Source organism: Mucilaginibacter sp. P4_D1 (assembly GCF_056401935.1).
This window is the reverse complement of the sequence record NZ_JBFUIJ010000003.1, coordinates 115,343-346,028: the sequence shown is the minus strand read 5'-3', so window position 1 is coordinate 346,028 and position 230,686 is coordinate 115,343. Positions and strand designations below refer to the sequence as shown.

At 43.5% G+C, this 230,686-nt stretch carries 206 protein-coding genes and 1 riboswitch (2 of these 207 cut by a window edge); of the genes, 102 read left to right on the top strand and 104 right to left on the bottom strand.

Going from position 1 to position 230,686, the window contains the following annotated elements:
- A protein-coding gene (galA, locus tag AC1DV1_RS05355) for a beta-galactosidase GalA (RefSeq protein ID WP_477356312.1) crosses the window boundary here: on the bottom strand, window positions 1–1,953 show its 5' portion. The gene continues 900 nt to the left of window position 1, outside the view; only the first 1,953 of its 2,853 coding nucleotides appear in the window; it begins with the start codon at window positions 1,951–1,953; its stop codon lies beyond the left edge, outside the window.
- Between the two features lie 208 nt (window positions 1,954–2,161).
- Window positions 2,162–2,446, bottom strand: coding sequence for a DUF6958 family protein (locus tag AC1DV1_RS05350; RefSeq protein WP_477356310.1), 285 nt, complete (start codon window positions 2,444–2,446; stop codon window positions 2,162–2,164).
- 232 nt (window positions 2,447–2,678) lie between these two features.
- Here AC1DV1_RS05350 and AC1DV1_RS05345 point away from each other — a divergent pair, with 232 nt between their 5' ends.
- The 4 genes from AC1DV1_RS05345 (at window position 2,679) to AC1DV1_RS05330 (ending at window position 5,172) form a co-directional block, all read left to right on the top strand.
- Entirely contained in the window at window positions 2,679–3,248 is a 570-nt protein-coding gene (locus AC1DV1_RS05345) for a hypothetical protein (protein WP_477356308.1), read from the top strand.
- Window positions 3,249–3,299: 51 nt separating this feature from the next.
- Complete coding sequence (locus tag AC1DV1_RS05340; RefSeq protein ID WP_477356306.1) at window positions 3,300–3,752, top strand: hypothetical protein; 453 nt, start codon at window positions 3,300–3,302, stop codon at window positions 3,750–3,752.
- 420 nt (window positions 3,753–4,172) lie between these two features.
- Window positions 4,173–4,598, top strand: a complete 426-nt coding sequence (locus AC1DV1_RS05335; protein ID WP_477356304.1) for a hypothetical protein — start codon at window positions 4,173–4,175, stop codon at window positions 4,596–4,598.
- A 13-nt stretch (window positions 4,599–4,611) separates the two neighbouring features.
- The gene (locus AC1DV1_RS05330) at window positions 4,612–5,172 is read left to right on the top strand and encodes a globin family protein (RefSeq protein WP_477356302.1); all 561 of its coding nucleotides are present in this window, start codon (window positions 4,612–4,614) and stop codon (window positions 5,170–5,172) included.
- Window positions 5,173–5,308: 136 nt separating this feature from the next.
- Here AC1DV1_RS05330 and AC1DV1_RS05325 read toward each other — a convergent pair whose 3' ends face one another.
- The 9 genes from AC1DV1_RS05325 to AC1DV1_RS05285 all read right to left on the bottom strand — a co-directional run bounded on the left by AC1DV1_RS05325 (window position 5,309) and on the right by AC1DV1_RS05285 (window position 18,109).
- On the bottom strand, window positions 5,309–5,665 hold the full coding sequence (locus AC1DV1_RS05325) for a hypothetical protein (protein WP_477356300.1): 357 nt from the start codon (window positions 5,663–5,665) through the stop codon (window positions 5,309–5,311).
- 431 nt (window positions 5,666–6,096) lie between these two features.
- A complete protein-coding gene (locus AC1DV1_RS05320; RefSeq protein WP_147057003.1) occupies window positions 6,097–6,786 on the bottom strand; it encodes a response regulator transcription factor in 690 nt (229 codons plus the stop codon).
- A gap of 106 nt (window positions 6,787–6,892) precedes the next feature.
- Window positions 6,893–8,044, bottom strand: coding sequence for a redoxin domain-containing protein (locus tag AC1DV1_RS05315; RefSeq protein ID WP_477356298.1), 1,152 nt, complete (start codon window positions 8,042–8,044; stop codon window positions 6,893–6,895).
- A 2-nt stretch (window positions 8,045–8,046) separates the two neighbouring features.
- A complete protein-coding gene (gene gatB / locus AC1DV1_RS05310) occupies window positions 8,047–9,513 on the bottom strand; it encodes an Asp-tRNA(Asn)/Glu-tRNA(Gln) amidotransferase subunit GatB (RefSeq protein ID WP_477356296.1) in 1,467 nt (488 codons plus the stop codon).
- Window positions 9,514–9,878: 365 nt separating this feature from the next.
- Entirely contained in the window at window positions 9,879–10,232 is a 354-nt protein-coding gene (locus AC1DV1_RS05305; protein ID WP_477356294.1) for a hypothetical protein, read from the bottom strand.
- A gap of 46 nt (window positions 10,233–10,278) precedes the next feature.
- Window positions 10,279–12,972 (bottom strand): alanine--tRNA ligase, encoded by a 2,694-nt coding sequence (alaS, locus tag AC1DV1_RS05300; RefSeq protein WP_477356292.1) that lies wholly within the window; start codon window positions 12,970–12,972, stop codon window positions 10,279–10,281.
- A 242-nt stretch (window positions 12,973–13,214) separates the two neighbouring features.
- Window positions 13,215–15,401 (bottom strand): hypothetical protein, encoded by a 2,187-nt coding sequence (locus tag AC1DV1_RS05295; RefSeq protein WP_477356290.1) that lies wholly within the window; start codon window positions 15,399–15,401, stop codon window positions 13,215–13,217.
- A gap of 8 nt (window positions 15,402–15,409) precedes the next feature.
- Window positions 15,410–17,287 (bottom strand): transglutaminase-like domain-containing protein, encoded by a 1,878-nt coding sequence (locus AC1DV1_RS05290; protein ID WP_477356288.1) that lies wholly within the window; start codon window positions 17,285–17,287, stop codon window positions 15,410–15,412.
- 96 nt (window positions 17,288–17,383) lie between these two features.
- Window positions 17,384–18,109: a DoxX family protein gene (locus AC1DV1_RS05285; RefSeq protein ID WP_477356286.1), complete on the bottom strand. Its 726-nt coding sequence runs from the start codon at window positions 18,107–18,109 to the stop codon at window positions 17,384–17,386.
- 331 nt (window positions 18,110–18,440) lie between these two features.
- On the opposite strand from AC1DV1_RS05285, the gene AC1DV1_RS05280 reads away from it, so the two are divergent.
- The 5 genes from AC1DV1_RS05280 (at window position 18,441) to AC1DV1_RS05260 (ending at window position 24,260) form a co-directional block, all read left to right on the top strand.
- A complete protein-coding gene (locus AC1DV1_RS05280; protein WP_090653238.1) occupies window positions 18,441–18,776 on the top strand; it encodes a MerR family transcriptional regulator in 336 nt (111 codons plus the stop codon).
- Window positions 18,777–19,173: 397 nt separating this feature from the next.
- The gene (locus tag AC1DV1_RS05275) at window positions 19,174–21,276 is read left to right on the top strand and encodes a ComEC/Rec2 family competence protein (protein WP_477356284.1); all 2,103 of its coding nucleotides are present in this window, start codon (window positions 19,174–19,176) and stop codon (window positions 21,274–21,276) included.
- A gap of 74 nt (window positions 21,277–21,350) precedes the next feature.
- On the top strand, window positions 21,351–21,995 hold the full coding sequence (locus AC1DV1_RS05270; RefSeq protein ID WP_477356282.1) for a DUF4412 domain-containing protein: 645 nt from the start codon (window positions 21,351–21,353) through the stop codon (window positions 21,993–21,995).
- 67 nt (window positions 21,996–22,062) lie between these two features.
- Window positions 22,063–23,943 carry an LTA synthase family protein gene (locus AC1DV1_RS05265; protein ID WP_477356280.1) on the top strand — a complete coding sequence of 627 codons (1,881 nt, stop codon included), beginning with the start codon at window positions 22,063–22,065 and terminating at the stop codon, window positions 23,941–23,943.
- Window positions 23,944–24,095: 152 nt separating this feature from the next.
- The gene (locus AC1DV1_RS05260; protein ID WP_477356278.1) at window positions 24,096–24,260 is read left to right on the top strand and encodes a hypothetical protein; all 165 of its coding nucleotides are present in this window, start codon (window positions 24,096–24,098) and stop codon (window positions 24,258–24,260) included.
- 37 nt (window positions 24,261–24,297) lie between these two features.
- Here AC1DV1_RS05260 and AC1DV1_RS05255 read toward each other — a convergent pair whose 3' ends face one another.
- The 4 genes from AC1DV1_RS05255 to AC1DV1_RS05240 are packed head-to-tail and all read right to left on the bottom strand — an operon-like array spanning window position 24,298 to window position 27,599.
- Window positions 24,298–24,918 carry a hypothetical protein gene (locus AC1DV1_RS05255; RefSeq protein ID WP_477356276.1) on the bottom strand — a complete coding sequence of 207 codons (621 nt, stop codon included), beginning with the start codon at window positions 24,916–24,918 and terminating at the stop codon, window positions 24,298–24,300.
- Window position 24,919: 1 nt separating this feature from the next.
- Window positions 24,920–26,185 carry an adenosylmethionine--8-amino-7-oxononanoate transaminase gene (bioA, locus tag AC1DV1_RS05250; protein ID WP_477356274.1) on the bottom strand — a complete coding sequence of 422 codons (1,266 nt, stop codon included), beginning with the start codon at window positions 26,183–26,185 and terminating at the stop codon, window positions 24,920–24,922.
- On the bottom strand, window positions 26,182–26,625 hold the full coding sequence (locus tag AC1DV1_RS05245; RefSeq protein WP_477356272.1) for an NUDIX domain-containing protein: 444 nt from the start codon (window positions 26,623–26,625) through the stop codon (window positions 26,182–26,184). Before AC1DV1_RS05245 ends, bioA begins: the two co-directional genes overlap by 4 nt.
- Window positions 26,625–27,599: a cation diffusion facilitator family transporter gene (locus tag AC1DV1_RS05240; RefSeq protein WP_477356270.1), complete on the bottom strand. Its 975-nt coding sequence runs from the start codon at window positions 27,597–27,599 to the stop codon at window positions 26,625–26,627. Before AC1DV1_RS05240 ends, AC1DV1_RS05245 begins: the two co-directional genes overlap by 1 nt.
- Window positions 27,600–27,689: 90 nt before the next feature.
- Here AC1DV1_RS05240 and AC1DV1_RS05235 point away from each other — a divergent pair, with 90 nt between their 5' ends.
- Window positions 27,690–28,883, top strand: a complete 1,194-nt coding sequence (locus AC1DV1_RS05235) for a pyridoxal phosphate-dependent aminotransferase (protein ID WP_477356268.1) — start codon at window positions 27,690–27,692, stop codon at window positions 28,881–28,883.
- A 157-nt stretch (window positions 28,884–29,040) separates the two neighbouring features.
- Here the strand turns inward: AC1DV1_RS05235 and AC1DV1_RS05230 are convergent, their stop codons facing one another.
- The 4 genes from AC1DV1_RS05230 to AC1DV1_RS05215 all read right to left on the bottom strand — a co-directional run bounded on the left by AC1DV1_RS05230 (window position 29,041) and on the right by AC1DV1_RS05215 (window position 35,863).
- Window positions 29,041–29,613 (bottom strand): hypothetical protein, encoded by a 573-nt coding sequence (locus AC1DV1_RS05230; protein ID WP_477356266.1) that lies wholly within the window; start codon window positions 29,611–29,613, stop codon window positions 29,041–29,043.
- Between the two features lie 422 nt (window positions 29,614–30,035).
- Window positions 30,036–33,215 (bottom strand): efflux RND transporter permease subunit, encoded by a 3,180-nt coding sequence (locus AC1DV1_RS05225; protein ID WP_477356264.1) that lies wholly within the window; start codon window positions 33,213–33,215, stop codon window positions 30,036–30,038.
- A gap of 68 nt (window positions 33,216–33,283) precedes the next feature.
- Window positions 33,284–34,462: an efflux RND transporter periplasmic adaptor subunit gene (locus tag AC1DV1_RS05220; protein WP_477356261.1), complete on the bottom strand. Its 1,179-nt coding sequence runs from the start codon at window positions 34,460–34,462 to the stop codon at window positions 33,284–33,286.
- A gap of 54 nt (window positions 34,463–34,516) precedes the next feature.
- A complete protein-coding gene (locus tag AC1DV1_RS05215) occupies window positions 34,517–35,863 on the bottom strand; it encodes a TolC family protein (protein ID WP_477356259.1) in 1,347 nt (448 codons plus the stop codon).
- A gap of 366 nt (window positions 35,864–36,229) precedes the next feature.
- Here AC1DV1_RS05215 and spt point away from each other — a divergent pair, with 366 nt between their 5' ends.
- The 10 genes from spt to AC1DV1_RS05165 all read left to right on the top strand — a co-directional run bounded on the left by spt (window position 36,230) and on the right by AC1DV1_RS05165 (window position 48,691).
- Window positions 36,230–37,435, top strand: coding sequence for a serine palmitoyltransferase (spt, locus tag AC1DV1_RS05210; protein WP_477356257.1), 1,206 nt, complete (start codon window positions 36,230–36,232; stop codon window positions 37,433–37,435).
- A gap of 114 nt (window positions 37,436–37,549) precedes the next feature.
- Window positions 37,550–38,668, top strand: a complete 1,119-nt coding sequence (locus AC1DV1_RS05205; RefSeq protein WP_477356255.1) for a GNAT family N-acetyltransferase — start codon at window positions 37,550–37,552, stop codon at window positions 38,666–38,668.
- Entirely contained in the window at window positions 38,665–39,651 is a 987-nt protein-coding gene (locus tag AC1DV1_RS05200) for an NAD-dependent epimerase/dehydratase family protein (RefSeq protein WP_477356253.1), read from the top strand. Before AC1DV1_RS05205 ends, AC1DV1_RS05200 begins: the two co-directional genes overlap by 4 nt.
- Before the next feature lie 201 nt (window positions 39,652–39,852).
- Window positions 39,853–41,178 (top strand): inositol-3-phosphate synthase, encoded by a 1,326-nt coding sequence (locus AC1DV1_RS05195; RefSeq protein WP_477356251.1) that lies wholly within the window; start codon window positions 39,853–39,855, stop codon window positions 41,176–41,178.
- A 623-nt stretch (window positions 41,179–41,801) separates the two neighbouring features.
- The gene (locus tag AC1DV1_RS05190) at window positions 41,802–44,360 is read left to right on the top strand and encodes a DUF5686 family protein (RefSeq protein ID WP_477356249.1); all 2,559 of its coding nucleotides are present in this window, start codon (window positions 41,802–41,804) and stop codon (window positions 44,358–44,360) included.
- A gap of 25 nt (window positions 44,361–44,385) precedes the next feature.
- Complete coding sequence (locus AC1DV1_RS05185) at window positions 44,386–45,108, top strand: CDP-alcohol phosphatidyltransferase family protein (protein ID WP_477356247.1); 723 nt, start codon at window positions 44,386–44,388, stop codon at window positions 45,106–45,108.
- Window positions 45,109–45,335: 227 nt separating this feature from the next.
- The gene (locus tag AC1DV1_RS05180) at window positions 45,336–45,962 is read left to right on the top strand and encodes a sterol desaturase family protein (RefSeq protein WP_477356245.1); all 627 of its coding nucleotides are present in this window, start codon (window positions 45,336–45,338) and stop codon (window positions 45,960–45,962) included.
- Window position 45,963: 1 nt separating this feature from the next.
- Window positions 45,964–46,902, top strand: coding sequence for a phosphatase PAP2 family protein (locus AC1DV1_RS05175; protein WP_477356243.1), 939 nt, complete (start codon window positions 45,964–45,966; stop codon window positions 46,900–46,902).
- A 241-nt stretch (window positions 46,903–47,143) separates the two neighbouring features.
- Window positions 47,144–47,911, top strand: coding sequence for a tetratricopeptide repeat protein (locus tag AC1DV1_RS05170; protein ID WP_477356241.1), 768 nt, complete (start codon window positions 47,144–47,146; stop codon window positions 47,909–47,911).
- A gap of 231 nt (window positions 47,912–48,142) precedes the next feature.
- Window positions 48,143–48,691 (top strand): CAP domain-containing protein, encoded by a 549-nt coding sequence (locus AC1DV1_RS05165; protein WP_477356239.1) that lies wholly within the window; start codon window positions 48,143–48,145, stop codon window positions 48,689–48,691.
- Window positions 48,692–48,855: 164 nt separating this feature from the next.
- On the opposite strand, the gene AC1DV1_RS05160 is transcribed toward AC1DV1_RS05165, so the two are convergent.
- Window positions 48,856–49,917: a polysaccharide deacetylase family protein gene (locus AC1DV1_RS05160; RefSeq protein WP_477356237.1), complete on the bottom strand. Its 1,062-nt coding sequence runs from the start codon at window positions 49,915–49,917 to the stop codon at window positions 48,856–48,858.
- 115 nt (window positions 49,918–50,032) lie between these two features.
- On the opposite strand from AC1DV1_RS05160, the gene AC1DV1_RS05155 reads away from it, so the two are divergent.
- Together AC1DV1_RS05155 and AC1DV1_RS05150 are read left to right on the top strand one after the other, a co-directional pair.
- The gene (locus tag AC1DV1_RS05155; RefSeq protein WP_477356235.1) at window positions 50,033–50,305 is read left to right on the top strand and encodes a hypothetical protein; all 273 of its coding nucleotides are present in this window, start codon (window positions 50,033–50,035) and stop codon (window positions 50,303–50,305) included.
- Complete coding sequence (locus AC1DV1_RS05150; RefSeq protein WP_477356234.1) at window positions 50,302–51,063, top strand: MBL fold metallo-hydrolase; 762 nt, start codon at window positions 50,302–50,304, stop codon at window positions 51,061–51,063. Before AC1DV1_RS05155 ends, AC1DV1_RS05150 begins: the two co-directional genes overlap by 4 nt.
- Before the next feature lie 49 nt (window positions 51,064–51,112).
- On the opposite strand, the gene AC1DV1_RS05145 is transcribed toward AC1DV1_RS05150, so the two are convergent.
- Complete coding sequence (locus AC1DV1_RS05145) at window positions 51,113–51,580, bottom strand: hypothetical protein (protein WP_477356232.1); 468 nt, start codon at window positions 51,578–51,580, stop codon at window positions 51,113–51,115.
- A 266-nt stretch (window positions 51,581–51,846) separates the two neighbouring features.
- On the opposite strand from AC1DV1_RS05145, the gene AC1DV1_RS05140 reads away from it, so the two are divergent.
- The 5 genes from AC1DV1_RS05140 (at window position 51,847) to AC1DV1_RS05120 (ending at window position 56,969) form a co-directional block, all read left to right on the top strand.
- Complete coding sequence (locus AC1DV1_RS05140; protein WP_477356230.1) at window positions 51,847–52,353, top strand: hypothetical protein; 507 nt, start codon at window positions 51,847–51,849, stop codon at window positions 52,351–52,353.
- A 50-nt stretch (window positions 52,354–52,403) separates the two neighbouring features.
- The gene (locus AC1DV1_RS05135) at window positions 52,404–53,258 is read left to right on the top strand and encodes a helix-turn-helix domain-containing protein (protein ID WP_477356228.1); all 855 of its coding nucleotides are present in this window, start codon (window positions 52,404–52,406) and stop codon (window positions 53,256–53,258) included.
- Window positions 53,259–53,346: 88 nt separating this feature from the next.
- Window positions 53,347–53,889, top strand: coding sequence for a YbhB/YbcL family Raf kinase inhibitor-like protein (locus tag AC1DV1_RS05130; RefSeq protein WP_477356226.1), 543 nt, complete (start codon window positions 53,347–53,349; stop codon window positions 53,887–53,889).
- Window positions 53,890–54,007: 118 nt separating this feature from the next.
- The gene (locus AC1DV1_RS05125) at window positions 54,008–55,639 is read left to right on the top strand and encodes an amidase (protein ID WP_477356224.1); all 1,632 of its coding nucleotides are present in this window, start codon (window positions 54,008–54,010) and stop codon (window positions 55,637–55,639) included.
- 403 nt (window positions 55,640–56,042) lie between these two features.
- On the top strand, window positions 56,043–56,969 hold the full coding sequence (locus AC1DV1_RS05120; protein WP_477356222.1) for a DUF72 domain-containing protein: 927 nt from the start codon (window positions 56,043–56,045) through the stop codon (window positions 56,967–56,969).
- A 107-nt stretch (window positions 56,970–57,076) separates the two neighbouring features.
- On the opposite strand, the gene AC1DV1_RS05115 is transcribed toward AC1DV1_RS05120, so the two are convergent.
- From AC1DV1_RS05115 to AC1DV1_RS05095, 5 genes are all read right to left on the bottom strand, one after another.
- Window positions 57,077–57,781: a DUF1345 domain-containing protein gene (locus AC1DV1_RS05115; protein WP_477356220.1), complete on the bottom strand. Its 705-nt coding sequence runs from the start codon at window positions 57,779–57,781 to the stop codon at window positions 57,077–57,079.
- A 62-nt stretch (window positions 57,782–57,843) separates the two neighbouring features.
- On the bottom strand, window positions 57,844–58,047 hold the full coding sequence (locus AC1DV1_RS05110; protein ID WP_477356218.1) for a YwbE family protein: 204 nt from the start codon (window positions 58,045–58,047) through the stop codon (window positions 57,844–57,846).
- A gap of 31 nt (window positions 58,048–58,078) precedes the next feature.
- On the bottom strand, window positions 58,079–58,543 hold the full coding sequence (locus AC1DV1_RS05105) for an HAD domain-containing protein (RefSeq protein WP_477356216.1): 465 nt from the start codon (window positions 58,541–58,543) through the stop codon (window positions 58,079–58,081).
- 4 nt (window positions 58,544–58,547) lie between these two features.
- Complete coding sequence (gene argH / locus AC1DV1_RS05100) at window positions 58,548–59,882, bottom strand: argininosuccinate lyase (protein WP_477356214.1); 1,335 nt, start codon at window positions 59,880–59,882, stop codon at window positions 58,548–58,550.
- A 449-nt stretch (window positions 59,883–60,331) separates the two neighbouring features.
- On the bottom strand, window positions 60,332–61,489 hold the full coding sequence (locus AC1DV1_RS05095; protein ID WP_477356212.1) for a hypothetical protein: 1,158 nt from the start codon (window positions 61,487–61,489) through the stop codon (window positions 60,332–60,334).
- Between the two features lie 211 nt (window positions 61,490–61,700).
- On the opposite strand from AC1DV1_RS05095, the gene AC1DV1_RS05090 reads away from it, so the two are divergent.
- From AC1DV1_RS05090 to AC1DV1_RS05075, 4 genes are all read left to right on the top strand, one after another.
- Entirely contained in the window at window positions 61,701–62,603 is a 903-nt protein-coding gene (locus AC1DV1_RS05090) for a LiaF transmembrane domain-containing protein (protein WP_477356210.1), read from the top strand.
- A 212-nt stretch (window positions 62,604–62,815) separates the two neighbouring features.
- Window positions 62,816–63,151 (top strand): DUF4288 domain-containing protein, encoded by a 336-nt coding sequence (locus AC1DV1_RS05085; RefSeq protein WP_147056705.1) that lies wholly within the window; start codon window positions 62,816–62,818, stop codon window positions 63,149–63,151.
- A 246-nt stretch (window positions 63,152–63,397) separates the two neighbouring features.
- Window positions 63,398–64,432 (top strand): sensor histidine kinase, encoded by a 1,035-nt coding sequence (locus AC1DV1_RS05080; RefSeq protein WP_477356208.1) that lies wholly within the window; start codon window positions 63,398–63,400, stop codon window positions 64,430–64,432.
- The gene (locus AC1DV1_RS05075; RefSeq protein WP_477356206.1) at window positions 64,429–65,175 is read left to right on the top strand and encodes a LytR/AlgR family response regulator transcription factor; all 747 of its coding nucleotides are present in this window, start codon (window positions 64,429–64,431) and stop codon (window positions 65,173–65,175) included. The genes AC1DV1_RS05080 and AC1DV1_RS05075 overlap by 4 nt, the downstream gene beginning before the upstream one ends.
- Before the next feature lie 936 nt (window positions 65,176–66,111).
- Here AC1DV1_RS05075 and AC1DV1_RS05070 read toward each other — a convergent pair.
- A complete protein-coding gene (locus AC1DV1_RS05070) occupies window positions 66,112–66,474 on the bottom strand; it encodes a winged helix-turn-helix transcriptional regulator (protein ID WP_477356204.1) in 363 nt (120 codons plus the stop codon).
- A 109-nt stretch (window positions 66,475–66,583) separates the two neighbouring features.
- Here AC1DV1_RS05070 and AC1DV1_RS05065 point away from each other — a divergent pair, with 109 nt between their 5' ends.
- The 4 genes from AC1DV1_RS05065 (at window position 66,584) to AC1DV1_RS05050 (ending at window position 69,898) form a co-directional block, all read left to right on the top strand.
- Window positions 66,584–67,336, top strand: a complete 753-nt coding sequence (locus tag AC1DV1_RS05065; RefSeq protein WP_477356202.1) for an SDR family NAD(P)-dependent oxidoreductase — start codon at window positions 66,584–66,586, stop codon at window positions 67,334–67,336.
- A gap of 62 nt (window positions 67,337–67,398) precedes the next feature.
- Window positions 67,399–68,022 (top strand): NADPH-dependent F420 reductase, encoded by a 624-nt coding sequence (locus AC1DV1_RS05060; RefSeq protein WP_477356200.1) that lies wholly within the window; start codon window positions 67,399–67,401, stop codon window positions 68,020–68,022.
- A 239-nt stretch (window positions 68,023–68,261) separates the two neighbouring features.
- On the top strand, window positions 68,262–68,849 hold the full coding sequence (locus AC1DV1_RS05055) for a Crp/Fnr family transcriptional regulator (RefSeq protein ID WP_477356198.1): 588 nt from the start codon (window positions 68,262–68,264) through the stop codon (window positions 68,847–68,849).
- Between the two features lie 287 nt (window positions 68,850–69,136).
- Complete coding sequence (locus tag AC1DV1_RS05050) at window positions 69,137–69,898, top strand: SDR family NAD(P)-dependent oxidoreductase (protein WP_477356196.1); 762 nt, start codon at window positions 69,137–69,139, stop codon at window positions 69,896–69,898.
- Window positions 69,899–70,248: 350 nt separating this feature from the next.
- Here AC1DV1_RS05050 and AC1DV1_RS05045 read toward each other — a convergent pair whose 3' ends face one another.
- Genes AC1DV1_RS05045 through AC1DV1_RS05035 form a run of 3 tightly spaced genes read right to left on the bottom strand, consistent with a single transcriptional unit; the run spans window position 70,249 to window position 71,524 of the window.
- On the bottom strand, window positions 70,249–70,674 hold the full coding sequence (locus AC1DV1_RS05045) for a VOC family protein (protein WP_477356194.1): 426 nt from the start codon (window positions 70,672–70,674) through the stop codon (window positions 70,249–70,251).
- A gap of 41 nt (window positions 70,675–70,715) precedes the next feature.
- Window positions 70,716–71,207 (bottom strand): SRPBCC family protein, encoded by a 492-nt coding sequence (locus AC1DV1_RS05040; RefSeq protein ID WP_477356192.1) that lies wholly within the window; start codon window positions 71,205–71,207, stop codon window positions 70,716–70,718.
- Complete coding sequence (locus tag AC1DV1_RS05035) at window positions 71,204–71,524, bottom strand: ArsR/SmtB family transcription factor (protein ID WP_090644261.1); 321 nt, start codon at window positions 71,522–71,524, stop codon at window positions 71,204–71,206. Before AC1DV1_RS05035 ends, AC1DV1_RS05040 begins: the two co-directional genes overlap by 4 nt.
- Window positions 71,525–71,720: 196 nt before the next feature.
- On the opposite strand from AC1DV1_RS05035, the gene AC1DV1_RS05030 reads away from it, so the two are divergent.
- Window positions 71,721–72,491, top strand: a complete 771-nt coding sequence (locus tag AC1DV1_RS05030; protein ID WP_477356190.1) for an alpha/beta fold hydrolase — start codon at window positions 71,721–71,723, stop codon at window positions 72,489–72,491.
- A gap of 24 nt (window positions 72,492–72,515) precedes the next feature.
- Here AC1DV1_RS05030 and AC1DV1_RS05025 read toward each other — a convergent pair whose 3' ends face one another.
- Window positions 72,516–73,094, bottom strand: coding sequence for a Crp/Fnr family transcriptional regulator (locus AC1DV1_RS05025; RefSeq protein WP_477356188.1), 579 nt, complete (start codon window positions 73,092–73,094; stop codon window positions 72,516–72,518).
- A gap of 17 nt (window positions 73,095–73,111) precedes the next feature.
- Window positions 73,112–74,137, bottom strand: coding sequence for an SDR family oxidoreductase (locus tag AC1DV1_RS05020; protein WP_477356186.1), 1,026 nt, complete (start codon window positions 74,135–74,137; stop codon window positions 73,112–73,114).
- Window positions 74,138–74,350: 213 nt separating this feature from the next.
- Between AC1DV1_RS05020 and AC1DV1_RS05015 the strand changes: the two genes are divergently transcribed.
- The 5 genes from AC1DV1_RS05015 (at window position 74,351) to AC1DV1_RS04995 (ending at window position 79,542) form a co-directional block, all read left to right on the top strand.
- Complete coding sequence (locus tag AC1DV1_RS05015) at window positions 74,351–75,169, top strand: SDR family NAD(P)-dependent oxidoreductase (protein ID WP_477356184.1); 819 nt, start codon at window positions 74,351–74,353, stop codon at window positions 75,167–75,169.
- 69 nt (window positions 75,170–75,238) lie between these two features.
- A complete protein-coding gene (locus tag AC1DV1_RS05010) occupies window positions 75,239–76,129 on the top strand; it encodes a helix-turn-helix domain-containing protein (protein WP_477356182.1) in 891 nt (296 codons plus the stop codon).
- Window positions 76,130–76,381: 252 nt separating this feature from the next.
- Window positions 76,382–77,260, top strand: a complete 879-nt coding sequence (locus AC1DV1_RS05005; RefSeq protein ID WP_477356180.1) for a carboxypeptidase-like regulatory domain-containing protein — start codon at window positions 76,382–76,384, stop codon at window positions 77,258–77,260.
- A gap of 257 nt (window positions 77,261–77,517) precedes the next feature.
- Window positions 77,518–78,093, top strand: a complete 576-nt coding sequence (locus AC1DV1_RS05000) for a hypothetical protein (protein ID WP_477356178.1) — start codon at window positions 77,518–77,520, stop codon at window positions 78,091–78,093.
- 189 nt (window positions 78,094–78,282) lie between these two features.
- Complete coding sequence (locus AC1DV1_RS04995) at window positions 78,283–79,542, top strand: dipeptidase (RefSeq protein WP_477356176.1); 1,260 nt, start codon at window positions 78,283–78,285, stop codon at window positions 79,540–79,542.
- 6 nt (window positions 79,543–79,548) lie between these two features.
- On the opposite strand, the gene AC1DV1_RS04990 is transcribed toward AC1DV1_RS04995, so the two are convergent.
- From AC1DV1_RS04990 to AC1DV1_RS04980, 3 genes are all read right to left on the bottom strand, one after another.
- On the bottom strand, window positions 79,549–79,893 hold the full coding sequence (locus AC1DV1_RS04990; RefSeq protein ID WP_477356174.1) for a cupin domain-containing protein: 345 nt from the start codon (window positions 79,891–79,893) through the stop codon (window positions 79,549–79,551).
- Between the two features lie 139 nt (window positions 79,894–80,032).
- On the bottom strand, window positions 80,033–80,473 hold the full coding sequence (locus tag AC1DV1_RS04985) for an Hsp20/alpha crystallin family protein (protein WP_477356172.1): 441 nt from the start codon (window positions 80,471–80,473) through the stop codon (window positions 80,033–80,035).
- 197 nt (window positions 80,474–80,670) lie between these two features.
- Window positions 80,671–81,642: a GlxA family transcriptional regulator gene (locus tag AC1DV1_RS04980; RefSeq protein ID WP_477356170.1), complete on the bottom strand. Its 972-nt coding sequence runs from the start codon at window positions 81,640–81,642 to the stop codon at window positions 80,671–80,673.
- 138 nt (window positions 81,643–81,780) lie between these two features.
- Here AC1DV1_RS04980 and AC1DV1_RS04975 point away from each other — a divergent pair, with 138 nt between their 5' ends.
- Together AC1DV1_RS04975 and AC1DV1_RS04970 are read left to right on the top strand one after the other, a co-directional pair.
- Window positions 81,781–82,272 carry an SRPBCC domain-containing protein gene (locus AC1DV1_RS04975; RefSeq protein ID WP_477356168.1) on the top strand — a complete coding sequence of 164 codons (492 nt, stop codon included), beginning with the start codon at window positions 81,781–81,783 and terminating at the stop codon, window positions 82,270–82,272.
- A 30-nt stretch (window positions 82,273–82,302) separates the two neighbouring features.
- Window positions 82,303–82,743, top strand: coding sequence for an SRPBCC family protein (locus AC1DV1_RS04970; protein ID WP_477356166.1), 441 nt, complete (start codon window positions 82,303–82,305; stop codon window positions 82,741–82,743).
- Between the two features lie 197 nt (window positions 82,744–82,940).
- Here the strand turns inward: AC1DV1_RS04970 and AC1DV1_RS04965 are convergent, their stop codons facing one another.
- The gene (locus AC1DV1_RS04965) at window positions 82,941–83,075 is read right to left on the bottom strand and encodes a hypothetical protein (RefSeq protein WP_477356164.1); all 135 of its coding nucleotides are present in this window, start codon (window positions 83,073–83,075) and stop codon (window positions 82,941–82,943) included.
- Window positions 83,076–83,245: 170 nt separating this feature from the next.
- Between AC1DV1_RS04965 and AC1DV1_RS04960 the strand changes: the two genes are divergently transcribed.
- From AC1DV1_RS04960 to AC1DV1_RS04950, 3 genes are all read left to right on the top strand, one after another.
- On the top strand, window positions 83,246–84,097 hold the full coding sequence (locus AC1DV1_RS04960; RefSeq protein ID WP_477356162.1) for a DUF2911 domain-containing protein: 852 nt from the start codon (window positions 83,246–83,248) through the stop codon (window positions 84,095–84,097).
- Between the two features lie 188 nt (window positions 84,098–84,285).
- Window positions 84,286–85,632 carry a sensor histidine kinase gene (locus AC1DV1_RS04955; RefSeq protein ID WP_477356160.1) on the top strand — a complete coding sequence of 449 codons (1,347 nt, stop codon included), beginning with the start codon at window positions 84,286–84,288 and terminating at the stop codon, window positions 85,630–85,632.
- A gap of 167 nt (window positions 85,633–85,799) precedes the next feature.
- Window positions 85,800–86,843, top strand: coding sequence for an NAD(P)-dependent alcohol dehydrogenase (locus AC1DV1_RS04950; RefSeq protein WP_477356158.1), 1,044 nt, complete (start codon window positions 85,800–85,802; stop codon window positions 86,841–86,843).
- Window positions 86,844–87,061: 218 nt separating this feature from the next.
- On the opposite strand, the gene AC1DV1_RS04945 is transcribed toward AC1DV1_RS04950, so the two are convergent.
- Together AC1DV1_RS04945 and AC1DV1_RS04940 are read right to left on the bottom strand one after the other, a co-directional pair.
- Window positions 87,062–87,604: a heme NO-binding domain-containing protein gene (locus tag AC1DV1_RS04945; protein ID WP_477356156.1), complete on the bottom strand. Its 543-nt coding sequence runs from the start codon at window positions 87,602–87,604 to the stop codon at window positions 87,062–87,064.
- A gap of 184 nt (window positions 87,605–87,788) precedes the next feature.
- Window positions 87,789–88,805: a hypothetical protein gene (locus AC1DV1_RS04940; protein ID WP_477356154.1), complete on the bottom strand. Its 1,017-nt coding sequence runs from the start codon at window positions 88,803–88,805 to the stop codon at window positions 87,789–87,791.
- Between the two features lie 271 nt (window positions 88,806–89,076).
- Window positions 89,077–89,181: riboswitch (TPP riboswitch) on the top strand.
- Between the two features lie 94 nt (window positions 89,182–89,275).
- Here AC1DV1_RS04940 and AC1DV1_RS04935 point away from each other — a divergent pair.
- The 9 genes from AC1DV1_RS04935 to AC1DV1_RS04895 all read left to right on the top strand — a co-directional run bounded on the left by AC1DV1_RS04935 (window position 89,276) and on the right by AC1DV1_RS04895 (window position 95,362).
- Window positions 89,276–89,992 carry a class I SAM-dependent methyltransferase gene (locus AC1DV1_RS04935; RefSeq protein ID WP_477356152.1) on the top strand — a complete coding sequence of 239 codons (717 nt, stop codon included), beginning with the start codon at window positions 89,276–89,278 and terminating at the stop codon, window positions 89,990–89,992.
- Window positions 89,993–89,998: 6 nt separating this feature from the next.
- Complete coding sequence (locus AC1DV1_RS04930) at window positions 89,999–91,039, top strand: AIR synthase-related protein (RefSeq protein WP_477356149.1); 1,041 nt, start codon at window positions 89,999–90,001, stop codon at window positions 91,037–91,039.
- The gene (locus AC1DV1_RS04925; RefSeq protein ID WP_477356146.1) at window positions 91,036–91,683 is read left to right on the top strand and encodes a thiamine phosphate synthase; all 648 of its coding nucleotides are present in this window, start codon (window positions 91,036–91,038) and stop codon (window positions 91,681–91,683) included. The genes AC1DV1_RS04930 and AC1DV1_RS04925 overlap by 4 nt, the downstream gene beginning before the upstream one ends.
- Before the next feature lies 1 nt (window position 91,684).
- On the top strand, window positions 91,685–91,957 hold the full coding sequence (locus tag AC1DV1_RS04920; protein WP_477356143.1) for a Trm112 family protein: 273 nt from the start codon (window positions 91,685–91,687) through the stop codon (window positions 91,955–91,957).
- A gap of 101 nt (window positions 91,958–92,058) precedes the next feature.
- On the top strand, window positions 92,059–92,442 hold the full coding sequence (locus AC1DV1_RS04915) for a DoxX-like family protein (RefSeq protein WP_477356140.1): 384 nt from the start codon (window positions 92,059–92,061) through the stop codon (window positions 92,440–92,442).
- 3 nt (window positions 92,443–92,445) lie between these two features.
- The gene (locus tag AC1DV1_RS04910; protein ID WP_477356137.1) at window positions 92,446–93,186 is read left to right on the top strand and encodes a DUF2071 domain-containing protein; all 741 of its coding nucleotides are present in this window, start codon (window positions 92,446–92,448) and stop codon (window positions 93,184–93,186) included.
- Window positions 93,174–93,938: a class I SAM-dependent methyltransferase gene (locus AC1DV1_RS04905; protein WP_477356134.1), complete on the top strand. Its 765-nt coding sequence runs from the start codon at window positions 93,174–93,176 to the stop codon at window positions 93,936–93,938. Before AC1DV1_RS04910 ends, AC1DV1_RS04905 begins: the two co-directional genes overlap by 13 nt.
- Window positions 93,922–94,320 (top strand): hypothetical protein, encoded by a 399-nt coding sequence (locus AC1DV1_RS04900; protein WP_477356131.1) that lies wholly within the window; start codon window positions 93,922–93,924, stop codon window positions 94,318–94,320. The genes AC1DV1_RS04905 and AC1DV1_RS04900 overlap by 17 nt, the downstream gene beginning before the upstream one ends.
- Before the next feature lie 103 nt (window positions 94,321–94,423).
- Window positions 94,424–95,362 (top strand): DUF5996 family protein, encoded by a 939-nt coding sequence (locus AC1DV1_RS04895; protein ID WP_477356128.1) that lies wholly within the window; start codon window positions 94,424–94,426, stop codon window positions 95,360–95,362.
- Window positions 95,363–95,444: 82 nt separating this feature from the next.
- On the opposite strand, the gene AC1DV1_RS04890 is transcribed toward AC1DV1_RS04895, so the two are convergent.
- The 5 genes from AC1DV1_RS04890 to AC1DV1_RS04870 all read right to left on the bottom strand — a co-directional run bounded on the left by AC1DV1_RS04890 (window position 95,445) and on the right by AC1DV1_RS04870 (window position 101,227).
- Complete coding sequence (locus AC1DV1_RS04890) at window positions 95,445–95,825, bottom strand: YybH family protein (protein WP_477356125.1); 381 nt, start codon at window positions 95,823–95,825, stop codon at window positions 95,445–95,447.
- Window positions 95,826–95,857: 32 nt separating this feature from the next.
- Window positions 95,858–96,625, bottom strand: coding sequence for an isocitrate lyase/PEP mutase family protein (locus AC1DV1_RS04885; protein ID WP_477356122.1), 768 nt, complete (start codon window positions 96,623–96,625; stop codon window positions 95,858–95,860).
- An 80-nt stretch (window positions 96,626–96,705) separates the two neighbouring features.
- Window positions 96,706–97,518 carry a helix-turn-helix domain-containing protein gene (locus tag AC1DV1_RS04880; RefSeq protein WP_477356119.1) on the bottom strand — a complete coding sequence of 271 codons (813 nt, stop codon included), beginning with the start codon at window positions 97,516–97,518 and terminating at the stop codon, window positions 96,706–96,708.
- Window positions 97,519–97,565: 47 nt separating this feature from the next.
- Window positions 97,566–98,036, bottom strand: a complete 471-nt coding sequence (locus AC1DV1_RS04875) for a YybH family protein (protein WP_477356116.1) — start codon at window positions 98,034–98,036, stop codon at window positions 97,566–97,568.
- A gap of 254 nt (window positions 98,037–98,290) precedes the next feature.
- A complete protein-coding gene (locus AC1DV1_RS04870; protein WP_477356113.1) occupies window positions 98,291–101,227 on the bottom strand; it encodes a T9SS type B sorting domain-containing protein in 2,937 nt (978 codons plus the stop codon).
- A 599-nt stretch (window positions 101,228–101,826) separates the two neighbouring features.
- On the opposite strand from AC1DV1_RS04870, the gene AC1DV1_RS04865 reads away from it, so the two are divergent.
- Complete coding sequence (locus AC1DV1_RS04865) at window positions 101,827–102,264, top strand: DUF1003 domain-containing protein (protein WP_477356110.1); 438 nt, start codon at window positions 101,827–101,829, stop codon at window positions 102,262–102,264.
- A 72-nt stretch (window positions 102,265–102,336) separates the two neighbouring features.
- On the opposite strand, the gene AC1DV1_RS04860 is transcribed toward AC1DV1_RS04865, so the two are convergent.
- Window positions 102,337–103,776 carry a hypothetical protein gene (locus tag AC1DV1_RS04860; protein WP_477356107.1) on the bottom strand — a complete coding sequence of 480 codons (1,440 nt, stop codon included), beginning with the start codon at window positions 103,774–103,776 and terminating at the stop codon, window positions 102,337–102,339.
- Window positions 103,777–103,854: 78 nt separating this feature from the next.
- On the opposite strand from AC1DV1_RS04860, the gene AC1DV1_RS04855 reads away from it, so the two are divergent.
- The gene (locus AC1DV1_RS04855; protein ID WP_477356104.1) at window positions 103,855–105,834 is read left to right on the top strand and encodes a phosphatidylinositol-specific phospholipase C domain-containing protein; all 1,980 of its coding nucleotides are present in this window, start codon (window positions 103,855–103,857) and stop codon (window positions 105,832–105,834) included.
- 76 nt (window positions 105,835–105,910) lie between these two features.
- Here the strand turns inward: AC1DV1_RS04855 and AC1DV1_RS04850 are convergent, their stop codons facing one another.
- Window positions 105,911–106,858, bottom strand: a complete 948-nt coding sequence (locus AC1DV1_RS04850; RefSeq protein ID WP_477356101.1) for a LysR family transcriptional regulator — start codon at window positions 106,856–106,858, stop codon at window positions 105,911–105,913.
- A gap of 91 nt (window positions 106,859–106,949) precedes the next feature.
- Between AC1DV1_RS04850 and AC1DV1_RS04845 the strand changes: the two genes are divergently transcribed.
- The 4 genes from AC1DV1_RS04845 (at window position 106,950) to AC1DV1_RS04830 (ending at window position 113,542) form a co-directional block, all read left to right on the top strand.
- A complete protein-coding gene (locus AC1DV1_RS04845; protein WP_477356098.1) occupies window positions 106,950–108,350 on the top strand; it encodes a TolC family protein in 1,401 nt (466 codons plus the stop codon).
- 18 nt (window positions 108,351–108,368) lie between these two features.
- Window positions 108,369–111,614: an efflux RND transporter permease subunit gene (locus AC1DV1_RS04840; protein ID WP_477356095.1), complete on the top strand. Its 3,246-nt coding sequence runs from the start codon at window positions 108,369–108,371 to the stop codon at window positions 111,612–111,614.
- Window positions 111,607–112,737, top strand: coding sequence for an efflux RND transporter periplasmic adaptor subunit (locus AC1DV1_RS04835; RefSeq protein WP_477356092.1), 1,131 nt, complete (start codon window positions 111,607–111,609; stop codon window positions 112,735–112,737). The genes AC1DV1_RS04840 and AC1DV1_RS04835 overlap by 8 nt, the downstream gene beginning before the upstream one ends.
- Window positions 112,738–112,843: 106 nt before the next feature.
- Window positions 112,844–113,542: a head GIN domain-containing protein gene (locus tag AC1DV1_RS04830; RefSeq protein ID WP_477356089.1), complete on the top strand. Its 699-nt coding sequence runs from the start codon at window positions 112,844–112,846 to the stop codon at window positions 113,540–113,542.
- A gap of 87 nt (window positions 113,543–113,629) precedes the next feature.
- Here the strand turns inward: AC1DV1_RS04830 and can are convergent, their stop codons facing one another.
- The 5 genes from can to AC1DV1_RS04805 form a co-directional block, all read right to left on the bottom strand.
- Entirely contained in the window at window positions 113,630–114,292 is a 663-nt protein-coding gene (gene can / locus AC1DV1_RS04825; protein ID WP_477356086.1) for a carbonate dehydratase, read from the bottom strand.
- Window positions 114,293–114,322: 30 nt separating this feature from the next.
- On the bottom strand, window positions 114,323–115,069 hold the full coding sequence (locus AC1DV1_RS04820; protein ID WP_477356083.1) for a YoaK family protein: 747 nt from the start codon (window positions 115,067–115,069) through the stop codon (window positions 114,323–114,325).
- Window positions 115,070–115,436: 367 nt separating this feature from the next.
- On the bottom strand, window positions 115,437–116,159 hold the full coding sequence (locus AC1DV1_RS04815) for a carbonic anhydrase (protein WP_477356080.1): 723 nt from the start codon (window positions 116,157–116,159) through the stop codon (window positions 115,437–115,439).
- 96 nt (window positions 116,160–116,255) lie between these two features.
- Window positions 116,256–117,860 carry a SulP family inorganic anion transporter gene (locus tag AC1DV1_RS04810; protein WP_477356077.1) on the bottom strand — a complete coding sequence of 535 codons (1,605 nt, stop codon included), beginning with the start codon at window positions 117,858–117,860 and terminating at the stop codon, window positions 116,256–116,258.
- Window positions 117,861–117,937: 77 nt separating this feature from the next.
- Entirely contained in the window at window positions 117,938–118,270 is a 333-nt protein-coding gene (locus AC1DV1_RS04805) for a hypothetical protein (protein WP_477356074.1), read from the bottom strand.
- Between the two features lie 107 nt (window positions 118,271–118,377).
- Between AC1DV1_RS04805 and AC1DV1_RS04800 the strand changes: the two genes are divergently transcribed.
- Together AC1DV1_RS04800 and AC1DV1_RS04795 are read left to right on the top strand one after the other, a co-directional pair.
- Window positions 118,378–119,919, top strand: coding sequence for an acyl-CoA carboxylase subunit beta (locus AC1DV1_RS04800; protein ID WP_477356071.1), 1,542 nt, complete (start codon window positions 118,378–118,380; stop codon window positions 119,917–119,919).
- A gap of 80 nt (window positions 119,920–119,999) precedes the next feature.
- Window positions 120,000–120,497: a 4-fold beta flower protein gene (locus AC1DV1_RS04795; RefSeq protein ID WP_477356067.1), complete on the top strand. Its 498-nt coding sequence runs from the start codon at window positions 120,000–120,002 to the stop codon at window positions 120,495–120,497.
- A 22-nt stretch (window positions 120,498–120,519) separates the two neighbouring features.
- Here AC1DV1_RS04795 and AC1DV1_RS04790 read toward each other — a convergent pair whose 3' ends face one another.
- Entirely contained in the window at window positions 120,520–120,924 is a 405-nt protein-coding gene (locus AC1DV1_RS04790; RefSeq protein ID WP_477356064.1) for a GNAT family N-acetyltransferase, read from the bottom strand.
- Window positions 120,925–120,976: 52 nt separating this feature from the next.
- Window positions 120,977–121,891: a DUF6340 family protein gene (locus AC1DV1_RS04785; RefSeq protein ID WP_477356061.1), complete on the bottom strand. Its 915-nt coding sequence runs from the start codon at window positions 121,889–121,891 to the stop codon at window positions 120,977–120,979.
- Window positions 121,892–122,157: 266 nt separating this feature from the next.
- Between AC1DV1_RS04785 and AC1DV1_RS04780 the strand changes: the two genes are divergently transcribed.
- The gene (locus AC1DV1_RS04780; protein ID WP_147056590.1) at window positions 122,158–123,273 is read left to right on the top strand and encodes a M42 family metallopeptidase; all 1,116 of its coding nucleotides are present in this window, start codon (window positions 122,158–122,160) and stop codon (window positions 123,271–123,273) included.
- 95 nt (window positions 123,274–123,368) lie between these two features.
- On the top strand, window positions 123,369–124,271 hold the full coding sequence (locus AC1DV1_RS04775; RefSeq protein ID WP_477356059.1) for a nucleotidyltransferase family protein: 903 nt from the start codon (window positions 123,369–123,371) through the stop codon (window positions 124,269–124,271).
- Between the two features lie 336 nt (window positions 124,272–124,607).
- Here AC1DV1_RS04775 and AC1DV1_RS04770 read toward each other — a convergent pair whose 3' ends face one another.
- Complete coding sequence (locus tag AC1DV1_RS04770; protein ID WP_477356056.1) at window positions 124,608–124,991, bottom strand: hypothetical protein; 384 nt, start codon at window positions 124,989–124,991, stop codon at window positions 124,608–124,610.
- A gap of 329 nt (window positions 124,992–125,320) precedes the next feature.
- Here AC1DV1_RS04770 and AC1DV1_RS04765 point away from each other — a divergent pair, with 329 nt between their 5' ends.
- A complete protein-coding gene (locus AC1DV1_RS04765) occupies window positions 125,321–127,582 on the top strand; it encodes a glycoside hydrolase family 31 protein (protein ID WP_477356053.1) in 2,262 nt (753 codons plus the stop codon).
- A 412-nt stretch (window positions 127,583–127,994) separates the two neighbouring features.
- Window positions 127,995–128,597 (top strand): transposase, encoded by a 603-nt coding sequence (locus AC1DV1_RS04760; protein WP_477356050.1) that lies wholly within the window; start codon window positions 127,995–127,997, stop codon window positions 128,595–128,597.
- 144 nt (window positions 128,598–128,741) lie between these two features.
- Here the strand turns inward: AC1DV1_RS04760 and AC1DV1_RS04755 are convergent, their stop codons facing one another.
- Both AC1DV1_RS04755 and AC1DV1_RS04750 read right to left on the bottom strand, forming a co-directional pair.
- Entirely contained in the window at window positions 128,742–131,165 is a 2,424-nt protein-coding gene (locus tag AC1DV1_RS04755) for a zinc-dependent metalloprotease (protein ID WP_477356047.1), read from the bottom strand.
- 96 nt (window positions 131,166–131,261) lie between these two features.
- The gene (locus AC1DV1_RS04750; protein WP_477356044.1) at window positions 131,262–131,867 is read right to left on the bottom strand and encodes a DUF4142 domain-containing protein; all 606 of its coding nucleotides are present in this window, start codon (window positions 131,865–131,867) and stop codon (window positions 131,262–131,264) included.
- A gap of 251 nt (window positions 131,868–132,118) precedes the next feature.
- Between AC1DV1_RS04750 and AC1DV1_RS04745 the strand changes: the two genes are divergently transcribed.
- Window positions 132,119–133,072, top strand: a complete 954-nt coding sequence (locus tag AC1DV1_RS04745; protein WP_477356041.1) for a lipid A deacylase LpxR family protein — start codon at window positions 132,119–132,121, stop codon at window positions 133,070–133,072.
- Window positions 133,073–133,217: 145 nt separating this feature from the next.
- On the opposite strand, the gene arfB is transcribed toward AC1DV1_RS04745, so the two are convergent.
- The 11 genes from arfB to AC1DV1_RS04690 all read right to left on the bottom strand — a co-directional run bounded on the left by arfB (window position 133,218) and on the right by AC1DV1_RS04690 (window position 144,062).
- Window positions 133,218–133,628, bottom strand: a complete 411-nt coding sequence (gene arfB, locus AC1DV1_RS04740) for an alternative ribosome rescue aminoacyl-tRNA hydrolase ArfB (RefSeq protein WP_477356038.1) — start codon at window positions 133,626–133,628, stop codon at window positions 133,218–133,220.
- Between the two features lie 40 nt (window positions 133,629–133,668).
- Window positions 133,669–134,451 (bottom strand): enoyl-CoA hydratase/isomerase family protein, encoded by a 783-nt coding sequence (locus AC1DV1_RS04735; protein ID WP_477356035.1) that lies wholly within the window; start codon window positions 134,449–134,451, stop codon window positions 133,669–133,671.
- A gap of 13 nt (window positions 134,452–134,464) precedes the next feature.
- Window positions 134,465–134,884, bottom strand: a complete 420-nt coding sequence (locus tag AC1DV1_RS04730; RefSeq protein ID WP_477356032.1) for a cobalamin B12-binding domain-containing protein — start codon at window positions 134,882–134,884, stop codon at window positions 134,465–134,467.
- A 341-nt stretch (window positions 134,885–135,225) separates the two neighbouring features.
- A complete protein-coding gene (locus AC1DV1_RS04725; RefSeq protein ID WP_477356029.1) occupies window positions 135,226–135,411 on the bottom strand; it encodes a hypothetical protein in 186 nt (61 codons plus the stop codon).
- Between the two features lie 69 nt (window positions 135,412–135,480).
- Window positions 135,481–136,743 carry a glucose-1-phosphate adenylyltransferase gene (locus AC1DV1_RS04720; RefSeq protein ID WP_477356026.1) on the bottom strand — a complete coding sequence of 421 codons (1,263 nt, stop codon included), beginning with the start codon at window positions 136,741–136,743 and terminating at the stop codon, window positions 135,481–135,483.
- Window positions 136,740–138,164, bottom strand: a complete 1,425-nt coding sequence (locus tag AC1DV1_RS04715) for a glycogen synthase (protein WP_477356023.1) — start codon at window positions 138,162–138,164, stop codon at window positions 136,740–136,742. Before AC1DV1_RS04715 ends, AC1DV1_RS04720 begins: the two co-directional genes overlap by 4 nt.
- A gap of 314 nt (window positions 138,165–138,478) precedes the next feature.
- Window positions 138,479–139,030, bottom strand: a complete 552-nt coding sequence (locus AC1DV1_RS04710; RefSeq protein ID WP_477356020.1) for a Uma2 family endonuclease — start codon at window positions 139,028–139,030, stop codon at window positions 138,479–138,481.
- A gap of 212 nt (window positions 139,031–139,242) precedes the next feature.
- Window positions 139,243–142,050: a DNA polymerase I gene (gene polA / locus AC1DV1_RS04705; protein WP_477356017.1), complete on the bottom strand. Its 2,808-nt coding sequence runs from the start codon at window positions 142,048–142,050 to the stop codon at window positions 139,243–139,245.
- 182 nt (window positions 142,051–142,232) lie between these two features.
- Complete coding sequence (locus AC1DV1_RS04700; RefSeq protein ID WP_477356014.1) at window positions 142,233–142,796, bottom strand: DNA-3-methyladenine glycosylase I; 564 nt, start codon at window positions 142,794–142,796, stop codon at window positions 142,233–142,235.
- A complete protein-coding gene (locus AC1DV1_RS04695) occupies window positions 142,793–143,197 on the bottom strand; it encodes a hypothetical protein (protein ID WP_477356011.1) in 405 nt (134 codons plus the stop codon). Before AC1DV1_RS04695 ends, AC1DV1_RS04700 begins: the two co-directional genes overlap by 4 nt.
- Window positions 143,198–143,717: 520 nt before the next feature.
- The gene (locus AC1DV1_RS04690) at window positions 143,718–144,062 is read right to left on the bottom strand and encodes a carboxymuconolactone decarboxylase family protein (RefSeq protein WP_477356008.1); all 345 of its coding nucleotides are present in this window, start codon (window positions 144,060–144,062) and stop codon (window positions 143,718–143,720) included.
- A 145-nt stretch (window positions 144,063–144,207) separates the two neighbouring features.
- On the opposite strand from AC1DV1_RS04690, the gene AC1DV1_RS04685 reads away from it, so the two are divergent.
- The 6 genes from AC1DV1_RS04685 (at window position 144,208) to AC1DV1_RS04660 (ending at window position 149,315) form a co-directional block, all read left to right on the top strand.
- Window positions 144,208–144,585: a VOC family protein gene (locus AC1DV1_RS04685; RefSeq protein WP_477356005.1), complete on the top strand. Its 378-nt coding sequence runs from the start codon at window positions 144,208–144,210 to the stop codon at window positions 144,583–144,585.
- Between the two features lie 182 nt (window positions 144,586–144,767).
- The gene (locus AC1DV1_RS04680; RefSeq protein ID WP_477356002.1) at window positions 144,768–145,862 is read left to right on the top strand and encodes an AI-2E family transporter; all 1,095 of its coding nucleotides are present in this window, start codon (window positions 144,768–144,770) and stop codon (window positions 145,860–145,862) included.
- Window positions 145,863–146,009: 147 nt separating this feature from the next.
- Window positions 146,010–146,972, top strand: coding sequence for an MBL fold metallo-hydrolase (locus AC1DV1_RS04675; protein ID WP_477356000.1), 963 nt, complete (start codon window positions 146,010–146,012; stop codon window positions 146,970–146,972).
- Between the two features lie 26 nt (window positions 146,973–146,998).
- On the top strand, window positions 146,999–147,886 hold the full coding sequence (locus AC1DV1_RS04670) for an alpha/beta hydrolase (RefSeq protein ID WP_477355996.1): 888 nt from the start codon (window positions 146,999–147,001) through the stop codon (window positions 147,884–147,886).
- Window positions 147,887–147,979: 93 nt separating this feature from the next.
- Complete coding sequence (locus tag AC1DV1_RS04665) at window positions 147,980–148,321, top strand: hypothetical protein (protein ID WP_477355992.1); 342 nt, start codon at window positions 147,980–147,982, stop codon at window positions 148,319–148,321.
- A gap of 109 nt (window positions 148,322–148,430) precedes the next feature.
- Window positions 148,431–149,315 (top strand): alpha/beta hydrolase, encoded by an 885-nt coding sequence (locus AC1DV1_RS04660; RefSeq protein ID WP_477355989.1) that lies wholly within the window; start codon window positions 148,431–148,433, stop codon window positions 149,313–149,315.
- A gap of 175 nt (window positions 149,316–149,490) precedes the next feature.
- Here the strand turns inward: AC1DV1_RS04660 and AC1DV1_RS04655 are convergent, their stop codons facing one another.
- From AC1DV1_RS04655 to AC1DV1_RS04575, 17 genes are all read right to left on the bottom strand, one after another.
- On the bottom strand, window positions 149,491–150,048 hold the full coding sequence (locus AC1DV1_RS04655; RefSeq protein ID WP_477355986.1) for a hypothetical protein: 558 nt from the start codon (window positions 150,046–150,048) through the stop codon (window positions 149,491–149,493).
- Window positions 150,049–150,055: 7 nt separating this feature from the next.
- Entirely contained in the window at window positions 150,056–150,853 is a 798-nt protein-coding gene (locus AC1DV1_RS04650) for an FHA domain-containing protein (protein WP_477355982.1), read from the bottom strand.
- A gap of 74 nt (window positions 150,854–150,927) precedes the next feature.
- On the bottom strand, window positions 150,928–155,010 hold the full coding sequence (locus AC1DV1_RS04645) for an FtsW/RodA/SpoVE family cell cycle protein (protein WP_477355979.1): 4,083 nt from the start codon (window positions 155,008–155,010) through the stop codon (window positions 150,928–150,930).
- Entirely contained in the window at window positions 155,010–156,443 is a 1,434-nt protein-coding gene (locus AC1DV1_RS04640; RefSeq protein ID WP_477355976.1) for a protein phosphatase 2C domain-containing protein, read from the bottom strand. The genes AC1DV1_RS04645 and AC1DV1_RS04640 overlap by 1 nt, the downstream gene beginning before the upstream one ends.
- A gap of 84 nt (window positions 156,444–156,527) precedes the next feature.
- On the bottom strand, window positions 156,528–157,490 hold the full coding sequence (locus AC1DV1_RS04635; RefSeq protein WP_090653187.1) for a hypothetical protein: 963 nt from the start codon (window positions 157,488–157,490) through the stop codon (window positions 156,528–156,530).
- 35 nt (window positions 157,491–157,525) lie between these two features.
- Window positions 157,526–158,962, bottom strand: coding sequence for a serine/threonine protein kinase (locus AC1DV1_RS04630; RefSeq protein WP_477355973.1), 1,437 nt, complete (start codon window positions 158,960–158,962; stop codon window positions 157,526–157,528).
- A gap of 241 nt (window positions 158,963–159,203) precedes the next feature.
- Entirely contained in the window at window positions 159,204–161,489 is a 2,286-nt protein-coding gene (locus AC1DV1_RS04625) for a glycoside hydrolase family 20 protein (RefSeq protein ID WP_477355970.1), read from the bottom strand.
- Window positions 161,490–161,551: 62 nt separating this feature from the next.
- Window positions 161,552–162,382 (bottom strand): N-acetylmuramoyl-L-alanine amidase family protein, encoded by an 831-nt coding sequence (locus AC1DV1_RS04620; protein ID WP_477355967.1) that lies wholly within the window; start codon window positions 162,380–162,382, stop codon window positions 161,552–161,554.
- Window positions 162,379–162,825, bottom strand: a complete 447-nt coding sequence (locus tag AC1DV1_RS04615) for a Fur family transcriptional regulator (protein ID WP_477355964.1) — start codon at window positions 162,823–162,825, stop codon at window positions 162,379–162,381. Before AC1DV1_RS04615 ends, AC1DV1_RS04620 begins: the two co-directional genes overlap by 4 nt.
- Window positions 162,826–162,947: 122 nt before the next feature.
- On the bottom strand, window positions 162,948–164,843 hold the full coding sequence (locus AC1DV1_RS04610) for a PAS domain-containing sensor histidine kinase (protein ID WP_477355961.1): 1,896 nt from the start codon (window positions 164,841–164,843) through the stop codon (window positions 162,948–162,950).
- Window positions 164,844–165,227: 384 nt separating this feature from the next.
- Window positions 165,228–166,307, bottom strand: a complete 1,080-nt coding sequence (locus AC1DV1_RS04605; protein ID WP_477355958.1) for an LptF/LptG family permease — start codon at window positions 166,305–166,307, stop codon at window positions 165,228–165,230.
- 446 nt (window positions 166,308–166,753) lie between these two features.
- Complete coding sequence (locus AC1DV1_RS04600; protein WP_477355955.1) at window positions 166,754–168,433, bottom strand: amidohydrolase; 1,680 nt, start codon at window positions 168,431–168,433, stop codon at window positions 166,754–166,756.
- A gap of 237 nt (window positions 168,434–168,670) precedes the next feature.
- Entirely contained in the window at window positions 168,671–170,719 is a 2,049-nt protein-coding gene (locus AC1DV1_RS04595) for a hypothetical protein (RefSeq protein WP_477355952.1), read from the bottom strand.
- A gap of 331 nt (window positions 170,720–171,050) precedes the next feature.
- On the bottom strand, window positions 171,051–172,388 hold the full coding sequence (locus tag AC1DV1_RS04590; RefSeq protein WP_477355949.1) for a histidine-type phosphatase: 1,338 nt from the start codon (window positions 172,386–172,388) through the stop codon (window positions 171,051–171,053).
- 325 nt (window positions 172,389–172,713) lie between these two features.
- Window positions 172,714–174,096: a hypothetical protein gene (locus tag AC1DV1_RS04585; protein WP_477355946.1), complete on the bottom strand. Its 1,383-nt coding sequence runs from the start codon at window positions 174,094–174,096 to the stop codon at window positions 172,714–172,716.
- Between the two features lie 11 nt (window positions 174,097–174,107).
- Window positions 174,108–176,885 carry a TonB-dependent receptor gene (locus AC1DV1_RS04580; protein WP_477355943.1) on the bottom strand — a complete coding sequence of 926 codons (2,778 nt, stop codon included), beginning with the start codon at window positions 176,883–176,885 and terminating at the stop codon, window positions 174,108–174,110.
- A gap of 231 nt (window positions 176,886–177,116) precedes the next feature.
- Window positions 177,117–178,262 carry a GAF domain-containing protein gene (locus AC1DV1_RS04575; protein WP_477355939.1) on the bottom strand — a complete coding sequence of 382 codons (1,146 nt, stop codon included), beginning with the start codon at window positions 178,260–178,262 and terminating at the stop codon, window positions 177,117–177,119.
- A gap of 500 nt (window positions 178,263–178,762) precedes the next feature.
- Here AC1DV1_RS04575 and AC1DV1_RS04570 point away from each other — a divergent pair, with 500 nt between their 5' ends.
- A complete protein-coding gene (locus AC1DV1_RS04570) occupies window positions 178,763–179,920 on the top strand; it encodes a homogentisate 1,2-dioxygenase (protein ID WP_477355936.1) in 1,158 nt (385 codons plus the stop codon).
- Window positions 179,921–180,063: 143 nt separating this feature from the next.
- Window positions 180,064–181,188, top strand: coding sequence for a 4-hydroxyphenylpyruvate dioxygenase (hppD, locus tag AC1DV1_RS04565; protein ID WP_477355932.1), 1,125 nt, complete (start codon window positions 180,064–180,066; stop codon window positions 181,186–181,188).
- Window positions 181,189–181,311: 123 nt separating this feature from the next.
- Here hppD and AC1DV1_RS04560 read toward each other — a convergent pair whose 3' ends face one another.
- The 5 genes from AC1DV1_RS04560 to AC1DV1_RS04540 form a co-directional block, all read right to left on the bottom strand.
- Window positions 181,312–181,917: a hypothetical protein gene (locus AC1DV1_RS04560; protein ID WP_477355929.1), complete on the bottom strand. Its 606-nt coding sequence runs from the start codon at window positions 181,915–181,917 to the stop codon at window positions 181,312–181,314.
- Window positions 181,918–182,001: 84 nt separating this feature from the next.
- The gene (locus tag AC1DV1_RS04555) at window positions 182,002–182,604 is read right to left on the bottom strand and encodes a hypothetical protein (protein ID WP_477355926.1); all 603 of its coding nucleotides are present in this window, start codon (window positions 182,602–182,604) and stop codon (window positions 182,002–182,004) included.
- Between the two features lie 146 nt (window positions 182,605–182,750).
- Window positions 182,751–183,368 (bottom strand): hypothetical protein, encoded by a 618-nt coding sequence (locus AC1DV1_RS04550; protein ID WP_477355922.1) that lies wholly within the window; start codon window positions 183,366–183,368, stop codon window positions 182,751–182,753.
- Window positions 183,369–183,421: 53 nt separating this feature from the next.
- Window positions 183,422–184,126, bottom strand: a complete 705-nt coding sequence (locus tag AC1DV1_RS04545) for an ATP-binding cassette domain-containing protein (RefSeq protein ID WP_477355919.1) — start codon at window positions 184,124–184,126, stop codon at window positions 183,422–183,424.
- A gap of 331 nt (window positions 184,127–184,457) precedes the next feature.
- Window positions 184,458–187,058, bottom strand: coding sequence for a T9SS type B sorting domain-containing protein (locus tag AC1DV1_RS04540; RefSeq protein WP_477355916.1), 2,601 nt, complete (start codon window positions 187,056–187,058; stop codon window positions 184,458–184,460).
- 269 nt (window positions 187,059–187,327) lie between these two features.
- Between AC1DV1_RS04540 and AC1DV1_RS04535 the strand changes: the two genes are divergently transcribed.
- From AC1DV1_RS04535 to AC1DV1_RS04510, 6 genes are all read left to right on the top strand, one after another.
- Complete coding sequence (locus AC1DV1_RS04535) at window positions 187,328–188,500, top strand: retropepsin-like aspartic protease (RefSeq protein WP_477355913.1); 1,173 nt, start codon at window positions 187,328–187,330, stop codon at window positions 188,498–188,500.
- Between the two features lie 1,489 nt (window positions 188,501–189,989).
- Window positions 189,990–190,247, top strand: a complete 258-nt coding sequence (locus AC1DV1_RS04530) for a hypothetical protein (protein ID WP_477355909.1) — start codon at window positions 189,990–189,992, stop codon at window positions 190,245–190,247.
- A 343-nt stretch (window positions 190,248–190,590) separates the two neighbouring features.
- Window positions 190,591–192,072 (top strand): glycine--tRNA ligase, encoded by a 1,482-nt coding sequence (locus AC1DV1_RS04525; protein WP_477355906.1) that lies wholly within the window; start codon window positions 190,591–190,593, stop codon window positions 192,070–192,072.
- Window positions 192,073–192,326: 254 nt separating this feature from the next.
- A complete protein-coding gene (locus tag AC1DV1_RS04520; RefSeq protein ID WP_477355903.1) occupies window positions 192,327–194,774 on the top strand; it encodes a bifunctional YncE family protein/alkaline phosphatase family protein in 2,448 nt (815 codons plus the stop codon).
- A gap of 110 nt (window positions 194,775–194,884) precedes the next feature.
- On the top strand, window positions 194,885–195,751 hold the full coding sequence (locus tag AC1DV1_RS04515; RefSeq protein WP_477355900.1) for an aldose 1-epimerase family protein: 867 nt from the start codon (window positions 194,885–194,887) through the stop codon (window positions 195,749–195,751).
- 188 nt (window positions 195,752–195,939) lie between these two features.
- Window positions 195,940–196,233 (top strand): GIY-YIG nuclease family protein, encoded by a 294-nt coding sequence (locus AC1DV1_RS04510; RefSeq protein ID WP_477355898.1) that lies wholly within the window; start codon window positions 195,940–195,942, stop codon window positions 196,231–196,233.
- A 337-nt stretch (window positions 196,234–196,570) separates the two neighbouring features.
- Here the strand turns inward: AC1DV1_RS04510 and AC1DV1_RS04505 are convergent, their stop codons facing one another.
- The 3 genes from AC1DV1_RS04505 to AC1DV1_RS04495 all read right to left on the bottom strand — a co-directional run bounded on the left by AC1DV1_RS04505 (window position 196,571) and on the right by AC1DV1_RS04495 (window position 199,462).
- On the bottom strand, window positions 196,571–197,338 hold the full coding sequence (locus AC1DV1_RS04505) for a PLDc N-terminal domain-containing protein (RefSeq protein ID WP_477355895.1): 768 nt from the start codon (window positions 197,336–197,338) through the stop codon (window positions 196,571–196,573).
- Window positions 197,339–197,473: 135 nt separating this feature from the next.
- Window positions 197,474–197,803, bottom strand: coding sequence for a hypothetical protein (locus AC1DV1_RS04500; protein ID WP_477355892.1), 330 nt, complete (start codon window positions 197,801–197,803; stop codon window positions 197,474–197,476).
- Window positions 197,804–197,902: 99 nt separating this feature from the next.
- On the bottom strand, window positions 197,903–199,462 hold the full coding sequence (locus tag AC1DV1_RS04495) for a DHA2 family efflux MFS transporter permease subunit (RefSeq protein WP_477355889.1): 1,560 nt from the start codon (window positions 199,460–199,462) through the stop codon (window positions 197,903–197,905).
- Between the two features lie 131 nt (window positions 199,463–199,593).
- On the opposite strand from AC1DV1_RS04495, the gene AC1DV1_RS04490 reads away from it, so the two are divergent.
- Window positions 199,594–200,589, top strand: coding sequence for a helix-turn-helix domain-containing protein (locus AC1DV1_RS04490; RefSeq protein WP_477355886.1), 996 nt, complete (start codon window positions 199,594–199,596; stop codon window positions 200,587–200,589).
- 120 nt (window positions 200,590–200,709) lie between these two features.
- Window positions 200,710–200,979 (top strand): DUF4342 domain-containing protein, encoded by a 270-nt coding sequence (locus AC1DV1_RS04485; RefSeq protein WP_477355883.1) that lies wholly within the window; start codon window positions 200,710–200,712, stop codon window positions 200,977–200,979.
- A gap of 112 nt (window positions 200,980–201,091) precedes the next feature.
- Here the strand turns inward: AC1DV1_RS04485 and AC1DV1_RS04480 are convergent, their stop codons facing one another.
- On the bottom strand, window positions 201,092–201,484 hold the full coding sequence (locus AC1DV1_RS04480; protein WP_477355880.1) for a DoxX family protein: 393 nt from the start codon (window positions 201,482–201,484) through the stop codon (window positions 201,092–201,094).
- Window positions 201,485–201,645: 161 nt separating this feature from the next.
- A complete protein-coding gene (locus AC1DV1_RS04475; protein ID WP_477355877.1) occupies window positions 201,646–202,806 on the bottom strand; it encodes an acyltransferase family protein in 1,161 nt (386 codons plus the stop codon).
- 155 nt (window positions 202,807–202,961) lie between these two features.
- On the opposite strand from AC1DV1_RS04475, the gene AC1DV1_RS04470 reads away from it, so the two are divergent.
- Window positions 202,962–203,444, top strand: a complete 483-nt coding sequence (locus AC1DV1_RS04470) for an N-acetyltransferase family protein (protein WP_477355874.1) — start codon at window positions 202,962–202,964, stop codon at window positions 203,442–203,444.
- Window positions 203,445–203,451: 7 nt separating this feature from the next.
- Here the strand turns inward: AC1DV1_RS04470 and AC1DV1_RS04465 are convergent, their stop codons facing one another.
- Window positions 203,452–204,192, bottom strand: a complete 741-nt coding sequence (locus AC1DV1_RS04465) for a hypothetical protein (RefSeq protein WP_477355871.1) — start codon at window positions 204,190–204,192, stop codon at window positions 203,452–203,454.
- A 203-nt stretch (window positions 204,193–204,395) separates the two neighbouring features.
- On the opposite strand from AC1DV1_RS04465, the gene AC1DV1_RS04460 reads away from it, so the two are divergent.
- The 3 genes from AC1DV1_RS04460 (at window position 204,396) to AC1DV1_RS04450 (ending at window position 206,198) form a co-directional block, all read left to right on the top strand.
- Entirely contained in the window at window positions 204,396–204,875 is a 480-nt protein-coding gene (locus tag AC1DV1_RS04460) for a hypothetical protein (protein ID WP_477355868.1), read from the top strand.
- Window positions 204,872–205,375 carry a hypothetical protein gene (locus AC1DV1_RS04455; RefSeq protein ID WP_477355865.1) on the top strand — a complete coding sequence of 168 codons (504 nt, stop codon included), beginning with the start codon at window positions 204,872–204,874 and terminating at the stop codon, window positions 205,373–205,375. Before AC1DV1_RS04460 ends, AC1DV1_RS04455 begins: the two co-directional genes overlap by 4 nt.
- 64 nt (window positions 205,376–205,439) lie before the next feature.
- Window positions 205,440–206,198, top strand: a complete 759-nt coding sequence (locus AC1DV1_RS04450) for a hypothetical protein (RefSeq protein ID WP_477355862.1) — start codon at window positions 205,440–205,442, stop codon at window positions 206,196–206,198.
- A gap of 355 nt (window positions 206,199–206,553) precedes the next feature.
- Here the strand turns inward: AC1DV1_RS04450 and AC1DV1_RS04445 are convergent, their stop codons facing one another.
- Window positions 206,554–208,452 carry an SPFH domain-containing protein gene (locus tag AC1DV1_RS04445; RefSeq protein WP_477355859.1) on the bottom strand — a complete coding sequence of 633 codons (1,899 nt, stop codon included), beginning with the start codon at window positions 208,450–208,452 and terminating at the stop codon, window positions 206,554–206,556.
- 217 nt (window positions 208,453–208,669) lie between these two features.
- A complete protein-coding gene (locus tag AC1DV1_RS04440) occupies window positions 208,670–209,002 on the bottom strand; it encodes a hypothetical protein (protein WP_477355856.1) in 333 nt (110 codons plus the stop codon).
- Window positions 209,003–209,038: 36 nt separating this feature from the next.
- On the opposite strand from AC1DV1_RS04440, the gene AC1DV1_RS04435 reads away from it, so the two are divergent.
- From AC1DV1_RS04435 to AC1DV1_RS04415, 5 genes are all read left to right on the top strand, one after another.
- Window positions 209,039–209,197 (top strand): hypothetical protein, encoded by a 159-nt coding sequence (locus AC1DV1_RS04435; RefSeq protein WP_477355853.1) that lies wholly within the window; start codon window positions 209,039–209,041, stop codon window positions 209,195–209,197.
- A 56-nt stretch (window positions 209,198–209,253) separates the two neighbouring features.
- Complete coding sequence (locus tag AC1DV1_RS04430; RefSeq protein WP_477355850.1) at window positions 209,254–209,661, top strand: lipocalin family protein; 408 nt, start codon at window positions 209,254–209,256, stop codon at window positions 209,659–209,661.
- Window positions 209,662–209,809: 148 nt separating this feature from the next.
- Entirely contained in the window at window positions 209,810–210,355 is a 546-nt protein-coding gene (locus AC1DV1_RS04425; RefSeq protein WP_477355847.1) for an RNA polymerase sigma factor, read from the top strand.
- Entirely contained in the window at window positions 210,336–210,608 is a 273-nt protein-coding gene (locus tag AC1DV1_RS04420) for a hypothetical protein (RefSeq protein WP_477355844.1), read from the top strand. Before AC1DV1_RS04425 ends, AC1DV1_RS04420 begins: the two co-directional genes overlap by 20 nt.
- Window positions 210,609–210,703: 95 nt before the next feature.
- On the top strand, window positions 210,704–211,387 hold the full coding sequence (locus AC1DV1_RS04415; RefSeq protein WP_477355841.1) for a ClpP family protease: 684 nt from the start codon (window positions 210,704–210,706) through the stop codon (window positions 211,385–211,387).
- 179 nt (window positions 211,388–211,566) lie between these two features.
- Here the strand turns inward: AC1DV1_RS04415 and AC1DV1_RS04410 are convergent, their stop codons facing one another.
- From AC1DV1_RS04410 to AC1DV1_RS04390, 5 genes are all read right to left on the bottom strand, one after another.
- Window positions 211,567–212,793 carry a multidrug effflux MFS transporter gene (locus tag AC1DV1_RS04410; RefSeq protein WP_477355838.1) on the bottom strand — a complete coding sequence of 409 codons (1,227 nt, stop codon included), beginning with the start codon at window positions 212,791–212,793 and terminating at the stop codon, window positions 211,567–211,569.
- 218 nt (window positions 212,794–213,011) lie between these two features.
- Window positions 213,012–214,184 carry a BamA/TamA family outer membrane protein gene (locus tag AC1DV1_RS04405; protein WP_477355835.1) on the bottom strand — a complete coding sequence of 391 codons (1,173 nt, stop codon included), beginning with the start codon at window positions 214,182–214,184 and terminating at the stop codon, window positions 213,012–213,014.
- 257 nt (window positions 214,185–214,441) lie between these two features.
- Window positions 214,442–214,795, bottom strand: a complete 354-nt coding sequence (locus tag AC1DV1_RS04400) for a hypothetical protein (RefSeq protein ID WP_477355832.1) — start codon at window positions 214,793–214,795, stop codon at window positions 214,442–214,444.
- A 369-nt stretch (window positions 214,796–215,164) separates the two neighbouring features.
- The gene (locus tag AC1DV1_RS04395) at window positions 215,165–215,974 is read right to left on the bottom strand and encodes an alpha/beta fold hydrolase (RefSeq protein ID WP_477355829.1); all 810 of its coding nucleotides are present in this window, start codon (window positions 215,972–215,974) and stop codon (window positions 215,165–215,167) included.
- Window positions 215,975–215,983: 9 nt separating this feature from the next.
- Window positions 215,984–217,300, bottom strand: coding sequence for a GntT/GntP/DsdX family permease (locus AC1DV1_RS04390; RefSeq protein WP_477355826.1), 1,317 nt, complete (start codon window positions 217,298–217,300; stop codon window positions 215,984–215,986).
- 380 nt (window positions 217,301–217,680) lie between these two features.
- On the opposite strand from AC1DV1_RS04390, the gene AC1DV1_RS04385 reads away from it, so the two are divergent.
- Window positions 217,681–218,040, top strand: a complete 360-nt coding sequence (locus AC1DV1_RS04385; RefSeq protein ID WP_477355823.1) for a response regulator transcription factor — start codon at window positions 217,681–217,683, stop codon at window positions 218,038–218,040.
- Between the two features lie 967 nt (window positions 218,041–219,007).
- Complete coding sequence (locus AC1DV1_RS04380; RefSeq protein ID WP_477355820.1) at window positions 219,008–219,379, top strand: response regulator transcription factor; 372 nt, start codon at window positions 219,008–219,010, stop codon at window positions 219,377–219,379.
- A gap of 79 nt (window positions 219,380–219,458) precedes the next feature.
- Here AC1DV1_RS04380 and AC1DV1_RS04375 read toward each other — a convergent pair whose 3' ends face one another.
- The 3 genes from AC1DV1_RS04375 to AC1DV1_RS04365 all read right to left on the bottom strand — a co-directional run bounded on the left by AC1DV1_RS04375 (window position 219,459) and on the right by AC1DV1_RS04365 (window position 221,588).
- Window positions 219,459–219,833, bottom strand: a complete 375-nt coding sequence (locus AC1DV1_RS04375; RefSeq protein ID WP_477355817.1) for a hypothetical protein — start codon at window positions 219,831–219,833, stop codon at window positions 219,459–219,461.
- Window positions 219,834–219,906: 73 nt separating this feature from the next.
- The gene (locus AC1DV1_RS04370; protein WP_477355814.1) at window positions 219,907–220,413 is read right to left on the bottom strand and encodes a GbsR/MarR family transcriptional regulator; all 507 of its coding nucleotides are present in this window, start codon (window positions 220,411–220,413) and stop codon (window positions 219,907–219,909) included.
- Window positions 220,414–220,613: 200 nt separating this feature from the next.
- Window positions 220,614–221,588: a hypothetical protein gene (locus AC1DV1_RS04365; protein WP_477355811.1), complete on the bottom strand. Its 975-nt coding sequence runs from the start codon at window positions 221,586–221,588 to the stop codon at window positions 220,614–220,616.
- 382 nt (window positions 221,589–221,970) lie between these two features.
- Here AC1DV1_RS04365 and AC1DV1_RS04360 point away from each other — a divergent pair, with 382 nt between their 5' ends.
- The 7 genes from AC1DV1_RS04360 to AC1DV1_RS04330 form a co-directional block, all read left to right on the top strand.
- Window positions 221,971–225,090 (top strand): tetratricopeptide repeat protein, encoded by a 3,120-nt coding sequence (locus AC1DV1_RS04360; protein WP_477355808.1) that lies wholly within the window; start codon window positions 221,971–221,973, stop codon window positions 225,088–225,090.
- A gap of 36 nt (window positions 225,091–225,126) precedes the next feature.
- The gene (locus AC1DV1_RS04355) at window positions 225,127–227,004 is read left to right on the top strand and encodes a TonB-dependent receptor (RefSeq protein ID WP_477355805.1); all 1,878 of its coding nucleotides are present in this window, start codon (window positions 225,127–225,129) and stop codon (window positions 227,002–227,004) included.
- A 178-nt stretch (window positions 227,005–227,182) separates the two neighbouring features.
- Window positions 227,183–228,307: an HU domain-containing protein gene (locus AC1DV1_RS04350; RefSeq protein WP_477355802.1), complete on the top strand. Its 1,125-nt coding sequence runs from the start codon at window positions 227,183–227,185 to the stop codon at window positions 228,305–228,307.
- Window positions 228,304–229,014 (top strand): MotA/TolQ/ExbB proton channel family protein, encoded by a 711-nt coding sequence (locus AC1DV1_RS04345; RefSeq protein WP_147052889.1) that lies wholly within the window; start codon window positions 228,304–228,306, stop codon window positions 229,012–229,014. The genes AC1DV1_RS04350 and AC1DV1_RS04345 overlap by 4 nt, the downstream gene beginning before the upstream one ends.
- Window positions 229,011–229,412: an ExbD/TolR family protein gene (locus AC1DV1_RS04340; RefSeq protein ID WP_477355799.1), complete on the top strand. Its 402-nt coding sequence runs from the start codon at window positions 229,011–229,013 to the stop codon at window positions 229,410–229,412. The genes AC1DV1_RS04345 and AC1DV1_RS04340 overlap by 4 nt, the downstream gene beginning before the upstream one ends.
- A gap of 178 nt (window positions 229,413–229,590) precedes the next feature.
- Complete coding sequence (locus AC1DV1_RS04335; RefSeq protein ID WP_477355796.1) at window positions 229,591–230,409, top strand: energy transducer TonB; 819 nt, start codon at window positions 229,591–229,593, stop codon at window positions 230,407–230,409.
- 130 nt (window positions 230,410–230,539) lie between these two features.
- Window positions 230,540–230,686, top strand: partial view of a bifunctional folylpolyglutamate synthase/dihydrofolate synthase gene (locus AC1DV1_RS04330; RefSeq protein ID WP_477355793.1) — the 5' portion only. It continues 1,263 nt past the right edge of the window; only the first 147 of its 1,410 coding nucleotides appear in the window; it begins with the start codon at window positions 230,540–230,542; its stop codon lies off the right edge, out of view.

Here is a 230,686-nt window from a genome sequence, read left to right as displayed (position 1 = left end):
GCCCTGGGTTTTGCCGTTTAAAAACAGTTCCACTTCATCGCAGTTGCTGTAGGCCCAAACGTTTATGGATTGGCCCTCTTTACCTTTCCAGTTCCAGTGCGGCAGCAGGTGCAGCGTCGGCTTGTTGCCCCACCAGGCCTGCAGGTACCAGGCATCATCCTTAGCAAAGCCGCACTGATCGAGCATCCCAAAGTACGACCCTATTGATGGCCATCCATAAGGTGTAGGTTCGCCCCGGTAATCAAATCCCGTCCAGATAAACATACCTGCTAAAAATGGCCGTTTGGCATAGTATTGCCAGCCCTCTTCAATGCTATAAGCATTGGGCCTTGGCTTGGCATCGTAAGCAGATTTATAATGGAGCGAATCGTTGGTGAAGTAAACCCCACGGGTAGCAAAGGTCGATCCTTCCTCGGTACCCCAGCCCTTTTGCTGCGGAAATTTCTGGTGTTGTGCGTCGGGGTTTTCCTGAGCTATGTAGTTAAAGCCTATTAAGTCCATCACACCTGATAAGCCCTGCCCCCAGCCGCCACTAAACGCCGCGGTAACAGCACGGGTGGTATCCAGGCTTTTTACAAAGGCCTGCATGGTGGTCGCAATTCGTGCGCCTGTCTCCGAGTTTTCTATTCCCCACTCCTCGTTACCTACCGACCAACTGATCACGCTTGGATGGTTGCGATCGCGGTCAATCATTTTTTTCAGGCTACCCAGGTGGTATTCATCAATGCCCATCAAGCGATTTTCGTCAATCACCAGCATGCCCAAACTATCGCAGGCATCCAGCAATTGGGGCGTAGGCGGGTTATGCGAACAGCGATAAGCATTACTACCCATCTCCTTTAAACGGGCAATTCTATAGTACTGCAGTTCGTCGGGTATAGCTGTACCCACTCCCGCATGCTCCTGGTGGTTATTGGTGCCTTTTATTTCCAGCCGTTTACCGTTCAGGTAAAAGCCGGTGTTGGCATCAAAACGCAGGGTACGTATGCCAAAGCGCGTTACATATTCATCAACAGGCACATTATTTATCAAAATGGTGGTAACCAAACGGTGCAGGTACGGCGTATCAACCGACCATAATTTAGGGTGCGCTATTTCCAGTTGGCTGCTATACTCTCCCGTTTTAAAAGGTTGCAAGGTATGGCCGTCAGTTTGTTTGGTAGCCAGCAAACGGCCTTGGCGATCATATACTTTTTGTACAATGGCAAAATTATCGGCCCCGGTATCGTAATTACTTACATCGGTTTTAACTGTTAACTGTGCCTTACCAATCCCAACAGTGCTGCTCACAAATGTGCCGTTGGCAGCAATATGCAGCGGCGATGTTTTATTGAGCCATACATGCCTGTAAATACCCGCACCTTCATAAAACCAGCCTTCTTCCATGGTGGCATCTACCCTTACAGCGATGGTATTATCGCCGCCGTAGTTTAAAAGCTGTGTAATGTCATATTCAAAACCATTATAGCCGCTTAGCTCGGTACCCAGGTAATGCCCGTTTACCCAAACGGTAGAGTTGCGAAAAACGCCATCAAATGCAATGGTGATATGGCGGCCAAAATCCTGCTTTGGTATGGTAAACTTTTTACGATACCAGCCTACGCTGCTTTCCGGGAAATTGCGGCCCAGGGCTTTAAAACCGTGACTAAAACTGGCCCTTTCGCTAAAACCAAGTTCGGCAGCCCAATCGTGCGGCAAATCAAGCTTGCGCCAGGGCCTGTCGTCAAAATCAGCGGCGGCGGCGCCATCGCCGTAGCCTGCTTTGGCAAAATAAGAGAAATAGCTGGTGCCGTTGTTAAAATCTTTGGCGGCATCAAAAGGGTGGCCATAAGCAAACCGCCAGCCTGTATCTATACAAATATGCGCCCTCGATTTTTGCCCGGCGCCAGCCGTTTGTGCTGACACAATTAAAGGACAAATAGATAACAACAGCAAAAGGCGCAACGTTTTCATATATATTGGATAAGCACTGATTTTTTGAATTGGGATTTATAATTTGCCCCTAAAAATAAGTGTTAAAAACACAGCTATCTTAAAAAATGTGCCTCGTTGAAACTATCTGAGCACATTTTGGTAAAATAGTATCGAAACAGGGAGAAGCTAAAAGCAAAATGCCTAAGGCTTAAAGCTAACACATTAATTTACTTTGAAGCGCAGTGGGTTAAAGTTGATGAATGCTGTAAACCGGCGGCTTGGCCGTGTTTCGTTTTATGATATCGCGTGCCTCAAGATCCAGTTTTACGGTTTCGCCGTACCAGTGGGCGTTGCCGGCGAAGGTGGCATGCACCTTATCGTGAAGGGCCTGCATGAGCTGGGTATGGGTGAGGCTTTGCTCCTGCAAAATTTGCAGTATGGCCGCTTTGATCACTTCATACTTTTCGGCCGAGATAATTTTGTTTTGTTTTTCCTTATCGGGATGTAAGGTTTGTATCCTGGCTTCTGTCATATGATTTGGTGATGTGATGGCCGTGAGGCTAAAATTTCCTCGGCGACTTAAAGTTAAAAAAAATACAGAATTAACCTTTAGTTCCCCCGCATAAACTATTTGGTTAAAGGTAAACTGAAATGTTGTCAGGTATCCAAAATTGCACAATCGGCTATCAATAAGCACACTGTATTTCATAATCCAACATAAAACTTATATTTGACTACAGCACCGTACTTATAACCTTAAAACCATGAAACAAAAAAATACTTTTTATTTAACAATCGCCTTTGTTATCGGGTTACTTGCCTTTAAAATAGCAGACAGTACCCTATTTGAATTCGCTTATCCTAAAAGAACAGGCACTACGTTTACCCTCGCAAGCAGCCGGTTTAAAAAATTCAAAAAAGAATGGCGCGGTACCGATTACTACTATTACGCCGAGCAGGACGGCTTCATTTGCTCAGTTTTATATTACAAACTTAATGACGATGAAAAACTGCAGCTGGTTGATGCACTAAAAGTGGCCATTGGCGGCCCCGATATCAGCCCGGCATATCCATTCGCTTATTTTTCAAACTACTCCAACCTGAAAACAATGGAACGTAACAATGAAGATTGGGGGAAACCTACGGATGATTTTATGTTCCGGCAAAATAATGTGGTTGTAGATGGCAATAATTTTACCCAAAAACATATGTATGGCTATGCGATGTTAGGTAAAGATTTGTTTGTAAACATACACTTGTCAAAAGTGGCCTGCAGCAGTGCAGACTCGGTAGAGATGAGAGCGATTTTAACATCACTTACAGTAAAGAAATAAACTGCCTTAACGTATAGGAGGCACCTGACGATCTTAACCATCATAGTTAAAATGAAATATTTATTAGTGATATTCCTCGTCTCCGTTTTTGCCAATGTTTGCTTTAGCCAGCAATTGGGTACAAAAGCCGAAAACTCTTTAAAACAAGCCAGGTTTATTGATTTATATAAAATGCAGCGCAATACGCACGATTGCCTCGATTCAAAAGATCCACCAATTATTTACAACAATAAGGTTGATTCTTGTTTTCATAAGGTAAAGGCATTAAGCGTTGCTGAAATAAATACGTTAAGGGAAATTTTGCGGAACAAGCACTCCTATCAAAAAGCGGATTTAGATTGCTTTGGTTCAGATTTTGGCTTAATTATATTTGATGAAAAACATATAATAACAGGTTATGCAACGTTTAGCTTAATCTGCAACAACCTGGATATGAGCGACACTAATAAGATATTGACAGTAACGGATAAAGCAAAAAGAAGATTACGAAAAATATTCCGTTGATTGAATTAGCGGCAGTTAACTCTATTGAAGGACAAAACCGGGTAGCCGCCTTGCTTAACCTCATATAAACAAACGACCCGGTCAATAGCAATCATCAGCCACGGATCAATAGCCTGTACTTAAGGCATTTTCGGCACTTTATTTCATATTCGGTATTAACAGCTGATAATACATTTATCGCTAACAATTAACCCGCACAGCTGCATACTTAGTCCTCTTTAAAAATACGCAGCTACCATTCTTCCTTTCCAGGCTACTTCCCAAAACATTTTTTACCACTACACGGAGTACTCTAATTTAAAGTAGCTTATTTATCAGCATCTAAAAACCGGGGTAATTAAAGCGCCGTATTTCATAATAGAAATGTAAAATTTCGCTATAAATCATATTCAAGATACTTAAAACTAAAAGCCTATCCTCATGAAAAAAAGCACAGTAAAAAAAATTGTCATTTATGGTTTATCAACCTTCTTGTTCCTGCTTTTTGTGCTGGCCATTCACATTTATTTTGTTTACCGGCCGGCGCCCGATGCCTTTACCAAAGTAATGGCCCGCATTGATATTAAGCAGCCGATAACACCCAGGGATGCCAATAACATTGCCGGCTGGATGTACAAGCAAAAAGGAATTGACCATGTAATGGTTAACCCGGAATCGAACACTGTTATTTTTACTTTTTTCCCGGTTAAAACCAACGGCAACCAGGTAGTTGATAACCTTAAAAAAGCCCTTAACCTAAAAGCCGATCGCTACATGCCCGATGCACAAAGTTTAAAAAGCGGCTGCCCGGTAGCCAAATCATCATACACCTATAAAATTTACAAACTAATAACCCAGGTAATCTAATCTTCAAAAAAACATGAAAAAACTACTAAACACATCTACGTTAATCGCGCTTTCTGTTAGTGCAATGTTCGCGCTGCAGGCCTGCAGCAGTAATTCGTCGGTAACACCTGTAAAAGCTACTTTATATGACTCGTTAGGCGGATCGGTAATGGTATCCGACCCGGCAAAACCAGGTACCACCATCGAAAAAGGCCGCTTAGGCATCCGCTCGGTTATTGATAGCACCATATTTGTTATTGCCGGCGATAGCAGGATAAACGGGCATTTTACTGTGTTGCTATCCGAAGTGACCAAAGGCAACCTTTCGGGCTTTACCGAGTTGAGCGGCAACCTAACCACGTTTGTAGCTGTTGCCACAGGCGCAAAAAACTTCACTTACACAGGCGACAACATGGTTGATGCCCACAACCCGGCAAAAAATCCACGTATGAACGGCAAAGCCACCGCTGCCGATTTTGACGCCTTTGTTGACGATGTTGTGAAAGGCGCTAATAAAAATAAACTGCCATCAACCTTAATAGGCTCACTGGGCAAAATTATTGTGAGCTTAAAAGCACAGGTAGTACAACAATAGTTTTTTTTGATCAGAGGGGGGGTGAAGGTCCGCAGCGTAACTTGCGGTCCTTGTTTGTTTAAACAGGCCGTTGTTATCATCAAAAATGAGTTCGCCAACTTTAATGTTCAAAGTATTAGCTTCTATAGGATAAAGTTTAGTTAGCCCTTTTTAATGTAGCTGCCAAATGCTGCCCTTGATACACAAAGTGCAGGGCAATGCTATCGGCATATAGTTTCCCGGTGTGCGGGGCGTTCCCGTTGGGTACGGGTACGTTAAATGAAAAATCGTCGCCGTTTATCATGCCGTCGGTTATAATCACCTCACCGGCCGGGGTTAGTGCGGTACCTGTTAGTTTACCGCTATCTACTTTAAAATTGTAACCAAGCTGAAAGGGCTTGTTCCCCGGCAATGTAACCGGCCCTGCCCATTTGCCTGTAAGGCTGTTTATAGCAGCGAAACAAACGCTAAGTATCAGCACAAATGCTATGGTTATGGAGACTATTTTTTTCATCGGGAGAAATTTTGTTAACCGGTATACAAATTGGGCGGCAATTAGTTTTATTTTTTATTGGGGTTGTTGTCTGAACCCGAATTAAACGAATTTTCAGAATTTCTCGAATTGGCTTTTTAAATTCTGTTAATTTTAAAATTCTGTAAACGGCGCAGCCCTCTTGAACACCTTAAAAAAATCATTTATATGTGAAAAATTCAGGTTCAGACAATTACGTTAGGGACAAAAGTGGATACCGGCCCGCGCGATGGCCATAAGGAGGGCCGTGCCTAACGCCTTGTGCGCGTATGAACGAATGGCCCGGCCGCAGGCAACGCCCCAAACAAGCCAAAAGCTTTTCGCCAAAAAAAAGCTTCGACTTTCCGAAAGAAAACCGAAGCTTCAAATATGTTAATCAAAAGTTCCCCCTTCAGGGGGTTAGGAGGCCGGGCTTACGCTTCAAACTTATACCCTACACCTTTAACAGTTGCAACTACCTCATCACCAAGTTTCTCGCGCAGTTTGCGGATGTGAACATCGATGGTACGGTTGGTTACTACTACCGAGTCTTCCCAGATATTTTTCAGGATTACCTCGCGGGTGTATACTTTGCCGGGTTTTGAGGCCAGCAGGTATAGCAGTTCAAACTCTTTTTTGGCCAAAACCACTTTAACACCTTTTTGGTAAACCAGGTAAGCTTCGCGGTCAATAACCAGGTCGCCAATTTCAAGTTTGTTGTCGGGTGTTTCTTCTGTTGGCGAGTTGCGGCGCAATATGGCGTTTATACGGCTTACCAGGGCACGGGGCTTTATCGGTTTAGCTATATAATCATCGGCACCTACGTTAAAGCCTGCAATTTCTGAATATTCTTCGCTGCGGGCGGTTAAAAATACCATAAAGGTATTTTTAAACTCGGGCATGGTACGCATGATGCGGCAGGCCTCAATGCCATCCATTTTAGGCATCATAATGTCAAGTACAATAAGATCAGGTAGTGATTTCTTGGCTTCGGCTACAGCCTCCTGGCCGTTGCGGGCCAAAAACACCTGGTAGCCTTCTTTTTTAAGGTTGTATTCTATCAACTCTAAAATATCCGGTTCATCATCAACAATAAGAATTTTCTGTTTTGGAGAGCTGCTCATGATGCGTTAATTTTTTTGTATAAAAGTATACACTTTACAACACCTCAAAGTTACCCAAATATTAACAAATTGTTAATGGTTACCTTTTGTTAACGATAAATTGAACCTATTTGAACGTTTTGGTTAAAAAAGCTTCCAAATCGGCCCCGGTAATATTTTTGGCAACGATGTTTCCGGCCGGATCGATGATGAAATTTGACGGGATAGCCTCGATATTGTACAGCCTTTCTGTTGGCCCTTCAAAGCTGTTTAAATCCGATGCGTGAGCCCATTCCAGTTTATCATCATTGATGGCTTTTTGCCAAGCAGCTTTATCCTTATCTAAGGATACACCTAAAATATTAAAGCCTTTTGAATGGAATGCGGCATATTGTTTTACCACGTTAGGGTTTTCCTGGCGGCAGGGCGCGCACCATGATGCCCAAAAATCAATCATTACATATTTGCCTTTATAGTCGGCCAGGCTAACCTGCTTACCATCTATCCCGGTGGTTGTAAAATCGGGTGCTTTATGGCCTATAGATACAGGCTTAATTTTATTCATCTGTTTGACGAAGGATTGCACCGCCGGATTATCTTTAAAATTATCTTTAATATCATCGGCATAGGCCACCAGCTGCGGTTCAAACTTATACACATCCAACGATGTTGCGCCATAAAAGGCCGCCAGCGACGATTTGTTATCGTTAACAAACTTTAAAACAGCAACACCATAATCGGCCACGTTTTTTTGGAAGGTAGGCATATAAACTTTCAGCAATGAATCTGATTGTTTGCCCAGGGCCTGTGATTTCTCTTGGTACTCGGCCACAAGTTTAGAATTTTTCTCGCCGTAAAAATTACTAATCTTGTTAAACTCTTTTATCTTGTCCGAATCATCAGAGCCTTTGATGATATAAGTATGCGTGGCATCTTTACTGTCGGTTTCAAAATCAATATCGTCGCCGTTTTTTGCTATCAGGTCGTATACGTTATTGGCCGCTGCCGATTGATCGCCACCGCCTGCGCTGCCAATACGCAGCTTGTATAAATTGGCATAAGGCGCCACATGTTTAAATTTGAATTTACCATCTTCGCTCAGCGTGGTCGAGTCTACCACTTTAAGCTGGCTGCTATCGGCCTCAATTAAATAAACCAGCTTTATACTGCCTGGGTTTTTAATGGTACCATTAATGGTAAACTGCGAATTATCTTTACATGAATAAACAAATGCAGTTAAAAACAGTACACTGTAAACTGCCAGATTTTTTAATTTCATTACTACTTTACTTCTAATTCCTTGATCAATAACTGGTTTGTTTTCTGCGGATCTATTTTACCTTTTGATAGCTTCATAATCTCGCCCATAAACAAGCCCAACACGCCTTTTTTCCCTTTTTGGTACTCTTTTACCTTATCCGGAAACTTGGCAATGGCGGCCTTAATAAATTGGTTTACATCGTCATTATCCGCACTGATTAACAGGTTAAGCTCCATAGCTAGTTCATCGGCTTTTTTGCCCGGCTCTTTAACCATGGCGGGGAATAACTTGTGCGAAGCTACAGAATTATTTATCACGCCCGCGTCAATTAGTTTGATGAGGCCGGCAAGGTTGGCCGGGGTAACAGCAAAGTTACTGATGGCAACGTCATGATCATTCAGGTATGATTTTACCGTGCCCATGATCCAGTTGGCCGCGGCTTTATAATGGTCGGTAGCTTTTATCAGCTCTTCAAAATAGTGGGCCACGTCCTTATCGGCAGTAATAACCGATGCATCATAGGCCGACAAGCCCAATTCAAGGTATTTGTGGTAAAGCTGGCTGGGTAGTGCCGGCAAACTTTTGCGAATGTTTTCAACGTATTGCTCGGTAAGCGCCAACGGCATTAAATCCGGCTCGGGGAAATAGCGGTAATCGTTGGCCATTTCCTTGCTGCGCAATACCGATGTTTCGCCGGTATCGGCATTAAAATTGAGCGTGTTTTGGTCAATATGGCCGCCCGCTTCAATCACAGCTACCTGGCGGGCAAACTCGTGCTCGATGGCGCGCTGCACGTTACGGATAGAGTTGAGGTTTTTTACCTCGCAACGGTTACCATATTCGGTAGCGCCACGCAGGCGAACAGAGATATTGGCATCGCAGCGCATGCTGCCTTCTTCCATATTGCCATCGCAAATATCCAGGTAACGCAGTATTTTACGGGTTTCGGTCAAAAATTGACCGGCCTCTTCGGCGCTGCGCATATCGGGCTGGGTAACAATTTCCAGCAGGGGCACACCGGCACGGTTAAGGTCGATAAGCGAATCGGCATGGTGCTGGTCGTGCATACTTTTGCCGGCATCCTCTTCCATATGAATATGGTGAATGGCTAAGTTTTTTTCGGTACCATCGGCCAGTTTTACAGGCACGTAACCACCCAGGCATATGGGCGCATGGTCTTGCGTTATCTGGTAGCCTTTGGGCAAATCGGCGTAGAAATAATTTTTACGGGCGAAGCTGTTATTCAAGTTGATGCTGCAATTACAGGCCAGGCCCATTTTAACGGCATACTCTACCGCGCGTTTATTTAAAAAAGGCAAAGTACCGGGGTGTCCCAAAGATATGGCACTTACATGCTGATTAGGCCCGGCACCAAAAGCGGCAGAATCGGCCGAGAAAACCTTACTTAAAGTGGATAGCTGGGCATGTACCTCGAGGCCTACAACCAATTCGTACTTTTCACCTATCCCGTTTGCGAGAACTGTCATAAAAATAAATTCAGCTGTGATGTGCTGATTGTAAGGTCAAATATATAAAAGTTAATACAGTATAGGTAGGTTTTGGGGGTTAATGGTCAGGAAAAATGTAGCGGTGAGTGGTGAATGGTGAGCGGTGAGTGGTTTTGTAAGCCCCTGGTGACCCTTGGGTGGTCTTAAATCTCATATCTATGATGGCGTCCCCTGCGGATCGGGCTTTTTGCTCATACTACACGGGCCTTAGCCACATTGGCCGGTATCCGCGCCAATCCAACGCAATTGTTTGAACCGGAATTTACAGAATTAAAGAATGGACAGAATTTCAGCTGCGGGTGTTGATCCGCAATGTACGGACAAACTATCCGAGGATAAATTCCTTATTTAATTTCAAAAGCTGATTGGGCTTTTTTAGACAACCTCTTCGATGCTTGCTGGATGTCAGATACGACAATATTTGATTTAATAAAATCTAAGTTTTCTTTCTGAGTTTTAAGTTTATCAAGTAGGTCAACAACGTTTAGTTTGGCCTTCTTAGTCATCGCTGTATCCTGAACAAGCATTTTTTTAAAAAGATCGGCAAGGGTATCTATTACGTATTCACTGTAATTAACTAAAGATTCGTTTTTATAACTTTGTTTTAAAGACAACCACTCGAACAAAACAATGCTGATCTTGTTCGAATCGCTTTCTTCTATGGCATTAATCCGATCTATGTTTTCTAACGCAATCATTATTTGACCTCTTCTAACGTTATTAACGTTTTATTACCTTGATTTGTTACCACCCAACAAAACTCCTCGCCTTGGCCAGTGCATTATCCAGGCCGCTTACATCGCTGCCGCCGGCGGTTGCGAAAAATGGCTGGCCGCCGCCGCCGCCTTTTACTTCTTTGGCGAGTTCTTTTACGATGTTGCCAGCGTGCAGGCCTTTTTCTTTTACCAGGTTTTCGGCTATCATAACCGTCAGGCTGGGTTTGCCGTCAAAATCGGCGGCGAGTACCAGGAACAGGTTGGGTACAATATCTTTTAACTGGTAGGCCAGGTTTTTAATGGCCTCGGCATTGGGCAGGGCTACTTTTTGGGCAATGAAGTTGATACCATTAATAGCCTCGGCTTTTTGTGCCAGTTCGTTTTTTAAGCCTGATGATTTTTCGAGGATGGCTTTCTCAATTTCTTTTTTCAGCTTGCTATTTTCGTCCAGCAGGCTTTCTATGCTTTTTGGCAGGTCTTTTGGATTTTTAAGCAAATCTTTAAGCTGGTCGACCATGCGGCTTTGGTTGGTGATAAACACCTCGGCAGCAACACCGGTAATGGCCTCGATGCGGCGTACACCTGCGGCTACGGCACTTTCGGCAATGATTTTAAAGAAGCCTATCTGTCCGGTAGCCTGAACATGGGTACCGCCACAAAGCTCCTTGCTAAACTCATCTTCGAAAGTTATCACGCGTACATACTCGCCATATTTTTCGCCAAACAGGGCGGTTACGCCGCTGGTGATGGCTTCGGCATAAAGCACGCTGCGCTTTTCCTTCAGCGGGATATTCTGGCGGACTTTTTGGTTTACGATAGCTTCAATCTGCGCCAGTTCCTCGTCGGTAACTTTGGCGAAGTGCGAAAAATCGAACCTCAGGTAATCGCTGTTGACTAATGAGCCTTTTTGGTTTACGTGGCTGCCCAATACCTGTTTCATGGCGGCATGCAGCAGGTGCGTAGCCGAGTGGTTGGCATTGGTTTGCCCGCGCAAAGCAGGGTCGACAATGGCGGTTAAAGCATCCTCAATATCTTCGGGCAGGTTATCTACATAATGAACGGTTAAACCGTTTTCTTTTTTGGTATCGGTAACCAAAATGATGGTGCCATCCGGGAAAACCAACTCGCCCTTATCCCCTACCTGGCCACCGCTTTCGGCATAGAAAGGTGTTTTATCCAAAACAATCTGGTATTGCTCTTTACCTTTGGCTGTTACCTTGCGGTATTTTACAATGTGCGAAATGGTCTCGGTTTCATCGTAACCGGTAAAGATGGAGGTTTCGTCGTCTTTCAGGGTGATCCAATCACCGGTGTCAATGGCACCGGCGGAGCGGGAGCGGTTCTTCTGTTCTTGAAGGGCTACTTCGTAGCCTTCGATATCGACCGTCCAACCTTTCTCGCGCGCCATAAGTTCAGTCAGATCTATGGGGAATCCATAAGTATCCGACAATTCAAATGCTGCATGTCCAGATATTAGCTTATTCCAAGCATCTATGGTTTTGATATTAGCATCAGAACCAATAGACTGTCCAACGAAAGTTACTGTAGTTATTTCATCAAATCTCCTTATTCCGTTTTGTAGCGTTCTTAGAAAGGCTATCTCCTCCTCCAAAATCACCTTCTGCACAAAATCTTTCTGACTGTAAAGATTATCAAACACCCCTTTAAACTGTTCGGCCAATAAAGGCACCAGTTGGTTAAAGAAAGGTTCTTTAAAGCCTAAAGTCTGGTAGCTATAACGCACGGCACGGCGCAGGATCCTGCGGATCACGTAACCGGCTTTATTGCTTGCAGGCAACTGCCCATCGGCAATGGCAAAGCTGATGGCACGGATATGGTCGGCCAATACACGCATGGCAACGGCTTCGTTCCAGTCGGTATCACCGGGTTTGGCGGCGCTGTTGTATTTTTTCCCGCTTTTCTCCGCTATAAACTGGATAATCGGCTGGAAAATATCGGTATCGTAGTTGGATGTTTTGCCTTGCAGCACGCGCACCAAACGCTCAAAGCCCATACCGGTATCCACATGTTTGGCAGGCAATGGCTGTAATGCGCCACCTTTTAAGCGGTTAAACTGCATGAAAACGTTGTTCCAGATCTCTATCACCTGGTCGTGATCAGCATTTACAAGACTTTGGCCTTTCACCTTTAACCTTTCACCTTCTTCCCGGCTATCATAGTGAATTTCGGAACATGGGCCACAGGGACCAGTTTCGCCCATTTCCCAAAAATTATCCTTTTTATTGCCGGGCAATATGTGATCTTCATCTACAAACTGCTTCCACAGATTATAGGTTTCGGTATCTTTTTCAAGGCCTTCCTTTTCGTCGCCTTCAAAATAGGTAACGTACAGGTGGTCTTTTGGTAACTTGTAAACTTCGGTTAACAGTTCCCAGCTCCAGGCAATGGCTTCTTTTTTAAAGTAGTCGCCAAAGCTCCAGTTGCCCAGCATTTCAAACATGGTGTGGTGGTAGGTATCAATACCAACTTCTTCCAAATCGTTGTGCTTGCCGCTTACGCGCAGGCAGCGTTGGGTATCGGCTACACGGGTTGCCTTGGCTGCTGCTTCGCCCAAAAATATATCTTTAAACTGGTTCATCCCCGCGTTGGTGAACATCAGGGTTGGGTCGTTTTTAATTACAATTGGTGCCGAAGGAACAATAACGTGTCCCTTTGAAACAAAAAAATCAAGAAAAGCCTGGCGTATTTCGGTAGCTGTCATAGTGTGCAAATGTAGTTATTAGTCGGAAAGTCCGGAAGTCGGAAAGTCAGAAAAGTCCGGAAAGTCCGGAAGTTGGGAAATAAGGAAGGGTCCCCCCTCATACGATTTTTCTGACTTCCAACTTTCCTATCTTACTTTTCTAACTTCCGGACCAACAACTCCGGCTACTTTTTTGACTTTTTGGACTTCCCCGGCTTTCTGACTTTCGGACTTTTCCGACTTTCGGACTTTCAGACGACTAACTACTTCTTCTCCAGCAAAATTTTCTTAGCGTTATAAGCCGAGGCGGCATCAATCATTTCAACCAGCGCGGGCCAGTCGGCGGCTTTTTCGAAGTTGTGGGCGTAGGCGCGCGTTACTACAATATTTAATGTGTTGCCGTTTACATTTGCAGTTGACGAGAATGAGCCCGTTTTGTTCTCTTTTTTAATATTCAGCTCTTCTACACCTTTGGCTGTGTATCCCTGGGGGATAGCCAGCGATATGGTATATTTAAAACTGCGGGCGCAGGGCATGTAAACGTCAATAGTGCGCTTGCGTTCGGTATCCTCCAGTTTGTAAAAACCGCCGGTGAGTTTGCCTACATCAACCAGGTAATTGTTGCCTGCCTTTTTCACCAGGTTGTTAAGCACAAATGACGAGCCGTATTTAAACGCCGGGTTGGTATTTTCAATCGCCGGGTCGATGATCTTGCAATCCTTTACTTCGGTTGGTTCCTGGTCGTATTTACCTTTAATTTCGGCGGTGAAGGCTTTTACCTGGTCTTTACGTTGTTGCTCAAAGGCATTTGAGTACTCGTCGGCTTTGTGTTTGCCTTTTATCCTTTTTGATAGTTCTTCGCCTTTTATCAAGGCTTGTAAACCTTTGTCAATATCGCCTGCCGGCAACAAGGATTTTTGGTCTTCAAGACGCATGAAACCGCTTTCGCTTACCTGCCGGGCAATTTTTAGTTTCTGCATATCTGCTGGCAGCAGGTTTACCTGTAGCTGTTCATCAATAAAATTTTTATCGCTGGTTGAAACCGATAACGAATCGTCCTTTTCGGTAAAAGTGTAGTACTTGTTAGTGATGCGATCGGGATTCAGGGCAATTACCTTCTCGCCTTCAAAGCGCTCTGGTAATTCGCCAAAATGGGTAACCACATTATCAAAGCTCATAAAATAGGTTTTGGCCCTTTTTATGCGGATGACAGCATCAAAATCGTTAAAAGTAAACATGTTATCGAGCGTATTGCTCATACGCGATGCTACCATCAATACATCATGGTTAATACCCAATTGGGTAAGCATCATACTCATGCCTATGGCAGCCGGTACACTGCGGGCGCTGCGGTAATTCATCCCGTCGATATTTTCCAGTTCATCGCCATCGTAATTGCAAAAAACCTGGAATTTCCATATGTCATACAACACCTTTAGCACGCTATCTGCGGCATTATTTTTAAATGGCTTACCTGTGTTAAAATAATCCTTGGTGCGTTTTTCGGCTTCGTTAAAGCCGGAGTACTCCTCGAACGAATATTTGAACGCTTTTTTAATGGCCACAGCACGTGTATCATATGATGCATCGGCGCCGTTATTAAACGTGCTGCCAATTTCGATATATGGATACTGGCGCAGGGCCGATACCCAGATATTACTTTTGTACTTAGGCATATTGTGCAGCTTAAGGCTCAGCACCAGGTCGCCATCGGCGTTACGGCCGCCATCAAAATGTGGGGCGCCATTGGCATAAATATATTTTACATCGGTTTTTTTATTGTACTGAAAATCGAGGCTGTAATACAAAACAGGGTACTCATCGGCCAGTACAAAAATATCGTCGTTGTTTTTATAGGATGCGTTTTTGCTGTTTTCGTCAACATCAACGGTACTCACATAATAATCTAAAATATCGCCCACCTGCAAACCGGGGATGGCCAACTTGCCCTTTTGGTCTTTGGTTTCGTTTTTGGTTAAAACCTCTTCGCCGGTATTTACAATTACCTCGCTGCCGTTGGGCTTAACAATTTTTGCACCGATAAAAGTGTTATTGGTGCTCACAAACTTGGTAAGGAAAAAGGACACCGTTTTATCCAACTTTTTTTGGTACTCCAGGGTTGAGTAGTCTTCCAGCGATACTTTATCGTTAATTTTCACACGCTCATGAAAGGTTTTGAGTTTAACGGTACGCAGGCTTGCAGCGGCGGTAATAATCAAAAATTTTATTTTGGTGTTTGATGTACGGTTAAGGCTAAACGACCGTGCCAGCACAACAGCGCTCTCTTTGCTCAGGCTATCGGGTACTTTGGTAACTTTAAACTCGGGCGCGCTGGTACCCCAGATTTCTTTTTGCAATTGGGCGGCTTTTTCGGCATAAGGCACATTGTCCTGCGCGAAGGTTAAAGTAGTGATGAATAAAAAAAATAGTGACAGGTAAAGTGGTTTCATTTAATATATCAGTTTGTAGGTTTTAGGATCAGGGTATCGTTGTAAGCCTTGCTCAGCAGTTCCACATCGTGGTTCCATTGCTCAAAGCGGGTTTTGGGCAAGCTGGTGTTTTTAATAAGCAGGCTTTTTTTGTACACCAGTTTGTTGGGCAGTTGGGTGTAGCTGATGTGAAACTCATAATCGGGGTTCACAATATTCAAATCGGCAGGTACGGTTGCGGCTTTATAATTGGCAGGAATATCCAGTTCGGTTTGGCTGTTGATGTTCATTTTATAGGCAAACCAATAATCAAGCTTGCGCACGGCGGGTTTAAAAGTAAAATCGGCCAGTTCCTTCTGGCTGTCGATGTTGATGTAATAATCCTTACTAAACACGTTTACAGCATTTTTATGCTCCAGGTCAAACGCAGCTGTCAAATCCTTATCAGGGTTGGCAGTACTGCTTAGCTTCAGGTTGTTAATGGTGTAATCGTTGTTATCATCGGCCAGGTATTTCACCATAGCCTTATCCGTATTTTCGTGTTTAATGCTGTTTAAGCCGCTTAAAATACTTTCCTTATCCTCGCCCTTCCAGGTATAATTTACTTTGCCTATCAGGCTGGTGCCGCTTACACTTAACTTGCTGAACTGGTTGATTGAGTTCTGCAAAGGCGGGGCATAAGGTATTTTATTCAGGATGTATTTATCGCCGTCTTCCATTAAAACCTGGCGGCCCTGTATGCGCTCGGCATATTCATTAAGGCTAAGGTAGCTTTCGGTTGCATCAAGGTAGTATTTTTTCCCTTTGTAGTTTAGGGCGCAAATCATGTGGTTATCAACCGCCATTGATGGGGTTTGGTAATCATAGGCAATATGTTTGGTACCCAGCCAGCATAGCCGGGCATCATAGCCCTGCGATACCAGTAGCGCCTTGGTTAAATTGGCCATGCCTTTACAATCGCCATATTTTTTGCGCAGCACTTCGTCGGCCTTCTCCGGCTTAAAGCCCGCCATGCCGTCTTCAAAGGCAATATACCTGATGTTATCCTGTACATAATAAAATATGGCCTTTATTTTATCCATATCGGCAGTAAGCCCGGCGGTTAACTCCTTTGCTTTCGCGCTGATTACGGCTTGATCGCCCGCCACGTTTTTAACCAGGTTGCGGTACCAGGCATACTGATCGGCAAGTGAACCGAAATAGGTGATCTGCTTGCCGCCCGGCGCCGCCGATTTACACAAGACCAACAGGTGCGGGTAAATATAGGTTGGGCCGGGGCTGTTGGCCTCGCGCTTCATGGCCGGTATATTTGCAAACGAATAGGTGATAACATCGGCATCTTCGCCAGAGATGTATTCGGTAGTTTTTTTTATGCCGAAGGAATTAAAGTTCATTTCCTTGATATCCACTTTCATCCAGCGGGGAATTTTAAAGCTCACCTCGCCCTGCTGCACTATTGCCGCATCTGAAAAATAGATGGAAGTAAAATACCGGGGATCATTCAGGGTTTCTTCAAAGGTGACCGTGCCGACACTTCCTTTTTTGGGCATATCCATCGGGAAGTAGCAAATTTTTGCGTCCGAGTAAAAAACATCGTCCTGGCTGTAATAGGTGTAGGTTGGCTTAAACGACCGTAAGTTATGGCCATCAACCTTGCAGGTTACCGCATCGATGCTGGTGTTATCGTTATAAAATTCAGATACCGGGTAGCTTACACCATAGGTATTGCTGACGTAGGTATTGCTCAGTTTCTCTTTTATCTCAACCCTGTTGGTTTGGCCGTTCCATTTAAACTGGTACTCATTTTTTAAGGCGGTTATAGTTACCAGCGAATCGCCTTCTAAAGCAAACGCCCCCAGGGTAAACAGCGTACAGCAGGCGCACGCAATCAATCGTTTAAAAATCATATTATAATCAGAGGATGAAATATAATACTATTATTTGGATTTGGGAATTTGGATGCGTGTAAAAGTAATGAGGGAAATAATTAAACTGAAACCCAGCTACTTCGTGCCAGGTTTGCGTATATCTTTTGCCCTATCAAAAGTTACCAAACAACTATCCAGCGGTTGGCCTTTCTTATAAATACCGTCGCAGAAAACCTGGCAGGCCTGGGGATTTTTGCTGGAAGCGCATTGGTTTCTGCACTCATCTTCGGCATTGCCCGGTATAATATCATATAAATAGAAAGTACCGACGATGATAAAAGCCACCAATGCAAAGGAACCCCCAAAAAATATCACCCGAAGGCGCATCCCCAGGGGCTTCTTCACCACATGAGGATCTGTTTTGGGCTGCTGCTTAACTGGTAAAATATGTTTTAAGCGGTCATAATCCCAAATCAATAAAAACAGGCTTGCCAGCAGCATCATCGTGGTACCGCGGGTACCGTCAAAACGGGTAGCATAGGTAAGCACACAAATATTTACGATGATTGGAAAATACATCAATGCACCAAGAAGAGAAGTTCTCGGGATAAGTAACAAGATAGCTGCTACAACCTGAACAATCCCGATAAAAGTATAGTAGTATCCGGTAAGTTGCAAGGCATCAAAATAATGCCCTAAAGGATTATTGTGGGGCAGGACGGCGGCAAATCGTTCGCCCATGATCTTTACGATGCCCGCTATTAAAAACCCGGCTGCTAAAGCAATGCGGCAAAAAACGGCAAACCGTTTAAGCCATTTGTCGGCCCTTGCCTCGTAGTATAGTTCTTCAAGTCTGTTCATATCAGTATATTATATTGTCTGATTCCTATTAAGTTTTTATTACAAATAAAAAGTACTTTGAAATATAAAGTTAAATAAGTCCAACTGCATTTCAAAATATTTTAAGAAAATAAACTGAGACACCAATTTTGTTTTCGCAATGGTTTGCAAATACGCCGGTTCAGCGCAAGATTAAGGTCGAAGCCAAAAAAGAAAAAAATCAACTTTAAACTTACGACTGTTGACTTAACACAATGTTTTGTTAAGGTGCATCACATGCGTCTACATTTTGCTGACAAAAATCCGAAATCGAAATTCCCAATTCCGAATTCAAAAAGATACCTTTGCATATATGGCTTACAAAGAACGCGAAATAAGCAAAATGTATTACACCATGGGCGAGGTATCGGCCATGTTTGATGTAAACCAATCGCTTATCCGTTTTTATGAAAAGGAGTTTGATGTATTGCAGCCTAAAAAGAACAAAAAAGGCAACCGCTATTTTACCCCCGAGGATATCGAGAATTTTAAGATCATCTTCCACCTCATTCGCGATAAAGGCTATACCCTGAACGGCGCCAAAGAACACCTGAAAAGCAACCTTGGCGATCACAAAGAAAACCAGCGCGTGATCGACTCGCTCGAAAATATCAAAAAGTTTCTATTAGAAGTGCGCGACCAGTTGTAGGTTTTATCAATGTAGGTTCACTCCGCTATTATTCCGTACCAGGCAAAAGGCGTAGCCTTGACCGATATTGTAGGAGAATACCAACCCAAGAATAAAGAGAGCCGTAGGCTCGGCCCATATAATCAACGAGTTCTTTTAATATTCCAAATATCAGCGTACAATAAATGAACCGTACCTACGGCACTTATTCTATGCCGTTTTATAACCACGGGTTGAAACCCGTGGCTACAATATTTACCAGGGCGACGCCCTTGAACTGCAAAAAATCGATGCCCCTTAAATTCCGGCAATTAATAAGTGTAATATTCCCTGATCGATCAATCTGCTGATTTATTTCAACTCATTTATTTGACGTATCCGCCTAAAACATATCTTTATTGCTTTCACCATATCATAAATGATCGCGAACCATAAAGGCGAGATCCCTTTTGTTGTATTGCTCCTGCCTTTTTTGCTGGGGATAGCCTCAGGTATCGGCTTTATTACGGCCGCATACCTTCCCTTACTTTGGAGCATTTTCGGCGGCTTGGGTATTGCCTTTATCCTGCTGAATTTAAGCTATCAGCGGCTGGCCATTTATAAAACCAGGTGGCTTGGTGGATTATTAGTTACATTCATCCTGTTTTCAGCAGGCTGCATCTGCGCCATCAATAATAACGAACTGAACGATGCAAGGCATTTTTCCAGGTCGCCGGCGCAATACTTATCCATAAAAATCAATACCGAACCGCAGCTCAAAAACGGACTGCTAAGGTTTACGGCAACGGTTGGGCAAAGCATTAACCATAAACAATTAATTCCCGTTACCGGCACAATCTTGGTGACCATTAAAGACAGTGCAGCCATATCCCTGCAATATGGCGACGGGTTAGTTATCCCGGCCAAATCCACCCCTATCGACCCACCCTTTAACCCTGGCGAATTCAACTATAAAAAATACCTGGCGCATCAAAACATATACTACCAGGCATTTTTATACCCGGGAATGTACCGCGTTGTAAAGCATGGTACGGGCAACGCGCTCATCGCGTTTTCGCTGCGGCTACGACAGCAAATGATTAACCGGTTTAAGCAGCAAATGTACGATCCCGGCGCCATCGCTGTAGCATCAACCCTGATACTGGGTTACAAAGCCGATTTGAGCGGCGATATTTTGCAGGCCTATTCCAAAACAGGTACCATTCACGTACTATCGGTTTCAGGTGCGCATGTGGCCATCATTTATATTTTGCTGCAATTTACCCTTGGTTTTTTAAACGGCTACCGGCATGGCAGGGTAATAAAAGCGGTTATCATTATCGCGCTCATCTGGTACTATTCGCTGCTTAGTGGCTTCTCGCCTGCTGTTTGCCGGGCAGCGGTGATGATCAGTATGGTTATCATCGGCAAAACTTATGCGCGGTATATCAATTTACTCAATATCCTGGCCGTATCGGCATTTGCGCTGCTGTTATATAACCCACTTTTAATAACCGATGTTGGTTTCCAGCTATCATACCTGGCTGTGGCCGGGCTGGTGGTTTTACAGCCGGTGGTTTACAAATGGGTGGCGTTTAAAAATAAATGGGCAGATAAAATCTGGATGGCTTGCTCGGTATCGATAGCCGCGCAGGTTATCACGTTTCCGTTGAGTGCATTGTATTTTCACCAGTTCCCGGTTTATTTTTTACTGACTAACCTGCTTATTATTATACCCACATCGGTTATCATGTACAGTGGTGTAGCCTACCTGGCGCTTTCATGGGTGCCCTTGCTATCAACTTTACTGGCGCGGTTATTGGAGTATACCATATTGTTCATGAACAAAGCACTGGCAATTATTGAATATGCGCCCTTTGCCAGCATTGGTAAAATATGGCTTACAGTGCCGGAGTATTTGCTGCTTTACCTGATCATAATAAGCGTGTTTTACTATTTGTACAATAAAAAAACATGGCTTATAAAGCTTAGCCTGACCGGTGTACTACTATTTGCCACAAGCATCAGCCTGAAAAGGTACCGGGCCGAAAGTACCCACTCTATCGCATTTTTAAACCTGCGCAAAAACACATGCATTGTATTTAAAAACGGTGGCAGCGCGGTTGTACTTACCAACCTTGCAGATACCGATAAAAATTACAAATATTCGGTACAGGCTTATTTAGATAGTGCACAGGTGGAGCATGCCACCATTATAGGCTTAAGCCAAAACATCAGTTCAACATGGTTTAAAAAACAGGGAGCATTAATGCAGTTTTATAATAAAAGGATAATTATATTTGATAAGCAATTACAAAACCAACAGCTACCGGGTAAACTGATAGCCAGTTATTTATATATTACCGGCAATCCACACACCAATTTACAAGCGGTAAATAGTAACTTTGACTACCAAACATTGATTATTGATGGCAGCAACAGTAACCAAACCGTTGAAAGATTTACTGAAGGCGCAAAGGCACTCAATGTAAACTATAAAATATTAAAACGTAACAATTCGCTGATTATAGTATCTAATTAACAACATTAAACTAACTACCAATAAATTTGTCTTTAAGCTAAAAACAGGTAAATTGGTATAATCAAATTAAAACAATGAGGATAAAATTTTTAAATGTTGCCTTAGGCCTTGCCCTTACCGCAACTGTAATGAGTGCAAGCGCACAAAAAAAATACACCGAAGGCGTAGTAAACTTTACTACAGCCATGATGGGGCAGCAAATAAATGCCAAAAGTTATTTCCGGGCAGATTCAAACGCCTTTGCTTTTTCGAACGGCCCCGCCAACATCAAAATTTTGACTGATGCCGGCGCTAAATCAATGGTTATTTTGGTTGATGTTCCTGTTGCCAATATTAAAAAGGCAGCCGTTGCAACACCAGATGATATTGACCAGGCAATGGCTGGTTTACCGCAGTTTACTTTTGCACCAGGCACCGAAACTAAGGTTATCAATGGCTTTAACTGTAAAAAAGTGGTGGCTACTGATAAAAAAACCAGCAAAACTTTCGATATCTGGATCACCAATGATATTGAAATACCATTGGCTGGCGTAGCTAAGTACTACCAGGGTATTGGCGGCTTCCCGGTTCAATATACATCATTTAGCCAGGGCCAGTCAACCGAGGTAACTGTTACCAGTGTAACCGAGCAAAAAGTTCCTGCAGGTACATTTGGCATCCCTGCCGATTTTGAAAAGATAACACTTGACGATTTGAAGGCTATGCGCGGCGGCAGATAAGCCAAACTTTAACAATTAACTAAAGGTTTCTTAACATTGCAGTAAAGTACTACTTTTGTACCCCTGTATGTTAAGAAACCTTTTCAGTTTAGTGCGCTTCCTTTTATTCTGGTTATTGTTCTTCGCAATAACCCGGCTGGCGTTCGAACTATATTTTCTGCCTAAACTTAAAGATGCCGGCCTAAGCGACATCATACAAACCTATTTTTACGGCCTCAGGCTTGATGCTTCGGCAGCAGCCTACATCAGTGCCATCCCCCTTTTGGTTTTCCTGGTTAACTGGTGTATACCAAATACGCATATCAAACCCATCTGGCTTAAAATATATGTTTGGGTTTGCCTGTTTTTTATCTCGCTAAATACGGGTCTCAATTTCAACATTTTCCGCGAGTGGGGTACCAAGGTGGTGTTCAGGGTATTTAAATCGCTGTACGATGCGCCATCCGAAGCATTTGCCTCAACAGGCTCTTCGCCGGTGGGCCGCACGGTTACCATTTGCCTGGTGCTATTAGCCTCGGGTATATATCTGTCATTAAAGATCATTGACTTTAAATTTGAAAAGCCGGCGGTGGAGCCCAGGCTAAAAACGATAATTATCATTTTGCTCCTTTTCTTCAACTTTTTGCTGATGCGCGGCGGTTTACAACCTGTACCCGTAGATCAAAATTCAGCCTATTTTTCCGACCGTGAATTCCTCAACCAGGCAGCCCTTAATACCGAATGGAACCTGTTTAACAATGTAGTTGAAAACCTTGGCCGCCCGTACAACCCGTTTGTGTTTATGCAGCCAGGCAGCGCTACCCAACTTGTGCAGGAAGCTTATAGCTATAATGGTGACAGCACAAGAAATATACTTACCACCAACAGGCCAAACATTGTAATTATCCAGATAGAAAGCTATACCGCCGATGTAATTGAATCGTTGGGCGGCGATAAAGGCGTGGCCTCCAACTTTGAAAAATTCATCAAAAACGGCATCCTGTTCAACAATATTTATTCATCCGCCGACAGGACCGATAAAGGCATCGTATCTATCATGAGCGGCTTCCCTTCGCAGGCCATTCGTACCATTGTTGCCGATACTTTAAAAAACAAAAAGCTGCCGGCAATATCGTCGTCGCTTAAAACTGCGGGGTACCCAACATCCTATTTTTATGGCGGCAAAAGCAATTACATGCATTTTGACCTGTTTATGAAAAACCACCAGGTTGATCATATTACCGACGAACTGGCTTTTGACAAAAGCCTGGTTAAAACCCAGTGGGGCGTATACGACGATGTGCTTTTTGCCAAACACCTGGATTTTGCCCAACAACAAAAGCAGCCTTTTTTTACCTACCTGCAAACATCAACCAATCATGAACCTTTTGTACTGCCGGGCAAGCCGCACTTCCCACAGGAAGATAAAGATGGCGACGCAGCCAACAAATTCAGAAGTACTGCCTACTTTACCGACTCGTGCCTCAACGCCTATTTTGAACAAGCCAAAAAGCAGGCATGGTATAAAAACACCCTCTTTATTTTAGTAGCCGACCACGGCCACCGCCTGCCGCGCAATGTATCCGAAGCTTATAACCCCGTAAAATACCACATCCCGTTGCTATTTTTGGGCGAAGTAATAAAACCCGAATACCGCGGCAAAAAAATTAACAAACTGGGCGGGCAAACCGATATTGCCACCACCCTGCTTACCCAATTGGGGCTGCCCCATCAACAGTTTAAATGGTCGAAAGATTTGCTGAACCCTACCACTAAAGATTTTGCTTTTTTTGACTGGGACAACGGCTTTTGCTTTATGACCCCCCAGCAAGTGGTATCGTACGATAACTCAGGCCGCAGGGTAGTTTATACGGGCAATAAAAACGCGGATGCAAAGACTACTGATAATGTGCTGCTATACGGTAAGGCCTTTTTGCAGGAGGTGTATACAGAGTATATGAGGTATTAAACACGATTTTCAGGATTTTACAGGATTGACTGGATTTTTTTCTGAACCAGAATTTTTAGAATTAAAGAATTGGCAGAATTTAGATTAACAAACGTGCTATATTAATAGCGCTCTTAGTTTGCTCTTTGACTTTTAATAACCGAAATTTGGATATGCTTACAGAAGAAGAATTAGACGAATTGGAAGATATTCGATTATATGACGAAGTGAAATTACTTAACGAACCCTCGATCCCAATTGAAGACGCATTCAAAATACTCGATGAAAAACGGCGGATTTCGTCAGCAGACCAATTAAAAAATTCTGCACATTCCTAAATTCAACAAATTCAGGTTCAGAAATAAATTTTGAATTTTAACTTTCGAATTTTGAATTTAGCGCCGCTCCCAGCTGCTCTACCCACATTTCAAACAGTTTGGTTTCAAAGGCTACCGCTTTATTGGCGTGTTTTTCCCAATCGGGCGAGAATTTGTGCAGCTGGTTAAGCATTTCTTCCAGGTGACCTTCTTCTTCCAGGATGATTGATTTTACGTTTACCTTGCTGCCTGCTTCGTCAAGTGCAGACTGGTAGATAGGGTAAAGCTCATCGGCACGAACTTCAATAGCATAGGTTACCAGCAGGTAAGCAGCAAAGCGGAGTTCTGCTCCTGTAAGGTTTAATTCGCTTTTGAGGTATCGGCAAACATCAATATCCAGTTGGTTTAAATAGTATTTACTTGAACCGGGGGCCAGCAGGTACTCGACGGCGTAGGTTGGCAGCTCCACTCCTGTTTTTTCCAGTTGTTTTTTGAGGTAGAAGGCATGGCGATGCTCTTCGGCAGCATGTTTCAGGATAATATAGGTCACAGTAAGCGGGTCTTCACTGGCCGAAATTTTGCGGGCCCCGGTGTTTTCCATCAGCGACAGCGTGTTTAGCCAGCGCGAATGTAACTGGTTATCGGCTATTATTTGTGGTAGAAGTTTGTTTAATAACATGTTATATTTCTTGTAATGCCTGCTCTATTTTGCTGTAAACATACTGTAGTTCATCATCAGTAATGCAATACGGCGGTAAAATGTAAATTACGTTGCCCAGGGGGCGTAATATAACACCGGCAGTTAAAAAGTAATGGTATAATTTATCGCGAAGCGAGCTGAAATAAGAGGTATTATCCCCCGTTCCCCACTCCATTGCCAGTATGGTACCGGTTTGCCTCACGTTTTTTATTTTAGGGTGATGTTTAATTTTACCAGCAAACAATGCATGCGCATTAACAATCCGCTGGATATTTGCAGTTGTTTGGGGTTGTTCAAACAAATCCAGGCTTGCCAGTGCCGATGCGCAGGCTATTGGGTTGGCTGTAAAAGAATGGCCGTGAAAAAGCGTTTTCAAACGATCATCAGATAAAAAGGCATCGTAGATGTGTTGGGTACAGGTGGTTAAGCCTAATGCCATAGTACCGCCCGTTAAGCCTTTTGAAAAGCACATGATATCGGGCTGTACGTCGAGATAATCGCATGCAAATGATTTTCCTGTACGGCCAAACCCAGTGAAAATTTCGTCGTCAATCATCAGCACTCCTTCCTGTTTGCAGTGGGCCATCAATTCATTTAGGTATTGGGCCTCGTACATCAGCATGCCCGCAGATCCCTGCACCAATGGCTCGAAAATAAAACAAGCCAGTTCGGATTTGAGATGTGAGATGTGAGATTTGAGACTTTGGATGTTTTCTTTGTTGGGCGTATCAATAAACTCTACTTCGAACAATAAACTATCAAAGGCTTTGGTAAATGCGCTACGACCGCTTACTGCCATGGCACCAAAGGTATCGCCGTGATAGGCGTTGTTTAAAGCCAGTATTTTGGTACGCTGATGTCCCTTATTATTCCAGTATTGAAGGCACATTTTTATAGCTACCTCGATGGCGGTTGAGCCATTGTCGGAGTAAAATACTTTTTGCTGGTTGTTGGGCAAATGGGTCAATAACCGCTCGGCTAATTCAACTGCGCCTTCATGGGTAAACCCCGCGAAGATCACATGCTCCAGTTTTTGCAACTGCTCTGCTACTTTTTGGGCGATATACGGATGCGCGTGCCCGTGAATGTTTACCCACCACGACGATACAGCATCAATATATTGCTTACCCGATTCATCAAACAACAAAGCGCCTGCTCCCCTTACTATGGGTACGGGCGGCGCCGCTGTTTTCATTTGGGTATAGGGGTGCCATATTACTTTAAGGTCGCGTTCGGTAAGGCTCATAGCTCATCCTGTAAAAGTTCAACTACCCGTTTATCGGTAGGGAATGCAAAATCAGCAATACTTAGGGCAGTTAAGTTTATCCACCTGAATGACTGTAGCACTTCTCCTTCACCGTCAAAATCAAAGGCTATGGTTTTGGTAACTAAATTTACCGGGCTTACGCTACGTACCAGATAGTAAACGCTGATGACCTGCGAATTGTTAAAAGCCGATTTTACAAAAAAATCGGTTGTATAAAAATGCCCTACAATCTCAATATCCAGGTTGCACTCCTCCATGAATTCGCGCTTCAGGCCGTCAAGCAGGCCTTCACCCAATTCAAGGCCGCCACCGGGGAACTTGGTAAATTGCATCCCATATTCCTGCTCATCGCTTACCAGCAATTCGTCGTTATCATTAAGCAACAGGCCGTAAACCCTTACATTAAAATACGCTGCCATTATTCAAAGTGTTTTTTATTTCGTACTACAATATCCATCGTCCACTCAATGGTTTCTGTTTTAGCCTCGCTCCTGATGGGGCAATTGGGCATGCTGCAATAGTGGCAGCAATTGGGCAAGCAGGGGTCGGTATGGATAAACAATTCGGTTTTTATACCTACCTCCTGGTTAATCATTTTATCAACCAGCGATACCTCGTTATGCACCGTGGTCAAATCAAAATAGCTGGGTAGTGTCAGGTGGCAGTCAATATGCAGTTCATGACCATATTTTTGAGCACGCAGGTTATGCACATCAATCCAGGCATCGCGGCGCTTATCGCTTAATACCTTTATCACTTCATTAACTACATCAATGTCGGCCTCGTCCATCAGTCCGCCTACAGAGCGGCGTACCAGCTTGTAGGCGCTATAAATTAAATACAAGGCTACCAGTATAGATAAAGCACTATCAAGCCATACCAGGCCCACAAAGTGGATCAATAGTAAACCAGCCACCAGGCCAATGCTGGTTACCATATCGGCTATTAAATGATGCCCGTCTGCATCAAGCGTTATTGACCGTAATACTTTCCCCTTATGGATCATATAATAACCCAAAGCGCCGTTAACAGCGCCGGTTGCGCCAATAATAACCGCGCCGGTGAGCAAATCATGAATATTTTCGGGATGAATTAAACTATAAACCGATTTTCCGATAATGATGAGTCCGGCAATGCCTATAAGCGATCCTTCGATAAATACCGAAAAGTACTCTACCTTGCCATGCCCGTAGGGGTGATTTTCGTCGCGTGGCTGTGCAGCAAGGTATATACTAAAGAAAGCGAAGGAGCTGGCTATTACATTAACGATACTTTCGGCGGCATCGCTTAATACAAAATTGGAACCGGTTAAAAAGTAAGCCCCGAATTTCGCCATCATTAACACTATACCCGTAATCAGCGAAATTAATATGATCCTTTTTTGTTCCTTCAAAACAATCTTTATTAGGCCGCAAATTTATAAATAACAAGCGTAAGTAGCAGTAAAGTTATTTTCTATATTTGCCGCGATAACATAATTTATATGAGCGCATTAAGTAACCGGATAAATAATCTGTCCGAATCAGCAACAATTAAAATGGCCAAATTGGGCCGTGAACTTGCCGCAAAAGGCGTGGATGTGATCAGTTTGAGCTTTGGCGAGCCTGATTTTCATACACCAGAACACATCAAAGAAGCTGCCAAGCAGGCCATGGATAAAAACTTTACCTACTATACTCCGGTAGCGGGCTATCCTGAACTGCGTAAGGCTGTTGTTGCCAAGCTAAAGAATGAGAACAACCTTGATTATGATTTTAGCCAGATTGTGGTTTCGACAGGAGCTAAACAAGCCATCGCCAACGCGGTATTATGTTTGGTTAACCCGGGCGAAGAAGTAATTATCCCTACCCCTTACTGGGTATCGTACAGCGAGGTGGTTAAACTTGCCGAAGGTGTAAGCGTTTTTATAAACACTACCGTTGAGCAAAACTTTAAAATTACCCCTGAGCAATTAGAAGCCGCTATTACTCCCAAAACCAAATTATTTATGTTTTCGTCGCCTTGTAACCCAACAGGCAGCGTTTACAGTAAAGATGAACTGGAAGGTTTGGCAAAGGTATTTGAAAAACACCCGCATGTATACATTTTAAGCGATGAGATTTATGAGCACATCAACTACGTTGATAAACATGAATCAATAGCGCAGTTTGATTACATTAAAGACCGTGTGATCATCATCAACGGCTGGTCGAAAGCGTTTGCCATGACTGGTTGGAGAATTGGTTACACTGCATCAAATAAAGAGATAGCTATTGCCTGCGATAAAATGCAGGGACAAATAACCTCTGGTACCTGTTCAATCACCCAACGTGCCGGTGTTGCCGCTTACGAAGGCGGATTAGAAACCGTACTGGAAATGCGGTCCGCATTTAAAAAGCGCCGCGACATAGTATACAAGTTATTGAGCGAAATTGAAGGACTAAAAGTAAACCTGCCCGATGGTGCGTTTTATTTCTTCCCCGAAGTAACTTCATTCTTTGGTAAGAGCTACAATGGCAGAACCATTAAAGATGCTGATGAACTGAGTATTTATCTTTTAGAAGAAGCCCATGTTGCCACCGTTGGCGGCGATTCGTTCGGCGATCCTACTGCTATCCGTTTATCATACGCCGCGGCCGAAGATAAGTTGATTGAAGCGGTAAAAAGGATTAAAGAAGCCTTGGGGAAACTGGTTTAAATTCTGAACCGGAATTTATCGAATTAAAAAATTATCAGAATTTGAATAAAAATTCAATAAATTCTATTAATTCGTTTAATTCGAGTTCAGACGACAAACAAGAAAGCCCCTCATCATCACGACGAGGGGCTTTCCTGTTCATTAGTGTTTCGGAATATTATAATCCAAACCCATAAGCTATACGTAACCCTACTGTGCCGTAGTTATTACCCTGGCCAGAGAAGTTTTCGTAACGTGCACCTATATCCCATGATTTGGTTGCATAACCTAAACCCGGAGCAAGGATAAGTTTGGTATCTTTATGCTCACCTGCAATAGGCTCATGAGTTTCGAAACCGGCACCTGCTTCACCTGAGAAATAAAAACCATCGGCAACAAAAGCCTTTATACCTGCTTTAACTGGTACAATACCAAGTGACCTGCCCTTTACAGTAACAGTGGTAGTTGACGTTGCATCGGTAAAAGTTTGGGAATAAGACTTGCCGAAGAAATTATAGTAACCAGAAGTTAGTGTTAAGGCAACATTGTTATTCACACCGTATTGTAAACGGGCAGTACCACCCAAACCTACATTTGAACCATCATGAAGATTCCCAACAGGCAATAAACCTTCAACACCTACGCCAAAGCGAAGTGCGTTTGCGGGAGTAGTTTGAGCATTAACATTTGATCCGATAAAAATAGCTGCTGCTGTAAAAGCACCGGCTATAATTTTTGTCATTGTTTTCATAGTTGTATTTTTTAGTAAATAGTCTGCGGTTAAAATTTGGCCGCGTTGATAGCCCTTTTACAAATACTTTGCCATTGTAGCCATTTTTGACGCTTGTGAGATTGGCATGACGAATGAAAACCTGAGATTTATAACAAGTATGTTACAAAAATTAAATGCTTAAACATTGATTATCAATGCGCTATTTTATCATTAAACAACAATTTTATATCAATTTCAATAATTAAATTAACATCAAATTAATGTACAGAAAAAAGGAACACTACTGTTCACGATAGTGTATTCAAATGAAGAAATTCTGTTTGGTTTAAACTAAAATGGTATAAAAAGCGCCACCCGATAATTAATTTGGCGGCTTGCCAAAAACAAAAAAGAGAGGTTTTCGGCCTCTCTTTTTTGTTTTATTACAATTTTATTAAAAATTAAGCTTGTGGCTCGTGCCCTTTTTCGGGCTTATAATTTTTTTCCATTTCGGCAAGCTTGTCTTTACCGTAAGCCAATTTGGTAATCAGGTAATACAACACCGGCACAATAAATATGGCCAACGATGTAGCGGTTAACATCCCTCCAAATACCGTCCACCCTATGGTTTTCCTGGCTTCGGCACCGGCGCCAGAAGCTATCATCAGTGGCACAACGCCCAATATAAAGGCCATTGATGTCATAATGATTGGCCTTAGCCTTAGCCTCACAGCCTCAAGCGTGGCTTTTTCAAGGTTCATGCCCTTATCTACCCGCTCTTTGGCAAACTCTACAATCAGGATGGCGTTTTTGGCGGCCAGTCCTATCAACGTTATCAAACCAATCTGTGCGTAAACGTTGTTGGTAAGGTCGGGCCAGAAAGTAAGGAAAAGGATAGCCCCAAACGCGCCTAATGGTACCGATAGCAGTACCGAGAATGGCACCGACCAGCTTTCATACAAAGCAGCAAGGAACAGGAATACAAACCCGATTGACAGGGCAAATATGTAAACCGTTTTCGATCCGGATAGTAGTTCCTCGCGGCTTAATCCCGAAAACTCGTATCCAAAACCTTGTGGTAATGATTTGGCCGCAACTTCTTTTAAGGCGGTAATAGCATCCCCACTACTGTAACCCGGTTTGGTACTGCCATTTATTTCGGCCGAGCGGAACAGGTTATAATGGGCAATTAACGGCGAATTTTCAATAACCTTGTAGGATGTAAGGGTACTTAAGGGCACCATGGTGCCAAACTGGTTGCGCACAAAGTACTGCCCAATATTACTTATGTTGCTCCTAAACGCAGTATCAGCCTGCGCAAGCACCCTGAAGTTTCGCCCGTAAATAGTAAAATCGTTTATATAGGTACTGCCCAGGTATGTTTGCAGGGCACTGTTAACATCAGCTATTGATACGCCTAATTTTTTGGCCTTCTCCCTATCAATAGTTAGTTGATAAGCAGGTGTACTTGCTGTAAAAAAGGTAAAGGCCCTGGCAATTTCGGGCCGTTTGTTAACTTCTCCAACAAAGGTTTTCAGCGTTTTTTCAAACACTTTGATATCGCCCCCGGCTTGTTTTTCTTCAAGGATAAATGAAAAGCCACCTGTGCTGCCCAAACCTGGTATAGCAGGCGGTTGAATAACAATTACGTTGGCTTCTTTAAACCGTGCCAGTTTTTTGGTTAGCTTACCAACAAGGGCCGTAATTTGCTGCGATTTTTCTTTACGCTCGTCCCAGGGTTTAAGCTGCACAAACATGGTTGCACTATTGGCCTTACTGGCAAAACTAATAGCGTTTAAGCCTCCCAGAGCGGCGTAGTGCGCTATCTCGGGAACGCTGTCTAACGTTTTCATCATCTGGTGCAGTACATCAACAGTACGTACGGTTGACGATGCTTCGGGCAGGTCATACGTAATATAAACACGGCCATCATCTTCCAGCGGTATAAAGCCTGATGGTTTGCTGTGAAAAAGCCACACCGCGCCAACAATAATACATACCAGTATAATAATAACAAATTTGGAGTTTTTGATACCCTTATCAACCGTGTTGCGGTACTTGCCCGTTACGCGGGTAAACCATTCATTAAATACAAAGAAGAATTTATTAAGCCCTTTTGATTTATTATCTATTTTATGCGGACGAAGCAACAGCGTACACAAAGCCGGTGTTAATGAAAGCGCCACAAAAGCCGATATCAGTACCGATATAGCTATAGTGATGGCAAATTGCTGGTAAAGCCGCCCTACAATGCCGGGTACAAAGCCCACCGGCACAAATACAGCCGCCAGGATCAACGCGATGGCAATTACCGGTGCCGATATATCGGCCATGGCGTGTTTGGTAGCCTCTGTTGGCGTCATCCCCTCCTCGTCCATATAATGCTGCACAGCCTCAACCACCACAATGGCATCATCAACCACAATACCGATGGCCAGTACAAACCCAAAGAGGGTTAGGGTATTGATAGTGAAGTGCAACGGTATAAAGAAAATGAACGTACCTATAATAGATACAGGAATTGCCAGAACCGGGATGAGCGTTGAGCGCCAGTTTTGCAGGAATAAAAATACCACCACAATAACCAGCCCCAAAGCAATAAGCAAGGTATCAACCACTTCGCTTACAGATACCTTTACCACGGTAACTGCTTCAAACGGTACTACGTAATCAATATCGGCAGGGAAGCTTTTTTTAAGCTCGTTCATGGTGGCATACACATTCTCGGCAGTCTCCAGCGAGTTGCTGTTTGGCGCCTGGTAAACCAGCAGGTATGATGCCCTTTTGCCATCAACAAACGAATTACCCGAGTAGTTAAACTTACCCAGTTCAATACGTGCCACATCCTTTAAATGAACAATGGCGCCGGTACTGGGCACTGTTTTAATTATTACATTCCCAAATTCTTCAGGTTTGCTCAAACGACCTTTAACCAGCACCGAGTATTCAAAGGTTTGGGCTTTTTGTTGCGGTGTTGCACCAACGGTTCCGGGGGCAACCTGGGCGTTTTGCTCGGCCAGGGCAGCAGTAACATCGGCAGCTGTCATCCCGAGGGCTGCAAGCTTATCGGGATTGAGCCAGATGCGCATACTGAAATCATCGGCACGGGTAACTACGTCGCCCACGCCTTTGGTACGCAATATAGCGTCCTTTATAAAAACGTTGGTATAGTTATCGGTAAAAGTAACATCATGACTTCCCTTTGGCGAAAACATGGCCACCAGCATTAATATACTGGGGTTACGTTTACGTACCACAAGGCCAAGGCGCTGTACCTCCTGTGGTAAAGTAGGCGTTGCAATGCCCACCCGGTTTTGCACATCAAGCGCTGCAATATTAATATCAGTACCTACATCAAAGTTAACGGTCATGCTCATCTGGCCGTTGCTGCTGCTGTTGCTTTGCAGGTAGGTCATGCCGGGCACACCATTTACCTGAACCTCTACAGGGGTTGCAACAGTTTGCTCAACAGTGAGGGCATCGGCACCGGTGTAAGTACCTGTCACCGAAACCGTGGGCGGCGTTATATCAGGATATTGCCCAATAGGCAGGCTGCTCATTGACAGTAAACCTACAATAACAATCACTAATGAGATCACTATCGCGGTAACCGGTCGTTTTATAAAAGTATCTGCAATCATTCTTTTTATTATTAAGTTTCGCAGGTGTTATCCTGCCAATCGCTTAAATCTTTCCTTATCTGTTCATACTATTTTTTGGGGGCTGCACCAGCCGGCGGGCCACCTGCGCCAAGGGTAATCCTGCCGCCATCGCGCAAGCGCTGGAAACCATCGGTTACCACTTTATCCCCGGCTTTAATGCCATCCATTACAACAATACTGGTATTTACACGTGGGCCAAGCTTTACTTTTATTTGTTTGGCAATAGTATCGCGCCTGTCTTTTACGGTTTTATCGGCGCCGGTATCTTTAACCGTGGTATCCCGGGTTACAAAAACAAAAAACTCGCCCATTTGCTCGGTAACCGCTTTATTAGGTATTTGCACCCGCTTGCCCGATTGACTGTTAAGTACCTGTAAAACACAGCTCATACCATCCTTCAGCACATCATCTTCGTTCGGGAACTGGATCCTTACTTTTATACTACCAGTACCGCTGCTTACTCCCCTGTCAATAGCTAAAACTTTACCAGTTTTATTATAAGTTGTGCCATCGGGTAACTGTAATTTAAATGTGGTATCGCTGCTTGATTTTTGCAGGCCATAAAAACGGTTAATATCCTGCTCGTTAATTACCACGTCCACCCCAATTGGGTGCTCGGCCGATATGGTGTTCATCAGCGTTGTACCAATGGCCACCTGCGCTCCTAACCTCACCTGCGATATGCCGATACGGCCTGTAAATGGTGCACGTATGGTAGCGTACGATAGATCGGTGGCTGCCGATGCAAGGCCTGCTTTGGCCACTGCAACCGAACTTTTGTTGGTTTCATAAGCTGCAACGGCCTGGTCTACAGTCTGCCGTGCAATAGCATCGTTTTTCAACAACATGTTGTAACGGTCAACATCTTTTTGTGCTTTGGTAAGGTTGGCCTGCGCACTCAATACATTGGCTGCAGCCTGCTGGTAAGCTGCTTCATATTTACGCTTATCAATTTCATAAAGCACTTTTCCTTTTTCAACAATATCGCCTTCTTTAAAAAATATACCGGTTACAAACCCTGGTACCTGGCTGCGCAGTTCAACGGTATTAATGGATATAACCGTTCCCTGGTAGCTATCATAATAGGTAGCGTTACCAACTGTGGCATCGGCAATTGAAACCGGCGTTGGCGGCGGGGCGGCCGCGCCTTTTTTATCCTGTTTGCCGCATGATGCCCATACCAATAATGCTGCAGGGGCTAACCAATATATATATCTGTTCTTCATTATAGTGATTTGTTCGTTTGAGTGTTTTTTTTATATCCTGAGTGCTAATCTTATTTATTGTACGGGCAATGTGCCTAATGCTTTTTGCAGATCAATTTTGCTGGCCAGCAGTTGGAACAGCGCGTTATAATAATTCAGCTCAGCCGTCCGCAGGTCCGATTGCGCTACAATAACATCAAGGTAAGTTTTAACACCTTCGCGGTATTGCAGGCTTACTATTTTATATACATCTTTTGCAAGGTCAACATTTTCGCGCACCAGTTTATAGCCGGTAAAATTGCTTTTGTAACCGGCAAGGGCTTGTATATACTCGGTATAAAGGCTGTTTTTGGTATTTACAATATCAAGGTCGGTACGTTCAACCTGTAAACGCGCCTTGCTTAAATTCTGAAGTCGCTTACCGCCCTGAAAAATGGGCAGGTTTAATGTTAAGCCTACATAACCTGTGGGGTAGGCATTACTATACAGCGGGCTAAAATTGTGGTTAAAGTAGGCATAATTATAACTACCCACCGCCGATAGCGAAGGCAAAAAGCCATAATGGTAATAATCAACATTTAAAATCTTCAGCGCTTTACTGGCTTGCAGCAACCGGTACTCAATACGGTTATTTACATCAAGCACCTGGTTGGTATCAATGGCAGCCTCTTGCTCATAGCGCGATGAATCATAAGCCAGCGTAAGTGTATTGGGCCCGGCTACACCCATAATTTGTTTTAAATAAGCAGTTTTACTTTTGATAGACTCCTCGGTCGATTTACGGGTGGCGATTGAATTATTAAGGGCGATGGTTGCCTGTTTAAAATCTGTTTTATCAGATACGCCTGCCTGGTATCGGTTGGTAGCATCCTTTAAACTCCGTTGCAGCCTGGTAATATCTTCATTGGTAATATCCAGTTGTTTTTGCGACAACAGCACATCAAAAAAAGCCTTGCTTACATCTGTTACCACATTTATCTGGCTGCTTAGCGTGTTATCCTTATAGTACTCCCGCGAATATTTTGACGCCTTTGAAGCCAGCAGCACATCATTATTATAAATAACCTGCGATGCGGTAACACCCAGGGTTGACAGGTTACGGATACTGCCCGCGTTTGACGGAATGTTGGCTCCTGACGAACCCGCCTGCGGCTGTCCTTTAAAATAGTAATTATAAAGGCCCGATGAATTTACCTGGGGCAGCCATCCCGATAAGCCGATCCTGATATCACGTTCGTTAATCTGCTCATCAATAGAAGCCTGCCTTACAGCCGGCTGGTTGCGCAACGCGTAATCAACAGCCTGCTTTAACGTAACTGGCCCGGTAATTGTATCAGCACCTGTTTGCGCGAAAGATTGCGAATGTAAAATTAATGTTAAATTGACTATCGTTAAGAGGGATAAGTACTTTAGTTTTTTCATACAGAGGAAATAGATGTCAATGGTCGCCGACCTAAACTACAAATGCAGCTGCACTTAGTTTTAGTTTAAATTATATAGGGAATGTGCGAATATGTGGTTAATATTAGCAAATTAGCATCAACCACAAAAATTTTACGTAAACTTTATAAAAATGCGACAAAAAACGTGTTTTGGCCGTTTTTACAAAAAAATGAAAATAAGGGATAGCAAATAAATAAAAATTTTAATTAATTTGCCATGTGGTTTAATACGGCTTTGTCAGAACTTAAACGTTCGGGAAAGCTTATTTAAAAAAAATTACATTTACCGTATAAGTTATACACTTATTCATGGTATTTTTACGCAAAATTAAAGCAGAGTTAATACATGGTTAAAAAACTACATGGGAAGATCGCCGAGTTCCAGGTTGCAAATATGCTCCGGGAGAAGGGATTGTATCCTTATTTCAGGCCTATTGAGTCTGCTCAGGACACTGAAGTATTAATTGACAACAAAAGGGTATTAATGTTTGGATCTAACTCATACTTAGGCCTTACCAACCACCCCAAAATTAAAGAAGCTTCAAAAAAAGCGATTGATAAATATGGCACAGGCTGTGCCGGATCGCGTTTCTTAAATGGTACACTGGATATTCATATTGAGTTAGAAAACAGGCTTGCCACTTTAGTTGGTAAAGAAGCCGCCGTTTTATTTAGCACAGGCTACCAGGTAAACCTTGGCGTACTATCCTGCATTACCGGACGTAATGATTACATTATTTTAGACGAATACGATCATGCCTGCATCATTGATGGTAGCCGACTTTCGTTTTCAAAAGTGTTAAAATACGCCCACAATGACATGAACGACCTGCAGCGCAAGCTGGCATTATTGCCCGAAGAAGCTGTAAAGGTTATTGCAGTTGATGGTATTTTCAGCATGGAAGGTGATATTGTTAAGTTACCTGAAATAGTTCAGCTTGCCGACCAATATGGTGCAAACATCATGGTTGATGATGCGCATAGCCTTGGGGTTATCGGTCATAATGGGGCAGGTACTGCATCGCACTTTGGGCTTACCAAGGATGTTGACCTTATTATGGGAACCTTTAGTAAGTCATTAGCTTCATTAGGTGGTTTTATTGCTGCCGATAAGGATACTGTTGACTTTATTAAACACCGCGGCCGTTCGTTAATGTTCAGCGCGAGTATGACACCAGGATCTGTTGGCAGCGTAATTGCAGCATTGGATATTATGGAATCAGAACCCGAAAGGATTCAGAAACTTTGGGATAATACCAATTATGCTATGAAACTTTTGCTTGACGAAGGTTTTGACCTTGGCCCAACCGAAAGCCCGATATTGCCTATCTACGTACGCGATAACGAGAAAACTTTCCTGGTAACCAAACAACTGCAAGCGGCTGGCATTTTTGTTAACCCTGTTGTTTCGCCGGCTGTACCTTCAGATTCATCGTTGCTGCGTTTCTCATTAATGGCTACTCATACATTTGAGCAAATTGAAGAAGCTGTTGAAAAGCTGACTAAAGTATTTAAAGAAGTAGGCGTTACTTCTGTTAAAGAAAAAATATAACCATATAAAGTGTCCGTGTGTATGACTGGCTGCTGTTTTATTAAAAGCAAGCCTGTACACACGGACTTTTACGTTCATATAGCCCTTAGGGCAACCAATTAGTGCAAACCACTCATGATAAAAATTGTAACTGTTAGTTCCAAAAAGGAACTGGCTTCATTTATTGATTTTCCGCATGATTTGTATGAGGGCGACCCAAACTATGTTCCAGAACTGTTTATAGCCCAGCGCGACCTGCTAACCATCCACCCTTTTCATAAGCATAACAAGTTACAACCATTTTTAGCCTACGACGGCGATAAAATTGTAGGCCGTATCGCAGCCATCCTGAATAACGCCCACAACGAATACAATCAGAAAAACGATGGTTTTTTTGGCTTTTTTGATTGTATAGATAGCACCGAGGTTTCAAACCTGTTGTTTGATGTAGTTACCGGCTGGCTTAAAAACAAAGGTGTAACCGGCCAGCTTTTAGGCCCGGTGAACTTTAGCACCAATGAATCTTGCGGATTATTGATTAAAGGCTTTGATAGCCCGGCGTTTTTAATGAACACCTACAATAAACCGTATTACGCCAACCTTATTGAAAGCTATGGCTTTGGTAAGGATGTTGACATGATAGCATGGCACTGGGACGGGCAGGAATATGATGATAAATCGGTAAGGTTATTAAACTCTTTAGAGGAGCGTTTAAAACGGAGCAATATCATTATCCGCAAAGTAAATTTAAAAAAATTCAAAGAGGAAGCAGCCAAGCTTCGCGAAGTATATAACTCGGCCTGGGATAGTAATACCGGCTTTGTGCCCTTAACCGACGAGGAATTTGATTACCTGGCCAAAGATCTTAAACTGATCCTCGATCCTGATTTTGCATTGGTTGCCGAGCAAAATGGCAAAATAGTAGCCTTTGGTTTGGCCCTGCCCAATTATAACGAGATTTTTCAGAAAATAAAACGTGGCCGTTTGTTGCCAACCGGCATATTTAAACTGCTGTTTGGTAAAAAAAATATACAAAGCATCCGCATTTATGCGTTAGGGGTAATAGATGGTTACCGTAAAATGGGTATTGAGGCCTGTTTATATGGTACTATTATCAGAGAGTACAAGGCCAAAGGCTTTAAACACGCCGAAGCCGGTTGGACTTTAGAGCATAATGACATGGTAAACCGGGCTATAGAAGCCATCAAAGGCGACCCGTATAAAACATACAGGTTGTACCAAAAAACGATATGAGGGAAAAGGTTTTGATAACCGGGGCAAGCGGTTTTGCTGGGTTTCATATTATCGAAGAGGCATTACACAACAACCTTGAGGTATATGCCGCCGTGCGCAAAAGCAGCAAAACAGATCACCTGAAAAATCTCGATATCAAATTTGTCAACCTTAATTACCGCGACCTTACTGCGCTAAAACAACAACTGGCCGATATCAAGCCCGATTATATTATCCACGCGGCCGGCGTTACGGCAGCAAAATCACAGGCGGCCTATAACTATATTAATGCCACCCATACGTTCAACCTCGCTTCTGCCGCGGTACAGGCGGGCATTAACCTGAAAAAGTTTGTGCTCATCAGCAGCCTGGCAGCACTTGGGCCGCTTAAAACATTATCCGGCACCATCAGCGAAACTATCAAACCCAACCCGGTTACTGCTTATGGCCGCAGTAAGCTACTGGCCGAAGAACAGTTAAGGACGGTTGAAAATTTAAACTATACTATATTGCGGCCAACGGCTATTTATGGCCCAAGGGATACAGGAATATTTATATTTTTTAAGCAGCTTACCCGAGGCCTTGAGCCGTATATGGGCAAGGCCGATCAAAAACTAACCTTTATATATGTAAAGGATGTAGCCAAAGCTTCCATAAAATCATTGTACGACGGAAACAATACAGATTATAATTTGAGCGACGGCAATTTTTACAGTAAATATGAGTTAGCCAACTTAGCCAAGGAAGCTTTGAGCTTAAAAACCTTTAAATTTCATTTACCTGTAATATTTGTAAAAATAATAGCCTTTGTATCAGAAAAAGTGAGTTCTTTGAGCAATAAAGCCGCCATTATAAATATGGAGAAGCTTGACGAACTCATGGCCGTTAACTGGTCGGTTGATATCGAAAAAGCGAAGTCGCAGCTGGGGTTTTATCCGGCCTACAATTTACAAACCGGCTTAATTGAAACACTAAAGTGGTATAGGGCCAACGACTGGTTGTAACGCCCGGCAAAAAAACATGATTACATAAAGTACTAAAAATTGACTAAAACATAAATATTATCAACTTACTTAAACGTTTAAGTAAGTTGATAATCAAGGACTTATCAATAAACGCAACTTTAAAAACAACAAAAGGTAAAACGGCGACAAATCATTTACACAGCCCTTTTGCCCCCAACAATTAAACAATAAATAAGTATAATGAAAATCAAAATTTCTCCAGCCGAAGGTAAACTGGGTATCCTTATCCCTGGTTTGGGCGCAGTAGCCACCACGCTGATTGCCGGCGTTGAAGCTGTAAAAAAAGGCATTTCGCAACCAATCGGCTCTCTTACACAAATGGGACACATCCGTTTAGGCAAACGTACCGAAAACCGTAACCCTAAAATTAACGAATTTGTACCGCTTGCCCAGCTAAACGATATTGTTTTTGGCGGTTGGGATGTTTATGAAGACAATGTTTACCAGGCTGCATCAAACGCTAAGGTGTTGGAATCGTCGTTACTGGATGCCGTAAAACCAGCATTGGAAGCAATTGTACCGATGAAGGCCGCCTTTGATCAAAACTACGCTAAAAATCTAAGGGGTACCCACGTTAAAACCGGAACGCGCTATGAGCTGGCGCAACAGGTAATGGAGGATATCAAAAACTTTAAAGAGCAAAACGGATTAGACCGTGTTGTATTGGTATGGTGCGGATCGACAGAGATCTATTACGAGGCATCGGCCATCCACCAATCGCTTGCTGCTTTTGAACAGGCGTTAAAAGATGACGACAAATTGATAGCGCCAAGCATGATATATGCTTACGCAGCTTTAAAATTAGGTGTGCCTTTCTCAAACGGTGCCCCTAACCTAACCGTTGATATTCCTGCTTTAATTGAGCTATCAAAATTAACCAAAACACCTATTGCGGGTAAAGATTTTAAAACCGGCCAAACTTTAATGAAAACAGTTTTGGCTCCGGGCCTTGCTGCACGTTCATTAGGGGTACACGGCTGGTTCTCTACCAATATATTAGGTAACCGCGATGGTTTGGTATTGGATGATCCTGATAACTTTAAAACCAAAGAAGTATCAAAATTAGGCGTGCTGGAAGATATTTTTAAACCCGAAGACAACCAGGAGCTTTATGGTAACATTTACCACAAAATCCGTATCAATTACTACCCACCACATGGCGATAACAAAGAAAGCTGGGACAACATTGATATTTTTGGCTGGTTGGGTTACAAAATGCAAATCAAAATTAACTTCCTTTGCCGCGACTCTATCCTTGCCGCTCCTATTGCGCTTGACCTTGCTTTATTTAGTGACATGGCCAAACGTGCCGGCATGAGTGGTATTCAGGAATGGTTATCATTTTACCTTAAATCGCCCCAAACTGCTGAGGGTTTACATCCCGAGAATGATATATTTAAACAATTGATCAAGTTAGAGAACACCCTTCGTTATTTAATGGGCGAAGATTTGATAACCCACCTTGGTTTAGATTATTATGACGATATGTTTGCCCAGGAAGCATAATAAATTGTAATAAAATAAAAATCAGCCGTATAAAGTCCGATCTTTATGTGGCTGATTTGTTTATAAGCCATCCTTAAACCTAAGTTTATTAATTGCTAAGCTGCCAAATATCAATTAAGCTGTTAATAAATGTTAAATACTTATGGTAGCTGTACAGCAGGCCTGCAATTTTTAGTACTCTTGTAACAATATTTTTTGTTAAAGACTGTAATTCTACAGGTTATGTATATGCAAATACTGATTAGTATGCCCTGCTATGTATTTATTATCATTATTTAGCTATTAGTATAATTTCAAGGTAATTTATTTAAATGATTACCGTTGTTGTAACTACCGCAGACAATATTTGACTTTTTGACCACATTAGTCTGTAGGGATTTTTTTTACCTTTGGAATGCAGTTACAAGCGTGATATAGGAGTTATAAAAGGTGCATTAAACCTATTTAAAACAGGTTTACCACCTGATTAGTCCAAAAAGTGGGATCAGTGCGGATGATTGATCGGCCTGATAATTTAAACTGATAACTAATAATATCGGTAACCAAAAGGTTAGCTAAATAGCGGGGCGAGATTATATTATCATTCAAAAAAAGGTTTGTATTTGCATAATTGCATAAAGTACATGAAGTTTAAAAAAATTTACAAAAGTCTATTCTTTTCAATATTCTTTTTTTCCGTTACATCAATATTTGCCCAAACCACTATTATTACTGGCAAGGTTACTGATGCGGGCAATAAACAAACCCTTCCCTATGTAGTGGTTGGCTTTACCGGAACCACCACCGGGGTTACTACCGATAATAATGGAAATTACCGCCTGTCAACAACCAACCAAACTTATAAGCAAATAAAAATCTCCTTTTTGGGATACAAAGACGCGTTTTTGGCTGTAGTACCAGGTAAAGAGCAGGTTATTAACGTGAAGCTTTTTCCATCGGCCCAGCAATTGGCCCAGGTTACTATTAAAGCCGGCAAAAAACCCAAATACCGCAATAAAGACAACCCCGCGGTTGAACTGATACGTAAGGTTATTGAAAATAAAGAAAAAAACCGCCCGGAGGCCTATGATTATGTTGAGTACCGCGAGTACGATAAAATGATGTTTGGGGCAGCCAATGTTTCGGCAAAATTTTCGGATCGTAAATTTTTCAGGAAATATAAGTTCATCCTTGATAACAGGGATTCAACCACTGTCCCCGGAAAATCCATCTTACCTATTTTCCTGAACGAAAAAATATCGCAGAATTACTATCGTAAAACGCCCGAAAAAACAAGGGAAATTGTACTGGGTGAAAAAAATGTAAACTTTGGCCCTGCTGTTGATAACGCCGGCCTTACACAATATTTTAAGCACTTATATACCAAGGTTAATATCTATGATAACAATGTGCTGTTAATAACCAGCCAGTTTTTAAGCCCGATATCAGATAACTCACCTAACTACTACAAATTCTTCATCACCGATACCATTACCGACGAGCATAATCATAAACTGGTTGAGTTAAGCTTTACTCCAAGAAACACTACCGATGTATTATTTGAGGGGCGGATTTATATTACTCTCGATGGTAATTATGCGGTTCAAAAGGCCAACCTTATTGTAAACAAAAATATCAACATCAACTTTATCCGGTCGATACAGGTAGATTTAACGTTTGAACAAAATCCGGACGGGCGTTACCACATGAGTAAGAGTACCACCACCGCCGATTTTGGAGCATCAAAAAAAGAAGCAAAAAGCAGCCTGTTTGGTACCCGTACCATTACGCTGGGTAACTATGTTGTAAACAAGCCCCGGCCCGATACAGCTTACAATAAACAATCAGAAGAAGCCTCGGATGAAGCTAAAAACAGACCGGACGCTTTCTGGCAAAAAAACAGGCTTGATACGCTTACTACGGCCGAATCAAAAGTTTATAAAAACATTGATAGCTTAAAAGATATGCCATCTTATAAGCGTACGGTTGATATTGCTACGCTGTTACTTGCGGGTTACAAAGGCTTTGGCAAATTTGAAATTGGCCCTGCAAACACTTTTTATAGCTTTAACCCTGTAGAAGGTTTCAAACTTAGGTTTGGGGGCCGTACCACACCGGCATTAAGCAAGCGCTACTATTTTGAAACTTACGCGGCTTACGGGTTTAAAGACGAACGCTGGAAATATTTCCTGAGCGCAACTTACTCGCTTAATAACAAATCAATCTATAAATTCCCACAAAACTATTTAAGGGCTAGCTTTCAGCGTGATACGAAAATACCTGGGGCCAACCTTCAGTTTGTACAAGAGGATAACTTCCTGTTGTCATTCAAACGTGGGGTAAATGACAAATACCTGTACAACGATAATTATAGAATTGATTACGTACACGAGTTTGAAAGCCATTTTTCATACAGCGCCGGTTTTAACGCATGGAACCAGGAGCCTGCCGGATCATTATATTTCAGGCCGGCTAATGACCTTACACATCCGGTTCATGATTTAACTACAACAGAATTTACCGCAGGTTTAAGGTACGCACCTAACGAAGAATTTTACCAGGGCAAAATTTACCGTACCCCGCTACCCAATAAATATCCTATTTACCAGGTACAATTTACAGCGGGTGTAAAAAATATTTTTGGTGGCGAATATAATTACCAAAAAATTGATGCCCGTATTGATAAACGGGTTTATGAATCGCAGTTAGGTTATGCCGATGTAGCCGTATATGGTGGCAAGGTGTTTGGAACAGTACCATATCCGCTGTTATCAATTCCCCGCGCCAATCAAACCTATGCCTATGATATCGACTCCTATAACCTGATGAACTTTTTGGAGTTTGTTTATGATCATTATGAAGGTGTAAGGATTGATCAGCACTTTATGGGTTTCTTCTTTAATAAAGTGCCCTTGTTTAAAAAATTAAAATGGCGCGAAACCGCTTCCTTTAAGGTACTTTGGGGTGGCTTAAGTGATGGTAATAATCCTTCGATACACCCGTCACTGTACCAGTTACCTGTTGATGCTAATGGAGTGCCCCTTACTTATTCATTAGGCCGCACTCCTTATGTTGAGGGAAGCGTTGGTATCGAAAACATATTTAAGCTAATTCGTGTTGATTTTGTGGAAAGGTTTAACTACCTTAATCATCCGAACGTAGCAAATTGGGGTATACGCACCAGAATTAAATTTGATTTTTAATTTTGTACATCAAACTATTACAAAAATGGAACAAAAAATATCGCTTAGAACAAACCTGCAATTAGGTATTTACCGGGTGATTGATCCCGTTGTAAAAATTCTGATCAAGGTCGGATTAACACCAAACGCAGTTACATCAATTGGTTTTGTGCTGAACGTGGGTGTTGCGGCCATTTTTATTTTAGGTGCCGAAGAAGGTAACCGCGGCGATTTGCGTTATGTGGGCTGGGCAGGTGGCTTAATACTGTTTGCCGGCTTATTTGATATGCTTGATGGCCAGGTAGCCCGCTTAGGCAACATGAAATCAACCTTTGGCGCCTTGTATGATTCCGTTCTTGACCGTTACAGCGAGTTAATCATGTTCCTGGGTATTTGTTATTACCTGGTTGGGCACCACTATTTTATAAGCTCGATAGCTGCGTTTATAGCCCTCATAGGCTCGATGATGGTAAGTTATGTAAGGGCACGGGCCGAAGGCCTGGGTGTTGAAGTAAAAGGCGGCTTAATGCAACGGCCCGAGCGTGTGGTTACTATTGGCGTATGCGCGTTAATAAGCGGTATAGTTGCACAATACATTGGCGGCAATTATAAATTGTTTATACCAGGTGTTAAATTTCACATATTTGAGCCGATATCGATATTTACTTTCCCATTGGTATTACTGGCTGTGCTAACCAATATTACCGCTTTTAACCGGTTAAGAGAAGCAAAAAAAGCTTTAATAAAACAAGAGGAAGAAGCAGCTTAAGCTTAGAGCAGCAAGTTATAAGCCTGAAGCGGGATTGGATATTTGTTATATGAAATTCAACTTATAACTGACAGGTCAAGACTTTGAACTTACAACTTGAGCCCCCGGCTAAATTATCGTACCTTCGTGCAAGGGCTGTACTACAGTTCCTGGTAATAAATTATATCAAAACAAAACATTAAAATAACAGGCGAAGAAATAGTTAAAAATTTTAAACCTGATATATTATGGCGACAAAGAATTATGTATCTAACTCACAGGAGTCTGTGAGGATGTTTAAAAGCAACTTTTTAGAGGGTTTATCAAAGGTGCATTATACTGTACCCTTGTATATTTTTGTACCGGTTATCATTTACTCAACCTACCTGGCCTTTAACGCGGGTATTGGTTTTATAAAATACACCGAACTGTTTATCCTGGGCTTATTTATCTGGACAATTACCGAGTACATTATGCACCGCTTTGTTTTTCACCTTAAACCCAACGAAAACTGGGAATGGGCGAAAAGACTGCATTTTATTATGCACGGCGTACACCACGATTACCCGAGTGATGCCAAACGTTTGGTATTGCCGCCGTCATTAAGTATCCCGCTGGCTACCGGTTTTTTCTTTTTATTTAAATGGATATTGCCCGCCGATAATGTTTTTGGCTTTTTTCCCGGCTTTATATTAGGGTACCTGTTTTATGATATATCGCACTATGCTATGCATCACTTTAACTTTAAAAGCGGCCTGTTTAAAAAAATAAAGCAACACCATATGTTGCACCACTACCAGGATCCCGACAGGGGCTACGGTGTAAGCTCGCCGCTGTGGGACAAAATATTCCGTTCCGGATTTTTAAAAAAATAAGGTGAATACTACCGCGCATAACAGTGTAACAATCAATACCAAAACGGTACTTATTGTTTCGCTCATCTCGATAGGGTATTTAGTACTCTCCTACTTTTTAATAGGTTATAAAAGCGATGAATTAACGCTTGTACTGATATTTAATTCCCTTTTTTACGCATCGGCAGTTACGCGTAAATTTATCCTTGGCTTCAGCATCTTCATTGTATACTGGATCATATTTGATTATATGAAGGCCTTCCCTAACTACAATTTCAATACCGTACACATAGCCGATATTTATAATTTCGAAAAACGCTTGTTCGGCATCCATTACAAAGGTAGCCTGCTTACCCCAAATGAATACTGGCGGGCAAACGGTAACACGGTTATGGATGTTATGGCAGGTATATTTTACCTGTGCTGGATTCCCGTACCGCTTGCTTTTGCAACCTTTTTGTTCTTTAAAAATAAAAAACAGTTCCTCAAATTTTCACTCACCTTTGTACTGGTTAATTTATTGGGCTTTGTGGTATACTACGCCTTCCCGGCTGCACCACCCTGGTATGTGCAATACCATGGCCTGCAATTTCATCCCTTAACCCAGGGTAATACAGCTGGCCTGGCTAAATTTGATGATTTTTTTCACGCAGGCGTTTTTAAGTCTATTTATGCCAAAGGTTCAAATGTATTTGCTGCAATGCCATCATTACATTCGTCGTACCCGGTTATTGTTTTATATTATGGCATTAAAAACCGCCTTGGCAAAGCAAATTTATTTTTTGCCATAGTAATGCTGGGCATCTGGTTTACCGCCATATATGCCAGCCACCACTATGTGCTTGATGTATTGGCGGGCATCACCTGCGCATCCATCGGCATTTTCCTTTTCAACTTTTTGCTGAAACGATCAAAGACACTGCTGCACTTTATCACCCGTTACGAACAGACTATTGTTTAGTACATAATACTTATACCGGGCGTAAATGATGTCCTGTTTTGTGTACCAAATGAAATGTTCAAAAAAAACGCGCCGCTGTTTAAAAAAAAACTCGCCCATGTTTAGTGCAAAAAGCGCCCCTACAGTGCAGGAATTAATATTTCATATCAATTTTATTCGGCCGGGCAGGCAATTTGAGTAGTCGGGCACATTATTTGACTAAGTAATATTAAAACATATTGCTATATTCGATAACCCCTATATGAAGAAACTGCTTACTTGCCTCATCTTTATCCTTTTAGCCGGATCAAAATTATCAGCCTACACTGGTGACCTGGATAGCCTTAAGCAAAAATTACAGGTCACAAGCGATTCTTTAAAGGGTCCTATCTACAATGCTATCGCCGAAGAATACATGCACTATGATACAGTTAGCAACAGGAACTTAAGACACTATTTTAAAAACGAAGCGTTAAATTACTCCATGCTGGCGTTGCACGTATACTCAAGCATTAATGATTCTTTAGGTTTACGTACGTGTTACAACAACCTGTCAAAAATATACCGCTCTCAGCATAATTACAGCCAGGCCAAATGGTTCATATTGCAATCAAACAACATCTCCCGTTTAAAACACGATGTTCCTAACATCATTTCATCGTTAATTGAACTATCGGCTATAAAAGGTGATATTAAAGATTACACACTGGCCATGCGCGATCTGAATGAGGCACTTAAAATCGCAGTAAAAAATAAAGACCCCAGGAATGAATCGGCAGTACAGGTAGGTTATGCCGATTTATACCGGCATATGAAGAATTACGACAAAGCTGCCGTTGCCATAAAACGACATGAATTTTTAGACGACAGCATCCAAAAAGCGGAGGAAACCAAATTGGCAATGGTTGCCAAAAAAGATTCTATTCAGATTAAAAAACAGGATTCTATCATCGTCAAAAAAAAAGTATATACCTCCAGCTTCAAACGCGGCTCCAAACTCGCCTCGGCAAGGCATACCGTCTCGTTGTAACGCTTATCATCGCCCTTGCAGTTATGGCAATAGCGGTAATGGTTTATTACGTGCGGCGTAAAAAGCGAAGCCGTTGGCGTATAAGGCTCCGAAAACCCAGGCAGTAGTCACATTGTATCCAGTAATCTTATTAGGAATGCCAATTGATCAATAACGCTGTTTCAATTATTCAACAAATTTCTTAGTTGCGCCATACTAAACCTCATTCAGTTTTGTTTGTCTGATAAGTATATGACTAAATCATTTTTAAGCGCTATATATTTAGTTGCCGCATTGTTAATATGCGGCAACGCCTACGGGCAAACCGAAGAATTTAAAAGCGAGTTTCTAACCCGGATAAACCAAACCCGGGCCAGGGGCTGCAATTGTGGTGATAAGTATTTCCCACCCGCCCCTGCCCTAACTTGGAACAATAAACTGTTTGATGCAGCCACCGGCCATGCAAAGGATATGGCTAAACGCAATTATTTTAGCCATACCAGTAAAGACGGCCGCAGTATGGAAGATAGGATCGTTTTGGCAGGCTATAAGTTTAAAGGTTTTAAAAGCTTTGCCATAGGCGAAAACATTGCCCAGGGCCAGCAAAGTATAGCCGAGGTGATGGAGGGCTGGTTTAAAAGCGAAGGCCATTGCCGAAACTTGATGAACCCCGACTTTAAGGAAGTTGGCGTAGCAGAATATAAAAGCTATTGGGTACAGGATTTTGGCGGCCGCACCTCCTTTTCGACCGAGCAACAAAAGCTAATCAAATCAGGAAAGTATAAGTTGATACAGAACTAACCTGATATGCAGATGTGCAGATTTCAGATGTGCAGATGAAAAAGCAGATTTACAGATATGCGGCAGGTGGGCAGATGACGTAACATTTGATGTATACTTCTGAATCTACACATCTAAAATCTGCACCCAGAATCTGCACATCTGAAATCTGCACATCTGCATATCTAAAGCCCACCTGCCTTCACCCTCCTTTCCATTACTTCGCGCCAGGTGGTTAGTATAAATCCTTTCTCTTTCAAAAACGCTTTTAACCGTGGATCGAGCATGGCCAGTAAGTCGCCCTTGCGTTTTTTTCCGGTATCGGATATCTGATCGAAGTTTGGCGAGGGATTGGTACAATGCATAATTACCATGGTTAATCCAGGCGACAGGCGGCCAATGCTTTCGATATAGTGATCGGTATACCATTTTTGAATTTCGGCATCGGTCATTTTATCAATATCGGGCATCTGCCAATCGTAACTTGAGTTATGCAGATCGTCGAGTACGGGCAGCCCGGCCTTCCAGATCATGGCCCCGGTTTCTTTCACATTGGCCAATACAGCCGGATCGGGTATCGGCATGCCCTCGGTATATTTACCCTGTTGTTTTAATTCGGCTATGGTAGCGGCCCGGGCTTCGGCACGGTAAAACAGGTCATCGCCGCCGGGGAACATTACCGGAATTTGCTTTTCAATTCCAAGCTTAATATACTTTTCAGTAAATGCCGGCTTGGCAAACAAAGTACCCATGTGCGAATCAAGGTGTGTGGGCTTAAAGCCCATTTTTAAAGCCCTATCCAGTTGCGCCCGTATTTCCTTGTCAACTTCATCTGCCGATGCATTAAAATAAACAGCCACAACACTGGGGTGCAAACATCCTTGTTTATCTGTAAGGCCTGGTACGATACTTTTACCCGCCAGTGGCCCCCAGCGATAGTTATCCCATTCGGATGTTAAGGTTAAATGAAGGCCGGCATCAGTATTGGGGTGCTTATCCAGGTATTTTACAAATTCGGGCACCCACGGGCAGGGCATCATGACACTGGTTGAGGTAGCCACACCCTTTTCAATAGCTTTCTCTACCCCATCGTTCGATTCATGCGACATCCCGGCATCGTCAACATGCAAAATAATTACACGTGCGCCTTTTGGCCAGCCCAGCTTTTCGGCATAGGTTTTTGTTTGCTGTGCAAAAGCTACATTGATGTAAATGATGCAAACAGCAAAAACGATAATTTTTTTCATGATGATAAAGGATTACAATTGGTTTATAAATATACCGATACAAGCTATTTAAACCAAAGGCATCCATATCCAAAAATGAACCTGTAATTACACTTAATTTACTACTTTTGAAATAATGCTACCCGCTACCAACCATACACTCGAAAAATTGGAGATACTGCTCAAAACAGCAGGCTACAAGGTGCGGTACGAGAAAGGCAACTTTAAAACCGGGGCGTGCCTGCTATTAAACAGCCGTATGGTGATTGTAAACCGGTTTTCGAACCTGGAAAGTAAAATTCTGGCCCTGGTTGAACTGCTCCGAGAACTGGAAGTAGATTTTAGATTGCTTGACGAAAAACAGGTTGCATTTTTACAGGAAATAAAACAAACAAAATTGCAGCTGTGACCATAACATTTTTAGGTACCGGAACATCGCAGGGCGTACCTGTTATTGCCTGCGGGTGCGAGGTGTGCACGTCTGCAGATACATACGATAAGCGTTTACGCACATCTATTTTAATTGAAGCCGAAGATAAAACCATCGTTATTGATTCGGGTCCCGATTTCAGGTACCAGATGCTGCGCGCTGGCGTAAAACGCTTGGATGCCATTGTATACACCCACGAGCACAAAGATCATATAGCCGGGATGGATGACATTCGGGCATTCAACTATTTTCAGCAAGGCCCTGTAGATGTTTACGCCGATTTCAGGGTTCAGCGCGCGCTTGCCCGCGAATTCCCTTATGTATTTGATGGTACCGGATATCCCGGTATCCCACAGGTTACCGTGCACCCCATCAGCTTAGATCCTTTTAATATCGGCAGTGTAAAATTTATCCCTATCGAAGTTTTGCATTACCGGCTGCCTGTATTGGGTTTCAGGATAAATGATTTTACCTATATCACCGATGCTAAAACGGTATCAGAGGCCGAAAAAGACAAAATAAAGGGCTCCAAAATATTGGTGATCAATGCCCTGCAAAAGCAAACCCATATCTCGCACTTTACACTCGATGAGGCGATTGATTTCGCCATCGAAATTGGCGCCGAAACCACTTATCTTACCCATATAAGTCATCGCCTTGGCAAACACCAGGAGATATCCGCAGAGTTACCACCCAATATCCGGCTGGCTTATGATGGTTTAAAGCTGGAGATTTAGGGCCAATATTTACTTCAGTTATATCAAAAACAGCCGGACAAGGCTCCCATTATAAATTGATATAACTAATTCTTTCAATAGCCCCTTTATATTGGTTTAGGTGCCCGGTATCGTGGGCATCCACCCGCCCCTTTATAGTTACCTGCTTATCATTTATTTGTGTAAACTGGCCATTATTATATTGAAAAAGCCCTGTTCGCGTTCCCTCTAAATAAAGCGGGCAATCAGGATTAAAATTTATCCAAATGGCATGCCCTGCCGAGTGATCGGCAAAAAGGTTGTCATTAAACAAAGCTGATTGCTCTGGCGCTTCAATATATTTACCGGTAACCTCTACATATTGCCTATCGTATTTTTTAAGATTTTTTACCAGCTCGGTAAAAGGAACACGCTTATAAACGGGCGAGTAATCGTCATTGCAATCGCTCTTAAATACTTGTTTACCATGGCTGCACCCATGCAAGCCCGCCATTAAAATGACCGGAGATACTATTTTGATCAGACATTTTAACACCATCAGGAAGTATTTATGTTTTTAAATATGAAGTTACCTAAAATGAAAGCGGCTTATGCATTGTAATGGAATTTATACAGCGATACGGCGCTGTTATTTGCAACCCACAGTGTTTTGAGGCATACTGATTTTATCACACATGCAAAATTCATATCAATATTTACAACGACGTAAAGGCACACCTAAACTAAATTTTATTTTTTTTAACCTGCCGAAAGCCTATATTAGATTCAAGTTGCGTCCATAAAAAAGGCTTTTGAATATACACCATGAAAAAAATCACAATTTACCTGTTCGCCATTGCTATTTTACCGTTAAACTTATTAGCCCAGGATACAGCTGCAGTAAAACAACAAGCTAATATTTTAGCCCAGGCCATGATAGCCGGCGATTACGCAACTATTATAAACCATACTTATCCTAAAGCAGTGCAAATGGCGGGCGGTAAGCAAAAAATGATATCGATAGTTAACCAGGGTATGGCACAAATGAAAACCCAGGGAATGATTTTTGAAAGCGCAACAGTAGGCTCTCCCGGAAAATTTTACAAAGCAGGTGCCGAAACCCATTGCCTTGTGCCCGAGAACTTAACCATCAAACTGCCAAATGCTCATATAATCAGTCACAGCTATTTATTGGCAATAAGTAAGGATGGTGGTAAAACATGGTCTTTTTTGGATTTAAACAACTCCAGCAGCGATAAAATAAAACAGCTAATCCCTAATTTTAACCCGGCTTTGCAAATCCCAAAATCTACTACCGAGCAAATACTGTAACAGGGTTTAACTGCTATACCCACAGATTTAACCGGCGAAGAGATAAATTGATGACCAACATTTACATACCCCGGGCTACCGAAAACCAACGGCGCATAACTGCCGGCGATATTTCATTTGTACATTACACCGAAAAAGATAGCCTGCAAAACAGCAGGGTTGTATTTAACTGCTATGCCATAAGCTTTGTAATTAATGGCGAGAAAGCAATTTTTCGCCCGGCCAATAATACCATTGTGGGCACCGGCGAAGGGATTGTGATTCCCGAAGGAAATTCCATTATGGCCGAGCATACTTTAAACGATCATCAATACAGCAGTATATTGGTATTCTTTTCGTCGGCCTTCGCCCAGGATTTTTTAAACCGACATAAATTAAACTCGCGGACCACCCAGGTAACACCAGACTATATTAAGTTCAGGCAAACTAATTATATTGCCGACTATGTTAAAAGCATACAAACGCTGATACAGGAGGGGCAAAATTTGCCATACCTATTGGCCGCCAATAAAGTAGAAGAGCTGCTTTTAGTTTTACTGGATAGTTACGGCAGCCAATTGACCGGCCTGTTACGAAGTAACACCCCATCGCCCGAATTGCTGTTAAAAAACGTAGTGGAGAACAACCTGTTCAATAACCTTACGCTTGATGAGTTGGCCTTTTTGGCCAACAAGAGCCTGGCATCATTTAAACGCGACTTTGAAAAGGTTTACCACATGGCCCCCGGTAAATACATTCGCGAAAGAAAGCTTGAGGTAGCCCGGCAGGAGCTGGAACAGGGTAAAAATGCAACATCACTATATGTGGATTTTGGGTACGACAACCTTTCGAACTTTTCATCGGCATTTAAAAGAAAATTTGGCGTAAGCCCAAAACAATACCAGATGAACTTACAAGAAGCATGAGCTGTTTTCAATAGTTTTTGAGCCGCCGGCATTAACGCCTGCGCGGGAAAACAAGCCACATTTGGATATTATTTATATCCAAAAAATCATGAAAAAGTTCCTCTTATTTTTATTTGCAGTCATAAGCTGCTTAAGCACCGAAGCACAAACCTTTACATTAAAAAGCACCGACCTGGGCGGGCAATTCACCAATGAATTTGCATCAAATACATTTGGTTGCACGGGGCTGAACAAATCGCCTCAACTGGAATGGCTAAATGCTCCAAAAGGCACCAAAAGCTTCGCCATTACCATGTACGATCCAAACGCCCCTACCGGCAGCGGCTGGTGGCATTGGGTTGTTTTTGATATCCCTGCCAGTGTTCATCAACTTAAACAAGGCGCGGGCAGTCAATCTGCAAATGAGTTACCCACCGGTGCCATACATGGCAACACCGATTTTGGTGTTCCGGGTTATGGCGGCCCCTGCCCGCCGGTAAATGATGCTGCGCACGGCTATTTTATTACCATTTTTGCCTTAAAAACAGACAAGCTTGGTGTTGGCGATAAAGCATCGCCAGCGTTGGTTGGGTTTATGCTAAACCAGAATGTTATCGCGAAAGCATCGTTAATTATATATGCCAAACGTTAACTGCTAACCGCCTGTGCATAAACCGGCTGTACACAAATGCATGTTGTAACATTTTAGGTTGATAATTTTTTATCCCACAAATATTTTGTTATTTGTAGATGCTTTTCAACAACCGGGTATGCACAGACGAAATTTTCTTAAAACAGGGTCATTAGTTGGCCTTACGTTATCAACATTGGTTACCTCATCATGCAGCCAGCCAGCAGCAGACGATAAAAAACCAGATACCACCGCTACAGACAGTAAGGACGATCTGTTTGAACTTTCCGAAGCTACCATAACCGATTTGCAGGAAAAAATGAAGGCAAAGCAATATACATCGCGCCTGCTTACCGAACTTTATCTGAAGCGAATTGACGAGATTGACAAGAATGGCCCTAAGCTAAACTCCGTTATTGAATTAAATAAGGATGCTTTAAACATGGCCGATGCTATGGATAAAGAGCGGGAGAAAGGCAAAGTACGCGGCCCCTTACATGGCATACCCGTGCTGATAAAGGATAATATAAACACTGGCGATAATATGCATACCACTGCCGGCTCGCTGGCATTGGCTGATAATTTTGCCAAACAAGATGCTTTTATTATCCACAAATTACGCGATGCCGGGGCCGTTTTATTGGGTAAAACCAATTTAAGCGAATGGGCAAACTTCCGGTCAACACACTCTACCAGTGCGTGGAGCAGCCGGGGCGGGCAAACCAAATGCCCCTATATTCTCGATCGTAACCCCAGCGGCTCAAGCGCCGGATCGGGCAGCGCTGTAGCGGCCAATTTATGCACCATAGCCATTGGTACCGAAACCGATGGTTCAATAGTATCGCCATCGTCAGTAAACGGACTGGTGGGCATAAAACCTACCGTAGGGTTATGGAGCAGGTCGGGCATTATTCCTATTTCCAAAACACAGGACACCGCCGGGCCTATGGCCCGCACCGTTAAGGATGCGGCTATCTTTTTAGGAGCATTGGCCGGAGTTGACCCACAAGATAGTTTTACCCTGGCCGGCAAAGGCAAGGCAGAGGCTGATTACACCAAATTTTTAGATGCCGATGGCTTAAAAGGCAAACGCCTCGGGGTCGAAAAATCGGCAATGGAGGGCAACGCTGGTATGGTGGCTTTACTAAAAGAAGCTATTAAAACCCTGGAAGGCAAAGGCGCTACCGTAATTGAAGTTGAGTTGAATAAAGAGCTGAAAGATATTGGAAAAAGCGAGTTCCCGGTTTTATTATATGAATTTAAAGATGGGCTGAACCAGTATTTAAGCAACGCTAACAGCAAAGTAAAAACCCTGGCCGATGCAATTGCCTATAACAAGCAAAACGAAGCCAAAGCGATGCCATTTTTTAAACAGGAAACCCTTGAACTGGCCCAGGCCAAAGGCGACTTAAATACCGAAGAATACCTAAAAGCCGTAAAGCAAACCAATGCCGGTACCCGCAAAGCGATAGATAAGATTTTAACCGATAACAAACTGGATGCCATCATAGGCCCCACCAACGGCCCCGCAGTTTGCATCGACCTGGTAAATGGCGATTATGACAACGGTTTCGGATTTTCCAGCCCGGCAGCTATGGCGGGCTATCCGCACATTACGGTACCCATGGGATTGCTACATGGCTTGCCTATTGGCCTGTCGTTTTTTAGCACTGCCTGGAAAGAAGGCGATATTATTAAGCTGGGGTATGCTTACGAGCAGGCGAGTAAAAAACGTGTTAAGCCTTTGTTTAAAGTGGATTTGTTGGGGTAATAGTGAGTGGTTGATTGGGTTAAAGCTCGGCCCATCATAATGGCCAGCGCAAACGCATCTAATTGGGTTAACATAACTTAACACATTTCAGATATTTTTTTTATAAACATTTAATAATCAATATTTTATATTTTATCATGGTTAACACTAAACTGATGGCGCAATTTAGGCAGATCCAAATATTTGTGCCTGTTGTTGGCCAATACAAGTCCCTTCGGTAGCTGGATCTTTTAACTGGGATCAGCCAATAAAAACAAGATGTTGTTTGATGCTTATATCTTCCCGACGCCATAAGCTCACTCCATCACCTGTTTTGATGCGTTTGCCCCGGGTAATGCGCCGAACTACGCCACTTTTATTTTAACTTTTTCTAACTTAGCCCATTGTTCAACAATCAATTCATATGGAATTTGGCAAAGTAGCACCCGAAGAATTACACTTAATAGATTTCACCCTTCCGCCTGATGCAGAACTTACAACCAACGTATTAGCAACGGCTAAAAACAATGAGCTAATACAGGTTCACGTAGGTTGCGCCAAATGGGGACGCAAAGAATGGATTGGGCAAATCTATCCCCCAAAAACCAAGGAGGCTAACTTTTTAGATGAATACGTAAAACATTTCGATTGCATCGAACTGAACGCCACATTTTATAACGTTTACGGCCCCGATACCATTGCCAAATGGAAAGCCAAAGCCGAAAGCAATCCCGGTTTTAAATTCTGCCCTAAATTTTCACAAAGTATCAGCCACATCCGCAGGTTAAAAAATGCCGACGATGTTACTACAACTTACTATGAAGGCATCATGGCATTTGGCGAAAAGCTGGGACCACTTTTTCTGCAATTGAGCGATAACTACACACCCAAAAGCTTCCCCGAACTGAAAGCATACCTGGATGGCTTGCCCAAAGACGTACCCGTTTTTGTAGAGCTGCGACATAAAGAATGGTTTGCCCAACAGGAAAACAGCGACAAAGTATTCAGCCTGTTTCGCGATCTTAATATTGGCGCCGTAATAACCGACGCATCCGGACGCCGGGACGTGATACACATGAGTTTGCCCACACCTCATGCCTTTATCCGGTTTGTGGGTTGTACAGATAAAGAAGGCGAATACAGCATTGATGAAGCCCGCCTGGATATATGGGTAGAAAGGATAAAAAAATGGCAGCAGGAAGGTTTAAAATCGGTTTGGTTTTTTATGCATCAGCATGACGAACGGTTTTCGCCCATACTATCAGATTATGTAACTAAAAAATTAAACGCGGCCCTTGGCACAAACTTAATTCGCCCCAAATTTATTGATCAGCAAGGTGGTTTATTTTAATGCCTTGCCATACTAATTAACGGTTAGTCTTGAGTCGAAAGCCTTAAGTTCTGAGTCAAAAGCAAAATATGACTCGAGACTTCCAACTAAAGACTACCGACTTAATATTAACTCGACACCAGTCCCGAAATCACGTTGATGCTCAATGCCACAATAGCGGTATTAAAAGCAAAAGATATCATCCCGTGAATCCATGCCAGCCGGCGGATTTGCCGGGATGAAATCTCGATATCCGATACCTGGAAAGTCATCCCCAACACAAAAGAAAAGTATACAAAATCAAGGTAATCGGGCTCAAAACCCTTTTCATCGCCCGGAAATTCCAGTCCGCCTAAAGGTTTGGTCTTGTTATCACCATCGGTATCTGTAGCGTAATACATATGGGCATAACGCAGGGTAAATATGGTATGCACTAATATCCAGGAGATAATCACCGACGTCATTCCTAACAATACATGGCCGGTAACTACGGCAGGAGATAGCTGCTTGGATGATTTGAGCAGGAAAAAAATTGCCAGGAGACTAACGATGGATGCCACAATAACAAAAGCAAATATCAATACCCGGCTGGAATCCTCAATTTTGGCTATGTGCCTCACCTCCATTGGGTGCGATGACAGGATGATAACCCAATCCATCACTATAACACTCAGCCCAAATGCCGACCACGTAACCAATGTTGTTGCAGGTATGCTAAAGCGCCCCAAAATAAAAATAAGTGTAGCTGCAGCAACAAGCAAGGATACTAACAAACGGTGATGCGTATCTAACCGTAACCATAATTTCGATTTTCGTTGAGGGCTTGCAGGCATATAGGATTGTACTATGGTAAGTACAAGGTAAATATGGTAAACAATTGTGTAGAAATCATGAATTAATCTTCCTCATCAACAATCCAGGCTACGCGGCCAACCTGGCCATCATCCAGCTGTACCTTGATGCCGCGGGAATGGTATGACGCGCTGGTTAACAGCCGTTTCACAATGCCGCGGGTAAGGGTGCCCGTGCGCTGGTCTTTTTTAAGGATAATATCCACTTCCAGGCCGGGGAAGATATCGCTTCTGTTTTGTCCGTTCATTTTTAGGATTACACTGATTTATAGGGTGATTTCACCGATTATTTAAAAGGATATCTAAAGCCATTTGTTTGGCTTCTGCATCAATTCTAACATAGGTTTTAATTGTGACCCATCTTTGCTTTATAGCCTCGGGCAAGTTATTTATTGACAAATCATCGTCTACAATGACGTAGTTCGCCTTACCGTTTTTATGTACCCACTCCTGTATTTCGCTACCACGATCCTGCATATCCGCGAGGGATTGCCTATCATTAAGTTTAGATAGTTTATTAATAGTTATCCCCCTGATTTTGAAAATCTCCAGCCAACGTGCAATAGTAAAGCTAATCCTATGTGTACTGGCTAAAACCACGTCGGCACCTGTTAGCGCCAACATATCAGCCAGGTTTTCTGCCGATTGTTTGTTAAACAGCATGAACCCGTCGGCACCGATTTCTATTTTTTTCCAGGAAGGTTCGGTTACCAATACTCCATCTATATCCAGCAGGATTACCATTTTGTTAGGCCACCAGCTCCTTTATGGCCGTTTCCACCTTTGCAAAATCAAAGTTAGTCAGCAGCTTATCAAATGCGGCAGTAATATGTTCGTTACCCAGGTTGCCTATACTGCCTTCGTGGGTGTGATTTACAGTTTTATCGGGGTTAAAATCGCCTTGTTCTATAGCTAAGCCCACTTGCTTGTAGGCATCCCTGAAAGGCGTTCCGCTCAATACCATGCGGTTAACTTCCTCCACGCTAAACAGGTATGCATACTTGGGGTCCTTCAAAATATCAGCATTCACTGTTATATTCTGGAGCATGAAGGTGGCCATATGCAGGCATTTCTTCAAGTCGGCAAAGGCCGGAAAAAGGAGTTCTTTAAGCAGTTGCAGCTCGCGGTGATAGCCGGATGGCAGGTTAGTGGTCATCATGGCTACATCGGTTGGCAGGGCTTGCAGGCGGTTACATTTGCCGCGCATAATTTCCCAAACATCGGGGTTTTTTTTGTGGGGCATAATGCTGCTGCCGGTAGTTAGTGTATCGGGGTAGCTTACAAAGGCAAAGTTCTGGCTCAGATAAAGCGCCTGGTCCATAGCCATTTTGGCAAGGGTAGCGGCTATGCTCGATAGCGCCTGGGCGATAATCCGCTCGGTTTTGCCACGACCCATCTGGGCGTATACTACGTTGTAATTCAGGCTATCAAATCCTAATAACTGGGTAGTTAGTGTACGGTTAAGCGGGAACGACGAACCATAACCGGCTGCCGAACCCAGGGGATTTTTATTGGTGATTTTATAAGCCGCCAATACCAGTTCCAGGTCATCGGCAAGGCTTTCGGCATAGGCGCCGAACCAGAGGCCGAACGAGGATGGCATGGCCACCTGCAGGTGGGTATAGCCCGGCAGCAGCACGTCTTTATGCTGCTCGCTTAGTGTAATCAACTGGCGGAAAAGGATTTCGGTTTCCTCAACTACCTGTTGCAACTGGTGACGGAAGAATAATTTGAGGTCGACCAGCACCTGGTCGTTACGGGAGCGGCCGGAATGTATCTTTTTACCCGCATCGCCAATGCGTTGGGTAAGCAGCATTTCTACTTGTGAGTGTACGTCCTCTACCCCATCTTCGATGGTGAAATTACCAGCCTCAATATCGGCATAAATAGCTTTTAGCTCACGCTGAACAAGCTCAAGATCAGCACTATCCATCAGGCCAATACTCTCAAGCATACGGGTGTGGGCCAACGAGCCCAGCACATCAAAAGCGGCCATTTCCTGGTCAAACTCCCTGTCTTTACCTACGGTAAAATCTTCAACCAGCTGATTTACATTAGTGGTTTTTTGCCATAACTTACTCATGGTGCAAATGTAAAACTTAGTAGCAAGATTTCAGTATCAAGTCGCAAGTATCAGGTATCAAGATTTTTGGCAGGGCTGTTACAACTCAACTCCTGGTATTATCGCCAGGTGTTCGGGAGCCGGGCACTTAAAGCTGGCAATAAACCATTTAGGTCTTTTCTTCATTCAAACGCAGTTGGCATCCGAAAACCACTACTTTACACCATCTTTTATCCAACATTCAATTACATACAGCCGCGATCAATTCACGGCACACTTAGGGATTGAAATGAGTACCGGTCCATAGGCGTAATGCATGCAGACGTATTGTAAAGCCCGGCGGAGCGGCGCTTCTGCCGGCGAGCGCAACACCCCGATTATGTACCTGGTGCCCCTGAAACATCGCTAGCATATTCCGTTAAGCCCCCTTTGCACACTCAATTGGTACTCTTGTGCCACCTTTGGGCAAACTATTGCGAAACGTAAAACCAGGGAATATGTAGCAGGCCCGGTTTAGCATTTAATTTAATAGTTTCATTGACATGTACTGCCTCATAAAATGATTTGCCTATAGTAATCTCGGTAGGCTGTTGCAGCGGGCCGCCTTTATCAATGGTGATGTAATGGGCAGCGTTTTTGCCTGTGGTATATCGCTTGTCGGTCACTGTCGTCTTATAAACCAGGGCATCGGAGTTGTCAAATTCGCAGTTGATCGTTATGGTTGCTGTGATGCTATATAGCAAAATAAACAATGCGATATTGAACCGTGTAAATACATTGCTATGGGTTTTAATGTTGGCTCCATTTAAAGCGGAAAGAAAAATTGCGCCAAGTATTGCAGCGATAATAAATGCCGGCAGTATGATAGCAGTATAGCTAAGTAAATCCCAATCGCGTAAAACCCTTAACGTTAAGCCCAGCGGCGTAGCCAAAAGGGCGAGACTTAAACTGGGATAAACAGATCCTTCGCCTTGTTGACTGTTAAACGTCATGATATCGCGTTTAACGTAAAACAAACAGATAACCAGCGGTGGGTACGTTAACCCTGTTGTAACAGCGTACCTGTAAGGATAGGGATAAACAAGCAGCCACATAGCTAAACCAATAGCAATCCAATTTGCATAGGCACTTAACTTTTTAGCAGATGCTACATTTAACTTTCGTTCTTTAGGGCTGTTGCCTATGGCCTCATCGTGCAGCATGGCATCGTAGTCATTTTGGTATTCTTTGGCCTCTATATTTTCAAAGTGAGCAGCCCATTCCAACATTTCGTCATCACCCTTAAGCGTGGTGTAACTGCTTATGTATATGGGCTTGCCGGTTTTGGCTATTATGACCAGGTTATCTTTTTCTATTTTATAGCCTTTGATGTTTGCTTTTAGTAATTCGTTCCTTGTAAAAGTACCCTGGTTAATAATGCTGTCGGGGGTGATGGTTACCTTCTTGCGGATGCTATAATATACCGTAAAACCGGCCAATAGCCAGCATACCCCTCCTATAAGTTGATCATTTGCGTTTTCGGCAGGTTTGGCCGAAACGAACAGATAAATTCCACCGGTTACCATAGTTATTGCTACGATGTATGTGAAAGCTTTCCAGCCGGGGCTAATGGTATATTCTTTGTTCAACGTGATAATTTCAGATGGCTAAAATTAGTATAATTTGCTTTACCGGCCATTACCAAACAGGCCTTTGCCATAGCAATACCTCTACCCCCAACTTTTTCACCGACAAAACTTAGCCCCTTACCGATTACTTTAAATATATCGCCAGTATTTGTTTGGCACATGTATAATGTTACCTTAGTTTTGGGATATGATTTAAAATGCAACAGAACAAATGAACAACGATATAAATTCTCCTAAAAGCCCTAACAAGGGGAAAGCGATTGCAGGCATGATTATGCTTGCAATAGGGGCTATACTGCTCCTGAAGCAGCTTTCTTTTTTTCTTATCCCCGGCTGGCTGCTTAGCTGGCCAATGTGGCTTATTGCCTGGGGATTGTACGTAGGCGGCAAGCACAATTTCAAAAATAATTCGTCGTGGGCCATTATGGTGTTTCTGGGCGTTATATTTTTATTTAACAATAATATTGATAATGCCGATCGCATTGTATGGCCTATTGCCATTATTGCCTTTGGTATGTGGCTGATAGTTAAACGCGGCAAAAGCCATGATCCTGTTACCGGTAAATACAAAACCAAATGGGAAAAAGATTTTGCTGACCCTGCCAACTGGGGTAAAAGAACCGAAAAGCCTAAGTTCGACTTTGGTAAAATGGAAGACCCGATTGTTGACTACACCGTAAAAGATGGCGGCGAAATACCACCATCCGGCGAACCCGCTGCTGCCGATGCCAACACGCCGCCGCAGGATACACCACCTTTCGGCCACCATAACGGCGACGACTACCTGGATACTGTTTCCATCTTCGGCGGGGTAAATAAAACCATCCTGAGCAAAAATTTTAAGGGCGGCGATATCGTTAACATCTTCGGCGGGGCCGAGCTCGACTTTACCCAGGCCGATATTGATGGCCGTGTATACCTGGATATTACCCAGATTTTCGGTGGCACCAAAATCATCGTGCCATCCAACTGGCAGGTGGTATCAGATTTGGCCGCAGTATTCGCCAGCGTAGATGATAAACGTATCCGCAGCACCGCAGCAAACGTTAACGGCAAAATACTGGTACTAAAAGGGGTGTCGATTTTTGCAGGGGTGGATATAAGGAGTTATTAGCCCCACCCAAACTCTCCCCTGAAGGGGAGGGCTTAAAAAAAAGCCTCACCCAAACCCTCTCCAAAGGAGAGGGCTTTAAAAAAAGAGGTTTTAAAGTCTCCCCTACCGGGGGAGATTTAGAGGGGGGCTGCAGTTTAGAACGAAGGAATATTTTATCTATAAACAAAAACAAAAAGTCTCCCCCTTCAGGGGGAGATTTAGAGGGGGCTTATATGAACTGGTACGTAGCAAAATTAGTTTTCAGGGTGATAAGCGGTGATGGCGATCATCAGGCGCAATTTGATGAGCAGTTGCGGTTAATCAGCGCCGAAACCGAACTGAATGCCTTTGAAAAAGCTAACAAGATTGGCCATGCCAACCAGGATAGCTTTAAAAATATTGAGCGCCAAACCGTTAAATGGCAATTTATTGACGTTGCCGAACTTAACCGCATCAGCGAACCTGCCGACGGTACCGAGTTATATTACAACATACACGAAACACCCGACGCCGACCTGTACATCGCCTGGGCGCATCACAAGGCAGCGTTGCTGGGGGTGAGGAATTGAGGGGGAAGAGAGTCAAGAATTAAGAGTCAAGAATCAAGAATTTGAAAATAAAGAAAATGTCATTTCGATAGAGCCAGGGAGGGCTTGAGCGCGAGGGCGAAATAGAAATCTTAGACGCCCTGCCAGGCGACAATGCATGTGGTTTGCATGATGTATAAGATTTTTCGCTACGCTCAAGAGATAGTTTCTCCTCGTACCTCGTTCGAAATGACAAAAGATTATAAAGTAAATTAACAGAACAACATTTTGGCCATACCAAATTTAAAAGCTTCCAGGTTATACGGTGCGTTTGTGGGCTGTGGCTTCGGCTGGGCGGCGCTGCAAACGTATATTATCCATAGTTTTGGTTTTTTGTGGTTCACCTCAACTATTGATGGTTTGCTTAGCGCTGTGTTGCTGGCGGGCGCCTGCTGGCTTATCAACAATAACCTGCGCTACTACCAGCCGGGCAAGGGCAGCTATATTAACCTATTTATATGGGTAGTGGCGCTGGCGGGCATTTGCGCCGCGGGCTGCCGGTACCTATTGCCGCTGCTTAATACGGATGCTATCTTCGTTAATTTTGTTATTCAATCCCTAACTATCCGCTTTTTTATCAACTTTTTGGCCGTGGGCTGGATGGCCATGATCAGCCTGTTGTGGTACTCGCAGCTTGATCAGCGCGAAACCCTGAAACGCAAAACCGAGGCCGAACAGCTGGCCCGCGATGCCGAACTGTACAACCTGCGCCAACAACTGCAGCCGCACTTTTTGTTCAACAGCCTCAACTCCATCAACGCGCTCATCGGCTTTAAACCCGACCTGGCCCGTACCATGATCCATCAACTGTCCGACTTTTTGCGCGGCACCTTAAAAAAGGACGATCAGCAACAGGTACCACTATCTGATGAGCTGGCCCACCTGAATTTATACCTGGATATTGAAAAAGTACGCTTTGGCCACCGCCTGCAAACCGAGATTAGTTGCGACCCGCGCTGCGGCGCCGCCCTGCTGCCCTCCATGCTGCTGCAGCCATTGGTTGAGAATGCCATAAAATTTGGCTTGTACGATACCACCGGCGACGTTACCGTGAGCATCCGCGGCGAAATGGAAGATCATTACCTGGTGGTAATGGTGCAAAACCCATACGATCCGCAAACCAGCCGACCTAAAAAAGGTACCGGTTTTGGCTTGCGCGGGGTGCAGCGCCGTTTATATTTGTTATTTGCCCGTAACGACCTGATGGAAACTTACGCAAATGATAATATATTTACAACCATAATAAAAGTACCACAAGTATGAAGCGCGCCCTGATTATTGACGACGAGCCATTAGCCCGCATGGTTGTAATGGAATACCTGCAAAATTTTAAAGATATTGAGCTGATACAGGAATGTAACGACGGCTTTGAAGGCCTTAAAGCCATACAGCAGCACCAGCCCGACCTGATATTTTTAGACGTGCAGATGCCAAAGATCAATGGCTTTGAAATGCTGGAACTGGTAGAAAACCCGCCCGCCGTTATCTTCACCACCGCTTTTGACGAGTACGCCATCAAGGCCTTCGAGGCCCACGCCGTGGATTACCTTATGAAACCCTTCAGCAAGGAGCGTTTTAACAAGGCTGTCGAAAAATTCCTGGCTACCACCCCCGAAAAACATACCCCCAAACATACCGAAGAACTGCTGGATGCCGTAGCCGCCCATTCGCCCGCCCAAAACGAGCGCATCGTAGTAAAAACCGGCACCAAAGTAAAAATTATCCCCGTTGCCGACGTTGAATACCTCATGGCCGACGACGACTACGTATCCGTTATCACCAAAGAAGGCTCATACCTCAAAAACAAAACCATGAGCTTCTTCGAGCAGACCCTCGACCCACGCCAATTCGTCCGCGTGCACCGCTCGTATATCATCGCCATCACGCAGATCACCCGGATTGACCCGTATGAGAAGGACGCGCATTTAGCTATTTTAAAATCGGGTGCTAAGATACCTGTTAGTAAAACGGGGTATGTGAAGTTGAAGCAGGTGTTGGGGATATAACACGATTGAGGGATTTTGCAGGATTGACAGGATTAAAAAAGAAAAATTTGTCATTTCGATAGAGCAAGGGAGAGCCAGGAGCGGGTGCGCGAAAGAGAAATCTTCGACGCCCTGCATCTAAACCATGCTAAGCTACCACCCCTCTCCCACCATCCAAAGCAAAGCCCCGTGCGATTCCTTCCTCGGGGGAAGGGAAGGTAGGGATTTAATGAACTATGCAGGTAACACCAATATTTATGGCGTACCCCCGCTGATAGAAGCGGGGTCGGGCTCATCCGCTTATACGGCACAGGGCGTTAGGCGCGGGCCGGTATTCGCTGCTATCCCTTACGCGGTTCCGGGTAACAATAACTATCGGCTAAATAAAGTTTATTATATGGAATCAACTAAAGGTAACCCCTTTACACTAAATCTAAAAAACACGTCGGATACGATACTTTTTATTGGATTGGAGCCATTGGGCTATTGTGAGTCACTTCAGCCTAATGACGAATTAAAGCTAAGTGTCACCGCCCCTTCCCTTGATGACTTGACTAACTTTTTTCTGTCCCCGCGGGGTCTCTCAAAGAGGACCCAGCGGCTGCACAGCGCAAGTCGTAATTCCTGAAGCCGAGTTTATGCGAGGTGATTGGGGAACCTCAGGGTCCTCTTCGAGAGACCCTGAGGGGACGGCAAGTCTTCTGTCCCCGCGGGGACGGCGAATTTTCTTTCGGTGTACATAGACGAAACGATATCTTCCATTTCCCGTTCATCGTCAGGTTTCTATCTCGCACTATCCGGCATAAGTTACCCTATCAGTTTCTTTGGGTATTAAAGCTACTTCATATTTTAAATTCTGTCCCCGCGGGGTCTCTCAAAGAGGACCCAGCGGCTGCACAGCGCAAGTCGTAATTCCTGAAGCCGCGTTTATGCGAGGTGTCAGGTTTCGATTTTATACTATCCGGCATAAGTTACCCTATCAATCTCTTTGGGTATTAAAGCTACTTCATATTTTAAATTCCATTCTTTGATGTGTTCTAAAATTGGCAAAAATGCCAGGCCTTTTTCAGACAGCTTATATTCTACCCTTGGCGGTAATTCCTTATAGGCCAATCTTTCCAATAGCCCATCTTCTTCCAGCTCTTTTAGTTGCTCGGTTAGTACTTTCCTTGAAATGAGTGGTATTATAGAATCCAGCTGACCAAAACGAATGGTACGGGTGTTAATTACATTTATAATTATCGGCTTCCATTTATTACCAATAGTGCCAATAGCTCTTGTAAACGGGCAATTTGAACTGCAAAACCTTTCGTCTTTCATATCATTTAAGTTTGTAGTTACCCAATGGTAACCAGAATACACTTTCGTTAGTTACAAATATAAACTATCGACAGTATCTTTGTGAAACAAATTTAAATATAAATTAAAAATGAGCAGATTAAAAAATAAAGTAGCAGTGATTACAGGCGGTAATAGTGGCATTGGGTTTGGCATTGCGCAAGAATTTAAAAGTGAAGGTGCTGTAGGCACCATTGTGGGCAGAAACCAGGAAACTTTAAATAGTGCTGTGGCCCAGCTTGGAGATACTTTTATAGCCATAAATGCCGATGTAACCAACCTTGCCGACCTGGAAAGGGTATTCAAAGAGACAGCTGAAAAGTTTGGTAAAATAGACGTGATTGTAGCCAATGCAGGTGGCGGAGCTGTAGGAACTGTGGCAACTATTGGCGAAGCCGACTATGATAAGACAATGGATTTAAACCTGAAAAGTGTTTACTTCACTGTTCAGAAAGCATTGCCCTATATGAATGATGGTGCTTCTGTTATTTTAATAGGGTCGAACGCAGCACATCGGGCATATGCAAATTTTACGCTTTATGGTGCAGCAAAAGCTGCAGTTATCTTTTTTGCAAAAGGATTTTCAAGCGACCTTTTAGACAGGAAGATCAGGGTAAATGTAATAACACCAGGTACAACAGATACACCAGCATTTGAAAAGTTCGTTCCCGCAGAACAAATTGAAGCTGTAAAAACACACTTTGCAAGTGTAATGCCAACAGGCAGAATTGGGCAGCCAGCCGACATTGGTAAAGCAGCGGTTTTCCTGGCCTCTGACGATTCCTCGTTCATGCTTGGTGCCGAACTCCTTGTTGATGGCGGTATGACCTATTTGGCTAAGTAATTAACCTCTCACCGGCGCGGGTATGTATCCCGTGCCATTATATAATTAAAATAATTTTCAAAATGAGTAAATCAGAAAATAAAGCAGCGAGCTACGCAATTATCGGCTTCGGCAAAATCGGCCAGGCCCTGGCTAAGGCATTTGCCCGCAACGGAATCAAAGTATCCGTTGCAACCACACGCGACCCCGAAAGCTTCGCATCAGACGCAGCCGCAATCGGGCCAGAGATCATTCCCGCAACGCTGGCTGAAGCCGTTACGGCCGACGTCATCTTTTTAGCCGTGCGTTTTGAATCGCACCCGGATGTAGCGAAGGCACTACCCAACTGGCAGGGCAAAACCATCGTAGATGTGACTAATGCTTATGGTGTGCCCCCTGAAAAGCTGGAAGGTCTGCCTTCCGCTAAGTTAGTGGCCCAAGCCTTCACCGGCGGAAAACTGGTTAAGGGCTTCAACCATTTGGGAGCTGCCATTCTTGGCCAGGACCCGGCCGTACATGGTGGCCGGAGAGTTGTGTTCCTGGCGAGCGACGATGACGGCGCAGCAGCAGAGATTGGTGCGCTTGCTGAAAATCTCGGTTTCGCGCCAGTCAAACTTGGCGGGCTTTCGGAAGGCGGACTGCTTGTGCAGGCACACGGAAATACCTGGGGTAAACTCATCTTTCAAGACTTAATCAAGTTTGCCTGATGAATCGTGATCGCTAATTTCGATGCGATCCCGCCTTTTGGACAAAGAGAAACGCCGTTTGATTATAAGTTTCTTTAAAATCCCTGTTTCTTTAGGAAGCAGGGATTTTTCTTGTTTCAATTTAGTTTGCCAAAAGAAAGTCATCAACGCCGTTGAGCATACTAAGTGATTTACGATGCTTGTTTTTTGTCTTTTATCAGGCAGCTTAAGTAAATTGCGAATAATTATATCTTTGAACGATGTCCAGTTTTGAAACGTTTTTCGATTACATTAAGGAAATATCAGGCAAACTGCTTTCGGAGGATGATAAGCATTTGTTGATGGCACATTTCAAACCCAAAAAACTTCGAAAACGGCAATACTTTTTACAGGAAGGAGACGTATGCAAATATATCGGGTTTATTGTAAAAGGATCTGCCAGGACTTTTACGGTAGACGACAAAGGGCATGAACATATCCTGAAATTATCTTTGGAAAACTGGTGGCTGGCCGATTTTGAAAGCTTTTACAAGTTAACCCCAAGTCGCTTTAATATAGAAGCGCTGGAGAACCTGGAGGTTCTGCAATCAACCAATGCTCAAATTGAGGAGTTTCTGAAGGATATACCTGCCTTTTCAGCGATGGCGAACGTAATAAGTCAAAATAACACCATTGCAACTCAAAAAAGAATGCAGACCGCAATGAGCTATACGGCTGAAGAGCGTTACGAGGATTTGATCAGCAATTATCCGCAATTTCTACAGCGGTTCCCGCAAAACATGATCGCTTCTTACCTGGGTTTATCCCCGGAAACTTTGAGCAGGCTGAAGAAAAACGCTATTAAATAGAGCCTCGTCAATATATCTTCCCGGATGCAAAAAAAGCGCTTATCAATGGAATATATGCCGTTGTAACCCGTCAAACTTTCTGCTGCTTTGGCGTTTCACTCATATCTTAAGTTACTATTTTACAATTACTTATCTGATTAATGTGATATAGGTCATCACCTTGGATTGACCTATATCAAGCGTATTTAATGATTCATGTCAACCCCCGGTTCGTTACAATACAGCATCTTTGGATATGATTCAGAACGGAAAAACCGGGAAGAATTTGAATATATTAACATATAAAAATGATGAGTAAATTAAAAAATAAAGTAGCGGTAGTTACCGGTGCTTCAAAAGGAATAGGTGCATCTATTGCCAAACACTTCGCGGCAGCAGGCGCCAAGGTGGTTGTAAATTATGCCTCAAGTAAAGAAGGCGCGGATAAAGTAGTTAAGGAGATAACCGACAATGGAGGCATAGCCATTGCGGTACAGGCCGATGTATCTAAAGAAGCCGATGTAACCAGGTTGTTTAAAGAAACTGAGCATACTTTCGGTACGCTGGACATTTTGGTAAATAACGCGGTATCTCAAGGATATGCACCTATTGAACAAATTTCGGTGGAAGAATTCCACCAAAGTTTCGACGTGAATGTGTTAGGGCCAATATTGACTATCCAGGCAGCTTTGAAACTTTTCGGCGATAAGGGTGGCAACATTATCAATATCAGTTCGGGTGCAAGTAAATACCCTCTTCAAAATGCCTCATTGTACTCTTCAACTAAAGCGGCGTTGGATGCCTTCACAATAGCTTTATCTAAGGAGTTGGGTATTAAAAACGTTCGTATCAATTCTATTTTACCGGGCGCCACAGCAACAGAAGGTGCAGCCAGCGCGGGCGTTACCGCCGGCAGTGAGTATGAAAAGATGTTTGTTGAAAAAACACCACTTGGACGTAGGGGCCAGCCCGAAGACATTGCGAAAGCTGCCGTTTTCCTTGCTTCGGATGATGCAGCCTGGATTACGGGCGAGCAAATTTCCGTTTCGGGTGGTATGTATGGGTTTTAAATCCATCACCTCCCAAAAAAGTGAATGACAACGGAACGAAATTATTAGTTTACGTGGTTTCACTAACACGCAAAAAATAATTATTTCAAAAGTATAAGCTTCTTTCAAATCCCTGCTTTCTTCCGGAAGCAGGGATTTTTCGTTGCTTAAAATAATTTTCGGCGCCCGCAGGGAAAGACCCTGAGGGAAACAAGCTTCTGTCCCGCAGGGTCTCTCGTAGAGGACCCCGCGGATGCACAGTGTAAGTAGCAATTCTCAAAGCCTCGTTTATGCGAGATGATCGTATCCCCCCTCAGGGTCCTCTCCGAGAGACCCTGAGGGGACGGCGAGGGAAACGACGAATTCAGTCCTTAACTCGCGTCAAACTCCACAATCCATTCTATCCCATACTTATCCCTGAACATTCCGGCATACGTACCCCAGGGAGTGTCGCCAATGGGGCCTTCAACATCACCGCCAGCTGACAGACCGTTAAATATGTTGTCGGCTTCTTCACGGCTTTCGGCATTAACTAATATTTTCGACCGGTTTTCGGCTTCGTTTACCGGTCCCATAAATTCGGGCACGTCATTGGCTATTAGCACATTGTGTTTACCCAATGGCAAACCAATGTACATGATTTTATTGGCCTCATTTTCTGGTATCGGGAATTCGGGGCCCGCCAGGTCCTTGAAACGGGTGATCTTTGTAAACTCTCCGCCAAAAACCGATTTGTAAAAGGTGAATGCTTCTTCGGCATTTCCATTGAAGTTGATCCAGGGATTAATTGCTCTCATGATTTTTATGTTTTAATTGTTAATTATTTCGGTTTAATATCTTAGGATAAAGTTGACAACAAGTCTTCCAGGTTTTTTAATGTCATGGTAAAGCCTATTTTGAAGCCCTCCAATAATTTCTCCAAGCGTTCAAACGATTCATTAAAAATGACAATGTCCACTTTTGTTATACCGTTTTGTTCGCTGAAATTGTAATCCCATTCAGAACCCGGCAGTTCACGATTTTCGTCTTTATCTGAAAACGCGTTGTACATCTTAAAATTGGTTTTCGGGGTAATGGATGTAAATTCCTGCACAGACCAACGCTCCTGCCCGTCGGGGCTTATCATCGCGTAAAATCGCCGCCCGCCTACTTCAAAATTCATATACTTGGTTTTGGCACGCATAGGTGCAGGTGCCCCCCATTGGTCCAGTAATTCGGCTTTGGTAAAGGCATCCCATACTAAAGATTGGCCGGCATTAAATTCCCTGGTTATAAATACCGTTTTCGCTGCTTTGTCAACGTTAAAATCAAATAGCAAATCGTTGTTCATTTTTCTGTTTTTTTAATTGTTGATAATAGTTGGTCCAGTTGATTGAATTGTGTTTCCCAGCTTTGCCTGAACTGGGCTAACCAGTTGTCGAATTCCTGCATTTTTTTTGCGTTAAAGTGATAATAAATCTCCCGGCCACTCTGCTCGGGTTTAATTAAATCACATTCGTGTAATACTTTAATATGTTTTGATACGGCCTGCCGGGTCATATCAAATTTTTGAGCCATGGCATTTGGTGTTAATGCCTGTATGGCAATTAACGTTAAAATAGCCCTGCGTGTTGGGTCGGCGATGGCTTGGAATATATCTTGTTTCATGTTGTAAAGTTCAAATAAGCAACCTTCAGGTTGCAATATATATGCAACTTTTGAGTTGCGCAAATTTATTTGCAGTTTTTTTGTTGATGCTTCCCTTCTCGAGATCCGGATAAGACGCCGAAATTAAACTACTTTAATTTTTCAGTTTCTCTGTAAGCATACCTTTGCATCACAATGGCACATTAAACCGATGAATATGGGACTTATAAAAGTTAACGGCATTCAGCTATATGTGGAAGTCAAGGGGGCTGGGTTCCCTGTTATCCTGGTACATGGCGTGGGTGGAGATCATGACGCACACTTAAGAAATATAATTGAACCACTATCGCGAAACTTCAAAACCATTGCGCTGGATTGCCGTGGTCACGGCCGGTCAGACAAGCCATTACAGTTTACCATGGAGGATCATGTGAACGACATTTTGGGCATCATGGACCATTTTGGCTTAGAAAAAGTGTATCTGTTGGGTGTTTCCATGGGCAGTTATATTGCGCAGTTGGTTGCGATCACGGCCCCGCACCGGGTTGACAAATTGATATTGACCGTTACAAAATCCAACGGACACACCTCGTCAATACAACGCTTATTTAAGGAAAACGAAAAAGACATTAAAGGTCTTGATATGCACGAAACCATTGTGAAGCTGTTGAAATATATGGTTTATGATCCCGGATTGATGAAAAACCACCTGGAGATATTTGAAACAAAACTGAGCCCCGATCAATTTAGTGCTGCTAATAAAGCCATTGGCGCATTTGATTTCAGGAAAGACCTCTGGAAGGCAACCGCAAAAACCCTGGTGATTAGCGGAAAGCATGATGGATTGAACCCTCCCGAAGAAGGACGGGAAGTTGCCTCACTCATAAAAAATGCAACATTTGCAGTTATGCCATATTCCGGGCATGCACCTATGTTTGAAGAACCGGATGCCTATGTAAGTATCGTTAAGGACTTTTTGTTGAAATAATCCGCCACTTTATTTCGCCGCAGATCACCTCACCTCCCCCCTCTGCTTCCTGATCCTGCTAAGTGACTGCGGCGTTATACGTAGATAAGATGCGATATATTGTAAGGGAACAGCCAGGGCAAGGTCGGGGTAGCGTTTCACAAACTCCTGGTGTCGTCGGGCAGCGGTGCCGAAGTGCAGAAAATCATTGTCTTTAATTTTGTTAATCAGCGCTGCTTCCGTCAAACTTTTGGTGAGCAGGAACAGGTTTGGAATTTCCTGGCTCAAACGGTTCCAGCCGTTACGGGTAATGGTGAGCAACCTGGCTTCGGTAACAGCCTGTATGCCCGATGTAGCAGGTTTATTATCATAAAAGCTTTCAAACTCCATCATAAACTGGTTGGCGCGCACAAAATATTTGGTGGCTTCTTCCAGGTCATCACCGGCAAGGAATATGCGAAAGATGCCACTATCAACAAAGCCAATACTGTCGGCCATATCGCCGGGCTTGTAAAAATGGTCGCCTGCTTTTAAAACCTTTAACTCAAAACAAGCCACGATGTGTTCAATCTCGCTGGTGTTTAAAATTCCGCCAAAGGCCATTGCCCTGCTCAGGTTATCCATAATGCAAGCTTATTGATTTATTTTACCAAACCCAAACCGATGAGGCTTTCGGCACAGGATAATACGGCTTCCTTGTTGTCAATGGGGTGCCAGTGCAACAGTCTTTTTGCCTTAGTGGTGTCTGGAATTCTTTCCTTCCCCAAATCAAGCAATACCGGCTGCAATGTTTTATCAAACAAGGCAAAAATACGCGTCAGGAAATCGGGCAGTATAAGTTTGGGTATTTTCCGGCCCGGGTACTTGTCTCTGAGGATAGCAGACACATCCTTAAACGACAAAAATCCCGCCGAACCTATAAACCGTTCGTTGGCCGCGTTTGGATCTTCCATCGCCAGGATCAACAAATTGGCTATCGAACGCACATCAACCATATCGAAGCCGATATTTGGTAATGCGGGAATGCTGCCGTCAAGCATTTTAAGTACAATGTTAGCTGAAGTGCCAAAATCGCTTTCCAACACCGGGCCAAGGATGGCCCCTGGTAATACTGTAGCCAGTTCCAGGCCACTTTTGTGGTTTTTAATAAAATCCCATGCCGCACGCTCGGCAATGGTTTTACTCCGGAAATAGGGCAATGTATCTTTCAGGTTAGTGGCATCGGTCCAAACTGTTTCGTCAAAGGTGCCGCTTTCCTTTCCTTTTTCCTTGCCGTAAAGCACCGCGCCCGACGATGACGTTAACACTACCCGTTTTACTTTATTTACCGACGCCGCTTTCAATATATTTAGCACCCCGGCCCTGGCGGGAATAATAAGCTCATCGTCGTTTTTAGGCAATACCCTTGGGAATGGTGATGCAATGTGCTGGATATAATCTACCCCCCTGCTCAGCTCCAGCCAGGTTTTCTCGTCCGAAAGCTCGGCTTCTGCAAACGTGAGGTTATCAATGTGTGCAGTATGCTTAGTAATAATCTGCCTGATCTCGTCAGCCCGTTTCATATCTCTTAAAGTGCCCGTAACGTAGTAGCCCTTTTCTAATAGCTGAATGGCCGTATGCGAACCCACGAAACCTGATACCCCGGTTAATAATACTTTCTGTTTCATAAAACAAATGTAGAATGCCCTATTGGGTTCATCGCTTAACAATTGGTAAGAAAAAAGCCGCAGACAATAGCTATTGCTACAATTAACGCAACATGACACTCCCATTACCATCCTGCCCTGCTTACGTCAAAATGTATCATTCTTCCCCACTTCCGTATAAATCGGGCTGCAAAAGGCGCTCTACATTTGTGTCATAATTAAAACAACAAAACAATGGCAAAAACAATTTTCATTACCGGCGCCTCACGTGGTTTCGGTAAATTATGGGCCGAAGCATTACTGCAACGCGGCGATAAAGTAGTAGCAACAGCCCGCGACCTAAGTACCCTTGATGACCTGGTAACCAAATACGGCGACAATATTTTACCCCTGCAACTGGATGTGAACGACCGCGCCGCCGGTATTGCAGCCATCAACAAAGCAAAAGCACATTTTGGCACCATAGATGTGTTGGTTAACAACGCCGGCTACGGCTTATTTGGCACTATTGAAGAAACTACCGAAGAGGAAGCCCGCGGCCAAATAGAAACCAACTTTTTTGGTTTGCTGTGGCTAACCCAGGCCGTATTACCCGTAATGCGCCAGCAGGGCCATGGCCACATCATCCAGGTTTCGAGCGTATTGGGCCATGCTACCCTCCCGGTACTGGGTTTATATAATGCATCAAAATTTGCCGTGGAAGGCTTGAGCGAAACGCTGGCTACCGAAGTAAAGGGCTTTGGCATTAATGTTACGCTGATTGAACCTAACGGCTTTGCAACTGACTGGGCAGGTGCTTCATCGGCGCAAACCGTGGCCATGCCCGAGTATGATGGTGTACGGGCAGCATTCCAGGCCGGTTTAACCGATGATATATTTGGCATACCCGAAGCAACCAGCGACGCCGTATTAAAGCTTATTGACAGCGAAAACCCGCCGCTACGTTTATTTTTGGGGAACCAGGCTTACCCCTGGGTTAAACAGGTTTATGAAGGCCGAGTTGCCGAATGGGAAAACTGGAAAGAGGTATCGGCTGCCGCACAGGGCAAATAATTTTAATGGTATTGTACTGACATAATTTACGCCGGTTTTCGGCGTAAATTTGTTTTATTATTTAACGTTATGCAGCATTTTAAAAACTTAGCCGATATGCACCGGGCCAACGGTTACGCACCGCCCGAGAACCCACTCATCAGCATACAGCGGTGCACGCAAACCTGCAGCCTTGGCGACAGGGAGTTTACATCTGATTTTTATATGATCGGTTTTAAAAAACTAAAGTCGGGCGTTATCAGATATGGCCGTACCAAGTACGATCATGATAACGGCAGTATGATGTTTGTAAAACCAAGGCAAATCATTGAATTTAGCAGCGTGGAGTATGAGGACGATGCTTTTATCATCTTCATACATGAGGATTTTTTGAACGGACATGTGTTGCATACCGAGATTAACAAATACCCTTTTTTTGATTACGAGGCCAACGAGGCCCTGCACCTATCACCGCAGGAAGAGCAAACCATCTGGGATCTTTTTTATAAAATAGATACTGAGTACCGCAGCAACACCGATGAGTACAGCCGCGATATTATGCTAACCCATATTGATTCGATGCTTAAATATTCGCAGCGGTTTTATAAGCGCCAGTTTATAAACCGGCGCGAGCTATCGGGCAAAACCGTTTCAAAATTCAATGATGCACTGGCTGCCTATTTTAAAAACGGTTTATTGGTTACCCAGGGACTGCCTTCGGTAAGCACGCTGGCATCGCGCCTTAACCTATCTCCCCGTTACCTGAGCGATCTGTTGAAGCAGGAAACCGGCAAAACCGCTATCGAGCTGATCCACATTTACCTGGTGAACGAAGCCAAAAACCTCCTCATGGGCGATGATCAAAGCGTTTCTGAAATAGCCTACCAGCTCGGCTTTGAAAACCTGCCCTATTTTTCGAGGCTTTTTAAAAAGGAAACGGGTATTAGCCCCAACCAGTTTAAAAAGCAGTTGGTTAACTGATGGTGATAAACGCCGTTAAACTATGGGGCCCCGGGGTGGAGTATTGAACTTGTTAACTGCCAGCCTCAGGCGGGGCTGGCGTTTGTAGAGGGCAAGTCGCAATCCTCAAAACCGTATTTCTGTGGTCCCCCAGGGTACAGTCCGGCAGAAAGAGCCTGATACAAAAACATATTTATCAATAAACCTGATAATAAATATGTTAAAACAACGTACCTGTTGGGTTGGCATGCGCCTACAACAATCCGCCTCATCATGACCATAAAACCGTTACTATTGCTCTTCCTGGTATGTATAACTGCCTCACGTGTTCTCGCCCAGGCTAACACTGCCGAAAATATTATACTTAAGGGTATTGTGATTGATAAGGAAAACAGCAAGGCATTGGCTTACGTTAGCGTGGGGATTTTGAACAAGCCCAATGGCACGGTAACAGACACAGCCGGGCATTTTAGTTTCGACATTAGCCGGGATAATTTTGCAGATACCATCCAGGTAAGCATAGTGGGCTATGCCGCGTTGAAAATCCCGGTAAGGGATTTTATGCCGGCGGCCGATAAAACAATTCGGTTATCAGTAAAGCCGCAACAGCTTGCCGAAGTAAGAATTACAAATGCAATACGGGCAACAAACACAGAAATTATTGGCCGGCAGGCCGTGAGCAAATTTGTACAAGTGTCTGTCCACAACAAAAAAACGGCCGACGAAACCGTAGGCTCCGAAATGGGAATGCTGTATAAAACCAGCCAAAAAAAAGCCCTTATTAAAAATTTCAACTTTTACATATCGGTAAACAACTTCAATTTTATAAAATTCAGGGTAAATATTTACGCCGTAAAAAATGCCATGCCCGACACATTGCTATGTAACCAACAAATTTTTGCCACAGTAGATAATTTTAAAACCGGCTGGACCAATATCAACCTCGATCAATATAACATCAGGGTTAACGGAGAATTTATTATAACCGTTCAGTGGATAGAAGGACGGATGGATAAGCAGGAAACCCCGCTTACCGTACTCCCGGTGGCAATTACGCCATTTTCGAAAAACTGCTACGCCCGCATAGCAAGCCAGGACAAATGGAAGAAAATGGGCGTTAACTTGAGCAACTTTGTTACTATAGCGTATTAAGTTAGGTGAAAGTTCCCGCTTTCGCAACCATAACATGCCTCTTCCAGTCCCCGCGGATTCTATTGGAGAATACCCTGCGGTTGTGCAAACCAGTCGTGATTAACAAAGCTGTGTTTATGTGCGATGATCGTAAGCATCATTTACTCAAACCCCAAATCGCTCCTTGCACTATAAAAATCCGCTTTGATGTTTTTATATTAGCCCAATAATCATACGTCATATTATACCTTAACCTAATCACACCTGCAACCCAAACCATGCCCGAAATAAACGACAAGCTAAGCACCCTCTACGAAATTTTGATTGATAATTCAGAAACGTTTGAGCAGGAAACAATTGACCTGATTAGCCAGCCAAACAAAATAAATAACCTCAATAGTTTTGCGTCCTTGATGGTTCTCCTCAAAAACGCCAGGTTTATTGAACCACTGCTGCTTCAAATTAGCCGTGGCGAAAAAGGTGACGTTTGGTTATGCGATTTTTTATATGCCGCGGGTGGATTATTACGAGAGCTTTCGGAAGACGAGGACTTTGACACGCCAAAAAACTTAGTTTCCAAATTGGGCTCATGGATTATTAACTACTCAGGCGAACTTGCCTGGATGGGTGCGAGCTTGTTAAAATACAGCCCAGGCAAATCAGCAGGAAAAATCCAGCTGCAAAAACTGGAACAACGGGGAGATTTCTTTTTAACTTATGTTGAGTGTATTTCGGGGCTTTTACGTTACCATAAAAGCAAATACCTCCCATTGGTAAAACAAATTGCGGCAGATGAAACAAGAGACATTAAACTGCGGGAGTATTGCCAGAGTGTTATCGATAATGTGCAGTAATTGGCTAAAAAAACAACCAAATCAATTGCGCCTCTGCGATCTTTGCGCGAAAAAACTTCTTTCCCCCCTCATCGGCTCTAACCGCTAATTCGTCTATTCATCCCGGCCAAACGACGATTACAGGAGGCGATACTCCGGGTAGTTGCTACCTTTAAACGATATAAAACAGCTATCCTGTAATTTAAAATCATGAATAAGTTTCAACCACCATGGTCGCGGCGGGAATTCCTGGCCGCGGTTGCCCTTGCCGGAGCCGGTACCGCCATAATGCTAAACCCGATGGCAGCCTGGGCAATTGATGAGGTAGACCCACGCATAGCCAAAATAGTAGCCGATACACTGGGCATAGATACGCACAACCACATCGACGTACCACTAACCACTGCTGAAGTACCCGGCCCGGATATAAACCTGGCGGGCGAAATGAAAAAGTCGGGCTTAGCGGCCATCTGCATGACATTCGCTGTGGATTATCAAAAACTGCAAAACCCCGGCGATGCCTACGAACGGTTTAAAAATGGGCTGGCTTCCATGGACCAGCAGCTGGCCCGTAACGGTATGAAGCGCTCACTAAACATGGCCGATCTTAACACCGCTCATAAAAAACGCCAGCCCACGGTTATCCAATCGGTTGAGGGAGGCCATTTTCTGGAAGGACACATCGAACGACTTGAAGATGCCTATAGCCGCGGCCTGCGACACCTGACGCTGCTGCATGACAGCGATGCATCAGTACCCCTGGGCGACGTTTTCACCAATCCCGCACGCTGGGGAGGCCTTACCACTTTCGGTGCCGACGTTATCCGCGAATGCAACCGACTTGGCATCCTTGTCGACCTTGGGCATGCCAGCGCCGAAACAGTGACCGCTGCACTCAAAGTAGCTAAGCAGCCGGTAATCATTTCGCACACCGGCCTTGATACCCAATTGGGGCAAAACGAGAACATGGCCCGCATGATGCGCCCTCGCCTTATCAGCAAGGAGCAGGCAAAAATTGTGGCAGATACAGGAGGTGTTATCGGCGTATGGACGCACCTGGCTGGGTCAGCATTGGAGTATGTCCAAAATATCCGGGCGCTGGTTGATGTTGTGGGGATAGATCATGTTTGCATCGGCACCGATACCAAACTAACCCCGGCCTACAGGCCGGCGGGCGGCGGTTTCGGCCCCAAACCGGGCGAACAAGGCCCGCCACCGGGAGGCATGCATGGCAATCGTCCTGATGGCATTCCTCCGGGCGATAAACCCCGTGATGGCGCTAATGGCGACCTGAACCGCGGCAAAATGGACGGCGGTACCAACCAAACCTGGCCGGATCAAAATACAGGGTTCTATTACACCGTAGTAGAGGCGATGCTGAACACCGGTTTTAACGCAGATGAAATAGGCAAGATAGGTGGCGGCAACTTTTGCCGCGTGTTTGATGCTGCTACGGCCGGCAACCATTAATGTTTGCTACTGGTCAGCCAATCTAACTGTTGTCATACCAGCGCTTTCAAAGGTCAGGTTAACTGACCTTTTTCCATTAGGCCAGGTGCGGTGTTTTACATTTTTTGGTATGGTAAATAACTGGTTGGGCAGTAACTCGATGGTGCTATCTTCCAGGTCAATAAATACGGAGCCTTCAATGACCAGGAAACTTTCATCCGAATCCGGGTGGAAGTGCCAGAAATAAGGCTCCGTCATAACGCTCATCCTCACTACATGGTCATTCACCAGTGCAATTGGAATATTGGTGTATGTGCCGTTGATTGCGGTCGTTTGCGCAATATCAATTATTGTTAAATTTGGAGTATCCATGTGCCCGCAGTTATTATGTTATATAAAGTTCGAAAATATATAGCAGCGAAGCTTTTAGACGAAACCCTAACGATTTTTTTTATTTAAAAATAAAGCCCCCTTATGCAGGAGGCTCATAAATTACTATTTATCTCGCCGATTATTTAATTTGAATCTGTCTGCTTACAGATTTGGCTTCATCTTTTTTGGCAATGTCTACCTTAAGTATGCCATTGGTATAAGCAGCTTCAATCCTGCTGTCGTCTGCGCTATCGGGCAAGGTAAACGATCTTACAAATGAGTTGTAGCTGTACTCGCGCTTGCTGTAATTCTTTTTGTCGTTGTTGTTTTCTAATACATGTTCAACAGAGATGCTTAGCACGTTGCGGTCAAGGCTTAGTTTAAAGTCTTCCTTTTTTAAGCCGGGTGCAGCCAGTTCAATGTGAAAGGTTTCGGCAGTTTCGCTGATGTTAGCAGCAGGCACGCGCGCTATCATGCGGTCGTTAAAAAAGGTGTCGTTAAAAACAGAGTCAAAAACGTCACTAAAACCTGGCAGTAATGAGTTGGTCCTTTTTTCGGGATTAAATTTAACCAATGTCATGGGTTGTCCTCCTAAATAAATTTAATGATTGAACTTATAATTAATTAAACTTCAGAACTTCGTGTTCTGATAATAACTCAACAACTAAAATGCCAGAGACTAACAGGGGGTAAAAAACTGAAAAAATTTCATACCCGGTGAAAAATTTTCAGTTTACGGCTGTCAAAAATTCAAGTATATCATCCTTCAATTTACTCCTACCCTTCCCTGTTATACTTAGCCCTGTAATCCAACGGCGATAGGCCTGTTATCTTTTTAAAAACTTCCCTAAAGGCTTTATCATCAGCATAGCCAACCTGGTCCATTACCTCAAAAATGCTTTTGCGGCCTTTTTCAAGGGTACTTTTGGCTACTTCTACTTTTACACGTTGCAAGTACTCAACCGGGGTATTCCCGGTAGCTTTAATAAAACGCCTGTCGAAATTGCGGCGGCTGATGGCCAGGTTAGCGGCCAACCCTTCAAAAGATATTTTTTCGCGTAAGTTTTCTTCTATAAAGCTCTGGGCCTTGCCAATCAGCTCATCACCATGATTTTTTTGTGCCTGAAAAATACTGAAAGGCGATTGCGATGTCCGGTCCATATCAATCTGGAAAACTTTGGAGCAGTAAATAGCCGTTTGCCTGTCAAAATATTTCTCAACCAGGAAAAGTACCAGGTTCAAAAAGGAGTAGGCACCGCCATTGGTGTAAATGCCCTGCTCAACCGTAAGCAGTTTATCGGTGTGCAATTCGATGTTCGGAAAAAGGCGTTTAAAAGCAGTTGCCGCATTCCAATGGGTTGAGCATGTTTTACCGTCGAGCAGGCCGGTAGCCGCTAACAAAAACGCACCGGTACAAATGCTCGCTATTTCGGCACCAAGTTGATATTGTTCGCCAATCCAACGTACAAGCGCTGCGTTTTCTTTAAGTACCCGGTCGTACTCGTGCGAAACAGAAGGAATAATCAGGAGGTCGGCCTTTGATATTTCATTAATATCTGCCGGAAAAATAGAAAAGAAACCGCCATCCAGTTTTAGTTCCGTTTCAAATCCGGCTATACGCACCTGCATCATAGGCCTATGCCCCATCTGCTGCCAATAGCCGTTGGCACGGTTAAGTATTTGAAAAGTACCTACCACGCTGGCCAGGTTGGCGTAGCCTTTAGGAACTAAGATGATCACTTGCTTCATGACGTTTTTTTTGAATAAAGATAGTTAACCATTGTGTCCAAATCAACCCGTCAACATGTCCATATTACACCCTGTGTTTATGCTGTCAAGACATTAAATTTGTAATACAATTCCCAATCAAACCAAAAACTGATAAAAATGACCACACCAGATTTTACAACCACCCTGTTGGTTGACAAAACCCCGAAGGAAGCATTTGATACCATTAACAACGTACGCGGATGGTGGTCGGAAGAAATTGAAGGCGGTACCAGCAAGCTGAATGACGAGTTTAATTACCATTTTGAAGACATCCATACCTGCAAAATAAAACTGGTAGAAGTTATCCCCAACCAAAAAGTAGTTTGGCTGATTCTTGATAACTATTTTAAATTTACCCAGGATAAAACCGAATGGAAGGGCACAAAAATCAGCTTCGACATTGCGGAACAAGATGGCAAAACGCAGATCGTTTTCACCCATCATGGCCTGGTGCCCGAATATGAATGTTTCGAGATTTGCCGGGGCGCGTGGACCAATTACATTCAAAACAGCCTGGCCAGTCTCATCAGTACAGGTAAAGGCCTGCCCAACGCCGCCGGCACTGCTAGAACGGCAGATGAAGAGCAGCTCCTGGCCGAAAAAAAATAAGACGGTAAACCACATCATGTTAAATACACCATGAACAATTATCAAAAAACCATCACTGTAACCAAACCCGCCGATGAGGTTTACGCCGCAATTACCCGGCATATTGCCGATTGGTGGAGTGATGACCTAACCGGCGAAACCGCACACGCCGGCGACCAGTATGATATTGCCTTCGGAAAAACAAAAAAGACCTTCAGTATCATTGAAGCGGTACCCAATAGCCGTGTAGTGTGGCAATGTGATAAAGCCTATATAGATATGGCTTCCCTAACAAACAAGGCAGAATGGGTGGGCACAAAACTGATATGGGCCATAAGCGCCGATAGCCAGGCTACAACCCTGAATTTTTCACACGAGGGCTTAAACCAAAGTTTTGAATGCTACAACGTATGCGAGGCCGGCTGGGATTATTTTATAGATAGCCTGTATGCTTTTTTAACCACCGGTAGCGGAACGCCGTATCACAAATAACAAGCAGTATCAAATTGATCGTGTACAAACCAAGGCATCGTGCAGCGGATTGGCAGCGCTGTTAAAAAATACGTATGCAACTGCGTTCAGGGCAAGCTCATCTAAATTGTTAACGGCCATAAGCTGTTATTTAATAATAGCTAACGGAATAAGCTTATAACGTCGGGAAGATATAAGCATCAAACGCTACCTTGTTTTCATTGCCTGATCCTGGTTATATAATCGAGGTACCGAAGGGACTTGTATTGCTCAATAACAGCCACAAATATTGGGATGCGCCTAAATTGCGCTATCAGTTTAGTGTTAACCATGATAAAATATAAAATATTCATTATCAAATATTTATAATATTTTATTTGAAATGTGTTAAGTTATGTTAACCCAATCAGATGCGTTTGCCCTTCAACTGTGTTGCTGTTATTTGGCCTTATTGAAAATAAAGAATAATTTTATAGTAAAAACCGCCGACCACCGCTTTCCCAAAACAACCAATATTAAAACCATGAAAACAACCTTATTTTGCCTGCTCACTTTTATAACTTTCCATTTTTATGATGCCCGGGCACAGGAATTGCCTTTTAAAATACCGGCAGCAAGTTTGGGGCAACGTATTGAACAGGATTTTGGACTTGGCACCATATCGGTAAAATATTACCGGCCTAATACCAAAGGCCGCAAAATTTTTAACAGGATGGAGCCCTACGGCATTGTTTGGCGAACCGGGGCCAATAATGCCACCGTTGTAACCCTTACCGATAGCATCCAGGTAGAAGGGAATACCCTTGCGCCCGGCTCCTACTCGCTTTTTAGCATACCCGGCGCCGACGAATGGACAATTATATTTAATAAAACCATTAACCAATGGGGCGCGTATGCCTATGACCCAAAACAGGATGTGCTGCGTTTTAAAGTAAAACCAACAAAACTTACCAATAAAGTGGAGACCCTTACCATCCAGTTTGCAGATGTAAAGCAAGACAACTGCCTGCTGCAAATACTTTGGGAAAACACCGGCATCAACATCCATTTAAAAACCGATGTTGATAACCGCATTATGGCCAATATACAGGAGGCCATGAAAAGCGAAAAGAAACCCTACTACATGTCGGCAGTGTGGTGTTACAACCACAACCGAAACCTGGCGCAGGCACTTACCTGGATGCAGGAAGCTGATAAAACCAACCCAACAGCCTACAATATCAAATACTGGCTGGCCAGGTTACAACTAAAAACAGGTGATAAAAAATCGGCTATTATATCGGCCAATGAGGGGCTCAAGCTGGCTTCTGCCGAAAATAATGCCGAGTACATCAGGATGAATAAAGAGGTATTACATGATGCCGGAACAAACTGATAGCGTACTTCCCTGTCTCATAGTTCCAAAAACTTAGTGTTACGTATCTTTTAAAGCCTTAAATCAACTTTTCCTTATTAATTCAAACCGGCATCCAACTAAAACAAGTAAATTGGGATGCCGGCAAGGTAACAGCCTTCTATGTGCTCAACCTTTGGCATGTTAATTCCGTTTAACTGTAAAGTTTGATGAACTATAAGGTGAATGTTCTGTGGAATAAATTAATTGGCGATAAGCCCTACTTTGCATTAGAGGGGCGCATCTTCCATTCAGTTTGTATTATTGTAATGTTCGGGCTTGCGCTCAACATCCCTTTCAATTATCTGATTGGCCTGCCAAAGCTGGCAGGGCTTATGTTTGTGGTATTGCTGGTTGTAGCGGCGGCTTATTATGCGTCCCGTTTTTATAAAATGCTCAGCCTGGCAATTGTGGCGTTCCAGGTTATTAACAATCTGATGCTGATAGTCAATTATTATGCTAACTCGGGCCTCAATGGCCCTACTTTTGCTATCTTCCTGTTATCGTTTATCATAGCCGTATCAATAATTCCGCAAAGGCAATATGCCATTTGGCTGCCTTTAAACATATCGGTAATGCTTTTGCTGATATCCTGGGAAGCGGCCCATCCTGGCTGGATAAAAGATACCTACCCTAACTCAAGCAGCCGCTTTGCTGATTTTGGATACAGTTATATTATCATTGCCGCGCTTATTTTTTTTATCATAGCTTTTATCAGGAGCGCTTATCACCAGGAACGCCGCCGGGCCGAGCATGAAGCCACAGAACTGGCAGCCAGTAACGAAACCAAAAACAAATTGCTATCCATATTGGCGCATGACCTTAAAGAGCCCTTAGCTTCGGTACAGGGTTTCCTGGAACTACTTACTTATTATAAACTGGAAGAAACAGAAAGGCGGAACATTGAAAATGAACTATTAAACCGCACCCGCGATACTACGCAAATGCTGGGCAATGTACTTTCCTGGACAAAAAGCCAGATGGGGGGTGTACAAGTACAGTTGATGCCATTACAACTGCGGCACACGCTAACCGGCACACTACAGTTATTAAAAAGTATTTCTGTAGAGAAGCAAATTGAACTACAGTATGACATTGACGAGGCCATTTGGGTTGCTGCCGACCCCGATATGTTGCAACTAGTAGTCAGGAACGTGGTGATGAACGCCATTAAATTTACCTTCCCGGGCGGCAAGGTTACTATTAGCGCAACTACAAGCGATGGTAAATGCACTATCGCGATAGCCGACAATGGCATGGGAATCCCGGTTGAAAAACAGGCTAAACTATTTTCGATAAGTGAGCAGGTTACCTATGGTACCGGTAAAGAAAAAGGCGCCGGTCTTGGCCTGGTGCTTTGCAAAAACTTTGTAGAATTACAGGGCGGCAATATTTGGTTTAAAAGCGAGCCAGGGCTTGGGAGTACCTTTTTTATCAGCCTTAATTATTGCCAACCGGCAACAATCGCGGGTAATTCTCCTGGGTTGTTGATGCAATCGCCCGCAAAACCAGTTTGAGCAAGCGTACGCGGGATATGATGCGTCAACAACCGGCCTGCTATGCCTTTAATCACAGTTGCAATCTTCTATATTGGCAATCTGCGTAGACGTTAAAAAAATTGCAGTCTAAAAACATATTTATTGCTAAGTAGGTTGCATTTTTGTAATACACAAAACATCAATCCATGACATCAGTAAAAGCCTATGCAGCCCGGGGAGCAGCAACGCCCCTGGCTCCGTTTTCAATTGACAGACGCGAACCCGCGGCCGACGACGTTGAAATTAAAATTTTATATTGTGGCGTTTGCCACTCAGATATCCACACTGCCCGTAACGAATGGGGCGGCACCATTTATCCCGCCGTACCCGGTCACGAAATTGTGGGCAAGGTTACCCGCGTGGGCAATAACGTAACCCGATTTAAAGTAGGCGATACCGTTGGCGTGGGTTGCTTTGTAGATTCATGTATGCATTGCGCCAACTGCAAAAACGACCTGGAGCAATACTGCCAAAACGGCCATACCCAAACCTACAATTCGCAAAGCCAGGATAAAAAAACTATCACCATGGGCGGCTACTCAAGCCATATTGTGGTTACGCAACACTTTGTGTTATCCGTGTCAGACAAATTACCGCTCGAAAAAGTAGCACCATTGTTGTGTGCCGGTATTACCACCTATTCGCCGCTACGCCACTGGGGGGTAAAAGCCGGTGATAAGGTTGCAGTAGTTGGCTTAGGAGGCCTGGGCCACATGGCTGTTAAACTTGCGGCGTCAATGGGTGCCGAGGTGACAATGCTAAGCCGATCAAAAAGTAAGGAAAAAGACGCCGCCGAATTAGGCGCGCACCACTTTAAACTAACAACCAATAAAGATACTATGGCCGAACTGGCCAACAGTTTCAATTTTATTATAGATACGGTTTCGGCTGCCCATGATTATAACGAGTACCTGAACCTGCTAACCACCGATGGTGTAATGGTTCTGTTGGGCGCTCCGCCACAACCTACACCGGTAGCTGCTTTCCCGTTCATTATGGGGCGCAGAAGTTTGGTTGGATCATTGGTTGGCGGCATAAAAGAAACCCAGGAAATGCTGGATTACTGCGCAGAGCATAACATTACATCAGATGTGGAAGTGATTAACATTGATAAGATTAATGAAGCCTATGAGCGTACCCTTGCCGGAGACGTACATTACAGGTTTGTAATTGATATGGCTACGTTGTAAAGCTTAAAGCCGAAGGCTCAAAGCAGAAGGCATTAGGCCAAAAGTTACTGTTTATGATGACAAAGAACAGGTTTCCTAACAAGAGACTTGTTCTTTTTTGCGGAAGGATGATATGACATTTATGCAAACATGATAATTCATGCACTTCTACTTTGCTATTTTTTCAAGTCAGTTTCGTGCTTTAAGCTTTCAGCCTTCGGCTTTAAGCTCCCTTCCCCCTACCAGCTAACCCTGAAAATTTCATGGTCGTCGCCGTTATCCCTGTCGGCTAAAAGCGAAACCTGTGCCGGGGTGCCATACATTTTCCCCAGGCCAAGCAATAAGCCCCTTACAAATGCTTTTAAACCAATCCGTTTAGAAAAATAATGTACCAAGATGCTGTTTTCCTCAATATCTGTAACCCGGAATTCAGGCGGTGTCAGCTTAGGGTATATCAGCATAATGCGGTTATGAAACATTGGTAAGTTAATCAGGAAAGCTTTTAAATGCTCGCCGCCGGCTTCCATCAAATCTCCGTATTTTTCTTTCCCGGTTTTCAGTATCCACCACTCGCCAAATGCCTCCAACACCTCGGCCACCGACATATTCATTTCTTCACTTACAGCATTTGCCAGGCTATAGGTTAGGTCATCGTCATAAGGTTCGCTGCTGATAAAAAAATCTATGTCAAGCTTTGTACGCAGTTTTACCGCCTCCCACTTTTCTTCACCGAAGTTTGCTACTACTAAATCCTCTATCGCTTTGTTAACTATTCCATACATTTTTTTAAAGGTTTAAGTTTGGGCTAAAAAATACGATGCCAGAATTTTATCCGCCCTGGTAAAAGTATTTGCATTATTGATTTTCGTTGTTATCAAAAATTACGGGGTGTTGAATGATGTTTTTAACGTAACGCATCTGCGATAAGTTGCTATATATAAACATCATAGCATGAATTAGTGATTTTTATATCAAATTTACTATTTCATTAATCACAGTATCGAGCTTTTTGGCGCTTTCTAACAGAAGCGGTAAAATTAAAGGATCAATCTCACCTTCGGTTTTGTTCATCTCCAACAGGTTAATTAAGCCTAAAATATTAGCCAGGGGCGCCCTCATTAGGTGGGTTTGGTCAAACGCAACTTTTGCCAAAACCATGCTTTTATGTTGGTTGTCGTGTTTAACTTCCTCTTTTTCGGTAACATCCCTGCCATAAACATTAATATAGTCATGGTCGGCAACGTAACGGCCTATAAAGGAATATATCTTATTATCATAACCAGCCTCAAACGGCATATCAAAAAAGGTTTGAAGCTTTAAAACATGCTTCCAAAACTCTTCGCGGCAGTAAGTTTTGCCTTCAAAAGTAAAACATGCAATCTGGTCGGCGGCGGGGTTGCTCATCAAAATATGGCCGTCGGTCGCAATCCTAAACAACGGATCGGGGTTTTGCAGGGCAAAAAGCGCAATCTCTTCAATTTCATCGGTCGCCTTTCTTAACTCGCTTTTTTTGCGATGAAGCGTGGTAAGTAACTGCCTTAAATCATCATTTACGATATCCTTGGTTTTAAGCACATGCAAAAGATCAATTAACGGATCGTGAAAGGCAAAGTCATGCAGGGTAAGGTGGCGTTGCTTAACGTCTGTCATGTTATCAAACCATGGCGAACCTATAAAAAGCAACTGGTTTGAACTCTGTAAAAGTTCAAATTGACCTCTTAATATATCATTAAACGGGCTGTTAACTTCAATTACCACCAATTGTTTGCACGTGGCTGATATGGAAAAGAAATTAGGTTCGATGCCTGCAGGTCGTTTTAAACGGAAACAGCGATCAAAACTTCCTTGAGGGTCATGTTCCAGCAGCTTTTTTAAACTGTTGCCGCACGATTGAACGGAGAAATCTTGGTTGATAAGTATATAAAACGGAAATAATTGATTGAATTGATCTTCATTAAAAGAAAATATCGTATCGACACTCATTTTATGTTCGGTAAAATCAATCAATAGTTTAGTATTTATAAGGTGTTTTTACGCGCTAATTATCAACGCCTATCTTACTACGTAAAACCCTGACAGGCTGTTGCGTACCATCGGTTATTTTTACGCATATTATACGGATAAATTAAAAATTCTGGTAAAACAGAACTTCTCCCTCCAAAAAAGGCTGTTTTTCAATACCTCATTTTTATTGTAACCTAACATCGCCCAAAATAAACACCACCTAATTCCTAAAATTACCTACCTTAGCTGCCATACTTGCACGGGGTGCTTTTAACCATTAAGGTTATAGGCTGAGATAATACCCGGAGAACCTGACACGGATAATACCGGCGTAGGGATGCATGGGCCATTATTGTTTACGGCGTAGCCGTTTATCCATATAAAGCCTTGTTTCTGTACCCGTATTTACGGTTTTAGGAACAAGGCTTTTTTAATTAATAATGGAATAAATGGAGCTTCAAAAAAACAATTTTGGCCTGATGACCCAAAGCCTTAGCAACTGGCAAGGCCGTAAAGAGTGGTTTTTTAACCGCGAACACACCGATACATACGAGCAATGGTACGAAGGCCGCTATAAACGCGCCGAAGTATGGCAAAAAAAGGTAATGGGACAGCTACTGGGTAAAGACCAGCGGGTAAAAGAACTGCTGGAATTTGGCTGCGGCACTACCCGTTTTACCCGTTGGTGGCACGAGATAGGTATTGATGCCACCGGCGGCGACCTGTCGCCATTTATGCTTGGCCAGGCGGTACACCTGTTTAAAGGAGACCTGGTAAATGCCGATTCGCACTTTATGCCGTTTAAGGACCATACTTTTGATGCACTGGCCTTTATTACCACCTTTGAGTACTACCGCGATCCGGTACAGGTTATCCGCGAGGCGGCAAGGGTAGCCCGCTGCGGTATAGCGTTTGGTATGATGAACCGCAATTCGCCCAAGGTACTGCGCCGCAGGGTACAGCAGGCATTCGGCAAAAACCCGTTTTATGTTACGGCCACTTTTTACACACCGGCCATGCTTACTGCCAAAATTGATGAAGCATTAAAAGGCAGGTCGTACAGCCTCGAGTGGACCTGCACCGGCCTGCCCGAATGGTTCCCGGTACAGCAATGGAGCATACCCGTAGGCGATTTTTTTGGATTATATGTAAAATTTTTAGACTGATAGCCCATGCCTTTAACCGGAAAAATCAGTAGCGGTGGTTTTGATGATATCATTTTGCCACGCTGCGGCCATCCGCGCAGCGAAGTACTAACCGGCCCCGCCTTTGGCGTAGATGTCTCGCTGGTTGAGCTGCCCAATGGCTTAGGCCTGGCCATGACCAGCGATCCGCTTTCCCTTATCCCTTCGCTGGGTTTGCAGGAATCGGCCTGGCTATCGGTGCACTTAATGGCCAATGATATGGCTACAACCGGTTTTGCCCCGCAATACGCCCAAATGGTGCTGAACCTGCCCGAAGATATGCCGGAAGCAGATTTGATCACCTATTGGGATTTTATCCACCAATATTGTAACGATATCGGCGTGGCCATCACCGGCGGCCATACCGGGCGTATCCCGCAGCAAAACTCAACCATTGCAGGCGGCGGCACCATGCTGCTTACCGCACCGGTAGCCAATATTTTATTAAGCCACAAAGCACAGGCAGGCGACGTAGTGCTGGTAACCAAAGATTGCGCCATGTCATCAGCCGCCATACTGGCCATGAGTTTCCCGGAAACGGTAAAAAACAAATTAGGTAAAGAAGTTTATGACCAGGGCTGCGGGTTGTTTTATCAAACATCGTCATTAAAAGATGCCTTAACCGCAGCCGCAGCAGGCGGCATTACCGCCATGCACGATGTAACCGAAGGCGGGGTATTGGGTGCTGTTTACGAAATGGCCATAGCATCGGGCAGTAGAGTAAGCATCAACAGCGATTTATTGCCCTTAGGTACCGCCCAACAAGCCATTTGCAGTTTGTTTGGTATCGATTCCCGGTTTTGCATTGGCGCTGGCTCGATGGTGATGTCGGTGAATCCGGAGCAGGTTCAGTACGTTATTCAATACCTGCAACAAAATAACATCAAGGCAACCGCGATTGGCAGCTTTACCAGCAAAACCGGGGGCTACAAGTTAATAGAAAACGGCGTTGAAAAACCGATGCCCTACTATGCTACCGACCCTTACTGGGGCGCATTTTTTAATGCTTATAAAAACGGATGGAAATGAAAACAAGCCTTAACATAACCGGCGGCATTTACCTGGTACTTAACCCCACCATGGAGCTTAATTTATTATTGCAAAAACTGGCTGATGCGTTGAAAGGTGGTATCCAGGTAGTACAAATCTGGAATAACTGGCCTGCCGGTGCCGATAAATTAAGCCTGATTGAACATATAGCCGGTCTTTGCCGCTTTTACCGGGTGCCTTTATTGATAAACCAGGAATGGCAATTACTACAAGCTTCGCCCTTTTTGGATGGTGTTCATTTTGATTGTATACCATATGACTTTGACGCTATAAAGGCAAACATTGGCAAACCATTCCTGGCTGGCATCACCTGCTCCGGTAATCTTGATGATATAGCCTGGGCTCACGAACATGGGTTAGATTATGTGTCATTCTGCGCCATGTTCCCCTCTCCTTCTGCCGGCAGCTGCACTATTGTAATGCCCGCTACCGTAAGGGAGGCAAAAAAAATGACCAGTATGCCGATTTTTGTCTCCGGCGGCATGACACCCGAAAATATCATCGCCCTAAAAAAACAAGCACCATTTGACGGCGTGGCCGTAATTTCCGGATTGCTAAGCACCGCAAACCCCGAACAAAAAGTTAAACAATACCACGAAGCATTAAATTATAAAGCTGATTAACATGAAACTAAAAACCATTAATAAACTATGCTGCCCCTTTGATAAGCAGGACCTTACTTTACAGGTATTTATAAAAGATACCGAACAAAATATTATAGAAGGCATATTAAGCTGCACAGCCTGCCTGCGCAAATACCCAATTGTTTATGGCGTGCCTATTATGTCGCCTGATGAATACAGGCAGATAAAACTGGAACAGCCCATTGTTGACCGGTGGAAGATAGATCATGGGGTTGAAGACATCATGTTGCTGCCTAAGGTAACAGAAGGATAGGGAATTCGTTACGTAAAAGAGCTTTTTACGGCGTGGTTTGATAACAACATTTACCCAACCACCGTTTTTATCATTTATATTTAAGCCATCAAACAATATAAATGACCAGGACCACCATTCATAAAATATTAACCATCCTGATTGCCCTGGTGTGGCTTGCCAATGGCTTGCTTTGTAAGGTACTTAACCTGGTTCCGCGGCACCAGCAAATTGTAGGCAGAATTTTGGGCGAAACACATGCGGGGCTGTTAACCAAATTAATAGGCGTTTCAGAAATATTGATGGCCGTATGGATTATCAGCGGCATCAAATCCCGCTTAAATGCGGTAGCACAAATGCTTATTATCGCAATCATGAACTGCATTGAGTTTGTTTTAGCACCCGATTTGTTATTATGGGGCAAAGCAAATTCGGCCTTCGCGTTTATGTTCATGGCGTTGATTTACTACAACGAATTCAAACTCCGTAAAAACCTGGTGATTTAACCTATGCCTGCATTTTTAAAAGACCATCCTTTTGCTGTCGAGGCTTTTTTTGAGCATTCTGTTGTTTTAACATTCGCTTTTCCGAAGGAACAATTAACGCATTTGATTCCCGAATGTTTAACATTAGATACTTACCAGGATAAGTGGGCGTTTATAGCCATTGCGCTGGTTAACACCACAGGATTGCGCCCAAAAGGTTTCCCTAAGTTTATGGGGAATGATTTTACGCTGATAGGCTACCGCGTATTTGTGCGTTATACCAGCAATGCCGGTAAGCGCTTACGGGGGCTGTATATACTAAAATCCGAAACTGATAAAAAGATGATGGAGTACCTGGGCAACCTGTTTACCCATTATGCTTACACCACTACAGATATTGTACAACGACAGCATGACGGTCAGCTTCACATCCAATCTGCAAAATCCCGTCTCGAACTGCTTATAAATGTAAAAGGCGAGGATATCGCTCTGCCTGCCGGCTCGCCCTTTGCAAATTGGAAGGAGGCGCGTAAATTTGCCGGCCCGTTGCCCTTTACTTTTACTTATGATAAGCAAACCAAAAAGGTGTTAATTATTGAAGGCGTGAGAGAAGATTGGATTCCGAAACCTGTTGAAGTTATAAGTCAGCATATTTCGTTTTTTGATGATATGGCATTAACCGGCGGGATTTTGGCCAATGCTTTTATCATTAATAACATTCCGTATTACTGGAAAAAAGGCAGGACTGAACAATGGAGCCATTAAGAAAACCATTGCAGGGCGTATGGAACATTATCCGCTTTAACCGGCACTTTTATATCCTTGCTGCCGCTTTGGTAGCAGGTTCGCTTTTAGCAGCTCATTATTTCAACTCCCCATTCAGTATTTTAATAGTTATATTTAGCTACCTGGTTGCCATATCAACGTTGGTATCGCTTGCTGTTTCATTGTATATCTACGACCTTTCGGGCCTGTACAACTTAAAATGGCTGAATGTACTGCCCGCTACAGCACGTCCTATCCTTGTAAATATCAATGCGGGTTTTGATGAAACCAGTGCGCTTTTACAGTTTAAATACCCAGGTGCATCGTTAACCGTTTATGATTTTTATGATCCCCAAAAACATACCGAGGTTTCTATAAAACGGGCGCGAAGGGCCTGCCCCGCCTTTAATGGTACAATGCAGATAAGCACGGCGGCAATACCCTTGCCGGATAACCACGCCGATATTGTATTTTTAATATTTGCCGCCCATGAAATAAGGGATAAGGCCGGGCGCGACCAATTTTTCGGGGAGCTTAACCGGGTATTAAAACCCGGCGGTAAAGTGGTGTTGCTTGAACATCTGCGGGATGTGCCAAACTTTATGGCGTACAACCTGGGTTTCTTCCATTTTATGTCCAGGCAATTCTGGTTGAGCACATTTGCCAACGCCGGATTTAACATCGCCTGCGAAACAAAATTCACTCCATTTATTACCAACTTTGTGCTCAGTAAAAATGGAAACACAAATTAAAATAGTCGGTATAATTTTAATGGTGCTGGCTTTGCTCCACAGCGTTTTCCCCAGGTATTTTAACTGGGTAACCGAACTGAGGGATGTAAGCCTGGTTAACCGGCAAATGATGTATGTACATACTTTTTTTATCGCCCTTACCCTCGGTTTAATGAGCTGCCTATGCCTTACCTCGGCCCATGACCTGGTTGCAACCAAACTGGGTAACCGCATCGCTTTCGGTTTGGGAATATTCTGGACTGCAAGGTTAGTAATTCAATTTTTTGGTTACTCGTCAGATTTGTGGAAAGGCAAGCGCCTGGAGAGTACAGTGCACATTGTTTTTTCTATTTTGTGGCTGTACATGAGCGTGGTGTTTTTTATGATTTATTTTAATCATTAAAAACATCTTTGGGAGGAGGGTATTATTATACATAACAGAGATTACAGATTAACAACCCCAAAACATAAACCCGCCCTTATTGTTCCCTAAAAAACCCCAGCAAATGAATAATCACCCCTCCCCTAACTGGCCTGTTTTAGATTATCACGATCTGAAAGAAACTATAGCTACTGTACACATGTACACCCAGGTAGTTGGCAAAATAAGGCTGCAGCAAATGCCATGGATCAACCATTCATGGCAGGTTACTTTGTATGTTAGCCCAACAGGCTTAACTACCGGCAGCATGCCATATGCGGGCGGTGTTTTCCAGATCGACCTTGATTTCATCAGTCACCAGGTACAGATAACTACCAGCAAAGGGGCAAAACTTGATTTTGCCATAGGAGGCAAAACTGTAGCCGAATTTTATACCGGTTTGATAAATACACTGCAACAAGCCGGCGTGGATGTAACCATTTACGCGGTACCCAACGAGGTTGATCCAGCCATACCTTTTGCCCAAAACCATGCTCCCTGTGGCTATGATGCCGCTGTAATGCACAACTTTTGGCAGGCACTGGTGCGCATCCATAATGTATTCACCGATTTCAGGGCCGGTTTCCAGGGCAAGAACAGCCCGGTACACTTTTTTTGGGGTGGCTTTGATCTGGCTGTTACTCGTTTTTCGGGCAGGCCGGCGCCCTTGCACCAGGGCGCCATGCCCAATATGCCCAAAGCGGTAATGCAGGAGGCTTATTCGCACGAAGTAAGTTCATGCGGTTTTTGGGCAGGTTCGGATGCATTTCCGCACCCTACATTTTATTCGTATTGTTACCCTACCCCAGGTGATTTTGGCACACAGCAGGTAGCACCACCCGAGGCATTTTATAGCACTGAAATGGGCGAATTCCTGCTCACCTATGAATCGGTGCAACGAGCTGCAAATCCGGAGGCTACTTTGCTTGAGTTTATGCAATCCACCTATGATGCCGCTGCAACAACCGGCAACTGGGACAAAACCTTGCAATGCGACTTATCTGCATTGAAGAACCGGCATTAACAGGTTGGCAGGCGGCTATAAAATAAACCGGCCCTGCTCCGTAACGAGGCAGGGCCGGTTAAAACATGCTGTTGAGCTGTTTTTAAGCTACCAGGTTAGCTTCGGCGCCAAAGGCCTGGTCGATGATTATTTTCCAGGTGCCATCGGTTTGCTGCTGCATTACTTCGATGCCTTTGGCGGCCACTTTTACTTCGTCGCCATCGGTAATGCTCCACTCCGAGCGGCCAAGGGCGATACTTCCTGTTTGCAGGCAATACACGGTTTTAATCTCCATTTTTCCTTTGATGGATAAAATGGCTTTTATCGAATCTTCAAACTGTTGCCTGCCCGATACCGGCTTGTTGGGTTCGGGTACGATAATGCCGGTTACATCGTACATACTTATTACGGTGGCTACATCGCCTGTGTTAAAAGCAGCGGCCAGTGTTGCATGGGCATCTTCGGCCCTTCTTGGTAAGTTCATGGTTTATTAAATTTATGGATGAATTAAAATGGTTAAATAATTGACAAGAAATTTTTATCGCTGATGATTACGGCTGCAAGCCTGCCAACGCCATCATAGGCCTTATTAAAAAGAAACGGCCCCATGCTAACGCGTTTTACACCCAGCGAGGCCAACGCTTCAAAATCGGGCAGCGCAGGCATGCACATGACGTTAACGGGCAAACCGGTAGCATTTACAACCGCCTTAATATCGTTACTATCGGTAATGCAGGGCACAAAAACCCCGCTGGCACCTGCATTTTCATAGTTTTTAACGCGGGCAAGTGTTTCCGGCAATGCCGATGGCAGGCCCAGCAGGAAACCATCTGTGCGGATGTTTAAAAACAGTTTTAAGTTGTTCCTGCTGATGTGGTTTGCCACTGCCGACAGCGTTTTTTGAAATTCATCAACAGGCTGCAAATACCGGCTGGCACCGGCGATGGTATCCTCCAGGTTTATGCCAACCACGCCTGCATCGTGAAGTTTATCAATATTGGCAATAATACCCTCAATAGTGCGGCTGTAACCGCCTTCCATATCTACCGAAAATGGGATGTTAACTACCTCGACAACCCGCTTGGCCAGCTGCAGCAGCACGCCAAAGGGCAGGTTCTCGCCATCCTGGTAGCCCATTGCATTTGATAGCGCCTGGCTGGAAACACCAATGGCCTGGTAACCATTGGCCTCAAAAATTTGTGCACTCCTTACATCCCAAATGTTTCCTAAAATAAGCGGGGTTGGGTTTTGGTGCAGTTGCGAAAATGTTTCGAAATTATTCATGTTGTACCTTTGTTTTAATTGTTGAAACAAAGGTATGGCAGCTGCAAATGCCGAAATTGTACAAACCGGAACGGTTTAAATTATTGCTGTAAAAGCTGGTTAACCGGGGTTATATTTTGCAGGTAGGCCGAGGGTGTAAAGCCCGTAAAAGATTTAAAATCGCGGATAAAATGCGACTGATCAAAATACCCGCTATCATAAGCGATAGCAGTAAAGGGTTGCTCGTTTTTGGTGATGAGCTTTAAACTGTACTGAAAACGGATGATTTTGTTGAATGATGATGGCGAAAGGCCGGTATGCCGATAAATTATTTTGTGCAAGTACCGCGGTGTAATACCATATTTTGAGGCAATATTGCCCAGGTTATTTTCGGCGGGTTCTTTTTTTATGCTTGATAAAATATGAGCCACCCTGTCAATTCCTGGTGCTCTTTTTTCACTGTCCATCAATCGCTTTACCAGGAAGTTTTCTATCAGGGTTATTCTTTTCAGTTGCTCTGTTGTTTCCAGCAGCCGGGCGTGCAATATTTTTGCGGGGCTGCCAATAACATCAGCAAAATCGGTTATCCTGTCGTTAAACGCGCCTATGTCATCATTGAAAAAATAGGCCGCTGAATGTGTAAAAAACTTAATGCCCAGCATAGTATGCCGCCCTTTCGACCGGATGGCCAGGGGTTTTGTAATCTGTCCCCATAGCTCAATGGGTGGGGTTTTCAGAAATTCATGATCAACAGACGATTCCCAGGTACCACTACCCAGGTTAAAAACAACTTCCATATCTCCGCTCGGAAATACAGTATCCTCAAATTCCGTGTCCGAATCTGATTCAAAAATATAGTAATGCCTTACATAAGGCTTTAAAATATCCGATGGAAAAAAATGTTTAAATTCCATAATGTGAATTTACGGTTCTTCTGTTACATCAACCCTGATTTATTACATTATTTATGGCGATCGCTGCTGAACGAATCGCGAAACATTTTCCAACCTGCGGGTGTTTTCTTCCACAACACCAGGAATTTACCTTCGTCAAACAATTTGTTGCTGGCATCGTACGATTTCCAAAGCCCTACTTCAGTCACATAATGCTCACCATCGCCAAATACATCAAGAGTAATAAATTTTCCGTTCCGTAGCCCTATTTTGTCATAGGCCATTTTAAAAAACTTTAGCGGTGCATCGCCCCCCTGCATGACCGGGGCGTTTGGCGGCATTATCCAGCAATCTTTGGCATAACGGTTTATAAATATGGCTGGATCGTTTTTAACAAACGCCTGGAAATAAACGCGGTTACTTTCGGCTATCGCTTTTTTTGCTTCGGCCAGATCTGGGTTTTTACTTTTTTGCTGGGCATTGCCGGTATAAAACATTGATGACAAGGCCACGGTAATAATACGGGTGATTTTAAACATAACAACAATAATTAAATGATGATACAAAGCTATTGTTGCCGCCGGTGACAAAATTGTACAAACCGGAACTGTTTCTTTGGATTTACTATCGCACAGGATAGCAGGCCCACAATTACCCCCAGGTTCGCGTTAATGATAGCCGCGAATACCGGCCCGTGCTTAATGCCGGTTGTGGGTACAGCGCCGGGCGTACAGTATGAGCAGATAGCACGGCCACCACTTATACCAGTGGTGGAAACGCCCACAAACGTAATTTATCTTAAAATAGTAACATTACCGGATAGCCTGGACCTGCTGCTATCTTTGGTATCGATGATGTAATAATATACCCCGGCAGGTAATGTTTTGCCGCCATAGGTGCCATCCCAGGCTTTGGCATAACCTGTTGATTGCATCACCTTAAGCCCGTACCTATTAAACACACTCACCAGGCAATCGGGAAAAAAAGAAAGGTTGGGAATATTCCATGTATCGTTAACCCCATCGCCATTGGGGCTAAACGCGTTAACAACAGCTATGACAACAGGTGGCAAAATATTAACAAACAGCAAATTACTGGTAACAGGCGCTGTGCAGGCATTGTTTGTTGTAATGGTACAGGTAACCACATCGCCATTATTAAAAGAATTGCCGGTAAATGTACTTTGGTTTAAGCCCACATTGGTACCGTTTACCTGCCATTGGTAGGCTGTAATGGCTGCGGAGGGCTGTGCTGTTGCGGTAAATATAATGGTGGTGCCGGCATACACGCCATCGGCCGATGCGGCAATGGCTACCGATGGTGATGGGCTAAGCGGTGCTATCACGTTCACATTGACGGCATTTGAATGGGCCGTTAACGGCCCGGCACAGGTGCTGTTATTGGTGAGTGTACAGGTAACAACATCGCCATTGGCCAGTGTACTGCTTGAAAATGTAGCGCTATTATCCCCAGTAGCACTGCCATTTACCTGCCAGGCATAAGTTGGACTTGCACCTGCGTTGGTGGGGCTTGCCGTAAATAAAATAGTGGTGCCGTTACAATTAGGACTATGCAAATCTGAGCTTATAGATACGGCCGGCGCCGATACGTTATTAACTGTTAAAGCCTGAGTAAGCACCTCGCCGTTACTGGTGGCCGTTATAGTTGAGGTGCCGGTAGCAACCAGGTGAACCTGGCCATTTACAATGGTTGCCACAGCCGGGTTACTACTGGTATAGCTAATTGGCTTAAGGCTGGTGGCACCGGGATCGAAATCATTGTCGCAGGATACTTTTGAAGGTATAACTCCAAATGCCAGCATCGGGCTAACGGTTAGCTCCTGGGTAACCGGTGTAGCCCGAAGGTTCAAAGCGTCCCCTGCCTGCGATGCTGTAATGGTGGTAGTGCCAATACCCGTAACATGGATCATTCCATTAATAATGGTTGCTACCTGCGGATTACTGCTGGTATACGTTATGGGGAAGGCTGTAACATTGCTTTTGGCTACGGGAGCAAAGTCGGCATCGTTCAGGTACTTAACCGGTAAGGCTGTAAACACAATAACCCCTTGCTGGTATACAACAAGTTGCCGCGATACCGGGGCGGCTGTGCTATAATTGACATTGCCGTCCTGGGTGGCGGTAATTGTTGTATAACCCACGCCGGTTAGCAGTATATTGCCATCAGCAGTAATAATGGCTACAGCCGGGTTGCTGCTTGTTAAAACAACAGGCGTTTCGGGGTTGGTGCTGCTGACACTTGGCTTTATAACGTTTTTAACAGCAGATGGCAACGAATTAAAGGTGATAACAGATGGCTTAAGCGGCACATCGCTTACCTGTATATTTATAGTTGTATTGCTGCTGCCGCCCGCGTTATACGCCGTAATGGTATAATTGGCGGCCGGGGTTGCGGCCGTTGGCGTACCACTTATAATGCCGGTGTTAGGATCAAATACCAATCCGGCCGGTAGCGGCTTATCAATAGTATAGCCGGTTAAGTTTATTTCCCTTACCAGGTAATTGGCAAAATCCGTTATAAATAAATTACCGTTGCTGTCAACAACCACGCCGATGGGATAATTAAAAGTTGCTGCGCTACCAATACCATTTACACTACCGGGCGAGCCATTACCGGCAATGGTTGTTGCCTCCCCCGCCGGTGTAATTTTCCGGATGGAGTGATTTTTATAATCGGCCACATACAAATTACCCGGTGCATCAATTGCCAGCCCGGTAGGGTAGTTAAATGAGGCTGCTGTTTTTAACCCATCGGCATTGCCAACTGCCCCGCTGCCCGCAAAAGTTGTCACCGAACCATCGGTTGCAATCTTCCTGATCATGTTATTTTTTGTATCGGCCACGTAAATATTGCCCTGCTTATCAATTGCAAGCCCGTCGGGGTTATTAAAAGTAGCAGCAAGGCCGGTAGCGTTGTTGGCACCGGCAACACCACTACCGGCAATTGTTTTAACTTCCCCCGCAGGACTGATGAAACGAATGCTGTTATTTTGCTGATCGGCTACATAAATATTGCCCGAGGCATCAACAGCTATACCTCCCGGGGCGCTAAACGAAGCTGCGCTGCCTATGCCATCAATTTTGCCGGCGTTGCCGCTGCCTGCGAAAACCGACGATACGCCCGCCGGGGTAATTTCAAGGATCTTATTGGTGTTAAAATCGGTAACATAAATATTGCCCTGGCTATCAAGCGCCAATCCCGATGGCGAATTGGTGTTGGCAATGGTATGTACATTGGCCGCAGGCGATATTTTACGGATAGCACCGCTGCCAAAATCCGAAACGTAAATGTTACCCGCAGCATCGGCACTAATGCCCGAGGGCAGGTTAAAGCCAGCATCGGTTCCCTGTGAATCGTAAGTAACCGGAGCGCGCCCGCCGGCAAATGTACTTACCTGCCCGTATATTGCTGCAGGCACCGCGCCGCCTGTGTTGGCAGGCGTTAATGATGGTATAACCGTATTGGTGATGTAAACCTGCGGACTTTGATATTTAATATTTGGCGGCAATACGGTTTGTGTCGCATTCACTTTAAGTTGCCGATTGCCAATTGCCTGCACCTTGCTCGGCGCAAATGTAGGTGCAGCCTGGCCGCTATCTTTATAAATTTGAAATACGGTGTTGATTTTTGCAGGTGACTGCGCAAAAGCGCCGACAGAAAAAATGATATGAATTAAAAGCCATAAAAAACAGGTATATCTTTTATTCATACTTTATTGAAGGCCTGCTTATTGTCATAAAATTTGGATGGCACCAAAATATGGTTTTTTGCCCAATAATAGTAACAAGTTTACCGAAGGCTAAGGGCAAACGCACCTAATTGGGTTAACATAACTTAACACATTTCAGATATATTTTTTTACAAACATTTGATAATCAATATTTTAAATTTTATCATGGTTAACACTAAATTGGTAGCATAATTTAGGCTCATCCAAATATTTGTGCCCCGTTGCTGGCCAATACAAGTCCTTTTGGTACCTGGGGCATTTAACCACTGTCGGCCAATAAAAACAAGGTATCATTTGATGCTTGTATCTTCCAGAAGGTATAAGCTTATTCTGTTAGTTATTATTAAATAACAGCTTATCGCCGTTAACTATTTATATGCCTTTCTCCTGACCGAAAGCTTACCTGGCAACTAAATTTTATTTGTTCCCTGTGCTTTTTGACAAGATAGCCCGAAAAAACAGCGACGCGCTAAAAAATTGACCGTTTAAACAATTTAATTACAAAAGCTTTGCTTAACATTACTGCCTAAGCGCGAATTTCCCTGCCCGCTTTTAATCACCAATAAAAATTAAAAGAAATGGAACAAAACAAAACGTGGCACGAGAAGCACACAGCATCATTAGCATTTGGCCAAAGGCTGGCCGATAGCGTAGCAAAGGGCATGGGTTCATGGCGATTTATCATCATTCAATCGCTGATAGTAGTTTTATGGATGGGCCTTAATGTGGTTGCGTTTGTAAGGCATTGGGACGTTTACCCTTTTATCCTGCTAAACCTGCTTTTTTCTACCCAGGCCGCTTATGCCGCGCCAATAATTATGATGGCCCAAAACCGGCAAGGTGAACGCGATCGCGCGCAGGCCGATGCCGATTTTAAAACAAACGTAGAAGCCAAACAGGAAATAGAACAATTGCTGGCAAAACTAAATTCAATTGAAATTGAAAAGCTGGATAAGATAGTTGAAATGCTGAAACAAATCTGCCCTCCTAATTTACCGTCACCTCCGCCACAATAACAAGATGCGTTAAGCAGGAAGCAACAAAGCCTTTCAGTTTTAAGCTTTCTGATTTACGCCTTCAGTTTTCCCTTACAAATTATGCACATAAGCAAACATTAGTCCAACCACAAAATTAGTTGCGGGGCTGTTTACAGTTTCGCCGTTTAAAAAATTACTTTCGTGCGGGGTATTAAAATTGTAGGGTTGCATGTATTGCGTGGTATGCCCGTAGGTAAACAACAGGCCCACACGCAGGTTAAATTTGCGCCTTTTTAGGTTGGCGCCTATTTGCCCATGATAATTGTTGTAATATGCGGTATTTACGGTTTGTCCGTCATCATCCGCAAAAAGGTTCTTATCGGCATAACTAAAATCTGTACGGCCCGAAACATAGCCGGTAACCTCGGGCGTTAGCCCAAAACTTACACCTAAGCCAAAGTTGGTTACTGCTTTCCGGGCATCTTTCACCTTTATAAATGATGATGTAAAACTTTGGGAACCACCACCATCTCCCCTTATAAAGTAATCATTCCTTGGGGTTATAATATTGTATTCGTTTATCCTGCTAAAATACTCGGCACTCACATAAATTTGGCCCCAATCGGTGTCATAGGCATAACCACCTGCAATACTTAAGGGCATTTTCCAGGTTTCTTTAAGCTTGGTTTGCCGGCTGCTGGCCAAAAGATTTATAGTATCTGTGGGGGTAAGCCGTAAATCGGTCACTATGTCATCGCTTAGTATTTCGCCATTGCTTTTCAGTTTAACCAGGGGCGATGTTACCGTCAATCCTAAATGATGCCTCGAAAAGTCGTAAGCCACGCCAGCCCTAAAGTTCATCCCTGCATTATAATGACTCACCTGGAATTCTTCCTGGTCGTTAGCAATGGGCGGCAAACCATCGCTGGTAGCAGTGTTAATAAAAGCCCTTGCGCTGTAATTTTGGGTATAATGCTGGCTGTGCAGTTGGCCCTGCGCCGAAAGCCCCAGCGACAGCCTGGGCGAAACCTTAAAGCCCGCGCTTACCAGGCCTGCGGTTTCGGTAACCGTATTTTGAATACTGTACTGGCCTATAAACTCTTCGCTGCCGGGGCTGTAATCATCGCTCAAAACATTAAACTTGTCATCGCGCTGCTGGGTGGAGTGAAAATCAATCACCGGGTTATGAATAATGGCGTAACCTATAGTGAATTTTTTGCCGCCTTTAAACGCGATAACTCCCGATGCCACCACCGGTATAATACTTACGTTTGATGATTTAAGGGGATAACCCGTGCCCACGCCATTATTAACCTTTGCAGAATTAAACTGGTACACCGAGCCACTGATGCTGGCCGAGTTTTTAGTATTAAAAGCCAAAAGCGCGGGATTAAAGTACAGCACGCCGCTGTCCCTGGTTAGGGCAACGGCAGCCCCCGGTGTTAAAAATCCGGCAGGATTATATTCCTGGGCCCAATAGTGGGTATCCTGGGCGGCCGCATAATAAAAGCAAAAGCCGAAGCAAATAAGAGTTAGGCAGATTTTTTTCAAAGCAGGTTGTTTTAAGCAATTTAATATTTAACTCTTAATAAAAAAAATTTAACTTAATACGCACAAATACCTGCTGTCATGAAGCCTCGCCACGTTGCCTTTTTTTTAACTTTTTTCACATTTATAAGCGTGAGCGTTATTGCCCAAAACCTGAGCTTTAGTGTACCAATAAACCTTTTGCCTAATGCTGTTACAAACAAGGCGGTAGATATTACCCTTTTTAACGGCAGGTATTTTATAACATGGACCGATAGCCAAACAGGCGGCATACATGTGGCCTACCTTGGCGATAAATACCAGCACTTAGCTGTTGAGCATGACTACCTTATAAAAGAAGCACAAAGCGGTTTCGCCCCGGTGTTACGCAAAACACCAACCCGCCTGTATTTAATTTGGATTGGTACCGATGGCAGCATCAAATATACTTTTAACAGCAGCGAAACCGGCTTTAACGACAGCCAGGTTTATACTTTGGCTATAAACAATATGTCACCTTTAACCCAGGGCATTACGTCGGCAATAAATGGCGACAAAATAACCATTACGTCGCACAGCAACTCCAAGGATGGAATGGTGTACGCATTGGCTAAAATTGGTACCGATGGACAGCTTACCTGCAATGGCCTTAAAAAAATACCCGGTAAAAGTGCGGCTTATCCCTTTGTTGCCAGCCTTTCAGATTCGGTTATCAGGATTACCTACAGGGGTTATAGGGATGAGGGTATTTATTATGCCGACTGTAATATCAACAACGATGAATGGACCAAACAAAAGCAGTTGTACAAAGTTCAAAGCGGCGTATCGCCGGCTATTTTCAAGGTGTATGACTCGGGTAAGTTGTTTTACGTTTGGCGGGGTGGCAAAAAAGAAACCAGGCTTTATTATACCACCGAAGAACTGGGCAAACTACGTCTCGCCGAAAGTCCGTTGCCAGGATATTTTGCCACGCAAAGCCCGGTTTCGATATGTGATGTGGACAAAAGTAAATCAATACTGGCCTATGTTGGGCTGGATAACAAATGCTATATATCTTACTTCAGCAATTATAACCCCGCCAAATGGATGGAGGAAACCTTTTACCCCGCCAAAGCCAATTACAACTTAAAAGATATTGCCATACCCGGTGCACATGATGCCGGCATGTCGGTTTTAACGGCTGCGGGCGGGCAGCAGGCAGGTACCATTAATGAGTGTAATACCCTTACCCAGGTAAAAAATGTAACAGGCCAGTTAAATTCGGGCATCCGTATGTTTGATTTACGGATTGGCATTTATAAAAACGCGCTATATACCAAACACTGCGCTTCTGATTGTATGGAAGATGCTATTGGAGGGGGCTATGGCGAAAAATTCAGCAGTATTTTATTGGGCATAAAAGGTTTCCTGGCAGCCAACAATAAAGAAACTGTTATACTATCCTTCAGCCATTTTTGCGAAAAGGAAGCACCGGCTGCTAAAGTTGCCCAATTTATTTTAGATACCCTTGGCCGCAACATGGTATTTGCCAACGGCGGCAAAAAACTGGCCGATATACCATTAAGCCAGCTGGCCGGCAAAGTGGTGGTAGTTTTTGAGCAATATGCCAGCGCCGATAAGATGATAGACTCATGCTCCATTGCAAAATCATCCAAATGCTTTATCAATTTTAAACGGGAATATGCGGCCACCAACATTTTAGATAACCTGCTTTTAAAAGAAAAGACATTTTTTACCGGCATCACCGGCAAATTGAATGATAACGACCTGGTACGACTGGATTGGCAGCTAACCCAAAGCAGCGATGAAGCCGCCATGGTGTGCAATGATTTCCAGGACGAAAACCTTAACCCGCTGATAAACGGCGTAATGGCCCTCACCAGCGTTATCCGCAATCACCGCAGCATCCGGGATTTATCGGTTATAGGAAACCGGTCTATCCCGGTGGCGGTTAACGAGTGGATGGATAAACGTATTATCAACAAAAACAACAAACCCAATATTTTATATGTTGATGTAGCTAACAACTGGATAACCGATTATTGCATCCAGGTGAATATGCGGGAGATATACACGAGGTAGGGCAGCCTAATAATAAGATGCAAAAAATGCGAAGCCTTCTGGACTTCGCATACTCGATAATTATGTAAAAAACATATTAAACCACCTCCGCCATCGGTTCCAAAATAGCGGCGGTTGGGTCTCCAATCAATCCATTTATAGAAAAATGCATCTTCAGGCACTCCAAAAAATTCTGAATAGCCGGTGTTTGCTTAATAGTTGCTGCGTACCAGGTGCGTTGGGCAATGGTATGATGTAGTGGTTTTGTCACAATGTTGCGACCATTGAGGTATGGTTTAACAATCCAGTCGGCCATAACGCTGATGCCAAGGCCTGCGTTTACCATCTCTATAGTGGCATCTGTATAGTGAATACGGTGCAGCGTTTTGGGCTTTACCTGCTGCGCCTGGATGAGGGCTTCAATCACGGGCGTGTCCTGGTATGATGGATCATACAACGGTAAAATGAGCTCTTCGCCATGAAAATCTGTAACGTCTATAACCTCTTTTTTTGCCAGCGGATGATCGGTACAAATTACAGCCACAAGCTGATCTTCAAAGATAGGCTCGTACACAATTTTGGTGTTTATCATCTGCGTACGCACTATGCCAATATCCAGTTCGCCGCGCATTAAATACTCCAGCGGACGGCGTGTTGCATCCGATAAAATGTGGATATTGATATCAGGCCAGCGGTTTTTGTAATATTTGATGATGCCCGGCAACCAGTGGTATGCCGTGTAACATTGCATGCTGATAGTGAGTTTCCCGGTCTTGCCATTCTTGTAATTCTGGATGTCTTCCTCCAGCGAATTCAGCTCGGCCAGGATCTTTTCCGCGCTCCGCAGAAAGCGGTACCCCTGCTCGCTGAGATGGAGTTTTTTACCCTGCCGGTGAAAAACTTCAATGTCCATTTCGCGCTCCAATTCTTTCAGCTGATGGCTCAGTGCCGACTGTGTTAAGTGCAAAGTTGCGGCTGCTTTTGTAAGCGATCCTTCTTTAGAAATTGTATCAACCAAACGGAAATGATGGAGTGCAATATTCATATATTAGTTTTTCTAATGATTATGACAAAATTAATTCATTTTTCTAATATATATGATAAATCTACATTTGCCGTGTACAAATTACACTACAATGTTACAGATACCTTCAAAACAATTACTTCTGTTTTTAGGTGTTTTTTATGTCATCCAGGCTCAGGCTCAGCAAAAGGTTCTCAATATTAAAGATGCTGAACAAATGGCGCTCGCTAATTACGGTACCATCAAGTCGAAAGCTAATCAGTTAAACGCTGCCAGGGCATATTTAAAAGAAACACGCACAGAATATCTACCAGATGTAAGCATCTCGGCACAACAAGACTACGGAACCGCCAATGGCCAAAACGGCCCGCTTTATGGCTATCATGGTCTTTCGGCGGCATCATCTGGCCCCGCACTACCTAAGCAAAACTGGAATTCGGCATTTGGCTCGCTTTACCTAAGCAACGTAAGCTGGGATTTTTTCAGCTTCGGCAAAGCAAAGGAAAAAGTTAAAGTGCAAAGCCAGGTGGTTAACCGCGAACAAGCCGACCTGACCCAGGAGACTTTTCAACACCAGGTACGTGTTGCCAGTACCTATCTTAATTTATTGGCTGCACAACAATTGCAAAAAGCACAGGAGGATAACCTTAAACGTGCCATCGACCTGCAAACCGTGGTGGTTGCCCGTGTAAAAAACGGCCTTAATGCCGGTGTTGATTCATCTTTAGCCAATGCCGAGGTATCAAACGCCCGCATAGCTTTAACCAATACCCGGCAAACGGTACAAGACCAAAGCAACCAGCTTTCTGTTTACTTAGGCATCCCGGCGCAGGAATTTGAACTGGATAGCGCCTTTATTACCAAAGCTCCAACAACCCTGGCCGCACAAAGCGCGGTTTCGGCTACAGATCATCCTACGTTACGCTATTTCCAAAACCGGATAGGCGTGAGCGATGAGCAGGCCAAATACCTTAAAACGTTTGCCTTACCCACCTTTAGCCTGTTTGGTGTTTACCAGGGCCGCGGTTCGGGTTTTAACTCCGATTATGGCACCAACCAAAACAGTTACAGCAGCAGCTATGGTGCCGGTGCCGACCCTACCCGCTATAATTATTTATTTGGGGTGGCTATGGTTTGGAATTTTACAACTATTTTCAGGACACATTACCAGGTACAATCGCAAAAATTCACATCGGCTCAATATAAAAATGATTATGACCTGGTAGCCCAGCAGCTGCAGGCCCAGCAGTCATTGGCCGAAACCCGCATCAGCAACGCCCTTAAAAACTACAACGAAGTACCCGTTGAAGTTAAAGCAGCCAGCGATGCCTATACCCAAAAATATGCCCTGTATAAAAACGGGCTATCAAACATTGTTGATTTTACGCAGGCGCTTTACACGCTAAACCGTGCCGAAGTTGACAAGTACATAGCATCCAACAACGTTTGGCAGGCATTGCTTTACAAAGCAGCCGCCACCGGCGATTTTGGATTATTCATCAATAATTTTTAAAGATATATTATATAAATAATGGGAATGATAAAAGGGGCGCTTCAAAAACCAATTACCATATTGGTGATAGTAGCCGGGTTGTTTTTTTTCGGGATAAATGCGGTACGTACCATCAAGATCGACATTTTTCCGGATTTGAACCTGCCGGTTATCTATGTATCTCACCCATACGGCGGTTTTACCCCAAACCAAATGGAGGCTTACTTTGGTAAGCAATATGTTAACTTACTGCTATTTGTATCGGGCGTAAAAAGTATCGAAACAAAAAACATACAAGGCTTAACACTGATAAAAGTTACTTTTTACGAGGGTACCAACATGGCACAGGCCGCGGCGGAGGTCACGAGTTATACCAACCGGGCACAATCGGCTTTTCCGCAGGGGTCGCAACCGCCGTTTATCCTCAGGTTTGATGCTTCTACCCTGCCCGTTGGCCAGCTGGTATTAAGCAGCGCCACTCGTACCAATAACGAGTTACTGGATTATGCATCGGTTTATATCCGCTCGTCGTTTACGTCAATACCCGGTTTGGTTGCACCTGCTCCGTTTGGGGGTAACCAACGTACCGTATTGATTAAAATAGATCCGACTGCGTTAAGGACCCACAATTTAACGCCCGATCAGATTGTTGCCGCCCTGCGCGAAAACAACCAGAACACCCCTGCGGGTAACGTGCGCATAGGCGATTATAATTACCTGGCGCCATCAAATACCACCATTAAAAATGTAAAGGATTTTGGGGATATCCCGCTGTATAAAAACGGCATCCAAACCGTATTTATGCGCGATGTAGCAACCATTGAGGATGGGGCGGATATCACCAATGGATACGCACTTATCAACGGCAAACGGTCGGTTTACCTGCCTATTACCAAATCGGCCACGGCATCAACCTGGGAGGTAGTGCAAAATTTAAAGAAGGCATTGCCGAGGTTCCAGGCTTTGGTACCGCCGGATGTAAAACTATCTTTTGTATTCGATCAATCGATATATGTAATAAACGCCGTTAAAAGTTTGGCCGAGGAAGGCGCAATAGGCGCGGTGCTTACCGGTTTAATGGTGTTGCTGTTCCTGGGCGACAGGCGCGGAGCGTTAATTGTAATATTAACCATCCCAACCTGTATCATCTCGGCAATATTCTTCCTGTCGTTGTTCCATCAAACTATCAATATCATGACGCTGAGCGGGCTTTCGCTGGCTATCGGGATCCTGGTGGATGAATCAACGGTGACTATCGAGAATATTCACCAGCACTTTGATATGGGCAAACCCAAGGCATTAGCCATCTGGGATGCCTGTAAGGAGATAGCATTCCCTAAGTTATTGATCCTGTTTTGTATCCTGGCGGTATTTGCGCCAGCCTTTACCATGACAGGTATCCCAGGCGCTTTGTTTTTGCCACTGGCATTAGCCATCGGTTTCTCCATGATCATCTCTTACTTTTTGGCCCAAACGTTTGTGCCCATCATGGCCAACTGGATTATGGTGAACAAGCACGAAGACCACAGCCATCCCGACGGTTTCGCGCTGGAAGATGAAGGCGAGCCTTGGGAGCAAAAAGAAAAAGCCATGAAGCTTGCATTGGAGCACCATGGCGAAAAGGCAACCCGGTTTGACAAGTTTAGGGAAAGCTTTATGCGCCTGATGGACCGTATGCTGCCGGCCCGCAAGCTTATTGTAACCGTATATGTATTAGGTGCATTTGCTTTGGCTTTTTTACTATTCAATATCATTGGGCGCGATGTATTGCCCAAAGTAAACTCCGGCACATTCCAGGTGCGTTTACGTGCGCCGGATGGTACAAGGCTTGAACGTACCGAGATTATAGCTGTTAAAGCACAGCATATATTGGGCGAAATTGTGGGCAAAAATCATATTGCCATCACCTCAACATTTGTTGGCTCGCACCCGTCGTCGTTTTCAACCAACCCTATATACCTGTTTATGGCCGGCCCGCAGGAGGCTGTTATGCAGATAAGCTTAACCGAGGATTACAAAGTAAACCTTGATGATTTGAAAGAAAAAATACGTTACCAGGTTGCTAAACAAATACCCGGTGTAAAATTATCTTTCGAGCCGATAGAACTTACTGATAAAATTTTGAGCCAGGGCTCGCCTACGCCTATTGAGATAGCTTTATCTGGTAAAAACAAAAAGCAAAACCAGGAATATGCCTTCAAAATTTTAGATAAGCTAAAGGATATCAAATATCTGCGCGATGCACAAATAGGACAGTCATTTAATTACCCTACTATCGATATCAATATCGACAGGCAGCGGGCGGCTCAATTGGGTGTTGGATTAAACGACATTTCGCGGTCGCTGGTAGCTTCTACATCGTCATCAAGGTTTACCGAAAAAAATAACTGGATTGATGAAAAGGCGGGTCTAAGTTACCTTGTACAGGTACAGGTACCAGAGTACCAGATGAGCAGCCTGAATGATGTGCGCGAGATACCTATACTGGCTAACCAGGCCCGCCCGGTACTGGGCGACGTTGCCGATATTAAAACGGGGGTTACCAACGGCGAAAACGATAATATTGGCGCAATACCTACCCTATCGGTAACAGCCAACTTATACAACAAGGATTTGGGTACAGCCACAACAGATGTGCAAAAGGCTATTAACTCGTTAGGCAAACCGCCCCGTGGTTTAACTATTGAAATGCGCGGTATGAGCCAAACGTTAACAGACACACTGGATAGCCTGCAATCGGGATTGATAGTGGCCATCCTGGTAATATTCCTGATGCTGGCTGCTAACTTTCAGTCGTTTAAAATGTCATTGGTGGTATTATCAACAGTACCGGCTGTATTGTTTGGATCGTTGTTTTTGGTGAAAATAATGGGCTCAACGCTCAACCTGCAGTCATACATGGGTATGATCATGTCTGTAGGTGTATCCATCTCCAACGCGGTATTGCTGATAACTAACGCCGAAGAATTACGCAGACATAATGGCGACGCATTAAAATCGGCCCGCGAGGCGGTTGCCCTGCGTTTACGCCCTATTTTGATGACCAGTTTGGCCATGATTGTAGGTATGGTGCCCATGGCATCGGGCCTGGGCGAAGGCGGCGATCAAACATCGCCATTAGGCCGGGCCGTTATTGGCGGGCTTATAGCCTCAACCTTTGCAGCTTTGCTGGTATTGCCGCTGGTTTTTGCCTGGGTACAAGGCAACACCACAACCCAATCCGTTTCATTAGACCCAGAAGATAAAGAAAGTAAATTTTATGTCCCTTTACATCATCATGAATAAATTTAAAAATAAACCAATACTTATCCTTGCCGCTTTTGCTATTGCTTTAAGCTCATTAAGTGCTTGCCACTCTGATGATAAGGAAAAACAAGACCAACAGGCAGAAGAGCAAACGCAGGCAGCTGCAGAAACACCAACTGTTGAACTGGTAACTGTAGCCAAAGGTAAATTAAGCAGCAGCATTTCCATCCCCGGCGAACTGATTCCTTACCAGCAGGTTGACCTTTATGCAAAAGTTAACAGTTATGTTAAAAAACTTTTAGTTGATATAGGATCTGAAGTACATGCCGGCCAGTTGCTGGTGGTGTTAGAGGCGCCCGAAATAAATTCACAGCTTGCAGGTGCGCAATCGCGCATTAAGCAATATGAGGCTGTTTATTATGCCAGCAAAGCGACTTACGATAGGTTGGTAAGCACCAGCAAAACCCCCGGAACTATTTCGCTAAACGACCTGGAACAGGCCGAAGCTAAAAAGAATGCGGATATGGCTAATGTGGAAGCTGCAAAATCTGCCTTAAAAGAAGTATCGGCTAACCTGGCTTACCTGGAGATAAGAGCCCCTTTTGATGGTGTTATCACCAGCCGTAATGTAAACCTGGGCGCTTATGTAGGCCCCGGTGGTAAAGGATCCGATCCGTTGTTTACTTTGCAGGACCAAAACAGGCTTCGTTTAGTGGTATCGGTGCCAGAAAACTACACCGGATCGTTAAGCAATAAAAGCGAAGTGAACTTTACCATAAAAGCTTTGCCCAACGAAAAATTCACAGCCCAGGTAAAACGTATGGCCGGTGCGCTTGACGAAAAACTAAGGGCCGAGCGTTTGGAAATGGACGTTTACAATAAAAGCAAAAAGCTACTACCGCATATGTTTGCAGAGGTTAACGTTCCCCTGCCCGACGGCGACAGCACCTTTGTGGTAGCCAAAACAGCGGTAGCAACATCAACCGAGAAGGTTTTTGTAATTAAAGTGGTGAACAATAAAGCCCAATGGGTTGATGTAAAAAAAGGCCTTACATCGGGCGATATGATGGAGATATTCGGCGACATTAAACCCGGAGATAAACTGGTAAAAGTTGCCAGCGATGAAATAAGGAACGGAAGCAACGTGAAGGAAAAGCAGTGAGTTTGGTGAGAGTGGGGAAAGGCAAAAGGTGAAAGGCGAAAGGTGAGCAGCAAAAAACTTGCAACGTTTCATTTCCTGCTGCGTCTTATAAACAAAAAGGATGATCATGAAAAAACTTATCTTCTCTGGGATGGCATTGCTGCTTACCGCTTTCATAGCTGTTAATGCATCGGCGCAGGCGGTAACACGAAATGTATCTGGCTACACAGGTATTGCCTGCGGTGGCCCGTTCAATGTATTTATAAAAATTGATGGCACAGAAAGCATTAAGCTTGATGTAGATGCCGATGTGGTGAACGATATTAAAACCGAAGTAGAAAACGGGGTGCTAAAGGTTGAATTCAAAGATCACTGGAACAAGCACAACAATATTAAACGCGCCAATATTTATATTACAGCCAAAACGCTAAAATATTTGGCCAACAGCGGGTCGGGCAATGCAACCGTAGATGGTGTATTAACCGGCGATAACGCCAGGGTAGCCTTAAGCGGTTCGGGCAATGTTAAAACGGCGGTTAAGTCATCAACACTTGATTTGCGCTTAAGCGGTTCTGGCTCTATCGATATTAAAGGAAGCACCGGTATGGCTGATGTAAACATCGCAGGATCTGGCGAGGTAAACGGCAAAGAACTGAAAACCGAAACCGTAGAAGCCAGGATTGCAGGCTCGGGCAGTGTTAACATCATAGCCAATAAAACCGTGTCGGCCCGTATAGCAGGTTCGGGCAGTGTTTTATATTCTGGCAATGCCACAACCGGCGAAACAAAATATATGGGATCGGGCAGGGTGAGTAAAGTAGACTAAAATTATACCATTACATTCAAACCAAAAGGGCTGTCGCAAAATGTGACAGCCCTTTTGGTTTAAAGTTATTTTATATCGGCTATAATATTACTCAAACTTAAATACATCGCCCAGGTTGGCATTATCGCTGGTGCTCACTTTCATATCTTTGATTTTGCCGGTGCTTATGCTGTATACCCAGCCGTGTACGGCAAGGGGCTGCCCCTGCTTCCAGGCATTTTGCACTATCGAGGTTTTGCAAAGGTTATAAACGTTTTCAATCACATTTAATTCTACCAGGCGATTGGTACGCTCCTGCTCATTTTCAATAGCCTCAAGTTCTTCTGCATGCAAGCGGTAAACATCTTTAATGTGGCGCAGCCAGTTATCTATCAAACCAAATTCATGGTTGCTCATAGCTGCAATAACACCTCCGCAACCGTAGTGGCCGGTTACAATAACGTGTTTTACTTTCAACACATTTACCGCGTAATCCAATACCGATAACATATTCATATCCGAGTGCACCACCATATTGGCAATGTTGCGGTGTACAAATATTTCGCCCGGCGATGTATTGGTTATCTGGTTGGCAGGCACGCGGCTGTCGGCGCAACCTATCCAAAGTACCGGTGGGGTTTGACCATTAGCCAGTTTTTTAAAATATTCCGGATCTTCGGCTAAAGCATCGGCAATAAATTGCTCGTTACCTTCTAAAAGGCTTTCGTAAGTAATATGGCTTGTGTCGTGTAATAATTTTTTGGCACACATAGTTTTTCGTAGATTATTGTTTGGTAGTTTTTATATCGATCTGCCTTTATCGGCCCAAAACAAACGGGTTATTTTGTGCAGCGCTACGGGCGATAAATCATAATATAATATCGTAAGCAAAATTAATGGAATGAAGTAAAAAATTGCAAAATCGTACAGATTAAATAAAAATCCGCCGGCAATTGCCCCTATGAAATAAAAGGAAAGCACCGTGAGGCGAACTATAATTTTATTACGGATCACCGTAGTTTTCTCTACATTAGGATGTACCCACTCGGATACATCGCCCCCAAGGTCGGTAAACAAGCCGGTTAAGTGGGTTGATTTAATCAACCCGCCAGATATGGTAGATACCAGGCTATTTTGTAAACCCATACAAAAAATGATAACACCTATAACTATTTCGCGTTCCAGGTCAGTCTCTTTATAAAAATTATGCCCGTAAACAGCCACGAATAATAGCAGCACAATCTCGATAACTATTGGTGTAGAATGCGCCTTATACCTGCTTTTATACTCTAGCGAACGCACAATAAAGTTAGATAAAAAGGCACCGGCAAAAAACAGCAGCAACCAAATTACAAATACAATGATCTCCCTGAAGTTTTGCTCAACAATATGCTTGGCCAGGTTGGCCACATGGCCGGTAATATTGGATGTAAAGGCCAAAAACGCAACCATACCAGCCACGTTGGTAACGCCCGATACAAAAGCTGTTGATGACGCCAGCAATAAATTTTGTTTAAGTGTGCGTTCTTCTTTTGATTGCCTTAGCATAGGTAACCGTTGTTTATAAGCAACGGATAAAAATAGTATAAAAAATTCAAAAGCCTCACCTAAACTGCGAAGCTTTCATGAGCACAAAAAATATTAAACTGCGAATAATCCTCTCCAAAGGAGAGGGCTTTTGATTTGGGTGTTGGAAAGCAACCCCTTCTCAGTTCGATTTTTAAAGTCTATCCTTGGGAAAAAGCTTTGTGGAATGTCAATTGGAAGTTTATCTGATTTTCAAAATCCTCTCCTTTGGAGAGGATTTAGGTGAGGCTAAAAAACCCCGGCCATTTTCATGAGCCGGGGCTAATCAAACATAATAAACCCCAGATGCCAATCAAACAAAGGGAGGCTATTTCAATCAAACAAAAAATTAATGTGAAGCCACGGCCTCAACGCTATCCAGTTCATACACATAACCTAAATTATGCGGACTGCTGCTGCTCACTTTAATATCCTTCACCAAACCGGTACCTAAATCTATCACCCAACCGTGTACTTCCAGGTCGTGGCGCTCCATCCAGGCATTTTGGATAATGGATGTTTTGCACAGGTTGTATACCTGCTCACTTACATTCAACTCCACCAGGCGGTTTAGCTTTTGGGTTTCGTCGGTAATACGGTCAAGCTCATGACTATGCAGGCGGTACACATCTTTAATGTGACGCAACCAGTTATCAATTAAGCCAAACTGCTTGTTGCTCATTGCCGCAGCCACACCGCCGCAGCCGTAATGACCGGCAACTATCACATGCTTTACTTTAAGCACGTTAACAGCATAATCCAGCACGCTCAGCATGTTCATATCCGAGTGTACACATACATTCGCAATATTCCGATGCACAAATACTTCGCCTGCCTTGGTGCCCGTAACCTCGTTGGCGGGTACGCGGCTGTCTGAACAACCTATCCACAATACCTGTGGCGACTGACCTTTAGCCAGGTTAGTAAAAAAATTACTGTCTTCCTTTAACTTTTTATCAACCCACTCGGCATTGCCGCGGATAAGCGCTTTATAGCTATCGGCCTGGGCCAGTTTTATATTGGTGGTATCAATTACCGGTTTTTCGTTCTTTTTATTTTCTATAAGTGCCATGATGTTTTTCTTTTTTTAATTGTTAATTACTGGTATTGCTAAATCTGTTTAACGGCGATTTGCCGAGACTAAAAACTGATAACTCAATACTCAAAACTAATTAGGGTTATACATTAATTCTTTTAAAGGAGGTACATCGTACTTGTCCTTCATTTCAAGCAGCTGCACTACAATGCCCTTGGTATAGGCGTTGTGCTTATAATTATGGATGATCTCCAAAACATCCGGGTCTATATAACGCGAGTTGGAGCCGTCGATGATCACATCTGTTCCGCTGGGCAGGCTGGTAAGCGTAATTTGTATGGCTGCTTTATTTAAAAAGGATACCTCCTCGGCCAGTTTAATCCTGATCACCTTTTTATCGCCGTTTTTAGTAATCTGGTAAAAATACGGGTTACGTAAATTGGTGCGCAGGATATAAAATATACCCACCAGCATACCAATGCCCACGCCTATCAGCAAATCGGTTAAAACAACAGCTGCAATGGTTACTACAAAAGGAATAAACTGGCTTAACCCCTGGTGCCACATATGCTTAAACAGGGCAATGCGTGCCAGTTTATAACCTGTCATAAGCAGGATTGCCGCCAAACAGGATAACGGAATTAAGTTGATTAATACCGGGATAAACAGCAGCGATATTAATAAAAGCAGCCCGTGAACAACGGCGCTTGTTTTGGTACGCGCGCCTGAATTAACGTTGGCAGACGACCGAACTATAACGGCTGTCATAGGCAAACCGCCTAAAAGGCCGCTGGTAATGTTACCTATACCCTGTGCTACAAGCTCGCGGTTAGTTGGCGAGATACGTTTAATCGGGTCAATTTTATCAACGGCTTCCAAACTGAGCAACGTTTCAAGGCTGGCAACCACAGCAATTGTAAAGGCGGTTATCCAAACCTGCTTATTACCAATACTGCTAAAATCTGCCGTTTTAAAAAGGGCAAAAAACTCTGTACTGCTGTTTACAATAGGTATGCGTACAAATTGCTTATCAAGCAGCGCCAAACCTGTATTTTTAAATGCCAGGCTTAAGCCAATACCCGCCAATACAACCAGCAAAGGCGCAGGTACCATAGCCATTTTTTTGAACTTTGGCCAATATATCATCAAAGCCAATGAAACTACGCTGATAATTACTGCCCCATAATTAATTTTACTCAATGCGCCAAGCACACCCGAAAAACTATTGTGTTCATCGGCCTGGTTAAAGCCTTCATCGCCCTCAAAATCGGCATCGTAGCCCACCGCGTGCGGAAACTGCTTCATGATCAAAATAATGCCGATAGCGGCCAGCATCCCTTCAATTACCGCCGACGGAAAGTAGTTGGCTATCGTTCCGGCCTTTAAAATACCCAGCAAAATCTGGAAAAGGCCTGCCAGTACAAGCGCCAATAAAAATGTTTCGTATGTGCCCAGACTGGTTATAGCGTTTAATACAATAACGGTTAAACCCGCCGCCGGGCCGGCCACGCTAAGTTGCGAACCGCTTAGCGAGCCTACTACTATGCCGCCAATGATACCTGTAAGCACACCGGCAAATAATGGAGCGCCCGATGCTAAAGCTATACCAAGACATAAGGGTAAGGCTACCAGGAATACAACAAGACTGGCCGGAAGATCGCGTTTTAAGTTTTTGGGCAAAAAGTATTTTTTTAGGTTAAGATTGCCCATGGCAAATCCACCTTGCTTAATTGACATAAGAAATGTGTTTGAATAAAAATTTAAATGAATTGTAAAGCGTTACAGCCCGGATAAGAAATATCCGGTTAAATCATTTAAACGTTGGGCGGGGGAGTTGGCACTACCGGGTGGTAGGTTTGTATATACAGGGCATGCTCCATGTTGTGGAGCACTTTAGTTTCTGCAACAAAAGTAATGAAATCAATACTGTGTAAATCGTACTCGTCAAAAACCTTTTTCTCTTTAAAGATATCCTTGTCAGGCGTATCCTTTTCGGCTTTTGATTCCTGCTCCAGTTGCAAAATTACGGCACTTACGGCCTTGCTGTCAAGATATAAAAATACAGGAGCAAGTGATAAGGCCATCTTTAACATAAAGACACCCATAAACATTGCCACTACCAGTATTTTGAATTTCCTGACCTTCATTGTCACAAATATATTAAAAATCCCTCGTGGGAAAGCATGTCACAGCAGTTTTATGTACATCTTACAATTTAATTACTATTTTTAGCATGTTACAAACAACCTGAATTGTGAATAAAAAGCTCGGAGTATTAAGACAAAAACGCCAAAAGGCATTTGAAGGCGGCGGCGCGGTACGTATTGAAAGTCAGCATAAAAAAGGGAAATTAACGGCACGTGAGCGGCTCCATTTTTTAATGGATGACGGCTCGTTCCAGGAGATTGGAATGCTGGTTTCTCACCGTTCTACAGATTTTGGGATGGAGAAAGAAAAATACCCGGGCGATGGTGTTGTAACCGGCTATGGCACTATTAACGGACGATTGGTTTATGTTTTCTCTCAGGATTTTACCGTTTTTGGTGGCTCATTGTCCGAAACGCACGCCGAAAAGATCGTGAAGATCATGGACCTGGCTATAAAAAACGGCGCACCTGTTGTAGGCCTGAATGATTCCGGCGGTGCCCGCATCCAGGAGGGGGTTGTATCCTTAGGCGGCTATGCCGATATATTTTATAAAAACACCATGGCATCGGGTGTGGTGCCGCAAATTTCGGCAATTATGGGCCCCTGTGCCGGCGGGGCGGTGTACTCCCCGGCCATTACCGATTTTATATTAATGGTTGAGCACACCTCATACATGTTTGTAACCGGCCCAAATGTGGTTAAAACGGTTACCCATGAAATTGTAACATCCGAAGAACTGGGCGGTGCAACAACCCATGCCACCAAATCGGGTGTTACCCACTTTGCCTGTGCTAACGAGATTGAGGCTATCCAAAACATCAAAAAACTGTTAAGCTATATGCCCCAAAATTGCGAGGACAGGGCCCCTGCCCTGCCTTATGATATTGGAAACGAGCTTCGCCCCGAATTAGATACCCTTTTGCCCGAAATAGCATCAACCCCTTATGATATCCGCGAGATTATTGACCATGTGCTTGATGCAGGCTCGTTCCTGGAAATCCATAAAGATTTTGCCGAAAATATTGTTGTTGGCTTTGCCCGCCTTGCCGGCCGCAGCATAGGTATTGTTGCCAACCAGCCTGCATTTTTGGCCGGGGTATTGGATATTAACAGCTCGACTAAGGCTGCCCGCTTTGTGCGCTTTTGCGATAGCTTCAATATACCGTTGCTCGTGTTTGAAGACGTGCCCGGCTTTTTACCAGGTACCGACCAGGAATGGAATGCCATAATTACCAACGGTGCCAAGCTGCTTTATGCCTTTTGCGAGGCTACCGTACCCCGAGTTACCGTAATTACCCGCAAAGCCTATGGCGGCGCCTACGATGTGATGAACTCCAAACACATAGGTGCCGATATGAACTATGCCTGGCCATCAGCCGAGATTGCCGTGATGGGTGCCAAGGGCGCTGCCGAAATTATTTTTAAGCGGGAAATCAGCACAGCCGAAGACAAGGACGCCAAATGGAAAGAAAAAGAGCAACTATACTCAGATACCTTTGCAAACCCCTACCGCGCCGCCGAGCGCGGATTTATTGACGAAGTAATTGAACCGGCCGAAACCCGCCTTAAACTCATCCACGCCTTTAAAATGCTGGAAAATAAAGTGGTCAATAACCCAAGAAAAAAACACGGGAATATCCCATTGTAATAATTCCGCCCGCGATTAAAAGTTAAATAGCCATTAAACTATTTGGTGCCGCCATAGTCATTATTACAAAACTTAAACTTATGCGCTACCTCATCATTCTTGCCGTAACCGCTGCCTGCCTTAATTTTAATAAAACTGTTAAACATTTACCAACATGGTATACTCATGCTACCGGGATGGCAAACGCGGGGTTAGCTACAACTAAATTTTCGGGCGACGAAATTGCTGTTTACAACAAGGCCGGAGTTGTGATAGGGTGGATACAAAACAGCATTATATTTAACTACGAGGGCAGTAAAGCATTAGCCTTTATAGACAAACAGGACGTTTTTGCATTTGGTGGCAACAATACATACTTAGGGCGGTTTCACAATGGCTTTTTCCGTGATAAAGCAGGGAATGCAGTTGCCTGGGTGCGCGGGGCCTCGGACGGGCCAATTACGCTGCCTCCCTTAGATAGAGTGGCCCCTGTTTTCATGCCAGTAATAAAACCCATAACCCCGATAATAGTTACCTTTACTCCGATTGAAACATATTCATGGTCGAACCTGAGCTGGGCCGATTTTATGGGGCAATAAGTAAGATAGTGAAGAAACGTTTTTAAATTAAATTCTCCAATATCTCGTAATCGAAGCCATTTTTTGAAAAGAGCTGACCTGTTTGCGTAAAGCCAGCTTTCAGGTAAAAATTTATAGCCGATATGCGGGCGTTGCACCAAATGCGCCGACCGCCGTTGCGTTTAGCAAAATCGGAAATGTAGGTAAGCATTGTGCTGCCAATTCCCATATTTTGCTGCCCTTCATCAACTGCAAATTTTCTGAATTGAAAATCATCGCCACGCTGAAACAAGGAAACTACGGCAACCATAGCATTGTCTTTAAAAGCTGCAAAATGGAGGCCGTCGTTATCCTCCTCCATTTCCATTTCATAAAGTTTTTGTTGCGGATATAAAACCTTTTGACGTAGCCGCCAGGTTGATTCAGGGCGTACTTGCTCTATCTGCATTTATTTTAGTTAACATTGTTTAGGCAAAACTAACTGTTTTTAGTATATCCAACTACTCCTTCATCAAATCTACAATGATAGCTTTAGCGTAATCGTTCGGGTGTTTTTGGTTAGATAGCTTGGCGGTTTTAAGTGCCTCTTCAATGTCGCCCTGGGCTTCGTAAACAACTGCAAGGTTATAAGCTGCTTTACTGGCCAGCTTAACATCGGCACCATCTATCAGCGGGTTCAAAATTTTAAAAGCTCCATCAAATTTACCCGCTTTAATTTGCATTACCGACGATTCCAGTTGCCCGCCATCGGCATACAATGGCCTTTCATTTGATATCGAGAAAGGCAAATAATCTTTTAACGCATCCAGCGTAGCTTCACGGGTAGCAGTTGTTATAGCAGGTACACTACTCCTGTACGATGGGCGGTAAAATAAAGATGCAAAACCACCCGAATAAACTTCATCCTGGGGCACTTCGGCCATACCTACCAGTTTTTTCGAATAAATGCCATTACTCTCAAATAAGGATAAACTGGTTTTAATTTTAGTAGCGTAATAATTAGATGGAACACCATTATAATATACCGTTTCGGGGTAAATGCCCGCAGTAACATCGTTGAGCACTAAAACATAATTGGCTTTATTCGCGGCAGCCAAAAACTTAACCGAGTCGGTATTTACAGCATAATTTATCGAATCGACAAGGTTGATGATGTGCACACCTTTTAAATATCCCAACTGGCCGGCCGCCGTTTGGAGCGATATAACTGCCATTTTTTTCAAAACATTTATTCGCCTGTAATCCCTGATTTTAGCAGAATCGGGCTGATAACGATTTACCACAACAATGGTAGTACTATCGCGGCTAAAGCCCATTTTAGGACCATAATTAACAGGTACGGTAACGTATTGAGGTATGCTGCATGACGTAAAAAAAACAATAATCAGGATAAAAAAAGGCGCAAATCGTTTCACGATGGGGTTTATTAAGGTATCAAAATTCAAAAATATTGTAAATATCCCATACTTACAGATTACTGTAAAGCTTACAGTTAATGACAAAAAAATAATGAAAAGGTTTAATTGCCACATGAATTAAAAAAAACATGAATTCCCGATGTAGAGATATTAAATTAACAATAAAAACGTCAATTTATTTCCATTATGGCAAGTTATTTTGAGGCAATATCAATGGCTTTATTATATTTGCTTTATTGCTTATTATAGGTTACTCAAACAACATGGCTAAAAAGAAATCAGATCCCACTCCGCATATTTCAGTTGTAAACGAAACTTCACTGTCTTTTTTCGAAAAATATATCAACAACCCCTCGCCTACCGGTTTTGAATGGAAAGGCCAGGAATTATGGCTGGAATACCTGAAACCGTACATCGATACACATTATGTAGATAACTATGGCACCGCGGTTGGTATTATTAACCCAAAGGCCGATTATAAGGTTGTTATTGAAGCGCATGCCGATGAAATTTCATGGTTTGTAAACTACATTACCAACGATGGTTTAATATATGTAATCCGCAATGGAGGGTCAGATCACCAGATTGCGCCTTCAAAACGCGTAAACATACATACCGATAATGGCATTGTTAAAGCGGTATTTGGCTGGCCGGCAATCCACACACGTACAGGCGGCGATAAAGAAGAGGCCCCCACTCTTAAAAACATCTTTTTAGATTGCGGGTGCACATCAAAGGAAGAGGTTGAAAAATTAGGCATTCACGTAGGCTGCGTTATCACTTATGAAGATGAGTTTATGATCCTGAACGACCGCTATTATGTTGGCCGCGCGTTGGATAACCGTGCCGGTGGTTTCATGATTGCCGAAGTTGCCCGTTTGTTAAAGGAAAACAACATTAAACTGCCTTTTGGCCTATACATTGTAAATGCCGTACAGGAAGAGATTGGCTTACGCGGTGCCGAAATGATAGCCCATAAAATAAAACCGAACGTGGCCATTGTTACCGATGTAACCCACGATACCCAAACACCGATGATCAATAAGATTACGCAGGGTGACCTGGCTTGCGGTCGCGGACCGGTAGTATCATACGCCCCGGCTGTACAAAATAATTTGAATAAATTGCTGATAGAAACTGCTCAAAAAGCCGAAATACCTTTCCAGCGCCAGGCCTCCTCGCGTTCTACAGGTACCGATACAGATGCATTTGCTTACTCAAATGACGGTGTGCCTTCAGCATTAATCTCTTTGCCACTGCGTTATATGCATACTACTGTAGAGATGATTCACAAACAGGATGTTGATAACGTTATCCGTTTAATTTATGAAACGCTGTTAAACATTACAGCCGGCCAGGATTTCAGATACATCAAATAATTAAACAGGTTAAAACAATTTCGATTTTAAACCATTTCCTTATTCTATTAATAAAATACAATATTAGCAACTAAGTACCCCACATATACATCCTTATGAAACCCACGCTACTTATTTTGGCCGCTGGTATGGCCAGCCGTTACGGCAGTATGAAACAGGTTGACGGCTTTGGCCCCAACGGAGAAACCATAATAGATTATTCAATATATGATGCTATAAAAGCAGGTTTTGGTAAGGTAAGCTTTATCATCCGCGAAGAATTTGCCGATAATTTTAAGGCTATTTTTGAACCCAAACTAAAGGGCCGCATTGAAACCGATTACGTTTTTCAAAGTTTCGACCTGAAACCATTTGGCATTGATAAAGAAATTGAACGCGCAAAACCCTGGGGTACTGCCCACGCGGTACTTGCTGCACGCAACCAGGTAAATGAGCCTTTTTGTGTGATCAACGCCGACGATTTTTATGGTTACGACTCGTTTGAAAAAATGGCCAAATTTTTAACTACCGAAGTTACTGATGATACTTACTCATTAATAGGCTACCAGATTGATAGGACATTGTCTGACTACGGATCGGTATCGCGCGGCGTTTGTAAAGTTGATGACGCCGGCAATATGGTTGAAATTAACGAACGTACCGAAGTTTACTTTAAAGAAGATGGCAGCGTTGCATACAAAGACGCTACAGGCGAACATGCATTAAGCAATGATACCCGTGTATCTATGAATTTCTGGGGCTTTACCCCTGCTGTTTTCAAACAAAGCGAGGAAATGTTCAGGGAATTTGTTGCCGCTAATGAAAACAACCCAAAATCAGAGTTTTTTATTCCTTTGGTAGCCGATAAGCTGATCAAAGAAAATATCGCATCATTTAAGGTTATACCTACCGGCTCAAAATGGTTTGGAGTTACTTATAAAGAAGATAAACCTATTGTACAAAAAAGTATTTCGGCTTTGGTAGAGAACGGAACCTATCCTGCTAATCTTTGGGACTAAATAATACAATCCAGCCCCTTACATCCCTGCCATGCTGAGTGGTAAAATCCGCGGATTCTGAAGGAGGAATGACATCATAAAATGGGCTGTCATGCTGAGCCCGTCGAAGCATAGCGGGCAAAGGCCTCTCCGCGCGACCCTTCGACAGGCTCAGGGTGACAGGCCTACGCACCTCGAAAGGAAAACTTGTCATGGGTAGGTACTAAGCATCTCCAAACTTTTCTATTGGCTATGCATGGCGGCAAATAGATCCTTCACTACGTTCAGGATGACAGCTTTATAAAACGAAAAAATCCCGCTCATCGCGGGATTTTTTCGTTTTATATTTTATCCGGATTAGTCAAGAAAGAAGAATCTTTTCTTGTTGTTTTCATCGTAAACATGCACGGTTTTTATAACCACCTGATCGTTTGATTTAATCTCAAATTTATAATCGCCGTTGTCAAGGCTGGTTAGCACATAACCTTTTTCTACCTCAACTTTGCTTGGCAAAAAGTCTTCCATCAAAATATTATTTGCCTGGTCAAAAATGGTTACATATGATTTGCTGGCTTCAGATTTTGAAATGATTACCGCAACGCCACGATCATGTTTTAATGATGATACAGTGATTACATCTTTACTTTTTTCGGTATGGCCTTTGGCATTGGCAGCAGATGAAGTAAAAACGCCTGCGCTTAATAACAAGAATAATGCTGATAATTTGATTGAATTTTTCATGATCTTTTTATTTTTTAAATGTTGTTTTTAAATGTGTTTGTTATTTTCAATATCCAAAACAACAACATCTTTTGCAGTTGTTAAAACCAAATAGACCACCTATAAGTAGTTATAGACCAACGGCTTATAATGATCTGCAAACTGCTAAAAATCTACATTCCGGCTACTCAGCATGGCTTTATAGTTCAATATCAGCCGTTCATCGATGCGTTTCTGGTGTTCATCGGTTATGAGGGGACGTTTGGCTGCTTAATTTTTATAAAAACTATTGAAACTTAATGGCGTTGCTTTTTTGTGCCCTGTTATCAATTGCACCGGCATGTTACCATATGGAAATAGAAATATTAGGGAACCTACAAAGCGTTGAACAGCAAGGGGGCTTGCTAACCATTAAAACAATAGGAGCAGAAGCAAGGGTGTATGTTTACAGCCCGACAATTATCCGGGTTAATATCAGTAAAAAGCATAGTGATCTAGATAGTTCTTATGCTGTCATTCGGAAAGCGACCAGGCAACTGGAGTTTACCGAATCGGCCGATGCTATCAAAATCAATACTACCGCTATAAAACTCCGTATCCAAAAATCGCCGTTGAGATTCAACTTTTTTACGGCCGACGGCAAGCCACTAAGCCAGGACGATAATCGTTTTGGCACCAACTGGCAGGGCGAGCGTGTAATTACCTATCGTAAATTATATGTTGATGAAAAATTCATTGGGCTGGGCGAAAAAGCCGGCAACCTTGACAGGCGCGGCACATCCTACGTTAACTGGAATACCGATGCTGTTGACTACAATAACAAAAGCGACCCTTTATACAAAACGTTTCCGTTTTTTATAGGCCTGCATAGCGGCCTCACTTATGGCCTGTTTCTGGACAATACCCACAAAAGCTATTTCGATTTTGGCGCAACTACCGATGATGAAATGAGCTGGTTTGGAGCAGATGGCGGCGACATGAATTATTATTTTTTTGGTGCGCAGAGTGTTGCAAAAATAATTGAAGATTATACCTGGCTCACCGGTCGTATGGAGATGCCGCCGCTATGGAGCCTGGGGTACCAGCAATGCCGCTGGAGTTATATGAGCGCCAAAGAGGTATTAAAAATTGCCAAAACCTTTCGCAAAAAAAAGATCCCGGCTGATGTGATGTATTGCGACATTGACTATATGGAGGGCTTCAAAATTTTCACCTGGAACAAGAAAACCTTTACCGATCCGAAGGCCATGATGGAGGAACTAAAAGCGATGGGCTTTCATCTGGTTACCATAGTTGATCCGGGAATAAAGATTGAAGAAGGCTATAAGCAATATGATGAAGGCGTAGCTAACGATTATTTTGCCAAATATCCCAATGACGAAAATTATACCGGATACGTTTGGCCCGGCCGCTGTCACTTCCCCGATTTTTTCAGGGATGATGTACGTGAGTGGTGGGGCGCAGCTTTTACCGCGTTGACCGATGTTGGTGTAGACGGCTTCTGGAACGACATGAATGAACCGGCAGCCTGGGGACAAAACATGCCATGGATGGTAGAATTTGGCGGTAAATATATGCCCGAAGTACGTAATGCCTATGGTATGCAAATGGCCAGGGCCACTTACGAGGGCACAAGAAAACTCCTGAATAACAAACGACCATTTGTACTCACCCGCGCCGCATACGCCGGCACACAGCGCTATTCGGCCGTGTGGACTGGAGATAACACCGGCACCGGAGAACACATGCTTTTAGGCCAGCGTTTAGTAAACAGCCTTGGTATTACAGGCATGAGTTTTACCGGCGTAGATATTGGTGGCTTTAGCGCCAACCCAACGCCCGAGCTAATGGTGCGCTGGAATTCGTTGGGAGTTTATACGCCGATGTTTCGCAACCATGCCATCCAGGGTAGCAAAATGCGCGAGCCATGGGAATGGGGTGATGCCAACGAGCAGATCATCAAAAAAGATATTGAGCAACGGTATAAGCTGCTCCCCTATATTTATTCCGCCTTTTATCAATCCACACAAACAGGCCTGCCTATCAGCCGCACGCTGGCCATTGAATATCCTTTTGATGAAAGAGTGTATTTCGAACGCTTCCAAAACCAGTTTATGTTTGGCGATGCGCTGCTGGTTGCGCCGGTTGAAAGCGATAAACTAACAACCGAAGCTTACCTGCCCAAAGGCGACTGGTACCGCTTAAGTACCAACGAAAAACTGAAGGGCGGTAAGATTGTAAAAGCAGCATCGCCTTTAACTGATTTGCCTGTATTTGTAAAAGCAGGCGCTATTATACCGATGCAAAGCATAACGCAAAGCACCGCCGCTAAAGGCGATGGCATACTGCAACTCCATATATGGAATGGCAAAGAAGCTAACGAGTTTTTGTATTATGAAGATGACGGAGCGTCTTATGATTATGAGCAGGGTGTTTATTATAAACGGACCATTAGGTTTGATCCGAAGAAAAAGCAGGTTAATCTTTCTGAAGTTGAAGGAACATTTCAGTCAAAGTACCAGCAAATTAGTTTGGAGTTGCATGGGTTTGAGGGTAGTTCGAATAAAAGATTTTTGGCTTTTGAAACTGGGATAATGGAGATAAAATTTTAGCGGTAAAAGCTTATAACTTCGTCATTGCGAGTGAGCACCAGCCTATGCTGGAAAAAACAGTAATGACATAATTGTAAACGGAGCTTTTGTAGAGACGCAACATTTTGCGTCTCCCGCTTGCAAATCCCGCTTGCAAATCACGCTTGCAAAGCGAGCTTGAAAATTTTGAACATCCTGGGGGAGACGCAAAATATTGCGTCTCTACATTAAAAAATAATACTGATAATCAACAACTTAAAATCATGTCATTATAAGGCACGAGGCAATCACCTATATGCTTAGGCCCATATAGTTTCGAGATTGCCTGGCACATTATAACGACGTGATCACAACAAATTGATTATTAATATTTTTTGATGTAGAGACGAATAATTGTGTCTCCCCCATGCAAATCGACCATGTATGTAAAAACGTGGATAATTACAGCGGGCAATATTGCCTTTCTATCAAAAATTTGCCATATTTATTTTTGATGGATGAAAAATTTAACAATAGATATCTTGTTCCGGCAACCCGTCTTTCAGGATGGGATTACGGATCAAATGGCTTGTATTATGTAACGATATGCACGAAAAACAGAGTTCATTATTTTGGCGACGTTATTAATGAACCGAATTCGGCAGTAGCTTTAAAAATGACACCGATTGGAGAGGTGGCTTCTAAAAACTGGGCGAATATTCCAATTCATCATCCTTTTATCGAACTGGATGAATTTGTGCTGATGCCGAATCATTTACACGGCATCATTTTTATAAACAAGCCTGATAAAGTTGATTGGCAGGTTAATAAATTTGGCGTGCAAAGCCAAAATTTAGCATCGGCAATGCGTGGTTATAAAGCATCAGTTAAAACATATGCCACAATCAACGAGATAGATTTTGCATGGCAGCCACGATATTTTGATAGGGTGATTCGCAATGAAAAGGAATACCAAAATGTAAGAGCATATATATTCAATAACATGACAGATTGGTTGGCCAAAGGCGATAATGAAGATAATTATTTCCCAATGTAGAGACGCAATACTTTGCGTCTCCCGCGTTTAGGCCCGGATTTCCAACGCTCAATAGTTAGCATTTGAAAATCCGGGAATTTGCATGATTGATTTGCATGCGGAAGACTACAAATCACGCTTGCAAATGATGGATTTTCAATCATCCTAATCCATTCCAATCGGCGATCCATCCGGCATATTCAACACAGATGCGGGTTGAAATTTATCGGGGTTTTTCTCAAACTCATTGATTTGTGATAAGCCGAACAGCAAATTGGCTTTACTGCTGCCGGTGGCAGTAAGCGCAGCTGTTTTCATCCATTTTTTAAGGTCATCTATCTGTAGTAAAGCAATACCACGTACGCTTTCGGGTGCGCTGGTTGTGGCAGCCAGGGTTAAAACCTGCCTCAGGGCAAGGTTATTTACCAGGCGTTGCAGCTCGCCTTTATAGCCTGCCGGTTGTGGGGCTTTCCAGGTTTGGGCTACCAGCCTGTTCAAGACAGCCAACAGGCCCGGCTGGGTATTATCGCGAGATTGGTATTCAACCAGCCTGGCGGCCCGCTCGGGTTGCAACATGAACGATAAGGTTGCGGCGGCGGCAGATTCTGCAGCGGCCATCGGATCAAAAGTCAGGCCTGTATGCGATTTAAAAGTTTCCCTTGTACGCGGATAACCAATCGGTCGCGGTGGTATTTTCTGTATTAACTTTTCGGGCAGTGCCAATGCATCGGGGCTGATGGTACCCATCAGTGCATTAAAAGCCTTCCATTGCTCGGCAGGGGGCACAAATTTGGTAATGGTTTGCCCATCGTTTTTTAAAGCAAAAGTATAATACAGTCCGCCAAGCATTTTCGAAGCCGCCTCGGCCTGGAAACGGTGAATCAGGTACATCGGCACCAATACCTCTTCAAGTGTGGCCATCGGCGCATCCCGGCGAATGGCTTTTTCCGAAAAATTATCCAGTACATGTTTGCGCAATGCCATCAAGCGGTTCAGTTCATCGGCGGCATTGGTACCGCTATCCCATAAGTGGGCCTGCGGATGGGCGCTGCCGGCAGGGCGGGCGTCATCGTCGGATATAAATAAAAAGCCTTCTTTAATCGTTTCTGTAATGATGCCTTTTAATGCTTCATCCTCATTTGTGCCTTTGGCAAAATCCTGGTAGCCGTACAGGATAGCGCGTTTATCGTATTCACCAATTTCGGTGCGATAGGCTTTACTGAGGTCGATAGTGCCATCTGCATTCAGGCTGATAACTGGTGGCGGGTAATCCATTACCGATGCCCGGCCGTTTACACTTGCGGTAAAATTATGCTGCAAGCCCAGGGTATGGCCAACCTCGTGGGCGGCCAATTGCCGTAAACGGGCGAGGGCCATTTTTATCATTTTATCACTTGTTGGTTTGCCATCTTCATAAGGCTGAACCAATCCTTCGGCAATCAGGAAATCCTGCCTATCGCGCAGGGAACCAAGGGAAACCTGCCCTTTAATAATCTCCCCTGTGCGTGGGTCATCAATCGATTCGCCGTATGACCATCCCCTGGTTGAGCGGTGGATCCACTGGATAATATTGTAACGGATATCCATTGGGTCGGCATCCTCGGGCAGCAATTTTACCTGGAAAGCATTTTTATAACCGGCAGCTTCAAAGGCCTGGTTCCACCAGCCGACGCCTTCTATCAGGGCGTTGCGCACAAGTTCGGGTGCACCACGGTCAACGTAATATATTATGGGTTTTACCGGTTCGCTAATTGCCGCTGTTGGGTCCTTTTTTTCCAACCGGTGGCGGGTAAGCATCCGTTTCATGATTGGCTCATCAATAGGCGTAGCGTAATCCATGTACTCTACATCGTAAAAACCAGACCGTGGATCGAAGTTGCGTTTTTTATAGCCCTCATCAGGCAGTTTAATAAAGGATTGGTGCATCCTTACTGTAACAGCATTAGGATCGGGCGTTACCGAGCTAATCTCGTATCCCTTGCCTTTTCCGGCCAGGGTAATAGTGGCCTCAAATTCCGAATTATCAGGAAAGCTTTTTGTATTGGGTAAATACACAGCCGACCGGCTATCATCAAAACCAAAACTGCCTTGGTTAGCATCATTCAATCTATCGGCAATTTTATGGCTGTCGCGCAGCAAAAAGGGCGTAAAATCAACCAAAACCTTATTGCCATCCTGGGCCACAACCGTAGTGCCCCAAATAGCCGATTGTGCAAACGCTTCTTCTACAGATTTACGCTCATCGGCATTATTGCTGATAGCCCGGTAGCTATAATTGGGTTGCATCAGCAATACTTTAGGGCCACTCCTGATGAATTTTACGATGCGGCTGCCGCCAATTTGCCCCCTGTCCAATCCCAGGTCGTTTGAACCAACACCCGCAGGCATCGAGTTTACGTATAAAAATTCCTGGTCGAATTTATCAATCTCTAAAAAGATCTTCCCGGTTTTCTCGTCCCAATAAAAGTTGAAATAGCCTTTGTATTTGATAAAACCTTTTGTTTTGGCGGTAACTTCATCAGTTTGTTGGGCTTTAACGTTCAAAACAAAAACCAATAAGGCAAAAAAGAACAGGTAAACTTTTTTCATAGGGAGGGCAAATCTGTTGTTAAGCCCTAAAATAGGTATAAAAACAGAAAAGGAGGTAAAATTACCTCCCTTCCATTGCTATAAAATCAGCATTAATTATTTCATGCCCTTTTTTATCGCCTCTATTTCGGCAAGGTGGCCTTTAATAGTAGGTAAAGTTTTTGCGGCAAAAGCTTTCAAATCTGCATCTTTGCAGTTTTTGGCAGCATCTTCAAACATCGATATTGTTTTTTTGTGCCCGTCAACCATGGCATCTACGTAAGCTTTGTCGAAATCGCTGGCCGATTTTTTTGAAAGATCTTCCAGTTCCTTTTGCTTGTCTTCGCTTGGTGCAGCAGGCAATGTAATGTTTTTGGTTTTGGCAATAGCCATCAACTCGTCGTTTGCTTTGCCATGGTCGGCCACCATCATCGCAGCAAAGTCTTTAACTTTTTGATTTAAGGCTTTGGTTTCGGCAACTTTAGCTACTGCAACTTCGGCCATACCACCGTTGGCAGCGTCGACAGCAAATTTTGCATCATCTTTGTCGACAGCAATGCCTTTTGCACCGGTTACGCCGGCAGTATCTTTAACCGCCATTGTTGACGTGTCTTTAACGGCATTGGTACTGTCGGCAGCATCTTTACTGTCTTTGGCACCGCCGCATGATTGGAACGATAAAGCGGCAATTGCCACCATCGCTATTAAACTTAACTTTTTCATAGTAGTGATTTATTTATGTTTTTATAGGCAACAACTTTTACTCAGATAAGTTTTATTTTCTTATTTGTAAAATAAATTAAGTCCATATCAACACACCGTCTAATTCCAGCCGGATTTACCTCCTCCTCCCTGGCGAGCATTCTCCCAACCAAATATTTTTGACTTTTTAATTTTGACTTTTGACTTATAAGACGCTTTGTCACATAAATCGTTCAAAATTTCTATATTGGTAGCCTATATATTTATACTAAATGCTAAATAAGCTTTTCTTTACGCTGGTATGCCTGTTGGGCTGTACCGCATTGTTTGCCCAGCAACATGGCCAGGAGTTTGGCATCCAAACCGATAACGATTCGTACCTGGGTCAGGGGTCTGACAAGTATTACACCAATGGTATTTTCTTTTACTACCGCAAGGCTTTAAAAGTGGCAGACACGGGGAAACTTCAAAACAAAATTTTAGGCATCGAATTAGGTCAAAAAATGTTTAACCCACAATCAGGTTACGTGAGGGACGCGGGTGATGTTGACCGGCCTTTTGCGGCATACACCTATATTGGAGGTACCTTAAACCTGCTTTATAAAAACGAAAGCACCCTTAAACTTGGCGCCCAAATAGGCCTGGTTGGCCCTGCAGCCGGCGGCGAACCCGTTCAAAAGCTTATTCATAACACCTTTGGCTTTTATACACTGAATGGCTGGCAGTATCAGATCAGGAATGATGTTGAGCTTAATATATCTGCCGAATATAACAAACTGCTTACCCGCGCGTCATGGGCAGATGTAAGCTTAGCCAGCTATGCCAACTTAGGTACCGGCTTCACTGGCGCCGGGATAGGACCGCTTTTTCGCTTAGGCAATTTTAACCAGCTATTCAGTTCAATAAGTACGCAAAGCACGGCATCGTTAACACCCCAAAGCAATTTGCTGCATAAGCAAGAGTTGTTTTTTTACTACAAACCGCAAATAAACGCCGTAGTGTACGATGCCACCATACAAGGCGGCCTTTTTAGCAGCCACGACCCCAATAGCCTGGAAATTACCGGCACCAAAAAAACCTTTGTTTTTAGCCAGCAGTTTGGCGTGGGCTTTAGCTTTACCCGTTTTACTTTTGATGTCGCCGCTATTTTCCACACCCGCGAAGTAGAGACGATGGTATATTCGCACCAATGGGCGGCTATAACCGGGGTTTATCGGTTTAAGTAGTAGATGTGCAGATTTCAAATGTGCAGATATGCAGATGAAGAAAATAGATGTGGGGATGACGAAAACCTATTAATGATGCATGTTTTCGGCATTTTCAAATCAAAAAAACATCTGCACATCTGAAATTTGCATATCTGCACATTAATTATTCATCACGCACATCCCTCCTGTTTTCCTTTTTTGCCGATTGTTTCTTTTTGTTATCTAACCGGGCGGCTTTGGCGGCTTTGCTTACTTTGGTTGATTTGCGTGCCTTTTGCACGTGTAACGCGCGGTTAAAAAGGGCAATCAGCCTTTCAACGGCTTTTTCTTTGTTAAGGTATTGGCTGCGCTCTTCATCGCAAATTACCTGCACCAGCCCGTCTTTATTTAAGCGGTTTTGCAATTTATCAGCGAGCAATGTTTTCTCATCATCAGTAAATAACGCCGAAGCGGCAACATCAAACAAAAGTTCAACCTTGCTTGATACTTTGTTTACGTTTTGGCCTCCCTTACCCCCGCTGCGTGATGTTTTATAAGTTATTTCTTTTTGTAAATCGGCTTTATTCAGGTTCATTTTTCAAATGTAGCTTTTTTAGCTTGATCAGCCTGGATAATTACCTTCCCTTAAATACTGCCTTACGTTTCTGTAAAAACGCAGCTACCCCCTCTTTAAAATCCTCGGTACCAAAGCATTTTCCAAATTCACCTATCTCTGTTTCATAGCCATTTACCCCATCAGTTAATCCGGCATTTACCGAGCGGATGGCGGCAGAAAGGGCCAGCGGAGCCCTTGATATAATTTTCAACATCAATTCCCGGGCTTTATCTAATAATGCTTCCTGACCAACTACATGGGTAATCAGGCCATAATTGAGTGCATCGGCAGCAGTAATCATATCGGCGGTTAATATCATCTCCAGCGCCTTGCCTTTTCCTACTAATTGGGTAAGGCGCTGGGTACCACCGTAGCCAGGTATCAGGCCAAGCGTTACTTCGGGCAAACCCATTTTGGCAGTTTCGGCAGCTATGCGAATGTGGCAGGCCAGGGCCAGTTCCAACCCGCCGCCTAAGGCGAAACCATTTATTGCAGCTATAACAGGTTTGTTGCCGTTAGCAATCAGGTCGAAAACGTCAATTTGATTATTGCGGGCAATGGTTGTACCACTTTCGGCATCAAGGTTGACAAATTCGCTGATGTCGGCGCCCGCAACAAAGGCCTTGATACCTGCCCCTGTTATGATGATGCCGCTTACCAACGGATTATTAAAAGCATTAAAAAAGGCAGTATGTAATTCGGCCAGCGTAGCCTTGTTGAGGGCGTTAAGCTTGCTTTCACGATTTATAGTAATATACTGTATGCTATCTTTCGTTTCTGTTAATATGTTTTCAAATTCCATTGCTGTAGCTTATTTAAAAATTGCGGTGCTGGTGCACCCAATCGGTAATATATTTTACAATGTCCTGGGTATTGGTGCCTGGAGGGAAAAGTTCGCCCACTCCCTGCTCTTTCAGCGTAATCATATCATCATTAGGGATAATGCCTCCTCCGGTTACCAGTACATCGTCCATCTGTTTTTCTTTTATCAATTTCAATATCTTAGGAAAAACCGTCATGTGCGCACCGGATAGTATGGAAATACCAATGGCATCCACATCCTCCTGGAGGGCAGTATTTACCACCATTTCGGGCGTTTGGCGCAAACCGGTGTAAATTACTTCCATGCCTGCATCGCGCAGCGATGTGGCGATAATGCGTGCGCCACGGTCATGCCCGTCGAGCCCTACTTTGGCAACAAGAACGCGGATGGGTCGGTTAAAGGTATTACTCATACATTGTAAATGTAATAAGAACGAAGTATAATATCGAATAATGAATTTTGAAAAAAGCCCTGACATACATACTACAAAACATTCTACATCCTGCAAAAATCTCGGTTACAGCTACAACTTTGCTGTTTACACGCCCTGTTTGCAAGCAGTTATAAGAAGTTGCTGCATTACCCATTGACATGTCCAGTCTCCTTATCACCCTTGTAAAGGCGACAACTTCTTTTACGATGTCTTTTTCATTTACAAGAATCCCCGGATTTTACCACTTGTAATGATATAAAAATTGAAAATAAAAAAGCCTCCCGAAGTACTCAGGAGGCTTTTCTTATTAAAGGCTGCTATTACATTTTTGCTGTAGTATCCTTCATTTTTTTCTTAATCTTCGTTTTTCCGTTCTTCTTTTTCACCTTCACTTTGGTGGTATCAGTTTGCATGGTACCATTTGATGATTTTACCGGTGCCCCATAAGCAAAAACGCTTCCGAAAGAGATTGCTGCTAAAGCAATCATACAAAGTGCCTTTTTCATAGTTTTATGTTTTATAGTTTTTATACTATCAATAACAAATTAACTATAAATTGTTTTTATTTCGTTTAATTAAATAATTGTACCATTAGGAATAATGGCACGCTTTTTAACAACTACAATACCATCTTGCACCGTATGGGTGCCATAATCGCCATCAGACAACAGGCCACCACAGTTAATGCTTACGTCATCGCCTATGTAGGTATTTTTATCAATAATGGCGTTTTTTATCTTCACCCTGTCGCCTATACCCATAATCGGCGAATCGCTTAATTTCAGTTCGGCAATTTGCTCCAGCGTTTGGTAATTATCGCTACCCATTACATAGCAGTTCTCAATTTCGGTCTCAACTCCTATCCGGGTACGGATACCAATGATAGAGCGGGTGATAGTTTTAGCGCTGATGATACAGCCATCGGCAATAATCGATTTATTTAATGTAGTGCCGGATACTTTTGATGGGGGTAGCATGCGCGCACGGGTATAAATATGATTTTCGCCAAAAAGGTTAAACTTAGGTATCTCGTCGGTAAGGCCCAGGTTAGCGTCAAAGAACGATGGTATGGTACCAATATCTGTCCAGTAACCCTCATACTGGTAACTCAAAACCTTATGATTAACTATAGATTGCGGGATAATCTCTTTACCAAAATCGGTACGGTCATTACCTTCCAGCAATTCATAAAGCAGTTTACGGTTAAAAATGTAAATACCCATTGATGCCAGGTAAACCCGGCCTTCGGCTTTCATCTCGTCGCTTACATCAGATGCCCAGCTTTCAAAGTCCGATTTTGGTTTTTCGATAAATGCTGTAACCATGCTGTCATCATCCGCTTTCAAAATACCAAATCCCGGAACATCAGCCGCGTCAACAGGAATAGTAGCGATAGAAATTTCGGCACCGGCTTCAATGTGCTTGGTTATCATATCATCAAAATCCATCTGGTACAGTTGATCGCCCGATAGGATCAGTACGTACTCAAACTCATGTACAGCCAGGTGGTGTAAACTTTGTCTTACCGCATCGGCCGTACCTTGAAACCATGATACGCTTGATGGGGTTTGCTCTGCCGCCAAAATATCAACAAAAGCATCGCTGAAGCTGCTAAAGTGATACGTGTTTTTGATGTGTTTGTTTAGCGAAGCCGAGTTAAACTGCGTTAACACATAAATACGTGTAATACCCGAGTGCAGGCAATTGGAAATGGGAATATCAACCAAACGGTACTTACCGGCAATTGGCACAGCCGGTTTTGAACGTGTTGCAGTTAGGGGCGATAAACGACTGCCCTGGCCACCGCCAAGCACAATTGAAATTACTTTAGATGTCATATCAGAGGGTTTAAACTTTCATAAAGGTTTATATATTCTTTGGCCGATCTGTCCCACGAAAAATCGAGGGCCATCATTCGCTTGCGGAGTATTTGTAGTTGTGGCTGGTTTTGGTAAAGTGCGGCAGCGCGGCTTATGGCATGGCAAATATCATCTACCGAAACCTGGTTAAACCGGATGCCGTAGCCGCCTTCGTCGCCAAAATCAATTACCGAGTCGATTAAGCCGCCTGTACTGCGTACCAACGGCATGGTGCCGTACCGTAGGGAATAAAGCTGGTTAAGCCCGCATGGTTCAACACGCGATGGCATCATCAGGAAATCGGCACCCGCATACACCACGTGTGCCAGCCCTTCGTCGTAACCGATAAATACATTGCACCTGCCGGGATATTTAGCTTTAAGTTCAAGCATGGCAAGCTCCATATCTTTATCACCCGAGCCAAGGATAAAAAAGTTAACCTCATCGCCGTATTGCGCCAGTGTACGGTCAATAGCTTCGGGCAACAGGTCGGCACCTTTTTCTATCACCAGCCGGCCGATGAAGGTAAACAGGGGCTTCGATGCATCCAACCCAAAACGGGTACAAAGAGTTTCTTTGTTTAATTGTTTTCCCTTCGCAAGCGTTTTAGTATTAAAATGGCTCGGGATCATCGGATCTTTCAAGGGATTCCAAACTTCCGTGTCAATACCGTTAATTATACCGTAGCCTTTGGCTCTTTCGATATAAAAAAGATATTCCAAGCCGTTTGAATTAATGGTAAGCTCGCGCAGGTAAGTTGGCGATACCGTGGTATACAGCCAGCTACATTTTACCGCGGACGCCAACGGGTTTATGCCACCAGCCCAATCAAGCAGGCCTGTTGAGGCCGGATCAATTTCGGGCAGGTACTGAAAATGCTCCCAGCCAAAAGCGCCATGATACTGGCCGTTATGTATGGTAAATACCGTAGGCACATTGGCCAGCCGTTTATACAATTTGGAATGGTAAAGCAGAAAGGGTACCAGGCCGGAGTGATGATCATGGCAATGGATAATATCCGGTGTTTGCTGCGAGTAGCTGATCCAATCTAAAAAAGCCAGCTGAAAAGCAATAAACTGCTCCCGTTCGTCGGGATAGCTGTATACATTTTCCCTGTCAAGCAATCCGGGTATGCGGACTAAAAACAACTCGAAACCCAGCTTATCGGTTTTTTCTTTTAAAATTTCAAAATAAAGGCGGCGGGTGTTTAGTAAAGTTACGGCAGTAAAAACAACATCAAATTCGTTTTCCTGCGTAAACTTGCGATCATAGTAGGGCATTACAACCGCTGCCTGCAAGCCTGCCAGGTTTTGATATTTGGGCAGTGCGCCAACAACATCTGCAAGGCCGCCAACTTTGGCAACAGGGTAACATTCGGCACTCAAATGGAATATTTTCATTCAGGTTTTATTGGCTCAATTTAAGGAAAGATTACCAAAAGAGAAACCTATAATCATTAATATAGTTTTTGAAATTTACAGAGAAGATTGTAAAAATGTTATTAAAGTTTTGACGGTATAGTTATAAAAATGATAGCAAAAACAGCTAATTAAACTTAATCAACGTTGAGTATTGAGTACACTAAGGTGGGATTATTTACTTAAAACGGATTTTTATTGACAGGACACCGGATTTATAGGACATATGCCGATAGATAATATGTGGGATTTGCCAAAGCCAAAGAAACCATCGTTGATACAACGCCATCAGAACATCAGAAAGATATCCGGCAGGATAGAATCGCCGATTTTAAAACACCCGTCTCCTCGTATGTTTGCTCATATAACCCAGTAGCACCAAGAGTAAGTAAAATGACTTTATTATTTTCAGGATCGATGATAAAGTACTCTTTAACACCTGCCGATTCATAAAGCGAACGTTTTTTTTGAGTATCGTAAGCCCTATTTGTCGAAACAATCTCAATAATTAATCGCGGCACACCATGAACACCATTTTTTTCAACAATATCCATTTGGTCATTTAACACAACAAACAAATCTGGTTGTACTACGGATTGTTGTTTTTCGAAGTAAACATCAAAAGGAGCAGTAAATAATTCGGCTATTGGGCTATTGGTTAAATATTCGAATAAAAGGGAAGTTAACTTTATTAATAATTTTTGATGCTCACGGGATGGCGATGGCGACATACTTAATTCATTGAAAATAACTTCACAGCGGGTACCTTCGGGCAACATCCGATAAATATCAACAGCGGTAGATGGGATCTCCGTTATAAAGTTTTGATATTTATGTTTTTCGTCCATAATGCCGGTAATCTTAAAGCGATAACACAAATATAATTAATTGTGTTGTAAAAAGATTCACTCCTATTTTTCAATTGATTTTAGAAAAAAATGTGCCACTGTCTGTTCACGACAGCAGCACGTTTTTATTTTAAGTGGCATATTGATAATTATGCCCGATCGAATTTCTAACTTAATCAACCCAATCTAACTCAATCAACTATTGACCATTATCAATGCGCCTCCAACCAATTTAACCCCGTACCAATCTCTACCATAATAGGTACTGTTGTTTTGATGGCGGTTTTCATATTGTGCATAATGATGGGTTTTACAATTTCAATTTCGTCATGAGGCACATCAAACACCAACTCATCATGCACCTGCATGGTCATGCGGGCGTCCAGCTTTTGGGTTATAAATTCCTGGTGAATGTTGATCATGGCTATCTTGATCATATCTGCAGCCGATCCCTGGATTGGTGCATTGATGGCATTTCGCTCAGCAAAACCACGTACCGTAGCATTGGCCGAATTGATATCGCGCAGGTAGCGGCGGCGGCCCATTAACGTGCATACATAGCCGTTTTCGCGGGCAAAGTTCATGGTATCGCTCATGTATTGCTTTATTCCAGGAAACTGGGCAAAGTACTGCTCAATAATATCCGCAGCCTCTTTACGCGGGATGCCTAAACTTTGTGATAAACCAAAGGCCGATTGCCCGTAAATAATACCAAAGTTAACCGCTTTTGCGTTGCGGCGCTGCTCGCTGGTTACTTCATCTAAAGCAATGCCATAGACATTGGCCGCGGTGGCGGTATGAATATCGAGGTTATCAACAAATGCTTGCGTCATGTTTGGGTCTTTGCTAATCTCGGCTATGATGCGCAATTCTATCTGCGAATAATCGGCAGATACAATGCTGTGGCCTGCATTTCTGGGGATAAAAGCCTTACGCACCTCCCGGCCGCGCTCGGTACGGATAGGGATATTTTGCAGGTTGGGGTTAACGCTGCTTAACCTGCCGGTAGCGGCTACCGCCTGGTTGTATGAGGTATGCACCCTGCCCGTTTTAGGATTTACCATAGTTGGCAATGCGTCAACATAAGTTGATTTTAGCTTTTGCAGCTGCCTAAAATCTAATATATCCCTTACAATATCGCTTTTGGCGGCTAACGAGAGCAATACATCTTCGCCGGTTTGGTATTGGCCGGTTTTGGTTTTCTTGGCTTTAGGGTCAAGCATCAGTTTTTCAAACAATACTTCGCCCAACTGTTTTGGCGATGCGATATTAAACCTTACCCCCGCTTTTTCATAAACAGTTTTTTCCAGTTTACTAATGTCGGTCTCCAATTCTTTGCTGAACTCGCCCAACGTAAAATGGTCTATTTTTACCCCTTCAAATTCAATGTCGGCCAGTACGTAAATCAATGGATGCTCTATTTCGTGAATAAGCTTTTCGCTTTCCACCTCTTTCAATTTCGGTTCGAAAACGGATTTTAATTGCAGTGTAATGTCAGCATCCTCAGCGGCATATTCTTTTATTTTTTCTATCTCCACATCGCGCATGCTGCCCTGGTTTTTACCCTTGGGGCCAATAAGCGAAGTGATGGAAACCGGCTTATAACCCAGGTAATTTTCGGACAATACATCCATGCCGTGGCGGGTATCCGGATCTATAATATAATGCGCCATCATGGTATCAAACAGCTTACCCTTAACCTGCACATCGTACCATTTCAGTATCAGGATATCAAACTTAATGTTTTGCCCTGTTTTGCCGATGCTTTCATTTTCCAGCACCTGTTTAAACTCGTTAACTATAGCTTTAACCGCTTCCTGATCTTCGGGCACCGGCACGTACCAGGCCTCGCCTGCTTTTATCGAAAAAGACAGGCCAACCAATTCGCAATAATTAGCATCAGTTCCGGTAGTTTCGGTGTCAAAGCAAAAACTTTCCTGTTTTTCAAGGATGGCTATCAGCTCAGCGCGTTTTTCAGCCGTATCGGCCAGGTGGTACTCGTGCGGTACGTTATCTATATTTTTAGATGCTGTTACAAAGTCTTCGCGGATGTCCTCCACATCAACCGTCATGGTGGTGCGGGCCGTGGCAACAGGCTCGCCAAACAGGTCGGTTTGAGTACCGGCAGATTTAAACTCGGTGATGGTGAAATCATCGCCAAACACACGCCTGCCCAGCGTGCGGAATTCCAGTTCGGCAAAAAGGGGTTCTAACAGTTCTTTGCTTGGTGCGCATATCTCCAGGCCCTCCTCGTCCAGTTCAACCGGCACATTTAACAATATAGTCGCCAGTTTTTTTGACAGTAAACCCTGCTCGGCAAATTGCTCAACATTCTCGCGTTGTTTACCTTTTAGCTCATGGCTATGGGCAATAATATTTTCCATCGAGCCGTATTGTTTAATGAGCGATTTGGCCGTTTTCTCGCCTATACCCGGAATGCCCGGAATATTATCTACTGCATCGCCCCAAAGGCCTAAAATATCTATAACCTGTTCAACGCGTTCTATTTCCCATTTCTCCAGCACTTCCTTTACGCCCAAAATTTCCATCTCATTCCCCATACGGGCCGGTTTGTAAATGCGGATATTATCAGATACCAGCTGCGCAAAATCCTTATCAGGGGTCATACAATAAACCTGGTAACCTTTTTGCTCGGCCTTTTTGGCCAGGGTGCCTATAATATCATCGGCCTCGTAACCATCTGATGTTATTACCGGGATGTTGAAACCCAGTATCAGCTTCACTACATAGGGTAATGCCTTTGATAAATCTTCGGGCATAGCCTCGCGGTGGGCCTTGTAATGTTCGTAATCGGTATGGCGTTCGGTTGGCGCTTCGGTATCAAAAACAACAGCCATGTGGGTTGGCTTTTCTTTTTTCAAAACATCCAGCAGGGTATTGGTAAAGCCCATTACCGCCGATGTATTCATCCCACCCGAGGTAAACCGAGGGCTTTTACTCAAAGCAAAGTGTGCCCGGTAAATAAGGGCCATGCCATCCAAAAGAAATAGTTTTTTCATTATATGTGATTACACTGATTTTTAATGATTGCACCGATTAAGATGATCCATTGATTATCAGCAGCTATGTATTGATGATTAAAATTGATTAGTTGCTTTTCAAAAATACAATTAATGTGGTTTAATCACAGTGTTGGCTTCTAAAATCGGTGAAATCATTTTCTATCGGTGAAATCAAAAAACTACTTAAAACTGCACTCCGGAATATGGTCATTCACCATACCCGTTGCCTGCATATGGGCGTAACAAATGGTGGTGCCAAAGAATTTGAAGCCCCGTTTTTTCATATCCTTGCTGATAGCATCCGATTCCGGTGTACTGGCGGGAATTTTATGGTGATGGTTGATAATGGGTTTTCCACCGGGCATAAAGCTGTACAGGTATTTATCAAACGAGCCAAATTCCTGTTGTAACCCAATGAACAGTTTAGCATTGCTTATAGCCGCCAGGATTTTTAACCGGTTACGAATAATACCGGCATCCTGCATCAGGAGCTCTACATCATCATCGGTAAAGGCAGCTACTTTGTGCACGTCAAAATCGGCAAAAGCTTTGCGGTAGCCGTCCCTCCTGCGCAAGATAGTTATCCAGCTTAAACCAGCCTGGGCAGATTCGAGGATCAGAAACTCGAAAAGCGTTTTGTCGTCGTGTACTTCTTTGCCCCACTCTTCGTCGTGGTATTTATTGTATAATGGGTCGGTTCCCGCCCATGAGCAGCGAATTATTTCCTGGGGGTTTTCGTTCATTTTTGCCATATAAAAGAATATACTATGGTGAATTTATTTACGTGTTGCTTGTGCAATACGCTTATAATTTTCTTAATAACCGGGTAAGGCGTTTCGCCGTCAGCCGCGATAGCGATGCGCATTTGGGCATTGTGTTGTTTCACTGTTGCCTTTCTTGCGCATCTTATCCAATTGAATAATTCGTCGTCACATGCTAAATCGGGCAATAAACCTGCCTGTGCGCGATAGTTGATAAAATTGTAATAGTTGGTAATATATTTTTTTAACGAGGTTAAGGGGGTACCAATAAAATCAGTTTTGCCAAACTTAGCAATGTCGCCAGGCGAAAATGGCACGTTGTATATCGCGGCCATTTGTTTTAACGCGTCTTCGCGAACATCGGCATATTCGAGTCCAAACATTACCTTATTTTCTCCCACTAATATGGTTCCAAAATCCGCGTCAGGATCCCCGGTATTAAATGAATGACCAACCGGCAAATTAATATCAATAGGACTTCGGGACCAAGGCCTGCCATAAAATAATAGAAACATCAATACAATCAATAACAGGTTGAACATCGGAAACATATCAACATAAAATAACTTGCGGCGGGATTTTGATTGATACATAAGATTAGGTTTTTACTAATATTATACGCTTGCCATTCATTTTTATTGCGTTAAAAACCAACACATTACCGATAATCATGATTACCTATACAGTTCCGGCTTTGATTTTCCTACCAGTGCTAAGAAGTATGTCAGCGCGTCGAAATCGCAACGCTATAAAGCGGATTTGTATAGTTTGCGATTGTTTCGTTCCTCTTAATGACATAGTTTGCCTATGTCATTTTACCTGTAAGCGTCTCAGATTTTACAACCCGCAACGATGCATGTTTAAAAATCACTCCATTTATTTTCTTATCCAACCCGAAACTTGCTAAGCTTGGTTTAGTTCATCCCAATACTCTACCGCACGTCGGTAATGAGGTATAACGATAGATCCGCCTACCAAATTGGCTATCATAAATATCTCGTTCATTTCGTCGTTGTTAACGCCGGCCTCGTGGCATTTGCCCAGGTGGTATTTAATGCAATCGTCGCAGCGCAATACCATACTGGCAACCAGGCCAAGCATTTCTTTGGTTTTTACATCAAGCGCGCCACCGGCATAGCTGGTGGTATCCAGCGCGAAGAAGCGTTTGATATTAGTGTTGGCAGTTTCCATTATCCTATCGTTCATCCTGGTGCGATAGCTGTCAAATTCTTCTACAAGTTTTCCCACTTTATAATTATTGAGTTAATGAATTAGTGAATTGTTGATTTCATTTATTTTTGACAATTTTACTAAATTATTTAGCATTTTCAATATAAATCTATAATTTTATCCCGAGTATTTATTTCAATTTTTACCGCTTAATTAAAAAACAATGGAAAGCTTGTCGCCCAATATTTTTGTTAAGGACATTAACGAAACTATAAAATTTTATCACCTGCTGGGTTTTGAACTGGTAGTAACCGTACCCGAAGCCGGCAATGACCTTATTTGGGCCATGATGGCCAAAGGGAACGTAACCATGATGTTTCAAACCATGGCCAGCCTGGGCGAAGAGCTTCCCGATATCAGCCGCCAGGATGGAGCTTCGATGCTGTTATATATCAAACTTAAAAACATCCGGGCATTTTTTGAGTCGGTAAAAGAACTGGTACCTGTTTTGAAAGGCTTAGAAACAACTTTTTACGGGGCCACCGAGTTTTCGATTAAAGACAATAACAATTACGTGCTTACGTTTGCCGAGGACGAGTAAAACGATTAAGCCAAAGGGTGGCAATCATTAAAGTAACTTTCATCTTTTACCGGTGGATATATATTTTCAACAAGCCGTTGCCGAAGAAAAGATGGTCTTTTGCTTAATAATTTTGTATCTTCAAACCTCGGGTACCGTTTTGTGTTAAGGTATCTGAACAGCACCAGATAATCATCTACTCTATGCCGGCAAAAAAAATTATAGCCCCTTTTTATGAACGACTCGCGCTCACCCTGCTGGGTTTTTTGGCCCTTGGCTACCTGATCATTATCGGCAAAGATATCCTCGACCCATTAATTTTCGGGTTTATATTTGCCATCCTGTTGCTGCCGGTTTCCAATTTCCTTGAAAAAAAGCTGCGCCTGCCGCGCAGCATGTCGTCATTAGCATCTATCCTCTTATTGGTGGCCCTGGTTGGCGGCATACTGTATCTGGTAGGTTCCCAAATATCAAACCTTGCCAACGATTGGCCGATGCTTAAAAGCCAGGTTTCGCAATCCATTCACGATTTGCAGAATTGGGTACAATCGGCATTCCATATCAACGCGGCCAAGCAACTAAAATATGTAGATGATGCTTCCAAAAAAATAATGGAATCTGGAACGGATGTGGTAAGCACAGCTTTCGGCGCAATCTCGTCGCTCATGATATTTTATGTGTTTATCATGATCTTCACTTTTTTTATTTTGCTTTACAGGCGGCTCCTTCTTCGTTTTATCATTTGGGTATTCAGGGACGAGAACTCGGCCGTGGTGATGGATATTGTAGAAAACATTCAATCTATCATGAGGCAGTATATATTGGGGCTATTGCTTGAAATGTTTATAGTAGCCAGTGTTGCCATTACCGTTTTTTTATTAATTGGCATAAAATACGCGGCATTGCTGGGTATCATAGTAGGTTTATTTAACATCATACCTTATATCGGCATTTTCACGGCGTTGTTATTAAGCACCATTATCACTTTTGCTACCGGTAATATTGGTAAAACCGTAACGGTAGCTGTTAGCGTAATTATAATACACGCCGTAGATGCCAACTTTTTGCTGCCAACTATTGTGGGTTCAAAGGTGAGGCTTAACGCCCTGATCTCGTTCATCGGCATTATCCTTGGCGAGATGATCTGGGGGCTTTCGGGCATGTTCCTTTCTATACCGGTTATTGCTATTTTCAAAATTATATTTGACCGCATTGAAAGCCTTAAACCCTGGGGTTACCTGTTAGGAGGCGACTATGAGTTAAATAAAAAAGCTGCCGAAAAGCTGAAAGTTGAATAATATTGCTTCCGTCATTGAATACTACAAAGCTGAGATTTTGAGAGCCATTGCTTTTAAAACAGCTTTTATTTTTGTTTAATTGATAGGTATATCATTAATTTAGCGGCATAACAATTGTGCTGTACTGCAATTGAAAATCTACCTTTAATGATCCGTAAATACCTTGCTTTAAGTGTTATTGTATGTGCGCTGATACCTTTTGGGACAAATGCACAGGTTAAACCTGCACCGTCATTCAGGCTGGTGCCTTTGGGCGTGCTGGGGGGCATTGATGAAAGTAACCTATCGGCTTACATGCTGGCAGCAAGCGGCAGTAACAATTACATATGCTTAGATGCCGGCACGCTGCACTATGGCATAAAAAAAGCCATCGAAAACAAGGCTTTCCCTGTTTCGCCGGAAAAAGTATTAAGGCAATACATTAAAGGATATTTCATTTCGCATGCCCATCTTGATCATCTGGCGGGCCTGGTGATTAACTCGCCCGAGGACAGCACTAAAAACATTTATGGCCTGCAAAGCACACTCCAAACAATCAAAACCCACTACTTTACCTGGGCAAGCTGGGCCAACTTTGCCGACGATGGAGAAAGTCCCGCTTTAAAAAAGTTCCATTACAAACCACTTGAGCCGGGCAACGAGGTGGCTATAGAAAACACCGCACTGAAAGTACAGGCATTCCCGCTAAGCCATTCAAACCTCACCAGCACCGCCTTTTTGGTACACAGCTATGATGCTTATATTTTATATTTAGGCGATACGGGGCCCGATGCTATTGAAAAAAGCACCAACCTGCAAAAGCTTTGGGAAGCTATTGCCCCCCTGGTTAAAAGCAAACAACTAAAAGCCATCATGATCGAGGTTTCGTTCCCAAGCGAGCAACCTGATAAAACATTATTTGGTCATCTAACCCCCCATTGGCTAATGGCCGAAATGGACAAACTGGCCGCATTAACCGGCCCGGATGCCATCAAAGGGTTAAGCATTGTTGTCACACATTTAAAACCGCCGGCAAGCAGCATTATCAAAATAAAAGAAGAATTAAAAGTTGAAAATAAATTACAACTAAATCTGGTTTACCCGCAGCAAGGCAAACCGCTTACTTTTTAACAGCTACCAACCCCAATTTAGGATATATGAAAAATATTTTCAAAACGTGCCTGTTCCTTTGCTTCCTGGTAAGCACGGGCAGCGCATTTGCCCAGCAAGGCAAAGTAATTGAAGAGCAAACCGTTAAAAGCAAAATTTTAAAACGCAACGTTAAATACACCATTTACCTGCCTGCCGATTATGAAACGGCAAACCGTACCTACCCTGTAGTATACCTTTTACACGGATACTCCGACGATAACACCGGCTGGTTACAATTTGGCGAGGTAAACCGTTTTGCTGATCAGGCCATTTTAGACGGTACCATACCGCCAATGATTATTGTGATGCCCGATGGCGGTACCAGCTGGTATATTAACTCCTATGATGGCAAGGAAAAGTATGAGGATTTTTTTATCAAAGAATTCATACCACATGTGGAGCAGGCCTACCGAGTAAAAACAGAAAGACAATACCGCGGAGTTGCCGGCCTTTCCATGGGTGGCTACGGTACACTGATTTACGCTATTAAATACCCGCAACTATTTTCGGCGGCGGCGGCATTAAGCGCGGCAGTATTCCCAGACGACCAGATGGTTAACCAGCCCGATGACAATTACGAACACGTTTTTGGCCAGCTATTTGGCCGTGGATTGAAGGGTAAAGACAGGCTGAATAAAGACTGGCAGGCAAATTCAGTGTTGAACCTGGTACAAAATAAAACGGCAGACGAATTGAGCAAAGTGCGCTACTGGATTGATTGCGGCGATGACGACTTTTTAACCATAGGCAACAGCATGCTGCACATAGCCCTGACAGAAAAGAAAGTACCTCATGAATTCAGGATGCGCGATGGTGCCCACAACTGGACGTACTGGCGCACAGGCATCACCAACGCCCTCAGTTTTATAGGCGATGGTTTCAGGCAGAAGTGATAGATGTGCAGATGGATTGATAAGATGGATGAGATAATGTTTCACTGTTGATAAATGGCAAAGGATTTTAATCTTCCGATTTCAATAGACCACATGGAAAAACTTACGGATGGGACGTTACCGATAGCTGATTTTTTGAGCGAATTTTGGGACGACGATCAAAACAACGCCAACATGCAGCAGGGCCTGGCGTCCTACTTTTATGATAACGGAGGATCGCCCGAGGTGCGGGAATTTGATATTGTAGATGCTCAGTTTAACACCAATGACTTAACGGGATCATTCAAATGCATGTTCACGGTGTATTATTTTTTCACCTGCAGCGATATTAAAAACGACAAACGCGAAAACATAACCTGGAAATTTAAAATTGACGAGACAGGGCCAACCGTTGCTTTTGCAGGCGAAGAACCATGGGTGTGGGATGCGGATTAATTATAAATGTGCAGATATGCAAATTTCAGATGTGCAGATGAAAATGGAAACATTTCAGACGTATAGATTTATTTTCAAATCCTCAAATTTTCAAATTGATTAAAATATTATGAAAAAACTTATTTTACTCTGCTTCTTCCTTTCTGCATCGGCTGCATTTGCACAGCGTATCCCGGCCGGCAAGGTGATAGAGGAACAAAACGTAAAGAGCGATATTTTGAATTACAACGTAAAGTACGCCATTTACCTGCCTGCCGATTATGAAACATCAAACCGTACCTACCCTGTAGTATACCTGCTGCATGGCTATGGCGACGACCAAACCGGCTGGCTGCAATTTGGCGAGATTAACCGTTACGCCGATAAAGCCATCGCCGATGGTAAAATTCCGCCCATGATTATTGTAATGCCTGATGCAAAAACCACATTTTACATTAATTCCTACGATGGTAAACGTAATTATGAAGATTTCTTTTTCAGGGAATTTATTCCTACCATCGAAAAAGATTATCGCATAAAGGGGACCAAGAAATACCGCGCCGTAGCCGGTTTATCTATGGGTGGATTCGGCACCTTAATTTACAGCATCAAACATCCCGAAATGTTCTCGGCAGCGGCAGCATTAAGCGCAGCCGTACGTAACGACGAAGATTTTATGGGTATTACCGATGCCCGGTGGGCCGAGGCCTACGCTAAAGTTTTCGGCCCCAACCTTAAAGGCGCCGAGCGGTTAAATGATACATGGAAAGCAAACTCCATTTTAGGATTAATTCAAGGCAAAACAGCCGATGATCTTAACGATGTACGTTACTGGATTGATTGCGGCGATGATGATGCCTTAAGCAAAGGCAATTCCCTGTTACACGTAGCCCTGATGGACAAGAAAGTCCCCCACGAGTTCCGTATCCGCGACGGTGCCCACAACTGGACTTACTGGCGCACCGGCATTATAGATGCATTAAATTTTATCGGGGATAGTTTTAGACAGAAATAAAATAGTATCAAGTAGTAGTTAGTATCAAGTATCAAGACTGGAGTTGCTGGTTTGCATTGTTAATTCGACATTACTGGTAGCTGCTTGTGAGAATGCAAGCAACGAAAAAAATCTTGCTACTTGATACTTGCTACTTGATACTAAATTTTGACACTAACTACTTGATACTAAAAATCTATTGATCACTCAACAAATCAATACAGTTCTTACTAAATTTTGCAAGGCGGGCGGGCAGGGTGCCAAGGGCGGCTTCGTTATTTAAATTGGTATAGAGTACCTTAATAATTTTCAGGGTATTTTCGTCCGGATCGCAGGCCTGGGCTTTTTCAAGGTGCGGTAAAGCCAACCGTGCTTTTTCAATATAATTCAAGTTCATTACCACGGGCTTTCCCGAAATATCTTTGATATACAGGTAGCCCAAAGCACGGTGCGCCACATAATAATCAGGCTGGGCAGCCACAACTATTTTGTAATATTTAATAGCATTGATGCTTTGATTATCGTCTTCGTAAAGTTTTGCCAACGAATTATAAAATGCCACCCGCACTTTGGGCGTTAGTTTGGCTGTATCGGGCAAAATCTTTTGGGCAAGGGCAATTGATTGGGCAGCGTCATCATTCAGCTTTGCCACATTAAAATCAAGGTAACTATCATAAACCTGCTCGGCTGTTTGAGCCCGGGTTACGGCTCCCGAAAACAATAATAAAAGCACCACTAATACCTTTCGGGTCATAATTTAGTTATCCTTCTGCCTTAACGCTAAACAAAAACACTACCGATTCGCCCAATATTACCTGATCGCCTTCGTTCATGGGGTGGCCAATCTGGGTCGAATTAAGCTTAATCAGCTTATCGTCTGCTGCTATGCTGATCTTGGTTTTATTACGCGGTGGCACACCACCCTCATCGGCAAAAATCATAAAACATTCCGCGTCTTTATTCCATTCAATATGGGCGTGTTGCCTGCTAATAAATTTGTTACTGGGGTCGTTACTATCTGCCGGGAATATGATCTTGTTCAGCCTGTATGATCCGTTCTCGGTTATCACTTTTTTATCCCGGCCAATATTAATCTTGCCGTCGGTAGCCTTAATCAAATACTCTTCCTGTTCGGCCTCTCCGCTTAGTATCCTGATATAAGCAATGGCCGACGATGCATTATGCGCCACCTGCCTGCGGGTATGCATCTGGAAAGCGGCGTCAATCTCGGGAATCTTTGGCACATCAGCGGGAAGCTTATCTGCAAATAGCACGTCAATGGTCCAGTCATCGGGTAACTCTATCGCGTAGTCATCAGCAATCCGTTGAATCTCGTTCCTGAATACTTCCTTTTCGTGCACATAAACCGCACCTTCATAAAGATGTTTGTCGTCGGGGTCGGGTGCCAGGTAAAGCAGTAGCTCTTTGATGTGTCTGCCTTCGCCGCCTTCAACCTTTTGCAGGGCCTCTTTTATAAAACGTAGTATGGCTTCGCGCAGGCCCTTTACATCAACCTGTCCCTTTTCTCCGCCGCTTTTACTAAAAAAACTAAATGCCATTTTTTAAAGTTTTAAGTCTTGAGTTTTAAGTTCCGAGTCTTTATTTTTTGACTTGGAACTTAAGACTCTATACTTTATTGAATAATCTCTTCCGGATTCTCCGGCACAATACTCTTCATATAACCCTTTTCCAAAAGGAAGGGGATCACGTGTTTTCCGGCTAAATGCACCGCATCTGACGATCCTTTGGTCGATTCTACACGGATACAAACAACCATATTGCCTTTTCCGTTTGCCTCCGGCGCAAAAAATACATACCACCCATCATTTACGCTTTTATTTTTAACAATACGCTCGGGCGTACCGCTTTTACCGGCAACTGCTATACCCAATATAGGCACCTTTGGCGCGCTTTGCGTTATCATATATTGCTTCAGCAAGGCGGCATAATCTGGTTTATCGGCCAAGGTAATACCGGCCTTTACAGGCATTTTTGTTTTGCCAACATTCAATACAAACCGATTGGCTAATAACACGCCATTATTGGCTACGCCCGATACCAGCCGGGCAACAGATGCGGGAGTAGCAATCAACTCTCCCTGCCCCCAGGCCATACCCGAAATACCCTTGGCCCTGGTTTTATGAATATTGTTAGGATCGTACCGGGGTTTGGTATTAAACTCGGTTTTACGCCACAGGTTACGCCACTTTTCTTCCTGAGCATCGTTTTCGGCGGGTTTATTATAATAGTAGCCGCCCACCCCATGCAAAAACATCCCGGTTTTCATATACAGGTTTACCATATACTCTTCCAGGTGCTGCTGATTGGCCAGTTTAATAAAATAAACGTTGTTTGACTTGGCTATTGCGCGCTCCATGGTAATGATACCGGTTTCGTCCGGCTCGATACCTTTGGTACGGATACGCTCTTCCATACTTACGTGGTAGGTTACTTTAGATGCGTCAATGCCCAGCTTATTAAATGCCGACATGGCTGTTAATACTTTAGCTGTTGAACCTGGCTGCGAGGCATAAGTAAAGCCCAGATCGGTAGTGGTCATCCAGTTGGATAATTTATTCTGATCGGCCTGCGACATCGTTAGCTGATCCCAGTTGTGCACTGGTGGCAGCGGGTACTGCGCCGATACCAGTACATCGCCAGTATTGGCCTCCATAACCACTACGGATACCCGGTTATCATACAAAGATGTATCGGTAGCTATAGATTGCTGAATTTTTGTTTGCAAGTCGGCGTCCATCGTCAGCTTAACATCCCGGTTACGATTTTTAAATGCTGCCACTTCGGGGCCGTTAATATCGGCTAACAGCAATGGTGCCAGTTCGCTATAATCCTTCTTAGCTACCGTCATTTCCTTTACGCCACGGGGCAAAAACCTGTCTTCCTGGTAGCGCGATGCCTTTACATTGTAACTACTGACGGGCATTTTAAAACCACGTAATTCGGCCGCGTGTTCATACTCGGCAAAGTAGCCGTTGGTACTGCCATTAAATACACCTGTATTTACGTCGCCCGTCCAAAAAAACATTTGTTCTTCAAAGGGGTAAAACCGTTCCAGCCGCTTGTGCACTGCCGAATCGAGGTTATAATCTTTTACGCCTGCTACAGCCAGCTTCTTTTGCTGTTTTTCAATAAGTTCGGGTTTACTGGTAGCCAGGATCAATCCGTTCCTGTCCAGTAACGATCCGGCCTGCAGCTTGTTCATTAGGATAGCAATCCTTGGGTTATAGCTAAACATCCGCAGCCCGCTTTTATCGGCAACCAAGGCTGGCTTCACCACCCATTTTTTATTATCGGCGCTGTAGCGCGATACATTTACGGTTAACAATATTACGCCGGCCAACGCCGCCGCTAAAGCGGGCACCAGGTTTTTATCCTGCTGTTTGGTAATGTAATCCATTTGCACCTGGCTGCCCTTTACCAATGATACCGACAGCAAAAAACCGGTTGCCAATAAATTGATTACCAACGACGAGCCACCATAACTCTCAAACGGCAACGATACGCCCGACAAGGGCAAAGCACCAATTGAGCCACCGGCTATCAGCAAAAACTGCACGAACGTACATACCCCTATCCCTGCGCTTAAGTAAAACAACAGGGGCGTACCCGTTTGCCGCCCAATAATTATCGACCGGTGTAAAAACAGCAGGAACAATATAAATACGGCCGCCATACCTGCCCAGCCAAACTCCTCGCCTATTGATGGCAAAATCATATCGGTATGGGCTTCGGGGATTGTTTTAGCAAAGCCCTGGCCAACACCTTCGCCTGTTAAACCGCCCCCAGCCATAGCCCAAAGGCCGTTGGCTACCTGGTCGCCGCCATAAACTTCATTGTTCCATGGATCCTGCCAAATGGCTTTACGCTCAACCAAACGCTCAACAGGGCCGGGGATAATTTTTTCAAGCCCTGGAATTTTGTCGATGGTTAAAAAAGCACTGATCACAATTAATGCCATTACTGCCGATTCACTTAAGTATTTTGGTTTCCAAAAACCAAACAAACCTAATATGCCAAAGGTAATGCCCGCGCTTAGCCAAACATTGTCAAAAAACCAGGTAATAAGCACATAAAGCACCACAAAACCGGCCATTGGAAAAAAGTCGCCACGAGAGAAAGAGAACAGGATGATAAAAGTAAAACAGATTACCATGGCAGGTCCCAGATCGCCCAAAACTAAAAACAGCAGCAGCGTTACCAAAGTGGCTATCAGTGCCGATGAAAAGAACGACAAGCGCTTGCTCCAACTGGCATACTGGCTTATAAATTTTTCATTAGCGGCAAAAAATCCCGCCAGGAAAATAATTACCAAATATTTTACAATTTCGCTTGGCTGAAAACCCAGCAGGTTTACCTTAACGCCACTACCCTCGGGCCCGGTGCCAAATAAAATTGTACTAAACAAAATGCCCATGGCCACAACAACCCATGGCCAGCCATTTGCAGCGCTGCGCGTATTTTTAAATACCAGCAAACGGTATAAACCCGAGTCGGCAGTAAGCTTGCGCAGGTTGATAAACAGTATAACGCAGATAATACCAACGCCTATGCCCAGGTAAATGAGGGTGTCTTTTGCTAAAAACCTATCCCTTAACGGATCCTGCAAGCTTAATAAAGTAAGAAACGAGATTCCCGTAAGTACCATTACCAGGGGTAATATAATTTGATCGGCCTGCGGATAACGGTAGCTTAACAGGATATGGATAATAATAAACCCGGCAAAAAAGCTGGCAGCAATAATCCAATACCAGGTGTTGAAATCGTCGATGGTACGTACAATAAATGCTCCCTCTTTTTTCAGGATATTGAAATCGCGGGTTGACAGCAGCTTAATGCTGTGCGGCGACTGCACAAAGTTTACCTTTTTATCGCCATCCAGTTCAACAACCCCCTGCGAGCGGCCAAACTCAAAACCTGGCTGCAAGGGTAATAGTTCAAATGCCTTATCGGTGGGCAAATTTTTAAACTCGTAATTGCCATTGGCATCGCTACGGGCAAATGCCGTAAGCGACTGTAACTGTCGTTTTTTATCGGCATTGGCAATAAACACCTTTTTTGCAGCCGGCAAATTCTCGGTGGTTGTGTTTTTGGCAGCCGTTTCCTCGTCAGAATAAATACTGTCTCTGGGCAATATCATATTCAGCCTCACTAAAACACCAGCAACCGGTTGTTCTTTGTGGGTGATTTTGCCACTGATGCTGTAATCGCCCAGGCCCAGATCGTTTTGGACGGGAATTTCGGGCGGGTGATTTTTTTCCTGGCTAAACCGGATGGAGTCATCCCCGGTATAACCCAGCAATTCGCGCGAATCCAATACCCGCTGCCTGAATGATTCCCCGCCTTGTTCTATAGCCTCATCGGCATTAACATAGTATTTGCGTTTATTCAGTTCGCCGGCGTTATCAAAAGCGCCAGCCGAGCTTGCCTTGACGGCAATAACAGACTGAATATAATCTACATCCCTCGGGTCATCAAAATAGTAACCTTTTTTTAGTAACGCGGCTACGTTTCTGGCCCTGTTTGGGGCATTTAGGTTTACGATGGTGCCATCCTGCAGGCGTTTATCAACATCCGTAAATTTTTGCTGCAAAACCATATATAGCCGGCCAAAAAGCATAGCCAGCAAAATACCTGTAAGTAATAAAAACAATCGCTCCAACCGTCTGCCGGGAGCTTTGGGTGTGCCCTTATCCATTAGTGCTTGATGGCTTTGGGTAACGAATCTATTTTGAACATGCCCCCAAACAACCTGCCCGATACATATTGTTTATCGGGGAAAAGGTAGGTAGTTTGCACAGGCGTTACGCAGTTGCTAAACTGAACATATTTTAATACCAGGGCATCGTTATGTGTAATAACTCCGGTTTTAAAGCCATCAAATGCCACACTATCCAGCACCACATATTTGCTTTTTGGCGATAACATGAAAGCTGCCCCCTTATAACCCGAATCGGGTTTAAAAACAATTTTACCTTTTGCCTTTATGTACAGGCTATCCCTGCCAATATAAATGGAATCGCTTAATACTATTGGCTCCTTAAAGTCAGTGGCAGAAAGTATAAGGGTGTTCCCCTTCAACTTATTCAGCGTATCCTGTAGCTTTATTTCGCCCGCGCTTTTTGGCCTGGTAACAGGCCTGGCGGCAACCGGTTTTGTATCGTCGTGCTTTAGCTGCTGGTTTATCCAGTACTGCCACACAAATCCGCATAAAACAACCAGTAACAATATGGCCAGTAAAACTACCGCACCGCGATTGCTTTTTTGCTTTACTGGAACAGTTTCGGGTCCATCGGGTAATTTAGGGCGATGTTTGGGATCAATAATCTCTTCGGCAACCTTAGCCGAAGCCACCGGCCGGGTTACATTTTGAACACGCGGAGCCTTGTTGTTATGTACCAGTACCACCGTCACGTTATCTTTACCGCCTTTATTATTGGCCGCCTGTATCAGTTTAGCTGCCTTATCTTCCAATTCGCCGGCCCCTGTCAGGATACTTTTTATCAGGTTTTTATCAACCAGGTCGGTAAGGCCATCGCTGCAAACCAATAACATATCCCCGGGCAAAAACGGCGAGTGGCCTGTCTCTACAAAGTCGGCCTCTTTAGCAATATTAGGGTCAAAACCCAGGGCTTTATTAATTTCGTTACGCTTAGGATGATCCATGGCGGCTTCTTCGCTCAACCTGCCCGAATCTTCCAGGAAGCCTACAAAGGAGTGATCTTTTGAGATTTTAATGAGCGAATTATCGCGCAGCAAATACAAACGGGTATCGCCCACATGGGCGTAATGAAACTGGTTATTCTCCAGGTCGACCACCGCAAGCGTAAGTACGCAGGCCATGTTCTGCAGTTCCTTATCTGCTATTTTTTTATCGTAAATTTGTTTGTTGGCATCAATAAAAGTATTCACCAGCAAGGCGCTCACATTGCCGGCGATGTACGATAGATCTTTAATAATGGTCTCGCGCGCAATTTCGGCGGCAACCTCGCCGCCTACATATCCGCCTACTCCATCAATTACACAGGCCAAAATAAAATTATCATCATTGGCTTTCTGGGCAATAAAGGCATCCTCGTTATTGTCCCGCTGCCTGCCGGTATCGGTTAGTCCGAAATAATTATTTGCCATGGCTTGATCTTTTTATGTCGATAAAATGGGCCAGCAATAACAAAACACATATTGCCAGTAAGCCTATTGATAATATTTGTGACATTACGCTTCGGGTTTAAATATGTTGATGCCGATTATACCATTCAGCAATATTTTTGAGTTAAAAGGCAATTCCACCCATTGCGGCGAGTTTACATCACTGCGGGTAATTTCCTGCTCGTTAATCATGGTCAATTCGCCAAATGATGACAGGTAAAGCTTACCATCGGCTTTATTCATTCGGATGCGCAGGTGCGGGGTATTTACCCAATCGCTCGGAATTTTAAATACAGCGGCATCTTCGCGCGTTTCTTCGTTGCCAGATACTACAATATCTTCATTCTTCATCAGGAATTCTACCTTACGACCTACAAACTGCTTATCGGGCATAATTGTATCCAGCCGGGCCAAAACAGTTTGCCCGGGTTTTACCACGTCCTTTTCGTTATAATGCAAGTCATTTGCGTAAGGTAGTTCGTAATATCCCTCGCTGTAATAGGTAAAGCCTTTTAAAATATCATTGCTAATATCCAAAGTTTGAGCAACGCCGGTATGGCGGGGTATAAAGGTTACCCGCAGGTTTTCTTCTTTTTTATTGCTCCCGGGCAACAGTTTGCCTATAAAGCCCTTGTCACCCTTTTTATAATCAGGATGTGATACCAGCCTGAACACCCATTTTGAACTTGATGGTTCAACCTTTTTGCCTACTTCCTGGTGTTCGCGCAGTAGTTCATAAAATTTTTTTACCGATTCATGTACAATGATGCCAAACAAACCCGAACGGTTGTTTATAAACTCCTGATAGTCTTCTTCGTTAAAGCTGATGATGTATTCGTGATAAAAAACAACCCTATCGGCAAATGACAGCTGAGCAACGGATTCTTTAAATTTTTCGATAATGTACAGGTACACATCATCGGGAGTGAGCGTTTTATTTGCTACAGCAGCCACCGCGGCGGCCTTCCCATTCGGCAGAAACCAGTCCTGCAGACCTATTTTTTGCCAAAATGTAGATTTGGATTCCATTAGGTAAATCTTTTTTAGATGTTAATTATCATTAACTAAAAACTCAATTTTGATGTATCAGCGTTTTTTATGCTATCGCGGTAAAACTGCGGGTCGGATTTAGACTTGTGTTTTACGCCACGCAGTATCGAATCTGCCAATGAATCCACCTCGGGCGGAATACTGGCAGCAGGATCATTGTTAACCGGTTGTGTTTCTTCATGTGTATCCCTTTTAACCTGGCTATCTGGTTTGGCCTGGGTACTGCCCTGGCTTAAAGTATCCCTTGGCGGCGTTGTTGATTTAAAAAAGGTGTTGTAAATACCCTTACGATGCTTAATGGCCATAACAGACGAAAAACCGGTTAGGGCAACCAACACCACAATTAAGCTAATAAATAGCGGTTTAGAAATGCGTACCGCATGCTTACCTACAACAACAGGCGTTTCGGTACCAGGGTTTACAACGTGCACGCCCCTGGCGCTTTCGGCCTCCTGGTAGTAAAGTAACAGCCCTTGCAGGCGCTCATTTTCCTTTAACAATACCGAAGCATTCCAGGAATCATCAACATCTGTACTGTTTACTGCGGATATACTGCTATATACCAAAACCTCCTGCAGCTCGATTCCATTGGCATAACGGTTTTCGGGCTCTTTTTCCAGGCATTTGGCAACAATTTTAAGCAGCCATGCGGGCACCTGCATTTCATGCTGTTTCTTTTCGTCGGTCCACCCGGCAGGCAAATTCTTTTTGCGTAGTTCCATCACATCAGGAACTTCCTTTTCCATATGCGACAGCATAACCGCGTTGCGGGAGGTTTCGCCGTTATCGTTAAGCGGGAAAGGCACCTGGCCGGCAATCAATTCATACAGGATAATGCCGTAGCTGTACACATCGGTCTGAAAATACATCAGTCCTTCGTTTTGCTCGGGCGCCATAAATTCAATAGCCCCGGCATGCCTGATGCTGGTGCGCCGCTGATCGTCAGACATAGCCGAAAGGCCAAAATCAAGCAGCACATAGTTACCCGTATGGATATTGAACTTTACATTATTGCTTTTAATATCGCCATGCTTAACCGATACCTTGTGGCAATGCGAGAGCGCATTGGCCAACTGATCGGCCAGTTTAATGATTTCCTTGATGGTAAAAATAGCCTCGTGCGGTGGCTTCAATAAATCCTCCAGGTCGGGGCCATCAATATATTCCATCTCGATAAAAGGAAACGAACCGCTTTCGGTAATACCCGAATTGAGGATTTTGACCACATTGGGATTGGGCTCTTCGTTTACCTTTTTTAGTTTTTCAACCTCGTTCTGAAAATTTCTGAAATTTTTATCGTCGGTACTCTCCGTATGGATTGGGGTGGGTAATAATTTTACCGCTGTAATGATAGGGCCATAGCGCCTGCCTTTATAAACAGAGCCTTGTCCGCCCGTTCGCAAAGCCCCCATATTCTCCAAACCTTCGGTAATTGTAAATACTTTGCTCATTGAGTTATACTTGCAGTGCTGTAAACATAAATAACAATTGATTAAACTTTGTTATTTCAACATAACGCACATGTTGGCGTTTGGTTATAAAAATATGAAAAAAAGTGCGGATGATCGATTTGAAAATTTGAGGATTTGAAAATTTGAAAATGAGGATCGGAAGATGTGCGGATGATTATACATTTGAAAATAACTCCCATCATTTTCAAATCCTCAAATTTTCAAATTCTCAAATAACTCATTAGTTAACAATTATCTCATCCACCAATAACCAGGCCTTAGCACCGGCAATATATTCGCCAGGTGGGATAATGCCTTTGTTGGTACCAATTACCCTGACATAGCGGCCCTGCGTTGGTTTAATATCGGCTTTTACCGTGTTGATACCGTTGGCGGTAAACTCGGTTTGGCGATAAACTTCGGTATAGTTTTTTCCATCTGCCGATACTTCGAACGTAAGCAGTGTTGGCTCCCACATTTTTTGCCAGTGGTATTTTAAAATATTGATACCCAACTGTGATATTTTTTGAACCGAACCCAGATCGACCACGGCATCCAGGTTATTGCCGTTAAAGCCATACCACTGGCCATCATTGTATAATTTGCTGCCAAAAATACCGTTCACCAAACCAAAGGTATTGCCGGGATTATAGGCCACCTGCGGCTGGTTTGCAAGGGTTACGGTTTTACCAATACCTTTGTGAATGGCAAAACTTTTTACGTACACACGCCCGGTTAATTTGCCATTGCCAAACACCGCGGCTTTTATAGTATCCGATTGGGTGATGGTCAAGGCATTGATATACGCTTTACTACCTAAGCCCGGCGTCGATCCATCGGTGGTATAAAATATTTTTCCACCGGGCAAGGTAGTGCTTAAGCTAAGCGACACCTGGTGGTTTGCAGTTTCACTTACATTATCTGTTATCTCATCAAAAGTATTAGCGGCATTAATATTGAGTTTTTTGAACAGTGATTGCTCAAACCGTAACCGCCTCAAAAAGCCATCATAGTCCTTATTTTCCTTAGCCGACCAGGCTACTTCGGCCAAAGCCAGCATCCTGGGGAACAGTTGCCGCTCGGCCCGGGCGGGGCTGGGCAGGTATTCGCTCCAGGCATTGGCTTGCACACCTTTGATGTACCGGGCTTCATCGCCAGATAATTCTTTTGTTAAAGGTTCGTAATTATACACTTTGCTGAGCGGGGTATAGCCGCCGGCTGTTATGGGTTCGCCTGGGTATAACGACTGATAATAGTCCAGGTAAACATATTTTTCGGGCGTCATGATGGCATTGTGATATTGTTTGGCAGCAGCTATGCCACCTTCCTCTCCAGTCCAACTCATTACGGTAGCACCGGGAGTTAAGCCGCCTTCCAGGATCTCGTCCCACCCAATAATCTGCCTGCCTTTGCTGTTCAGGTATTTTTCCATGCGGCCTATGAAATAGCTTTGCAGTTCGTGTTCGTCTTTTAAATACTCATCCTTAATGCGTTTCTGGCATTTGGGGCAGGTTTTCCATTTAGTTTTGGGACATTCATCGCCACCTATATGAATATATTTTGAAGGAAAAAGTGGCAATACTTCGTCGAGAACGTTTTGCAAAAAGGTAAAGGTTTCATCGTTACCGGCACAATATACGTCATCAAAAATACCCCAATATGTAGCCGTTTTATACGGGCCGCCGGTGCAACCCAGTTGCGGGTAAGCTGCCAATGCCGCCAGCGCGTGCCCCGGCATTTCAATTTCCGGTATAATGGTGATGTGCCTGTCTGTCGCATATTTTACAATGGCTTTAACCTCCTGCCGGGTGTAATAACCGCCATACCGTTTGCCATCAAAAAGGTGAGGGATATCGCGCTTGTGGCCTATGATGGTTTCATCCCTATAGGCCGAAATGCTTTGTAAAAGCGGGTATTTTTTTATTTCTATGCGCCAGCCCTGGTCGTCGGTAAGGTGCCAGTGAAAGGTATTTATCTTGTACAGGGCCAGCATATCAATCCACTTTTTGATATCATCGGCAGCAAAAAAGTGGCGGCATACATCCAGGAGCATGCCCCGGTACGCAAAGCGTGGATGATCTTGAATGGTGCAGTTCCCGGCGGTTATTTTTCCGTTAGATGAGCGTAATAGCTGAATAAGCGATTGCAGGCCATAAAATACGCCAGCCTCGTCATGACCGGTTATATTAATTTGCTTTGATGTTACCACCAGTTCATAACCTTCATTATCGGCGACTTTAGAGGAATCGATTTTCAGGATGATAGTGCCTTCGCTTTTCAATTTAAGCTGATAGCCGGCAAGAGATTTAAAATATTGATTGAAAAATATAAGGTTACCTGTTTTGATTCCCGGCCCAATAGTTATACCGGTAGCCGCAGAAAAAGTAAATACCCCACTATTTCTTTCAAACTTATCCGGCTGCGGTATAACGCCCTGCTGTTTAATTTGTGCCGATGAATAACCGGCAATTAATATCAGGCCTAAAGTAGTTAACAGAAATTTGCACGAAGGCATCAGCTTTATCATGAATAGGGATTTGCAGAGCCGAATATAGCTGATTATAGGTATCTGCGCACTAAATATGAAAATTACAGGCTGCCAATGGCTTTGCGGTAGTTGTTAATAGCAGTCACAATAGATTTCACTATAGCATCCTGCCCGCCGGGCGAGTTGAGGTAATCCTCTTCTTCGGGGTTGTTAATAAAACCTGTTTCGATAAGTACGGCAGGCATGGCGCTATGGGCCAATACCAGTACACCCTGCTCCTTCACCCCTTCGCTTGGGCGGCCGTCAAAATCAGTAAATTCGGCATTGAGCAAATCCCCGAAGAGGATACTTTGCTTGCGGTATTTTTGAATATAGGCATTCAGGATAATAGCGTTTGATGGGTCGGTTTCATCATAGCTTTCGTAGTTTTGCTTATAGTCTTTTTCCTGAAAAATGGAGGCGTTTTCACGTACGGCTTCCTCCTGCTCTTTAAGCCTGTGGAAACCATAAACCAACAACAACACTCCCTTACGCTTATGGGCCGAAGCTGCGTTCCCTTCGGGCGACGAGTTGCAGTGGATAGAAACAAACAGGTTGCCATGCGCCTGATTGGCTATGTTTGAGCGTTGATTAAGGGGAATAAACGTATCATCGGTACGGGTCACTAGGCTGGTGATGCCTTTCATGCCGGTATCAATATAAAGTTTCAGTTTTTTGGCGATGGCCAGGGTAACATTTTTTTCAACCGAGTATGATCCGCGGGCGCCAGGGTCTTTACCGCCATGGCCTGCATCAATAATTACCGTTTTAAAGCGGAAGCCGGAGGTAGCCGGAATGGTATCCCTTTGCTGGGCACCGGAGCTAAAACAACAGCACAGGCATAGTCCTAAACCGATGATTACTACTGAAAAAAGCTTTTTAAAACCCCTCATTTTTTTACCGCCTTTTTACTGCATTTGGGACACAAGCCGGTTGCGTATAATGTAAAGCCCTGTGGTTCAAAACCGGGGGGCAGGGTTATGGCCGGCAGGTGCAAATCATCAAGGCAGTATACGTTTTTGCATTGGGTGCAATTGAAATGTAGATGCTCGTCATGGTGATGGCCTTCATTGCAGCTGGATGAGCATAGCGCGTAGTTGGCTGTGCCGTTTAAATCAAACACCTTGTGGATAATGCCTTTTTCTTCAAAAGCATTCAGGATGCGGTATAGGGTAACGCGGTCAATATCATTCATAACACTCTCCAGATCAGGCTGCGAGGTGGCTGCGCTGCGTGCCGACATCATGGACAGTACCCGGAGCCGTGGGGCAGTTTTTTTTAAATGGTGCCTGTTCAGCAGGTCCTCGAAGTGAAAGTTGTTACGGGCTGGTTCCATTTAAGTTTTACCGGGGGTGTATACGTGCAAATATATACAACGTTGCATTAAGGATGAAATTATACCCGCCTCCCTGTTATGCATGTGTTTGCCCAAAACTACCTTTCAATATTTATCGCGCCTCAAACATCCGGCTTGGTAACCGGAAATTCCAAAATAATCTCGGTCCCCTGAGTTAGTTTACTTTTTACATTTATACTGCCACCTAAGGCCTCAACCTGGGTTTTAACCATAAAAAGCCCCACACCCTTGCCTTCCATGGTTGTATCAAAACGTTTGTACAAGCCAAACAGGTTAGCAGCGTTCTTGTCAAGATCAATGCCTTTGCCATTATCTTTAAAAGTAAGCCTTATTTTATCATTTTGCCGATGGCTTTCAATATGAATAAGCGGTGCGGTACCTGCCCGGCGATATTTGATACTGTTTGAAATAATATTATAAAAAATACTGTAAAGAAAGCCCCGTACAGTAAACATGGCATCTATTTCATCAAACGCGCATTCAAAAGAGGCATTTTCGCCGGTGATGATATATTGCATATCGGCTTTAACATCATTCACGAGGTCATTAAAAACCACCAGGTCTTTTTGCTCATTTACCACCTTGCGGGTTTGCAAAATATGGTTCAGATCCTTAATAACTGTATCAATGTCTTTTGCCGATTGCCCGGCTTTTTCAAGCACCTCGTGCAGTTCACTCAACGTTTCATCTTTTTCGTCAATCAGGTACGATAGGCCTATTATATTGGCCACGGGTGCCCGCAGATTATGCGATATGATATAGGTAAACTGCTCCAGGTCTTTATTTTGCCGAATCAAATCGGCCGTTATCTTTTCGCGTTCAAGCGCGGCAATTTTATGCCCGGTAATGTTTTTGTTGGCCACCACAAAACCACAAGGGGTATGCTCGCTGTTTTTTACAACAAACCATTGTATGTGATACCATTCTACACTGCCATCTTTTTTTGGATAACTTAATTCATATTCAGCGCTTCCGTCCCTGACTACTTTATCCAGCATTTCTTCCATAAAGCCCATTCTTTCTGCCGGGAAATAATTCTTCATGGCCAGGCCCGTCTTCAGCGTTTTGTTAGCGCGTCCTTCAGAATATATTTGCGCCTGTGTGTTAAAAGAGATGATATTCAGCTCATCATCAAACAGCACGTAAGCTATATCTGTGTTATCAAAAATAGCGCGCAGGTTTGCCTCTGATTTTTGCAGCGCTTCCTGATCCTGTTTACTTTGGGTAATATCTGTTACCATGGCAAGGGCTCCCCTGTACCTCCCCGTTTTATCAAAAATTGGGTTGGCCGATATATTTGCCCAAACATCCTCGCCGTTCTTTTTTACGTACCTGATATTTAAATTTTCTTTGGCCCCGTTCCTGCGCCTTTCCATACATGCTATGGCGTAGGCCTTACCTTCTTCATCCATAAAATCGTAAAGCTCTTTTCCCAGCATTTCTTCTGCGGAGTAGCCCAAAATTTCGCCTATTTTGATGTTTACAAAATTGGTCTTTTCGTTTTCATCAATTGTCCAGATGCCTTCCTGCGCCGTTTCAACAATTTGCCGGTACAGTTCCTCGCTTAACCTAAGGGTTTCCTTTTCGGCTTTGCCCGATGTAATATCCCTGATAATCCCTTCGGCCTTTGCCAAATGCCCGGTATAATCCATTATGGGGATCGTTTTTTTCTCTACCCAGCGTATCGTTCCGTCTTTGTGGATAATACGGAACTGGTTACTAACCCGCTCGCCCCGCTCTAAGCTTCTATGCTCGTTAACAGCAATATCTTTATCCTCCGGGTGAATCATATCAAACAATAACCAGCTGCCTGTAATAAAATCCTCAGGTTTATAACCACATAGCTTTTCGCACCCCTCCGACATTTGCAATACCTGCATGCTTACCATATCCACAGCAAAGAAAACTTCGTCCATGGCATTAAAAAATGCCATCAAATTATCATGGGTACCTTCCTGTGTTTGCATATTTACGGCTATAGGTTTATTTGGTAACATGAAAGTACCAAGTTTGATTTAAAAAAAACAAAGCATATAGCACGGGGCTGCTAAAAATGCCATTCTCCAGTTAGTTAATGTTAAACCGCGCTGCTTGTACTTAAAAAACTCCCGAGGCTATTAAAGACAAGTTGCATGTTATTTAATAACACCACGGTTTGTTAGCCATAATAGCGAATGTAATATACGCAATTGCAAAACTTATATAATAGCTATTTTAAAATAGATAACTATCGCGACGAAGGGGAAACAATCCACATAAACAATTGATTATAAACACAATAAACACCCGCAACAGCGCAATTATTTTTTTTATTGCTAAAAAACAAATTTTAGTTAACAATTTGGCAATCAAGATAATATTGAATTACTAACTGCAACAGGTTATTTGGGTGCTTTAAAAATTAAATAACAGCCAAGCAACCCAAATAAAACATTAGGCAACATGACAACTATTGCCGGAGGAAAGCCCCCTTTGATTGAAAATGTGATGGCAAATTTTTCGACTATAATATAGGCAAAACAAAGCAAAATGCCCGCTCCCAACGGGAGGCCCACACCGCCGCGCACCTTGCGCGAGGATAAGGCCACACCCAAAACCGTTAAAACATAAGCAGATAAAGGGTACACAAAACGATGGTACATTTCGTAATACAAGTTGTTTAAAACTTCTGGGCGGCGTAATTTCTCTTTGCCGATGTTTTTATTGAGCTCCTGTAATGACATCGCGCTATATACATTATCATACAAAATAAAATCGGTCGGGTGCATGTCAAGGATGGTATCTTTTGGGGTATTGCTGCTTATAAATTGCTCGCGCAGGCCATTCACATATTTAACCGAGTAGTTTTTTAGTGACCATACCCCTTTTACCGAATCATAGGCAGCTGTTTGTGCCACGAGTTTCTGAAGCAAAGTATCACCGTTAAATTTTTCCATAATAAACAGGTCGCCGGTGTGTTTGGCTTCGTTATAACTTTGCATGTACACAAAAGTGTGTTTATCTATCTGCATATGTACGCCACTTTTGGCCGGGTCGTTATCCGTCATTCCGTTGGCATTTTCAAAATTGTTTTTTAAGCGGTTGGTATAGGGTATCAGGTATACATTGGCGAAAAACGAAATGATAAATATAATGGTAGCGGCCATAAAATAAGGTCGCAAAAAGCGGTTAAAGCTCACCTTGCCGCTTAAAATGGGCACTATTTCTGTTTGGTTGGCCATTTTTGCCGTAAAGAATATAACGGCCAGGAAATTAATTAACGGTGATAATAGATTCAGGTAATAAGGGATAAACCCGGCATAATAATGGAATACGATATCATGAAGCGACGCATGTTTGGCCGTGAAATTATCCAGCTTCTCTGATACATCAAAAACAACGGATATCACCATGAAAATGCCCAGGGTAAATAAAAAAGTACCCAGGTATTTGCCGACAATAAACTTGTCGATAATTTTCAACTGCCGGCCCATAAATGCCATCCCTTAGCTCAATAGCGTTATGGTGCCGGAGCGGATATTACAAATGGGGTAATGATGATATGCCATTAGTTAAATTGCTGATAAAGGTATTGCCCCTATTAACGCAATTTTTAGTTTGATAATATAAGGTTTAGGAAATTTGATTATAAAGGGGCAATAAACCACAAATCCGTGATTATAATTTGAGCTTTATATTGAAAGGAAGGCCCCCGGCATTTCAATTAAAGGCACGCGCTATTTCATCGCCATTAAAAACGCCGCCGCGTCATCGCCCGTTTTGTAATCCAAACTGGCAAGCCTGGCCATATACAGTTGGCGAACATTGACCCTTTTGTAATATGGAAAATCCGTTTTTAACCCGTAATGTGTGCCTCTTTTTCGTTCAGCAGAATTTTGACCAGGTAATTTGCCGATCCTTTAAAAGGCTATCTTTTTCCTGTCGCCCGGTAAACTATACGCCCTCCAACCATTGTCATATTCACTTTGATATTACGTATTTTATCAGGATTGATGGTTGTTGGGTCGGCATCCAGCACCACCATATCGGCAAACCGGCCCGGAAGTAATGATCCTTTTTTGTTTTCTTCAAAAGTAGTATAAGCACCACCATAGGTGTAGGCTTTAATGGCATCCTCGGCATCAATGCATTGGTTGGCGCCAATTACAACGCCCTCTTTTGTTTTGCGGGTAACAGCGCTGCCCAGCCGCAGCATAGCCGGGTAAGCAGATATTGGCGCATCCGAATGCAAGGCATACACAATACCCATATCCTGGGCTGTTTTGGTAGGGTGCAGCATTTTAAGCCTTTCGGGGCCGTAAACCAGCATCTTCTCGCCCAGTTCATACATGTAGCAATGAAAAACCGGGATAATACCATCGTTCTTAATATGGTCAAGTATATTTTGGTTGGTGATGCTGCAATGCTCAATACGATGGCGGGCATCGGTACGCGGGTGCAATTTCTGAGCCTTTTCAATGGCTGCTATCACCATGTCAATTTCGCGGTCGCCGTTGGAGTGGCAGGCTATCTGCCAGCCAAAGCTGTGAATTTTCAAGAACAGGCTATCAAGCGCGGCCTGGCTGCGGGCCGGCGGGATACCGTAGTAATCCTTTTTGCCGGTAAGCGGGTTAATCATGTCATACGGTTCATACAACCAGCAGGTTTTACCGCTTAAAGAGTTCCCTTGTATCACCTTGATGGTGTTGATGCGTAAATAATCGGAATGCAGCTGCGTTATTTTACCATTCAAAACCTGGTCAAGGTAATCAACCCCGATGATGAGGTTAAAACGCATCGGGAATTTTTCGGCCACCAGTTTGTTGTAGGTAACCACCTTTTCGGGGGTTGTCCAGGCATCCCCTATACTGGTTACGCCGCTGGCCAGCACCTGGTTAAAGTAAAGACGGTAACCTGCCATTTCCTGCGCCGGCGTAGGCTTAGGCGGATAGGTGATATTTTTTGCCCGGCGGAGGTAGCCCGCGGCTAGCTCTTTACAAATACCATCGGGTTTATTGGTGCCCGGGTAGCGCTCAAACAGGCCGCCTGCCGGGTCTTTAGTGGCTTCATTAATACCAGCATGCTCCACCAGGTATGAATTAGCTGCCGACATGTGGCCGCTTACATGGCTTATTAAAATGGGGTGCATGCTACTGGCCTTATCCAGGCTATCGCGAATGGGCTGCCCGCCAAGCTTGGTTTCGTTATAGCCAACGCCCCGTATCAGCATCCCCTTTGGGGTAATGGCAGCCTTGCGTTTAAGCAGGGCGATGAGATTTTTCATCGAACTTACCGTATCCAGCCGGAGCACTGCGTAAGGTTCCTTAAATTCATATACAGGTGCCGGGTGCTGGTGCACATCATTAAAGCCAGGCATTACAGTTTTACCATGTAAAGCAATAACGCGGGTAGCCTTGCCTATATATTTAGATACGTGTTTATCGGTGCCTGCAGCCAGTATTTTCCCATTTTTTATGGCGATAGATTGGGCACGGTCGCCCTTATGTTTAAGGGTGATAATATTGCCGCCGGTAAGCACAAGTTCGGCCTGTTGGGCATGCAGGGTATACGACAACAATAAAAAAGAAAATACGATAAGCTTTTTCATAATGGATGTGAAAATGCTTATCGTATGTTACTGTCGTGTTGGGTAATTATTAACTTATTGATATAAAATGGCTTAGCAGGGGTATGAAGTAACCAAATGAAGTATATCAACCCATTCACTTTCCAATTGCACAGCTTTCGAGGTGATACCCTCGGGGAGACCATAACTTGGCCAGCGGCCACAAACGTAAAGTATTGCTGCCAGCAAAGCCAATTCGCACCTATATGCTACAATTAATTATTTAAAACGTTCAATCCCCTTTAATACGTTCTCTAAGCCTGGTTTTATACCCGTGCCCGTTATCTTGAAAGATGTTAGAACAAATTGATTAAAGCCGCCATAAAACTCCAGTTCCAAGGCAGTAGCGTTAAGCTTGGTTATTTTGGCATATTGCCGCCAGGTGTTGTTGCTATTAAGTTCGAGCCAGCCATTTAAAACACGATAACTACCGAAGCTAACGTTTGTTGGGCCCGATGATTGATACTCGGAAACGTAGGGCGTACCTTTACTGCACGCAGTAGATAATTTACCAATATCGGTGCTTACAATTGCGTTTCCATTTGCAGTTCTGGTTAAAACATCTGTGAAAGTATATTTCTGCTCAGCCAAATAATCTGCTACATAACTCCAGCTTGAACAGCTTATAACACCATTACTGTTTTTAAATACATAGTAAATATCTTTTACGTTGCAGGAGTTGCCAATTATATTACAGCTTTGTTGTTTTGTATCTGGATCAATAGCATAGTCTTCATAAGCTGTCCAAACCTTGGCTTTTAACAGGGCAACGGAATCAATGGTAGGAGTGTAGGTAGCTGACTGAGTTTTTGATACATTATTGTTTAGGGCCGCCTGGTTATATGTGATTTTGAATGTGAAATTAGTAATTGTCTTTATGTTTTTATTAGGATTTGATGCTGTTATCTTTAATCCTTTTGTATCGTTTATCGCTGTTAATGAAATATCAGGATTACTCACTTCAGAAATAGTTACATATTTGTTATTCGCCAAAATTATTTTTTCTGCGGCTGTAGTTTTAACCATTGTTGGATGTACTATAGTTGCTTGAGTAACTTTTTGAAAATAAGTACCAAAGCGATTTTTTAGATCATCAAATTTAGCTTTAAACATTTTTTCATCATCCTGCAAAGCTGTGGCCTGAGTTATAAAACTGCCGAGTAACGGATCATTTAAATCGGATTGCTGTATAGTTCTGAAATTGCCATTAAGATTTAACCAAACATTTTTGTTATTGCTAAGTGCAAGAACACTGGTTGTACCCCTTGTTGAAATAGATGCAGTATTTATAACAGGGGCTTTTATAGTATTTAATAAAAAATCCGGTGCAAAGTCTTTTATTTTAATGTAACTGTCAAGCAAATTACCTTCTTCGTTTAAAGCCGCCTTTACCGCCATTTTGAAAAGCACAGCCGAAACAACCACCGGAAAAACCAAAGCTAGCGAAGGAGCAGCTATCATTGCGCCTATTGCATAAGCAAATGTAGCTGTGCTTGCTGTGGCAATAATTACTTTAGTAGAGAATATTCTACCTAATGTAAAGCCCTGGCTGCCAATTTCTGTATTCCCAATTTCGTTGACGTTCAATTTATCAGCAATCAAAGCATTTACAGACTGTTTTACGCTAAAGCCCCTATAATCAGGATCAATAGATCCGGCGCTTTTAAAAGTTGCAGGGTTTAAATTACTATTTTGTATCATGTATGCAATTGACAACTTTTCGGCTGGTGTAGCCGATTGTAAGTTTGTACTAAATTGTACCATCAACTGCTTTATAAATGCGAAATCGTCGTCAACCGTCGTATTGGGCCGTGATTGTTGTTGTAAAGTATCAATAATGGCGTTGACATTATTTTTAAACATATCAATTGTTGCATTCGGGTCCGAAATGCTCTTGTAAGTATCAACTATCGCTTTGGTGGTATACGGCTGATCGCCAAGTTTAAAACTAACATCATAGCTTCCAGACGAAATTACAGGCAACAGTAGCGACAGTTGCTTGTCACCTGTTTTATATAATACAACCGTAGATGTACCTATTTTTGCCATTATCGTATCCTTAGTTATCGATTCGGGCGTGTTATAAGTAATTATTTTACCCGGCCCGCCATGTGCCGAGGTATCGGGAATAAGTGTAACCGGATTTTTAGGAACTATAACCACCGGTGGCGGCGTTACCACAACCGGCGTGGCTGGTTTATTTTCTTTTTTACACGAGCCGGCAATAACTATTGTTATTGCCAAAATGAACAGTATGTTCCGTTTCATATTGTGATTGGTTTATGGCAACAAAATAAGTTCAATTTATGACCATGTAAATACCCACTTCCAAGTAATTTTCAGATTATTGACACTGCCTGCCACTAAGGGCCAAAGCAAATCAATAACCGCCTAATACTATAGCTTGTCTGGTCTTTGGCGAGGCAATAGTAAATGCCGGCTTGATCATAGTTTTATCATAAAACCGTTTTATTTGGTGCGAAGATCGCCTGAAGTCTAAGAAAAAATAAGCAATTCACTTTGCAGTTGAATCTTGGCTCGAAAAGCCTCTCAACTTAATGGCTATCTGGCATAGGCCCTATGGAGATAGTAAAAACAGCTATTTCACCTCCTTTAAAAACGCTGCCGCGTCATCGCCCAATTTATAATTAAGCTTGGCAAGCCTGGCCATATACAATTGGCGAACATCGGCCCATTTGTAGTACGGAAACCCGGTTTTTAACCCGGTAATATGCGCCTCTTTTTCGTTCAGCAGGATCTTTACCAGGTAATTTGCCGATCCGTTCTTTTTATAAAACACCCACTGGATATTTGAGCTTAAAGGGGCCACGTTCGAAGCTTGCCACGCGGCATCAAATTGGTTGATATTTGGCGACACCTTGTCGGCTCCCACAATGCCCAGCAGTGCGGCAAATGGCGAAATAGTTTCGGCATGGGCAAAGCGGAGGTTGGCGTTGGTTACCCCGGTTTTTATGAAATCGTCGCTGGTGGTTATAAAATTGGCCAATAAAGGCGCTGCTATAATTACCTGTATGCCATTGGGTTTTACACCAGGGCCTTTCACCAAAAAATCTTCAACGGCATCGGTGCGGCCTAAAGCCTTTAGCTCGTCGCAGGTAAAAAAGCTTGTAAAATCAAGATCCTTTGGATCGATGCCTTTTTGGCTGATTTCCTCCTTTAACGAATATACTATAGTTGCAAAACCCCAGATATCGCTCACTACTTTTTCCGCCCACTTTTTATCCTGTGTTTTCAGAAAGTCCGACTTAAAAAGTCGTGAAGTGATGTTTTTGTTAATCTCGTCAATGTGCTCTGCCTGGGCGATAATTACTTTGTACTTTTCCCAATCGTCCCCGTCTTTATAAGCTGTGTACGCCGGCGATTCGTCATAAAAACGCAGGTTCAAATCATCATTAGCCTCGGTTATTTGTGCCGAATCTTTAAAGCCGGCTCTCAGCCCCGATAAAAAGGCGTCGGCACTTTGTTTGGTGCGTACTTCTTTGGTGATGGTAACATTCAAATTGGGGTGGCTGTCAAATACGTTGCTGTAGTTTCGATACATTCTGTCGCCTATCTCCTTCAACTCAGCACGGCCTTCGGCTGATATGGATTTGGTGCTGCCTTTCTCTACCTTTTGCAGGTTGAGTACCATTTGCTTAAGCTGCCGGCCTTTTTCGATGAGCATGCCCGCGCTATCGGCCTTTAACAAAATAGTGTATATGGCGGTGGTATTTACATCCTTAGTTAAATGCCTTGCACCGTGCCTGCCTACATGGTTAATAAACACCGGCTGGTAACCCTTAGGCACCGGCGTATATTTTGCCAATGGTGCTTTGTACAAAGTTTTAGTACCTAAAAAAGCGGTACCACAATCCTGGGCATGGACGTTTAAAGCAGATGCTGTTAGGAACAGGAGGTATAAGAGGGCTTTTTTCATGGGTTGAAAGGATATCGTATAAAAAACATCATAAATGGGCTGTCATGCTGAGCCCCGTCGAAGCATAGCGGGCAAAGGCCTCTCCGCGCGACCCTTCGACAGGCTCAGGGTGACAGGCCCACGAACTTCGAAAATAGGACATGTCATGGGTAGCCTGTCGAAGTATGGCGTGGCGAGGGCCTCTCCACGCGTCCTTCGACAGGCTCAGGATGACAGGCCAACGTTCTTCGTGTTTCGACGACAAAATCGCATAAAAATATCAATTTAAACATACAAGGATCCGTTTTCCAACTGATCCTTGCAAATGAACAGGGGTAAAATATTATTAATGCTGGTTACCGCTAAAATCATTTTGATAGGCACCTGCGTCTTTACCCGGCGGCGTAATATCCGTTCCGTAAGTACCTGTTGCAGTTACCGCGTGCATGGGGGTAAAATCAGTTTTGCCGGCGTTAAGGCCTTTTGACGTTGGTTTTAACCTGAAGTTTGATGTACCAACCATCACAGCAGCGGGTGTTTGCAATGATACAGTCATTGGGCCGGGGTTAGCGGTATAATCAAATGCGGTTAAATCATAACCATAAAATGCAGGGTCATTATCTTTTGGCGTGGTTGAATGTATATCGGCCGACTGGAAAGTTGATACGCCATCTGCCGCGTTAAACAAATCCACAATCTTTTGGGTTGAGCCGTAGTAGTATTGGTTATTGTACTTAATGTTGGTTAAATCAGCATCGCTGGTTAAGCGTAAACCAAAACGGCAGTTGGCAATAATATTATTGTAAACTGTACCACGGGCTGCCTTTTCAAAATTGATAGAGCCGCCACGGCCTGATTTTGTTTGCCTGAAACCGCAGTTAACCATGGTATTATTATACATGTTAACATTGGTTTGCGTGCCCGAGCTACCTGCATCAGATGCTTTTAGCGCATTGGTTGCCGCGCCTATCATGAAGTTATAGGCCAGATCGCCAACGGTACCGCTTTTCATGTTAAAGAACTCGCCACCCGATTGGCCGCAAAGCTCGAAGGTATTACGCATAACACTAATCTTGCCGCCCGATACCCGGATGGCATCGTCCTTGGCGCCAAATATCCACGAATCTTCTAAAATGAAGTTCCTGTTAATGTTTTGAAAAAAGATGATATACCTTGGGTCGCCACTGGCGTAAATACCGCTTTCGTTACCGCTTGCCGGGCCGCCGGCAAATTCAAGGTGCGTCCATTTAATAATCAGGTCGCCGCCTGGTGTAGTACTTTTTGACGAAGGATCGGGCCAGCAAACTATGCCTCCCCAATATCCTTTAAAAACATTGGTATAGTTTTGTGCAGCGGCTTCGGTATGGTAAGTATCTGCATTTTGTACGGTGATGTAGTTGGGTTTATCTTTTGTACCCAGGCTGATAAAAGTGCCGTGCATAATAATCTCAGGCGCTGTTTGGTAGGTTTTGCCATCGCCAATAGCTATCAGCTTTACACCGGCTTCCATTTGCAGGGTATCGCCCTCGTTTACGGTGATATCTGTTTTAAAATAATAGGTTTTGCCGCTAAGCATGGTGCCTTTAACAGCGCCCTTAAGGGTATCGGAAGTAATACCGTTACTTACCTGGTGCAATGGCGGCGAAATAATTGCCAGTTCGGCTTTATGACATGCGCTTAAGGCCAATGAGGCAAGGCATGCAAAAAATATTCTGTTTAAGCTTTTCATCTTTAATATCATTATAATTTATACCGTAAACCAAGTATGTAATATTGCTTGTACAAATCTTTACGCACAGCTGTGTTCTCGCCCGCTTTTTGCAGTTCAACATTTACCGCGTCTGTTGGGTAAGGCCTTCTTATCTCCAGCTCGTAAGGTGTATTTAACAGGTTGGTTGCTTTAACGTAGAGGTAAAGGTTACCAAACAAACGTTTATCGGCCGATAGATCAAGCGTGGTGAAACCTTTTTGCCAGATATCATTATCCAGGTAAGGCGAAACTGTGTTTAACCTTGCACCGGTATATACAAATGATAGCTGCGCATTTAACCCGTTTTTGATGCTTCTGTACAATAACGACAGGTTGCCGATATTTTTAGACTGACCTTGTAACGAGCGGGTTTGCTGTACCGTGCGGTGCGTTACCTGGCCCTGGTCGTTACGGTAATCCTCTTCTTTATCGGTAGTTATTTTTGAATTGGTGTAGGTATAGTTGGCACGGATACCAAAGCTTCTGAAATATTTGGTATAATCAACCTCAAAACCATAGTTATGGGCATTGCCAAAGTTCTCGGGCTTCAATACGTAGCTTGTTTGGTTTTTTTCAATAGCATATTCAACCGGGTTGTTTATCGATTTGTAAAACACCCCAACCAACAACTGGTCAAGCGCTTTCGGGAAAAGCTCATACCGTAAATCGAAGTTTTCGGCGGTGATGCGTTTCAGGTTTGGATTGCCTAACTCATCATACAATGCATCCGGGTCGCCGGCGGTATGCGGCACCAGCTCATAAAAGTTTGGGCGGCTGATGGCTGAGTAGTATGACAACCGCAGATCCTGTTTATCATTAAACTGGTATTTAAAGTTCAGGCTTGGTAAAAAGTCATAATATTTAATTGTACCTGTCTTGCCTTCAACCGACACATCGGCCTGGGTATTCCATGCCTGGCTGGTATGTTCATACCTTAAGCCGGCAATGGTTAATAATTTACCGGCAGTAAATTTAACCTGGCCATACCCGGCGCCAACTTTTTCGGTAAAATCATAGTTAAGCGCATTGGTAGGCGTGCCCTGGGTATTGAACAGATCGAACGTGTTTAAATCAACATTGCCGTTAAATGTTTGGGCGGTATTGGCAGCACCCGGCCTCAGGTCATACTCATCAAAACTACTGTGCCTTGTTTTATCGCGGTACATACCACCGGCGCTCAACTCAACTTTAGTATCAAACAAGGTTGGCGTATAAATAAAGTTCAGGAAACCGGTTTTATCTTCATCAGAGTTTTTAGCAAATGTGCGGCTTTGTGCCTTATTGGCGTCAAAAGTGAATGGCGCCTGCACTATACTGCCGTCCGACTGAATATTTCGGCCCGTATTCAGGTTAAGTTCGGCCCTATCCGGCTCGTTGGCGGTAGCTTTTGAGTAAACAGCCGTCCAGTTGATGCTAAAATTATCGTTCAGCCTATGATCTCCATGTAAATTGCCGTTTCTGATGGTTTGTACAGTCCTGTCGCTGCGGTAGGTTTGGCCCACCCGGCCGGTACCTATACCTGCGCGGCCAAGTTCTAAACTGGTATCCGAGCTAAACCTGTAGGTGTTTTGTGCAAGATTGATATAATCCAGGTCGAGCGTGATTTTATTGGCATTGTTAATACGGTAATCAAACTTGGTAATAATACCGGTACGCTGTTGTTGAATGTTATAATTACGTTTTTCAATATCGGTAACCAGCGGTTGGTTGTTTGCGGGGTTAACCTCGGTGCTAAAAAATGTACTATTTGTTTGCCTGTAGGTATTTTGGTAGCTTAATGATACCAGCGCACCAAACTTTTTATTGCCGCTACGGCCGCCTATGCTTAAACCCGCTATAGTAGCCAAAGGCACTTTGTTTTCGCTGTAGTGAAAGGGGGCGGTTGTAAAATCGGCACCAGTAGCTATACGGCCATCGGCACGTGGCGAGGTTTGTAAACTACCACTACGGTCAAACTTGGTAAACCCTTTGTTAAAAAAGTTGGCCGCCAAACCAGTACCTAAGTTGGCACGAACGGTGAAATCATCCGGTGCATCTTTTAATACCAGGTTTATGGCACCGCCAATAGCATCGCCTTCCATATTGGCCGTAAGCGATTTGGAAACCTCTAAACGGTCAACAATATCTGCCGGAAAAATATCAAGCGGCACATAACGGTTTTTATTGTCGGGACTGGGAATTTTAACGCCATTTACAAGCGTATACTGGTAGCGCGCATCCATACCGCGTATAATGGCATATTGTGCCTCGCCATTGGTGCTGCGATCAACAGATACGCCCGATACGCGCTGGGTAACATTGGCAATGGTAATATCGGGCGATGCTTCGATAGTTCGCGCCGATACCACGTTTAACAAAGCCGGCGACCTGCGCTGGGCATTGGTGGCCGATTGATCGGTAGCTTTATCGGCCCGGCCGGATATGGCTACTTCGCTCAGGGCATGTTCCTTTGTTTTTAAGGATAATTTAACGTTGGCAACAGCGCCATCCTGTACGGTTACGTCGGTTTCATCTTCTTCAAAGGAAATGTAATTGGCCTCAACCTCGTACTTGCCGGCGGGTACATTTTTAAATACGAAGCTGCCATCAAGACCAACACCGGTTGATGCTTTGAAGCTTTTATCTTTGCTTGTTAATTTAACGGTAGCGCCAATCAGGGGTTCGCCTGTTTTTCTATCGGTAACGGTTCCTTTAATTGTACCACTGGCAAAAACAAAACTGCTGATGACAAACTGGAAAATAATTAACAGGGGTAGGAGTTTCTTCATTATCATGGGGATTAAAAATCCCTGCAAAGAAACCCCGGCGGTTTAATGATTAAATAAACGCAACGTTAACATATTGTTAAGCAAGGTTAAAAAACCAACAATAAATAACTTTTTACGTAACAAACCTGTTTCAATGACATAAACTACAAAGTTGCTACAGAATTGTTTACTATAAAACCTGCTCCTGTTTTGTGCAAAAATCGATCTGCAAATGATAATTAAATTGCTTATTTATGAGGTATAAACATCCTCCCTGCCCGACAATACCAGTTCGTCTATCCCGCTGATCACCTCCCGTATTTTATCATCAAACCTGAGTACTGCGGTTTCAAGAAGGTTATAGTATTCGCGGGGTGCATTAAAATCCTCTGATTTGATGAGCTCAATCATCCCCATTATTGTCGTAAGCGGCGCCCTGAACTCGTGTGCTTGCAAATGGGCTATTTTTAATAGTGAGCGGTTTTGGTCAATGATCCTTATTTCCTTAACCTTACGGTCGCTTACATCGCGGATGATGTAGGATATGCCTATAATTTCGTTGGCTGCATCCCTGGCTGTTTCAAACGACGCCTCCCAATATATCACGCCGTGCTGCCCGTAGTCGGTTGTACCTTCTTCAAAAACATTTTGCCCGGCCAGTGCGGTTTTAAAGCCCTCAATAAACCTGGTTACAAAATCGGGGGCTATGAATTTTATAAACATGGCGCCTTTTACCAGGTGCTCCCGGTGCATTTTTTCAATAAAGTTGTAGGCTACTTTATTAAAATCCACAACTTCGGCATTTTTATTCAACAGGATATGAAAGTTTGGTGCACTTTCAAAAAAAGACCGCTGCGATATTTCTGCACTTCTTAAAATTTTCCTTTGGGCCTCAAATTCCAGCTTGCTTTTATTCAGCATCTCAACGGCTATCCGCAGCTCCATTAAATTCATTGCTTGTTTGGATAACATTTGCAGCATCAGTATTTGCTGTTTGGTAAGGTTAAAGGGTTGCAAGTGCACTACACACAAGCTGCCTATCCTTTGTCCATGGCTGGTTATCAGCGGTGCGCCGGCGTAAAACCTGATGCCGGGTTGCCCGGTTACAAGGGGGTTATCGGCAAAGCGCAGGTCGGTAGTTGCATCCGGCACCACCATTACCTCATCGCTTTGAATGGTGTGGGTACAAAATGAAATCCCGCGCGGCATTTGGGGGATATCAATCCCATTACGAATTTTAAGCCATTGGGTATCCCTATCCAACAGGGTAAGCAGTGCAATGGGTGCATCACAGGTTTCAGATGCCATTTGTAAAAGTACCTGGAACTCTTCATCTGTCTCCAGGTCCAGGTTCTTAAAACGCTCAACAGCTTTTAAACGAATTTCGTCATCAATCATAGCACCGTGTAAATTTGTTTAATCCCTAACGTTATACCAATTAGTACCGTACCACGACGAGCAATTGCTAATAATACGAATTTTCGCCGAAAATAGTTGGTTAATTCCGCTTGCGCCTCCCATTTGTTTTAACAGCCAAACTGGCCAACAGCGCATGTATCAATAATTTTACAGGCAATTGTATTTACCCATCAGTCAAATTAAAAACTTGCATTGCAATAATAAACAACCTAACTTCGTATTTATATTAACCATGAGCATACAAAAGCACTTTTACTTTTCCCTGGGGCTTACCTCCATGAGCGATGCATCATCGTTTAGGGATGCTGTGCTGGCCAAAGCTGTGCTGGCCCAATACTAACTCCGTTCCCTCCTCTTCTTTTTTAATACTGCCCAAGCCGGTTTACTGCCATACGGTTCATTCCCGCTATAAGCATATTTTAAACATCCGAAACTATCCTGCTACATTAAACGTTTTATTATCAACCAATTAAAACAACATGCCTGTATATCATTCATTAGGAGCAATTCCGCCTAAAAGGCATACGCAGTTCCGTAAGCCCGATGGTACCTTATACGCCGAGGAGCTGGTATCTACCGAAGGTTTTTCAAGCCTTTACTCGTTGGTTTACCACGCCTACCCACCCACTATTGTTAAAACCCTGGGCGAGCCATACAGCGTTGAGCCCAAAATAGCCCGCGAAAAACACCTGAAGCATACAAGTCTTATTGGCTTTAATGTACAGCCCGAAGACGACTACCTGCAAAGCCGTAAACCGGTACTGGTAAACAGCGATCTGCATATTTCACTGGCCGCACCACGCCAAAGCATGACCGATTATTTTTACAAAAACAGCCAGGCCGACGAAGTGGTGTTTATTCATGAAGGTACCGGCACTTTAAAAACCGGGTTCGGCAATATTAAATTCGGCTATGGCGATTATTTGGTAATACCACGCGGTACCATTTACCAGATGGAGTTTGATGGCACAGCAAACCGCCTGTTCATTATCGAAAGCTTCAGCCCCATCCGTGCGCCTAAACGCTACCGAAACCAATACGGGCAGCTGATGGAGCATTCGCCCTATTGCGAGCGCGATATTAAACGCCCGGCCAACCTGGAAACCCATGATGAGCACGGCGATTTCAAAATCCTGATTAAAAAACAAGGGCTTATTTACCCCTATATTTACGGCACACACCCCTTTGATTTTATTGGCTGGGATGGCTTTCATTACCCATGGGCGTTATCTATTCATGATTTTGAACCGATAACAGGCCGCTTGCACCAGCCACCGCCCGTACACCAAACATTTGAGGGCAACAACTTTGTGATATGCTCATTTGTGCCCCGTAAGTTTGATTATCACCCCTTATCTATCCCCGCCCCATACAACCACAGCAATGTAGATAGCGACGAGGTTTTGTATTATGTAGATGGCGATTTTATGAGCCGCAAAAGCGTGGTTAAAGGCCAGATAACCCTGCACCCCGGCGGCATTCCGCATGGCCCGCACCCCGGATCGGTCGAGAAATCAATAGGCAAAGAGTCAACCGACGAACTTGCCGTAATGATTGACCCCTTCAGGCCACTGATGCTTACCGAAGATGCGATAAAGATTGAGGATGAAAATTATTATAAAAGCTGGCAAATGTAGAGTTAGGCGAAATGTAAAAGCTGAAAGGCAAAAGGTAGACGTCCTTTTCAAATCAATAATTCAGTAATTCAAAATTTAGAATTAGGAAAAGGTAAGCCCCCTTCAAATCAATAATTCAATAACTCACTAATTCACTAATTAACATGCACACACAAACTATAGATAAACCAACAACCTCAACTGATTTTTTACCCCTTAACGGTACCGATTATGTTGAGTTTTATGTGGGTAACGCCAAGCAGGCCGCCCATTATTATAAAACCGCCTTCGGCTTTCAAACGCTGGCTTATGCCGGCCCTGAAACCGGCGTGCGCGACAGGGCATCATACGTATTGCAACAGGGTAAAATCAGGCTGGTATTAACCACTCCCCTGCACTCGGACCACCCTATTGCCGAGCATATTAAAAAACATGGTGATGGGGTAAAGGTATTGGCCCTTTGGGTTGATGATGCCTACGATGCCTTTGAACAAACTACCAGCCGCGGTGCCGAACCTTACCAGCAGCCACAAACCCTAACCGACGAATATGGCGAGGTACGCACCAGCGGCATTAAGCTTTATGGCGAAACCGTTCACCTATTTGTAGAGCGTAAAAACTACAAGGGCTTATTTTTGCCCGGCTACCAAAAACTGGAAACCAGCTACAGCCCTACCGAGGCCGGCTTGCTTTATGTTGACCATTGCGTGGGTAACGTAGGCTGGCATAAAATGAATGAGTGGGTTAACTTTTATGAGGAAGTACTGGGCTTTAAAAACATTTTAACCTTTGACGATAAAATGATATCTACCGAATACTCGGCGCTGATGAGTAAGGTAATGAGCAATGGCAACGGCTACGTAAAATTCCCTATTAATGAACCGGCCGAGGGTAAAAAGAAATCGCAGATTGAAGAGTACCTGGAGTTTTACGAGGGCGAGGGCGTGCAGCACCTGGCACTTGCCACCCATGATATTGTAGCCACGGTTACCGAACTGCAAAACCGCGGCGTAGAGTTTTTAACCGTACCTACATCCTACTATGATGAGCTTACAGACAGGGTTGGGCACATTGATGAAGACCTGGAACCACTTAAAAAACTGGGCATACTGGTTGACCGGGACGACGAAGGTTACCTGCTGCAAATTTTCACCAAACCTATTGAAGACAGACCTACCCTTTTCTTCGAGATCATTCAGCGTAAAGGGGCAAAATCATTTGGCGCCGGTAATTTCAAAGCATTGTTTGAAGCCATTGAACGGGAGCAGGACTTGAGGGGGAATCTTTAAAGCTGAAAGCTACTATTGCGATCTGTGTCTTCACAGATCGCAATTCCAATTGCTACGTGTTTTTGGCCCGGCTTAGGTTCACCTGGTAGCAACCGGATATTTAAAGAATTGAAAACCCAAAAATCAATAGCCTATGCTAAATACCGCGTGTATCGCTATTTGATTGTAACTGCCATAATTGCTAAACTCATGGGGCTGGGAATCTTCGGGTCGGGTTTCGTAGCCCAGGCTTAAATCCAGCCCATATTTTTTTGATGCTTTAAACCTGAAAGCATAGCCAATGTTAGGGGCTATAACCAGGGCCACTTTTTTGCTGGTGTAATTACTGTGACTTTCATTTAAATTGAACGACACGCCTGCATTGCCCTCAACAAAAAGGTTACCATCCATATATACCCTTACACCTAATTCAACGGGAGCAAATGAGGCAACATGGGCGTTGCCGTTATAGCTGTTATTGTAATTATACCTATCGTTGTAATAGGTAGCCTCTGACAATATAAACGTATAAGCCCCGGAAGCCATGATACTAACCGGGGTTGATTTGATAGGAAATTCGAATTTAATACCAAAACCACTGGCTATAGGGTATTCACTGCTATGCGACCCCACGGTAGCGCCCAGTTTGAAGCCAACTGCAACCCTCGAAAGCCTGATATCGCTGGTTTGTGCCATTGCTGTAAAAGAGGCAGACGCTAAGATCAACAGGGTGAGTAATTTTTTTTTCATGTGATAAGATATATGGATTACCCCCCAGTGAGAGAATTTTAAGGAATTAAACGGGAAAGCTAAACCCTGCAACCGGCACTTACTTTAAAATGTATATTTATACGAAAAGCCGATACCTATTTGCCCCATTTTGAAATCCGAATCGATGTTTTCATAGCCACGCTCGTACCGGAAACCGATATCGAGTGCATGGTGAACACCAAACGGGACAGCCGCGCCTGCACCTCCCGAATATATAAATGAAGCTTTAGCCTGATCCCCTATTTTTATCGCATCACCTGCTTCGGCACTAACAAACAGGTATTTTACAAAGTAATACCTCAGCCCGGCTTTTAACGGAACATATTTATACGGCGGCGGGCTGCTTGTATTAGATGGGCCTGCATAACTGCCCAGCTGCGTTGGCGTAACGTATAAATATTTCAGGTTGGAGTGATAAACCACGTACCCAACACTCGCCGTAGCATGCAAAGCCGGGGTTAACGGAAGCTCGGCCCTTATCGTCCCGCCCAAACCATCCTGGTAAATATCGCGGGTATGTAACGAATTAGGATGATCGACATTGATAGGTATGCCCACATCGGGCCCTATGCTGATGCTCATTTTATTGCCCATTTGCGCGCTAACCCCACTTGTAGCCGCGCAAAACATCAACAATATAAAAAGACGGGTATATTTAACTGCCATACAGATTTGAGGTTTATAATAATTACGCATACATATTGCTAAACGCAACAACGTGAAGCTATTAATATTTTTATGAATTGATTCTCAGTCAAACAAAAAGCCCCGGCAAATCAATCGCCGGGGCCGTTCATTAAATCTTTTCGATATTACAATCCCAGGCTGAAAGCAACGTGAAAAGCAACCAGGTTATAGGCGCCATAGCCGCTGATGTAAGGGCTAACAGTTGATAAGTCTGAAGGCGTTTGTGTTTTCTCCAGACGGGTTTCGTAAGACAGGCTTAAATCGAGCCCTATTTTTTGCGACGACCCGAACCTGAAACCATAACCAATACTTGGCGAAAGTATAGGTGCTACCTTTTGGGCTGTGTATGATTTACCAGAATTAAGGTTGAAAGATGCGCCAACATCGCCTTCAAAAAAAAGCTTGTTAACGTATACCCTTGCGCCAGCCATTACAGGAACAAATGATGCTATAGTGCCAGTGGTGCTTTCACCATAGTTACTATTATAACTGTAGTTATAGCCGTCGCTCGATACGTAAAACTGATATGCCACTGATGCTGTAATACATACCGGGCTGCCGGCTATGGGGTATTCCCCTTTTAAGCCAACGCTGCCTGCTGCCGGGAACCCAGAATGCTGCGGGCCGGTTGTAACGCCAACACCAAAACCGGCGCTAAAACGTGGTAAAAGGTCATCGTCCTGGGCTTTAACAGTTAGAACGGCACAAAGTAAAATTGCGATAGAGAGTAAGGTTTTTTTCATGCTATTAAATAAGGTTTAATTATTTGCCAAAAATAAAGAAATATTTAAGCCGTTTAATTAGTAAGGCTGATAAAAATTTTCTCCAGCGTTTTATTGTTATTACCGGCCCGCAAACTTTGCAGGGTATCATCGGCAACTATTTTACCTTTATTAATAATAATCACTTTATCGCAAACAGCTTCTACCTCCTGCATAATATGGGTAGATAGGATGATGGTTTTGGTTTTGCCCAAATCGGTAATTAACTGGCGGATGCCTATCAGCTGGTTAGGATCCAGTCCTGAGGTGGGCTCATCTAAAATAAGCACATCGGGATTGTGAAGTATAGCCTGGGCAAGGCCCACCCGTTGGCGATAGCCTTTAGATAGCTGCCCAATTTTTTTATGTTGCTCGGGCCCAAGGCCGGTTTGCTCAATCACTTCGGCAATGCGGGCTTCGGGCTGGGCCATTTTGTGGATGCCTGCTATAAACGCCAATGATTCCTTCACGTACATATCCAGGTATAGCGGGTTGCTCTCGGGCAGGTAGCCAATATGTCTGCGTACATCTAACGACTGCGCTGCCACATCAAACCCGCAAACCGATGCCGAGCCCGATGTTTGGGGTATAAAGCCGGTAAGTATCTTCATCGTGGTTGATTTACCTGCCCCGTTAGGCCCCAAAAAACCCAGCACACCTGTTTCGGCAGTAAAGCTGATGCTATCAACTGCCTTTTGCTCGCCGTAAATTTTTGTCAATGCTTCTACCCGGATACTCATGCGGTAAAAATAGATGTTAGATATGAGATTTGAGATATGAGATGGAAGAATTTCGGAATCAGGAATTTCGATCGGATTTTTTGGGTGTCCGTCCGTCCGGAGGTGACCAACACTGTGGACGGCTTTGTTAATTGGTTCACTGGTTCATTAGTTCATTGGTGGATGGTGGCCCAAGATAGCGGGAAGGAGGCAACAGTTTTAAATTCCACTAAGGCTATGAACTATGAACCATTATCCACGAATAAACTTTTAACAATTAAACTTTAACAACTCCAATATCGATGTTTCTATTTTTTAAATTAACTACCAAAATATAACCGGCAAATACTTGCTACCTGATCATGGTAACCGGCCCGGATAACTTACTTCCCCCGTTTTTAGGATCAATAATGTAATAGTACGTGCCCGATGGTAAAAGCCGGCCATTTATACTGCCGTCCCAGGGGTGCTGATAGCCAACGGAGTAAAATACCCTTATGCCATACCTGTTATAAACATTTACTGTACAATCGGGTAAAGGCATTAAATCGGTTATACTCCAAACGTCGTTAGCACCATCGCCGTTTGGCGTAAATGCATTAGGTACAAAAACCGAAGTGCTGTTTTGGGCAAATATGGAAACGGTTATCGCGTTAGAGGTTACCGAAGGGTTGATAACGCACGTACCACCCGAAACCATGGTACAGGTAACCACATCGCCGTTTAATAACTGTTGCGAGGTAAAATTGGGGCTGTTGGTACCAACGCTTTGCCCGTTTACCTGCCATGAATATGCAGGGATATCCTGTACGTTGGCCGATGGAGTTGCCTTGAATGTAATTGGCGTACCAAAAGCTACAGCCCCGGTGGCCGATGAAGAGATGACTACCGAGGTGGTTACATTAGCATCGGCAGTTAATGTAACCGGGGTTGACACCGCAGAAGAAACCGGTGTACAGCCATCATTATTGGTTACTACACAAGTTACCTTATCGCCTGTTTTCAAGGTACTGCTGGTATATTTATCGGTACCATCGCCGCTATTTATCCCGTTAAGCTGCCACTGGTAAGTTGGGTTATTACCCTGGTTAAGGGCTGCCGCGGTATAGGTAACAGAAACACCTTCGCAAATACTATAAAAATCGGGGGTAACTTTTACCGATGGCGTAACCAGCGGTTCAACAGTTAATATTTGCGATACCGGCGTAGCAGCGTTATATAAATTGTTGCCGCTTTGCGAAACTTCAATGGTGGTGCTGCCCGGGCCGGTAATATGAATGTTACCCGTAGCCGAAACTGTAGCTACAGCAGTATTACTGCTGGTATAAGTAAGCGGTATAATTGAATTTGAACTAACAGCACCCGCTGCAAAATCGATACTGCACACGTTTTTAACAACTATTGCCGGAAACGCTATAACCTGATCCTGGGTTATGGTATACGTTTCTGATACAGGCAAAGCATCGGTATAGCTTTCATTGCCTTGCTGGTGGGCTGTAATAATGGTAACACCGGGCGCTATTACATGAATTTGCCCGTCGGCACCCACATAAGCAACTGCCGGGTTACTGCTGGTATAAGTTATAGGAGTTTGTGTATTGGTACTGGTGGCATCGGGGTGCAAAATATTGTCCGGATCGATATGCATAACTACCGGTGGCGGAAAGTTTATGATTGATGGTTTTAATACAATTTCGGCTACAACCTGTAAATTTAAAACGGTGCTGTTGCTTCCGGTAGCATTGTAGGCCGTAACTGTATAATCTGTTGCAGGCCATAAAACTGTTGGTGTGCCGCTAATTTTGCCGGTGGTAGCATCAAAAACCAACCCGGCAGGCAGGGGCTTATCAATTGTATAGCCTGTAATAGTTATTTTTCGTACCGTGTTATAGCCACTTTCGCCCAAAAACATATTGCCTTTTCCGTCAAGCACCATTCCAATTGTTCCGGCAAACGAGGCCGCTGTGCCTATACCATCAGCTCCCCCCCTTGCGCCACTGCCGGCTACCACGGTTACAACGCCGGTTGGCGATATTCGTTTAATAAGGTTATCCTGCTGATCGCCCACATACACATTACCGGTGCCGTCAGCCCTCAATTCCCGCGGAAAGTTAAATCCCCTTGCAAAGGTGCTCACTACCCCGGCGGGTGTTATCTTCCTTATCGAGCCATTCCCCGAGTCTGAAACATATAAGTTACCCTGGGTATCCAGCCCAACCGCTGTAGGTGTATTAAACGAAGCCGATAGCGGTGTTAAAGCATCGGCAGAACCCATTGCTCCGCTACCGGCATAGGTAGATACCGTTCCGTCGGGCGTAATCTTCCTGACCATATTATTTGCCTGGTCGGCAACGTAAATATTGCCCAATCCATCAACGGCCAATCCCCTGGGGCTATTAAAACTTGCCGCTTTGCCTTTACCATTTGCAGCCCCGGCAGCCCCACTGCCCGCAAACGTGGTCACGTCGGCATTCACGCTTACCTTTCTGATTAAATTAGTAGCCTGGTCCGACACAAAAAAATCGCCTGTAGGGCCAATAACTATACCATCCGGTTCCGAAAAACTTGCAGCCCGGCCCTTTCCATCTGCCGAACCGGCAGCACCACTGCCGGCAAATACCGACAGTTTACCCGCCGGCGTTATTTTCTTAATTTGGTTCTCGCCCCAGTCTTCAATAAAAAAGTTCCCATCTTTATCCACTGCAAGGCCTGTAATGGTAAAAAAAACACTCACTAAACCATAATCCACAACTGTGCTTACCTGCCCATATATTGTAGCAGGCACCGCGCCGCCTGTATTCGTGGGTACCAGGGTAGCTATCGGCTTATTAATTTCATAAACATGCGGGGTGGTATACTTAATTGCAGGTGCCTGGGCAAACATAAAGCCAGGGCAAAAAACAAGTATAATAAGTAACGCTTTATGGGGTAACAAAGTAAAAAGCGATTGCATTTGTAATTAAATATGTAATAAGGTTAAACATCAGCTAAAGTAAGCCTTTTAGCCGATATCCTTCTTCAAACAAGCAAACATACCAGGATAATAACATATTAAAGGGTATACGGCTGCAACACGCTTTTCTTGCCAATCGCCATACGGCTTAAAAAGCTTTTTTATCCCCCCCTCGGCTATGCCAATTAGCCTTAAAATATGTTAAAAATATTGTTTCTGCCATTAGAATGCTTTAAGTTGCATCCCGAACGCTATCCTTATTTACGCCTATGAACAAACTCATTTTTACGCTGGCATTCATCCTTACCGGCGCATCGGCCTTTGCACAAACGTTTACGTTTAACCAGGGTGGCCCAACCGTTAAAAACTATTATACCGAACTGCCTTATCAAAACATTTATGGCAAACTGGTAGTAACTGTTGAGCTTAGTGGCGTAAAACACCGCTTTTTGTTTGATACCGGGGCACCCGTAGCGCTTAGCAAACAACTTGCAGCGCAAATAAATGCCAAAACCATGCATGTTGATTTAATAAACGATGCCAATGGCGTGGCCGATTCCACCACCATCGTGGGCATTGATGATATCAGGATAGGCGATGTAATTTTTAGCGGCATCCCGGCGCTTGTGCTACTGCCAGATATGTATAAGTGTTGGAATGTTGATGGGGTGGTGGGCAGTAATATGCTTCGCAATTCAATTGTAAGTATAATTGCCGACAGGCAAGTGATTATTATTACCGATGAGCCCGATAAGCTGAGTTTGAACAAAAAGCATAGCGTACCGCTGGTGCTTGATGCCAATAACAACAACCAAAGCGACCCGGTTATTAAGGTATTTATGAATAAGGTAAGTGTGCTTATGGCTTTTGACAGCGGCCAAAGCGCATTCTTGCGCTTCACCGACGATTATATGAACCAATTGGGCAAGCTAAACGCCTGCCAGGTAGTTGATAAAGGTTATGGCGCAAGCCAGATTGGAGCGTATGGTTTGCAGGCTAATGCCGATAAATACCTGGTGGGCATTGCATCACTAAACATCGGGAGCGCCCGTTTTGATAACATAACTGCCGAAACCAACAAAAACGGCAATTCGGCCTTTGGCACCAAACTCCTGGATTATGGTAACATCACCCTCGATTTTATACACGGCAAGTTTTACTTTGATCCCCGTACAGAAACAACCAACCTGGCCGAAAAGCACTGGCCTTTTTCGCCTACTATGCAGGGCAACAAACTGGTAGTTGGTGTGGTATGGCAAAAAGGTGCCACCCTGGTTAAACCCGGCGAACAAATTACCGCCATTAACGGCAAAGATTATTCGGAAGTGAGCCTGTGCGATATGTTGAATAACAAACCGCCTCTTAACGGTTATGAAGCAGGCACCATCACCATAAAAGATGCAGGTGGCCAGCTACGCAACGTACAGATAGTGAAAGAGTAACAGGGCGTTGCCCACACCGGTAGAAGTGTGTGCCAGGCCATACACTCATACTGCACAGGCCTTATTCACAGGCCGGTATCCGTTTCTGTCCTTAACGCAAGCTTCCGTTAATCAAAAAGCCTGTCCGTCCGTACGGGGGTGCCACTCTTTAACGGACAAATCCGGACGGGTATGGTTAAAACCAGTTTTGCCAAAAGTTTGCCTGTCCGCCCCTGTCCGTTTTTGTCCTGTTCCCCCTTGCGGACGGACACTACAAAAGGGCAACCGTTGTTTAAGTTTAGGGGCAAAGGAATGTACACAAGCATTGGCAGTATGTTTATTACGCAGGCAATCAATCAACCAAACAGCCATGTATTATTGCCTGCACTTTAGTAAATTCACCGGCACTTATCGCAATGAAAATAAAGTTCAAACTAACACAAGCTACCCACCTTGCCCCTCAAGTTGTAATTGACAAAACAGTATCCCTGTTAGAGGGCCTATTTTGTCTACACATCTTTTAGGAAAAGAAAATTGTCATTTCGATAGAGCACTGGGAGGCATAGAGCGGGGCGCGAAAGAGAAATCTTAAACGCCCTGCATCCAAACCAGCCAATCGGAATGCAGGGCGTTTAAGATTTCTCCTCACCCCCCTACGCACAATCCAGCCGGTTCGTTCGAAATGACAACTGATTTTATTAATTGATGGGATCCAAAAGATGTGGGAACACGATAGCTGTTAGAAGGCAACGACTATAGGGTTACTAACTTAACCAGCAGTGTTGTTGAGTTTGACAATAATCCCTGGAAATTAAGGTGGAGGCACGAAGCCATAGCACGGTTGGATGAAGGAAAGTTTGAGCTTAGCGTTTCGGGAGATGAGGCTTTGGTAACCTTTAGTTATTACACAAGTTTAACCGCTCCTATCGTTATATTTATTGCCCTTTCAGTAATTTTAATAAAAGACCATCAATATCATGGCATTTTATTTTTTCTGGCATTTTACCTTTTTGCCATATCAATACAATTAATTACCCAAAGAGGTACAGCAAAAGATATGTTAAAGAGTATATTGAGCAGTTTACCCTGATTTTTTACTGCCCATATTTTTTTTATTGCCCTTCAATTTATAAAAACCGCGTTTTTATAAAATACCTCCCCTTACCTTAAATTTATATAAAGTGGGGAAAGCGGGCGGGTGCATGCTATCTGGTGTGCTTATGTGGTTGGTTGTGTTTTCGTCCGTCCGCTTTAGTGTCCCGGTACATGTCGGGCAGGGCGGACAAGGTTGTGTGGGCCTGTTGTGGTGTCCGTCCGCCCACAGGTGTAGGACGGTATCGGACGGAAGCGGACAGTTTTTAGTACTTTTAAAACAGAACAGGCCCATTACAAATATACAGAAATTTCTTTAAAATAAAGAATAAGGCAGTAAAAAAATGCTTAACCGATAACATCTGGCCCATTATTTTTTATTTCCAAATTCTGCTTATTTTAGGCTGAAGCTTACGACATGAAAAAAACAATACCAAAATGGTTCTTCATAATTAGCAATGCAGTATATGCTTATGTATCGGCATCAATGATAGTTAGGCTGTTAATTTTTTTACTAAAATCATGCTGGGGTGTTTCGGCAAAACTGCTCACCGGCAATGGCATTAACCCGGTAAAACTGATTTTAACATTTGTATTTATATCGTTACTGGTATTTAACTACTGGCTGTTTTCTAAAATAACGCCACGTGTATGGTTAAGGTTTAGCAGGCGATAGTTGCTGCCAATTTATGGCGATGAGTAGAGTTAAAAGCGTCCGCTTTTGTCCGAAATAGAGTGAGGGCACCTGTGCGGACGGACGGCCTTATCGCTTCCGGGTTTTGCGTTAGGGATAGCAGTGGATACCGGCCCGCGCCTAATGCCTGTGCAGTATGAACGGATGAGCCCGGCCCGCAGGGAACGCCATTACGAGTAGTAAGTATCAAGTAGCAAGATAAGGAGCGATTTTGACGATGAGATTAAAGGCCAACCAAATCAAAAAATCTTGATACTTGATACTAACTACTTGCTACTATTTCGCCCTTTCAGCTTTCTGCCTAAATTGTATCTTTGCAGCTATTATGAGCAAATCAACCGACGAACTTTTTAAAAATGTTATATCGCATGCCAAGGAGTATGGCTTTGTTTTCCCATCGAGCGAAATTTATGATGGTTTAAGCGCTGTTTACGATTACGGCCAAAATGGTGCCGAACTGAAGAACAACATTAAAACCTACTGGTGGAAAGCCATGGTGCAAATGCATGACAACATTGTTGGTATTGACAGCGCCATATTTATGCACCCCAAAATTTGGAAAGCCAGCGGCCACGTTGATGGTTTCAGCGATCCGATGATTGACAACAAGGATTCGAAGAAGCGTTACCGCGCCGATCAGCTTTTGGAGGATAAGATTGACCGTTACGATAAGGATGGTAAAACCGATAAAGCCGAGCAACTGCAGCACGATATGGACGAGGCCCTTAAAAACGAGGACCTGCCCCGCCTTAAAGAACTGATTATTGAACACGAAATTGCCTGCCCGGTAAGTGGTACCCGCAACTGGACAGATGTACGCCAGTTTAACCTGATGTTTAGCACCCAAATGGGCGCCGTAGCTGATGATGCCGACCTGATTTACCTTCGCCCGGAGACCGCGCAGGGTATTTTTGTGAACTATTTGAACGTGCAAAAATCGGGCAGGATGAAAATTCCTTTCGGTATTGCGCAAATAGGCAAGGCTTTCCGTAACGAGGTGATTGCCCGCCAGTTCATTATCCGCATGCGCGAGTTTGAACAAATGGAGATGCAATACTTTGTACGCCCTGGCACTCAAAAAGAATGGTTTGAAAAATGGAAAGCGGCCCGTTTAAAATGGCATCTTGCCCTTGGTACCGATGCCGCTAAATACCGTTACCATGAACACGTAAAGCTGGCCCATTATGCCGATGCCGCTTTTGATATAGAGTTTAACTTTCCGTTTGGCTTTAAAGAGGTAGAGGGCATACACAGCCGTACCGATTTTGACTTAAGCCAGCACGAAAAATTCTCGAACAAAAAGATGCAGTACTTTGACCCCGAGGTTGACCCGGAAACAGGCAAACCTTATGGCAACTATGTGCCTTACGTTATTGAAACATCAATAGGGTTAGACAGAATGTTCCTGCTCACGATGATAAACGCTTTTGAAGAGGAAGACCTGAGCACCGAAGAGAAACAGGACAGCCGCACCGTATTGCACCTGCACCCTTGCCTTGCACCGGTTAAAGCGGCTATTTTCCCGCTTACCAAAAAAGATGGCCTGCCCGAGAAAGCCCGCGAAATTATGGACCGCCTGAAGCTTGACTTTAACATACAGTACGAAGAAAAAGATGCTATTGGCAAGCGCTACCGCCGCCAGGATGCTATTGGTACGCCTTTCTGTATCACGGTTGACCATCAGAGTTTGGAGGACGATACCGTAACCATCCGCTACCGCGATACCATGGCCCAAGAACGCGTAGCCAGCGCCGACCTTGAAAAAATCATCGGCGACCAGGTAAGCTGGAAGAATTTGCTGAAGTAAGTAAATATATAACTCCTGTCATTTCGACGAACAGCGGGATGGCATGGGCAATGGGGTGAGGAGAAATCTTATACAAGCGACAAGCGAACACGCAAGTCGTAAAAGATTTCTCCTCACCCCTTTCTTTTACCCACCACCTGTTCGTCGAAATGACAGCTATGTTAATTATAGCAATAATCTTACATATTATGTTTTTGTTAAGTAACACATCATAACCGTTTGTTTGTTTAGTTTTGATGTACAATCATTCGGTTATGAAACAAAAGCTACTCATCGGCTTAGCTATTTTAGCATCGTCAGTTACATCATTTGCCCAAACACCCGGCAAAATAGCCCAAACAGGGCAGGTTTTACTACCCAACGGCTGGAAGCTTAGCCCGGCAGGCACATCCCTGCCCCTGGGCGATTTGCCGCTCAACATCCAGCTATCGGCCTCGGGCAAGCTGCTGGCGGTTACCAACAACGGCCAAAGTACCCAGTCCATCCAGCTTATCGACCCAAAAAACGAGAAGCTGCTGGATGAAAAGGTGATAGCCAAATCATGGTACGGGCTTACTTTCAGCAAAGACGAGAAAAGGCTTTACGCATCGGGCGGTAACGATAACCTGATCTATGTTTTTAATATAACCGGCACTAAACTGGGCAAACCCGATACTATTGAACTGGCGCCAAAATCATGGCCAAAAGACAAGGTATCGCCGAGTGGAATAGCGGTCAATAAAAGCGACACCAGGCTTTATGTGGTTACTAAAGAGGATAGCACACTTTATACGGTTAACCCTAACGATGGTAAAACATTACAACGGCTCAAGCTGCCATCTGAGGGCTATAGCTGCATCTTATCGCCAAATGAAAAAACGCTTTATATTTCTTTATGGGGATGCGGTCAGCTTGGTATTTACGATGTAGCTACCCAAACGCTTAAAACTATAAAAACAGGCAGCAACCCCAACGAATTGCTGCTGAATAAAAAAGGCAGCCTGTTGTTTGTAGCCAACGCCAATGATAACTCGGTATCGGTAATAAACACGGCAACGCGCAGGGCGCTTGAAACTATTTCTACAGCCTTATACCCTACCCATCTTACCGGCTCAACTACCAACGGCCTGGCCTTATCTGCAGATGAAAAAACCCTGTACATAGCCAATGCCGATAACAATTGCCTGGCCGTGTTTGATTTAAGCAAACCCGGCAGCAGCCGCAGTATGGGCTTTATACCCGTAGGTTGGTACCCTACCAACGTTAAAATATTGGGTAAAAAAATACTGGTTGCCAACGGCAAAGGTTTTACATCAATGGCCAACCCGCAAGGCCCGCAGCCTGTAAAAAAGGCCGATAACAGCGGCTATCAAAAGGGGGCTATCAATAGCAGGGAACAATACATTGGCGGCTTATTTAAAGGCGCACTGTCGTTTATAAATACACCAAACCTAAATGAGCTTAAGGCCTATACCAAACAGGTTTATTCCAACACGCCTTTTAACAACAAAATAGCCCAAACAGCACCGGGCGAAGAGGGCAACCCTATCCCCCGCCGGATAGGCGAAAAATCGCCTATTAAGCATGTGTTTTACATTATTAAAGAAAACCGCACTTACGACCAGGTTTTGGGCGATATGCCGCAGGGCAACGGCGATACTTCGTTGTGTATTTTTGATAAAAAAGTAACGCCCAACCACCACGCCATTGCCAGCGAGTTTGTACTGCTTGATAACTTTTATGTAGACGCGGAAGTAAGTGCGGACGGACACAACTGGAGCAACGCCGCCTACGCCACCGATTTTGTAGAGAAAACATGGCCAACCAGCTATGGTAGCCGCGGTGGTAATTACGACTACGAGGGCACCCGCAAAACAGCCTACCCCCGCGATGGCTTTATATGGGATTACTGCAAACGGGCCGGTGTAAGCTACCGCACCTACGGCGAATTTGTTACCGATGGCAACCCGGGTAAGGCCAGCCTTAAATCATTAGAGGGGCATTACTGCACGCAGTCGCCGGGCTTTGACCTGGGTGTGAAGGATATTAAACGCGTTGAGATCTGGAAACACGATTTCGATTCGTTACTGGCTATTAACGCTGTGCCCCGTTTTAACAGCGTGAGGATTGGGAACGACCATACCAGCGGGCAGCGCAAAGGTGCCCTATCGCCCATAGCGGCTGTTGGGGATAATGACCAGGCAATAGGCCAGTTTATTGAACACCTGTCTAAAAGTCCCATCTGGAAGGAGTCGGTAGTGTTTATTTTAGAGGATGATGCCCAAAACGGGCCCGACCATGTGGATGCACACCGATCGCCGGTGTTTGTTGCCGGGCCATATGTAAAGCGCAACACGGTGGTACATGGCATGTACTCCACATCAGGCGTATTACGCACCATCGAACTGATATTAGGCCTGCCGCCCATGAGCCAGTACGATGCAGCAGCCATGCCTTTATATGATTGCTTTACCAGCAAAGCCGACTTTAGCCCGTACGTGGCCAAAGCCGCACAGGTTGACCTGGAGCAGCGCAACGTTGCCGTAAATGAAAGCAGCCGCCGGTCTGAATTGTTTAACCTGGCCAAGGAAGATGCAGCACCCGATATCGATTTGAACGAAGTGATCTGGAAGTTTGTTAAAGGCGAAACTGCGGTTATGCCAGCGCCAAAACGGAGCGCTTTTGTGATATTGGAGCCAAAGAAGGAAGAAGATGATGATTAGTGGCAGATGAAGGAAGTATGAATTAATAGAAATTAGAAAATCTAACTTTGAAGTAATTCCTGAAATTCAAACAAATCCCTAACTTCGGGTTCTGTCAAATTCTAATTGTTATGATTACCATCGAAAACGAATACCTGAAGGCAAGCATCGATACTAAAGGTGCGCAGTTAAGTTCATTAATTGATAAGGCAACCGGCGTTGAACACATTTGGCAGGCCGATGCCGCCATTTGGCCCTGGCATGCACCCAACTTATTCCCGGTAGTAGGTGGCTTAATTGATAACCAACTGGTGGTTGATGGCAGCAAGTACCCCATGGGCCGCCATGGCTTTGCCAGGCAATCGGAGTTTATAACATTAGATGCAGGTGATGTTTCGGCTAGTTTTTCGTTGCCTTATTGTGATAATACTTTAAAGGCATACCCCTTTAAGTTTGATTACCAGGTACTGTATACGTTGATAGATAACGCCCTCAGGATAACCTACAAGGTAATTAACCTTGATAAAAAAACCATCTACTTTTCTGTTGGCGCCCACCCGGCGTTTAACGTTCCATTTAACAAAGGCGAGAAGTACGAGGATTATTACATTGAATTTGAAACGGATGAACACCTGGAAACAGAACTACTATCGGCCGATGGTTTTTTTAATGGCGAAAGTCACCCGGTAGCCACGCCCAAAAACAGGCTTCAATTAACCCGCGATTTATTTAATGCCGATGCCCTTGTGTTTAAAGAGTTAAAATCGAGGATGGTAACCATAAAAAGCGACAAGCACGGCCAAACACTATCGGTTGAGTTCCCCCACTTTAGCTATTTGGGCATCTGGGCCAAACCCGGTGCCGATTTTGTGTGCATCGAGCCCTGGTTAGGCTGCGCAGATACCGCAGGCGAGCAAAAAGACATTAAACACAAAGAAGCTATCCAGAAACTAAGCCCGGGCCATGTTTTTGAAGCACCGTTTTTTGTGAGTTTTTAAGGAAGGGAGAAGGAACGCATCATATTAAAATGAAGAGGGCTGTCAGTCTGAGCCTGTCGAAGACTCTTGCGGTCGGCCTATACGCCTAACTATGGAAATTAGTAAGTGGATACTAATCTTTATTTTAGAGAACTTAGCAATTACACTAATCTCAAAACACAAACATCCACGATGTTATTATGACTAATATGAATCACTACCATGTTTATATTCTGTTGTGTAGTGATGGTAGCTATTATACCGGAATAACTAATAATATTGAACGACGGCTCATCGAACATCAGTCAGGAGAAAATATAAACTGTTATACATTTAAAAGAAGACCTGTAAAGCTTGTTTTTAACGAAGTTTTCAATGATGTGAACCAGGCGATAGCCTTTGAAAAACAAGTAAAAGGTTGGCGACGATCAAAAAAAGAGGCCATCATAAACGGCGACTGGGATTTATTACCAGAGCTATCAAAATCAAGGGGTAGTAATTAGTAAAAGAGTTTATGCTACACGACTAAGTAAGCAAAGCGGGCAAAGGCCTCTGCGCACATCCTTCGACAGGCTCAGGATGACAGGCCCGTATTTCAAATACAACAGAAAATGATGTCGTAAAAAGAGCTGTCATGGTGAGCCTCTCGAACCATAACGGACAAAGGCCACTCCGCACGACCCTTCGACAGGCTCGGGGTGACAAGCCTGTATTTCAAATGCAACAGAAAATGACGTCGTAAAAAGGCTGTCATGGTGAGCCTGTCGAACCATAGCGGGCAAAGGCCTCTCCGCGCGACCCTTCGACAGGCTCAGGGTGACAGGCCTCCTTTTATTAATGCTAAGCCGTCTTCTGTGCTGCCAGTTTCTTTAGCTCATCCTTGGTTTTGGCAAACCAAACTTTATTGGCTTTGCGTTCCATAGCGCTTAGCTGGCGTTCTTCGTTCAGGATATCGGCAAAAACCTGGTAGGCATCGTCGGGGCGGTTTTGCCTTATCAGGAACAATCCGTATTGATAGCGGGGCTCAAAGTACGAGTAGCGGCCCTTCATCGCCTTAAATTCCTTTTCGGCTAAATCAACCTGTCCCGTGTTTTCCAGGGCTTCTGCATACTTCATATGCGCTTTTGAGCGGGCAAACTGGGGTAGTTTATAAATTTTCTGCGCTATCGGGATAATCTCCTGGTAACGCTGTTGCTCGTAATAGGCAATAATTAACTGGGCAAGTACATGTTCATTCTCGGCAAAGGCCCCCGTTAGGCTGGCCTGGTATATCTCAACAGCTTTATCGGTAAAACCTGCCTCCAGGTACGCATCGGCCAGCTTTACTTTGTTTGCAAAGGTATCTGTAAAGCGCAGTTCATCCTCCAGCCGTTTTAGTTTTACGCCGGGGTTAAGTACTGCGCCCACATCCACTTTAGGCATGCGGATGGCATGGCGGTTGGTTAAAATTTCTTTATAAATATAATAAAGGCAACCTACAACAGGGATAACAATAAGTATCCAAAGCCATTGTTGTTGGGTACCCCTGCGCAGGCAATGAATAATACAAAAGGCTTCTAAAATAAGTACCAAATAATAATAGCTGCCGCCGCCAAAAAGCATATTCATATTGCAAAAGGTATTAGAGTTGTAGTTATCATCAAAAATAAAAAATTACAGCGTTCTGTTTAACTTTTTTGAACTAAAATAAAGCTTTCGGGACTTTTGAATTGGTTAGGCAAATAGTGTATTGGGATATCACGCCTACCATTCCTCGCGCCACTCTTCAGTCACGTCGCCATCATAGAACAATCCGGCTGCTTCGGCTGCCTTTTGGATAAATTCGGCCAGGTCTTCGCGCTCCGTGGTTTCAATAAAGTAATCATGATCAATATTCAGCTGGTCAAAGCCTTTTACAACGGCTTCAATGGCTTTCCAGATAGTTCGTTCATTAGTAGCGCCCTGTAAGGCGGCAATATAATTATCCAGCAATACATCGGCTGCAGTAATGGCCTCTTCGGTAAAAAATTCGCTGCCGTCATCTAAGTGCGCTTTCCAACCTACTGTCGGCCTTTGGGTTTTTATCGGTTCCATAAGGTTTTGTGGATTTATATGGCCTAAGATAGTTTAATGACAGTGCATTTGCAAAACCTAATAAAGACATGAAGTACAGGGGGTTGAAAGAGGTCCGTTTCAGTGCGCATCGGGAATTTCTACTTTCCCAACTTTAACCTGTTGCTTTTTTTTGATAGTGAGGATAACCAGCGGAATACAGCAGGCATTTAAAATGGCCAGCAGCAAAAACGCGTCCATATAGCTCAGCAAGAAGGTTTGCCTTACCACCAGCCTTTCAAGGGCCTCAATAGATTGGGCAAGGGCGTGCAGGTAGTTGGCACCATGCGCCATAAAATTGCTGATGTATGATTGTTGCCGGTGTATAGTTAAATCGTCGGCAGCGGTTACGTGGGTTATCAGGGCCATCCGGTTGGCGGCTTCGCGGTGGGCAATATAGGTATTGGTGAGGGCGATGCCAAAAGAACCGCCCATTTGCCGCATCATGTTATTTAAAGCAGCCCCCTGGGGTATGTCGGCAGGTTTAAGCTCCGACACTGCCAGGGCGGTAAGCGGTACAATCAGTAAAGCAGCACCCAGGCCCCTGAAAATAAGCGGCAGCAGGAAATTGGCGTCGCCGGATTGCAGGCTATTGCGCGACATGAGGTAGCCAAACGCAGCAGTTAACCCAAACCCGCAAATAATCAAATACTGCGGCCGGATGCCGCTCTGGATCATCTTACCTAAAAAAGGCGAGATCATGGCAGCCATTAACGTTCCCGGCAACAGGATGGTACCGGTCTGGAAAGCAGTATAGCCAATAATGCGCTGTGTATACAACGGAAAAACAAATAGGGCACTTAGCAGTCCAAAGCCCAGCACAAATGTCATGACGGCCGAAATAGCAAGCGTACTGCTTTTAAGCACCCGGAGGTTAATAACCGGGTTATCGATAACCAGCTGCCGCCATATTAGCAGGAACAGGCTAATAAAGGCAATAACGCTTAAGGCGATGATATAGTTGGCGGCAAACCAATCGTCGGTTTGGCCTCGCTCTAAAACTACCTGTAAAGCGCCGATGCCAATTACCAATAATATAATGCCCCACCAGTCGATAGCCTTTTGAACGGCCGGCCTGGGCGTTTCCTTGATGAAAATATAGGATAGGAATGCTGCCGCCAGACCTATTGGGATGTTAACATAAAAAATCCACTGCCATTGGTAATTATCAACAATAAAACCACCCAGCACCGGGCCTATAGAAGGACCGATAATAATACCCAGGCTAAAAATACCGCTGGCGATAGGCCTGTCTTTAACAGAGAAAGTATCAAACAGGATAGATTGCGAGGTAGATAGCAACGCCCCGCCACCTATGCCCTGCAAAAACCTAAAGATAACCAACTCCCATAAGTTGGTAGAGAAACCGCACATAACCGATGCAGCCGTAAACAACAGTATCGACCCGATATAGTACTGTTTACGGCCAAATGTTTGCGCCAGGAAACTGGTCATGGGAATGATAATAACGTTGGCGATAGCATAGGAGGTGATAACCCATGCGGTATCCTCAAGGGTGGAGCCAAGGTTACCGCTCATGGTATTAATTGATACGTTCACAATAGTCGAATCAATAAGTTCGATGATTGTTGATGTGATAATGGTGATAACGATGATCCATTTTCTGAAACCGGTTTCCATACGTCATTTTTTTTGAAACAAAAGTAGATGCAGCTTGCAAAAACGGGCTTATAGAATTCAATCAGATAATTATAAAATTCAAATACACACCGAATCCATTTATAGCTAAACACAAACAATCTTACTTTAAATTGACAAAACAAGCACAAATAGAAAACCATGTAAGCTATAAAAATCAAACAGAAATTTGCAATAATAAAGGCAACGCTTTAGCTTTACATATGCTTACAGAAACCCTGCAGGAATTTTACCAGCGCCACCCCGACGGAACCAACAACCCTTTTAGCATGAACAATGCCGGGCAGGGGCATTTCAACGTTTTTTTGCGCAGGGGCTGCGTTAAACGATCTCCGTTTGGGCGGCGGGATTTTTATAAGATAGCCCTGGTAATAGGCACCGGCATTATGCATTACACCGATAACCATGTTATTATTGACAAACCGGCACTGGTATTTTCAGGACCGTTGGTACCATCGTCATGGGAGCAAAACTCCCTGGAGCAAACAGGCTGGTTTTGCCTGTTTACCGAGGCCTTTATCGAATCGCACGAGCATCAACATGCCATCCGAAATTTCCCGTTGTTTAGGCCCGATACCAACCACATTCTTTTTTTGGACGATGCGCAACTTGCCTTTCTATCGGCTGTACTTAACAAAATGATGCAGGAGATGGATTCCGACTATCCAAATAAATACGATTTATTGCGCAGCTACCTTCAAATTATGCTGCATGAAGCTTTGAAGATACAGCCACCACAAACTGCCGAAAAAAACATCAGTGGGGCTGCAAGGATAACCAGCTTATTCCTGGAGCACCTGGAGCGCCAGTTTCCTATTGATTCGCCGGGGCAGTACCTTAAACTGAAAACAGCCAACGATTTTGCCCAAAACCTGGCCGTGCATGTAAATCATTTAAACCGATCTGTAAAAGAGATAACCGGCAAAACAACTACCCATCACATTAGCGACAGGATTTTGAAAGAAGCCCATGCCCTGCTGAAGCACACCGACTGGACCATCGCCCAAATTGCCAATGGCCTTGGCTTTGAAGAACCTGCCTATTTTACCAACTTTTTCAAGAAACACACGGGGGCGTCGCCGGGCGTATCCAGGGCTTTGATTGTTTAATTATATTTTATTGGTAACAAAATGAGCTGGTTAGAGTCATAGGTATATTAATACAAATTACTGCAACCTGCGAGTTTTGCCGAATTATTATTAAAAATTAACCCATTAATAACACCTATCATGGCCACAAAAGAATCGTTCTCTATAAACGGAGACATCCTGCTTAAAAAAGTAAAAGACCTGATTGCCGAAGGCAACATCAGAAAAATAACCATAACCGATCATTCAGGCAAAGAACTGATGACTTTCCCTTTGGCAGTAGGCCTTGTGGGCATTTTCCTGGCACCTGTATTGGCGGCAGTTGGCGCAGTAGCCGCGTTAGTTGGCGAGTGTACCATTACTGTTGAACGGGAAGAACCTAAAGAAGCGGAAGAAAAAAAAGAAATATAAAATAACTACCTTAATTTGGCGACGAAAAAATTTCGTCGCCAAATTAAGGTAACAACTTCAGTATCGATTATATTGAAACATATTTGTTTCAACTCGGGCGACACGTTATAATCTATTTGATATTACCGGTACTTTTAAGCGCCCAATACACCAGCACCGGCTGAAAAAACAGCCTTATAAACCGTTTACCATCAGTATCTAATCCAAAGGCGCTTCGTTTGTTTACATATTGCGAGATATTACCGGGGAATATAGCGGTAAAAAAGGCGGCCGCTATTTTACCTGTAGTTGCCTTGTATTTTTCGGGGGCCAGCACCAATGCACTTCCTAATGTTATTTCGGCAATGCCGGAGTATACCACGGTATCGTCTATGTTTAATGGCACCCAATCGGGTACTTGCGCCTTAAAATCTTTACGGGCAAATGTAAGATGGCTGATGCCGGCAAATATTAAACCGGCCCCTAATAATAACCGGGCGGCTGTTTTTATGTTTTCGTCTTTCACGGCAGTTTATTTACAATTTGGTTTAACGATACAAATACCATTCCATCTATAAAATATTACCGGCTGGTAATTGCTGTAGCAGCAAAAAGCAATCTTTATCTGCCCGTTGAATCGAATTCGTCAAAAGTCATTTTAACTTGACAGTTTGACGTTAAATCTGTTTATACAATGGCCTTCACTCCCGGCACCTTAACTAACACAGCCGCCAGCAAAAATGAACCAACAACAGCGCCAGGTGCAACAACTAACAATTTAAAGGCAGGATCGACAGCCCATGGTTTCAGCAACACCGATAACGAGATCAATACCAGCGGGTGAAAAATATAAACGCAAAAAGTTAAGCGCGAGAGCTTTTTAAAAAAAGCGGATTGATTGTTCCATCTTTGGCGGGCTATACCCAACAGGGCAACGATGAAAAAAATACCTATAAATTGTTCCCAAAAGGCATACATTAATGACTGCCAGTTGCCATGCCCATTGAGGGTTTCGATAGGGCTTTTGCTGATAGTTACCACGGCGTACAATACCGGAAATAATACTACTATCATGACCAACGCCATTATGGCAAAACTTTTACCCAATTGATAATTTACATTATTAAGCCATCTCCCCCTTGAAGCTATAATACCCAAAGCAAATAAAGCCACATACTGCGCAAAATGCCCCAACTGAAAACCAACCGGTTTCAAGATCCAGCCGACGGGAAAAAGCCATCGCACAAAGTAGCTGGCAAGTGCCAGCACCGTGGTAAATAAAATAATCTTCCAGCCACCCGGTGGCATTGGTTTTACTATACCTGGCTTTTTATCAAACCACAATCTTACTACTACATACAACACGCTGAATAACAATAAAGCCGCCACAAACCACAGCACCCCAAAATTTATCCAGGGATGAAAGCCGCCCAAAAATTGCAGATAGGTAATGTTATTCCCCTGGGCAAATCTATAAACAAGGTAACTTAAAACCGGCGAAAGTATAAACGAATAAAATATCAGCGGGATACCAAGACGTTTCAATCTATCGCCCAAAAACTTCAGAGCGCCCTTTTTATTATATGACGACTCAGTAAAGTATGCCGAAAGGAAAAAGAAGAAGCCCATGAAAAACGCCTGGTTGGTGGCTACAAACAAAGTCATGGGGATAAGTGCAGCCTTAAGCGTGGTCTTTTCGGTAAGATACCAGCCTCCGGGCGCTCCATACGTAATAAATGCATGATGCATGATCACCAATACGGTAAGCACTACCTTTAAATTATCTACATAGCCTATTTTGGGGCTGTTGCTATTTGCTGACGCAGGGATACCGGTTTCTGTTTGCATAAAGCTGTCGATAAATTATATTGTGAAACAGACGGCAATTTTGCCCCCTTGTTACAGCACGCTGCAAAATTATCTGCCTTTATTTTTTTATCTGAATGGCTAATAGTGCACTTTTGCCATCGTAATAAGCATCACAACTACCAACGTTTATCCCCATGCAAATAAGGCCGGCTACAAAACAGGATTACAACTCAATTTGGGAAATATTCTCGAACGTTATACAAAGCGGCGATACTTATGCTTTTGACCCGGAAACCCCGAAGGCCGATTTAGACAAATATTGGTTTGGCAACGCTATTGAAACTTTTGTTGCCGAAGAAGATGGCAAAATATTGGGCACCTATATATTAAAACCCAACCAGCCGGGCCTGGGCAGCCACATTGCCAATTGTGGCTACATGGTTCATCCGGATACCCGCGGCAAAGGCATTGGCAGTTTGTTATGCCTGCACTCTATCGACATAGCTAAAGAACAAGGTTACCGGGGCATGCAATTTAACTTTGTGGTTTCAACTAACCAAAAAGCTGTTAAGCTTTGGCAAAAACACGGTTTCGCCATCATTGGAACTACTCCCGGCGGGTTCAGGCACCGTCAACTGGGCTTTGTAGATACCTATATCATGTACAGAAACCTGTAAGTTAAACTTATTGCTTTCCTAAAACGGGTGTCGAAGTGCTCAGGTTGGTATTTCTTTTATCTGCCGGAATCTTTAAAAACGCTTTGTAACTGGTATCCAGATAACTAACAAGGTTAAAAGCAGCACTAAAATAGTATTTTGTTGACGGGGTATACAGGATCAGAAAATCATCCATATCCTTTCCCTTTAGGGGCAGGTACTTGGCCATATTTTCGGCATTAAAAACCTTTGCTATTTCATCCTGTTGCTGTTGGTTTTTTAAAAAGGCGGCTTGTTTAGCTTTTCGTTTTTCGTCCTTTTTAAAATAGTGTAATCTTATAGCAACGCCCCCTTTATAATATTGAGGATATTTTTCATCGGGCTGGTAAACCACCGTTTGATTATGATAATCTGGCGACTGGAACGAGCCTGTGTGCTTGGCTTCGGTTGCAGTAACATCAACCTGTTTAAGCATATTATGTTCCGGTACCAGGAAAATTTCCATTGGTTTATTGTCGGTTAATAGCACGGTATCTGCCCGGTAAAAACTGCCGCTGAATACCAACACCTCTCCCATTTTACCTCCGATGGTAAATGAGCCGCCTGTATCTGTTATGAAAACTTTATGAGTGGCCTGGTTTTCAATTCTGATGCCTTGTAGCGTTACACGCGTTTTATTTTCAAATACAACCCCGGTTTGAATAGTTTGCCCAATGGCCAATGCCGGAATTACGCCGCCCAGTAGTAATAAAAGTAGATGTTTAAGCATGTTTAAAAATAAGCATAAATCCTATCTGTAACTGCAACGAAATTGCATTTTAACTAAAATTAACATTTAACTATAAATACGTATACCTCAGATACTTAAAAGTCATTTTATTGAAAAAAGATAATTTTTAAACTAACTTTTAATTTAAAAAAGTAATTATATTTGATTCCAGTTTTTAAACCAAGTCCCTCTTTACTTTGATTTTGAATACGCAGTTACAAACTTCCGGAACCTTTGCTGAGGGCAAGTCATTAGCTGTTCATAATCTGTATAATAACTACGCAGCCATGCTATTGGGCTATATATTTGAGGTTGTAAAAAACCGATCGGAAGCCGAGCAATACCTCATTGCTGTTTTTACCGATGCCCAAAGCCAGATTGACGAATTTTATAAACCGGGTGTAAATGCGTTTTGCCGCCTGCAGCTGATGGCCCGTAAAAAGCTGGCAGATTTTTTTTTAAGTATCGGGGAATGTAACATTGGTGGCAGCCAACACCAGCAGCCGTTTACAGGTAAAAATAAGTTTATCCAACAGATGGATACCCAACAACAATTTGTTTTTTGTGGGTTGCACTGGCATGGCAAAACGATTGGTAAAGTTGCAGCAGAATTAAACAAGACTGAAAACGACATCAGAAAAATATTGAAGGAGTGTTTTACGATTATCAGGAACAGTAAATGAGGATTGAGGATTACATAGAGAGCGGAATACTGGAAACCTTTGTAATGGGTGCTGCATCTGACGATGAGGTTAAGGAACTGATGTACATGAAAGCCATGTTCCCCGAGGTTAATGAAGCCTTGCTACAACTGGAACTGGATATGGAGCGTATAGCTCAAAACATGGCCATTACGCCTCCGGCTGATACCTGGAATAAAATAGAGCAGGAAATAAGCGATATTATTTTACGCGAAGCCACCCAACCCGAAAAATACGCCAGGCAAAGTAGTGAAGAGAAATTCGATGGCAACAAAAATTACAACAACAAACATCATTATATAGAAGTAGAAGCCGAATCGAGTCACATAAAAATACACAAAAACTGGAAATGGGTTTTTGCAGCAGTTTTTGTATTGGGCAAGATATTTTTAGGCTGCGCTATTTATTTTTATTTGGAGAACAGGCAGGCACAACAACAAATACAAGAGTTGAAAACCGAGCTTAAACAAGTGAAAAAATAATACCAACTTGCTGGTATATGATGATGTTGGCTAATGTAATATATTTGACCTCCTTACCTTTATTATGGACCAGCTTATTAATGCTAACTCATTTGAGTACAAGTACGAACGACTTGCAAGCTCAGAACTTATCGCGATTATCCGCAATTCAAGAAACTTTCAGCCTCTTGCTGTCGAAACGGCGTACATCGAACTTCAGCGCAGGGACTTGCCCCCCGAACAGTTTAAAGAAGTAAATGACGAATTTAACCTTTACCTGAAGCGTAAAGTTACCAAACAAACACAGGAGCTAAATTTGCCAAAGCCTGAGCAAGCAAAAAAAGCCCCCTTAAATCAGCAGTTCTTTTCGGCAAAACGGGTAATCGGCATCGTTTCGTTAACCGTTTTAGCCGTGTATTTTATTACGCTTGCCCAGGGCGACACCGCCGTTTTACGCATGATTACCGAATCCAGCTCGTACCGCCCGTCTTTTTTGTTTGTAGTAATACCTTATTTAATGTTGCCATTGGGTGCCATTGGTTTTGGTTTGAGAAAACAATTAGGATGGATAATGCTGTCATGGGCCGTAATGTATAACGCGCTCAAACAGGCCTTTTTTTTAAAAAAGGACCTTGATATTAAATTAAACGACCGTTATACCGATATCATATCAACAGACGAAGTTATCCGTAACGCCATTGTTATCGGTTTTTTTGTACTGATATCTGTAATAGTCTGTCTGCCCGGAATCCGTGCCAAAATGAAAACCGGCATACTAACCATGGTGTTAACCATAGTTGCGGCAATTGGCTTTTTAGCATTGCAGGTGATGAAAGTTATTTAGTTTGGTGGAATTAAACACAAATGGCGCATCGAAGGGTGCGCCATTTGTGTTTACATGGATGTTGATTTAAATTTCTTAGCCCTTGAAGCTACTGTGTGTACACATCTTTCAGATTCTTATTATTAATAAACCGATGTCATTTCGAACGAACCGGAGGTGGATTTAAACAGCAGGGTGAGGAGAAATCTTTAACGATTTGCATCAACACAAACATATCGGAATGCGGGGCGTACAAGATTTCTCTTTCGCGCCCCGCTTTTTCCCACTCAAGCGCTATCGAAATGACATTCATATTAAAAAGATATGTCACACACAGTAGGCTTTTGAAGCGACATGCCGGTTTACCAACCACTCACTACTCACCACTCACTTTTCCGCCACTCACTGCTCCGCCTTCTTCATTGGCTTTTTGCAGTTTTTTAAGCATTTCGCTGCCAATTAAGGCATCTATAATACCGTTGCCACCGCCTTCTTTGCCGCTTACCATTATTTCTGGTACCAGTTTAATACCATTGCTGGCAAGGGCTTCGGCTACACGCACAATGGCATATTGCTCGGTACCCATGGCTTCGGTTTTTTGTTTGGTAACTTCGGCTTCGGCCATACCTATGGCTTTAATTTTAGCACCTTCGGCCAAACCATTCACTTCGGTGGCGTTTGCATCAGCTTTGGCGTTCACGGTTTTGGCTTCGGCATCGGCCTTGGCAATCGTGATCCTAACTTCGGCATCCGCTTTGGCGTTAATGGTTTTGGCTTCGGCCTCACCACGCGATGCAGCAACTCTTGACGCAGCCATCTGTGTATTTATCTCAACCTGGCGGGTCGATTTTACAACCTCTGGCTGCATATCGGCACCGGCACGGGCGCTTTCAAATTCCTTACGTTCAATTTGCGCGTGGCGTTGTATTTCGTAAGTTACTTTTTCCTGTTCGGCTATTTTACGGTCGGTTAAGGTTTTCATCAAAGCAGCTGGTGGCACTATATCGCCAATCAGGGTATCTACACCTATTACATTGTAACTTTGCAACACGGTGCTTATGTGTTCTTTAGCATCGTTTTGCCTTTCAATACGGTTGGCTAAAAAGCCGATAACATCACTCCGTTGGGCCGAGTTACGGAAATAGTTGGCAATGGTAGGCTCCAATACCTGCGATACCAGGTTTTTCATTTTACCAAAACGGGCTATCACTTTTGGCGCTTCGTTACGCGGAACGTGTATAATTTGTGACACATCCAGGTTGAATGTAAAACCATCTGATGACCTTACCGTAATAGTACACAGGTTTTTATCAAGCTCATGTGCTTCGGTACGGCTATCGGCCCAGTTTAGCACGATGTTGGTGGTAGGCACAATTTCAACCGCATGGGTATAAATGTTCACCGGATGTTTACCAGGGTCAAGCGGTTCGTCCCAAACGCCTTTTTCGTTACGTTTTACAATATTACCATGTTTAAAGGCATCACCGCTGGTATCCTTACCTTCGGGGCCTACAAAGGAGTTAACAACGCCTACATAACCAATGGGTATGTATATCATATCTACCTGCTCTACAATTACAAACCAGGGGTTAAGGTAATAAGTACCGGCCAGGATAACATCCTCCTGCAAGCCCTTGCGGCCGCCTGCATTAATGAACGCTATTGGGTCCTGGTAGTTTTTATGTCCATCAACCGAGTAACCGGCAATCTCGCCTTTTGCCAGGGGCTCACCATCCAGCGTGGTAATAATACCTACTTTGTTTTCCTGTATCTGGGTAATAGGCACCGTTACGATCTCGAACAAGAAAGTATTGATACGGTAACTACCCGGCGTAAGGAAAGCCGCCTGCGGGCCTTTTTGGCCATTGTTGTCAAGGAATGCAATAGCATCCTGGAACTTATCACAGTTTACCGGTTTACCCAGCACACGGCCTGTATCAAAGGATGCACCGTCCTTTGCTTTTACCAGCCCGAGTTTGTTTTGCTCAATAATGGTAAAGGGCTCCATGGTAATACCATACTGCCAGGGCCACATACCCCAGTACAAGCCCGGCGCAAGCGCTTTGGCCTGCATACCGGCCTCGCCATTAGTGGCAATAATCCTGCCATCGGGCAACCGCGACTTACCCGATAGAGTAAACTTTTTAACCACCAGGCCAATACGGTCGTCAGGGACGATCACCATCCCAAAGAATACGCGTAAAACAAATTTGTACAGCACCAATAATAAAATTACGGGCACGGCATAAAAAAGCATAACAATTGATTTGTCCATTTTTTTAAGATTTAGAATTTAATTTTTTTTTGATTTTTTTAACGGAACCCTTAAGGTGCGGGCCCTCACAATACTAATTAGCATACCTTTTGGAAGGGAGTCCTTGGCTATTTAGTGTCATTTAGACAGTTACGGTTATAGGTTGTTACAACAATTTTAAAAAATATTTTTGGATTTGGGAATTCGGATGTTCGATTTCGGATTTGGCAGGATTTCCCTATCTAATCAATTCCTCAGCGGTCATTTTAAAACCCGCCTTAAAATTGACGGTTGCGATACCTTCTGATATCCCCAGCTTACGTTTTGGCTTGATAAATTGCGATGCAGAAAGGAAATAGCCAATAATTTGCGTGTTATTTCTATCGGCAATTGCAAAACTCAGTCCATCTTTAACTTTCTTTAATATCTCCGCAAAATGAGTTTTCAACTCGTCTACAGTAATTGTTTCTATGTCTGGTTTCATGTTATAATAATACATTTTACTTGTCAGGTTATCAAGCGAATATCCCCGTGATACTTTAAATAATTGTAAACAAATTTCAATCTCCATGAGTTAAGATAGTAACGTTACTAAAACCTCACTATCATGGCAACATCATCATATAGCAAAACCGGACGCAAAAAGGCTGAAGTCAACGCTGCTAAACCTGCGGGCGAAGAATTGAAAACCGACTTCCCTATGAGCGAAAAGGACGAGGTAAAAAAAGCCGAAGAACGAATGAAAAAACAAGCGAAGGGCAAATAATTTTCTGTTTATTTTGGAAGCAATTTTATAGCTTAGGCAAACAATTATCCCCCATCATGATTAAACATAGCTTTTTATTGTTTGCTGTTATATTGCTGTTCATCACCGCGTGCAAGCCGTCGGTTTCGGTTACCACCCTTACCGGTAAATGGAAATATGTAAAGGTAGAGCACCCCAATGCCAGCCCTCCGGATACGATGAAAAAGGCCGATTTGGATGAAGTGGCACCATACATTCAATTTACGCCCGAAATGAAGTTTTTGATTGTGTGGGGTGGTAAGTTTTTAGCGCATGGCACCTTTACGCTTAATGGCGGCAACATGAACATGACCGAAAAATTAGAAGATGGTAAAACACGCAGCTATGTTTTCACCGTATCGGAACTTACGGAAAACAAGATAATTTTTGAAACTATCGGTGTTGATGGATCAAAGGTAACTGCGTTAAGGGCGAGTAAATTCTGAGGTCAGTTGCCTGTGGCGAGAGGCGTGGTTCGGCTTGTGTGCGGGAGGTTCGGAATACCTGAAAATCATTGAATCTTTATTCAAAAATTTTTCTTCAAAAAAGGTGATATATCTTCCCTAACTTGCACATAGTAATAAACAGTAAACAATGGATACAGTTAAATTACAGGAGCAGGCGCAGCAAAGGCAGGAGCTTTTTGTAGGGCTATATAAACAGGTATTCCCTGCTGTGGCAAAGTACGTGGCCCGCTGCGGGGGCTCATTTGATGAGGCTAAAGATGTTTTCCAGGATGCCTTATTAAGCTATTACGAAAAAACAGCAGAGGTCGGGTTATCGGTTAACAATAGCGACGGAGCTTATATTTACGGTACCGCCCGGTATCTGTGGATAAAACGTTATAAAGAAGGCGGCCAAACCTCGCCGTTAAATGAAGCTCTTATAGTTAACACTGCGGAAGAAAACATCAGTTTACCAGATGGTAACAAACTGCTCTACTTTTTGGAATCTGCCGGCAAGCGCTGTATGGAACTGCTCCGCTCGTTTTATTACGACAAACTGCCGATGACCCAGGTTGCCGAAACATTTGGCTTCTCGGGTGTACGTTCGGCAACCGTGCAAAAATATAAGTGCATAGAAAAAGTAAGGGAAACAGTTAAACAAAAAGCACTAACCTATGAGGACTTCCTTAAATAACGTAGCCCGGATAGAAGCACACCTGCTTGGCAGCCAAAAGCCCACGGATGCTTTACTGTTTGAAGCCATGCTGTTGCTGGATGATAGCCTGCATGTTGATGTATCTGCCCAAAAACAAGTATATAGCCTGGTACAGCAATACAGCCGCAAACAATTAAAACAAGAGATAGAGGCGGCTCATGAGCAACTATTCAACCAGCCCGAACATCTGAGTTTCAAACAGAAAATAACCCGGTTATTTTTTAAGTTTTAAGTCGGAAATTCTAAGTCTTAAGCCCGGAGTCTTGATAGACAAAAAACAGGACTTATGACTTAAAACTCACTACTCACCACTCACTACTTCAAACCATGAATATTGATAAACAGGAATTCCGCAAATACGCGGTCATGCACCATGCTATTGCCGGTTCGCTGGTAGACAGCTACATCTCAGGAGTCGAAAAAAGCGCCTTGCCAACGGCCATGACGCCCTATATTACAGAAGAGCGCGAAATGCGCGTAGCCCAGATGGACGTATTCTCGCGCCTCATGATGGACCGCATCATTTTTATGGGCCAGGCCGTTGACGATAACGTAGCCAACATTATCCAGGCGCAACTGCTTTTTCTGCAGTCTACCGATGCTAAAAAGGATATCCAGATGTACATTAACTCGCCCGGTGGCTCGGTATACGCCGGCCTGGGTATTTACGACACCATGCACTTCATCAGCCCTGATGTGGCTACCATTTGTACAGGCATTGCCTTATCCATGGGCGCGATATTGTTATGCGGCGGCGCGGCCGGCAAAAGGGCTGCCTTAAAACATTCGCGCGTAATGCTGCATCAACCATCAGGAGGGGCGCAGGGCATGGCATCAGATATCCAGATAGCAGCACAACAGATATTGCTAATGAAACAGGAATTGTATGAAATAGTTGCTAAACACAGCGGCCAGCCTTACGAAAAAGTTTACCAGGTATCTGACAGGGACTATTGGATGATAGCCGCCGAAGCCAAAGAATTTGGGATAATTGATGAGGTGCTGATGTAGGCAGATGTGCAGATTTCAAATTTCAGATGTGCAGATGGGGGGCAGATCTTAGATCGGTGGCAATGTTGAGTTGTAAAAAGGGTTGTCATGGTGAGCCTGTCGAACCATAGCGGGCGAAGGTCTGTCCACGCGAGTCTTCGACAGGCTCAGACTCGCAGGCCTCTTCCTTCGAAAAACTTTCAATGCGCCGCCACTGCCGCACCGGCCACTGCTTCCACCTTATTCTTAATAAACCGCTTTCCTACAAATAATACTACAAAAGCCACAACCGAGGATGCTGCCATTACACCGGCCATTGGCAACGTGCCCTGGTTTTGAATAAGTGTGATGCCGTATGATGCAAGCGCACCTATCGCCATTTGCAGCGCGCCCATTAAAGCCGATGCCGAGCCTGCGTTTTTGGTAAATGGCGCCAACGACAAGGCAGATGCATTCGGGCTTGAAATGCCTACACAGCACAAAACACCAAATATCATAACTATTGTACCAGCCATACCAAACCAGCCATTTAACGATCCGGTTAAAAATATCGCCGAAATTAGAACCAGGCAAACCACGGTAACATTTATAATTCGCTCGCTTTTATAATACCTAACCAACAGGCTGTTTACCTGGCTTGCTCCAATAAAGCCAATAGATAGGCCGCCAAAAACCCATCCGAACGCACCTTTGCTTACCTTAAAAATACCGATAAAAACAAGCGATGACGATGCTACATAGGTAAACAAACCGGCGAATATAAAAGCGCCGCTTACTGCGTAAGTAAAAAATTGAGGCTCTTTTATAACAGCCCAAAAGTTAGTGATTATGGGTACAGGCTTAAGCGAATAAGTAGGATCGGGTTTGTAACTCTCGGGCAGGAAGAAAAACACGGCAATAAATATCAGTACAGCAATCACAGTAAGTACTAAAAATATCGCCTGCCATTCAAAATGGTTAACTATAGCGGTGCCCGCGGTTGGTGCAAGCATGGGCGAGGCGCCCAACACCAGTATAAGCAGGGCAAATACCTTGGCATTATCTTTTACCGGGAATAGATCGCGCACCATGGTCATTGCTGCTACGGTTGCAGCACAGCCTCCGATGGCCTCAAAAAAGCGCATTCCCACAAGCATCGGTAGTGATGTCGAAAAAAAACATCCTACCGAAGCAACGATGTATAAAACGAGTCCGAAATAAAGGGGGCGTTTGCGTCCAAACCTGTCAAGTAACGGCCCATATAATAGCTGACCAGCCGATATACCGATAAAAAAGCTCGACATCGTCAGCGTCATCTGCTCAGGGCTGGTATGTAAATACGCGGCAATGGTATCAAAAGCCGGCAAATACATATCTATTGAAAATGGCGCCAGCGCTGTTAGCGAACCTAATATAAGGATAAGGAAGAAGTATCTTTTTTTAGTCATGTAATTTTGCGGTCAATAGTCGATAAACCATTGTTTATGGATTTTGTTAATCAGAAACCTGTGGACAAAGATAGTACTAACAACAGATAATGGTTGCCATGGCATCATTAAAGGTGCTTTTATTACCATAGGATAACATCATAAATTATCAACCAGAGATTACCTGTCTGCTAAGACCATCACTATGGTCTATAGACCATTGATCATAGACGCCTCAACTAAAACGTCTCGCCCAAATTCAGATTAATTGACGAATAGTTACGGCTTACACCATAATCAAGGCTAATATTAGTACCAGATTTTTTATTGAACTTAAACCTAAGGCCGGTGCCCCCCGCGGGATGCCAATAGGTAAATTTATAGGCATCTGGTTCGGTTACCGAGTTCACGTTGGCAAATAAAACAAAACCCAGCAAGCCGTTGCGGGTAATATCGCGGCGGTATTCGGTTTCAAAATAAGCCAGTCGTTGGCCGCGGTAACGGTTTTGTTGAAATCCCCTGCCCGACCGCTGGTACGGCTCCCAGCCTAAACTGGGCAGGTTTAAATAAGGAGTGCCTGGCGTAAGCGATGTCCAGTAATACGTCCAGAATGCCAATACATTTTTGGGGCCCGAATTAGTTAACGAAACATACTTACGCAAATCGATGTATAACGATTGCCAATTGGTATGGCTTCCCAGCACTTTAGTATTAAACCGGTACGACACGTTAGCATAAACCCCGGGCAAAGGGTCAATTGAGTTTCTGCGTGTATCATATAACAAATTCAGGGTGGCTCCCGATGAAAATGCATCCTGGCCAGTTGCGGTACCATACTTGTACTTGGTAAAATCGCGCAGGGTTTGTTCACCCTGGCTATCTATATCGGCATAATAATCAAGATTATACCCCACGCCGGCATAAAAATAAGGCTTTATTCTTTTTAGCACAGTTTGGTAAAGGCGTATGTAATTATAATCAACCAAAAATTTGTCGTGGTTGTTCATATTGCCCCCAAGGCCCCAGGTATATTGGGGGTAAACCAGTAAACGAATATCGCCTATAACGTTCCACTGATTATCTTTAAGCCAAACACTTGAACGAATCGGCAAGCCGTACCGCCCTTTAAGGTTAAAATAAGGGGTAAATACAACGGTAGAAAGATTGGTAGTCTTTTGATCGCCCAGGTAAAAGCCTGCTGTAGTTGAGGTAAACAGTGCTCTGCCTCCGCTCCGGCCGTCAGATGTTGAGATAGGCAGAAAAGAGAAATAAAATTTCTTCTTCTCGGTAACCGATACCTTCCGTGGCTTAACATTAAATACCGACCGGAAAACATCTATCAAGTCCCGCTGCGGAATAGTATCCGTTGGCCTTCTTGCTGTATCGGCATTAGGCCTGCTGGTTTGTGCCATTATAGCAAAAGGTATTAAACAAAACAATAATGCTACAAACGTTTTACCCATTATTTATTCAACGTAATATGTACACCTGCTGTTTGGCATTGTTGCCTGTAAAACCAAACTTTTAACGAATAACCCGCCTTTAACGCATTTATTAAGCAAATTTTATTTTACACTTTGCTGATAATAGCACTCACTTAAGATAATAAAAAAAGCCCGCGGTTGTAGTTAAACCGGGGCTTTTAAATAAATTTAACTTTTTTTAACCTTTACTGGTACTTAACCGTAGTTACAGTAGTTGTTTTGCTGTATGGATGCGCGTGATGCCTTGGGTGAGCCCTTCGCCACGCAATACGGCGGGCACGCTCTTTTTTCTCCCTTGCACGGCGGGTTTCATTACCAATAATGTAGCCGCCACCGGCGCCTATAGCGCCGCCAATTAAAGCGCCGCCAACATTATGGCCTATCAGACCGCCTGCAACAGCCCCACCGGCACCACCTATTATAGCGCCCTTACCCTGGTCGCTTATTCCTTTTTTCTTTGTAGTTTGGGCCTGGGTGTTTTGCGCAAACGTTAACAACATCGCAAAAAACAGGCAGGCAAATATGATTAGCTTTTTCATGGTATAATGTATCTGATAAGTGTTAATAATTATCACCTATACAAATAACAGGCCAAGTATTCAGTTTGCAGTAAGCAGCGGGCAGTTTGCAGTAGTAAACTTACTATTTGAGTGGTAGCTTACAGTATTTAGTTTTGGGCGCGTATCCCTACGGGCCGGGCTATCCGCTCATACTGCACAGGCATTAGGCGCGAGGCCGGTATCCGCTTTTATCCCTTACGCAAGAGTTGTCTGAATCAGGATTTTCAGAATTAAAGAATTAACAGAATTTTAAACACGATTTAGTGATCGTAACAAGATTAACAGGATTTTTAAACTGCAATATTTAACATAATGCCAACTCACAACTCACAACTCACAACTCACAACTCACTTAAAAAATTCCATCACACTAGTCGAAAACTGTACCGTTTTTGAGGCAGCGTTATGATCGCCGGGTACATAGCCTAGCTGGGATGTGGGGATCATTTTATGCAGTTCTGTTTCCGATCCGCCGTCATGATCTTCTGTGCCGTTTATCAATAATACGGGTATTTTTACTTTAGCCAATTCCTGCGGACTTGTTGAAGGCTGGTATTTTTGTTGCAACGCCAATGCGGGTACATCAAAAGCCGGGTTACTATGAATATACTTTATCATTCCGTCTACATCATGAAAACTGGTATCGCCCATTAAGGCTTTATAGGCATGAACACGTCTCGGCCATTCGGGATTGGTGTAAGCATCACCCATACCGCCCATAACCAGTTTTTGCACCCGCTTATCCAGCACCAATAGGCGCGATGCGATGATAGACCCGCGCGAATAGCCTACCACATTGTATTTTTTGATGCCCAGGCTGCCCACCAAACCAATAATATCTTTAGCCTCGGCATCGTTGGCGTAACCGGCATCGGTATGTGGTTTGTCAGATCGTCCGTTACCCCGCTGGTCAAGTATAATCACCTTATAACCGGCTGCAAGCAAATCGGGGTAAAGATGGCCATTCTTCCAACCCTGGCCCGTGCCCGAAAACCCGTGGATAAGCACAACCGGGAAACCTTCACCTTTAATCTCGTAATAAATTTTTGTTCCATCGGCAGCAGTGTAAAAGCTCCCTGCGGTTTCCTGCGCAAAGCTGGTAAGGCCTATCGTCAGCATTATTACCAATAGCGTAATTGGTTTTACAATTCGTTTCATTGCGGGTAATTACCTTATAAACTGGTTAATAATTAATACCCCAGCCAACCCTGTTAACGAAACCAAAGTTTCCATTAACGACCATGACCTGATGGTATCTTTTATATTGATGTTAAAATACTCTTTAAACAACCAAAAACCCGAATCGTTAACATGCGAGAATGCCAGGCTGCCTGCACCTATCGAAAGCACCATTAAATTGGCATCAACGTGGCTTTTGGTCACCAGCTTTACCAAAATACCGGCTGCCGTAAGTCCGGCCACTGTTGCCGATCCTAAACTAACCCGAATGATGGCCGCTATTACCCAACCTAAAAGCAAAGGTGGCATGTTTAGCGTTTTTAACTGGTCGGCTATCTGGTCGCTTGCGCCACTGGTGGTCAAAACTTCGCTTAGAGCTCCCGAGCCGGCAATAATAAGCAGTATGAGCGCTATGTCTTTAACAGCATCGGTATAGTTTCCTGCCAGGCCGCTCATCTTTTTCCCTTGTTTAATACCTAATGTAAAAGTAGCCACGAGAAGGGCAATCAGCATTACGATAGATGGATCGCCAAGGAAGGCTATCAACTTTACCACAAACACGTTTTTGACACCCAGATAAGGAAATAAAGCCGAAAGCATTAGCAGTATTACAGGCAACAAAGCGGTAAAAAAGCTATTTAAAGCTCCGGGTAATTTTTCGGGCGGTAACTCGTCGGCCCTGAAAGTAGCTAATGGTTCGGAAGGTATTTTTTTTAAAAACCGGGCAAATAACGGGCCGGCAATAATAATGGCCGGTATCGCTATCATCAAACCATAAATAAAGGTTGTAGCCATATTTGCATGAAACATAGCTACCAATGCCGATGGCGAGGGATGTGGCGGTAAAAAGCCATGTGTAACGGATAAAGATGCCAGCATGGGCAAACCAATATAAACAGCCGGCAACTTATACTTATACACTACCGAAAATATAAGCGGCACCATCAATACAAACCCTATTCCGTAAAAAAGCGGAATGCCAATGATAAAACCGGCAGTAACTAAAGCCCATTGTATATGTTTTTCGCCAACTGCTTTAACCAGTACCTCGGCTATTTTTTGGGCAGCCCCGCTAACTGCCACAAGTTTGCCCAGCATAGCGCCCAGGCAAATAATGATGAGCAATTTGCCCATGATATCGCCCATACCTTTTTGTATCGAGGCCATTAACTTATTTATCGGGATGCCCAGTAGTAGTCCTGCAGCTATGGCAACAATAAGAAAGGCTACAAAGGGATTTACCTTGCCCCAGCTTACCAATAAAATAAGCAGGATAATACAAATTAGAATAATTGCTAATACCATTATATCAAACTGTTAATAGTTGGGCACTTAAGCCAACCCTTGCCCGACTAAAGTAACAACAATATTTGATTTTAAGCTTTTTACAGCCAAAAGCTTTTGGCATCATTTATTGATTTTATTTGGTCTCCCTATGTATTAACTATTTGTTAAAACCTCAAAAAACACAAGTAAGTTCTTTTTTTAAAAAAATGTTAATTAGAACAAAAATATTACTGAATCGTCATCCTTTTGTTCATTCCATTCTGCAAAAAATGTTTACTTTTGTTTGCTGACGTACCCGATAAATAATAGCCCCTACTACTGTTATCTCATAATTATTTCAACATAGTTAGCAACAGTTACTTAAATACATTTCGGCCTTTCAATTTTAATTTTTCATTATGTCAAAACGTATTTTAGTATTGGACGATAATCAGGACATTTTAGAAATTGTTCATGAAACACTCACGTATGAGCAATTTGAAGTGCGCAGTACATCAAATAGTGATGATGTATTACCAATAATAGCGGAATTCGGCCCCGACCTGGTTATATTGGATTATCGTGTTGCAGGTACAAACGGCGGCGAAATTTGCAAAAGCATCAAAGTTCACCCCCAATTTGGCAATATCCCTGTTATTATATTTTCGGCTTATTTAAGTAATGACGATCATCTTTTAAATTACGGTTGTGACGGCATTATCAATAAACCTTTTGACCTGATTGAACTTGTAGAGAAAGTTAATAACCTAATTAAGTAATTGCCCAGGTATTCTGCCTGCATTCATCTAAAATCACTCTCATTTTTACCGTTACTTTTAATAAAAATTAGCAACAATAAAAAAAAAAGATCCTAAAAGGTATTGTATTTTTCAAAAAACTAATTTTCATGCCATAAAAATAATGAAACAACAATAAATAACCTTAATGGTTGAGATATTGACAATAACCATATCTTTGTTATAGTAAAAATTAAATAATAATTAAATACAATAACCCCCTAATTGTATTATGGTTGTACAAAGTAATCAACAGCAAGATATCAAGCCTTTGCAAAAAAAATGGCCGACATGTCCAAGATGCAAGGCAGAGCTTGAAGAGCGGGTTCCGCGAGGTTTTTTTGCTAAGCATTTTTTATTTTTCCTCCCCATCAAAAGATACATTTGCTATCGCTGCCAACGCAAACGATATGTACTTTATTAATCATTAATTAATTTTACAAACCAAAAGTATACCGATACTAACTTACTGGTAGTATTTATATATAGCCTGATGTTTTGTAGGGGCTATATTGTAAATTGCTCCCTACATATAGTATGACAGAAGATCAAAACATTAGCGAAAAACCAAGAACAGTATATTATTGCTCAAAATGTGGCGCTCCCTTCCACTTTAAAATGCGTCGCAGTTGGTTTACTAAAAGGGTTTTGTTTTTTTTACCCATAAAAAAATATTTCTGTGCCAAGTGTAAAAAAGCGAGTTACATTTTTGCTAAGTAGTGCTCTTATTTAGTATTAAATACTCCTTTTTACTTAACAATTACTTAAATTTAGTCTTCACTCCTGATAGGATTTTTTATTCACTTTACTTTAAATTAAGTATAAGCAGAATATTATACTGATTTAAAAGTACTTATCAAAGCAATTTGGTATAACATTTGCTTATCTTCAATGTAAGTTGTTAATTAATGATTAACAGCATTTTTTGAAGATACTAAAATACAATACCATGAGACGGATATTAGCGGTTGATGATGACAAGGACATATTGGAGGTTTTACAATACATACTTGAGGAATCGGGCTATGAGGTTGAAACACTATCGGATGGGCATTACATTTTTGATAGAATCAGAAAGCATAGCCCCGACCTGATTTTACTTGATATTATGCTGGGCGGCTTAGATGGGCGTGAGTTATGCAAACACATTAAAACCATGAAAGAGACCAACAATATTCCGGTTATCCTCATCTCGGCAAGCCACAATATTTCTGATCGTTCGCTCCAACATGATGGAGGCCCCGATGATTTTATAGCCAAACCATTTGACATCGACGTTTTATTGCGGAGCGTAAGAGCACAACTTAACCAGGCAGCTTAATTGCAAAATAGCAGGTAATCGCGAGGCACCTGCTATCCGATCTTTTCAACACTCCTTTTCAGCCCCTGGTTGATAACGATTATTCAATATTTACATTAAATGCCTTATCCCTTTTAGCCCGGTTTCGTAGTTTAAAAAACACAACCAGGTTTAAAAAGTGCATACCGCCTAAAATCAAAATTATCCATCCCAACTTATAACTCAATACTTCTACTACAACTTGTATACTGGCAATGGTCCCCGTTTCTTTTAGAGCAAGGCTCGTGTAACCAATATTAATAAGGTAAAAGCCCACAACAAGCAGTTTATTTACAGAATCGGCTAATTCATTGTTGCAATGAAAAATATCTACCAAAAAAATACGGCCATTTTTGAATAGTACTTTGGCAACCCAAACAGTTAAGGCGATGCTTACCAGTAGGTAAACAAGGTAAGTTAAAATAAAGTAGTTCATGTTTTCGTGATTGTTTATGTATAATTATTATAGAATTTTCAAGAAATATTGAAATTAAAATTCAAAAAAAATGTTACTTGAACATTTTAAATATCGAACCAAAAAACCAGTTTTCTTCTGCTTTTAGCATAGTGTCTAAAGTTGTATTTACGTTTTTTGCCAGCTTATTAATATCATTTACCGACGTCTTAAAAGTTTTATAAGCAGGGTCATTTTCGTCACCTGTAACTTCAGTTAACTGGGCAAGAATCTTCAGTACCGGATCAAGCTCGCGTTTTTTGCGTTCTTCGGCTACGCGGCGGGCAATTACCCAGGTATCTTTCTCGGCATAAAAAAACTCTTTCCGCTCGCCGGTTTTATGTTGCTTTTCAACCAAACCCCAATCAATTAAATCTCGCAGGGTCATATTGGCATTGCCACGCGATATGCTCAATTCGGCCATCACCTCCTCGGTAGTTAAAGCCTCTGGCGATACCATAAGTAACGCATGCACCTGCGCCATTGTGCGGTTTATCCCCCACTCCGATCCCAGCTTGCCCCAGGCCTCAATAAACTTCAGTTTCCCTTCTGCCAATTCCATCCACAAATATAGATAAGTTTTTAAACTTTCAAAAATAAATGAAACAAAAACAGTATCAAGTAGTAAGTATCAAGTAGTAAGACTTTTATTTCCAGCTATGTAGTTTTCAAGTTCACTATATCAAATGATCAACCTTGAATACGGGCTGTTATTATATCCTATCAAAAAATCTTGATACTTACTACTTGATACTATTTCTACTACTTGATGCTTAAAAACTCTTTATCAATCTTCTTATTCCACTCCTCCTGTACGCTCTCATTCATCCCGTGATTGGTTTCATCATCGTATTGTTTTTCCAGATCATTCATTTCTCTAAATGAATCCAGGTATTGCATGTTAATGGGGCCGTCATAATTATCAACCGTGAGCTTTTCTTTTAACAAATGTTGTTTAAAATGCTCCATCACCAGTTTTACAATATCAAAATGCCTTTGTTCATGATTTAAATTATAAGGAGTACGCGCACCATTTTTTACCCAGCAGGCGCTTTTTGGCAAATAAGGTTTAAGGCTTATATGAACACAAACTATTCCTTTAACTACCTCAGCCTGTTCCCCGTAGGATATACTTGGGAAAACCTCGGCCTCATATTTACTGGCAGGCGGCTTTTGCTGAAAATCATCCCATTTTAAAGGCCGTTTAGCCGAGTAGTAAATGGTGTCGCCTTCAGGCTTTTCGGTATAGTCGCTAAAAATCAGTTTTACGCCTTTGGCCAATTTTATATTGCTATCGGCCTGCTTATTTATCCAGGTGTTAAAATAAGCCAGACCTGTCTGCATCGAATTACTTAATAAGCCACCTATATCCATTTGCTGGCCTGTACTCCTGGTATAGCCTGTACCACCGCGGTAATCAACTAAGTGCATATCTTCACCCTCTTTTTTCAGCCAAAAAGATAATATAATGGATGATTTACCTTCAACCCTACCATAGGTTTGTAATGTTTCATCCACCCTAATCTTCTTAATGTGAATAATTATAGGCCGCAATGTTTTATTGACAGGTACGTTTTTCTCAAAATATTGCTTAACCGCCATTGGCACGCCGCCTTGCAGATCCAGCGACACCCTGGGTGTAGTTGCCTGTGTTGCGGGTAACAACCAAGCTACCGGGCTTGTGTCATCGCGTTCATCAACAACGCCCACTACGTAAAACTCCTTTACCGGCAACAAAATTTTCGGTTCGGTTAAAACAATTGGCCCGTTTGTTTTTTGTGCATTACAAATCAACGGAAAAAACAAAATGAATAGCAGCTTAAGCTTCTTACCAGCAAAAAAATATATCCTGGCTGATATGAAAATCTGGCAACACATGAAAATAAACATATTATCAAACACGCTTAAAGTTTTAAAAAATTGCAGTGGGTTACACTAATTGGTTATTTTTGGCAAGGCCCGGTAGTGCGGATCAGTCAACAATTTTAAAGTTTTCCACACACATATCATCTTTAGTATTACCTTCGTTTTATAAACGTGTTTTCCACATTTGTTAACTACTTGTGTTAATTAGCCCTTTTCGTTTCGCTATTTTAGCACCATCGTTAGTATGCGCTTTATGATCAAAAAAAGATACATCCCCCTGCTAATCCCTGTTTTTATTGCTTCAGCCGCTTTTGCACAGCAAAACCCATCTACCCAGGTTTACAAAACTTACCATGCTGCCGTCGACCTCATGGGCCGGGGGCAATATGCTTCGGCTGCCGAGCAATTTCGACTATTGGAAGCAACCCGGCTTAAAACTACTACCCAGCCCAAGTTTGAATCAGACCTGTCGCTGGTAAAAGAAAACAGCCAATATTACGAAGCCTTTTGCGCCCTCAACCTTAATAATGATGATGCCGAAAGCATGTTTCAGCGTTTCATTAAGGAGCATCCCGAAAACCCGCTTACCAAGCTGGCCTATTTCCAGATAGGTAAATCATATTTTAAACAGGGAAAGTACGAAAAATCAATTGAATGGTTTGATAAAGTACAAGCCGGCGAACTTAACGGGCACGATAACACCGAGTACAAATTCCGTAAAGGTTATGCCTATTTTTCATTGGGCAACTACAAAGACGCACAATTGCTTTTTGCCGAAGTAAAAACCAAGAAAACCGAATTTACCGAAGATGCTACTTATTACTTTGCATACATAGCTTACCTCAATAAAGATTATCACCTGGCATTGGTGAACTTTGAGCGGTTAAAAAAATCAAAGAAGTATGAAAACAGCTACCCTTATTATATCTCGGCAGTTTACTTTTTAGATAAACGCTATGATGATGTAATAAACTACGCGGTACCCATTGTTAACAGCACCCACCAGCAAAACGAGACCGAAATGCTGCGCATAATTGCCGCATCGTACTTTGCCAAAGCCAATTTTGATAATGCGGTAAAGTACTATGGCCGTTTCCAGGACCGGGACCAGGGGCGTACACAAAACACGCAGGACAGTTACCAGATAGGTTATACCTTTTACAAGGTGGGTAATTACGCCCAGGCCGCCAGCGAGCTTGAAAAGCTGGTGGAGCAAAAAGATGTATATAGCCAAAATGGTAACTATACACTTGGTGATGTGTTCCTGAAGATGAACAATAAGCAAAGCGCCCGCAATGCTTTCCTTAATGCATCCAAACTTACTTATGATAAGCAATTACAGGAAGATGCCTTGTATGAGTACGCCAAGCTATCATACGAGCTGGACTTTAACACTGAGGCCCTTGCAGCTACCCGTTTATACCTTAAAAACTACCCTCGCTCACGCCGTAATGATGAGATGAAGGTTTTATTGGGCGAAGAACTGTTAAACTCCCGCAATTACAAAGAGGCGGTAGATATACTGGAGCCTATCCCCAACAAATCAGAAAGCGCTCAGATAGCTTATCAAAAAGTTACCTATTACCGCGGGCTGGAATTTTATAACGAGCGCGCCTTTGAAAACGCCATTGGTATTTTTCTTCGGTCGCTAAAAAATCCTATCGACCCAAAAACAGCAGCCCTTACCACTTATTGGATGGCCGAAGCGATGTACGAGGTACGTAAATACACCGAGTCGGTTGAAACCTTTGAGCAGTTTTTGGACATGCCCGAAGCCAGGGAAACCGAAGTAGCCAACTATGCCAACTACGCCGTGGGTTACGCCGCCTTTTATGGCGAACAGTATAAAAAGGCAGCTAATTACTTTGAAAAGTTTTTAGCTGGTGATGTTAAAGACGAAAGCACGCAAAACGATGCAGTAACCCGTATTGGGGATAGCTTTTTTGTATTAAAAAGCTATGGCAAAGCGCTTGATTACTACAACCGTATTATTGCCAGGCAAAGCCAGGGCGAAGACTACGCTTTGTTTCAGCGTGGGATGATCCAGGGATTGCAGGGATCGTTGGATACCAAGATAAGCACATTGAATGATGTGCTGAACAAATTCCCGAATTCTGATTACGCCGATGACGCATCATTTGAAATAGCTTACACCTATTTCCTGAAAACAGACGGCGAAAAAGCCAAGACAGGTTTACAGGCGATGATTCAGAAATATCCGCGCAGCAGCTACATTCCGCGTGCGCTGGTTACCATCGGGTTAATTGATTACAATGCAGGTAACGATGATGTGGCCGTTGAATCGTTCAAAAAAGTGATTCAGGATTACTCATCAACCGATGAAGCCAAGCAGGCCCTTAAGCAGATAGAAAAAATTTATACCGATAAAGGTGATGCCCAAACATTTATTACTTACGCGGCAACTACCCCGATAGGTAATTACACGGCTGCCGATCAGGAAAGCATTATGATAACCGCTGCCAACAACCTTTATTTAAAAAATGACTGGCAGGGTGCCCTGGGTGCCGTAAACGCTTACTTTGATAAGTTTCCGGGCAAACAGATTTACGAAAAACAGGCAAGATTTATAAGAGCACAAAGCTTAACCAACCTGAACAGGACACAGGAAGCTGTTGTAGATTACAACCTGATATTAAACGACTGGACAAGCGCTTACAGCGAAAAATCATTAATAGCGATGGCTAAACTCTACATCAGCCAGCAAAAATATAACGAAGCGGTAGTGTTCCTAAAACGCCTTGAAACCAATTCAGAATATAAGGCCGATTATACCTTTGCCATTAACAACCTGTTGCTTTGCTATGCCGAAATGAAAATGCCGGATGATGCCCTTAACTATGTAAAACTGGTTAGGGAAAACGACAAAACCGCACAGGAAGATAAATTCCGCACAGGTTTATATGCAGGTAAGGCTTATTTGCAAAGGGGCGATACAACCACCGCAATTAAGGAATTAAACTACACCATAACCAATACCAAAACAGTTGCCGCAGCCGAAGCAAAATACAATGTGGCACTGGTTGAATATTTAAAAGGCCGGTACAAAACATCGCAAAAAATGTGTTTTGACCTGGCTAAAGAAATGCCAAATTACGATTACTGGGTAGCCAAAACATATATTTTATTGGCCGACAACTACAAGGCCCTGAAAGACAATTTCCAGGCTAAAGCAACCCTGCAAAGTATTATTGATAATTATAAAGCCGATGATGATATACTGCCAACGGCCAAACAAAAACTGGATGTGTTAAACGGTGGCAAATCAAGCAAAATTGCTGCGCCTGTAGTGCCCGATACCGGCGACAATAAAGCAGCTCCTACAGATACTACCAAAACTCCAGCTCAAAATTAACAGGATAACGAAGAGTAATATAAAAGAAGACAAGCAATGAAATTAAGATACACCTATACGCTGCTTACCTTAATAATAGCATTATACTTTGTTCCTGCACAAGCGCAAACAAAGAAACCTGCAAAAAAGGCAACAGTAAAAACCACCAAAGCCAAAACGCCGGCTAAGGCGCCTGCAAAAAAAGCCACAACAAAAACCACTGTTAAAAAAACCGATGCCGGTGCAAAAAAACTGGGCGATGTAGTTAGCAAAGCCTACCAGGATACTACAAAAAAAGGCGGTGCCAACGGTAACAACCCGACAAACGGGGGCAGTTTATCAGAAGAGATTGTGGTAACCACTGCTTACAAACCAGTATTAGCTGATGCGGTAAAAATTCGGCGCAACCCCGATCTGGAAGATAAAGTGCCTTTTAAAGCGCCTTTAGCCTATACCCCGCTGGATAAAAAACTTGACCAGGATTCGGAAATTAAACGCCTCGACGCTCAAAAACGGCCTGCCGAGCAGGACTCGGTATTGCTTAACAACTATGTTAAAGCGGGTGTAGGTAGCATGAAAACCTTGTTTGGCGAAGCATATTTTGGCAATGGCCGCGACCAGGCTTTACAGGTTGGCGGTTTCCTGAAACACTTTTCGCAATCGGGCTCATGGGATAAGCAAACCGAAAGTAAAGATGAGGTTGGCGTGTTCATCAAAAGCATCAATTCAGAGAATACCATCAGCGGCCGCATCAATTATAAACGCCGTGGTGTTTATTTTTACGGTCACCCGGATTCAATCCCCCTAACCTTTACCCCGCAAAAACAATATTTTAATGATATCAGCGGCGAAGTTGAACTGGCCAAAAACTTTAAAGATGTTGAAAACGACTTTACCTACTCGGTAAAACTAAATGGATATTCATTCGGCAATGCCTATAAGGCACGCGAAAGCAATATTGTACTTTCGGGCTTTGTAAACCAAACCATTAAACAGTTTTATACCGGCCTGGGCGCTTCGGTTGACCTGGCCAACCCTAAAGACAGTGCCTATAACTTAAATAACAGCATCCTGCGGTTAAACCCTTATATCAAATTCCAGGGCACCAACTATAAAATTGATGCGGGCGTAAACATCGCTAAAGAATTTGGTGATTATGACCGCTTTTTTGTTTTCCCGGCTGCAAAGCTAGAATACCAGGTAATACCCAAATATGTACGCCTGTTTGTTGAGGCCAAAGGTGATGTAAACAGGGCATCAATACGCGATTTTGCCAATGTAAACCCATACATCAATCAAAATATAAAGCTTCAAAACTCCGTTGATCAGCTGGATATCAGCGCAGGCCTAAAAGGCACACTGGCACCGGGACTTAGCTTTAAAGCAGCTGTATTCCGCAACAGCGTAAAAGATATGGCCTTATTTGTAAGCACTCAAACTACCCAAGGTTATAAATTTGATGTTATATATGATAAAGGCCGGTCGCGTGTAAGCGGTTTTAATGGCGAGCTTGACTTTAAAGCAACCGAAAATGTAAACATTTTTGGCCGCGTTGAGTTTAAGGATTATAAAATGGCAACAGAAGCGCAAGCCTGGAATCTGCCTAAGTTTTTGTTAACAGCGGGTACCGCTATACATATTAACAATAAAGTAAGCATAACCGGTTCATTATTGATACGAGGAACTGCCTATGACAGGCCATTTGGAATTGTGCCAGGTCCGTTAGGGACGCCGTCGCCAAATACAAGCCTGTTAACCAAAAACCGCGAAATTGCTTCATTTGCTGATTTGAATGGTGGTGTTGAATACCGCGTTACACCGGTTATTACGGTATTTGCGCAAGCAAATAACATTTTAAACTCAGGTTATCAAAACTGGGTATACTATCCTAACTACGGATTTAATATCTTTGGCGGCGTTGGTTTCTCGTTTTAAGAGTCGATGCCATTAAGTTAAGTGAAAAATTTTAATATTAATTTCGCGCAAAGACGCCAGGACGCTAAGAAGAAAAAGCAAATCATTTTGCGCCTTTGCGATCTTTGCGAGAAAAACCTTTTAACTTAATTACGTTGTTTTAAAAATATTGAATTACAATAAAACCGTATTTTAACAAATGGATATAGCCAATTACTTAAGTGAACTACTGGGCCAGCACGGCGAAATAAGTGTGCCGGGCCTTGGCTATTTTGTACATGTACGTGTGGGGGCCTGGTACAGCGATGCCGAGCGTAAATTCTATCCACCCGGTTATAAAATCCAGTTTGATCCGCAAACCCTTGATGGTGATGATACTTTAACAAAATACATCGCAGAAAAGAAAAAAATCTCGCTGGCATCATCTAAATACTTTACTGATAAATACATCAGCGCCCTAAAACAAGAGGCCGCTTTGCAGGAAGTGCCGTTTGCCGATCTGGGTTGGTTTTTTATGGATAAAGGTAAAATCGCTTTTAAATCAAAGGTAAGCAATACCGATAGCGCCTCTTTTTTTGGGTACGCGCCTGTCAGCATAAAAAAGTTAAACCAGCCTGCCGCGCCAGAAGTAACTGCTCAAACAGCCGCTCCTGCGCCAGAGCCGGTTGATACGCCAGTGCAGGCAACAGCTGCAATACCATCACCAGAGCCTTTGCCGCTGCCCCCACCAGTAAGGAATATCGAGTTTACAGAAACTGTTAATCAACCTGAAGAATATGTGGATGATGAACCAGAGGCAAGGCGCGGTATAAGCCTATGGGCTATTATATTAATAGTGGTAATCATTTTGGCCAGCGCCGCATTAACTGTTTACAAATTTAAACCACAGTGGCTGCATCTGAACAAGGGCCAGGAAACGCAGGTATCCCCTGAAACAAAAGCGGTACCTGTTGTAAAAAGCGATACTGACTCTGTAAAAAAAGCAGCACAACCTGCTGATACTATCAAAAAGACAATTTTAAAGCCCGATTCGGCGTTAAATAAAGTGGCAGCACCAGTTAATGATACCCTTGCTCGTGTACGATATGAGCTTTTAGCCGGTGCCTTCAAGAAAAAAACTGATGCTCAAAAGACTATTATTCAATATAAAAAATTAGGATTTACTGCCCACATACTTGAAAATGTGCCGGGTAGACTTTTTAAATTAAGTTTAGGTACTTATTTTGTACGAGAAGAAGCTGTTGAAGCCAAACAAAAAATTGTTTCTACCGGAAAAATAAGCGACGATAAAATAACAATACAACCATACAACCCTAAGAAATGACATTATTATTAATACAGGCAGTAACAGATACAGCAAAGCACTTAGTAGATACCGCTAACCATGCAGCCACTCAATTAGCACCCGCAGAAGATTTACGTTTTGGCGACCTGCTGATAAAAGGGGGCTGGGTGATGATACCTATTGGCATACTGGCCGTACTGGGGCTTGTTATATTTTTTGAGCGCTATTTTACCATCCGCAAGGCATCCCGCAATGAGTCGAACCTGATGATACAGGTGCGGTCAAGCATCCATTCGGGCAACCTGGAATCGGCTATCGCTATTTGCCGTAACAGCAATACGCCTTTGGGCCGTATGCTTCAAAAAGGCTTATTGCGTATTGGCCGCCCTATAAAAGATATTGAAGGCGCTATTGAAAACATTGGTAAGCTGGAGGTATCCAAACTGGAAAAAAATATCGGTATTTTGGGTATCGTAGCCGGTATAGCACCGATGTTTGGTTTCCTGGGTACTATTGCCGGGGTAATCAAAATTTTTTACGATATTTCTAAAACAGATAACATCAGTATGGGCGTTATATCTGGCGGTTTATATGTAAAAATGGTAACATCCGCCGCCGGCTTATTTGTGGGTATTGTGGCCTACGTGTGCTACCATATTTTAAATATGATGGTTGATAAGGTGATCCTGAAACTGGAAACTGATGCCATTGAATTTATTGACCTGTTAGAGGAGCCAAGCAAATGAATTTAAGAAAAAGGCATAAAAGTGCATCAGCCGAGGTACATACATCGGCTATGAACGATATCATGTTCTTCCTGCTTTTGTTTTTCCTCATCGCTTCTACGGTTACCAACCCAAACGTGGTTAAGCTGGTATTGCCAAAATCATCAAGCGGGCAGTCTATCTCCAAAAAAACAATCAACGTAGCTATTACTAAAGATCTGGTATACACCGTTGATAAAAAGGTAGTACCGGTAGATAAACTCATGGACGAACTATCAACTTACAAAGCGATGGCTAAAGAGTTAACCATTGTTTTATCTGTAGATAAAACCGTAGCCATACAGGATGTGGTACAGGTATTGGATATAGCACAAAAATTAAACATAAAACTGGTTTTAGCAACGGAACCAAAGGGATAGTATCAAGTAGTAAGTATCAAGTAGTAAGATAGCTTCACCTGGTATTTAAAGACATGACATTGAAACGGTGAAAGATTTAAAGAGACGAAGCGTGATTAAAAAGTCTTGATACTTGATACTTACTACTTGATACTCTTAAACAAGTCTTGATACTTGATACTTACTACTTGATACTAAAATGGAATACAGGGAAGAGCAAAATAACTATCCAAAGGCGTTTTTAGCAACAGGCATTATCATGACCCTGCTGATAGCGGCATGTTATTTTATCGTGTTTCAAAACCCACCAAAACAAGAGGAAGGCACCGGCGGTATACTGGTGAATTATGGCACCACTGATGAAGGTATGGGTAATGATTATATGAGCACCGAAGAACCTTCGGTTGCCGAGAAGGCCAACCATACCAAGCCCGACAAGGTTACCCCTGCCCCGCCGTCGGAAGACAAGCCAACACCGCAGGCCAGCGAAAAAACTGTTGTTACCCAAAATACCGAAGATGCCCCCGAAGTGGCCGCACCAACAAAAAAACCAACAACTGCGGTTGCTACGCCACAACCTACTAAAGCGGTTGCAAAACCTGTTGTAAACCAAAACGCCCTTTATAAAGGCAAAGCCACAACCGGCACCGGCCAGGGCGATGGTAACGGCAATAAACCCGGCAACCAGGGCAAACCGGAAGGCAGTACCTTAACCAATAATTATAACGGAACAGGGTCTGGCAACGGCGGCAACCTTAACATGGACCAGCGTAATTTTGTAAGCAGACCTACCGTAAGCGGCGACAACAGGCAAACGGGCAAAATTGTTGTCGACCTGCGCGTTGATAAAGACGGGAACGTCATTTATGTTCACGGTGGCGCCCGCGGTACTACAATATCCGACCAGGCACTGATTGAAAAATGCGAAAACGCTGTCAGAAACTCAAAGCTCAATCCCCTCGATTCGGCACCCGACACCCAGCCCGGCACTGTCGTTTTTGTGTTTAAGGTAAATTGATCTTTTAGTTCATGGATCATGGTTGATGGTTCATAGCCACATTTACCCTCAAATTTTACAATATCGGACATTTAATTTAGCGGTTCAACACTACATTTGTGCCATAGTTAGTAGTTCAACCTTCATCACCATGAACTATGAACCATTACCCATGAACTACCAGGAAACCATCCAATACCTATACACCCAACTCCCTATGTTTACGCGCGATGGGGCTTCGGCTTACAAAGCTAACCTGGATAACACCATCGAGCTCTGTAAACGCCTTGATAACCCC

Excerpts from the sequence above, each read along its gene's own strand:
- AC1DV1_RS04550 (WP_477355922.1), bottom strand. The coding sequence starts at position 183,368 with ATGAAAAAAACCTTACTCTCTATCGCAATTTTACTTTGTGCCGTTCTA.
- AC1DV1_RS04660 (WP_477355989.1), top strand. The coding sequence starts at position 148,431 with ATGAAAAAACTTATTTTACTCTGCTTCTTCCTTTCTGCATCGGCTGCA.
- AC1DV1_RS04505 (WP_477355895.1), bottom strand. The coding sequence starts at position 197,338 with ATGAATATGCTTTTTGGCGGCGGCAGCTATTATTATTTGGTACTTATT.
- AC1DV1_RS04725 (WP_477356029.1), bottom strand. The coding sequence starts at position 135,411 with ATGAAAAAGGCACTTTGTATGATTGCTTTAGCAGCAATCTCTTTCGGA.
- AC1DV1_RS04350 (WP_477355802.1), top strand. The coding sequence starts at position 227,183 with ATGGATATAGCCAATTACTTAAGTGAACTACTGGGCCAGCACGGCGAA.
- AC1DV1_RS04990 (WP_477356174.1), bottom strand. The coding sequence starts at position 79,893 with ATGGATACTCCAAATTTAACAATAATTGATATTGCGCAAACGACCGCA.
- AC1DV1_RS05125 (WP_477356224.1), top strand. The coding sequence starts at position 54,008 with ATGCACAGACGAAATTTTCTTAAAACAGGGTCATTAGTTGGCCTTACG.
- AC1DV1_RS04995 (WP_477356176.1), top strand. The coding sequence starts at position 78,283 with ATGAATAAGTTTCAACCACCATGGTCGCGGCGGGAATTCCTGGCCGCG.
- AC1DV1_RS04895 (WP_477356128.1), top strand. The coding sequence starts at position 94,424 with ATGAATAATCACCCCTCCCCTAACTGGCCTGTTTTAGATTATCACGAT.
- AC1DV1_RS05320 (WP_147057003.1), bottom strand. The coding sequence starts at position 6,786 with ATGAGCAGCTCTCCAAAACAGAAAATTCTTATTGTTGATGATGAACCG.
- AC1DV1_RS05190 (WP_477356249.1), top strand. The coding sequence starts at position 41,802 with ATGAAGTTTAAAAAAATTTACAAAAGTCTATTCTTTTCAATATTCTTT.
- AC1DV1_RS05060 (WP_477356200.1), top strand. The coding sequence starts at position 67,399 with ATGAGTAAATCAGAAAATAAAGCAGCGAGCTACGCAATTATCGGCTTC.
- AC1DV1_RS04405 (WP_477355835.1), bottom strand. The coding sequence starts at position 214,184 with ATGGCACAAACCAGCAGGCCTAATGCCGATACAGCAAGAAGGCCAACG.
- AC1DV1_RS04600 (WP_477355955.1), bottom strand. The coding sequence starts at position 168,433 with ATGAAAAAGCTTATCGTATTTTCTTTTTTATTGTTGTCGTATACCCTG.
- AC1DV1_RS04545 (WP_477355919.1), bottom strand. The coding sequence starts at position 184,126 with ATGAGTATCCGGGTAGAAGCATTGACAAAAATTTACGGCGAGCAAAAG.
- AC1DV1_RS05075 (WP_477356206.1), top strand. The coding sequence starts at position 64,429 with ATGAAGCGCGCCCTGATTATTGACGACGAGCCATTAGCCCGCATGGTT.
- AC1DV1_RS04475 (WP_477355877.1), bottom strand. The coding sequence starts at position 202,806 with ATGCAAACAGAAACCGGTATCCCTGCGTCAGCAAATAGCAACAGCCCC.
- AC1DV1_RS05115 (WP_477356220.1), bottom strand. The coding sequence starts at position 57,781 with ATGCCTGCAAGCCCTCAACGAAAATCGAAATTATGGTTACGGTTAGAT.
- AC1DV1_RS04650 (WP_477355982.1), bottom strand. The coding sequence starts at position 150,853 with ATGGCATTTAGTTTTTTTAGTAAAAGCGGCGGAGAAAAGGGACAGGTT.
- AC1DV1_RS04360 (WP_477355808.1), top strand. The coding sequence starts at position 221,971 with ATGATCAAAAAAAGATACATCCCCCTGCTAATCCCTGTTTTTATTGCT.
- AC1DV1_RS04510 (WP_477355898.1), top strand. The coding sequence starts at position 195,940 with ATGAATCACTACCATGTTTATATTCTGTTGTGTAGTGATGGTAGCTAT.
- AC1DV1_RS04875 (WP_477356116.1), bottom strand. The coding sequence starts at position 98,036 with ATGTTTAAAATCACCCGTATTATTACCGTGGCCTTGTCATCAATGTTT.
- AC1DV1_RS04960 (WP_477356162.1), top strand. The coding sequence starts at position 83,246 with ATGAAAACAACCTTATTTTGCCTGCTCACTTTTATAACTTTCCATTTT.
- AC1DV1_RS05230 (WP_477356266.1), bottom strand. The coding sequence starts at position 29,613 with ATGAAAACAATGACAAAAATTATAGCCGGTGCTTTTACAGCAGCAGCT.
- AC1DV1_RS04930 (WP_477356149.1), top strand. The coding sequence starts at position 89,999 with ATGCCTTTAACCGGAAAAATCAGTAGCGGTGGTTTTGATGATATCATT.
- AC1DV1_RS04970 (WP_477356166.1), top strand. The coding sequence starts at position 82,303 with ATGAACAATTATCAAAAAACCATCACTGTAACCAAACCCGCCGATGAG.
- spt (WP_477356257.1), top strand. The coding sequence starts at position 36,230 with ATGGTTAAAAAACTACATGGGAAGATCGCCGAGTTCCAGGTTGCAAAT.
- AC1DV1_RS05200 (WP_477356253.1), top strand. The coding sequence starts at position 38,665 with ATGAGGGAAAAGGTTTTGATAACCGGGGCAAGCGGTTTTGCTGGGTTT.
- AC1DV1_RS05330 (WP_477356302.1), top strand. The coding sequence starts at position 4,612 with ATGAAAAAACTACTAAACACATCTACGTTAATCGCGCTTTCTGTTAGT.
- AC1DV1_RS05255 (WP_477356276.1), bottom strand. The coding sequence starts at position 24,918 with ATGTTATTAAACAAACTTCTACCACAAATAATAGCCGATAACCAGTTA.
- AC1DV1_RS05010 (WP_477356182.1), top strand. The coding sequence starts at position 75,239 with ATGCAGCATTTTAAAAACTTAGCCGATATGCACCGGGCCAACGGTTAC.
- AC1DV1_RS04945 (WP_477356156.1), bottom strand. The coding sequence starts at position 87,604 with ATGTATGGAATAGTTAACAAAGCGATAGAGGATTTAGTAGTAGCAAAC.
- AC1DV1_RS04655 (WP_477355986.1), bottom strand. The coding sequence starts at position 150,048 with ATGACCCGAAAGGTATTAGTGGTGCTTTTATTATTGTTTTCGGGAGCC.
- AC1DV1_RS04820 (WP_477356083.1), bottom strand. The coding sequence starts at position 115,069 with ATGCTAAGGCAATCAAAAGAAGAACGCACACTTAAACAAAATTTATTG.
- AC1DV1_RS04795 (WP_477356067.1), top strand. The coding sequence starts at position 120,000 with ATGCGCTACCTCATCATTCTTGCCGTAACCGCTGCCTGCCTTAATTTT.
- AC1DV1_RS05345 (WP_477356308.1), top strand. The coding sequence starts at position 2,679 with ATGAAACAAAAAAATACTTTTTATTTAACAATCGCCTTTGTTATCGGG.
- AC1DV1_RS04375 (WP_477355817.1), bottom strand. The coding sequence starts at position 219,833 with ATGAACTACTTTATTTTAACTTACCTTGTTTACCTACTGGTAAGCATC.
- AC1DV1_RS04850 (WP_477356101.1), bottom strand. The coding sequence starts at position 106,858 with ATGAATATTGCACTCCATCATTTCCGTTTGGTTGATACAATTTCTAAA.
- AC1DV1_RS04415 (WP_477355841.1), top strand. The coding sequence starts at position 210,704 with ATGAATATTGATAAACAGGAATTCCGCAAATACGCGGTCATGCACCAT.
- AC1DV1_RS04580 (WP_477355943.1), bottom strand. The coding sequence starts at position 176,885 with ATGAAGAAACTCCTACCCCTGTTAATTATTTTCCAGTTTGTCATCAGC.
- AC1DV1_RS04435 (WP_477355853.1), top strand. The coding sequence starts at position 209,039 with ATGGCAACATCATCATATAGCAAAACCGGACGCAAAAAGGCTGAAGTC.
- AC1DV1_RS05135 (WP_477356228.1), top strand. The coding sequence starts at position 52,404 with ATGACCAACATTTACATACCCCGGGCTACCGAAAACCAACGGCGCATA.
- AC1DV1_RS04965 (WP_477356164.1), bottom strand. The coding sequence starts at position 83,075 with ATGAATATTTTATATTTTATCATGGTTAACACTAAACTGATAGCGCAA.
- AC1DV1_RS04445 (WP_477355859.1), bottom strand. The coding sequence starts at position 208,452 with ATGGACAAATCAATTGTTATGCTTTTTTATGCCGTGCCCGTAATTTTA.
- AC1DV1_RS04455 (WP_477355865.1), top strand. The coding sequence starts at position 204,872 with ATGAGGATTGAGGATTACATAGAGAGCGGAATACTGGAAACCTTTGTA.
- AC1DV1_RS04910 (WP_477356137.1), top strand. The coding sequence starts at position 92,446 with ATGCCTGCATTTTTAAAAGACCATCCTTTTGCTGTCGAGGCTTTTTTT.
- AC1DV1_RS04355 (WP_477355805.1), top strand. The coding sequence starts at position 225,127 with ATGAAATTAAGATACACCTATACGCTGCTTACCTTAATAATAGCATTA.
- AC1DV1_RS05350 (WP_477356310.1), bottom strand. The coding sequence starts at position 2,446 with ATGACAGAAGCCAGGATACAAACCTTACATCCCGATAAGGAAAAACAA.
- AC1DV1_RS04395 (WP_477355829.1), bottom strand. The coding sequence starts at position 215,974 with ATGAAACGAATTGTAAAACCAATTACGCTATTGGTAATAATGCTGACG.
- AC1DV1_RS05065 (WP_477356202.1), top strand. The coding sequence starts at position 66,584 with ATGAGCAGATTAAAAAATAAAGTAGCAGTGATTACAGGCGGTAATAGT.
- can (WP_477356086.1), bottom strand. The coding sequence starts at position 114,292 with ATGTGTGCCAAAAAATTATTACACGACACAAGCCATATTACTTACGAA.
- AC1DV1_RS04610 (WP_477355961.1), bottom strand. The coding sequence starts at position 164,843 with ATGTTACCAAATAAACCTATAGCCGTAAATATGCAAACACAGGAAGGT.
- AC1DV1_RS05315 (WP_477356298.1), bottom strand. The coding sequence starts at position 8,044 with ATGAAATTAAAAAATCTGGCAGTTTACAGTGTACTGTTTTTAACTGCA.
- hppD (WP_477355932.1), top strand. The coding sequence starts at position 180,064 with ATGCACACACAAACTATAGATAAACCAACAACCTCAACTGATTTTTTA.
- AC1DV1_RS04450 (WP_477355862.1), top strand. The coding sequence starts at position 205,440 with ATGGACCAGCTTATTAATGCTAACTCATTTGAGTACAAGTACGAACGA.
- AC1DV1_RS04810 (WP_477356077.1), bottom strand. The coding sequence starts at position 117,860 with ATGTCAATTAAGCAAGGTGGATTTGCCATGGGCAATCTTAACCTAAAA.
- AC1DV1_RS04525 (WP_477355906.1), top strand. The coding sequence starts at position 190,591 with ATGAGCAAATCAACCGACGAACTTTTTAAAAATGTTATATCGCATGCC.
- AC1DV1_RS04430 (WP_477355850.1), top strand. The coding sequence starts at position 209,254 with ATGATTAAACATAGCTTTTTATTGTTTGCTGTTATATTGCTGTTCATC.
- AC1DV1_RS04975 (WP_477356168.1), top strand. The coding sequence starts at position 81,781 with ATGACCACACCAGATTTTACAACCACCCTGTTGGTTGACAAAACCCCG.
- AC1DV1_RS05030 (WP_477356190.1), top strand. The coding sequence starts at position 71,721 with ATGGGACTTATAAAAGTTAACGGCATTCAGCTATATGTGGAAGTCAAG.
- AC1DV1_RS04865 (WP_477356110.1), top strand. The coding sequence starts at position 101,827 with ATGGAACAAAACAAAACGTGGCACGAGAAGCACACAGCATCATTAGCA.
- AC1DV1_RS04410 (WP_477355838.1), bottom strand. The coding sequence starts at position 212,793 with ATGACTAAAAAAAGATACTTCTTCCTTATCCTTATATTAGGTTCGCTA.
- AC1DV1_RS04625 (WP_477355970.1), bottom strand. The coding sequence starts at position 161,489 with ATGATAAAGCTGATGCCTTCGTGCAAATTTCTGTTAACTACTTTAGGC.
- AC1DV1_RS05090 (WP_477356210.1), top strand. The coding sequence starts at position 61,701 with ATGAACAACGATATAAATTCTCCTAAAAGCCCTAACAAGGGGAAAGCG.
- AC1DV1_RS04680 (WP_477356002.1), top strand. The coding sequence starts at position 144,768 with ATGCCGGCAAAAAAAATTATAGCCCCTTTTTATGAACGACTCGCGCTC.
- AC1DV1_RS04855 (WP_477356104.1), top strand. The coding sequence starts at position 103,855 with ATGAAGCCTCGCCACGTTGCCTTTTTTTTAACTTTTTTCACATTTATA.
- AC1DV1_RS04735 (WP_477356035.1), bottom strand. The coding sequence starts at position 134,451 with ATGGAATTTGAAAACATATTAACAGAAACGAAAGATAGCATACAGTAT.
- AC1DV1_RS05140 (WP_477356230.1), top strand. The coding sequence starts at position 51,847 with ATGAAAAAAATCACAATTTACCTGTTCGCCATTGCTATTTTACCGTTA.
- arfB (WP_477356038.1), bottom strand. The coding sequence starts at position 133,628 with ATGAACCTGAATAAAGCCGATTTACAAAAAGAAATAACTTATAAAACA.
- AC1DV1_RS04770 (WP_477356056.1), bottom strand. The coding sequence starts at position 124,991 with ATGAAAAATTCAATCAAATTATCAGCATTATTCTTGTTATTAAGCGCA.
- AC1DV1_RS04400 (WP_477355832.1), bottom strand. The coding sequence starts at position 214,795 with ATGAAAAAGCTAATCATATTTGCCTGCCTGTTTTTTGCGATGTTGTTA.
- AC1DV1_RS05110 (WP_477356218.1), bottom strand. The coding sequence starts at position 58,047 with ATGAACGGACAAAACAGAAGCGATATCTTCCCCGGCCTGGAAGTGGAT.
- AC1DV1_RS05120 (WP_477356222.1), top strand. The coding sequence starts at position 56,043 with ATGGAATTTGGCAAAGTAGCACCCGAAGAATTACACTTAATAGATTTC.
- AC1DV1_RS05270 (WP_477356282.1), top strand. The coding sequence starts at position 21,351 with ATGAGGATAAAATTTTTAAATGTTGCCTTAGGCCTTGCCCTTACCGCA.
- AC1DV1_RS04715 (WP_477356023.1), bottom strand. The coding sequence starts at position 138,164 with ATGAAAATATTCCATTTGAGTGCCGAATGTTACCCTGTTGCCAAAGTT.
- AC1DV1_RS05055 (WP_477356198.1), top strand. The coding sequence starts at position 68,262 with ATGTCCAGTTTTGAAACGTTTTTCGATTACATTAAGGAAATATCAGGC.
- AC1DV1_RS05035 (WP_090644261.1), bottom strand. The coding sequence starts at position 71,524 with ATGAAACAAGATATATTCCAAGCCATCGCCGACCCAACACGCAGGGCT.
- AC1DV1_RS04640 (WP_477355976.1), bottom strand. The coding sequence starts at position 156,443 with ATGGCAAATAATTATTTCGGACTAACCGATACCGGCAGGCAGCGGGAC.
- AC1DV1_RS04335 (WP_477355796.1), top strand. The coding sequence starts at position 229,591 with ATGGAATACAGGGAAGAGCAAAATAACTATCCAAAGGCGTTTTTAGCA.
- AC1DV1_RS04390 (WP_477355826.1), bottom strand. The coding sequence starts at position 217,300 with ATGGTATTAGCAATTATTCTAATTTGTATTATCCTGCTTATTTTATTG.
- AC1DV1_RS05275 (WP_477356284.1), top strand. The coding sequence starts at position 19,174 with ATGATCGCGAACCATAAAGGCGAGATCCCTTTTGTTGTATTGCTCCTG.
- AC1DV1_RS05025 (WP_477356188.1), bottom strand. The coding sequence starts at position 73,094 with ATGGATAACCTGAGCAGGGCAATGGCCTTTGGCGGAATTTTAAACACC.
- AC1DV1_RS04540 (WP_477355916.1), bottom strand. The coding sequence starts at position 187,058 with ATGCAATCGCTTTTTACTTTGTTACCCCATAAAGCGTTACTTATTATA.
- AC1DV1_RS04635 (WP_090653187.1), bottom strand. The coding sequence starts at position 157,490 with ATGGAATCCAAATCTACATTTTGGCAAAAAATAGGTCTGCAGGACTGG.
- AC1DV1_RS04585 (WP_477355946.1), bottom strand. The coding sequence starts at position 174,096 with ATGAAAAGCTTAAACAGAATATTTTTTGCATGCCTTGCCTCATTGGCC.
- AC1DV1_RS05335 (WP_477356304.1), top strand. The coding sequence starts at position 4,173 with ATGAAAAAAAGCACAGTAAAAAAAATTGTCATTTATGGTTTATCAACC.
- AC1DV1_RS04890 (WP_477356125.1), bottom strand. The coding sequence starts at position 95,825 with ATGAACTTACCAAGAAGGGCCGAAGATGCCCATGCAACACTGGCCGCT.
- gatB (WP_477356296.1), bottom strand. The coding sequence starts at position 9,513 with ATGACAGTTCTCGCAAACGGGATAGGTGAAAAGTACGAATTGGTTGTA.
- AC1DV1_RS05185 (WP_477356247.1), top strand. The coding sequence starts at position 44,386 with ATGGAACAAAAAATATCGCTTAGAACAAACCTGCAATTAGGTATTTAC.
- AC1DV1_RS04345 (WP_147052889.1), top strand. The coding sequence starts at position 228,304 with ATGACATTATTATTAATACAGGCAGTAACAGATACAGCAAAGCACTTA.
- AC1DV1_RS05295 (WP_477356290.1), bottom strand. The coding sequence starts at position 15,401 with ATGAAACCACTTTACCTGTCACTATTTTTTTTATTCATCACTACTTTA.
- AC1DV1_RS05005 (WP_477356180.1), top strand. The coding sequence starts at position 76,382 with ATGACCATAAAACCGTTACTATTGCTCTTCCTGGTATGTATAACTGCC.
- AC1DV1_RS04465 (WP_477355871.1), bottom strand. The coding sequence starts at position 204,192 with ATGCTTAAACATCTACTTTTATTACTACTGGGCGGCGTAATTCCGGCA.
- AC1DV1_RS04730 (WP_477356032.1), bottom strand. The coding sequence starts at position 134,884 with ATGAGTAATACCTTTAACCGACCCATCCGCGTTCTTGTTGCCAAAGTA.
- AC1DV1_RS04985 (WP_477356172.1), bottom strand. The coding sequence starts at position 80,473 with ATGACATTGGTTAAATTTAATCCCGAAAAAAGGACCAACTCATTACTG.
- AC1DV1_RS04535 (WP_477355913.1), top strand. The coding sequence starts at position 187,328 with ATGAACAAACTCATTTTTACGCTGGCATTCATCCTTACCGGCGCATCG.
- AC1DV1_RS04630 (WP_477355973.1), bottom strand. The coding sequence starts at position 158,962 with ATGAGCAAAGTATTTACAATTACCGAAGGTTTGGAGAATATGGGGGCT.
- AC1DV1_RS04500 (WP_477355892.1), bottom strand. The coding sequence starts at position 197,803 with ATGGAACCGATAAAAACCCAAAGGCCGACAGTAGGTTGGAAAGCGCAC.
- AC1DV1_RS04555 (WP_477355926.1), bottom strand. The coding sequence starts at position 182,604 with ATGGCAGTTAAATATACCCGTCTTTTTATATTGTTGATGTTTTGCGCG.
- AC1DV1_RS05045 (WP_477356194.1), bottom strand. The coding sequence starts at position 70,674 with ATGAGAGCAATTAATCCCTGGATCAACTTCAATGGAAATGCCGAAGAA.
- AC1DV1_RS04620 (WP_477355967.1), bottom strand. The coding sequence starts at position 162,382 with ATGAGGGGTTTTAAAAAGCTTTTTTCAGTAGTAATCATCGGTTTAGGA.
- AC1DV1_RS04575 (WP_477355939.1), bottom strand. The coding sequence starts at position 178,262 with ATGATTGATGACGAAATTCGTTTAAAAGCTGTTGAGCGTTTTAAGAAC.
- AC1DV1_RS04425 (WP_477355847.1), top strand. The coding sequence starts at position 209,810 with ATGGATACAGTTAAATTACAGGAGCAGGCGCAGCAAAGGCAGGAGCTT.
- AC1DV1_RS05215 (WP_477356259.1), bottom strand. The coding sequence starts at position 35,863 with ATGAAAAAACTAAAGTACTTATCCCTCTTAACGATAGTCAATTTAACA.
- AC1DV1_RS04385 (WP_477355823.1), top strand. The coding sequence starts at position 217,681 with ATGTCAAAACGTATTTTAGTATTGGACGATAATCAGGACATTTTAGAA.
- AC1DV1_RS05290 (WP_477356288.1), bottom strand. The coding sequence starts at position 17,287 with ATGATTTTTAAACGATTGATTGCGTGCGCCTGCTGTACGCTGTTTACC.
- AC1DV1_RS04570 (WP_477355936.1), top strand. The coding sequence starts at position 178,763 with ATGCCTGTATATCATTCATTAGGAGCAATTCCGCCTAAAAGGCATACG.
- AC1DV1_RS04755 (WP_477356047.1), bottom strand. The coding sequence starts at position 131,165 with ATGAAAAAAGTTTACCTGTTCTTTTTTGCCTTATTGGTTTTTGTTTTG.
- AC1DV1_RS05265 (WP_477356280.1), top strand. The coding sequence starts at position 22,063 with ATGTTAAGAAACCTTTTCAGTTTAGTGCGCTTCCTTTTATTCTGGTTA.
- AC1DV1_RS05325 (WP_477356300.1), bottom strand. The coding sequence starts at position 5,665 with ATGAAAAAAATAGTCTCCATAACCATAGCATTTGTGCTGATACTTAGC.
- AC1DV1_RS05155 (WP_477356235.1), top strand. The coding sequence starts at position 50,033 with ATGCTACCCGCTACCAACCATACACTCGAAAAATTGGAGATACTGCTC.
- AC1DV1_RS04920 (WP_477356143.1), top strand. The coding sequence starts at position 91,685 with ATGAAACTAAAAACCATTAATAAACTATGCTGCCCCTTTGATAAGCAG.
- bioA (WP_477356274.1), bottom strand. The coding sequence starts at position 26,185 with ATGAGCCTTACCGAACGCGACCTTAAAGTAATATGGCACCCCTATACC.
- AC1DV1_RS04880 (WP_477356119.1), bottom strand. The coding sequence starts at position 97,518 with ATGGAATTTAAACATTTTTTTCCATCGGATATTTTAAAGCCTTATGTA.
- AC1DV1_RS04925 (WP_477356146.1), top strand. The coding sequence starts at position 91,036 with ATGAAAACAAGCCTTAACATAACCGGCGGCATTTACCTGGTACTTAAC.
- AC1DV1_RS04790 (WP_477356064.1), bottom strand. The coding sequence starts at position 120,924 with ATGCAGATAGAGCAAGTACGCCCTGAATCAACCTGGCGGCTACGTCAA.
- AC1DV1_RS04590 (WP_477355949.1), bottom strand. The coding sequence starts at position 172,388 with ATGAAAAAAGCCCTCTTATACCTCCTGTTCCTAACAGCATCTGCTTTA.
- AC1DV1_RS04720 (WP_477356026.1), bottom strand. The coding sequence starts at position 136,743 with ATGACATCTAAAGTAATTTCAATTGTGCTTGGCGGTGGCCAGGGCAGT.
- AC1DV1_RS04420 (WP_477355844.1), top strand. The coding sequence starts at position 210,336 with ATGAGGACTTCCTTAAATAACGTAGCCCGGATAGAAGCACACCTGCTT.
- AC1DV1_RS04835 (WP_477356092.1), top strand. The coding sequence starts at position 111,607 with ATGAATAAATTTAAAAATAAACCAATACTTATCCTTGCCGCTTTTGCT.
- AC1DV1_RS04515 (WP_477355900.1), top strand. The coding sequence starts at position 194,885 with ATGATTACCATCGAAAACGAATACCTGAAGGCAAGCATCGATACTAAA.
- AC1DV1_RS05235 (WP_477356268.1), top strand. The coding sequence starts at position 27,690 with ATGAGCGCATTAAGTAACCGGATAAATAATCTGTCCGAATCAGCAACA.
- AC1DV1_RS04750 (WP_477356044.1), bottom strand. The coding sequence starts at position 131,867 with ATGAAAAAGTTAAGTTTAATAGCGATGGTGGCAATTGCCGCTTTATCG.
- AC1DV1_RS04775 (WP_477356059.1), top strand. The coding sequence starts at position 123,369 with ATGAAACCCACGCTACTTATTTTGGCCGCTGGTATGGCCAGCCGTTAC.
- AC1DV1_RS04955 (WP_477356160.1), top strand. The coding sequence starts at position 84,286 with ATGAACTATAAGGTGAATGTTCTGTGGAATAAATTAATTGGCGATAAG.
- AC1DV1_RS05285 (WP_477356286.1), bottom strand. The coding sequence starts at position 18,109 with ATGAACAGACTTGAAGAACTATACTACGAGGCAAGGGCCGACAAATGG.
- AC1DV1_RS05260 (WP_477356278.1), top strand. The coding sequence starts at position 24,096 with ATGCTTACAGAAGAAGAATTAGACGAATTGGAAGATATTCGATTATAT.
- AC1DV1_RS05220 (WP_477356261.1), bottom strand. The coding sequence starts at position 34,462 with ATGAAGAACAGATATATATATTGGTTAGCCCCTGCAGCATTATTGGTA.
- AC1DV1_RS04700 (WP_477356014.1), bottom strand. The coding sequence starts at position 142,796 with ATGAACGAAAACCCCCAGGAAATAATTCGCTGCTCATGGGCGGGAACC.
- AC1DV1_RS05225 (WP_477356264.1), bottom strand. The coding sequence starts at position 33,215 with ATGATTGCAGATACTTTTATAAAACGACCGGTTACCGCGATAGTGATC.
- AC1DV1_RS04495 (WP_477355889.1), bottom strand. The coding sequence starts at position 199,462 with ATGGAAACCGGTTTCAGAAAATGGATCATCGTTATCACCATTATCACA.
- AC1DV1_RS04645 (WP_477355979.1), bottom strand. The coding sequence starts at position 155,010 with ATGGATAAGGGCACACCCAAAGCTCCCGGCAGACGGTTGGAGCGATTG.
- AC1DV1_RS05040 (WP_477356192.1), bottom strand. The coding sequence starts at position 71,207 with ATGAACAACGATTTGCTATTTGATTTTAACGTTGACAAAGCAGCGAAA.
- AC1DV1_RS05195 (WP_477356251.1), top strand. The coding sequence starts at position 39,853 with ATGAAAATCAAAATTTCTCCAGCCGAAGGTAAACTGGGTATCCTTATC.
- AC1DV1_RS04370 (WP_477355814.1), bottom strand. The coding sequence starts at position 220,413 with ATGGAATTGGCAGAAGGGAAACTGAAGTTTATTGAGGCCTGGGGCAAG.
- AC1DV1_RS05145 (WP_477356232.1), bottom strand. The coding sequence starts at position 51,580 with ATGGTGTTAAAATGTCTGATCAAAATAGTATCTCCGGTCATTTTAATG.
- alaS (WP_477356292.1), bottom strand. The coding sequence starts at position 12,972 with ATGACAGCTACCGAAATACGCCAGGCTTTTCTTGATTTTTTTGTTTCA.
- AC1DV1_RS05205 (WP_477356255.1), top strand. The coding sequence starts at position 37,550 with ATGATAAAAATTGTAACTGTTAGTTCCAAAAAGGAACTGGCTTCATTT.
- AC1DV1_RS04340 (WP_477355799.1), top strand. The coding sequence starts at position 229,011 with ATGAATTTAAGAAAAAGGCATAAAAGTGCATCAGCCGAGGTACATACA.
- AC1DV1_RS05105 (WP_477356216.1), bottom strand. The coding sequence starts at position 58,543 with ATGGTAATCCTGCTGGATATAGATGGAGTATTGGTAACCGAACCTTCC.
- AC1DV1_RS05050 (WP_477356196.1), top strand. The coding sequence starts at position 69,137 with ATGATGAGTAAATTAAAAAATAAAGTAGCGGTAGTTACCGGTGCTTCA.
- AC1DV1_RS05170 (WP_477356241.1), top strand. The coding sequence starts at position 47,144 with ATGAAGAAACTGCTTACTTGCCTCATCTTTATCCTTTTAGCCGGATCA.
- AC1DV1_RS04870 (WP_477356113.1), bottom strand. The coding sequence starts at position 101,227 with ATGAATAAAAGATATACCTGTTTTTTATGGCTTTTAATTCATATCATT.
- AC1DV1_RS04485 (WP_477355883.1), top strand. The coding sequence starts at position 200,710 with ATGGCCACAAAAGAATCGTTCTCTATAAACGGAGACATCCTGCTTAAA.
- AC1DV1_RS05340 (WP_477356306.1), top strand. The coding sequence starts at position 3,300 with ATGAAATATTTATTAGTGATATTCCTCGTCTCCGTTTTTGCCAATGTT.
- AC1DV1_RS04980 (WP_477356170.1), bottom strand. The coding sequence starts at position 81,642 with ATGAAGCAAGTGATCATCTTAGTTCCTAAAGGCTACGCCAACCTGGCC.
- AC1DV1_RS04530 (WP_477355909.1), top strand. The coding sequence starts at position 189,990 with ATGAAAAAAACAATACCAAAATGGTTCTTCATAATTAGCAATGCAGTA.
- AC1DV1_RS04765 (WP_477356053.1), top strand. The coding sequence starts at position 125,321 with ATGGAAATAGAAATATTAGGGAACCTACAAAGCGTTGAACAGCAAGGG.
- AC1DV1_RS04915 (WP_477356140.1), top strand. The coding sequence starts at position 92,059 with ATGACCAGGACCACCATTCATAAAATATTAACCATCCTGATTGCCCTG.
- AC1DV1_RS05085 (WP_147056705.1), top strand. The coding sequence starts at position 62,816 with ATGAACTGGTACGTAGCAAAATTAGTTTTCAGGGTGATAAGCGGTGAT.
- AC1DV1_RS04780 (WP_147056590.1), top strand. The coding sequence starts at position 122,158 with ATGGCTAAAAAGAAATCAGATCCCACTCCGCATATTTCAGTTGTAAAC.
- AC1DV1_RS04665 (WP_477355992.1), top strand. The coding sequence starts at position 147,980 with ATGGAAAAACTTACGGATGGGACGTTACCGATAGCTGATTTTTTGAGC.
- AC1DV1_RS04470 (WP_477355874.1), top strand. The coding sequence starts at position 202,962 with ATGCAAATAAGGCCGGCTACAAAACAGGATTACAACTCAATTTGGGAA.
- AC1DV1_RS05180 (WP_477356245.1), top strand. The coding sequence starts at position 45,336 with ATGGCGACAAAGAATTATGTATCTAACTCACAGGAGTCTGTGAGGATG.
- AC1DV1_RS05280 (WP_090653238.1), top strand. The coding sequence starts at position 18,441 with ATGGCTTACAAAGAACGCGAAATAAGCAAAATGTATTACACCATGGGC.
- AC1DV1_RS04840 (WP_477356095.1), top strand. The coding sequence starts at position 108,369 with ATGGGAATGATAAAAGGGGCGCTTCAAAAACCAATTACCATATTGGTG.
- AC1DV1_RS04670 (WP_477355996.1), top strand. The coding sequence starts at position 146,999 with ATGAAAAATATTTTCAAAACGTGCCTGTTCCTTTGCTTCCTGGTAAGC.
- AC1DV1_RS04940 (WP_477356154.1), bottom strand. The coding sequence starts at position 88,805 with ATGAGTGTCGATACGATATTTTCTTTTAATGAAGATCAATTCAATCAA.
- AC1DV1_RS05130 (WP_477356226.1), top strand. The coding sequence starts at position 53,347 with ATGAAAAAGTTCCTCTTATTTTTATTTGCAGTCATAAGCTGCTTAAGC.
- argH (WP_477356214.1), bottom strand. The coding sequence starts at position 59,882 with ATGAGTAAGTTATGGCAAAAAACCACTAATGTAAATCAGCTGGTTGAA.
- AC1DV1_RS04595 (WP_477355952.1), bottom strand. The coding sequence starts at position 170,719 with ATGAAACGGAACATACTGTTCATTTTGGCAATAACAATAGTTATTGCC.
- AC1DV1_RS05015 (WP_477356184.1), top strand. The coding sequence starts at position 74,351 with ATGGCAAAAACAATTTTCATTACCGGCGCCTCACGTGGTTTCGGTAAA.
- AC1DV1_RS04615 (WP_477355964.1), bottom strand. The coding sequence starts at position 162,825 with ATGGAACCAGCCCGTAACAACTTTCACTTCGAGGACCTGCTGAACAGG.
- AC1DV1_RS05245 (WP_477356272.1), bottom strand. The coding sequence starts at position 26,625 with ATGGCAGCGTATTTTAATGTAAGGGTTTACGGCCTGTTGCTTAATGAT.
- AC1DV1_RS04745 (WP_477356041.1), top strand. The coding sequence starts at position 132,119 with ATGCTAAATAAGCTTTTCTTTACGCTGGTATGCCTGTTGGGCTGTACC.
- AC1DV1_RS04695 (WP_477356011.1), bottom strand. The coding sequence starts at position 143,197 with ATGTTTGGACTCGAATATGCCGATGTTCGCGAAGACGCGTTAAAACAA.
- AC1DV1_RS04950 (WP_477356158.1), top strand. The coding sequence starts at position 85,800 with ATGACATCAGTAAAAGCCTATGCAGCCCGGGGAGCAGCAACGCCCCTG.
- AC1DV1_RS04560 (WP_477355929.1), bottom strand. The coding sequence starts at position 181,917 with ATGAAAAAAAAATTACTCACCCTGTTGATCTTAGCGTCTGCCTCTTTT.
- AC1DV1_RS04380 (WP_477355820.1), top strand. The coding sequence starts at position 219,008 with ATGAGACGGATATTAGCGGTTGATGATGACAAGGACATATTGGAGGTT.
- AC1DV1_RS04905 (WP_477356134.1), top strand. The coding sequence starts at position 93,174 with ATGGAGCCATTAAGAAAACCATTGCAGGGCGTATGGAACATTATCCGC.
- AC1DV1_RS04830 (WP_477356089.1), top strand. The coding sequence starts at position 112,844 with ATGAAAAAACTTATCTTCTCTGGGATGGCATTGCTGCTTACCGCTTTC.
- AC1DV1_RS04885 (WP_477356122.1), bottom strand. The coding sequence starts at position 96,625 with ATGAATAATTTCGAAACATTTTCGCAACTGCACCAAAACCCAACCCCG.
- AC1DV1_RS04805 (WP_477356074.1), bottom strand. The coding sequence starts at position 118,270 with ATGAAGGTCAGGAAATTCAAAATACTGGTAGTGGCAATGTTTATGGGT.
- AC1DV1_RS05305 (WP_477356294.1), bottom strand. The coding sequence starts at position 10,232 with ATGATTGCGTTAGAAAACATAGATCGGATTAATGCCATAGAAGAAAGC.
- AC1DV1_RS05165 (WP_477356239.1), top strand. The coding sequence starts at position 48,143 with ATGACTAAATCATTTTTAAGCGCTATATATTTAGTTGCCGCATTGTTA.
- AC1DV1_RS04815 (WP_477356080.1), bottom strand. The coding sequence starts at position 116,159 with ATGGCACTTATAGAAAATAAAAAGAACGAAAAACCGGTAATTGATACC.
- AC1DV1_RS05000 (WP_477356178.1), top strand. The coding sequence starts at position 77,518 with ATGCCCGAAATAAACGACAAGCTAAGCACCCTCTACGAAATTTTGATT.
- AC1DV1_RS04710 (WP_477356020.1), bottom strand. The coding sequence starts at position 139,030 with ATGGACGAAAAACATAAATATCAAAACTTTATAACGGAGATCCCATCT.
- AC1DV1_RS04520 (WP_477355903.1), top strand. The coding sequence starts at position 192,327 with ATGAAACAAAAGCTACTCATCGGCTTAGCTATTTTAGCATCGTCAGTT.
- AC1DV1_RS04675 (WP_477356000.1), top strand. The coding sequence starts at position 146,010 with ATGATCCGTAAATACCTTGCTTTAAGTGTTATTGTATGTGCGCTGATA.
- AC1DV1_RS04900 (WP_477356131.1), top strand. The coding sequence starts at position 93,922 with ATGGAAACACAAATTAAAATAGTCGGTATAATTTTAATGGTGCTGGCT.
- polA (WP_477356017.1), bottom strand. The coding sequence starts at position 142,050 with ATGAAAAAACTATTTCTTTTGGATGGCATGGCCCTTATTTACCGGGCA.
- AC1DV1_RS05020 (WP_477356186.1), bottom strand. The coding sequence starts at position 74,137 with ATGAAACAGAAAGTATTATTAACCGGGGTATCAGGTTTCGTGGGTTCG.
- AC1DV1_RS04935 (WP_477356152.1), top strand. The coding sequence starts at position 89,276 with ATGGAGCTTCAAAAAAACAATTTTGGCCTGATGACCCAAAGCCTTAGC.
- AC1DV1_RS04440 (WP_477355856.1), bottom strand. The coding sequence starts at position 209,002 with ATGGAGATTGAAATTTGTTTACAATTATTTAAAGTATCACGGGGATAT.
- AC1DV1_RS05070 (WP_477356204.1), bottom strand. The coding sequence starts at position 66,474 with ATGAAAGACGAAAGGTTTTGCAGTTCAAATTGCCCGTTTACAAGAGCT.
- AC1DV1_RS05160 (WP_477356237.1), bottom strand. The coding sequence starts at position 49,917 with ATGAAAAAAATTATCGTTTTTGCTGTTTGCATCATTTACATCAATGTA.
- AC1DV1_RS04845 (WP_477356098.1), top strand. The coding sequence starts at position 106,950 with ATGTTACAGATACCTTCAAAACAATTACTTCTGTTTTTAGGTGTTTTT.
- AC1DV1_RS04685 (WP_477356005.1), top strand. The coding sequence starts at position 144,208 with ATGGAAAGCTTGTCGCCCAATATTTTTGTTAAGGACATTAACGAAACT.